This window comes from Paenibacillus sp. 7523-1 (assembly GCF_002276415.1).
Taxonomy (GTDB): domain Bacteria; phylum Bacillota; class Bacilli; order Paenibacillales; family Paenibacillaceae; genus Paenibacillus; species Paenibacillus illinoisensis_A.
In genome coordinates, this window is sequence record NZ_NPBR01000022.1 from 57,672 (window position 1) to 257,732 (window position 200,061).

Here is a 200,061-nt window from a genome sequence, read left to right on the forward strand (position 1 = left end):
AATAAAGTACAAGCTCTGTCTGCTGCTTAAGCGGGCAGGGCTTTTTATTTTTTGAATCGTACAAGATGAACAGCTGATTCGATCCGAGAGAACTGTACTCGAGGTCACTTAATGCAGCAATGCCTTGGCATCATGGGCAACGGCCGTTTTGAGCATCCCATATCGGTGTTCATGGCTCATTTCAAATAACCAGGGACGACGCGGTGCACTGAGGTGTCCTAGACTATCCCGATTTTGAAGCCAGTCCTGTCTTGTAATCGGTTCATACGGTGTGTCTTTCCATACGGCGAGCAGCTCTGGGCTGTATAATCGCCCACTTTCTGGCATCCATTCGTGTTCCAGCAGTTCCTGAGTATAGAATTTCGAATCTGCTGCGCCCTCCAAGCTCGTTGTAAATAGACCCGGCCAATATTCGGCACGTGAGCCTCTGTGGGGAACCGAACGGGCAAACTCCAACACTTGTGTGTACACCTGCTCGGTGCCAAACAGCATGGCGTACAAGCTTTTGCCGAACATGATTCGCTCATCCAGCTTACCAAAATGTTCGATTACCCTCCCGGCGAGTCCTTTTCCGCGCCCAAGTGGAAACACAATATGATTAAGCCCAGCGAGGTTGTGCAGGTGAAATGCAGGCTTGGAAAGTACTTCTTTTTGAAAATAAGGATGCTGTACGACACGGCTCTCAATATAGTTCTGCTCATTAATAATTAATGCCACACTAAGCAGGGAACTGCACCGTTCCAACCAGAACCGCTCCCAGATGGGTGTCATGAACTCCGATACGTGAAAATGGGATAGCAGGTGGAAGCAGCTTCGCCCGATTCGCCTGCTGTTCATGTAGAGCAGTAGTTGAGGATAGGCATCCTGGAAAATGAGTGCGTTACAGCGCTCAAGCAACCGATACATATGTTCCCGATCCGTCTGGTTTTGCAGATTATGCATAAGGTTGCTCTGCAGATCGGTCATATGATAACCACCATTGCGGGAAACCATGTGGGCAAGCAGGGCCCAATGCAGCTCGGGATATTGGTCATAACATGACAGATAAGCTGCTGTACGTGTGATATTGCTTCGATTATTTTCCACCGTCAGCGTTTTAATTTCCTCCAGAATGATGCAATCCTCTTCACATAATGGAGCGCTTTTGGCATGGCGGGCAGAAGCCGTCTCTGTACCAGGTAACAGGCGTTCTATTTCCCCCTTCAGCGTCTCAGCCATTTCAGCTTCCCAAGCCAAATCTCGTGAAGGATGACGAAGCTGCGCCGAAGCCTTCCAAGCGGCCTGTTTGCCGCGCCATACTTCTCTGGCCGCTCCAGGAATGGAACGAACAATACGAAAGAGTGAATCAGGGGATACAGCATCGTTTCGGGTGGAAGTCATCGCCTGTCATCCTTTCATCAGGGTTGATTTTAAAATAAGTATGTGCTGAATATTTGACTTCCACTCGGCAATTTGCTTCACTAAGGATAAGACAAGGTACAGAAAGGAAGATGTTGTCATGGAACAGATTACATCCAAACCTGCGTTTGATGTGGCCATTCAATCTCCTCGGCTTACCGTAGCGGTATTTAAGGCAGATTGGTGCGGAGACTGCAAGTACATTGATCCGTTTATGCCCGAGGTCGAGGAAAAATTTGCTCGCGATTTGACACTGATTGAGGTTGATGTGGATCAGGTGGGCACCGTTAGTGAGGAACAAAATATTTTAGGTATTCCAAGTTTTGTTGCATACACCGATGGCCGCGAACTCGTTCGCTACGTGAACAAACTTCGCAAGTCGAGAGAAGAGATTGAGCAATTTCTGCAGCGTGCAGTTGAAGTTTACAACACGATTCATAAATAAAGGTAAGCACGGGCGAATTCGTCTGCGAATTCAAATTTGCGCCGTTCCTCTTGAAAAGAGGAAATGGCGTTTTTATTTTTGCTTTTTCGGGGGACAATATAACGGTACATATAGTGGGATGACTTGTTGGTCATTTTGTCGACAGACGTTAACATTTTGTCACAAAGCGAGGCGTCAATGACACTTTTATCCGGTATAATGAATTTAGTTGTGAAATAAGTGTCAAAGTATCGAAACAAGCGGAGAGATCGTTCTTCGCCATCTTAAACCAACAGCGGGTGAGAAAAAATTGAAGCACTTAACCTTGTTTAAATGGTTAACCGTATTAACTTGTCTTGTTATGTTCCTGGCTACGTTCGGCGGTGGGGTCGTTACCAAAACGGAATCCGGGCTGGGGTGCGGCACGGAGTGGCCTTTATGTAACGGTAAACTCGTTCCTGCACATACTGTAGCCTCACTGATTGAATATTCGCATCGCGCGGTCAGCGCATTGGCTGGATTGCTTTCCATTGCCTCTTTTGTTGCATTCCTACGATATGGCAAATCACGTCGTGATCTGCAGTTGTTTTCATTCTTAACGTTGATCTTTGTTATTATCCAGGGGATTATGGGGGCTTTTGCGGTCGTCTTCTCCCAATCATCTGCGGTTATGGCGCTGCACTTCGGTTTTGCCCTGATTGCCTTTGCCAGTTCGCTGATGATGGCTCTCGGTATTAGGCAGGAGGCTCGTCATGGTGGTCTCGAAAGGTTGAACAAATACCCGCGGGTCAGTAAAAACTTCCGCAACCTGGTATGGTTCTCAACCATCTACACGTATCTTGTGGTATACACAGGGGCCTTTGTAAGCCATACCGACTCAGCTGGGGGCTGCTCGGGCTTTCCGCTCTGTAACGGACAGATCATACCTGAACTGTCTGGTGGCGTGGCCGTAGCTTTTGCTCACCGTGTAGCCGCTGCTTCGCTTGTTATTGTGATTGCGATCCTGGGGCATTATGCATATCGCAAACATCCGGATAACACGGAACTTCGGGCGTTGGGCGTCATATCTGTGGTGCTCATTCTGCTTCAAGTCCTGATCGGTTTTGGCATGATGCTTACCATCAGCCGTCCGGAAGTGTACATGTTCGTGGCTTTGGCTCACATGCTTGATATCGCCATATTGTTCGGGATACTAACCTACATGAGTTTCTTGGTGTACAAGCTTCATCGGCCAGCTGATCGTTTCTAACATTTAATTGTACAGTGTCGTTCATGGTTTCCAAATGCAAAGTCCGCCATCCAATGATGCACATCATTGGGCAGGTGGGCTTTGTTTGATGTCAGGCGGGGCAGGGCACCCTAATGTAAGCAGCGACCACACGTTTACTCTGATTCCGATTAGGTTTAATATTATAAATCATCTTATTGATCAGCAGAGTGGAAAGAGGAGGCTGTATATGCTGCGAACGTTGCTTGGTGAATTGCCGCGTCAGAATGAGGGCGTATTGGAAGAAGCGATCGAATCCATGGTGGAGACACTCGGACTGTTACAACGACAGCTGGATTTGAATCAGGACCCGACTCACGACTATCGCAAACTGTACGTATGGACGCAGGGATTAATTTCTTCACTGGACGAGTTGGAGCAGGCATGCTTCGCTGCATCCCACTTCCGCCAGAAGGTCAGGGCTGGCTCCACCGATGATATGACCATTGAGGAGAAGGCCGAGTATGCCCGATACGTGTACTTCTACAAGGATGGGTTCATTCGTTGTTTTGCGATTCTTGATAAGGCAGGCACGGTATTAAATGAAATTTTTAATCTGAACACATCCAAAGTGAAATCCCATTTTTCGTATTTTACCGTGATGAGACAGTTTGGCTATTCGAAAATGCATAATGATCTTGCTGTTGAATTAATCAAAATTAAGGATGCTTATCGGGAACCGATGAGCAAACTGCGCAAACGACGGAATATGGAGATTCACTACATGAATTCCGAGATGCAGGATGATCTGTGGCAGCTTCATCAAACCTTGCAGGGGAAAGTGAAGCTTGAAGATCTGGATCAGCACCTGGAGGAATTGCGTCAGGGCGTGGATATGGTTTGCGAAACGCTAAAAGCTTCTTATGGTTACATCAATAAAATGTGGCACAAGCAGGGCATGTCAGAACTGGCAAAATAATTTGTGTAATATTTACCTTTGACAAAGCGGAATACTTGGATTATACTGAGTTTCTAATTAAGCGTTACATGACATTAACATGCATACCATTTACATTTTACCACTGAACTTATAAATTTAATATTTCTTATCGAGAGCGGCGGAGGGACAGGCCCGATGAAGCCCGGCAACCGATTTATAACGAATGACAACCAGTCATACTTTATAGATGTTAGGTGCTAATTCCTACAAAATGGTGCACAGCACGATTTTGGCAGATGAGAAGGTATATTCTTTCGTGTGAAGAGCCCTTTTTGTTTCTGCAAAAGGGCTCTTTTTTATATGTCAGAGGGGAGTTTTCCTTTCATTCGGGTAAAGATACATGTAGGCGGTGGGAAGGAGAAGTCATATTGATCGAATTAAAAGGATTAACCAAGACGTATGGCAGAGGTTCAAAGCAAACGACAGCCCTAGCCGATTTGGATCTAAAGATCGGTAAAGGTGAAATATTCGGAGTGATTGGACACTCCGGTGCAGGGAAAAGTACATTGATCCGATGTATCAACCTGCTCGAAAGACCAACATCTGGTGAGGTATGGGTAGATGGAGTCAACCTAACCGGTCTCCATAAGACAGATCTGCAGAAGCAGCGACGCAAGATTGGCATGATATTTCAGCACTTTAATCTGTTATCCTCGGCTACAGTTTATGACAATGTAGCTTTTCCACTAAAGCTCGTGAATACACCTAAAGCTGATATTGACCGCAAGGTGAAGGAGATGCTAACTCTCGTTGGATTGGAGCATCATAGCAGCAAATATCCAGCTCAGCTGTCAGGTGGACAGAAACAAAGAGTTGGTATCGCCCGTGCACTTGCCAGCGATCCTTCCGTTCTGCTGTGTGACGAAGCAACGTCTGCCCTTGATCCACAGACGACAGCTTCGATTCTGAAGCTGCTGCTGGACATCAATCAGAAATACAATCTCACGATTGTTTTGATCACGCATGAGATGCATGTTATTCAGAGCATTTGTGATCAAGTTGCTGTCATTCATCAGGGGGGAATAGTGGAACAAGGCCCTGTAACGGATGTCTTCCTTAAACCACAGCATGCCATCACGCGTGACTTCATGCAGCGTGATCACGAGTCTGAGCTTCTCTTGGAAGAAGCAGCATTGGCACATACGGGAGGAACAGTACAGCAGGATGGCCGGTCACAATTGGTCAAAATTTCGTTTTTGGGTGAGAAGACGTATGAAGCGATTCTGTCGAGAACCGTTCGTCAGACCGGAGTGGACTTCGCCATTCTGCAAGGAACGATCTCAAGGATCAAACAGATCCCATATGGCCAGTTGACCGTGCGGTTTGAAGGCGATGCGGATGCGATCGGCCGGACTGTGCAGGAATTGAAAGAGCAAGGGCTTGATGTGGAGGTGCTTCGTTAATATGGATTTTTCAACTGTACGTTGGGAAGAGATCGGTAAGGCCTCCATTGAAACACTGCAAATTCTGGGAGCTTCCGGTTTGTTCACCATCATTATCGGGTTGCCGCTGGGTGTGCTGCTATTCATGACAGCAAGATCGGCTTCCATCCAGTCACGTACGATTTACACCGTGTTATCTATTATTGTTAATATACTGAGGTCAGTACCCTTTATCATTCTGATTGTTGCCCTCATTCCGTTCACACGTTCACTCGTGGGTACAGCCACTGGCGTGCTTGGCGTCATACCGCCGCTCGTCATCGCAGCTGCTCCTTACTTTGCAAGGTTGGTTGAGACAACGCTGCGTGAAGTAGACCGTGGCGTCATCGAGGCGGCTCAGGCCATGGGAGCATCCACCGGACAGATTGTAAGACGTGTACTGCTTCCCGAGGCACTGCCTGGCCTGCTCGCGGGAATTACAATCACTATTGTAACGCTGGTATCGTATACAGCCATGGCGGGTATGGTCGGCGGCGGCGGACTGGGTACGCTAGCAATTAACTATGGGTACTTCAGATACCAATATGAAATTATGATTATTTCTGTTGCATTTATGGTTATTCTCGTACAAGTTCTGCAAATGTTTGGCGATCAACTGGTTAAACTGTTCACCCGGAAATAACACATATATAGCATACTGTATCCATTCAATAAATGAATGAATGCAAAGATGCAACAAAAAAAATATTGGAGAAGGGGTTTTACACATGAAAAAATGGTCTTTTGCACTGCTAAGCTTGATGCTGATTGCGGTACTGGCTGCATGCGGAAACAACAAGGATTCCGACAGTGGCGCAGATAATGAGGCAGGTGCACCGCGTACGGTGGAACTGAAAGTGGGAGCTTCACCTACACCTCATGCTGAAATTCTGGAGAGCATCAAACCTGAGCTGGAAGCTCAAGGCATTCGTTTGCAAGTTGTAACATTCAACGACTATGTTCAGCCAAATCAACAGCTTGCCGATAAACAATTGGATGCAAACTTTTTCCAACATCAGCCTTACCTGGACACAGAAAACAAAGAACGTGGTTTTAACCTCGTTACGGTAACCCCTGTTCATGTTGAGCCTTTTGCTGGTTACTCCAAAAAGATTAAATCTTTGGATGAGCTCCAAGACGGCGCCAAAGTAGCCATTCCAAATGACCCATCAAACGGTGGTCGTGCACTTCTGCTGCTTGCAAAAGAAGGAATCATTACGCTGAAAGACAATACCAATATTGCATCCACCATTCAGGATATTACAGCTAATCCGAAAAACCTGGATATTATTGAGCTCGATGCAGCCATGATGCCTCGTCAGCTGGATGAAGCCGATCTGGTATTCATCAATGCCAACTATGCGCTTGAAGCTAACTTGAATCCGGAGAAGGATTCTTTGCTTATCGAGGATCTGCAAGGCAACCCTTACGCTAACATTCTCGTTGCCCGTGAAGACAATAAGGATGCAGATGCGATTAAGAAGCTGGCTGCTGCCCTGAATTCCGAAGCAGTTAAAACCTTCATCAAGGAACGTTATCAAGGTGCGGTTGAACCTGCATTCTAAATTGCCAAACTACCCAATCCATTTGATTTGAGTGATATACGAAAAAACCGAGCCTCTCTGCCTGAGAGTTACTCGGTTTTTTTTATTGTTCTTGGATACGCAAATGAAATGATCCTTATTGTTTATTTTCAGGAGATGTTTGCACCGATTTCCGATTATAGTAGGATAATTCATTCTGTTCGGCATACTGCTGTTCATCTGCTTCTTGCAGATAGGCCTTTTCATTAGGGGATAATGTATCATCATCTGTCACTTGCTTCCTCCGTCTGAATTTTATCCAACAGAATAGGATAACCAAGATAGGAAGAATAACGTACCACCCTTTTTTGAATAAAAGCAAAATACTGAATTTTTGCCCAGCCGTGTAACCGATCCCGCCTACCAGTATGCTTTTGAGCCCCACGGTAGATGTTTTGTCCGTTGATTCATCATAATCTTCGTAGGTGTTCCCTGGATTAACGCTAAGCTGATTCAGAACCACTTCTTCAAATGCCAGTCGATTTTGTTCAAAACTAGGCTGATCTGTAACGAGAATGGTCGTAATGTACCCTTCACGAGTCAGAAACTTCACATTGTAATTGACCATAGCTTGCTCATTAGCGTCCTTGAAACCAATGGAGTAAACCAATTGACGCTTGGTAGGGTCATATGTTGGTTCAATTTCCCACCCCGTAATAGATATTTTATCTTCAGGAGCGAGTTCCCTATTTTCTTCTTCTGTGCCTTGGATATAACTGCTTAACAATTCTTCAGCATCTAAGTTCTGATCGTGATCATGAATATGCCCTGTTTTGACGTACTCAAACACCACATACCATGATCCATGTTCACTAGTGCTGTACAGACTTCCAATTTCGTTACCATTAGGTTTGGAACCACTGTTTAGCATAGAACGCTGAGTGTTGGCTTTGTCCAAAAAAGAATGATCCTTGAATATTTGAAGAGTTGCCTTATTATCCAAGGAGACGGAAGCAGGCCCATCAATCCAGTCATATTCATAGGGAGATGGAGAAGTTTCGCTTGCAGCGAAGATTGGTGAAGCAAAGAGATGTATTAAAGGAATTATTAGCAATAATGCCAGTAGGAAGGTGATAAAACCTTGGTTGCTGTTCTTCATTTCGGGACCCTTTCAAACGTTATGTATTTTAATCAAACTTACAAATGTTGATTCTTTAGCCTAATCGACATTAACATATAAAGAGGTTTTCCATCAAGGTATTTTTGGATTAAAAGGGATTTATTAGATAAAGGGAGAAGCAAGTTGTGAGGGGATGATAAATCTTTTATACTGGATGAGTGACTGCTCTTTGAAGAGGGGGATGGACGTGAAGGGGAAGGTTGCCCTCATAACGGGAAGTGCCAAAGGTCTTGGAAAAATGACGGCCCTTCGTCTGGCAGATCAGGGATGCCATATTGCCTTGAATTATGTGCACAGCCGTATCGAAGCTGAAGCACTTCAGGCCCAGATCACTGCAAAAGGTGTACAGTGCATTGCCATTCAAGCAGACATTTCCAAAACGGAAGACATCGCCATGTTGGTAGAACAGGTTGAAGTCGAGCTGGGCAGTATTGATATACTGGTGAATAATGCAGGACCCTTCGTTCGCGAACGTCGATTGTTTGCAGACTATACCGAGGCCGAGATTCAGATGTTGGTACAGGGGAACCTGCTGGGACCCATGCTTCTGGACCAACGCGTGCTTCCGGAGATGCGACGCAAAAAGTGGGGCCGAATTATTCATTTTGGTTTCAGCCATGCGGGAGAGGCGCGATCCTGGCCTCATCGTGCAGTTTACGCTGCTGCGAAGGTAGGTCTGGTTTCCTTTACGAAGACGCTTGCTGTGGAGGAGGCTCCTTACGGCATTACGGTGAATATGGTGTGTCCCGGTGATATCCGGGGGGCCAATAAGGAAAAAACCATTGATGAATTAGCTGGCATAACCGATCAGGAGACGCCGAGAGGACGTCCTGGGAGCGGTGAAGATATTGCACGGGTGATTACGTATTTGTGTCTGGATCACTCCGATTTTATTACAGGCAACATTATGGATGTTTCGGGCGGGCTCGATCCGATACGTCCCACCATCCAGCGTGAAGAGGGACAATAGAGGAACGCACAAAAAAGAGCCCTCCGCTTCAATTGAAGCGAAAGGCTCTTGAGGTTTATTTCGTGAAGGATTGATTAGAATACTTGTACGACTTCTTCGACACCGTCAACTTCTTCAAGAAGGGCGCGTTCAATCCCGGCTTTTAAGGTAATGGTGGAGCTTGGGCAGCTGCCGCAGGCACCGACCAGTTTCAGCTTAACGATGCCGTCCTCCACGTCGACCAGTTCCACGTCACCGCCATCGCGTTGCAGGAACGGACGAAGTTTGTCAAGCACGTCAGATACCTCATCATACATGGTGCTTTGTGCGTTTTCGCTCATATTTTTCAACTCCTTTCCTCTATATATTATATTACAATTGGCCGTAAATTAAAATGGTCAAACAAAGCAGGTGAACTTACATGAGACCGATTATTGAATTTTGTGCCAACAATATGCATTTTGGCACAGATGAAGTCATGGAGCAACTCGAAGAGAATCCAGACTATGATGTGATAGAATACGGCTGCCTCAGCAACTGTGGCCAATGTTATATGACTCCTTTTGCACTAGTCAATGGTGAAGTTGTCATCACGGACAAAGTGGAAGATTTATATAACGCCATTCTGGCTAAAATTGCCGAAGCCGATGCATGGGATGAGCTCGATCTCGACTAACCGAGATGACGCTTGGACATCCAGAGAACGCCGCTTTTCAAGATACGAGGTACACGTCCCATCATAGACGTTTTACCCATCAGCCCAAACCCAGCCTTCTTGCCGAGTGCACCTAGCGTGCCACGGAGCTTGAGCGGCTGCGGGTTGGGCTTTTCGCCTTTCCAGAGGGCATGCTGAATATGAGCGATCTGTTCGCCCTGTACTTCTGCAGCCTGACCGCTTGGTGCATAAGGCACACTGGCACAGTCACCGACTACATAAACATCTGTGTATTCAGGAATTTGATAATATTCATTCAGTACAACCCGGCCCTGAGGGTCCTTTGTAACGTCGAGATCCTGCACGACTTTAACGGGCTGAATGCCGGCTGTCCATACTACAGCATCCGTCAGAATTTCTTCATCCCGATTATAGATCGCGTTCCCTTCAAGACGAGAGATGGCGACATGCCCGCGTGTCTCTACCTGATGTTCGTTAAACCACTCATGCACGTAAGCGGACAATCGCTGCGGGAATGCCGATAATACGCGTTCACCACGGTCCAAAATGCTAATATTGAGATCAGGTCTGCTCTCTCTCAGTTCGGCAGCCATCTCGACACCGCTCAAGCCTCCGCCAACAATATGCACGTGTCCATAAGCTTTAACTTCGTTCAGACGGAGGTAGGTTTCCCGCGTTTTGCTAAAACTTTGAATGGTACAGCTGTATTCTTCAGCTCCCGGAGTATTGTGGAAACGGTCTGTACAGCCAAGTCCGATAACGAGCTTGTCATACTCCAAAGGATCCTGGCCTTCAAATTCAATCTGACGCTGTTCCAGATCAATTGAAGTGACTTCTCCATAACGGTAAGTGACTTTCTCATGGACTGGAAATTGGATGCGCAGGTCATAATCGGATACGGTTCCTGCTGCGAGTGCGTAATATTCAGTCTTCAATCCCTGAAAGGGGCTCCGGTCCACCAACACAATTTGTGTATCGGACGGAATTTTGCCTTCCAGAAGTTCCTTGATGATCGTGAGGCCGCCATAGCCGCCCCCGAGAATGACGAAATTTTTCATGACGTGGCTTCCTTTCTGCATCAGTCCCGTATGAGCGGGGCTGTAACCTGTGGAGCAGCTATGCTTTCACATAGCTGCTCCTTATGTTTTATTTTAATTATTATATCGAAAATTTTGGAGTTTAAAATTAGAGGCATTATACCAACGTGATGCATCGATTCGAGTGGCGGTTCTCCTTTTAGGGATGAAGATGCTATCGAGACGATGCAGCAGGTTTATTCGTATACTTGAATTTCGTTGTAGAAGGTGTCACGTTCAACAGGGATGCGTCCAGCGCCTTTAATGAGCCAAATGAGCTCTTTACGGGTGAGGCCTTCAGGTGTTAACGCACCTGCAGCATGACTAATTCGTTCGCGAACGATAGTGCCATGTGCATCCGAAGCACCGAATCCAAGGGCAACTTGGGTCAATTGTGGGCCGATGTTAATGAAGTATGCTTTAATGTGGTCAATGTTATCCAGCATGAGGCGGCTAATCGCAATCGTTTTAAGATCCTCGTATGCCGAGTTGCGGCGCATAATGCTGGCATTTTTGCTCTTAGGCTGCATGGAGAGCGGGATAAATACCATGAAACCGTTCGTTTCATCCTGCAGCTCACGAATTTGAGCCATGTGATTAACACGATCTTCGTACGATTCAATCGATCCATACAGCATTGTCGTATGTGTACGCATGCCCAAAAGATGAGCTGTACGGTGTACCTCAAGATAGCGATCCACGTTTGCTTTGTCGACACGCATTTTTTTGCGGTATTCGTCTGACAGAATCTCGGCACCGCCGCCGGTCAGTGATTTCAGGCCTGCTTTTTGCAGTTCCTGCAGTACTTCCTTAATGCTGAGTCCGCTGATACGGGTGAAGAAATCGATCTCAGCTGCCGTGTAGGCCTTCAGCGTAACATCCGGATATTTCTCGTTTAAAGCCCGGAGGGAATCGACATAATATTGAAAAGGAACATGGTTGTTATGTCCGCCTACAATATGGAACTCGCGTACGCCTGGATGAATATGCTGTTCTACGTACTCAATCATTTCTTCTCCCGACAACGTGTAGGAGCCTTCTTCGCCCTGGTCTTTGCGGAAATTACAAAAAGCACAGTGTGCTTCACAAACGTTAGTGAAGTAGAGACTCATGTTTTCAATGAAATACACTTTCTTGCCGTTCTTCCGCAGGTTGGCTTCATTGGCCAGTTGGCCGAGAGTCAGCAAATCATCCGTTTGATACAGATAGACGCCGTCTTCTACGCTAAGCCTTACGCCGTTCTGCACTTTCTCAACGATTTCCGCCATTCTTTTGTCTGTGAACGGTGTTACCAATGTAGACATTTTGTTTCCTCCTGTTCTTAACCGGATAGAGTTGAATGTAGGACTTGCTTGTAGAACTACATAAAAAAGATGCGGTCATCTGCCGCCTCTTTATCGGACTAACTCTCCATTACCCGGTGCAGCATATGCTGCATGTGTAAAGCTGAATTTTTCTTCTAAGTTTTTTTCTCATCGTGGATGACATGGATGTATAATCTAAACGTGAGTCTGTTGACTCTATATGCATTGGGGACTGCATGGCAGTCTCGAAATGTGAAAAAAATTACAACTCCATATATGATCATCATTTGAATAAGTCATGACAAAATATTGACATTTCAGTGCGATCACCTATCCATTATAAACCTCGTGTCCCGGGGGTTCAATACACTGGGAAGAAAAAGGAGCAGAGGAGGGACACGGGAATAGGGATAAACATGGCTTGAGCCTCTTGACGGGGTGGAGTATAATTTAAAGAAGAGTTAACGAAAAGGAGAGTGACCTGGCATGATTAACATCAGCGAAACAGCTGCGGAGCGCTTGAAAGAGATGCTTTCACAGCAAGAGACACCTGACATGTTCCTACGTCTGGGCGTAGCACCGGGCGGTTGTACTGGATTTTCGTACGCCATGGGCTTTGATGATAAAGAATCCGATGAGGATATTTATATGGATATTCACGATATGAAGGTTGTAGTCGAGAAGGAAAACCTGAAATATCTGAATGGTCTTGAAATTGATTTTGAAGAGTCCGGTATGTCCGGCGGCTTCACCATCCATAACCCCAATGCAGTAGCAACATGCGGCTGCGGATCTTCTTTCCGCACGAGAGAAGAAGCTGGGGTACCGGATAAAGATTGTTAAGACTATAGAAAATAAAACATGCGCAGTTTCAGCGGATTAATCGTTGGGACTGCGCTTTTTTATGATTTCCTAACGGGCAAATAAACCCATTCCTCACCACAAGACAAAATCAAATTCAACTGCTTTAATGCCTAATTTCTCAATCTACATGCTTCTGCTGCTGGTGAATTTCCATAAGATGCTGTTTCCGATAGGTACCAGGCGAGATGCCAGTTGTCTTTTTGAAAATGCGATTAAAGGAAGTAATGTTCTGGTATCCCACGCGGACACTGATTTCATTGATGGTCCAATTTGTCGTAGCCAGCAGTTCACATGCTTTGCGCATGCGGATTGTTTGCAGATGCTCGCTAAAATTGATGCCGGTTTTGTCTTTGATATACACGGACAGATACGTCGTTGACAGATTCAGTTTCGCTGACAAATACTCAAGTGAAATATCCTCCATGTAATGGGAGTTTATGATTTCGTAAAACATGGCGATGGTTGGTTCTTCCGTTGCGGGAAGTTTGCTGTCTCGCATGATGGCAAGGACAGAGCTAACGATGTGCTTGAAAACAGTCTCATAATCATCCTGTGAATGGCAGTCCTGAAGAGCATTTTCCCATTCACTCAGGGGTACGCCCGTGGCTTTATAAGAGAGCTGTTGATCCAAAAATTCAACGATATGACTCGTTATATCTAGAGCTAATTGTCTGAATTGAAGTACACTGGCATCTTTTTTGACGAAGTATGCGAATGCCTGACGTATCCAATCCATACAGTTGTCTTCTTCCAGTGCCTGAAGTGCCTGATCAAGCTCGCGTCCCCGTTTCACCAGAGGCTGGTCCACATTGGGCAGGGGACGGGCTCCGCTGATTAGTTGGGTTTCCTCTAGCAAGCGAGCCGATGAAGCCAGATCCCGTAATTGCTGATAGGTTTCACTGAATTTAGTCGGTTGATTCATAGCCGGAAGGGTACAAATGGTCACGACATAATAATGTTTTTCCTCATCAAGACTTGCTTTGAGCTGTTCAAGCAGTGCTTGAAGCTGGAAGGGAGAGGGTTCCTTCAATACGGAGACAATCTCGTTTTTTTCCATCTGGAACGTATGATTGGCATGGAACCGTTCTTTCGTTAGCAGATGAATGTAATCCAACAAGTGACGCACCGCTCGCTCCCGATCAAGAGGCATACTTCCGTTTTCCGATATCCGAAAACGAATGTCGTAATAAACAAGCTGATAACTTCCTCCATCTGCAAGAAAATCGTTCCACTCGCTAAGATCAGTATTGATGTTCTTCAACTGGTTCATATAGGAGTAGTTGGTTAGAATGGCGTTCTGGCGATTAAGTTTGGCCACGATCGTATCTTTCTCTTTTTTTAGCTCCCCAATCCTGCTCTGAATGAGATCATATTCTAAAATGTGACTCTCTTCCTGCCCGACTTCATCGGCTTTATTCAGTGAAGTACGGTCCAGCAGCGAGGATAGCATATGCTTAACCGGCGTATGTAGGCGTCGGCTCAGATAGAGGGATACCAACGTTGCTGCCAAAAGTGAAAAAACAAAGATAAGAACCATGTAACCGGTCAATCGCTGCAGCTGGTCTGCAATGCGTGTATCTTCCAGTGATGTGATATACATGAGCCCGTCAGCACCTTCTGCCTTGAAATAATATCTCCCATTCTCCTTGCGTGTCGTTTCTCCATCTTGGAAAACGGGTATCGCTTCTCCCTCTGGCGTTGAACCCGAGCGATAAAGGATGTTGCTCTGATGGTCCGTAATGATCAAGGTGTGTCCGTCCGTGGTGCCGAAAAAGGACTGAATTGCTTTCTGGATATCTATCATCGCAATGATCTGATAAGGACTGCCGGGGCTCTTAAACGTATACGGCAGCAGATGCCTGCTCTCGGGAGAACCTGCGTTCATTTGAAAGGACGCTGCAGGCGAGATCAGAAATGTATGGGGCTCCGTGGTGAGTGTCTCCCAATGTTCCAATGGATAGATATCGCTTCGATAGGATGTGTTGAACATGTAATCCGAGCTGCCGCTGCCTGATTTACCAAATGCAAAGTGTTCCTTAGGAAAGTGGACGATAACATCTTCCAGCAAAAACAACGAATTGTATACATATCCTCGAATGTCCTTCATTACATTTTTTGCCTTTAGATAGTCTGCCTCTTGAAAGCCAACTCTCTGCAATTGCCTATTAAAAGATACCAGATCCTGATTGTTGTACACGTGGAACAGCATAATCTGAATTTGTTCCATATGATTAGAGAATCGTTCCGCGGTGTTGTTCGTTTCATTGAGACTGCTTTGAACGATTTCCTCCTGCAGGCTCGTTTTGAATACATAATAAATCAGAATATAGAATAGGCAGAACAGCGAGATAATCGCCAAAAAGCTGACAAATATTTTGAAAAACAGGGTTCGTTTTTTATTCATGATCCAGTTCATAAGACAACCCCTCATTTTCATTCTTCTAGAGAGAACAAGATTATCTGGCCCATTCTACGCGTGAACTGTTAAAACGCAGGGAGCAAAATATGAACGTACTGTAAAAAGGGACTATACTTTTTTTGCGAAAATGGCTGTTTTTTCAGGAAAAATCACGAATTAGGTAAATTTCGCAAGGTTAGACCAGAATCCCAAAAACGGTTTATACCCAATCGCATTGAAGGGCTGTAACATTCGATTTGCAGCCGAGCCCATCGTGATGAGGCAGGCAAAAAGGGGGGATTGCTGATTTTGAAACAGACGACATCCGTTAACGAGCAGGCACGCGGGAGTCGAGTGAGTGGAAGCAGTGCGAAGAAACACCGTTTCCATTCGTTTCGTAGAAATTGGGATTTGTATCTATTATTCTCGCCTGTCATCATCTACTTTGTTGTGTTTCATTATGTACCCATGTATGGTGTGCAGATTGCGTTTAAGGACTTTATCGCGAATAAAGGCATTACCGGAAGTCCTTGGGTGGGATTCAAACACTTTGAACGGTTCTTTGACAGCTTTTATTTTTGGCGAATCATGAGAAACACGCTTGGTATTGGTTTGTACGAATTAATTGTTGGTTTCCCTATTCCCATTCTCCTGGCGTTAATGATCCATGAAATTAGATCCGGGAAGTTCAGAAGATTTGTGCAAACAGTGACCTATATGCCTCATTTTTTATCTACTGTCGTCATGGTGGGCATGATTATGATGTTTTTGTCTCCTGTCAGTGGATTAATTAATCTGGCAATCACGTCTCTTGGCGGAGAAACCATTTCCTTCATGACGGAACCGGATTGGTTCAAGAGTATATTTGTGTGGTCAGGTGTATGGCAGACGATGGGGTGGAGCTCGATCATCTATTTGGCGGCACTTGCCGGAGTAGATCCGCAGCTGCATGATGCAGCCAAGGTGGATGGCGCAACCAAGCTCGAGCGAATCTGGCATGTGAACATTCCGGGGATTGCCCCGACTATGGTTGTGCTTTTGATTCTAAATGTAGGATCCATCATGGGCGTCGGGTTTGAAAAGGTATTCCTTATGCAAAACGCGTTGAATATGGAGGCATCCGATGTTATCGCAACCAATGTATACCGCAGCGGTATTTTGGGTGCGCAGTACAGTTATTCTGCAGCTGTTGGTTTGTTTAACTCAGTTATCAATTTTATACTGCTGATGACGGTGAACCGGATCGCCCGCAAAGTCAGTTCGAGCAGTCTATGGTAAGGGAGGTGAGGGGATGGCGCAAAGTCGTGGTGACCGGGCAGTCGAATGGATGATCTATGCTGCTCTTGTGCTGGTATCTGTAGTGGTGCTGTATCCCGTGTTTTTTGTGGGAATTGCATCGATTAGTAATCCGGAAAACGTGATGCGCGGTGAAGTGTGGCTCTGGCCCAAGAACATCTCGCTGGTTGGTTATGAACGTCTGTTTGCGAATAGCGAGCTGATGAAGGGCTATGGGAACACCTTGTTGTACACGGTCGCCGGAACCATGCTTAATCTGGTGATGACCATTGCGGCAGCATACCCGTTATCCAGACCCGATTTTAGAGGTAGAACTATTTTTACCATTCTGATTGTGTTCACCATGTTTTTCAGTGGAGGCATGATTCCAACCTATCTGCTGATCAAAGACCTGGGTATGCTGGACACCTTTTGGGTCATGATTATTCCGTCGGCATTGTCCGTATGGAACATGCTGATCATGAAGACATTCTTTCAGAATTCCATACCAAAGGAAATTCAGGAAGCGGCCTTTATGGACGGCTGTTCGAACATGATGGTACTCACTCGTATTGTCTTGCCTCTGTCAGGGCCCGTACTGGCCGTAATGGTTCTCTTTTACGCCGTGGGCCACTGGAACAGTTATTTTAATGCCCTGATCTATTTGTCAGACCGGGACAAGTATCCGCTGCAGTTGTTTTTACGCGAAATCCTGGTTCAGGGGCAGATGCAGGAGATGGTGGATATCAGTGACGATTCCCTGGCGAGAAGCATGATGGATGCGGAAGCCATCAAATATGCTGCTGTAATCATTACGAATTTACCTATGCTGATTCTGTATCCCTTTTTGCAAAAGTACTTCATTAAAGGGGTCATGATTGGTGCGGTGAAAGGCTAAACCATAGTTCATAATTCATTTTATTATAAGGGAGTGCATGAAGGATGTTGTTTAAAAAATGGGGCAGCGTGACCTTATCCATCGTGATTACAGCGGGGTTACTGGCTGGATGTAGTTCAGGAGAGACGCCTGCAGAGCAGGGTCAGGACAGACAGGCCAATCTGAACGCTACAGGCATGCCGGTCGTAAAGGAGCCAATAGAACTGGATTTTTTCACCGGCAAATCGACCACCAACGGGAGCAAATTCGAAGAAACGCTGATCTGGAAAACATATAGTGAGATGTCGAACGTTAAGGTAAACTTCAACCTTGTTCCTTTTGAGACACTGACCGAGAAGCGGAACCTCGCTCTGGCAGGCGGGGATTATCCGGATGTATTTTACTCTGCCCGTGTGACTTCAGATGAATTGACCCGTTATGGTGCCCAGGGTGTGTTTCTTCCACTCAATGATTTGATTGATGAGTATGCCCCGAATTTTAAAAGATTAATGGAGCAGTACCCCGATATTCGGAAAGGGTTGACGATGCCCGATGGAAACATCTATTCAATGCCGTCCTTTTATGATCCAGCTCTGCTATCCATGCTGATTGGTGCACCGCTCTGGGTTAATGAAGATTGGTTGAAGCAGCTGAACATGGAAGAACCGAATTCAACCGAGAGTTTTTATGAATATCTGAAAGCCGTCAAAACGACAGATCTCAACGGTAACGGCAAAAACGATGAGATTCCTTTTAGCGCAACAGGCATCACGGGCATTATTGATCATGTCAAAGGAGCATGGGGCCTTGGTAACCGTGGTCTTGGACACAAGCTGGTTGATGTGGAACCCGAAACAGGTGAGCTTCGCTTCACCAAAACATTGCCTCAGTACAAGGAAGTGCTGCAATATGTGAACAAGCTTCATCAGGAAGGACTGCTGGATCCGGAAATATTCACACTGGATGGTGGAGCCCTGAATGCCAAAGGTCAGGCCGGAACGCTTGGCGCGACAACGGTACCCAATCCGGAAACGGTTATGGGACAGAAGAATTTCATCGGTCTTGGTGCCCTCAAAGGGCCAGATGGCGAACAGCTGTATTCCCATGTGAAAGTGCCTATGGTACATGTGGGAGCCTTTGCTATAACGGACAAAAATGAGAATCCGGAAGCAACGATCCGCTGGATGGATCATTTCTACAGTGATGAAGGAGCCCTGCTCTACTTTATGGGTAAAGAGGGAGAAACCTATGAAAAGGATGCAGACGGAAATCTGCAGTATACGCAGGATATCACCGCAAATCCGGATGGCCTGACCCAAGATCAGGCTCTGGCCCAATATTTCACTTGGCTCGGCGGAAGCTATCCGGGCTTGGTCAAGGAAGATTATTTTAAAGGTTCGGAAACACTGCCAAGCTCCCTTGAGGCAGCCGAGAAGGCAAAAGATCATGCCGTGGAAGACATCTGGTACAATTTTAACTTCACACAGGAAGAATCTGAATTCATGTCCTCTGTCGGCAAAGACATACAGGATTACGTGACCGAAATGGAAGCGAAGTTTGTGAATGGCAGTGCAAGTTTTGATCAGTGGGAAGAGTATGTGAGTACCCTAAACAAGATGGGGCTTGAGGAGTATATGAAGGTATATCAAGCAGCTTATGACAGATATAAGACAGAATAGGCACGCAACGTGGAGGCTTGAACAAAGGATTGTCTTGAGGAGGGAGATACGTGAGAGTTGCTGTACTGGGATGTGGAACAATGGGAACCGTTCATGCCAAAAGTTATGCCAAATTGAAAGAGGTTGAACTCGTTGGTGTCTGTGATGTGGAGAAAGACGATGCAGACAGACTGGCCGCTGCATGCGGAACGAGGGCGTACAATCGATTCGAGGATCTATTGAATGAAGGACGTCCGGATGTGGTGAGCATCTGTCTACCTACTCCTCTGCACTTTACGTATACGGTTATGGCAGCGGAAGCGGGTGTGCATGTGATCTGTGAGAAACCGGTTAGTTCAACAGCCGAAGAAGCTGAAATGATGGATGTCATTTGTCGTTCGAATAAAGTGCAGTTGTTGGTTGCGCATGTGGGCCGCTTTTTCCCTGCCTATGCTGATGCAGCCCGTCAGATTGTGGCTGGTGTAATTGGAAAACCCGGGGCCGCCCATGCCAGACGTATCGGGCCCCATCCAGGGCTGATAAAGAACTGGTACAACAATGAGAGGGACAGCGGTGGTGTCATTATGGATCTGATGATCCATGACATCGATTATTTGCGCAGTGTGCTTGGAGAGGTGCGTTCTGTGTATGCACAGCGCAGAACCCTGCCTCATCTGGACTATGCTTGGGTGACTTTGAGATTTGAACAGGGAGCCATCGCCAATCTGGAAGGAATGTGGGGATACCCGGGGCCTTTCCAGACAGCGATCGAGTTCGCCGGAGATCAGGGAATCGTTCATATAAACTCCGAGGAGTCCAAATCCGTGACGATCCGTCAGGTTGGGTCAGCAACGGAACCAATATTAACGACAGGCAAGGATGAGAGAGGGACACGTTCATCTATCGTTTCACGGATAAGCCCAGAGTTTGAAACTGCCTATGACCGTGAATTGTCTCATTTCATCCAAAGTATCCAGTCCGGATCTCAGCCCGAGGTCACGTTCCAGGATGCGTGTATTGCGTCCAAAATTGTGCGGGCTGCACTCGAATCTGCTCATAGAGGGCAGCCTGTAAACATGTTGGGTTTTGAGGTAAAGGGGGATTAATCGGATGAAAAAGCTGCGTATTGGCATGATTAGCTTCGCTCACTCTCATGCCTTCAGCTACTATCGGGAGCTTATCGCGATTGAGAATGCGGAGGTCGTTGCCATCGCTGATGAGAACAGGGAGCGTGTTCAGAACCTTCTTGAACATGAGCACATCTCGTATTATGAAGATTATCGCAGCATGCTGCAGCTTCCTGAGATAGACGCCGTAATTATATGTTCAGAGAACGTGAATCATGCGAGTATGGTTATGGAAAGTGCCCGCGCGGGCAAGCATATTTTATGTGAAAAACCGCTTGGAGTGGGCATGGATGAAATGGAGATTATGATCGAAATCTGTTCCAAATACGGGGTACAACTGATGACTGCATTCCCATGCAGGTATTTGCCTGCAGTATTGGAGACGAAGAGGGCGCTGGAACGAGGGGAAATTGGGGAAGTGATTGCGGTTAAGGGATACAATCGCGGGACAGCACCAGAGGGGTGGTTTGTGGAGTCTTCTCTATCTGGCGGAGGCGCGATTCTGGATCATACGGTGCATGTAGCTGATCTGCTTCGGTGGTTATTTAAGCGGGAACCGCTAGCGGTATATGCGGAGCAAGGTCACCTGTTTCATGATCTGGAAGTGGAAGATTCGGGGATGGTGCATATCGAATTCGATCAGGGAATAATTGCGTTCATTGATACAAGCTGGTCAAGAAACCGGAGCTATCCGTTCTGGGGAGACGTGAAGCTGGATATCATCGGTACAGAAGGCGTCATACATATGGATGCTTTTGCGCAGACGAATGAAGTATACAGCGATCTAGAGGGTAAAGCGAGGTGGAGCTATTGGGGAGAGCGTATGAATTATTATATGCTGCAGGATTTTGTGGACTCACTCATAGCTGGGAAACGTGTTCCCGTTTCCGGGGAAGATGGTTTACAGGCCGCATCAATTGCTCTGGCTGCATATGAGTCGATCCGGAAAGAAGGCAAAGTAACGATGAAGTAAGAGAACGGACAAGGAGATCGGCACAGGCAATAATATATTGGTGAAACCTAAATTTTAGACCCGTAATGATGAGGAACGTCTGTAATGGATAACCTATCAGGGTCTTTTTGTTTTGACGAAATGATCATTTTTTACAGCGAGGGATAGTTGACAAAATTAGTTGTAACTAATATAGTTACAATATAAGTTATCCCAAAATCGTTCAACCTCAGAGGAGAGATTATGATGAAAATCGGAATTATTGGCGCAACAGGCAAGGCAGGTAATCTGATCCTGAAAGAAGCAGCGAGCAGAGGCCATGAAGTAACTGCAATTGTACGTAACGCATCCAAGGTGGAAGACAAAAGCCTGAACGTATTGGAGAAGGATGTATTCGATCTTACTTCGCAGGATGCTCAAGCATTTGATGTTATCGTGAATGCATTCGGCGCACCTGCTGGAAAAGAACATCTGCATGTGGAAGTGGGACAGGCTCTGATCAACATCCTGAAAGATGCTCCTCAAACTCGCCTGATCGTAATAGGCGGGGCTGGCAGTCTGTTCACCGATGAGACGCACTCCCTGCGTGTCGTTGATGCGCCAGGGTTCCCTGATGCATACAAACCAACAGCGACAAACCAAGGGAAAAACCTGCAGGACCTGCAAGCATCCTCCGGAATTCAATGGACATTCCTTAGCCCGGCAAGCTTCTTCAATCCCGAAGGTGTACGCACTGGAAAATATCAAACGGGTAAAGATCACATCATTCTGAACAGTGAAGGCAAAAGTTATATCAGCTATGCAGACTATGCCATTGCCTTAGTGGATGAAATTGAAAATGCAGAACACAAAAACGAACGCTTTACTGTCGTAGGCGAAGCGAAGTAAGCCATGTTTAGCCATAAAACTAAAACGGACGCCGATCATTTCAATAGATCAGCGTCCGTTTCATTTATTATAGAGTTGTGGATGCTGCAGGGTGGTTGCTAAAGATATGAAGGTTTAATGGTGCGAATGAATTAAGTGTATGCTTTATGAATTGTCGGTGGATTAGGTGATATCTGTGGGCTCCGCAATGCTCGCTGTATCCATACCATCAGCGCCATCAACGGCATCGATGACACCCACAGCAAGAGTAGTCACTGCAGCCGCCGCCAGAAGATGCTTTGCACCAAGCTTCACTCGGTCCATATCTTCTTCTTTCATGCCTACGACAACATCTTTGCCACCGTTATACACATATTTGGCTGAAACGGCGACACCTTTTGCCGTATTGGTCACAGCATCTCCCAAATCAGCAAGTCCTGTCTCGACCGCGGCATCGTCTTTTCGAATGGCACCGCTGGCCAGGTCATATGTACCACTTGCTAATTGCCCTACCGTTTTCCCTGTGTTAATCGTAGCTTTCTCTACGCCATTACCAACTTCCTTGATAAAGGGACTGCCTGCGATCTCACCGACAACCCTTACGCTGCCGCCAAGTACTTTTCCGGTAACTTCCCCTGCGAACTGTCCTAATCCTTTTAAAAAGCTCATCCCTGAACCTCCTCTAGAAACGATAAGTTCTCTTGTAGCTTATTATATTCGTATGCATGCCAAAAAACCAACGGTGACAGCCCAGGCATCGTAAAAAAAGGCACTGCCCCACCGGAGTCAGCGCCTTTTCACATACTCGACCTTAGTCGATAAATCCTTCCATGACCACTGTCGGCATCATATTCGACTGCCAAGCGCCTTTGCCATAACCACCGTTATACCCTGGAGTAGCTTGCGGCTCCCAGTAAAAAACGCCTTTTCCTTTTCCGTTTGGCAGGTTGCGAATTTGATTTTTCATGGCGGCCACGAAGCTTTTGCCTGCAGCAGCCTGGTTATTGTCCATCCCGATCTCGGAAATGATGATTTCCTTGCCGTAGCGATTGATCAGGTCTTTCGCATTGTTCACCGTGTTCGTCACCGCTGTGTTCCAGCCGGAGGCCGAAGGATAGAGGGACATGGCGATCATATCGAAGTTAGCCCCATTATTGATTAATCCACCAATATTCCATACATACAGTGCGTTATCATCTCCACCTGCCAGATGCACGATTGTTTTGGTTCCTGTGCTCATGGACTTGACGGCATTATGGCCCGTGTTCACCAGCCAAGCGTAATTTTTCATGTTCGTGGAAGCTTTGCCATCCTCCCATAACATGCCGTTGCTGGTTTCGTTTCCGATCTGCACCCAGTCAGGTGTTACCCCTTTGCTCTGCATGGCCGTCATCACGTCACGTGTATGATTCCATACCGCATCCATCAGCTGTTGGAAGGTGTAATTTTTCCAGGCAGCCGGTTTGGTTTGTTGACCAGGGTCAGCCCATGAATCACTGTAGTGTAAAGTCAACATGACGCTCATGCCCGCATTCTTGGCCCGCTGTGCCAAAGCTGCGGCGCGATCCTTATTCATATATCCGTTGCCATAATCATTGGACGGATTAACGAAAACCCGAATACGAACCGAATTGATCTGATAATCATTTTTCAAAATATCAATAATGTCACGCTGTACGCCATTTTTGTCCTTCCACTTGTAACCTTGCGCTTCCATGCCCGGTACCCAACTGATATCTGCCCCTTTGGCGAAGCTGGGAGCTGCGCCGGCATGCTGACCTGCGGGCAGCATAATCGAAGTGACCAACAAAATGAGAACAAGGACAATTGAAGTTTTGTAACCCCTTACAAATCTGACCATTAAAATATTCCTCCCTGAATATTAGAATGAGTTGCAATCTAATTATAGGCGGGAGAACTGTACCACCACAGGGTTCATTTCCAATATTTTGGTTGTTTTTTAAACCACTCTACTGATGGATTTATCAGTAATATGCAAGGAAGCTGCCCCGCATTGGGACAGCCTCTTGAGATGTTCTGTACGAACCTGAGTGAGCACGGTTGTTCATACACAGCAGTTTCTGCTTCAGCTAACCGGTGTTGTCTGTGGTGCTGGAGTGGGTACATGAGGTGTAATAGGACGTTTTTTGCGTTTGAGATAACGATTGGTGAAGCGATTTTCTATGACTTCATAAGAAATATGAGAGATTAAGGTTGCGATAATCAGACCGGCCACAAATGTGATGGATACCGATACATAATCAGGCAAATTGAAGCGCGCCATTACTCGCTGGAAGGGAAATAGGGCAAAGGGATGCAGGAGATAAAAGCTGTAGCTTATCGTTCCGAAGTACTGGAAAAAGCGAGTACTCAACACATTTGATAAAACTCCATGTTCCTTGATGATCAGATAGAAGAAATACACGCCGAAGATGATCGAAAAATAAATATCCCCGAAGTATGTAGCCAGATAAATGATGATTAAGGCTAAGAGCGAGTGCAGCTTGGAGGGGAGAAAATTAAACTTCTCACTAGCGTAATAGGCCAGAACTCCTGTTAGAAAGAACAGTGCCCGCGGCATGCGAATGACGACAGCCAAAGTGATGGCAAGACCCAGTATGATTAAAAACCACTTCATGTATTTATTGTTTAAGGGTTTCAGTGATACGAAGAAAATGACGCTGACCAGGTAAAAAGCAAATTCATAACTGAGTGTTCTTGCATTACGAACAGCTTCTTCAAGTGGAAAAACACCTGGAAGCATGAACAATCCATAAATGAAATTCAGAATGTATTCGGAAGCCGTCAAATTGGCCAACCAATCAAATTGAATTACAGGTCCTGCCACAAACATAATGACAAGCAAGGGGAGATATACCGGATAGATTCGTATGATGCGATTATAGACAAACTGTCCAATCTTCCGGTGTTTCACTAAACTTTGCACAATAAGATAGCCACTAATCATGAAGAAAACATCAACACCCATTTCTGCCAAGACCAAGGTAGCGTGCTCGTTCAGGGTAAGGTAACCGCCGTTAATCGACATGGATATAACATGTCCGACAAAAACCATTAGTGCACATAATCCACGCAGTCCGTGAATTGTATGGTTCTTACTCACGTCTACACCATCTCCAATTTATAAAATGATTATTTGTCTATTGAGGCAAGAGTACCGTGTATGTATTCACAACCCACCTTTCGTTACAGCCTATGAAATAAAACCAAGGGTTAACAGCCAGTGTGTTCCGATTTATGATACGAAATGTATCATTGTATTATTTGAATCATAACACTTGATAAATTAATTGACAATAAGTTAAGAAAAATTTGAAAATTTCATTTTCTTTTCATTTCATTTTATTCGGTCCTACACAAAAATGGACAAATAAAAAAAGCCGTCCGAAGACGGCTTTTCTACCCGTGGCGCTTTTTAAAACCTTGATCCGTATCCCGCGCCTCCACCAGTCTCATTTAATTTGAGCTAGTGGATCGGGTAAGGGACACGTTCAACATGTGATTAGAAATGTTGACGCACCTCCTTTCCTTGTGGCAAGAGTATACAACACCTGGTTTCGGAAAGCTAGTCTTTTTTTCGTATTAACGTAAATTATTTTTCGGTCTGGAACATCGTCATATCTCGTGCATAATGACTCTTCGTTCCATTCTCGTTACGAATACGCACGCTATCTTCGCTGATCCGCTCGACAATCCCGCGACCCACTTCGCAATATACACCAGCCGGGTCTTCTTGCCATGCCGTTACGACACATTGGGAGAGGGCAGCGGTGAAAAATTCTATATTTTTTTGTAACGTTCTAGGTTTATTCGATTTCATTATATACTCCTTTAATAAACGACGTATTTGGAAGAAGAACAGCAACCGGACCAAATCGCACTGTACCTCACTTTACTCTGTCTACTGCACTTTGTAAAGGGATGGAAAAAGTTATCGTCATGAGGTATCATTTACATAAATTTTACACTGTTTTTACACTGCGATGACGCTTGTATCCAATCACGGATAGTACAATTATAGTAGAACCAACTAAACAAGGATTGATATGCAACACATTCGGAGGCCATACATGCATAGAGATATTAAAACAGGCAACTATGTTAACCGTGACTTAAGCTGGGTTGAGTTTAATCGTCGTGTGCTTCAGGAGGCTCAGGATTCTACCACACCTCTGTTGGAACGGTTGAGATTTCTCGGGATTGTAGCCAGTAATCTGGACGAGTTCATGAGTGTAAGGGTAGCAGAGACGAAAGAGAAAATTAAAGCAGGATTTACCCAAAAGGATTTCACAGGATACACCCCGTCCGGTTTATATCGGAGATTGATCAAACGAACAGGTGCCATGGTGGCTGAGCAATATAAAACGTATCGGGAATTGATTCGCCTGCTCGCCAAAAAGGGTGTTGTTCTACAAGAGTATAACGAGCTTAATGGAACACAGCAACGGGCAATGGATCAATATTTTCATGATATTATTTTCCCTGTATTGACACCCATGGCCGTGGATCAGAGCCGTCCATTTCCACTGGTGCATAATAAATCAGTCTATCTCGCTGTGATGCTTCAGAAGGAAGAGGAGCAGGAGGATGAGCCGTTTTTTGCGATTGTTCAGGTCCCCTCGAATCTGCCGAGGGTTGTTCCCGTACCTCTGCGTGCAAACAGCAAAAAGAAAACATTCATATTAATAGAAGATTTGATTAAACATCATACACATACCCTGTTTAGCGGATATATTCCGCTGGCTGTGCAGGAATTCAGGCTGACCCGTAACGCGGACCTCTCCTTTAATGAAGAGGAAGCGGAAGATTTGCTGGAAGCCATCGAGAAGGAATTGCGTCGCCGCCGCCGGGGAGCTCCTGTCCGGCTGGAAGTGCGTAAGGATTTTCGTTCAGATGCACTGCTTGAATTGCAGGAGGAATTCGAGATTCAGGATCCGGTATATGAAATTGATGGTCCGCTGGATCTGAGTTTCCTGGCTGGATTTGTAGACAGCATCGAAGGCTTCTCTCATTTGAAATATAGCCCCGTTCAGCCGGTGTATCCGCCGGAATTTTTACCGCGGGAGAGCCATTTTGAACTGCTGCGCAAACGGGACGTACTCGTTCATCATCCTTATGAATCGTTTGAACCAGTCACAGATTTTGTCCTTGAGGCATCGGAAGATCCACGAGTCATGGCAATCAAGATGACATTGTACCGGGTAAACGGGGATTCACGTCTCATTCCGGCTCTGGCTCATGCAGCTGAGAGTGGCAAACAAGTGACCGTTGTAGTGGAGTTGAAGGCACGCTTTGATGAAGAACGCAACATTGCGTGGGCGCGCAAGCTGGAAAAGGCAGGCTGCCACGTTGTATATGGTTTGGTTGGTTTGAAGACCCATGCAAAAATTATTCTTGTTGTGCGCAGGGAACAGAATGGCTTAAGACGTTATGTTCACGTTGGAACAGGCAACTATAACGAGAGTACGGCGAAGGTCTACACTGACGTAGGACTGTTCACCTCCAATCCGATCATTGGTGAAGATGCATCGGAGCTCTTTAATGAAATAACCGGTTATTCGGGACCGAAGGCCATGCAGGCTTTCCGCGTTGCTCCAGATGGCATGAAGGATGAACTGTTTTCACTCATACGGAGGGAGACAGAGCATGCACTTAAGGGGAAACGGGCCCGCATTATTGCCAAAATCAACTCGTTATCTCACCAGGATATGATTGATGAATTATATGTTGCATCCCAGGCAGGTGTACAGATCGATTTAATTGTCCGCGGGGTGTGCTGCCTTCGCCCAGGTGTTGAGGGACTCAGCGAAAATATTCGGGTGATCAGCATCGTGGATCGATTTTTGGAGCACTCTCGTCTGTTTTACTTTGAGAATAGCGGGAACCCGGATGTATATATCTCCAGCGCAGACTGGATGACCCGGAATCTGAAACGGAGAATTGAACTGATGTGCCCGGTATTTGATCCGTCACTCAAGAAGATGCTTGTCGACATCCTGAATCTGTCCCTGAATGACAATGTGAAGGCAAGGGAATTGATGCCTGGCGGCAATTATGTTTTTGTGGAAAACGAAAAGCCCCCGCTGAGAAGTCAGACGGAGGCAATGGGCATTATTCCTTGGAAGCCAGCAGAGTGGAGTATGTCAACTTAACGTCCCAAGCTTCTTCCAGATCCTTGGCGGCTTCTTCCAGGCCATGCATTTCCAGTAACGGCTCGGCTGAGCAGATGAGTTTGATCTGCAGCGAGCCGTTTTCTTTGGTTACATGTATCGCAGAGATTCGCTCCGAACGATGAATGGCCTCGGCTATGCGCAAGATGGAGCCCAATCGGTGAGCGTGCCGTTCATCCGAATCCTTCAGAATGTCCCGGTGCTTATTCAGCAGCTGGGGCGTTCTTTTTTTTGGATGATAATCGGCTGTGATAGCTGTCAGCACGGTCTCCCGATGGGAAAGTCCGTATATGCCCGCATTCATAATCCAATACGCCGAGTGCTGGGGATAACGGAAATAATTGATCTGTTTTCCTGCCCCATGAAGCATGCAGGCGGTATATAGGATTCGGGCATCTGCTGGTTTGGGTGTGTCCCCCTCCAACGCCTCATAGAGCACCGCTGCATCCTGATGGATTTGTTTCAGCTTCTTCTCGGGAACTGGCGGGCCAAAATGAATGAAATTGCGGATGCTGTCCTCCAGTGCAGTAGGAGAGGCAGGCCGGTGCGGGGCCATCAGATCACGCAAAATCCCATCACGCAATCCCGCTCCGCTTACGACATAACGATCTCCCTGAAGAATGTCGAAGACCGTTCTGAGAATCAGAACACCAGGCACAATGATGTCAGCACGATCCTTCGCCAGACCAGGCACCTTTTTGCGCTGACCTGATGTGAGATAAGGCAGTGATTTGGCCAGGTTTTCCATAGCTGAAGCGTTGATCTCGTAGTGGTGGGTTACGGGTAACGAGTATTGTGTTCTTTTTTGCTCAATTTTGGCCAAAGTACGCATGGTACCTCCAAGACCGATGAGCGGAAGACCTGGATGCTGACGGATCCAATCCTGATCTTTCAGTGCCTGAATGACATCATTGCACAGCGCAGCAACATTTGCTTCAGACCAGGAATCCTCCCCGCCATACCTGGCATGCGAGTTTACGGCACCAATGGGCAGAGAGATACTGTGGAGTCTTTTGCGATCCCGGAATACGGTTACTTCCGTACTGCCGCCACCGATATCCACAACATAGCCATCCTGCAGATCAATGGACTGAATAACCCCAAGAAAGCCGTAATACGCTTCCTGATCTCCGGAGGCACATTCAATCTCAAGTCCGGTCTCCTCTTCAAGCCAGCCAATGATCTGCGCAGCGTTGCGTGCATTGCGAATGGCAGCTGTAGCCGCAGCACGAATGACTTTCGTTTGGAATGCGTCACAAGTAGCCTTGAATTGCTGTAAGACCGTGATGGCTTTTTCCAGCGAATGACGCAGGATCTGCCCGTCCTCTTCAACCACGTTGCTGAGGCGCGCAGCATATTTATCTTCATGAATAATCCGGTAGGCTCCTTCATGATCCAGTTCGTAAATGACGAGACGAATGGAGTTGGAGCCAATATCGATAATACCGAGAGTTCCTTTTGAGTTCATATGCATCTCCTTCTAGACAGGTATTCTACCCAAGTTGCAGCAGGGCAGCCATGGCTTCCGGTGAACCTGGAGGGGTGGAGGAGAAGGGCGTGGTCAGCATTACCACAATAATGAAGACAATGAAACAGGCAAACAGTATGCAGCTTACGGCAAAACCGCGATTACGTTTCTTCATAAACAGCCGAATACCTGTAACGAAAAGAAGTACTGTGACGGCGACCAGGACAATGGACATTGCGAAATAGGCTATGCCATACAGTGATTTGAAAAATGCTTCCATATTTTCTGAACGCTCCTTAGATCCTCATATTTAAGCCTTTCTATTACATTCCTTAGTAGCATACGACAGATTGATGCGTTTGAAAAGTGAACCAGGCGTGTGTGCCTTTCCATAAACAAGCCTATAGACACTTCTTACGGAAAAGGGGCAACCGCCTTGGACAGACATCCAAGAGGGGACGGCTTCTGTTGAGTATGTATATGGAAGGACCATTGTTCAGGAAAGGAGATCAACCCATGTCAAGACAGCTTGCAAGCAAATGGCTGAAGACAGCAGCACTGATGAAATATCCTGTAGCAGCTGTCCATATCCCCCAAACGATGGCATTTAATTCGAGAAATCTGCTGCACATGCTCAGCCGTTATGGAATGGTGTATATCAAACCTATAGTCGGTGGCGGAGGTTATGGTGTTATCAGGGTATCCACAAGCGGGGGGAACTACCGCTATACGCATATGAAAGTTACACGTACATTTACCAACTACGGCCAGATGTATCGCTCGCTGGTACGGATTAAAGTCAGACGGAGATACCTGATCCAGCAGGGAATTCATTTGGCAACGATACAGGGCAGACCTGTGGATTACAGGGTGAAAGTCGTCAAAACCGAGCGAGGCTGGGTTTTCCGTTCCATGGTAGGGCGCTTGGCTCGTCCCGGATTGTGTGTAACCAATCTGAGCAAAGGCGGGACGATGCTGCAAGGCAGAAGGGCACTTGGTTTATCCCTCCCTCATATATCCACCAGACACAAACGCCGGGAGATGCGTTCATTGACGTTGACATGCACTCAGATTATGGAAAGGCAATTTCCAGGTGTAGGTCAACTCGGTTTCGATTATGGGCTCGATCACTCCGGGAAGATATGGATTCTGGAAGTGAACACCAGACCTCAATAAAAAAAGTGAAAAAATATAAAAAAAACCAAGATTACACCGATAAACATATAGAGAAAATATTATGGAAAACGTTTGAAGTAAAAACAAAATGGGTAATTTACACGGAATAAGTCTTGAAACTATGAGTTGACGCTAAAAAAAAATTCTCTCACATTCGTTCTAATAGAAACGTTACGATCCTGTGCATAAGTTATGTCCACATTATCCACGTTGCTTAATCAACATTTTTACCATTTATCAACAACCTATGCACAGGATTTCCACAAAACCTTGTGGATAACAGAACGCTTGTTCTCTATATAAATCTCTGATATGATAGTTTTGAGGAAAAAAAAGGAAAGGTTGTGGCGGGAAATGGCTATGTTATCCGATGAGATGTTATTGGATTCCTACCATAAGGCGATTGAGCTTAATCTCGAGAGAGATTTCATCGCGCTGCTATTGGCAGAAATCCATAAGCGCAAACTGGGTACCGACGTATCTGCCATTCTTCACTAGAGATCCTCATTGCAGGCAATGTTATAGGTTTCCGGACATGTCCCATTGTGCTACAGACCAGAGGGTGCTTGTATGACAATGGTGACAGTACAACATATGCATGCAACCGTTTTCGTTTTCGTCTTCCTCTATCATGGAAGTCTGTAACGAATAGGGGCTGTACGGTCCGGTGTAATCTTCCAATTTGCCGCATTCTGTCAGTCCCTGAAGGCAGTGGGGACAAGCCTGCTCCGGTACAACCAGACCGTTACACAGCGGGCATATATAAGACAAGGGTATCCCTCCTGATATTGAATGTTCAGGAGTAAGATACCCTTTTTTGTGCCTTTTATGTGATTCGCGTAAAACTATCGTTTCATATTACTGCTGTGTCCTGGGGACAACTTCGCATCTGGGTCGAAGTAAACCTTCGCGTTGTTCACAGCGGTTGGTGCTTCACCGAACCCAACAGCGATCAGCTTCAGCTTACCTGGGTATGTTGTAATATCCCCGGCAGCAAAAATGCCTGGAATGGATGTTTCCATACGGGAGTCAACAACGATGGAGTTGCTATCGATTTCAATACCCCACTCGGCAATAGGCCCGAGCGATGATACAAATCCAAAGTTGACGATCACGGCATCGACGTCAATTTCTTGTGTTTCTTTGGTTTTGACGTGTGACAGGGTGACTTTGGTAATAGCGTCATCCCCGTGCAGCTCCGTAATCTCCGTAGGTGTAACCACGTTGACTTTGGAGTTCATCAGATTCTCCACACTGTGCTCATGTGCACGGAATTTGTCACGACGGTGGATCAGGGTTACTTGTTCTGCGATTGGCTCGAGCATAAGTGCCCAGTCTACGGCAGAGTCACCGCCACCACTGATCAGTACTTTTTTGCCGGCAAAGGCATTCAAATCACTGATGAAGTAATGCAGGTTCGATTTTTCGAACTTGGCTGCACCTTCAAGTTCCAGGCGACGTGGTTCGAAGGCACCAACACCGGCAGTAATGATTACTGCTTTGGCATGATACTCGTTTACATCGGTTTTGACGATGAAATGACGCTCGTCCAGTTTTTCAACGGATACTACTTTTTCTTCAAGACGAATATTGGGGTTAAAGTGGCTCATCTGCTCAATCAGGTTGTTTACCAATTCCTGAGCCGTCACTTTGGGGAACCCTGCAACGTCATAAATGTATTTTTCAGGATATAGCGCAGCCAATTGTCCACCAAGTTGTGGCATGCTTTCAACGAGAGTAACGGATGCCTGACGCATCCCTCCGTAAAATGCGGCAAACAGACCCGCAGGGCCGCCACCAATAATAAGTAAATCGGTCATGTCATGACCGGCAGTTTGTGCAGTCAAGAATCAACAACACCTTTCTTATTTTAATAGGTAGTTAACAGAAATAATGTAGCCGGATACCTCATGTAGCCAGCGTTTGTTGCTGAACTGTCTTTCTCATTATAAACGGTGTAAACTGGGTTGCAAAGTTGGTAACGGGACTAACATGGGAACAATTGATGAAGATCAGGTGAGAATAGGATGAAATTGGAAATGAAAGGTTATGAAAGATAACAAAAAAAACCTTGATATTTACCAGAAATACAGATATTCTTGACCTGTACTATGTGTTTTTTTGTCTAAATAAAAGCCAATTTGTAAAACGAAGACAAGACCTGTAATTTGTTGATTCTTGTGTATAATTTCACAACTTTAATTGGACATGTACATACAAAATATTCAAATAAATTCGTGAAGTTAACATTTGTCGTCATATGGATAAGACCTCATCCATATTTTGTAGTAAGTACAGCTGAAGGTAATGCTACCCGAATGAAGATACAAAATGTTGTAAAAGTAGATGATGTGAGTGAAACCGGAAGGGGTTAAGACATGAGCAGCATTCCCAAAATCGTCATTCTCGGCGCGGGCTATGGCGGGATTTTAACAGCCCAGCGGCTGCAGAAGGAATTAAATTATAATGAAGCCGACGTCACATTGGTGAATCGGCATGATTATCACTATATTACAACACACCTACATATGCCAGCAGCCGGTACGGATTCGATTGAGCATGCGAGGGTGCCGATTTCCAAGCTGATTGATGAATTCAAGATTGATTTGGTCAAGTCGTCAGTAAAGGAGATTCGTCTTCAGGATCGCAAGGTCATTTTGGAAGATGGAACGTTATCTTATGACTATCTGATTATTGGACTCGGCGGTGAACCGGAGACCTTCGGTATTCCGGGCATGCTGGATCATGCCATGACCATTCGCAGCATCAACTCGGTACGACTCATTCGTGAGCATATCGAATATCAGTTTGCCATGTACAAAAACGATAATAAACGTAACCGCATACGTTTTGTAGTTGGCGGGGCAGGTTTCAGCGGAGTTGAGTTTGTGGCGGAGCTTGCTGACCGTATTCCGCAGTTGTGCAAGGAATTCGACGTAAATCCGAAAAATGTGCATATCTACAACGTAGAGGCAGCGCCTTCAGCCCTGCCTGGCTTCGATCCGGAGCTGGTAGAGCATGCAATGAATGTGCTCAAGAAGAAGGGCGTAACCTTCAAAATCGGTGTTCCAATCAAGCAATGTTTGCCGGATGGTGTCATTGTGGGTGAAGGTGAAAAAATTGATGCTGCCACGGTGGTATGGACCGGTGGAATCCGCGGTAACGCACTGCTTGAACAGGCTGGACTTGAAGTGATGCGCGGCCGGGTAAAAGTGGACGAATATTTGCGTGCTCCTGGACATGAGCATGTCTATGTTATTGGGGACAATTCACTCGTATTTAACGGGGAAGGACGTCCATATCCACCAACAGCCCAGATTGCCATGCAGCAAGGTGTGAACTGCGCCAAAAACGTTGTCGCTGCCATTCGCAAAAAACAGCCACAGCCTTTTGTGTTTACCAGCAAGGGAACGGTTGCTTCGCTTGGTAAAGGGGAAGCCATTGCTGTGGTTGGCGGCAAAAAATATAAGGGCTGGAAAGCAGCCCAGCTGAAGAAACTGGTGGATCTCCGGTACTTGTTCATCATCGGTGGAATCCCGCTTGTGCTGAAGAAGGGGCGGTTTTTTGGATGAGACATTGCAGTGTTCAAGTTCGCGGCCTGCTTACGCGTGATGAGCTGGATCGTTATAATGCCCTGATGCAGGTAGGGGGTTATCTGGAGGAGCAGAACCAGTATGACCTGGCTTATATTGTGCAAAAGGAAGTGGACATTCTCATCCTGCCTGCAATTGAGCGGTTGAAGGAAAAGGGACGGGATCGTGACCGGGCCACGGCCGAGTTTCTGGAATCGCTCAAGGCAATGGAAGAAGAAGAGGACCGGGATTAATTCGGAGTTTGAACATTTCTGGATATAATGAATACCATAAAAAAGCACCGGTGACTTTCCCCTTGGGAGTGTCATCGGTGCTTTGTGTTTTACTTACAGTTTCAGCATGTCTTCCAGCGAACCTTCGCCCAGCAGGCTTCCCACATAGAACGAACCGAATTCGCCATAACGTGCGCTAACTTCATCAAACCGCATTTCGTAAACCAGTTTTTTGAACTGGAGTGCATCGTCTGCAAACAGGGTAACGCCCCATTCCCAATCGTCGAAACCAACGGATCCGGTAATGATCTGTTTAACTTTACCAGCATAGCTGCGACCAATCATGCCATGGCTGCGCATCATGCTGCGGCGTTCGTCCATGGACAGCATGTACCAGTTGTCGGCCAATTCGCGTTTTTTGTTCATTGGGTAGAAGCAGATGTACTGGCGCTGCGGCAATACCGGCTTGAGACGTGCAACGATTTCCGGGTTTTGCATCGGATCTTCGCCTTCTTTGCCAAGATAGTTGCTCAGTTCCACGACGCTGACGTAGGAATACGATTTGGTCGTGTATTGTGCAAACATCGTTTTGTTGAACGCGTTCTCGACGGCCTTGAGGTCCTCAAGTGTTTCACGCAGGTGCATCATGACAAGGTCAGCTTTTTGGCCGACTACAGTATAGACCACAGTGCTTCCTTTGGAAGAATCTTCGACATCCTTCCATTCTTTCCAAAACTCTTGAAGCTCGTCCAGTGCTACGGCACGTTCCTCGTCATCGGCTGCTTTCCAAGCGGCCCAGTTAATCGAGCGGAAGTCATGCAGGGCATACCAGCCCTCCAGTGTTGATGCGGCTTCGTTCATTGGTTCTGTTCCTCCTGCAGTTTATATTTCCAAATCCCATGAGGGACGGTTAAGAAAAACTATATCGTTTACATTGTATCCCAACATTGAGCACAAGGGCAAATGAAGAGAACATGAATATAGGAGGATTTATCCAGAAAGTTCGTTGCTTCGCCACATTTTTTGCGGTACACTATCTACTAGCCAGAGAAGAAAATACAGTAAGTTATGCAAAATAAGCCCTGAGTTCATAAGAAGAGGTGAACGTCACCCGATGCAGTTTATACCTGTGCTGGTATTAATGGTGTTATTTTTCGTGATGATGTTTGGGATCGGTTTCATTCTGAATATGTTGATGAAGACTACCTGGTTTCCTTCTTACCTGTTCATCATTGTGATCCTGCCTGTTGTGGTGTATTCCTTGTGGGATCACACGGCTTCACTGATGACCCATCTGGGCTCGTTCCAGATTGTCGATTATCTGACCGGTGTGGCTGGGCTAGCAGGTGCAATCATCAGTGGTTGGACCATTCGCAAACTTCGACTGGGCGGGTATAAAATGTTTTAACCGGCTGAGCTTCATATCTTGCCCTGTCTGCCACGGCTAATTGAAACAAAGAGTCCTGCCTTTCTCGTAACCGCTTACGCGAGCAAAGGGAGGGCTTTTTGTCATATGTAATGAAAATAGACATAATTGATCCGCTGAGCTGCATACACATGTGGATAACTATTTCTAAATAGTTTCACTTGTTTTATATGGCTGGAGCTTTTATAGTATTCTAGCAACTCTGCGAAAACGTGAATGCTGTCGACCTAGGACGAAACGGAGCGAGAACAGGCCATCTTTTTACCTGTTTTTGAACATTTGAAGATCAGGCATTTATGATAGAATAGATAAACACACTTTTGGGGAGAAGGAGATCAAGCCATGCGCATGAAGAATTTGCTGCATTATACTGAACATCATCGCTACTGCGTATACAGGGAGTTTGGACTTAGTGCTCTGGACGACCGTATGCTTACCGGAGCATATCAGCCCATGGTAGGTGCTTTCGCGATTGGCTTGTATCGGCTGTTGTTTCAGCATCTTCCCGGTGAACAGGTCGGTTACTCACCCCTTGAACAGCAGCGAAAGTTGTTCATGACACTTGGACTCGAGCCAAGTGAGAAGGGCCGCAAGTATTTAGTGGAGCAGGCTTCCAAGCTGGAAGCAGTCGGATTGCTTCAGACGTCACGCCTTTACATTCCGGAGAATGATGATTACATCTATGAATATGAGCTGCAGCCACCGCTGTCACCGGCAGAATTCTTCCGTACACAGCATTTGACACTGCTGCTTCGTGACAAGATTGGCAAGTTTGCTGTTCTCTCCCTGCGTTCGGGATTTTCGGCAGTGGAGAACGGAGATGCACCTTATCCTGCAGCGAGCAAAGAAAATATTTCGGTTCCTTTTTACGATATATTCGAACTGAATACGCATGTTATAGATTACGAGCTGGAGCAGGCGCTCTCGGAAGTATCCACATCCGCACAGCGGAGTGGGACAAGTGTAGCGGCGGAAGAGCTTACGTTAAACTACGCCGACATTATTTTGCGTTTTCCGCGCGAGTCGGTGAACCGTCGTCATGTGGAAAAGCTAAGATTTGATCATGAGCAGCTGGGCATTGTGAATTATGTGGTGAACAAGTTCAATCTCAGTGTGCAGGACGTGTGCCGTTTACTGGATGAGGATGATATCTTCAGTCCGCAAGGACAGCTGATGTTGGACGATCTTCAGCATAAGGCAAGCTTGCAGTTCCGTCAGACGAAGAAACGTCAGGAGCAGCAGACTGTACAGGCAGCCAAAGTGGTCGCCCTGAGGCAGCATCTGGACGAGCCTGAGCAGCAGAGCGATTCCGGGGAACCGCCAGTGGAACATGTGGTGCAGATGGAATACTATGTGGAGGTTCCACCACAGTTTGCAACCAAATGCGATATTCATCAATACAATATGATGCTTCGTAATGAACCATATACACGGCTTTTACAGACGTTTTTCCCAGGAGCCGTACCGGATAATCTGGTCGATATCTTTGAGAAAATTGATCTGAGCTATAAGCTGCCTGGGGAAGTCATTAATGTTCTTATCCATTACTTGATGCAGCTTCTGGTGTCAGGCGGAGAACAGCGGATTAACCGTAATTTCGTTGAAGCGATCGCTTCCAATATGCTGCTGAAGCAGGTCAATTCATATGAGAAGGCAGTCCAATATATTCGTGACCAGGCCAAGGTAAAAGGCAAGCAGGCTGCTGGTGCAGCCGGAACCCGTTCCCGTACATACGGCAAAGGAGCCAAAGCCAAACCCGAAATCCCGATTGTTCAGGATGTTGCCGCTGAAAGCGATGGAGTATCCGAGGAAGAGTTCGAAGAGATGATGCGATTCGCCCAGCAGATGCAGGCGAGCAAGCAAAAAGGAACTTCATAAAATTTCTTGTTTATAAAAGAGACCCAAGGCGAGTCCCCTAATTAAAGGAGGCTCGCCTTTTTGCAAGATTGCGCCTATGTATGAATACACTGGAAGAATTTATTGGAATATTCTACTATTATATTTTAAGCTTATGCACCTAATCTTGTTTTTTATTGATGCGTCGTCGTCATCTGAATTAAGAAGATTGAAACACTGGGGGGAGTCATGAGGATACAGGACAAGTTAGATGGGATTAGAATTGCGAGTAGACCAACAACAAAACAAACCGTCATTTCAGTCACAACTGCAGCAATGATTGGAGTTGTTTTAGGATTAGCAGCCAAGCTTGTAGATACTCCGGGGATTAATCCCCTATTTGACGATATTGGCGGACGTCTCGGAATCTGGGTATTCGCTGCAACTTTATTATCGGTGTTCAGTTATTCTCCCAAGCTAGCTGCCGTCAAAGCAGTTGTCTTCTTTGCATCCATGCTTACTGTGTACTATGTATATACCGTTTTATTTCTTCACTTCTTCCCAGCAAGAGCTATTTTATTTTGGGGGCTATGTGCAGTGATATCTCCCATATGTGCTTATCTGATTTGGTACGCCCGAGGAGTGGGGGGATTTTCATATTTAATGGCGTCTCTTCCAATTACCGTTTTGCTCGTAGAAGGTTTTGAATTACGAAATGCCTATTTACCTGTCCACACGCATTATGATTTAATCCCATTACTGATGGGAGTCTATTTAATAATGATCATTTTTCTCCTGATTTTCATTCCAAGAATTAAAATGAAGATTTTATTCATTCTACCCATCGCTCTGTTTTTATCTTTTGTTATGATCTATTTTAATGTTTTGGGCCTGATATTTGGTGGGTTGAATAGTTTCTTATAGCGCCATGTACATATCTCATCCTATAAAGTAAGCCCTCTCCGCCTTCTGTTGGAGGTGGAAAGGGCTGCTGCTAATTAGGGTTTAATTTTCTTACAGGGTTAATATTTCATTTGCTGAAATCGTCTATCTTAAGATGGTCGTTGCTTTATTGCCTGCATAGTCTTCGATCACGAGCTTGAGCGAGCTGCTGCTGGAAGCTGGTGTGAAGGTCATCTCACTCAGCTTGGTTCTTCCCCGGATAATGTAAGGGAATTTTTGCGTAACGTAAGTCACCCCGAATTCGCGAGGCACTTCATTTTCGTAAACATAGATCTTGTACCAGTCCTCCAGATCAGGCAGGGCAAGTGTGTATTTTCCATCATTTACCGTGACCTTTTCTTTCGCGTATGGTGTAATCTGATGATCAGCCAGTTGTCCAGTAACTGTGACTGGTTGTTGCTTGCCTATGGCAATGTTGAGCACGTAGTGTTCACCATTCGTTGGCAATCCCGTCAGAACAGCAGAAGATTTCCCTTTCTTGACCTGAACGGTCTTTGTGAAAGGTTCATTCGTATATTCGGTTTGCAGGGTGAGCTCAATCGCTTCCTTGCCTTTGGTTTTCTTAGGGTATTTCCAGCTGACAGTGGCATCGCCCTGTTTGTTAAATTTCACTTGAATATCCTGAACGGCTGCATCCAAATTATAGGACAGAGTTGCAGGTTCGCTCTCACGGCCATCTGCGCCTACGGCACGAATAGACAGCTCACCAGAACGATTTTTCAAAGATTTGATGTAATAGGTGGAATCATATATTCCGCCAACATAGGATCCATTTTCATATAAATTGTATTGCTTAACTTTCGAATAGTCTTCCATATCCCATTCCACAACGAGTTCATCTGTATTGGTCAGAGACTTGGCGATGTGGAAACCTGTAGGAGCATCTGGTTTGGCCGCAGATCCATCGAAGATACGGATTTCACCGATATTCATCTGATAATCTTCAATTGTTTTCCCATTTGGGTCAAATACCAGTCCGAAAGCCGCAATGTTTTGGCCCGCATAGGCACTTAAATCCAGGGAAGCTGTTGTCCAGCCTTTCGTGTGTTTGCCTGAATTCGGAATATTGACTTTGACCACATGGGATGGATCATCTTCCAGAATTAAACCGACTTGCAGGGTGGACGTATCGCTCTTCGATGGTTTGTTATAAGTGAGTTCCAATGTAGACTTCGCATTAACGGACAGATCTGTTTTGTACAGACGCAGGAAGTTCTCCGCGTTTAGGTCACCGTTAACGACAAGAGAACTGCCGCCATTGAAGGCCCCAATGGAATCGTACTGGTAACGGGCACCTTTTTCATAGGTTGGGCCATAGTCAAAATCAACACTCAGCTTATCCCCTTCACTGGCCATCCACCACTGCCAGGTGACAGGGATGTCCTGGATGTTGATGTTGGACCATTCGGTATCATTGGATACTTTCCCGTTTTCATAATATTGCAGACCATGTCCGGTATTGAAGTTCGTAGCAAAGTTTGAACCATTAACGACGGAACGTTCCGTAAGGTAGGCGGCTATGCCGTCCCAATTGGCGCCAGAAGCGTAGACATCCGACAGATCAACCGACGCATTGCGGCGGGCTTCGGTAGGATCCTGATTCGGTCCAGACCACCAGGCACGATCGCGCACAAAGGTCATCCACTGATATTCGTCTTCAGCTCTGTGATTGGTGCTTCCATCGCCCATCTCTTCATCAAGGGCATTGTGGGTAAAATCTGCACCGAGCGTTGCTATGCTGTTCATCGGCTGACCGTTCTCATCCAGATTGTTGCGCAGGTCATAGAGCTGTTTCCACCGTCCAAACCGGTCATGGCCGCCTTCAACGCCGGCAAAGACCGTTTCCAGCGGATCCAGTCCAAGGCTGATCGCATGATCACGTGAATCCTGCAGCATCTCATGGTTCCAGACATAGTTCAGAAAAATGGAATCCGAAACCCTGCCGAGAGCGGTGTCCTGTACGAATGGGCTGTTGAGTTCGTTAAACTCATTCTGATATTGGATCTGTCCTGTCGTATTAATCGTAGAGTCATACCACTGAACATAGAGACCCTGATCTCTTAAATATTGCATGAATTTTTTGTAGGATGGAATGTCTTCAGGGGCAACGCCCCTCGCTACCTCTTCCTGATTGAAGAAGTATCCATCATAATTGTAGTACTTGGCCATCTCGGCCAATTTGACAGCGACCGGGAAATTTCCGTCTTCATCCTGTACGAGCATCTGCTTGTACGTTTGGGGACCACGGTCATTATCGGAGAAGAAAATGTTGGCAATGGAACGAACACCGTTTTTATGCGCGGCATTGGTGTAAGCCGGGTTCGGAATGTTCAGAATACCGAACTCGAAATATCGCTCTGTCCACTCCTTATTCGGGTCATACAGCTCTTCCGGCACTCCGGCAGAAGCCATGCCATGCCAATAGCTGTAATAGTCTGTATATTGCCAATAATTGAACAGATACTGGCTAAATTCGTTCGTATAAGGGGTACTGTCGAAGAACGCATTGCCGTAATCACCACTCATCGTAAAGAGCTGGGTATCCGGGCTAAGTTCGGGGTAGGCCTGCGTGGCGGCAAAGGCATCATTACGCGGCTGCAGTGGTACATGTGCACGAAGCTGCTCTCCATAGATGTCACTCTCGGGTGTCCAATTCAGAATCTGTGCAGAGGTGTAGCCATGCTGATAGGGCTGATTGGCGCCTTTGGCACTTTCACCTGTGTAGGGAAGTGTATCTCCCGCATAGACAGATGAGGCGACCAACTGACCGACCAGAGCTGATGTAATGGCCAGTGCAGTTACCTTGGGAATGATGCCTTTCGGTTTGAGTTTGCGTGTCATGCTGTTCCTCCTTCAAGTGGACTGAATGTAAGGTATTCGTTTACACAAATATAAACTTATGGTTAACGATAGAGCATGAAAGCATTTTCAAATAGGGCGAAATTAAAGAAAGGCAGGTAGAAACTAAAGAAAAGTTCAGGGTGGGAAGTTAATGTCAGAAGGCAAATGATATAATTCAGACAGGACAACCGCATCGGGGGGAACATGCGATTTGAAAATTGTTAGCGTTTACAATAATTTCTTCAAAAATAATATGTTTATGAAAATGCTGTTTATTTTCTCGATGATTTCGATTGTGACGATTATTACGCTGTCGTATATCATTTTTCTATCGGTGTCCGACTCTACGATCCGTCGTGAGCTGGCTATCCAAAAGGCTGCGATGGAAAGTGTGGACCGATATATTCATCAGCAGTATGAGTCTGTACAAAATATGGTGAGAGACATGCATCAGAACGAGGCGCTGTCAGCCAATATCTCCTATCTGATGAGCCACACCTATGCAGATTATGTCCAGCATCTCACCAATGGATATTACGCCAATCAGGATGACTATTCCGCAGATGTACTGAAACATTTCCAGAATATCATGGACCGAAATGCGGATATCCATCAGTTGATGTTATATAGTGCAGAGCGCCAGGACATGTCCATGTTCAGCCCCAATAAGCAATTCAAGAAGCTGGACACCAATGCAGCCCATTCGTATATTCCTGACGTGATGGCCATGGAAACGCCTAATATCAGTGCACCCAACTACTGGATTCGCAAAGAGATCAATGAATGGAGCCCGGACCTGTATGCGATTCGTGTTCCCATCAACAATACGCAGACGCTGCGGAATCTGGGGCAGTTCCTCGTTTTTTTTGACTCTGCAGGCATTGGAAATGCGCTTGATAGTTATGAGAGCAACTTTAAGGGAGAAATCGTGGTACTGTCGGCCAAAGGTAACGTGTTATTTGACTCCAGCAGCAACTATTACGGCAAGAAGTATCCTTATGTTGAAGTTGCGGATTCGCTGTTTGATCAGACCGACATGGATTCGATGAAAAAGGAAAAAAACATGTATGTAAACAAGTTTGTCTCGGCAGACCAGGGCTATGTGATTGTGGCTACGGTTCCTGTGGAAGAGATGGCTGAGGCCTATGCAGGTATTCGGAATACCATTATTTCAATTAGCATCGTAAGTACCCTGTTTGCTGTGCTCGTTCCGGCGTTTTTTATCATTAACTTTGCGAAGCGTACCCGGAGAATTATCCGATTTACGCAGAAGGTGAAGTATGGCAATCTCAGTGCGCGTATCGACGACCCCCGTGATGATGAGCTTGGACAGATCTCGCACAGCTTTAACGATATGCTGGATGAACTGAATTTGTATATTGAGCGGGTGTACAAGGCCGAGATCAAACAAAAGGAGACGGAGCTGGTTGCTCTGCAGGCCAGAATTAATCCTCATTTTCTCTATAACACGCTTGAAGTGATTCGTATGAGAGCCATTTCCCAAGGGGCAAGGGATGTGGGTGAGATGATATACAGCTTATCCGTGCTCTTCAAGAGCCTTGTTCAGCAGAAGAAAAACTACACATTGAAGGATGAGATGGAGGCTTGCCGTCTATATCTGGAACTTTTTCGAATCCGTTATAAGGATATCTTCACCTATACGATTCAATTGGATCCTGTGCATAATCAACATCCTGTGGTCAAGCTGTCCCTGCAGCCGATCATTGAAAACTATGTCGTGCACGGAATTCAGACGGAACGCTCGGATAACTGGTTGTCTATTGTGGTGGAAGAGCTTGGTGATGTGCTGCAGGTGGAGGTCAGAGATAATGGCAAAGGCATTGATCCTGCCAGATTGGCTGAAATTCGTGAAGAACTCGATCGTCCGGAGGAATCAGGACAAATGTTTGGGCTGCGCAGTGTGCACAGTCGTCTGCGCTACCTGTATGGACCGGAGTTTGGAATAACGATAGAGAGTACGCTTGGAGAAGGAACGCTGATCAGGGTGCGTTATCCTCATACGGAAGGGACAGGTGTTTAGCATGTATAAGGTATTTATTGTGGACGATGAGCCATTCATCATTGAAGGATTATACGAAATTGTGGATTGGTCTTCATTTGGAATGGAAATTGTAAACCATGCCGGCAATGGCCAGGCGGCGCTCCAAGGGCTGTCTGCCCAACCTGTCGACATTCTGATCACGGATATTTCGATGCCCATTATGAATGGACTGGATCTGATTCGGGAAGCAAGGCGTGTCCAGCCTGACCTTAAAGTGATTATTCTCAGCGGATTCAATGAGTTCGAATACTTGAAGGAAGCCATGCAGCTGGGGATCGAAAATTATCTGCTCAAGCCGATCAATGTGGAGGAGCTGGAATCAACGCTGCGAAACACGGCCTCCAAGCTGGAACAAGTGCCAGCAAAAACAAGTTATGATGCCTATGGCATTCAAATTTTGAAGGACAACATTCTTCATCGATGGTTGATGGGACAGATCGCAACGGCGGAATTTGAAGAGCGTTCTCTGTTCATGAATCTTACACTTGATGGTCCATGCTATGGCATTGCCATTCTCCGTACGAAGGGTGAAGAGCCGGGCATATTTGATCAAGTTCAGCGTTTACTTGCAGACAAGCCTTATGTGAGTACTTTTCATGATCTGGATGGCGATATTGTCATGATCGCGAGTGTAGACGAGAAGCAGGTCGATAGACAGATGTTTATGGATTGCGTCACCTGTTTATCCAGGCAGATCTCAGAAGCGCACCCGTCAGTTTATATTGGTATGGGGAGCATGGCGAAGGGCATTCATCAGGCACCCGTGAGTTACAAAGAAGCCAAGCGCGCTCTGCAGTATGTGATGATCTACCCGGATCTTAAAGTGATTGATCATGCGATTCTTGAAACGGGAAGCAGTGCTGGCAGTCGTTTCTCCTTCGACTGGAAGGAATATGCCAAGCTGATGTTATCCCGCAATACCGAACAGCTTTCAGAACGAATTCAAACGGATTTTGAACAGTATCGCGACGGGATGACTCCTGTGGAACTGCAGCATACGGCACTCGAATTGGTTATTCGTTTCAAAATGGAGCTGGAGAGCATTAAGCATACGGATGAGTCTGTCATTTACCAAAAGGGGTTAAGACGGGTGCTGGACAGCAGTACCTTTGCCGAACTGGTGCAGGCCCTTCAGCAAGTGGGGAGCGAGACGATCGAATCTCTGCTGCAGGATCTGAAAAACCCGATTGTGAGCCAGGTGCTTCAGCATATCGAGAAGCATTACGCAGAAGAGCTTTCCCTCAAGCTGCTAGGGGCTCATTATCATCTGCATCCTGTGTATCTTGGACAGCTGTTTCATAAGGAGACAGGAGAGACCTTTGCCGAGTACATCAATAAATACCGGATCGAGCGTGCCAAGGAACAGCTGCGCAGCTCCAATCTGAAGGTGCATGAGATCGCTAGAAACGTTGGATATTGGGAGACAGGATATTTTTATAAGCAATTCCGCAAATATGTAGGCATTTCACCGACCGATTTCAAGGTTTTTAATTAATTCGGTGACGGGAAGAATCGATCTGCGGACTCAACGTATAAGAGACATTTCGGGAACAGCAGTGGCATGCGAAGAGTTCAATGCCAGATGTTACCCGGCATGTCTCTTTCATGTAAGCGATTTATTAAATCAGGGACAAAAACAAGAGTCAGGAAGAATATCTCTTTAATTTGTACCCCGAAAACTTAAGTTTATCTTCTTTTTGAAAATGCTTTCATTCGATAAGGTTATAGCAGTTAGTTCGTTAGTGCTTAAGGGAAAACGAAAAGGGAGGATCTAAACAATGCTTAAAAAAAGAAAAAGTTTTTCTCTCGTCCTGGCATTATTAATGGCCGTTACACTTGTACTGAGTGCCTGCGGTGGAAGCGAGAGTGCTTCGGAATCCGGCGGGGCTGGAGATGATTCAGTCGAGCTGATCTGGTACACCATCGGTACCCCGCAAAAAGATGTGAACAAGGTCATGGAAGAAGTCAGCAAGTATACCAAGGAAAAAATCAATGCTACCGTAACCATGAAAATGGTCGATTGGGGTGACTATCCTCAAAAGATGCAGGTGAATGTGGCTTCCGGTGAGCCTATGGACATTCTGTTCACCTCTTCGGGCGGATTCGACTATGTTCAGAATGCCAGAAAAGGCGCGTTCTTGGAATTGGATGAACTGCTCCCCAAATATGGCAAGGATCTGATGGACACGATTGACCCGGCATTCCTCAGCGGTTCCAAAGTGGATGGTCATAACTACGGTATTCCAGCCAACAAAGAACTGCCGCAGCAAGAAGTATGGCGTTTCAACAAAACACTGCTCGATAAGTACAACCTGGACATCTCCAATATCCGCACCTTGGACAGTCTCGAACCTTTGCTCAAAACAATCAAGGAAAATGAGCCAAGTGTGACGCCGTTTGCGATGGATAAAAACTATGTCCCTTACGTTCCTTATGACTATGTCATTCAAAATTTGCCTATGGCAATCAAACTAGACACAACGGATTACAAGCTCGTGAACATCCTGGAGACTCCTGAAATGAAGGAAGCGCTCACAACGATGAACAAATATTACAAAGCTGGCTATGTATCTGCAGAGGCAGCAACAACAGGATCAACCAACGACCTGACGACATCGGGTAACTGGTTCCTGGATCGTGCACAGACTCAACCGCTGGCTGACAATCAATGGTCTGCAAGTTATGGATATCCTGTCGTTTCCACTCCGGCAAGTGATGCAATCATCACAAACACTTCTGTACAAGGATCCATCATGGCGATCTCCGCCAACTCCGAGTACCCGGAAAAAGCAATGGAATTCCTGAACTTGCTCAATACGGATCCAGTGCTGCGCAACATGGTGGACTCCGGTATCGAGGGCACGCACTACAAAAAAGTGGACGATACACATATGGAAAACCTGGCTGAATCGAAGAACTATGACATGCCTTCGTATTCCCTTGGTAACAACATGCTGCTCTATCTGAACAACAACGATCCGGATAACAAATGGGATGAGTTCAAGAAATTTAATGCTGAAGGTGTGAACTCCCCAATCCTCAGCTTCAACTTTGATGCAAGCAACGTTTCTGCTGAATTGACAGCTGTACAAAACGTGAAAGAACAATACTGGGCCGCATTGATGACTGGTACGCTGGACCCGGCGACCAACTTGGATCAGGTCATTGAGAAGTTCAATCAAGCCGGTCTTGAGAAGGTAATGGCTGAAGCCCAAAGCCAGCTTGATGCCTGGAGAGCGGAAAATAAGTAAGGTTACATTCGTAGAATCGGGCGGCTGCATGTAGCGTCCGATTCTTTTTTTCATTCAAGCTTGAAGGAGGATATCCCAATGACTGCATTTTTGAAAAACCTGATAAGAAACCGAGTCATGCTGTTCATGGTGCTGCCTGGCGCCATCTGGTTCTTCTTCTTCTCTTATCTGCCCCTGGTGGGTACTGTAGCGGCATTCAAGGAATATCGCTTTAGCCGTGAGGGGTTCTGGGCCAGTCTTGCGAAGAGCGAATGGGTGGGCTGGGACAACTTCAAATTCCTGTTCAGCACCAATGACGCACTGCTGATTACCCGAAATACACTTCTGTATAACATCGCCATCATATTCTTGGGGTTAGTGTTCGCCGTAGGTTTGGCCATTCTGCTCTCGGAACTTATTAATAAACGGCTTGCCAAAATATATCAAACAGGGATGTTCCTCCCGTATTTCCTCTCCTGGGTCATTGTAGGTTACTTTGTGTTCAGTTTCCTCAGCATGGACCGGGGAATGTTGAATCAGATCATCGGCTGGTTCGGGATGGAACCCATCCAGTGGTATTCGGAAGCCAAGTATTGGCCCTACATTCTGATTTTCGTCGCACTTTGGAAAACGATCGGCTACAACAGTATCGTCTATCTGGCATCTATACTGGGCATTGACCGTTCGCTCTATGAAGCCGCAATGATTGACGGTGCGAGCAAATGGAAGCAGATTCGCAACATTACGATCCCATTGCTATCCCCAATCATCACGATTATGACACTTCTTGCTGTAGGCCGGATCTTCTACGCTGACTTCGGTCTCTTCTATCAAGTGCCAAGGGATTCGGGTACGCTCTATTCCGTTACGAATGTGATTGACACGTATGTATATCGCGGTTTGAAAACGAGCGGTGAGATTGGCATGAGTACCGCTGCCGGATTGTATCAATCGGTTGTGGGCTTTGTACTGGTTATCATCTCCAACTATGTGGTACGCAAGATCGATAAAGATAGCAGCTTATTCTAGGACAAGGGAAAGGAGTGAACCACTGTGGCTCAACTCGTAAAAAAACGCGATTTCCATCATGTATCCAGCGGCTGGAACGTCATCATGAATATCATGGCCGGACTATTCGCTCTGATCTGTGTGTTTCCTTTTATATTTGTCGTCATCATCTCGTTTACGGATGAAAAGGCATTGGCCCGTGACGGATACCGCCTGATTCCGGCGGAATGGAGTCTCGCGGCATATCAATTTGTCTGGCAGAGCGGTGATACACTGCTGCGTGCGTATGGGGTTACCATTCTGGTCACGGTACTCGGAACAATCATCAGTTTGATCCTCATGTCCCTGTATGCCTATGCCATTTCCCGCAAGAGCTTCAGATATCGGAGATTTTTCTCCGTGTTTGCCATTTTGACCATGCTGTTCAACGGAGGGATGATCCCGACCTATATGGTCGTATCCCAACTGCTTGGATTGAAAGATACCGTATGGGCACTGATTCTGCCGCTGGCGATGAATGCCTTCTATATTATGATTCTGCGTACGTTCTACTCCACCAGTGTACCGGATGCGGTTATTGAATCCGCAAGAATTGATGGCGCCGGGGAGTTTTATACTTTTATGAAAATCGTTATTCCATTGTCCCTGCCGGGGCTGGCAACCATCGGATTGTTCAGTACACTGGGTTACTGGAATGACTGGTTCAACGCACTCTTATACATTGATAATCCCAACCTGGTACCACTGCAATCCATGCTGATGCGGATCGAGTCCAGCATCCAGTTTATTCAGCAGAACTCCGCCAACAGTTCCATGAGTCTGGCAGCCATGCAGTCCATTCCGCAGGATACTTCCCGGATGGCAATGGTCGTGCTTGCAACACTGCCGATTATATTTGCTTACCCGTTCTTCCAGCGCTATTTCGTACAAGGTCTGACGGTTGGAGCGGTGAAGGAGTAACCGGATCACTCTATAGGATTGGAGAGTTTCAGGATGATGACATACAAGGACAAAAGCAAGCCCGTCGAAGAACGGGTGCAGCACCTGCTTGGCCTGATGACGACGGAAGAGAAGGTAGGCCAGCTCATTCAGCCTTTTGGCTGGCAGACCTATACGAATGACAAGGGAAACATCACGTTGAATGATTCCTTCAAAGAGCAAGTGGAAAACGGCGGCGTCGGCTCTCTCTATGGTGCCCTTCGGGCCGATCCCTGGACTGGCGTTACACTTGAAAGTGGCCTATCCGCGAGAGAAGGGGCAGAAGCCGTCAACCTGATACAGCGCCATGCTGTGGAACATTCCCGACTGGGAATTCCGATCCTGATCGGGGAGGAGTGCTCTCATGGCCATATGGCCATTGACGGAACGGTATATCCTGTACCGCTGCTGCTCGGCAGCACCTGGAATGTGGATCTATACCGGGAGATGTGCCAGGCCGTCGCGCGCGAGACGCGTGCCCAAGGTGGAGCGGTTACGTATTCTCCGGTACTGGATGTTGTCCGTGACCCACGCTGGGGACGTACCGAGGAATGTTTCGGCGAAGATCCATATCTCATTGGAGAACTGGCGGTGGCATCGGTCGAGGGCCTTCAGGGGGAAAGTCTTGACCGGGATGATGCGGTTGCCGCAACGCTGAAGCATTTTGTCGGTTACGGCAGTTCGGAAGGCGGACGCAATGCAGGACCTGTACACATGGGCTGGCGTGAATTGCTGGAGGTGGATCTGTATCCATTCCGAAAGGCGGTTGAAGCTGGGGCAGCATCCATTATGCCTGCGTATAACGAAATTGATGGCACGCCTTGTACGGTAAATACGGAATTGCTGGATCGTGTTTTACGTGAAGACTGGGGCTTTGGGGGTCTGGTCATTACGGACTGCGGCGCAATCAACATGCTGGCAGGCGGGCATGATGTTGCAGCGGATGGGCTCGATGCATCTGTCCAGGCCATTCAGGCAGGCATCGATATGGAGATGTCCGGTGAGATGTTTGGACAGTATCTGGTGCAGGCCGTTTCAGAAGGCAAGCTTGATGTGCAGGTTTTGGACCGGGCTGTCAGCCGCGTACTGGCATTGAAATTTAAACTTGGCTTGTTTGAGCAGCCTTATGTGGATGCTGACCGAGCCGCACAAGTAATTGGCAGTGAGCAGCATATCGAGCTGGCACGTCAATTGGCAGCAGAAGGAGTGGTCCTGCTCAAAAATGAGCAATCGGCTCTCCCGCTATCCATTAACGGAGCTGGGCAAATTGCTGTCATTGGCCCGAATGCAGATCATGCCTACAATCAGCTCGGTGATTACACGTCACCGCAACCCAAATCCAAGGTGGCAACGGTACTTGATGGTATTCGCAGCAAGCTTGCGGGGAACGAAGGTGTACGTGAGGTGCTTTATGCGCCAGGTTGCCGAATCAAAGGTGATTCCAGAGAAGGGTTCGAGCATGCCATTGAGATCGCCGGCAAGGCCGATACCGTCATTATGGTGGTTGGAGGCTCAAGTGCCCGCGATTTTGGCGAAGGAACGATCGATCTGAAGACAGGGGCATCCAATGTATCGGATCATTCATGGAACGACATGGAGTGCGGCGAAGGCATCGACCGTATGACGTTAGGGCTTGCGGGAGTGCAGCTGGAACTCATTCAGGAGATTCACAAGCTGGGCAAAAAGCTCATCGTTGTTTACATCAATGGGCGCCCCATCACCGAACCCTGGGTGGACGAACATGCGGATGCCATTCTGGAGGCATGGTATCCGGGTCAAGAGGGCGGGCATGCCATTGCAGACATTCTATTTGGCGATGTGAATCCATCGGGCAAATTGACGATTTCCATTCCGAAGCATGTCGGTCAGTTACCTATCTATTACAACGGTAAACGTTCCCGTGGCAAGCGTTACCTCGAAGAAGATCTGGAGCCTCGTTATTCGTTCGGATATGGACTTAGCTATACCACTTTTGAATACAGCGAGCCGAAAGTCAGCAGGGCATCCATGACAGCTGGCGAATCCATTACGGTATCGGTGGATGTGATCAATACAGGCCAGCGTAGTGGCTCAGAAGTGGTACAGATGTACATCACCGATGTGGTCAGCCAGATGACTCGCCCGGCCAAAGAGCTGAAAGGATTCACAAAAGTGAATCTGGCACCTGGTGAGACGAAAACGATTGAATTCCGTGTTGGTGCGGAGCAGCTGCAATATATCGGACGGCATTTGAAACCCGTGGTTGAACCGGGACTATTCCGTATTCATATCGGCAGCAGCGTGAACGTCACGCAAATGGCCGAGCTTACGGTAAGGGAGGCTTAAAACATGGAACGTATTAGACGATTTATTCGTGAACTGTCTGAACATCAGTGGCTGGAGCAGGTGGATTTACGCAGCTGGAACATCACCCGTGCTTATTATGACGTGCCCGGAAAATATGAGAATCAAGGGCCTTATCCGGAGGGAGAAGGCCTGGATCGTTTTCCAAGCACACAGGGGACCACCTACTTTTTTCGAACCCGTTTAGAAGTCCCTGCTTCCTGGCAGCATGCCCCATTCGGACTGTTGTTTCAATCGGGAGGAGAAGGATTGCTGCGGGTGAATGGTCGTTCCTATCAGGGTCTGGATCGCAATCATACGTACGTTACGCTGGACTCATCCAATATTGGAATCCATCCTGAACTTGAGATCGAGTTGTTCGATCCGGTACCTGAGCCTGTCGATCCGTTGAACCAGCAGGCCGTTATTCAGCCGCCAATCACATCGATCACGAGTCTGCTAGTGAGACCGAACGAGGCGGTTCGCAGCCTGATGTATACGGTCATTATTGTACGCGATTCGGCCGTACTGCTGCCGGAAAGCGACTTCCGGCGTGTACGTCTGCTTGAAGCCATCTATCGTGCGATGGATCAATTTGTCGGCATGACAGATGAAGAGATCAAGCAGGGGAAGGGCATTCGCCAGATTGAAGAGAGTTTAGCGAATCATGTGCGGGAGATTGGTGGTAACGCTGAAGGTCTTGAACATATGGTGGGACAGTCCCATATCGACATTGCCTGGCTGTGGCCTGTACGGGAGACAGTACGGAAGACAAGTCGTACATTCTCAACCGTGGATGCACTAATGAATGAATATCCCGATTATGTGTACTCCCAGAGCCAACCTTTGTTGTACGCCTTTCTGAAGGAACATGATCCCGAATTGTATGCACGGGTGAAGCAGCGCATTGCAGAAGGACGCTGGGAACTGGTTGGCGGTATGTGGGTTGAGCCGGATCTGAACATTCCGAGCGGCGAGTCGCTGATACGCCAAATGTTATATGGCCAGCGTTTTTACATGGAGGAGTTCGGCAAGACATCTCAGATTGAATGGCTGCCCGATACATTCGGGTACTGTGCCTCCCTGCCTCAGATTTTGAAGCATGGCAATGTGGACTATTTCATGACGACGAAGCTGGGATGGAACGATACCAATGTATTCCCGTACGATCTCTTTCACTGGGTTGGCATTGACGGTACACCGATCCTGTCTTATCTCAACCATGGTGTCAATGAACATACTTTACCGAAGGATATCCATGATCATTGGCAGTCCTACCGTGAGAAGGCAGCACATCCCGAGCACATGCTTCTATATGGACATGGTGATGGTGGCGGCGGAGTAACCCGTGAAATGCTGGAGTACGTGGATCGCGCAGAATTGATGGTAGGGCAGCCTGCCAGTCGCTACAGTACAGCGGCAGCCTTTTTTGCAGGTATTGAAGCAGGGAAGCCAACACTTCCGGAATGGCACGGTGATCTGTACCTGGAACTTCATCGAGGTACGTACACGACACATGCACGCAACAAGCGGAACAATCGCAAAGCAGAGGTCCTGTATCGTGAAGCCGAGCTGTGGAACACACTTGCTCTGCCGGACCTGGAGGCACAGACGGAAGCTGAAGTCCGTTCGGCGCTGCATGAGGGCTGGAAGCTGGTTTTGCTGAATCAATTCCATGATATTATTCCAGGCTCAGCGATTACGGAGTCATACGTGACTTCGGATGAGGAATATGTACGAGTTTTTGAGTTAGGTAGGGCAGGGTTGAATCAAGGTGCTGCGGCATTGACGGCAGGTATTGACACAAAGGGTCCAGAAGGTTCAGCGGCCTATGTAGTGTTCAACAGCCTTGGCTGGAAGCGTAATGCAGTCATTCAGCTCCCTGTGCACGATGGCTTGGATCGTTATGTGGTAGATGTGGAAGGCCAGCACCTGCGAATGGATTGGGAGGATAACGCGATCTCGATTCTTGTGGATGACATTCCGGCGTTCGGGTATAAGACGATTTGGCTGGTACCTGAAAACACGAGGGAAACGAATGTACGAGAAGTGACCAGCCATGCCGGTCAACCGGTTTTTAACGATACATGGGATACCGCGTTTTATCATGTGGAATTTAACAACCAAGGGGAGATTACTCGTCTGTGGGATAAGGCAGCAGAGCGGGAAATGCTGAAGCCGGGTGAACGGGGCAATCAATTCCACTTCTTCCACGACCGTCCAACGCTCTGGGATGCGTGGGATATTGACAGTCGTTATGAAGAGCAGGTTGCTGGAGAAGTCGAGCTATTGGAGAAAAAGCTGGTGCTGGCTGGTACGACGAAGGACGTCCTGCGCTTCCGGTGGAAACTCCATCAATCGGAGATTACACAAGATATCGTCTTTTACCATGATTCACGGCGGATTGACTTCCAAACACAAGTGAGCTGGAACGAAAACCACAAACTCTTAAAAGTCGGTTTTCCAATTGATGTCGTGACCTCCAAGGCGACGTATGAGATTCCGTTTGGCGCATTGGAGCGGCCAACGCACCGTAACACCAGCTGGGAGCAAGCCCAATATGAAGTTTGTGGTCACCGTTTCGCAGATGTATCCGAATATGGATACGGCGTGAGTTTGCTTAATGACTGCAAATACGGATACGACGTACAGGGAAGCACCATTCGTTTATCTCTGCTTCGTGCACCGAAATGGCCGGACCGAACGGCAGATCTGGGAGAACATGAATTCACGTATGCCCTGTATCCGCACGAAGGGGATTGGCGTAATGCGCATACGGTACGTCATGCTGCAGAGCTGAATCACGAGGTGACGATACAACAGGTACAGCAGAGCACAGGGGCTGAAGTAGATTCAACTGTAACTGCCTTGCCTGCGCGCCCCGCAACCGGAGCATGGATTGATTGGGATAGCGAACATGTCATCTTGGATACGGTCAAAATGGCAGAGGATGGACACGGCACGGTACTTCGTTTCTATGAATCTTCAGGCAAACGTGAACGTGTAACCTTGCAATGGCCACATGCCTTTGAGCAGGCCTATCTCTCCAATGCGTTGGAAGAACCGGGTGAGCCTTTGGATATGACGAATGGTCAGATTACATTGACCTTCGCCCCTTACGAAATTAAAACCGTGCTGCTGCGGTAAACCTTTTTGAAATATCTTTGAGCTACGTAAGATGAACTTAAACATTTACACGATAACGAAGAGTGCAGAAAGTATCCGAAGAAGCGAAGCGGTCGCCTAAAAGCTTTCTGAAGGAAAGCTACATCGGAAGCATACGCTATCCCCGGATTTACCCTTGAAGGAGGGAATCAAAAAATCTGGGGATAACAGCGATCGGAAGGTTGTTCTGTCATCGTAGTGGCTCGTGTGAATGTTCTTAGCTGATCTTATCTAGCTACACCATTCAATACGTTTAAGGAGTTGCACTCATCCATGGAACAATTCAGATTACCCAAAATACCAATGCCGCCCGTTGCTGTGCCGCAATCCATTCAGGTAGTGCTCGAAGAGGCGGAACAGAAGCTGGCTCATCGACCGAAGCTGCTTCAATTATTCAAAAATTGTTTTCCCAATACAATTGAAACGACAACAAAACTGATGGACGATGGTACGACCTTTGTTATCACCGGAGACATCCCAGCCTCGTGGCTGCGTGATTCCGTGGAGCAGGTGGTGCACTACATTCCGTTTGCGAAGGAAGATGAGGACCTGCAGCGGATCATTGGCGGCCTGATCAAGCGCCACATCCAGTATGTTCATATTGATCCATATGCTAATGCCTTCAATGAGACGGCCAATGACTGGCACTGGAACACAACGGACGAGACCGATATGTCGCCTTGGGTATGGGAACGCAAATTCGAGATTGATTCGCTGTGCTTTGTTGTGCGGTTAGCCTATCTATATTGGAAGGAAACGGAGCTGACCAACATTTTCGATTCCAGCTTCAAGGCAGCCATGCGCAAAATCGTGGACCTGTTCAAGGTGGAACAGCATCACATGGAGCAATCTCCATATCGCTTTACACGCAATAACGGCATTCCTACAGATTCTTTGCGTAATCATGGGAAGGGCATGCCGGTCAATTATACAGGCATGATCTGGTCTGGCTTCCGTTCCAGCGACGATGCGTGCGATTTTCACTACAATATTCCGGGCAACATGTTTGCAGTCGTAGCTTTGCGCCAGATGCAGGAGTTTGCCGAGTGGGTGTTCCGGGATATGGCGCTGCTGCAGGAGCTTAAGGATCTGGAGCAGGACGTGGATCACGGCATTCAGCTGTACGGCATTTATCGTCATCCGGAATTTGGTCCCATCTACGCGTACGAGACGGATGGCTATGGCAATTACTGTCTCATGGATGATGCCGGTACACCGGGACTGATGTCCATTCCGTATCTCGGTTACGTCACAGCGGATGATCCGATCTATCAAAATACCCGCCGATTCGCCCTAAGCAAAGAGAATCCGTTCTATTATGAAGGCAAGGTTGCCAAAGGGATCGGCAGCCCGCACACACCACCAGATTACATCTGGCATATGGGTCTATCCATGCAGGGACTGACGTCACAATCTGCCGAGGAGAAACTGGAGATCATTCGTATGCTGGAAGCGACAGATGCGGATACAGGTTATATGCATGAAGGTTTCCATGCCGATGATCCAACCATTTTTACGAGAAAATGGTTCGCATGGTCCAACAGCCTGTTCTCCCAGTTGGTCTATAAATCCATGAAGGATGGGCTGTTATGAGTACACATCTGAAGGACAACAAGCTGATTATCTTCGCTGATCCTGATTTTCCGGCAGAAGGCCAGCGGCCATCCCGTGAAGCTCTGGATACTTGGCAAGGGTCTAATGAAGTCATCGTTGTTAGTGCACGAGAACTGGCTGATGTGTTGAAAGCAGCTGCAGGCGAGGGCTGTCTGGTAAACCTGCATGCACCCTACTTTCCCAAATCGGCCTGGACGGAAATAGCAGCCTATCTGCATCAGGGAGGAAGCCTGATCAGTGTGGGTGGAGCACCGTTTAAGCGCCCTGTGCGGGATCAGGATGGAGCTTGGGTTGTGGAGTCAGAGCAGACGGCGTATCATCAGGAGCTTTATATTCACGAGGCACTGAACGTATCTTCAGCGAATATCCAAACGTACGCCTCCTCTGAACAAATTTCATTGCTTGCTGGCAAAGAGGGCTTGTTTGAGATTGCAGACACGTGGAATCTGGTCCCGCATACCACCAAGTCTAGTGATCTGCCTCACCAGATGGGTTCGGCAGGACCGATGAGCACGCAGATCTATCCGTTACTTTGCGGAGTGAGTAAGGATGAACGCAGCATTGCCGCTCCGGTTGTCCTGTGGGAGAACTCCCGCAGTACATTTGCTGGTTCACGCTGGATGTTTGTGAATCTGCCGCTGACTGCTTCATTCTGGGAGCAGGACGGTGCTAAGGAGATTGTGAAGTGGGCACAATTCTGTGCCAAAGGGGTAACTGAATTGTCGCTCAAGCCTAACTACGCCACGTATGAACCAGGTGAACGGGCTGCACTTACCCTTCAGGGACAGATTTTACAGCGCGCGGGTGACCGACGTACAGCTTCCGAGTTGTGGACGTTTGATCTGACCGTTGAACGAGAGGATCGGACAAGCGGCACAGCTGAGAAGGTATGGAGCCATAAGCTGCAGATGGAGCTTACCGGAGAGCAGCAGTTTGTGCGCCTCCCTCTTCCGTTTTTAGTAGAGAGCGGGCTGTACCGAGTCGTATGTCGTGCGCAAGGACCTGACGGTGAAGTTCGAAATCTGCGCCAAGGATTCTGGGGCCAGGATGACGCATTGCTTGCAGAAGGTGAAGTTATAACTCGCAGCAGAGACTACTTTGTAAAAGAAGGACGACCTCTCCCTGTTGTGGGTATGACGTACATGACCTCCGACGTAGCCCGGAAATTTCTGTTCCTACCGAACGCCGATGTATGGGATCGGGACATGGCACAGATGGCGAAGGCCGGTATTAACTGGATTCGGACCGGAATCTGGACAGCTTATCGTAATATGATGCAGGTGGACGGGCACATGGCGGAGGATGTGCTTCGCGCGATTGATGCCTTCCTGTTAACGGCGAAGCGCCATGGCCTACAGGTTACGTTCACATTCTTTTCCTTTACGCCTGAAACGTGGGAAGGAACGAATCCGTATCTGGATCCGCAAAGTGTCGAGGCACAGAAGCGTTTCATTCGCAGCATCGTCAGCCGGCATACACACACCACTCATGTGGATTGGGATCTGATTAACGAGCCATCGATGTTTGATCCGGTGCGCATCTTCTCGGATGGCCCGCGCTCAGCCAGGGATTCGCACGAACAGCAGGCATTTATTGGATGGCTTCAGCAGCGGCATGAAACCATTGAAGCGCTGCAGGAAGCATGGAACATGTCACCGAAGCAGCTTCCGAACTTTGCAGCAGCGGTCATTCCGGAACCGGAAGAGATTAACTTTGATGTACAGGACATGCACAAGGCGAAAAAAGGAACCCGCTGGCTCGATTATTGTCTCTTCTCCATGGAGATGCACAATGTTTGGGCAAGAGAGCTCGTAGGTACGATCAAGGATCTGGTGCCGAATCATCTCGTTACCGTAGGGCAGGACGAAGCTCTGGGTGCACAGCGTCCTTCACCGTTTTTCTATGAACGTGAAGTGGATTATACCACCGTGCATTCCTGGTGGTTGAACGATGATCTGATCTGGGACGGCATTTTCACCAAAACTCCGCATAAACCAAATCTCATTCAGGAGACGGGCATCATGTATGTGGAGACCCCGGATGGACGCGCCAAGCGCACGGAAGAAGAGCTTCGCAGCATTCTTGAACGGAAGTATGCCTATGCATTCTCCACAGGTGGTGCGGGAGCAGTGCAGTGGATCTGGAATACCAACTTCTATATGGATAATGCCAATGAGTCTCATATTGGGGCCCTTCGTGCAGATGGTACAGAGAAGCCAGAGGCGGATGTATCCTATGACTTTGGCCGCTTCATGCAGAAGGTGCGTGATCTCTTCGAGGATCGTGAGCTGGAGGAGATTGCGGTCGTGTTCCCGTATTCCAATGATTTCTCCAACCGTTCCCTTGCTTATGATGCAACCACCAAGCTTACGCGTGTGATGTCCTATGATCTGAAACTGCCATTCCGTGCCGTATCCGAGTATCATCTGGAAGCACTGGAGCAGCAGCCACCCAAGCTGATTATCGTGCCGAGTCCACACAATATGGATAATGATGCATTGCTTCAGCTGCTTGCATTCACGGAGAAGGAAGGCGCATGTCTGCTGATCACTGGACCACTGGGACTGGATGCGTACTGGAAGGCCAGTGACCGGGCCGATCACATTGTGGGTAAACGCAGTTTGGGTAATGTGCAGCGTGAAGAACTGCTGAATATCAATGGGGTGAATCACCGGGTAACGTATGGCCGGCGCCGTATTGCTGAAGTGGCTAAAGAGACGCTGCTTCATCAAGATCATGACACTCCAGATGAAGTGACTGTTCTGCCATGGGGGAAAGGAAGAATCATGTGGACCCCGCTGCCGCTCGAGCTGAACGGACGGGATGAGCCGCTGGCGGACCTGTACCATTATGCGGCCGAAACGGCTGGCATCCATCAGGAGCTGGAATGGGTCTCAGGCGGAGACATTGCAGGAATCTATGGCCGGAAGCTGAGTTTTCCAAAAGGAAATCTATATGTATTTGTGTCAGAGTCTTCACTCAATCATAAGGTTCACGTAAGAGATACCCGCACTGGCGTATCCTATGAGTTCAAATTGGAGAAAAATCGATCCGTGCTGTTTGCCACAGATGCTGCAGGAAAGCTGCATACGGTGTATCGCCCGGAAGAAGTTGAGATTGTACAACAAGATGGAGAGGTGGGCTAACGCATGACGGAACAAAAGAATAAATCAAAAACCAAAAGAGCCCATATCATTTCGCACACTCACTGGGATCGGGAATGGTACCTGCCCTATGAGAAGCACCATATGCGGCTCGTTCAACTGGTGGATTCACTGCTAGATGAGCTCGATGAGGGAGCGGACTACAAAAGCTTTTACCTGGATGGACAAACGATCATTATCGACGATTATCTTCAGGTTCGTCCGGAGCAAAAGGAACGGCTGGAGAAGCACATCCGCAATGGCCGGATTGTAATTGGGCCTTGGTATATACTGCAGGATGCATTTCTTACCAGTGGTGAAGCCAATGTGCGCAATATGCAGGTTGGGCATCGGGATGCGAAGCGTTACGGCACGCCCTCCAAGATCGGTTATTTTCCCGATACGTTCGGGCTGGTTGGACAGACTCCGCAGCTCATGCTGCAATCTGGCATCGATAACGTCTTTTTTGGACGAGGCGTGAAACCTACAGGCTTCAATAATACCGTATCGGATGCAGGATACGAATCCAGCTTCTCGGAGCTCATGTGGGAAGGGCCGGATGGATCGAAAGTGCTGGGGGTGCTATTTGCCAACTGGTACTCCAATGGTAATGAAATTCCGGTAGATGAGGCTTCAGCCCGCAAGTTTTGGGAAACCAAATTGGCTGATGCCGAGAAATATGCCTCGACTAATGAACTGCTGTACATGAACGGATGTGATCACCAGCCTATTCAGCGGGATCTGCCTGACGCGATTCGAATGGCCGAGCAATTACATCCCGACATAGAATTCGTTCACTCCAACTTTCCGGATTATCTGACGGCCCTGAAAGAATCAGCGGAACATGAACTGTCTACAGTAAAAGGAGAGCTGCGCAGCCAGCGTACCGATGGCTGGGGTACCCTGGTGAACACCGCCTCGGCACGGGTTTATCTGAAACAGATGAACCAGCTTGGTCAAGCCATGCTGGAAAAGGTGGCTGAGCCACTGGCGTCTTACGCCCATCTCCTTGGACATGCTTATCCGCATGATCAACTGACTTATGCCTGGAAAACGCTGATGCAGAACCATCCGCATGACAGCATCTGCGGCTGCAGTGTGGATGAGGTTCACCGCGAGATGGTCACACGATTCGAGAAGAGCCGTCACGTCGCTGAAGCGATGATTGAAGAGAGCACAAGTCAGATTGCTGCTTCGGTGGATACCTCCATCTTTGCTAGTTACGGTGAAGATGCGCGGCCGCTGATCACGTTTAATACGACAGGCTGGGAGCGCAGCGGCATTGTTCAGATCGAACTGGATGCGGCTCGTATCTACTTCCGTGATGGCATTTCATTAGAGGGTATGGCTGCCCAAATGAACAATGTAGATCTGTCCGGTCGTATCCTCGTTGACGAAAAGGGAGCGCACGTTCCGTGTACAGTAGAAGATCTGGGCCTGCAGTTCGGTTATGATCTGCCGGATGACCGATTCCGTCAGCCATACAGCTGCCGCCGGGTCAGAATTACATTTGAAGCTGAGAACGTGCCAGCACTTGGATTGAAGACATATGCATGGGTTCGCAGTGAAGCTCAGAATGATTCAGTCTCGAATGGTTCTGCATTGCGCCGTGGTGAACGCGGCATGGAAAATGAATATGTTGCCGTTACAATCGCAGACAATGGCTCCTTTACACTGAAGGATAAACGCACAGGACGTACGTACCAAGACCTTGGCGTGTACGAAAATGTTGGGGATATTGGTAACGAGTATATGTTCAAGCAGCCGGAGAATGAAGTTGCTTTGACTACGAAAGAATTAACAGCTGGCATACAGATCATAGAAGATACGCCCTACCGTGTCTCCTACGAAATCATACATGATTGGGAAATTCCTGCTTCGGCGGATGAGGTGCTGGATCGTGAACAACGTGAGCTCATCTATTACCCGTATCGCAAGGCACAGCGTTCCAAACAGACTACCACACTGCGTATTCGTACGATTCTGTCGTTAAGCCGCAGCGGAAAAGGAGTTCATGTGCAAACGACCTTCAACAATCAGGCGAAGGATCACCGTGTACGTGCCCTGTTTCCAACCGACCTGGCGACTGCCGTTCACCATGTGGATTCCATGTTTGAGATTGCTACTCGTGATAATGTGCCCGCACCGGAGTGGCAAAATCCAAGCAATACACAGCATCAGCAAAGTTTTGTGGATGTGAGTGAAGAACAGGCTGGACTGGTCGTAGCCAATCTGGGACTGAATGAATATGAAGTTCTTCAGGATGGGCGCAATACGATTGCCGTAACGCTGCTCCGTGCCGTAGGGGAGCTCGGGGACTGGGGATTGTTCCCGACACCGGAAGCACAATGTCTGGGAGAGCATTCGTTCCAGATGGAGATCATTCCGCATGATGGAAGCGGTGCATCATCAGATGCATACATCGAGGCTTACCAGTTCCAGGTTCCATGGACGCTGGTACAAACAGATGTTCACTCAGGAACGCTGTCATCAACGCATACCCCATTTGCATGGCAAGGGGAAGGTTTGGCATTCTCCTCACTGAAAGTGAATGAGGAATCAGGTGATCTGATGATGCGCTGGTATAATATGAAGCCGGACACATCTCTGCTGAGTCTGGTTGCAAACGAATTGAATACAAATGAAGAAGCATACAAGAGCAATATTTTGGAGGAGAAGGGCGAGAAACTCGTATCCTCTTCAGGTGTTTCTACTAATCTATTCAGGGGCAAAAAATGGTCCATCCCGGCAGGACCTTGCGAGATTGTTACGGTAGGGCTCCCCCGTTAAAGGAATCCCCTGGGAGCAGGCAGTACTGTCATCTACACCATATGCGATACAATGTGTCACGAAGGAGATCGTTTTTTCCAGACGGAACATGTTGAGTTATGCCCCGAGTTTCTATAGAATGAACAATAGAATTGCAATCGATCGAAGGAACCTATGCCATCATCATGGTCATTGGTAAAATCAGGTGGTTCATTCTATATTGAATACATTAAGGGGGCTTGAAGCCATGGAATCCTTGGGAGGACTGCTTCAGCAGCTTAATCCTTCCTTTCGTGAGCAGTCGCGGCGAATTGCGGCGGAGTTGATGGATGATCCGTACGTACGCGAATTCCGAGCAGGTCACCCGGAACTGAAAGATGCACAGCTCATGACCGATCTGAGCAAGCTGTATCAGTATGCCCGAGATTCGAAAAACTGTGCGAATTGTCCGGGGCTGGATAACTGTCCTAACGATTTCCAGGGTCACTTTTGCAAACTGGAAGTAGAGCATTTTAACGGTAAACCCGAAATTATAGATAAAAAAGCTCCGTGTTCCAAACATATTGCCAGGCAAAATGAGCATGTGATCAAGAAGAGAATCCGCAGCTTCTATGTGGACGAGCGTGCGCTTAGTGCAGGATATAACGATGTGGAAATCATGGGCAAGGATCGGATGCGTGCTCCGGCAGTAAACCAGGTTCTGCGTTATATTAGTGACACGAAGGAGAACGGGTTATCTCCGCAAGGACTGTTTCTCGAGGGATCATTTGGAACAGGCAAGACGTTTCTGATGTGCTATCTGTTACACGAATTAGCCGTTGCGGGATACACTGGGGTCATTATCTACATGCCTGACTTTGTGGAGGATCTGAAATCCATGATCACGGATGGGCAGAAGCTGAAAGAAACGACAGATATACTCAAAAGCTGTGACCTGCTCATCTTCGATGATATTGGCGCAGAGAATTTGAATCCTTGGGTTCGAGATCATGTGATGGGTTCCATTTTGAACTACCGCATGAATCGGAAACCAACGTTCTACACGTCCAACTACAATCTGGATGGGCTGGAGAAGCATCTCAGCTTTACGAGCAAGGATGGCGAGGAAATGAACAAGGGGCAGCGTCTGATGGATCGCATTCGTCCGTTTGTCGACGTCGTTTCTGTTCGTGGAGAGAATCAGCGAGGCAAGCGATAATTTTTATATTCATATGGTAAGTAGTCCACAAAAAAGCCTGGTTTTTCGCGGTAGTCGCGGAAACCGGGCTTTTTTGGTCCTGCGCGGGCCTGACATCCTATTCGGTCAGGAATTTGAAGATGACCATGCCGAAGAAGATGACTGTCATCAGGCCGCCCATGCCGGCAACACCCGCAATCAGATCGAATAGATCGTTACGGGGCTCCTCGTTCACATGTTCACGCGGGTCGCTGATCCGCACATTTGCGTCCATGGTATTGCCTCCTTATGTGGATCAACAGCTTGCCCTTCCAGGGAGCTGAAGCCCGGAGTAATTTTAGTATACTTGGAAAAGAAAGCGTTTGTAAAGATTTTGCAGCAATGATGTCAAGATGAGCAATTGTGAAGATTTGATGGTGGAGAGATGAACATTGCACGTTCATTTCACAAGTTTAGATGACCTGTGTTATACTGGAAGTGTCGTTCACGACGTTACAGGTTAAAATAAACCGTAAGTATATATAAGGAGGACAATTTCATGGCTATTGTTAACGTATCCGATCAATCCTTTAACGCTGAAGTCGAAGGAGAAGGAACGGTTCTTGTTGATTTCTGGGCGCCTTGGTGCGGTCCTTGCAAAATGCTCGCTCCAATCCTGGAAGAGCTCTCCACCGAAGTTGGCGATGCAGTGAAAATTGCCAAAGTCAACGTTGACGAAAATCCGGAATCCGCTTCCCGCTTCGGCGTAATGAGCATTCCGACATTGATCTTCTTCAAAGACGGCCAACCGGTTGATAAAGTGGTTGGATTGAACTCGAAAGAAGCACTCAAAGGAATCATCGAGAAACACCAATAATTCACTAGGCTAACAGATACGCCTCCGGTTTATGCGCCGGGGGCGTTTTGCGTCGAATACCTTTTTATAGGACAATATAAAAGTAATCATTATTTTACACTTATAATGTAGAGTACAGAACCGATTCGAAGAAGCGAAGCGCTCGCATTTATCACCGGATTTCCCCATGCTAATGGGATCAAAGAAATCTGGGGATAACGGCGATCGGAGAACGGTACTGTAATCGGAATGGTCTAGTGTAACCGTTGATTATTACTTTTTTCGGAAGGGAGGACCCACCGAATTATGGATGAATTCATAAATGTTCTGCAAGAACAGGAGCAGGCCCTGGAGCAGATACGGCACAAGCTTGCACTGCTGCCTGATATGCCTGGCTGTTATTTGATGAAAAACAGTGAAGGTACCATTATCTATGTAGGTAAGGCCAAAGTGCTGAAAAACCGTGTACGCTCTTATTTTATAGGTAGTCATAACGGAAAGACGCAGCGTCTCGTATCCGAAATCCGCGATTTTGAATACATTGTGACCGGCAGCAATATGGAAGCACTCATCCTGGAGTGTAACCTGATCAAAAAACACATGCCGCGTTATAACGTTTTGCTCAAGGATGACAAAACCTTTCCGTATCTTAAAATTACGAATGAAAAGCATCCACGGCTCGAAGTGACCCGGCGTGTGCTGAAAGATAAAGCCAAGTACTTTGGACCCTATCCGAACTCGTACGCGGCACACCAAACGAAAAAGCTGCTCGACCGCATGTATCCGCTGCGCAAATGCGGCGTAATGCCGAAGGAAGTCTGCCTGTATTACCACATGGGACAATGTCTTGCTCCCTGTGTGAAGGAAGTAGGCAAGGAGCAATATGACCAGATTTCCCAAGAAATCGGTTCATTCCTGAGCGGAGGTCACGAAGAAATCAAGAAGGATCTGCAGCGCAAAATGCAGGAAGCCGCAGAGGATCTGTATTTCGAACGTGCCAAGGAATTGCGGGACCAAGTCATAGCCATTGATGCCATGATGGAAAAACAGAAAATTACGATGGCGGACGCCAGAGACCGCGATGTGTTTGGGTTCGCCATTGATAAGGGCTGGATGTGCGTCCAGATTCTATATATGCGTCAGGGGAAAATGATCGAGCGCCATGTATCGACGTTTCCGTTTTATGGCGAAGCGTACAGTGACTTTATTTCCTACGTGACACAATATTATAGCGATAATCCGGCACTGCCGCAGGAGATCTTGCTGCCAGAAGTTCCGAAAGAATTGGTCACTGAAGACTCGGCGGATAACGCTGAAGTTATTGCTATGGATGTGCCGGCGGCTGTGGCATCGGAATCGGATCAATTGTCATCCGCATTGAATGATGTTTCGGCTGAACCGCAAGTTGCGGAATCCCGTGCAGCTTATGGGGAAAACCATGCTCCAGAAGAGGACAAAGCAGAAACAGCAATGGCTCAGGATGTGTCCGATCAACAGGAGAATGCTGCTGTGGATACTAACCGGCCTGGATTGGAAGACCCGTTCCAGGCCGCAGCGGCTCTGCAGGAGTGGCTGGAGATCAAGGTGCACATCCCGCAGCGCGGATTGAAACGCCAAATGATCACCATGGCTGTGGATAATGCAAGAGTGGCCTTGGAAGAGAAATTCCGTCTGATTGAGCGTAACGAAGAACGTACGTCCAAAGCATCCGAGGGTCTTGGGCGCTGGATCGGTCTGGATCAACTGCGTCGGATCGAGGCGTTTGATAACTCCAACATTCAGGGAACCAACCCGGTGTCGGCGATGATTGTATTTACCGATGGCAAGCCGGACAAGAAAGAATACCGTAAATACAAGGTTCGTTCAGTAGAAGGACCCGATGATTACGAAACGATGCGTGAAGTCATCCGCAGACGTTATGAGCGGGTATTGAAGGAAAACCTGCCCCAGCCTGACCTCATCGTTGTGGATGGCGGAAAAGGGCAGATTTCGGCTGCTGTGGATATATTGGAGAATGAACTGGGTTTGTTTATTCCCGTATGTGGTCTGGTGAAAGACGCCAAACACAAAACTTCACAGCTCATGATTGGCAATCCGCCTGAAGTTATATCACTGCCGCGGGACAGCCAGGAGTTTTATCTGCTTCAACGTATTCAGGAAGAGGTTCACCGCTTTGCCATCTCGTTCCACCGGGAGCAGCGCGGCAAGTCCATGGTCACTTCTCGTTTGGATTCCATTCCTGGCATCGGCGAGAAGCGTCGTAAACTGCTGCTGAAGCATTTTGGTTCTTTACGCAAAATAAAAGAGGCCAGCGTCGAAGACTTCCGGCCTCTATCTATCGGTGATAAACTAGCTAATCAAATTATTGCAGCACTTCGGGATGAGGAGTCGTAACATACGGCTTCTCTTTTTTTTGTGGATTCCATTTGTAAATTACATATCCAACGATGGCTGGAAGCACAATCCAGAAGATTCCTGCGGAAATATTCAGGGCGTCACCCATAAAGATCAGGCTGAGTCCCATTAGCAGGCTGTCGAAGATGACATGGCTGAACACAACGGCGATAAAGCCGTGGCGAAGCATGACCAGGCTGAACAGTAAACCGATGACCATAAGCTCAATGGGGCGTGTGATGACCGGGTAGATTGGATAAAGTGTATGTCCAAGTGCCCAGATCAGCGTTGGAATCAAACAGGCGATGAAGGTATTGCGCACGATTTTTTGCATCATGCGAATCCCGAACAGCCGGTACACCGTTTCCTCTCCAATGCCGGCCATCCAGGCCATGATGGGAAAGATCCATGCGTATGACATGTTGTAAGTCGATTGGTCTGCCGAGGTGGTAGACCAGCTTCCTATGCTTCGTTCCAGAATGAAGAACAGGATGGATTGAACGCCAAGCAAAATGAACGCCCACAGGTACCCTGCATACATGCTGTGAAGGACATATTTGCCGTATCCGGGCTCTTTTGCGCGAGGCCAAGGATTTAGTCCGATTTTGCGCCACATGCCGTCTCCTGCAACGAGTGAGAGGTAGATCGTGGCACTCATGACCAGAGTAATCCCCGTCTGCATGAGCATCAGGAAGGCCAGCATGAAGCTGGACAGGCCCTGTGCCTGAAACAGCGGAATCATGTTTAGTGTACCAATAACGGATGCGGCGAAGTACACCAGTGACAGAATAATCCCGCGTTTAAATGACGTATGCACCCGGGTGAGAATGCTGTAAATAATCGCCAGCACACCAAGCACGAATGTCAGGAATGCATAACCTCCATAGGTCATCCAGTTGGCCTGGCGAGTTTGATCCTGTACATAATTGATATGCTCGTCTGGAACCGAGAAGACCGATTCGAAGGAGCGGACCGCTCCGTTTTCAAAGGTGAAATTCAGTTCCAGCCTGGAGTCACCGATCTGCTTATCCGCATCCGTGTAGGTTAGTCCACCTTCACCTTCTCGGGTATCCAGCTGAAGTTTTGGGGCGTCATAGCCGAATTCGGCAAGAATTCCGGAAGCTAGCTGCTCCTTTTCGTCCAATGGGATATTGCCCTCGGCGAGCTGAATCGTTGCATTGCGTTTGTTTTTATCCTGCTCAGCATCAGCGGATGCATACAGGGAAGAAGGTAGTTCCCGTTTGAAACCAACAACTTTGCCAGTTCTCATATGTACGTCCACATTCAAATAACCGCCGTTGTCCTCATCAGGCAAACGAACGCGAAACACATCGTAGGGATAGGTTGCTTCCCATTTTTGATTATACGAATCAAGCTGTTTGGTTTTGGCCATGTATCCATAGATATCGGAATGGGTCTGATAGGTGACCAGTGTCTTGCCGTTATCCGAAGGAAGGGTGTAATTGGCTATGGAGGCTGCAAATGATCGTGCGGATTGGGTTGCCTGTTCCTTGCTTATAAAAGATGTAGACGGAATATCCGTGGTTTGTGATGAAGTAGCAGGGAAGATCTGAAAGACAAAAAACAAAATCAGGCCAATCGCCGCCAGCAACCCTAAACGCTTGAAGTTAGCTTTGAGTACCAAAGGCTGCCCTAAGGGGTTCATGTAATGGTGTTCCTCCTTTATTAATTTGGATATTAAAGTAAAGATAGCACAGGCCGAACCCTGAATGCCAATGATGAAACGAAAAGACGTGCAAATCCCTGAAAATGAATGAAAATGATCGAATGAATCTGATCCGTTCATTGATATATCTGAGTTTTTCCCTTTTTGCCGGAATTCGATCCTATTTACACAAAAAACGTTTTGTCTGCAGCAGCCGCAGCGCTTATAATTTTGAAACAAATGTGCAATATTTGCATGTCTTTAGCCTTGCAAGGGAACGAATAAGAGGATTCCAACCTTAATGCATATGTGGTTATGACTACAATCATACATTTTTATATGCTCCGAACGGAGCTTATCCAAGATTTCGTGTGTTGGCCCTTGTGCCAAGGATGAGTGATTCGGAGAAAGGCTCCACATCGTGGGGTCATTTTCTTTTTGGCAGAGGTGGATGATACACAAGTGAAACTGAATAACCAATGGGTGCGCCTATCACCCCCACGTATTCTTGTCCTGGGATTTGCGGGAATTATCCTGCTCGGAACATTGTTTCTCATGCTTCCGGTTTCCAGCCGCAGCGGGGATAGTCTTCCTTTTATTGATGCATTATTTACGGCTACATCGGCGGTATGTGTTACCGGTTTGGTTGTTGTGGACACGGGTACTCACTTTACTGTACTGGGTCAGGTGATTATTGCTGTTCTGATTCAAATCGGTGGTCTTGGCTTCATGACCATGTCCACACTGGTGGCCATTGCGTTCAAGCGGCGGATTTCCCTGCGGGAGCGATTGATCTTGCAGGAAGCGATGAACCAGAACACGATGGAAGGTATTGTGCGGCTTATTCGCAAGGTCGTGGCCTACTCGCTCATTTTGGAAGCCGTTTGCGGCACGCTATTTGCAATCCGCTGGTCATTCGACATGCCTGTCGGACAGGCAATTTATTACGGATACTGGCATGCCATCTCGATGTTCAATAATGCAGGGTTTGATATGTTTGGCGACTTCCGCAGTTTGACCGGGTACGTCTATGATCCACTTGTGAATTTTACGGCCATGTTTTTGATTGTGGCTGGGGGCATTGGCTTTGTTGTTTTATCCGATCTGGTGGATTATCGTAAAACGCGCAAACTTTCGCTTCATTCCAAGGTGGTGCTGCTAACCACAGGTTTACTGATTGGGTTCGGTGCACTGGTCATTTTTGTGTTTGAATACAGCAATCCACAGACGCTGGGCAGCTTGAACTGGGGAGGCAAAATTCTCGGTTCGTTCTTTCAGTCGGTAACCCCGCGAACGGCAGGAGCTAATACCCTGGATATTGCCGGTCTCAGACAGGCAACGCAGTTTTTCATTATTATTTTAATGTTTATCGGGGCTTCTCCAGGTTCCACCGGAGGCGGGATTAAAACGACAACGTTTATGATCATGGTCGGAGCTGTCATCGCGATGATGCGAGGCAGAGAGGATATTGTTTTTTTCAGATATCGGCTGGAACAGGAACGTATTTTCAAGGCATTGACGGTTACGCTTCTTGCGCTGCTGCTCATCATTGCAGTGACCATGCTGCTTACCATGACGGAAGATAGCGGTTTTCTCATGATTTTATTTGAAACGACATCGGCCTTTTCTACCGTTGGATTATCGATGGGGTTGACGCTGAAGCTGACCACATTCGGAAAGCTCATGATCTGTTTTATGATGTTCGCAGGCCGGCTTGGACCGATTACGCTGGCGTATGCACTTGGACAGAAAAAGGGTAAGGAACTGTATAAGTATCCTGAAGGAAAAATGATTATTGGATAGGGGTTCGTGAAGAACAATGAAAAGACAGCAGTTTGCGGTCATTGGGCTGGGGCGCTTCGGCTCGAGTCTGGCACAGGAATTAATGGAACTTGGCTACGAGGTGCTTGGTATCGATAAAAATGAAGAGGTCGTCGAAGACATGAGCGAACTGGTCACTCACGCGGTTGTGGCAGATGCTACGGATGAGGAAGTGCTGCGCTCACTGGGGATCCGTAATTTCGATTGCGGGATCGTAGCCATCGGTGACGATATTCAGACCAGCATTCTTACCGCAATCCTGTTGAAGGAACTGGGCGTGAAAACGGTCGTTGCCAAGGCAATTTCCGTCTTGCACGGGCGAGCTCTGGATAAGCTTGGGATTGATCGCGTCGTTTATCCGGAACGGGACATGGGCATTCGGGTTGCCCATCAGCTCGTGACCCCGAATCTGCTGGACTACATTGAACTTTCCAATGATTACAGCATTGTGGAAATGAAAGTGCCGGCATGTCTGCATAATACAACACTGTCCAGCCTAAATGCGCGCGTACGCTTCGGCTGCAGTATTGTGGCGCTGCAGAAGGAGACCGGAGTCATCATCGCTCCGACTGCCCTGGACTCGCTTCAGATGGGCGATATCATGGTCATTATCGGAATGAATGATGATATTGATCAGTTTGAACAAGAGGTAATCAGCCAGGAGGATTGATCCGGTCCTGGCATACCGATAAGGGTAAGACGAAATGAAGTTCATATCTATTCATTAAGGCGTCGTAGTCCTCCTGGAGGGCAGCGGCGCCTTTGCTGTAAAGAGCGCTGCCGTTTCTTTGACCCACTGTCTGGACGTTTCACTGAGATCTTCCTTTTCCCCGTAGATCATGCAGGTGGTCCGGCGAGTCTGCTGCAGCTGGGGCAAATACACGGAGACGAGATCATTGTCTGCAAGCAGCTGGGGACGGAGATAGGACTTGGGCAGCAGCGCAGCAGCCTTGCAAGTGGGCAGGAGGCGGACAATGGCTTCAAACGAATCAATCTCCATGCGAATATCCGGCATGACGGCACAGCGCTGAAACAGATCGTCTGTCAGCTTGCGATACCAAGTGCCTTTGGAAAAGGTGATCATGGGCAGATCCTGCAAGTGCTCCATCCCGGCCTCTTTGCCGGACAAAGGATGCGTAAGCGGTACAACCAGCTCCAGGTGATCATCGAAGAGAGGCACACAGTTCAGCCCGGCTTCATTAATGGAAGAGGCAACAATGCCAACGTCTGCTTTTTTGTCCCGGACGAAGGAAACAATCTCATGTGTTTTCCCGGTCACGAGCTTGATCTCGGCATTGGGATGCTTCTCCATGAAAGCATTGACCAAAGGGGGGAGGGTGGTCTGTAGTGTAGTCAGGGACGCTCCAAGCGTAATGGCGCTCTGCTCCTCGTCCTTATACTGGGCAAGCATGGTCAGAAACTTCTGCTGCTGCTGCTTTTGTTCCACAGCGAAGGTGTAGGCAAGTTGGCCGACACTGGTCAATTCAAGGCGTTTGCCTCGGCGGTGAAAAAGCGATACCCCTAGTTCATCCTCCAGTTTCGCAATTTTGCGCGAGAGGGCAGGCTGAGACAGATTCAGCAATTTGGATGCACGATTCAGACTCGATTGCTCCACGACTGCCGCAAATGCATTTAAATCCTCGAACATAAACACTAACCTCTTTTCCATGGGGTGTGATTGTTGTCCTTGATAAATCGTTTTCAATGCGATATGCCTGCCTGTCCGATGTTTCAGCTCTTATACCTATAGGTTATAACATTTAATAATTATATTGCAATTCCATTATAAGAAAAAAAGGAGTAACATGAATTGTGACACAAGTTGTTCACACCTGATGAAAACGGAACAATTTGTCGAACCTTTCCATGGGAAAGGTTTGTGTCATGATAAGCGAATTATTTTATGAAAACGTTGTATTTAGCGAAAGGGGAACGACATTTTATGAAAGGGTTTTACTCCAGAAAGCTGCACTCCTTGCTTGGCGTCATCCCGCTCAGTTTGTTTTTTCTTGAGCATCTGGTGACGAACTTCTCGGCAGTTGAAGGCGGCAAAGAAGGTTTTGACGGTGCTGTTGCCTTCCTGAACAGTCTGCCTCTCGTTATTGTTTTGGAAACGGTTCTCATCTGGTTGCCGTTGTTCTATCACGGTGTATACGGTCTGTACATTGCTTACCAGGCCAAACCTAATGTCGGACGTTACGGCAATGAACGCAACTGGCGCTACACATTGCAGCGGATCAGTGGTGTCATTACGTTTGTTTTCGTAATCTGGCACGTTTGGGAGACTCGCGTGCAGGTTGCATTGGGTAATGTAACGCACGAAGAACTTGGCGGTGTCATTCATGACGTCGTGATGAACCCGGTAACGTTTATTTTATATCTGATCAGTGTGGTTGCAGCCTCGTACCACTTTGCTAACGGCTTATGGTCATTCCTGGTTAGCTGGGGGATTACCGTTGGACCGCGTGCGCAGCGTGTATCTTCTTATGTGTGCATGAGTCTGTTCGGTATTGTGGCTATTATGTTTATCGCTTCGTTGTTTGCTTTCCGGAGCATTGATTTCCAAACGGCAACAACGATGCTTGATACGATTAAGACAGTTCTGATTTAAGCATTTGTGATAAATGCTGACTTATAAGGGAGTGAACAGCAATGGCATCATCTAATGTAATTATTGTGGGCGGAGGTCTCGCGGGGTTGATGGCGGCGATCAAATCGGCTGAGGCCGGAGTCCATGTTCATTTATTTTCATTGGTTCCCGTAAAAAGATCCCATTCCGTATGCGCACAGGGTGGCATTAACGGAGCGGTAAACACCAAGGGTGAGGGCGACTCCCCATGGGTTCACTTTGACGATACCGTGTATGGCGGCGACTTCCTTGCGAACCAGCCACCAGTTAAAGCCATGTGTGAAGCAGCACCTGGTATTATCCACCTGATGGACCGGATGGGCGTTATGTTCAACCGGACACCGGAAGGTTTGCTTGATTTCCGCCGTTTCGGGGGCACGAAGCATCACCGTACGGCATTTGCCGGAGCAACGACAGGACAACAATTGCTCTATGCATTGGATGAGCAGGTTCGTCGCTGGGAAGCAGCGGGTCTCGTTACGAAATATGAGAACTGGGAGTTCCTGCAGGCAGTTGTAGACGATGAAGGCATCTGCCGTGGAATCGTGGCACAGGACCTGAAAACGATGAAGGTGCAGACGTTCCCTGCTGAAGCAGTTATTCTCGCAAGCGGCGGCCCTGGTATCATTTTCGGTAAAACAACCAACTCCGTTATCAATACAGGTACAGCTGCAAGTGCGGTGTACCAGCAAGGCGTTAACTACGCCAACGGGGAATTCATTCAGATTCACCCGACAGCCATTCCAGGAGATGACAAGCTTCGTCTGATGTCCGAATCGGCGCGTGGTGAAGGCGGCCGGATCTGGACGTACAAAGACGGTAAGCCATGGTACTTCCTTGAAGAGAAGTATCCTTCCTACGGTAACCTCGTTCCTCGTGACATCGCAACGCGTGAGATTTTCAGCGTTTGTGTGGATATGGGACTTGGAGTTAACGGTGAAAACATGGTCTACCTTGACCTGTCTCACAAGGATCCGAAGGAGCTGGATGTTAAGCTCGGCGGTATCATTGAAATTTACGAGAAGTTCATGGGGGATGACCCACGCAAAATCCCGATGAAAATCTTCCCGGCAGTTCACTATTCCATGGGCGGCATGTGGGTGGACTACAATCAAATGACCAACATTCCAGGCCTGTTCGCAGCGGGTGAATGTGAATATCAATACCACGGTGCAAACCGTCTGGGTGCGAACTCACTGGTATCTGCGATTTATGGCGGTATGGTGGCTGGTCCAAAAGCGGTTGAATACATCAAAGGACTTAAAAAATCGTCTGCTGATGTGAATTCTTCCGTATTCGATGGCTACACCAAACGCCAAAGCGATAAGTACGAAAGCATAATGAAAATGCAAGGCAGTGAAAATGCCTATGTCATTCATAAAGAGCTTGGCGAGTGGATGACAGCCAATATGACGGTTGTGCGCTATAACGATAAACTTGAAGCCACTATTGGAAAAATCAAGGAATTGAAAGAGCGTTACGGCAAAATCAACATGTACGATACATCCGGTTGGAATAACCCGGGTGCAGCATTCACACGTCAGCTGTGGAACATGCTTGAACTTGCTGAAGCGATGACACTTGGCGCACTGCTGCGTAACGAAAGCCGCGGGGCACACTACAAACCGGAATTCACGGAGCGTAACGATGAGGAGTTCCTGAAAACGACCATCGCCAGCTGGTCGAAGGAAGGCCCGCAAATCTCGTACGAGCCTGTTGACGTATCCCTGATTCCACCACGGATCCGGGACTATTCGAAGGACTAAGTAAAGCCGGATAGATTTCAATTTATAAGTTTAAAGTTAAACGTCTATAAGGATAGCCCGAAAGATACTGAAGAAGCGAAGCACTCGCGAAGCTTTAGAGGTTGACTAAAGCAATCCAGAATGAATTATTGCTATTTTCAGTAAAGAGACTCAGCAGCACGACGTAGCGGAGGAAGCGGAAATGACCTGAAGAAGCGAAGCGTCCGCCTTTGATACTCCATTTTATCCGATAAATAATTCATTCAGTAAAATGGAGGAGCAACAGCGGTCGGAAGGACATTCCGCTGACGGAGCGTCTACCGTGCATACAACGTCTCTTTACGCATCAGCAATCAATCATCGTCACCAAAGGAGGGGACAACGATATGGCGGAACAAGCTACAGCGAACAAAACCGTCAAGTTTATCATCACCCGTCAGGACAGCCCGGAGTCGTCTTCGTATACCGAAGAATTTGAACTTCCGTACCGTCCCGGCATGAATGTTATTAGTGCCCTGATGGAGATTCAGCGGAACCCGGTTAACAAAGACGGCAAGTCCATTGCCCCTGTCTGCTGGGAATCAAACTGTCTCGAAGAAGTCTGTGGAGCATGCTCCATGGTGATCAACGGTAAGCCACGTCAAGCGTGTGCTGCTCTGATCGATAAGTTGGAACAGCCGGTTCGAATCGAACCGATGAAAACATTCCCGGTTGTACGTGACCTGGTCATTGACCGCACCCGGATGTTTAATGCCCTGAAACGGGTCAAAGCCTGGATTCCGATTGACGGTACCTACGACCTGGGTCCAGGTCCACGGATGCCTGAGAAGAAGCGTCAATGGGCTTATGAGCTCTCCAAGTGCATGACATGTGGTGTGTGTCTGGAAGCTTGTCCTAACGTGAATGAAAAAACAGACTTTATCGGCCCGGCAGCACTTTCCCAAGTCCGCCTGTTCAATGCTCACCCAACAGGAGAGATGAACGCCGAGGATCGTTTGGAAGCCCTGATGGAAGATGGAGGAATCGAGGGCTGCGGTAACTCGCAGAACTGTGTGCGCTCCTGTCCGAAAGGCATCCCGCTGACAACTTCCATTGCAGAAATGAACAAACAAACAACCAAGCATATGTTCAAACGCTGGTTGGGCGTATAGTATCGTGGATATCCCTTGCAGATGTGGAATCTGCAATATTAGGAGAAGTCGTGGCCTTCAGCAGCTTGCTGCCGAAGATCACGGCTTCTTTTTCTGCAATTGCGAAGGAACCGGGCTCGTCATGCAGAATATGGTATACTATAGAGATGCATGTAGAGCGGAGAAGGAGGGGAAGACATGGCAGAGACACCGCGTAAGGGCAGCTCATGGCCACCGCCCCGGCGCTCAGACGCTGGACCCGAGCAAGGGTCCATTTTTCCCGGGGAGGAGAAGGATCACGATCCCTCCCGGCGCAGTTTCCTGTTACGGATGATTGTGATGACGGCAGGTGCAGCCTTGTTCACAGGGGGATATGCATGGCTCTGGGAGCCGCGCCGTCTGGAAGTGAAGCAGGTACCCTTGGAACTGCCAGGATTCCCGCAGGCATTCGATGGGCTGCGTGTTGTACAGTTTAGTGATGCACATCTAGGCTTTCATACCGGACTGAAGGAAATGGAGAAGCTGGCCGAGACCATACAGGAGCAGACGCCGGATCTGATCTGTTTTACCGGAGATATGGTGGAACGGGAAGCCGAACCGATGCGGGAGTGTATACCCGTGCTGGCATCCATGCAGGCTAAGTATGGCAAATTCGCTGTATTGGGGAATCATGATTACCGGGGCAGACAGCAGAAACAAGTGGAAGCGATGTTCAAGGAAGCCGGCTTTACGCTGCTTCGCAACAGTCATGCTGTCATTAAACAAGGGAACGAGCGAATCGCTGTAACAGGTCTGGATGATGCTCTTACAAGCCAGCCGAATCCTTTGGAAGCAATCGAAGGTTTGGACAACGATACGTGGAAACTATTGCTGATGCACGAGCCGGATTATGCCGATATGGCGGAGCCGTTCGGATTTGGATTACAGTTATCCGGTCATAGCCATGGCGGGCAGGTTCGTTTCCCTTGGATTGGAGCCGTTACAACGCCGCGAGGTTCACGCAAGTATATTCAGGGGTTATATTATGCAGGTAAGGCACGTATGCCTGTCTATGTGAATCGCGGTTTTGGCATGACCCAGCTGCCGATTCGTTTTTTGTGCAGACCGGAATTGACCGTTTTTGAATTAAGGGGAACACGAACATAGCGAACGAGGAGGTTGGCCAGATGGAACGAATTGCGATTGTATCCGATATTCATGGCAACATGACAGCTTGGGAAGCTGTACTCAGTGATATCCGGAGTCGCGGGATTGAGCGTATCTTTTGTCTGGGCGACCTCGTGGGCAAAGGACCGGATCCGGTTCAGGTGGTTGATTCGGTGAGAGAGACGTGCGAATACGTGATCCGGGGCAATTGGGATGAGCTGGTTGCGGTGAATCAGGATAATGAGAATTTTACTTGGCAGGCTGCACGATTAGGAGCAGAACGGCTTGCATACTTGAAGAGCCTTCCCTTCAGCCACCAATTTGAACTCAGTGGGCGCACTATTCGTTTGGTGCACGCCTCGCCGCAGAGTGTGTATCACCGGGTGCAGCCATGGGACGAAATGGAGAAAAGGATAGCCATGTTTGATGCTCCGGCAGATCATCCGGAGCTTGGTGGAGCAGATATTGTGGGATATGGAGATGTGCATAACGCTTACTTGCAGCATTTTAATGGGAAAATGTTGTTTAATACCGGCAGTGTAGGTAATCCTCTCGATATGACCCAAGCCTCTTACTGCATCCTTGAAGGAGAGAGTGGCTGTGATCGAAACAAGGCCTTCAACCTTCAATTTGTCCGGGTTCCTTATGATATTGAGCGTGAAGTGCAGGCTGCACAACTAGCCAATGTACCGTCATTGGACTTTTACATCCGGGAGATTCGTACGGGGATCTATCGGGGACTGCAGGAACAGAGCTCGGCCGAGGAATAAATAATGGCAATGAATCGACATACTAATGTTTGAAAACCAATACGGAGTGTTATCCATCATTTTTACATGAGCCGGATCATCCCAGAGCTTGCTTGTCTTACCGGACCAGAACCCGATAGACAAAAGGAGCGATTGCCATGCTGACCCGAAAAATGCTGGGCCAAGGACTTCCTGTGTTATGGACAGACCGACTGCTGCTTCGATCTTTGCGTCAGAGTGATTTTAGCACATTATCGGAACTGTTTTCCGATCCGCAAGTCATTCAATATGTAAATAGGGGAGGCCAACCAACGCCAATTCGTGCCCGGCGACTACTGAATCAGATCCGGAGCAGCAGTTCGAAGCTGGATTCGCTGCATTACGGCATCTGCTGGAAAGGCAGGGAGCAGATCATTGGCATCACGTCTTTTCAGCACTGGAATGAGCATAGCGGCACTGCCCAGATTGGCTATATTCTGAACAGATCCTGCTGGGGTATGGGCGTAGCAACCGAAGCGGTACAGCGCCTGCTGCACTTTGGTTTTACGGAGCTGAACCTTCAAAAAGTGGAAGCACGCTGCTACGAAGCCAATGTATCATCCGAACGGGTGCTTCGCAAAAGCGGGATGTCGTACGAACGCACTCTTCCTTCATTTGGATGGAGCCAAGAGGATGGTCAGACACAAGACACTCTGCTCGACGTCAAATTCTATGCTTTATATCGGGAAGAGCATGTGCGATTACAAAAGGATAAAAGTCTGCAAACCTAGGTATCCAACAAGCAAAAATAACATAGAATAAAATAGCAAAATCTGTTGAATCGAATTTCAATCATTTGTTACACAATTGAAATATAGCTGCAATTGAACTCTAACAGACAGCGGGTAAACTTATCTCATGACCCCCTTTTTGATAAATAGATATGCTGTTGGGACCCGCCGCGAGCGGGTTCATTTTTTTTGACCAAAAGAAAAACCCTACGATAGGGATCGTCCCGTAGACAGTAGGGTTTCAAGCTTCTTATTCTGTTGTCGTTACAAGGGAACAATCTGCATCTGTTTCTGTTTAAAATAAACCCATTCCGTAAAGCCGATCTCTTTCAGGCGAGTCTGAACGTCTTCCAAGTCGTCCGCTACACGCGAAGGCTTGTGCGCATCGGATCCGAAGGTGACTTTTACGCCGTAATGATTCGCTCTCTCCAAAATGGCATCAGAGGGATACCAGCCGCCGCTTAGCTTGGTTTTGCCGGAGGTGTTGATCTCGATAGCCACACCCGCCTCCGCAATAATCTGCAAGGTTTCATCAATGGCATGATCAGCCACAATCTCGGAGAATGCAGGATAATTGCCTTTCATGGCATCAATGTGTCCAAGAATCTGGAACATGCCACTCCGGGCAGACTGTGAAATCAATGAGTAGTAGCGTTCCTTCACTTCGATTTTCCGTGCTTCACTGAGTCCCTTCCACCGGGTTTTGTTAAAAATACTGACATCCTCCGTATGGTGAACCGAACCAATGATATAGTCAAAAGGATGCTGTCCCAGCGTACTCCGATACAACTCGGCATGGAGAGGGAAATAATCGGATTCGATGCCAAGCAGCACGTCAATTTTCCCAGCGTATTCCTCTTTCAGTGCAAGAACCTCTTCCACGTAATGGCGCAATTCGGACTTGGCCATCGCAATGCGGGGGAATGCTTGCTCTTCCTTACTGGCGAAATAGGGCGTGTGATCGGAGATTCCAATGGCCTGAAGACCAGCCTGAATGCCAGCTTCGATGTATTCCCGAATGTTGCCATCTGCATGACCACAGCGGAAATGATGCGTATGAAGATCGAATTTCATGAATGATCCTTCCTTTCTCCTGCCTTGTTTGTCATTCTGAACTGATAAATTGGGTTTCCGGCATGCCTTTCAGGTCGCTCAGGAATTGATGCATGGCCGAATTAAGATAACGACTGGATTTGTAAATGACGCCTACAGGATGACTGACCTCAAGTTCACTTAGCGGAATCATCCGAAGTGTACCCTGACGCAGTTCATGTGCGACGGATTGCTTGGATATCACGGCCGCTCCGAGGTTGATCTCGACCATCCGTTTGACTTCCTCACTGCTCGACAATTCCATCACAATATTGGGCTCAATGCCATGTTTTTTGAAAATGCCCTCCGTAAACCTTCTCCCAACCGTATCTGGCGACAGCATAATCAGAGGGGTGCTGCGCAGCACATCCACCGCGGCATGCTTCTGCTTCGCAAGGGGATGAGCAGGAGACACAACAAGTTCGAATGTGTCGTAATAGAGAACAGAGGTGTTCAGATTGGGATTGCGCTCGGTGAGATAACCGATACCAACGTCAATCAACCCATTTTCGACCTGCGTATAGATCTGTGAGGAAGGCAGGGACTGAATACTGGTTTTGATCAATGGGAACTGATCTTGGAAGTAGGATAGCACCCGTGGGAGAATCTGAATCGCAATGGAGGTTGTCGTGCCCAGTACGATATGGCCTTGAGGCGTTTCATCGAGATCGGACAGCTTCTGCTTCAGTTCGTCAACGATATCTAGCATGCGCTTGGCATGCTCCAAAAACACTTGTCCGCGATCAGTTAAAGTAACAGGTTGGTTACGATCTACAAGAACAGTGTTGAATTCATCCTCCAGACTTTTAATCTGGGCCGAGACGGCAGGCTGGGTTAGGTTCAGAAGTTCTCCCGCTTTGCGGAAACTCATCGTTTTTGAGATCGTAATCAGCGTCTCCAGTTGGCTGATATTCATGTATGGCCTCCTTGCGGGTAAGATGTCGTGTCATGGAGTGTTCCTGTGAGGAATGGAATCCGTAACTTTTTTTTGGTTTGTTATCTTAAATTATAGGTGATTCGAGACGGCAGGGCAATGAAGGAGACACGTGGGGTTGAAGAAGAATACATGAGCGTCAATTAAACTTAATATCAAGATTTTTAAAAAAATTACATTTGTTAAAACACAGTAAAAAAGTCCTAAATCTTAATGCACCTCGAATTGAATCAAAAGTCTTCCTACAAAAGGGGTGCAGAGTTCTGTTATTTCGTCAAAAACAGCTATAAACTATTGCCCCGTGCATGACGATAAATTATAGTACACATGTCTTACCGAATTCATAGTGAATTCTTGTACGTGATAAAGTATAATAAAATTATTGAATATGGGACTTTTGGTATGTGACCAATAACCCAGTGTAAGGGGGACATTAGACAGTGAAAGCGGAAGTAATTAATCCTTTCCTGGAATCCGCACGCAACGTATTCGAACAACTCATCCAGGTTTCGCCTTCCACCGGGAGTCTTGGCGTGAAGAACGTAGAGTACATAGCAGACCATGTTTGGATCGTGATCGGAATGACCGGCCAGCTGAGCGGAAACATTGTTTTCGGAATTCAGGAACAAGTTGCACTGCGAATTGTCTCCGCCATGATGGGCGGTTTTGTAATTACCGAAATGGATGAAATGAGTAAAAGCGCCATCTCGGAACTGGGCAACATGATTAGCGGCAATGCGAGCACGATCCTGTCCAACCAGGGTGTCGTGGTGGACATCACGCCTCCGCAAGTGTTGAAGTCCGAACATTTGACTGAATTTAATGCAACGAAGGCATTGAGTATTCCACTGCTGATGGACGGAATTGGCGAGATGGATATTCAGGTCATGATCTCGTAGAATAGAACCATAGCCTGAACAGGCAAATGTGTTCATTACGGGAGGACTTCGGGTATGCTGAAAGATCAGGTTGTATTCATCACAGGTGCGTCGAGCGGAATTGGTGCGCTCTGTGCACAGATGCTGATTGAAGAAGGAGCTATTCCCATTCTTGCTGCCCGATCTCGGGACAAGCTTGAACAGATTGGTGCTTCATTAAAAGGGCCGCATGAGCTGCTTACGCTGGATGTAACCAATGATGAGCAAGTACAGACAGCGTTTAACATGATGCTGGAAAAGTATGGACGAATCGATATTTTGCTGAACAATGCAGGTTACGGAAAGTTTGCCGCAATGACGGAAATGACGGTGCAGGAATTCGAAGATATGATGGACGTCAATTACATGGGAATTGTTCGCTGTACGAAGGCAGTGCTGCCGCACATGCTGGAACGTGGCAAGGGACAGATCGTGAATGTGGCCTCCATGGCTGGCAAAATTGGGACTGCGAAATCCGCATCCTATACAGCCACCAAACATGCCGTACTTGGATTCAGCAATGCTTTGCGTCAGGAGCTGCGTAAAACCGGAGTGACGGTTACGACCATTAATCCGGGTCCCATTGATACGCCGTTTTTTCATCGTGCAGATCCATCCGGGAATTACGTTAACAACGTGCGCTGGATGATGCTCAAACCGGAAGAGGTTGCGGGGCATATGATCCGGGCGATGAAGAAACGCAAGGAAGAAGTGAATCTGCCAAGACTCGCTTCCGCTGGCATATGGCTGTATCAGCTGTTTCCGCGACTCGCTGACCGGCTGTCGCATGGGGTCATGAACCAGAAGTAGAAATGCAGCAGCCTGAGCATCATATAGGGAATAAGAGAAAAGCTCCGCCGAGGGGCTTTTCTTTTTTTTGCGCCCAGGCAGAGTGTTACCGAATAAGATTTGGTCCACAGCCTTTTTTCGCATATAATGAAAGATAATGTGATGACAGGCTTATGCTTCATAAGTACAAGCTGGAAGTAGCATCGTAAGAATAAAATTAAAGGATGGACATACATGACGAATGAAACATTTGCTTCAATAGGCGTGGCACAGGATCTGGAGGCGATACTCGCTTCGCACGGGATCAACGAACCTTCTCCGGTACAGGCCCAGACCATACCCGTTATCTTGGAAGGCCGGGATGTGGTCGCGAAATCCCAGACGGGTACAGGCAAAACGCTTGCTTATCTTCTGCCATTGCTGCAATCCATCAAAAGTGATGTTAAAGGTACACAAAAGCTTATTATAGCGCCTACCCAAGAACTGGCCATGCAGATCGTGCGCGAAGCACAGCGATATGGAGAGGGACGCAGCATCGGCGTACTTGGCCTCATTGGAGGCGCAGCTGTCAAACGCCAGATCGAGAAATTGCGTGAGCATCCCGAGCTGGTTGTGGGCACGCCTGGACGACTGAAGGAACTGATTACGCTGAAAAAGCTGAAAATGCACAACGTTTCCACGATTGTCATTGATGAGGCTGACCAGGTATTCCAGCTGGGTGGCGTAAGTGATGTAGAGTTTGTGCTTCGCAGTGCACTGCGTGACCGTCAGCTGATTTTCCTGTCTGCGACCATTGATGAGCACACTGCTGGACTTGCCAAGCGTGAGATGAAGGAACCTGTCCAGATCGGAATCGAACCGGACCGGGCAACTGCTGCGGGACTGGAGCATTATTATTTTGTGGAAGAAACCCGCAACAAAATCGATATGCTGCGCCGTCTGGTTAGGCAGTATAATCCTGATCGTGCCATCGTGTTTGTGAACGCTACAGAAGACATCGGCGAGGTAGAGGCCAAAATGAACCATCTGGGCCTTACTGCTGCTGCATTGTATGGTGATGCGGACAAAGTTACGCGGAGCAACGTACTTTCTGCGTTTCGCAATGGCAAAATCAAATTGCTGATTGCCAGTGAAGTCGCGGCAAGAGGATTGGATATTGAAGGCTTGCCAATGGTCATCAACTATGACCCTGCTTTTGACTCGGAGCACTATGTTCACCGTGCGGGACGCACAGGACGAATGGGACGCAGCGGAATTGTGCTGTCCATCGTGGATGAAACGCAAATCTTCATCATGCGCAAATTCGCGCGTGAACTTGGCATTGAATTGCCGGAACGCGTGTTGTTCGGCGGCAAAGTACTTGAAGCTGATCCGCGTCCGGACACCCGGCCTGAAGGCCATTCTTTCTCGAGAAAACCGGGACCGTCCCGAGACCGCAAGCCAGGCCAGGCAGGCCGTAACGGCGGAGCAAGAGCTGCTGTGTCGAATCAGCGTACAGCAGACAGCAAGCCTGCTCGCAATGCTGGAAGAACAGAGCGGGACCAGGATCGTAAAAATAAGGGTGCACCCAAATGGAGCAAGGGAAACACACCGCGTTCCGAAGAATAACACCTGACGAAAGAGGTGCAGGGATTGATGGATAACGGACAAACGCCCGTACTTAAAATCAGCGGGTTAAGCGGAGGATATAGTGCCAAACGGCCGGTTCTCCACGGTATCGATCTCGAAGTTGGACGCGGAGAGATGGTCGGACTGATCGGATTAAACGGTGCCGGAAAAAGTACGACAATGAAACATATTTTAGGCTTGATGACTCCCCAGCAAGGGGAGGTTCGGGTCATGGGCAAGAAGCGGGACGAGGACGCGCAGATCTATCAATCAGCGATGGCTTTTGTGCCGGAGTCACCCGAATTGTATGACGAGATGACCGTAATGGAACATCTGGAGTTCACAGCCAGAGCATATGGCGTATCCGAAGCGGATTTCAAACACCGTACGGAGAAATTGCTGGACCTGTTCCGCATGAGGGAGAAAAGCACAAGCCTGTCGACCCATCTGTCCAAAGGGATGCGGCAGAAGGTGATGATCATGTGTGCTTTTGTTGCGGGGCCCCCGCTCTACATTATTGATGAACCGTTCCTCGGGCTCGACCCGCTCGGAATTCGTTCTTTGCTGGATTTCATGTTGGAAATGAAGGCATCCGGATCATCCATATTGTTGAGTTCGCACATTCTGTCCACGATTGAAAACTACTGTGATCGCTTTGTAGTATTGCATCGGGGTCAGGTTATCGCTCACGGAACATTGAATGAGATGCGCACCCAGTTCGGAGATTCGGATGCGGCGCTGGAGCACATGTTCTATTCTCTTGTGCAGGGCAGGGATTAAGCATGGACCTCAAGCTGTTATGGAAGCAAAGACGCACGGGATTCTGGAACGGAATTCTTCCTTATCTGGGCTATGTCATACAGAGTGGCGTGGCCATGGTCTTTCTCTTTCTCGTCATTGCATTCTCTGCCTGGTACACCTCATTTGTACAAAACATACCTGCAGGATTTCCAATTCGCTGGATTGCCTTGCTGTTGCTGGCACCGCTAGTCCTGTTCAGCAGTTATCGTACATATCTGCATCCTGCTGATATCGTATTTCTGAGACCTCAGGAGTACCGGATGCAGGAGTACCTGAAGAACAGTTTTGCCCGGGGAATTATCTACAAAAGTCTCGGCATGCTGCTCGTATTTGTTACGCTGTGGCCTCTCTATGTTCGTGCAGACCAGGATGCAAGGCCATTTGGCTGGTTTATCGTGCTTTTGCTCCTCTGGAAAGGACTGGCGAGCTACGGCGCCTGGCAGGAGCTGCGAATGGTTCAGACCGGGGCGGCCAGAGCCTATCGTTTGCTGCGCTGGGCACTGTCTATACTGGCGATTGCCGCTTGGTTGTGGCAGCCTCCACTGCGTAGTGTCTGGTTCCTGTTGCTGCTGGCGGCCCTCTATGTGGTCGCACTGCGCATCCCGATGAAACACCGGGTTGCATGGGAACGTCTGATTCAGGTGGAGCAGGGCCAGGCCGGTCGGGTCATGCGGACGCTAGGCTGGTTCGTGGATGTGCCGTCATCCGGCCAGAAAGTAAGTGCTCGCCGCTGGCTCAGTAAATGGGGAAGCGGACTACCCTGGAATGCAGGGAAAGCCTATCGCTATCTCATTACCAAAACATTCATTCGAACCGAAGTGTTCACGATTGTGCTGCGATTGATCGTACTGGGCATGCTGCTCAGCTGGTGGACAGCGGGAAGTTACTTTGGCGTAGGGGTATATCTGTTCTTCCTTCTGCTGGTTGGTGTTCAGCTTGGCGCATTACGCCGCAGTCATGGTGAATCCTTCTGGATCATGATCTATCCCATCTCTGCAGAGAGCCGCCGTTCCCAGGTGCTCGGATTCATCTTCAATCTGCATGCTATTGCTGCTCTATTGATGTGGCTTCCGATGTGGACTGCCGGAATAAGTGGATTGAGTGTTACGGGAATAGCGCTGGTGCTCGGCGCGCTGGTGATCTACCTCATGAGGCGTTCACAGGGCAACAAATGGTTGAAGGAAGAAGAAGACGAGTGACTTGACCTTATTGCTGCAAACGTGGACTGGAGAAGATGAACTCCGGCAGCGAGAGTGTTATGAAAATCGTCAATCACGAAAAAGACGGTTATGTTGGGGCTGAGTCCCCAAATAACCGTCTTTTTTGCTGCGGTTAACCTATTTGGCTCTCACGCGTAGAGAAGGATGGTACTAACAGAGGAATGATTTGGTGATGATTACGAGCAAGATGAACAGGACGAGAATCGCACCTGTATTTGTAAATCCTCCGAAACCGCCGCATCCATAACCGTATCCATAACCGCCTCTTGTTTCTTCAACTCCAGACATGGGTCATTCCCCTTTCGAGTGGTATTTGGCACGCCCTTGCGTACACCGTATACTATGTGCCCTGGGTTTCTGCTGATTGGGCCACTGCCCGGAATCATTTAGAAATAAATATTACAGGTGAGGCAGAGCTTCTGCCGCTGAAAAGAAAACATGCCAAACAGCCCTCTATGGGACGTAGTGTACACGTCAATGGATAGAGGGCTGTTTATATTACAGGACTTGCCCAGAAGCCTAGGCACGTCCTGAGTTATTCATTTTTACAAGAGCGAAGCCTGGCTGGAATCAGTCCTGCTTCAGATCGGTGATGCCACGGTAGATGGTATCAAACAGATCTTCCAGTCCGGACTCTTCAATACAGGAGAAGGCGATGCGCAGATCAGCTTCACCCAGTGCAATGGTACCTACACCGTACTTGTGCAGCAAGTGGGAACGAAGTGTTTCTGCATCAACGTCTTTTAGCTTCAGACACATGAAGTAGCCGGAGTTGAACGGATAGTAATCCCAGACATCGCCGTATTTGCCGCTATCGAGAATGGCTTTCACCTTGTTCGCACGGCCTTTCATGATCTCAAACTTCTCCTGTTTCTGCGCTTCGAATTCCGGTGCTTTCAGTGCATCCAGGACAAATGTCTGTGATGGATGCGGACCACTGGAGATGGTTGCCCGGATAATGCCAAGCGTTTTTTGCTCCAGCGCATGCAGAACCGCAGCATTTTCATGCCCATATGTGATGAAACCAACGCGGAAGCCCCATACGAACTCTTCCTTCGTTGCACCATCCACTTTGACAGTGAGCACGCGTGGATGAATGTTGGCCAATTTGCCAAACAATGATTCGTGAATGGAATCCTCGAAGAACAGACCGAAGTAGGCATCGTCTGTGACGGCAATCACATCTACGCCTGCTTCCGCAGCCTGACGGATGGTGTCCACAATTGCATCGGCTTCTTGGCCTCCAGGTGTGTAGCCTGTTGGATTGTTCGGGAAGTTGAGCAGCACAATGGCTTTGCCTTTGCCCTTCTGTGCAAGCAATGCTTCAAGCAGTCCTTGACTATTAAAGTTCAGTTGGTCATCGAACAGGGGATAATGAACCAGCTGGCCATGTCGACGAATTCCGAAAGTCAGCTCGTAATTTTCCCAGTTTTTATCCGGATATATAACAGCGTCCCCTTCTTCAACGAAGAGGTCGGCTACAATACTGAGTCCATGAGTCAATGCATTGGTAACAATGGGGTTACCAAACGTTTTGCCTTCAAGTGAAGGGGTCTCCTTCAGCATCTTGTCTCTCCATACCGTCCGCAGTTCAGGCTTACCCGCAGGCGGAGCGTAAGGATAGAGGTCCTTCGGTTGGAATGCAGACAGCTTCTCCTGAATAACCGGAAGATGCATCGGCACACCGCCCTCCAGAGCAATACCAATCGTAGCATTATAGGTCTTGGCCAGGCTTGCTGCTTCAGCAGACTGACTCAGGATACCTTCTTTTGGGAAATAGATCTCTTTGCCGAGCTGCGACAGCATGGAGTAGACGTGACTGCTGCCTGCCTGAATACTTTCGTTCAACTGTTCAGCCAGTGGATTCATTCTTTTCATCCTTCCAAGTCTTTGGGATTCAACTGCCTAACATTATATCACCTTGACATCCCCCCGTCACGGAAATTACGCAATATGACAGTTATATCACTTCACCGCGTTGTTGCAGGAGGTCAAAAGGAGGAATTTAGGCACGTTGTTCCCTATGGTGTGGCAGGAAAATACTGTTTATTGCTGATGAAAAGGACAATATTCCCGCATCATTTCGGCTGTTTCGGCATCTCTTCCCTCATTGCGCTGTTCCAGCTGCCCGCTGATATGCTCGAAACGTTCGGTGGAGAGATTCTGTCCGAATTTGAACTTGGCACTGAGATGTTCCGGCACGATTCGAACAACAGCAACAGCCTTTAATCTACCCGTATACCGGGAATCGGCAGCATCAATGGGGATATATCCACCCTGCGGCTGAAGTTTCTCCATAAACCGCTGCAGCACCTTGCCCTTGATTTCCAGATCCTGAACAGGCTCTGCCTGACCGGATGCCATGACACTTTTGAAAAAGGAGGTTGCGGGACAAGCCAGTTCGGGATCACTGAAATAGGAGGGGATCAGGGAAAACTCTTCAGCCACCGTAAAGCTGACCGAGGAATCATGCTTGATCTGTTTCATTTTCTCCCCGGCAAGACTGCCATGGAAGTAGAAGCATCCGTCCATATAGACGAAATTGAGTGGTGTTACCCTTGGTTGTCCATCCGGACTGACGGTTCCCAGAAATCCGAAGGAGCACTGATCCAGAAATGCAGTAATTTCTTTCTCTTCATCCACTGTAAATTCTTTGCGTCTCATATAGTTTTCCCCCTTGGTTGTGATTAATCTGAACTTGAATGGCATTCTAAATGTTGCTCTAACGATAAAACATGCATTGACATAAAAATAGATCCAATTTACATTCATTTTTATAGGCCAATTACTGAGGTGAAAGATGGGGAATACAATGAACTTGGAGTAAGAGGCACCGCCATATGGGTTGAAAATATGAAAGAGAGGGGAGCGAGAGTCATGGAACTGTGGCTGCCCTTGGATTCCTATGAGCACCAGCATCGTTATAAATACACGGCACTGTATCATGCCTTGCGCGATGCCATCCATGCGGGAACACTCGTGGAAGGGACACGTCTTCCTTCCACGCGAGAACTCGCGAGCCAGTATGACATGTCGCGCGGATCTGTGGCACAGGTATATGACATGCTGCTCGCGGATGGTTACGTAGAGGCACATCGGGGCAGAGGTACATTCGTTAAAGGCGCATTTAGGATAGAGGAACAAGGGGAACAGGAAGCAGTCATTCAGCTCTCTCCATGGGGAGAACGCGTGAGCAGACTGGATACCCAAAAAAGAACGGAATCTGTCTCTGTTCAGGATCGCCATATCATCGATTTTCATGTCCATCGCATGCCTGCAGGCCACTTCCCCACATCGGAATGGAAAAGCGCACTCGCCGCTGTACACCGAAGCGATTGGCGGGAGCAAAGTGGTGCAGCAGGAGACCCTGAACTGCGTGAGGCCATCGCTTCACATCTAAGATGGACACGGGGGATTCAGGCGGATGCATCCCAGATTGTACTGTTCAGTGGTTCGATGCAAGGCATCACATTGCTGGCACAGCTGCTGATCCCGGAAGGGGCACAGGTCATATTGGAAAATCCGGGGTACCAGGGAATCGCGCATGCGGTGAACGCCTGTGGGGGTAGAGCTGTCCCGGCAGCTGTAGATTCGCAGGGCATCATCCCCGAAGATTGGAACGCCCAGACGCTGTTCGTTACCCCAACCCGGCAGTTCCCGACTGGGGCGGTGTTAGGACTGGATAGACGCAAAACGCTGCTAGCCTGGGCCTCCAAGCGCAACGCCGTCATTATTGAAGACGACTACGACAGTGAATTTCGCTGGGGAGGCAGACCGATTGAACCGCTTAAAGTATTGGATCGCGAGCAGAGGGTGATCTATGTCGGATCATTCTCACAGACCATGATTGCTTCCTTCCGGCTGGGCTATGCGGTCCTGCCACCAGGTCTGGTGCAGCCACTCCTTGCAGCGAAAGCCCTATATGAGCCGGTACCCCCTGCGTTATTGGAACAGCGAGCCTTGGCCAAATTCATGAGCAGGGGCGGATATCTGCGGCATTTGAGACGGTTAACCCGGCTATACGGGGAACGGCATGCCTTTTTTGTCCAGGAGATGGTTCATCAGTTACCAGAGGCATTCACCATGCAGCCAGGAGATGCAGGGCTTCACATCTACGCGACCTGGAATGGCAGTCCGGACGGCTTTCTGAAATTCAAAACGATAGCAAAGCAAGAAGGTGTGTTATTTCGGGATGCCGAGCGTTATCAACTGATCCCCGGTCCTCCAGCTGTTTGTTTTGGCTTTGCACATCTGGAGAAAGAGGAGATCACGGAAGGCATCAGAAGACTGCGGCTGGCATGGGAGAAGAGTACATTTTCGTTTCACTGAAATTCGCTGTATAATGGATGAAGACATTTCACTCCGGGAGGAGCAGAAATCACATACAAGCACTTTGCATCAGATTCCAGGAAACGTGCTGAGTTTAGGGACAGGCTGAACCGAAAGGATAGTTTTCTAATTCTAAGGTCTGTTAACCGTAAGCGATCTATAAGCGATTGGAATTCAATGATGATGCAACATGCGGAGAGATTAACTTTCAAGGGGGAGTGGCGACATGCTGCAGGCATCGCCGTCATCTTTTGTTATTTTGCCCGCCGTCGCCAAAATTGTCTGCGAACCGGGATGGAAGTGGCAGAAGCGGGAAAAACCGATGCAAAACTATGACTTATTTTATGTATGGAGTGGGGAAGGGACCGTTGTGCTGAATGATCGGTCGTATGAGGTCGGCAAGGGCAGCTGTTTCCTGTTCAGACCAGGTGACCATCCTACTGCAACACATAATAAGCAAAAACCGTTGGTACTTACGTATATTCATTTTGATGTAGATATACCTGTGAATGATGTTCCCCAGTCTTATCGTGAGGTACTGGAAACGGTGGAATTCGAACATTTGCTGGCCCGGTATGTAAGACTGTTCCTATCCGATGTATATGGGCGGGACGAGGAGAGTCGGCTTATTTTGAAACAGCTGATGATTCATTTGCTGCGTGCGGATACGGAATCACCTGTGGAGAAAAGGGTCAGCAACCAATTGTCGGATGTCATTCAGGAAGTGGCGAATTATGTACGCCAGCATCCGGGGATTACCCATCGGGTAGAGGATCTGGCTGCACGTGCGGGCTTGTCGCCCCGATACTTCTCCATCAAATTCAAGGAATTAATCGGCTCTTCTGTCCAGTCGTATATTATTCGCATGCGCATTGAGCGCGCAGAACATTTGCTGGTGCATACGGGCATGAATGTAACCGAGGTCGCGGATGCCCTCGGGTATCGGGATATCTTTTTCTTCAGTCGTCAGTTCAAGCAATACACCGGCAAAAGTCCTTCCGAGATTCGTTAGGTACGATGCATGAGATCAGGGTAACGTTTCAAGTCTGGAGGCCAGGGGTAAGTAAGTAGCATTCCAGACGAAAATAAAGGGGGAACTTGTGATGAACGGAAAACGGCGGATCCGCAACCGGGGATGCTCTATGAAGGGATGCAATATTTTCCGGAACCGTCTGCGTCGCTTCAAACCGGCGGAGGAACTGCAGGACGTGTGGTTTTGAAGAAAAGTCAGAGGACCCATACATACGGAGCGATGTTTCGTATTGAATGTATATAAGGAATCTCCAGTGACTACCGTGGAACGATCATGTTTCAAACCTAAAGAGGATGACGCAAGCACCTGCAATCAGGTCTTGCGCCATCCTCTTTATTTGGATCTGGAGTATTCAGCGATTTGGCTTCAGGCGGCCAAGCAGTGTACCCATTTTGACGGAATCACCCGGCTGGAGGCTGGGATCAGGTTCAAATGTGCCGCTCTGCGTCAGCAGTACCACAGTGGAACCGAATTCAAAATAAGCCAGGTCATCCCCTTGTGCCCAAGTAGTTGCTGCCGTATCCGCGTACTGAATGCTGCTTACGTTCATGGCGCCGACTTTGACGACAGCGACTTCTCCATAAGCATGACCGATATACGTAATCAGACGTTCGTTTCGACTTAGCACCGACTTCATATGAGTCAGACCAAAATCATTTACAGGGTAAACCTTTCCCTTGATATGCTCACTTTCGATTCTGTGCCCGTTAACGGGTGCATGGATCCGGTGATAGTCACGAGGGCTGAGGTACAGGACGAATGCATAACCGTGCTTGTACTTCTCCAGATGTGGTGAGTGGTTTAATAATTCAGCAAGTGTATAATTTTGTCCCTTAACATTCAGGAGTGTGCCTGCAGATACCGGCCCGGCTGCCGTGATTTTGGCATCGACGGGGCTGATGAGTGCATGTTCCGAAAGATCCAGCGGGCGCATGCCCGGCTTTAATTTGCGGGTGAAGAAATCATTCAATGAACGATATTCCTTCCAGTCTTTCTCGGCTTCCTGAACAGGGATGTTGTAGGTCCGGACAAAATAAGGGATAAATGCCTTGCTTCCCCTGCTCTTGGAGAAGGCTCCCACGGTCCGGGAGATCCATTTGCGAGAAGAAAGCTCGGTCATTAACCGCAACAGCGTTTTTGCCATGAATATCCCCCTTAGGGTTAGTGCGAACTTCAAGGCCGGCAGGACCGGCCGTTCTGCATAATATTGACACAGAATGCCAGCGAAATCAATATGGGTACTTACGGTAGGTTTGCGGCTGACGTGGAATCTGCGAATTTTGCTCCATCAGCAGACGTCCATATGCCATGGGCTCACGGTAGCTGGCCTTCCAGTGCTCGGGCATTCCCGCCTTGCGAAAACCGTAGCGCTGGTCCCGTCCATTACATTCGATGAAGTAAATCTGTCCGTTTCTGGCAATCCCCAGATCAAGACCCAGGTCGGCAAGATGCGGAAGACTGGAAGCCAGTGTGCGTGCGATTCGGAGTCCAACTGAACTGATCCGGGCTTCGAGCTCTGGAATGCTGAGTCCCAGTTCTTCTTCATCCAAAGCTTCTGCCAAGGTCATCACCTTGCCCCCTTGAGCAATGTTGGTGACAAAGGTGTGGGTTGGTGCTGCCTTGGCAAACATGCCCGTGATGCCCCATAGACCGTCAATTCCCCGCTGTACAGATACACGCAGATCTACGGGTCTTCCTTCGTAACGAACCAGTGGAATCCGTTCCTCAATGAGATATGCATGGCGAAAAATACGTCTTAAGGTAGCGGAGGGCAGTTGTCCCCTACTGAGCCGGAAGGTTGCCCATCCTTTGCGGGAAGCCCTGGTCTGGCACGTCAATTTCCAATCCCCGTCTCGTTTATACAAACGCATGATACCGTGTCCGATACTGCCGCTGCACGGTTTGATGATCAAGTCATTATAATGTTCCATCATATAAGCCAGAGACTCCGGCGTAGCTTTGGCCGCATAAGGGAGATGTTTCTTCAGTGCAGGATCCTGGTGCAGCATGTCATGAATATGATCCTTGCGATACCGATTCCGAACGTTAAATACCTGTATGCCCTGCAGCAGCAGCTTGGTCACCTGATGCTGATCTGCCCGGCGAAGCTGGAGAGCCCGATTATGGATAACGGGAGGCAGAGGCATTTTTTGACGAACGTAAACGCCATCCTTTTTGACATATGCCAAACAGGTCTTCATCTCCGAATCCACATCTTCAAGCCGCAAAAAGCAAGGCGTTAATCCATAACAGGCCGCTGCCTGCTCATAATTCGCGAGCGATTCCTGACCGGTCCTTCCGGCCGGTATCCCCCGGTACATGCGTGAATCGAACATGATGCCGATCGTTTCTGGGGGCATGACCGTTCCTCCTTCAATATTATCGCGACATGGATCCTCCATATATGGAATGCCGGTCTGTCAACGCATGATGGGACATCACAATCACGCAGACCGGAATGATGATGCACCTTCATGCACCGGCGTGTTATTCATAGCTCCACACATCCATTGAACCCAGGTATGGGTGAGAATAAATAAAGCGCATTGCATTGTAAGCCGTTTTACGGATATATACGGAAGGCTTATGAAGTATCGTATGACATTTTTCCAGCAGGGGCGTGGACAGCCGCCTTACATCTATAGCCGGGCACAGCCTATTTCACCATGGACAGGTTCATCTTTTGCAGTTTGACCCGCTCATCCAATCCAATCTTACCTTCAAAAGTCGTGATATGAAGTGGCAGATGCCCATACCAGAGCATATGATGCCGGAGATGAACGTTAGAGGAAGGAGCAAGCTGCATGAGTAAAAAAGGCAATAAGAAGGTTCCTACGCCAAAACTGCGGCATGTGAGCCCCAAATTTAAGGAACTGGAACTGACCGAACGGCGTGCAGGCACCATGAATTCAGGTCTAACCCAGAATAGGGAAGAGCGCTTGAATATCAATAAACCGGATTCGAGAGCGAATCAGGCACCCGGAGAATTCTTAGACGAATCAACGGAACTCCCTGCCTCTACGAACGAGCTGGAAGACCTGGTTATCGCAGCCGAAACGAATGATCCGGAACCTGCAGCATCGGATAGCGAGGATGTCCAGACGCACCCGGAAAAGCAGATTCAGGTTCAAGTAAGTAGTGTGGCTTCGCTTGCTCTGGAAGAGCAAAACATCATCCAGCAGGAAACCACAGGTAGAGACCGCTTGGAGATTCTGAACCAGAACCAGATGCCGGGCCATACCGGTCACTATATCTACACGGATGATCTGAGTGATTTTGCAGTTACGGAGAGCAAACTGGCCCCGTTCTCTGTGGATGACTCCAAGCTGAAACCGGGTGCAGTCGGCAGTGAAGCATTGCAGGATTATGCGGTGACCAGCATTCACATTGCAGATGGGGCGATCGTCTCCGCCAAACTTGCAGAGGCTTCGGTATCGGAAGAACACCTGATTGATGGCTCTGTGTCCGGTCACAAAATACGCAATGCGTCCATTGCAGGCGAGAAAATCAAAGACGGCAGCATTACATCGCAGAAGCTCGGCAATCAGGTCATCGATTCGGCCAAAATTGCCGATGGTTCCATCGGCACAAGACATCTAAGCCGCATGCTGGTTACGGAGGATTTAATCAAAAATCACGCCGTAACCGGAGATAAGATTGCGATTAGCGGCGTAGATACAAGGCATCTCACGGGAGGCGCTGTGCATACGTCCAAATTGGCTGACGATGCAGTGACCACTTCCAAAATTCGTGAAGGTGCTGTCACAGGCAGCAAGATCGAAGATAAATCCATCGAGTCTCACCATATTCAGGACGGAGCAGTGAAACAAACACATCTGGCAGAAGGAGCGGTCGGTCGTTCGCAATTATCGATTGGCAGCATTGGGAGTGATCAGATCGAGGATGGATCCATACAAACCAGACATTTGGCTGAGGGATCACTTAGTGGAAAACATTTGCTGGATGGTTCCATCGGTTCAAACCAGATTCGTGCTCAGGCGGTGGGCAAGGATCAACTGGGCAAAGGGGAAGTCGGTAGTGATCACTTAGCAGAGGGAGCCGTAACCAGCAGTAAACTGGCAGACCAATCGGTTGGAACGGCAAAATTATTGGAGCAATCCATTACCGCTTCCAAGATCTCAGACCAGAGTGTCATTGCTTCCAAAATTGCGGATGAAGCGGTACAGGGCAAACATCTTGCCAAAGGCTCCATTCGCGCGGAACATATTGTCAATCGGGGAATTACACCGGTACATGTGGATAATGCTGCGATTCACTCGATTCATATTGCAAGTGGAAGCATTGAGGCACCTCACCTGTCTACCGGAAGTGTGTCCGGAGAAGCTCTTGCAGATGGTGTAGTATCCGAGCGGCATTTGGCTGAGGCTGCGGTGGGTACGTTTGAACTACAGGATGCTGCAGTAACAGACGTGAAGCTTGCGGATGGAAGTGTGACATCCGAAAAACTGGGAACAGCATCGGTTAGCAGCAGAGCGCTCGCTCCGGGAAGTGTCGCATCCTCACATCTTGCAAATGGTGGTGTTACGGGTACACATCTGGCTCCAGGAAGTGTGGGGTCTGAGGCCCTGAGACCATATGCCGTGAAATCGGAGCATCTGACGGAACATGCCGTAGGTGTCCCTCACCTTCAGCCGGGTAGTGTTGAAACGGATGCCATTGCACGTGCGGCAGTTACAACGGACAAATTGGCTCCTGGCAGCATAACTTCGGCTCAGCTTGCTGGAGGGTCCATTTTCCCGCCGCATCTGACAGATCATTCGGTCACCTCCCCCAAGCTCTCACCAGAGAGTGTTGCTACGGATAAACTGGCGGATTTTGCTGTCACATCAGCCAAACTGGCAGACGGCAGTGTGACTTCTTCCAAGATCATGGCAGAAAGCATTAACGCCAAGCATATCCCTGCCGGAACCATACGTGGTTATCATCTGAAGCAGCATGCTGTATCACTGGAACATTTATCGGAGGAAATACGTTCACCGGAATTATTCGCCGATGGCAGCATCACAGGCAACAAACTGCGCCATGGGTCCGTAACTGCAGACCACTTAACAGCAGACTCAGTATCAGGGACAGAATTACAAGAGGGTGCCATAAGCAGTAAGCATCTGCAGGCTTCCGTTGTGCAAACGGAACATCTGGCAGATGGCAGTGTGAAGTCGGACCATCTGGATCATCATGTCGTAAACTCACAGCATCTGAAGCCAGACATTATTCATGCCGAGCATATTGCTGAACAGGTCATCACCTCCCATCACCTGGCTCCGGGGTCTGTTGAAACAGACCATCTGGCACCTTTATCCATCACAGCGGCTCACCTTCAGCCCGGCTTGATCAGTGGGCTGCACCTTCAGGCAGAGTCGACAAGTGCGGTTCACCTGCAGCAGGGCGCAGTACATTCCCGCCATATTCAAGATGGTGAAATACTTCCGCATCATATCCATGAACGCAGCATCGGAACAACTCACCTGGAGGAAGAAGCAGTAAGTACAATTATACTGCAGGATGGAGCAGTAACAGGCTCCAAGCTGGCAAGTGGCAGTGTGGATGGCAGCAAATTGGCCGCAGGAACGATTGAGGCTGCCCATATTGGAGACGAAAGTGTGCAGTCCCGTCATATCCAGGAGGGAGCCATTCTCGCGAATCATATTCAAGAGGGCAGTATTGGCGAAGCTCATCTGGAAGAGGAGTCGGTAAGTGCGGTTCATTTGCAAGATGGGTCGGTAACGAGTGCGAAGCTGGCGGAAGGCAGCATCAGCGGAAGCAAATTGCTCGAAGGAACGATATCCGCAGCTCATATCGCAACGGAAAGTGTGCAATCTGAGCATATACAGGCAGATGCGATCCATGCCGATCATATTCAGGAGCGGAGCATCGGTACAGTTCACCTGGAAGAAGATGCGGTAAGTGCAATTCACCTGCAAAATGGATCTGTAACGAGTACCAAACTGGCCGACGGCAGTGTGAGTGGAAGTAAGCTGCTCGAAGGTGCGGTATCCGGTATTCATATCACCTCCGAAAGTGTGCAATCCCGTCATATTCAGGAAGGAGCAATCCTTGCTGACCATATTCAGGAGCGCAGCATCGGCACACCTCATCTGGAAGAGGAAGCGGTAAGTGCGATTCATTTGCAAAATGGATCTGTAATCAGCGCCAAACTGGCCGACGGCAGTGTAAACGGAAGCAAGCTGCTTGAGGGAGCCGTATCCGATATTCACATTGCAGATGATAGTGTGCAATCCCGGCATATCCAAGATGGTGCAATCCATGCTGGCCATATTCAAGAGTGCAGCATCGGCACAACTCATCTGGAAGAGGAGTCGGTGAGTGCGATTCATTTGCAAAATGGATCTGTAACCAGTGCCAAACTGGCCGACAACAGCGTGAGCGGCAGCAAGCTGCTGGATGGAACAATATCCGGAATTCACATTGCAGATGATAGTGTGCAATCCGGGCATATTGAGGCAGGTGCCATCCGTGCAGATCACATCCAGGAGCGCAGCATCGGCACAAACCATTTGGAAGAGGAAGCGGTAAGTGCGGTACATCTGCAAAATGGGTCCGTCACGAGTGCCAAACTGGCCGATGGCAGTGTGAGCAGCAGCAAAATACTTGAAGATACTATAACGGGAGTTCATCTTGCATCGGAAAGCGTGCAATCCCGCCACATTCAGGAAGGAGCCATCCTGGCTGGCCATATCCAGGAGAACAGCATCGGCACGGTTCACTTGGAAGGGGAAGCGGTAAGTGCGGATCATCTGCAGGATGGGTCGGTAACGAGTACCAAACTGGCTGATGGCAGCGTAAGCAGCAGCAAATTGTTGGAAAATGCAGTATCCGATGTCCATATTGCGAATGGCAGTGTGCAATCCCGGCATATTCAGGTGAAAGCCATTCATGGCGATCATATTCAGGAACGCAGCATTGGAATTTCCCATCTGAAGGCGGAATCGGTAAGTGCGATTCATCTGCATAATGGTTCCATCACAAGTGCGAAACTCGCCGATGGCAGTGTAAATAGCAACAAATTGCTTGAAGGTGCAGTATCCGCTGTCCACCTGACAGACAAAAGTGTGCAATCCCGCCATATTCAGGATGGAACCATCCTGGGTGATCACATTCAAGAACGCAGTATCCGAACAGCTCATTTGGAAGAAGAATTGGTCAGTGGGATTCACCTGCAAAATGGGTCCGTCACGAGTGCCAAATTGGCTGACGGCAGCGTAACTGCCAGCAAACTGGCTGAACAGAGTATCACTTCCAATCACTTGAACGCGGGCATTGTAGGCCCGGCGCACTTGAGCGAAGAGATCTGGAATGCAATTCGACAGTTCAGTGGAGAAACGCTGGAGAAGCTGGCAGCGATCAAACGTCAGGAAGCGCTGCTTCAGGGAGAAGATGAGGCTTTACAGTCATCACAGTCTGCCATCCTAACGGAACTGCCGAGTGCTGATCTGGGGGGAACTCCGACGTTACAGACTCCGAGTCAAGAGCTGGAACAACAAGTAACAGACCAACAAGTACAGGAACAGCCATTACTGACCAATGATGCTGGAGAAACATTGGCGGATTCCTTGACGACAGCTGATGCAGTTCAGCCACAGGTACTGCAGCCAGTACCTGAACTTCCGCAGGAGATCGATAAAATTACGGAGTTTGAGCTGAGTGAGCAGGCGGTTAAACAGGAGCATCTGAGTGAAGGTGCTGTTGGAAGCAGCCAGCTGCAGCATGGAGCAGTTGGGCCTGAACACCTGTCATTCCAGCCGGTTCGCAGTGTCAGTCGTCAGCCGGTCGTTCAGCAGTTCGGCATGGAAGCTTTTATCCTGCCTGAAGATGAAGAATGTGTTGAGGTAACGGTAGCATTCGAGCAATCATTCGCATCAGAACATTATGTGATTGTAGGAATGAGTAATGATCGCGGATTCCAGGTATCACTGCTGTCCCAGAGTGAGGATGAAGCGGTATTGGAAGTGTTCCGTACACCTGGATGCAAGCACACCTATGGTTTGTTGTCCTGGATTGCAGCGGGTCCTGCAAATTAAAAAGATACGCCAATTCACGAAGTTTATGCACAAAAGCGGTTCCTGGAATTGTCCGGGACACCGCTTTTGTTCCTATATTAGAAGGTCCTCTAAAAAAGTGAAGGAGGAGGTTTACGATTTTTATTTTGACGGATATGCACTGAAGGTGAGGCTGAATAACTCTTTTCCTGCCAGAAGCTTATGGAAATCAAGGACAAACGCCGTTTCCACTATTCCCTAATTACATAGAATAACGTGTACTCCCTTGGCATGTTGAGTATTTTTGAGGGTGGGAGGTGACAGTATTGCAGCAGCGTCGTCGTACTGTTCATTCAGCCGCCAAACGGGTGAGCCGAAAGAGGAAACAGTTGAACAAGAGACGTGTAAAACCCGTGAGTAAGAAGAATACGGGAACTCCCAGATACGTCATCCCCCCAATACGGGAGGGAAACCATCCAAACAACCCCATGCTTTCGGTGATTATACCGGCAATGAATGAAGAAAAGACGATTGGCAGAGTTGTTAGGCAGGCGCTTCGCATCTTTAGGGATTCCGAAGTGATTGCCGTTGTTAACGGCTCAACGGACGGCACGGCAGCAGCGGCACAGGCAGCAGGTGCAAGAGTGCTTTTGTATACGGAAGCTCTGGGACACGACGCAGGAAGAAGAATGGGGGCAGCAGCTGCTCGCGGAAGAATCCTCCTGTTTACCGATGCAGATATCCCCATACCTGCAGAGCAGCTCGCTCCCTATGTGCAGGCCATATTGGATGGGACAGATGTAGCGCTTAACGATTATGACGGTCCGGTTAAACGAAATCCTGTACATCCAGTGGTGGAGGCCAAGCATGTCCTGAACAGCATCCTGGCCAGGCCGGACCTGCAGGGAGCTTCAATGACAGCCATTCCGCATGCGTTAAGCCGCAAGGCACTTGATGTTATAGGTGTTCCTTCGCTGGAGGTCCCTCCGCTTGCATTAGCCAAAGCCGTGTCGAGTGGATTAGAGGTACGCGCCGTTCATCATGTACCTGTAGGTAAAATGAATGCGGTTCGGGTGAAACGGCGAAGCGGGCCAGATCCGCTGAGCCAAGTGGTGCTGAATGATCATCTGACAGCGATCAGGTGGATCACCGACGAACTCGGTCCACGCGGAGGGTATTCCGACCTGCAGCGTGTTCGCTGTCTGACGAGGTGAGAAGATGAAAGAACGTTCGAGAGTTGTCCGTCATCGTCGGACGATGAAAAGACAACTGGCTTCCAGACGGAACATTCCCGGGAGAAGGCGACCGAAGGGTCGAGCACCCAAGGCTCCAGAACCCAGTTTGAATGCAGTGTGGAAGTCGGGTCATCAAGCAGGATGCAGTGCACCTGAAGATCGAGCGTTGGCTGCCCAACATGCACGTCTTGCCTGGCGTGAGCACTGGCAGTCCATCTCGGGAAATTTCGGAAGCTATGAAGCTGCCATGCAGGCAGGGAAAGCATATATGCAAGGATACGTGCAGGGTGCAGGATATCCAGTGGATATCGTCCCGCTCCCCCTTCATCATTCTGCTGCCGCCGTTGTCTGTGCGTGCAATGAAGAACGGACACTCGGAAAAGTAATGGCACAGTTAAAGCGGCTGCCGCTGATGGACATCATTGTTGTGTTGAATGGAACAACGGACGACAGTCTGAATCTGGTGCTGGCCGAGTCCGGTATAACCCTTGTGTATGAACCGGATCGGGCAGGACATGATGTAGGCCGCGCACTTGGAGCGAAAATGACCGAAGCGGAAGCGATTCTTTTTGTAGATGGGGACATGGTGCTTCCGGCAGAACAGCTGGCCCCTTTTCTGTATGCAGTGGACCGGGGAAGCGATGTGGCATTAAATGATCTGAATTCATTACTTCCTCCATTTGCCCGGCAGGATGATGTGAGCCGGATCAAGGCGTATCTCAACCGTACTCTCGGAAGACCTGATCTGGGGTCCAATTCCTTGACTGCCGTCCCGCATGCCCTTTCCCGCAAAATGGTTCTGGCCGTTATGCCTGAATCTCTGGCTGTCCCACCGAAGGCGCAAGCCATGGCGATCCGGCACGGTCTAAGTGTAACGGCACCTCACCAGGTGGACGTGATTCGCTCCAATCGTCTGCGTACCACGAATACAGGCAGTGGTAACGAAGTCGCGGGATTGATCATTGGGGACCACCTGGAGGCGATTGCAGCCTGGATGGCGTCAGCAGAGCATGGGCCGGATTCGCGGATGTTATCCCGAGCCGAAGTGGCTTACAGGAGGAACGCCCGATGACACTGACGAGTATCGTGATTCCAACGTATAACGGACTGGACCTGCTGAAGCCGTGTATTGATGCCATTCGGGAGTATACCGGAGCAGGCACACCTTACGAGATTGTGGTAGTGGATAACGGTTCCGTCGATGGTACGGCAGCCTATTGTGCCCGTGAGCGAGTCCGATTTGTTCGCTTACCGGAGAACCGGGGTTTCCCAGCAGCCTGTAATGCCGGGCTGCGTGCGGCTTGCGGTGATGAGCTGCTGCTGCTCAACAACGATGTCACGGTGACCCCGCGGTGGCTCGAAAATCTTCGGTTCGGACTCTACAGTGAAGCAAACATCGGAATCACCGGTCCGGTAACCAATTATGCAAGCGGGATTCAGCAGGTTGACCTGGACTTTGGGAGCATGGAACAGTTCCAGCAATTAGCAGCAACCAACAATGTCTCAGACCCAACCAGGTGGAAGGAAGTCAGCCGCATCGTAGGACTGTGCATGTTGTTTCGGCGAGAGGTCCTGACGTCCATCGGCTTGCTTGACGAAGCCTATTCGCCTGGACATTATGAGGATGATGATTATTGCTACCGGGCTCGCATGCAAGGGTATCGATTGCTTGTATGCAGAGATGTACTTGTACATCATCGCGGCAGCGCGAGTTTTCAGAAGACGGACCCGGCTGCATGGAAGCAATTGCTGGAACGTAATCGCTCGATATTTATCCATAAATGGCATGTCGATCCACTTGAATATATTGAGACATCCGATGAAGGAGGGAATGTGGAATGAAAGGTGTAATTCTTGCTGGAGGAACGGGAACACGGCTGTATCCTCTGACGCGGCTGATTAACAAACATCTGCTTCCGGTCGGTAAACATCCGATGATTGTGTATGGCATCGACAGACTCCGTCAGGCGGGCATTGAGGATATTTTGATTGTAATGGGCAAACATTCGGCGGGACTGTATACGGAGTATCTGGGCGGCGGAGCCGAGCTTGGAGTTCGGTTGACCTACCGGATTCAGGAGCAGGCGGGAGGCATTGCTGAAGCACTTGATCTGGCAAAATCCTTTATTCTTCCTGGTGAAAAGTTTGTCGTACTGCTGGGTGACAATCTGTTCAGTGATGATCTGAAACCTTATGTTGATCGTTATGTGCAGCAGCCTGCGGGAACAGCACGTGTGCTGCTGAAAGAGGTCGATGATGCCAGACGTTACGGTGTCCCTGTCTTTGACGCGAACCATCCGGAGCGCATATCGTACATTGAGGAGAAACCAAGCCAGCCGAAAACCTCGTACTGCGTAACGGGGATTTACATGTACGATGACCATGTATTCCATCTGATTGATGGCATTACGCCTTCTGCACGCGGGGAGCTTGAAATTACGGATGTCAATAACCACTATGCCTCTGCTGGAGGCCTGGAGTATGACATCTTGCAAGAATACTGGAGCGATGCAGGTACCTTCGAATCGCTGCAGGAAGCTGCAGTCCGCATGAAGGGACAACTGCCATAACATCATGCGCCTGATGCTGCCGCTGTGCGGTGCCCGATGGGACCCGAGTAACCTGCGCCGGAGCTGGAAGGAGGCTCCGGCGCTTTGTGCAGCGGCGCTCCCGTGCATGTCAAGGGAGGGAATGCCATGAGAGTAGCGAAACGGACCGGGCACACGGAAGCAAGGGCGACAGGTAAGCCGCAAGGTACTCGCCCGGCAGCATTTCAAGGGCAAGGCGTTCTGATGGTGACGGGAACCCCAGAGGCTGGAGCCCGGCGGGCTGCCGCCAAGCCCGGGCATCGCACTGCGCGGGCCCCGGCGGGCGCACGTACTGCTGTGCCGCGTAAGCCTGCCGGCAGGAAGGCCGCTGCACGCCGCCGCTCCGCTGGCAGGCGCGGGCATGCCGCCGCTCACGGCCGCCGCCGCGCAGCATCCCGGCGGGCGCCGCGCCCGGCTGCGCGCCGTGCGCCGGTGCCCGCACCGCAAGCCAGCACGCCGAAGGCGGTGCCTGCCCGCGGTGCGGGCACGGCCCCGCTCCGGGCGACACACCACCCGCACGGTGGTGTCGCCCCCACGGGGCAAGCTGGCGCTTCTGCTGCCGGCTCTGCGGGCAGCGCCAAGACCCTGCCGCCTGCAGAGCCGGCAGGCGCACCCGGCGGCTACGCCGAGGGCTACCGCGACGGCGTATTCGCGGGCGGGGAGGCGCTGGTGGCGCAGCACATCCCGCCGGACCACATTCTGCCTGCCGTAGCGGCGGCAGATCTGATCGCGGCAGGTTTCCGCCAATATGCGCCCAGCCTCACCCGTCTGGCCAGCCCCCACGAGGTGGCTGACCAGATCCGGGGGGCGCTGGATGCACAGCGCCCCTTGTCGGTCGTTCGCCTCGGAGATGGCGAACTGCTGACGCTGGCAGCCGATACGGTGCTGCCCGGCGAGCAGGTGCAGGAGCTGGCACCGTTCCTGCCTTACGCAGGGGTCCCGCGCTCCGTTCCCGAGATTCGGGCTGCGCTGGCCGAAGCGATACAGGGTGCGGATTGGGTAGGCGTTCCGATCTCGCGGGCGCCCACGTTTCAAGGCTTGTTATTTCCGGTGATGCGCCACTTCGGGATTGACTGGTCCCGGTTGAAGCTGACCAGTTCCACAATCAACTACAGTCTGCATCATGCGGGGCTGCTGCTGCCTATCCTACAAGGCCGCCGCGTGCTGGTGATTGGCAGTCAGGCAAGCGGGCTCGGTGCACTGCTTCTCAGTCACGGAATCCATGTGACGGGCATGATTGGTTCCGTTGCCGGGGTTATGGATGTGCCCAGGGTGGTGCAGGAAACGGCAGCGCATTCCTTCGATATTGCTCTGGTTGCTGCAGGAGTTCCGGCCGTAATCCTGTGTCGGCGAATTGCCGGTGAACTTGGCAGGGTTGCTCTGGATTTTGGGCATTTGGCTGATAAATTGGTTACAGGAGAGCTTCATCTCTAATGGAGTCTGGCGGATGGTTGACGCGACGCATCCGGACGAGGGGAAATGGGGGAAGCAACATGAGCAAACCAGGTATCATATCCAAGCATCGGGGCCCCGGACCCGCCAAAGTAGTTCTGCATTCCGCTGGAAAGAGCACTGTGCGGAAGTCGGGACACAGAGGGAAAGGCAAGCGGGGGGCCCGAGCTGTCAAACTGTACAAACAAGGGTACAGCAGGGGATACGATGAAGGGATAAGACAGGGTCAGAGTTCATTTGGATTATTATTTGAAGGGGTCAGCATCATTATTCCGACCTATAATCAGCGGGAATATGCACTTAAATGTGTATCCAGTATCGAGAAACATACGCCTGCTCCCTACGAAATCATTGTAGTGGATAATGGTTCGAAGGACGGTACGGCAGAAGCGATGCTGCGTAAAGGCGGCATGGTGAGAGTGGCTGCACTGGATGTCAATCGCGGATTTGCCGGTGGTGTCAATCAGGGACTGATGATGGCAAGAGGTCGTCATATCGTGGTGCTGAATAACGATACGCTGGTCACGCCAGGCTGGCTTGATAACATGATGACCTGCCTGGACAGTGATCCGGAGATTGGCCTGGTCGGCCCAGTCACCAACTATATAGGAGGCGATCAGCAGATCGATGTTCCGTATTCCGAGGTGCAGGATATGTGGTCCTTTGCCGCCAGACACAACCGGCCTGACCCTGGTAAACACCGGGTAACCGAACGGCTTGTCGGATTTTGCTGGCTGTTCTCACGAGAGCTGCTGGAGCGGGTGGGATATCTGGATGAAGGATATGCGGTAGGCAACTTCGAAGATGATGACTGGATGATTCGGGTGAAGCTGGCAGGATATAAGCTTGCGGTCGCAGGAGATGCCTTCATCCATCACTTTGGCAGCGTCAGCATGAAAGCGCTGGATGAACCGGATTTTACTGCTGTGAACAAGGGGAACGAACAGTTTCATTCCAGGAAGTGGGGAGATCCTCACGCTCTGGTCGCGAAGACATTGCAGCTGGCACACCATATGGAACAGGAGAATTCATCGGCAGCGCCGGATTCCGCCCATTTGGGCAAAGCCAACCCGCGCCAGCAATTGTCCACGAAGGGCAGTCAGGACGGAGTAATGAAGACAAGACGCAGCTGCGACTTTTATCCGGAAGGCTGCTTCGTGTCCGATGCGAAAGGCGATGTATACCGTCTGGCGGGAGGACTGCGCCGCAAGCTGAATATTCCCGTACCTCGCGGCATATCCCCCGTTCAGGTAGCCAAACTGGATCTGCTGGGGATCCCTGCCGGAGATGCTGTAGTGTCAGCAAGTGAAATCCGGGGCTGGCCGCTTGAAGTGAGGCATGTGCATGTTTCATCGATTCATGACTCGGACACGGGTTGGACGGAAGGCTGTATTCTTGCGGCAGCTGATGCGCCGGAGGTTCGGTATCAGATCAGCGAGGGCAGAAGGAGAAAGTTCGCAACGGTATATGCAGCAGAACGATGGGGCGTACATTCCGGTCATGTATTGAGCGTGTCTCCGGAGCAGCTGCAAGCAATTCAGGAAGGCTTGCCCATCATCGCCCCGCCGCAGCTCTTAAACGAAGATCTGTAAAGCTGAGGCTCGCTGTGAATCGGTTCGGCATGATGCGAGATGTAATGTGCAGCACACGGCTCCATTTCATTTCGCATCCAGGCTTTCCAAGCGTTACATACAAGGCAATCTTATGTTTATGGATGATTGAAAAGTAAGCGATTTCATTTTACACTATGACCATATTGAATCATCGCAGAGCTAACTTAAGCATGCGATATGAGGATGGTGCATGATGAAGAATGAAAGCATCGTACTGGCCGAACGAATAGCCAGTCATTTTTTTCAGGAAAAAGTCAAGGCAGCACATCAGATTGTTGGGAAGGGTTTCGTCAATCAGGTTTGTGTAGTTGAGACGGAGCAGCATAATATTATCGTGCGCATGAACGATAAAGACCAATATCCGATCTTTATGAAGGAACGATGGTGCCTTGAGCAAGCAGCAGCCGTTGGGGTTCCGGGTCCAGAGACGTTATCCGTTGGAATAATGGATGAAACAGCCTATATGATTCAAACGGTTGTCCAGGGAGATAACGGACGGGATGCAACGATTGACACAATTGAAATCTGGAGAAAACTCGGCGAGTACGCAAAACGGATTCATTCCATTCCGGTGGCAGGTTTCGGAGAACGGATGGACCCTGTCTCGGGTACATTTTATTCCCCGCCGCATGCGGGATCAGATGGCAGCTGGCAGGGATACGTTCAGTACAATATCAATAGCTTGACGGAGCATGACCCTTTAATTGAGCTGGGTGTACTAACTAAAGCAGAATCGAAAAGGATAAGACAATGGTTCGAGCGTTTGAAAATGGAAACGTTCCGTTTTGGCCTGTGTCATGGTGATCTCTCATTGAAGAACACGATGGTTGATTTGGCAGGTCAGGTTACCCTATTGGATTGGGGAAATGCTGAAGTCACTGTGGTTCCGTATGGCGATATCATACATATGATACGATGCCAGATCCATGGAGAAGGACCCAATAGGGTTGAATTAGAAGCCTTTATAGAGAGTTACGGGCTGAATGAGTATGAGCTGGATCAGATGAGACATGTCATGATCTTGAAGACCTTTGATACGCTTAGATGGGCTATCGATCAAAGTCCGGATGAGGTTGATTTTTATGCCGGGATGGCCCGGAAAGTCCTTACTCTGGTCAAAGAAGCAAGCAGAGACGGATCGATGTAATCGCTTTTTCAAAAAAAATAAATTTAATCTTTCTATGCTGCTATAGGTTTATTCTATTAGCAGCTCCATTGACGCTTGAGGGTACGAAGAGTACATTTATAGCCATAATTCTTATTTAACAGGTAGGAATTAAAGGTCTGAGGCATGCCTCGATCTTATCCTTGAATACAATCAGGAGGGTTATCGATGTCTACATCACCCAAAAAAGTAGTGCTATGGAGCAAAACAGGCTGTCATTTCTGTGGAGAGGTAAAAGCGTTTTTGACGTCGCGGAATCAGCCTTTTGAGAACATTGAAGTGGAAGGCAATGACGTGCTTAGGGATGTGCTTGAAGCGAAATACGGCATTCGGCATGTTCCTGTTATTGAAGTTGGAGGGGATGGCAAGTTTGAGGCGTTGCTGGAACCGGATCTGGAGAAGCTTGCCGCGCTTTTGGCCCAGCCGGACGAAGCGGCAGCTGTCTGATCGTCTCTTGCACAATCGGATTGAATTCGTCGTTTCCGGCAATAGCAAGCTGCTGGGACAGTGGAACGTAGCCGGGAACGTACGAATGAATCTGTCTTATACAGATCTCTGATTTATATATAGAAAAGTTCTATTAGTCACCCCGTTGACCCTTTCACAGGGCAGTGATAAGATTTGTGAAATTATAAAACTGACCAAACTCATAGGAATAGTTACTTTTGAGTTTCGAAAATGTAAAAGTCGTGTCTGGACCCTGATGCATCATCCTAAATCCAATATGAGGGAAGGCGGAATGTATATGACGGCAAAACGCAGTTTGAAATTTGGAGCCATTGTTCACGGTGTCGGAGGCAGTATGACCACATGGAGACACCCGGAGATTCAACCGGATGCGAGTGTGAATTTTGAGTTCTACAAGCGCCAGACGCTGAAAGCGGAAGAAGGTAAGTTCGATCTCGTTTTTATTGCTGATGGTCTGTACATCACCGAAAAATCCATTCCCCACTTCCTGAATCGGTTTGAACCGATCAGCCTGTTGTCCGCCTTGGCAGCCGTCACTTCGCAGATTGGTCTGGTAGGAACGCTCTCCACGTCCTACAGCGATCCGTTTACAGTTGCCAGACAGTTTGGTTCGCTTGATCTGATCAGCGACGGCCGCGCAGGCTGGAACGTAGTTACCTCCCCGCTTGAAGGATCAGCCAAAAACTATAGTAAAAGCAATCACCCTACCCATCCAGAGCGATACCGAATTGCAACAGAATATTTGCAGGTAACCAAAGGCCTGTGGGATTCATGGGAAGATGATGCGTTTGTTCGAGACAAAGAGAGCGGTGTTTTCTTCGATCCATCCAAACTGCATACACTCAATCACGAAGGGGAGTTCTTCTCCGTACAGGGACCACTGAACATTGCCCGTTCACGCCAAGGTCAGCCGGTGATCTTCCAGGCAGGCTCCTCCGATGATGGCAAGACCCTTGCAGCGAAAGAAGCCGATGCGGTGTTTACCGGACATGATACGATCGAGGATGCACAGGCCTTTTACAAGGATGTCAAAACGCGTGCCGCTTCCTATGGACGTTCCTCTCAGGATATTGTCATTCTGCCAGGCATCAGTCCGATTGTAGGACGGACGGAAGAAGAAGCCGAACGTAAATACGAGGAGATTGCCAGCCTCGTTACGATCGACAAAGCGCTGGATTATCTGGGACGCTTCTTCGAGCACCATGACTTCTCCCAATATCCACTGGATGAACCGTTCCCTGAACTGAACGGCATTGGCAGCAACAGCTTCCGCAGCGGCACGGATAAAATCAAGAAGGATGCCAAAGAGCAGGGATTGACGCTGCGCGAAGTGGCATTGCGTGCGGCTACGCCGAAGAGCAAATTCCTGGGTACACCGGAACAGGTAGCTGACAAAATACAGGAGTGGTTCGAAGCAGAGGCCGCTGACGGGTTCATTATCCATTCGGAATTGCCAAGTGGTCTGTCTGATTTCGTGGAACTGGTCGTTCCGATTCTGCAGGAGCGCGGCATTTATCGTACGGAGTACGAGCACGATACCCTCCGTGGCAATCTCGGTGTGCAGATTCCGGTGAATCGCTATACAGCTGCCCGGGAGCAAGTGCAGCAGGCATAAGATGAACTGCACGTGAGATGAGCGCTACGGCCATATGAATTCTTAATTGCAGCACTTCCGTGTTTTAAAACCGACTTATCTCATAGGATATATATAAAATAAAAATGACACCTGTATACACAGAGGGGGAAAAGATATGAACAGGTCTATCGCTTGGATGAAATTGTTGGCACTGGCAGCAGTATTGGTAATGGTATTGTCCGGTTGCGGAGCGGACAGCAGCTCGAGCGGTGCGGCTCAGGCATCTGGTGGTGAACAGGCGAGTCAAGCGGAGGGAGGAAATCTGACTTTTGCTCTCGCAACTTCACCGGATACGCTGGACCCTCACCGGAGCGGGCTTGCTGTTACGGTACGTGCCATCCGGACTATTTACGACAATCTGGTGGTGCAGCTGCCTGACGGTTCCATTAAACCATGGCTCGCCACGGAATGGAGCGTATCAGAGGATGGCAAGAGTTACACGTTCACGCTGCGTGAAGACGTGAAGTTCCACGATGGCACGCCGTTTAACGCAGAAGCCGTGAAATACAACCTGGATCGCGTCATCGATCCTGCCACCAAAGCTGCCAATTCCCTTGCGCTGATCAGACCCTATCAATCTTCCGAGGTCGTTAATGAATACACCATCAAGGTGAATCTGGAAACACCTTCACAGGCCTTCCTGGGCAACTTAAGCCAGGCTCTGCTGGGTATCGTGTCACCTACAGCTGCCAAGAAATATGGCGATCAACTGGGCAAAAATCCGGTGGGCACCGGGCCGTATACCTTCGTGAAATGGGATGAAAATGCGGATATCGTCGTCGCCAAAAACAAGGATTACAACTGGGGCCCAGAGACGGTTGAAAACAAAGCCGCACCTCATCTGGATACGATCACGTTCAAAATTGTACCAGAGGAAGCGACACGGATCGGAAGCGTACAGAGCAGTCAGGTACTCGCTGCAGAGACCGTTCCACCGCAAAATGTTGCGGCTCTGAAGAATGACCCGAACCAGCAATTACTGCAGGCCAATACGGTGGGACTGCCGTATACTCTCTTCTTCAATCTGCGCAAAGCCCCTTGGGATGATGTGAAGGTCAGACAGGCGGTACAATCCGCCGTAGATGTGGAATCTATCGTCAAAACGTTGTATCTGGGCAACTACGAACGGGCTTGGTCTGCATTGTCTCCTGGCATTTTGGGTTACGATGCCTCGCTGGAAGGAAGCATCAACCCGGACATCAACAAAGCCAATCAGCTGCTGGATGAGCAGGGCTGGGTGAAGGGTGCGGATGGCATACGTGAAAAGGATGGCCAGAAACTGACGCTGCGTTATGTGGATGGTTCCCCAAACCGGGAGAAGCGCAATGATATCGCCGCCATCATTCAGCAGCAGCTGAAACAGGTTGGCATCGCCGTTGAAGTTGAAATTACAAAAGACATTGCCACTGTCATTTATCAGAACTGGGACTATGATCTGTATGGCAACAGCCAGGTCAATTCCGATCCGAATGCCCTATACGCCTTCTATCATACAAGCGCAGAAGGGGAGCGTCCGACGTTGTCCGGGTTGTCCGATCCGAAGATCGACGAGCTGCTGGAACAGGGAGCGGTGGAAACGGATACCGAAAAACGCGTGAAGATCTATAACGAGATTCAGCAATTTCTGATTGATCAGGCAGTTATTCTACCGATCTATGTATTTCCTTATACGGTAGCAGCATCCAAATCCGTTCAGGGAGTCAAGTTTGATTCGCTTGGGTACCCATTGTTCAACGACGTGCGAATTCAGCCCTAACATGAGCAGCCCATCACGCATTCAGGAAGGAGACGACCCGGTATGGTTCAAACGATACTGACTCGGCTTGCAACATCACTATTTGTAATATTCGGAGCTTCGGTGCTGGTGTACTGCATCATGTATCTTCTGCCGGGTGATCCGGTCCTGCTCATGCTGGATCCATCCTCGGCTACACCGGAGATGATCGAGAATTTGCGGGCGCAGCTTGGTCTGGATCAGCCGTTTTACATTCAATTTGCGAACTATTTCGGAGACATGCTGCGCGGCGATTTTGGCAAGTCCATGATGAACTCGGATCCAGTGCTTCCCAAAATTCTGGAACATTTCCCGGCCACCCTGGCACTGACGGCACTGAGTTCCATCATTGCGATTACCATCGGCATCACGCTTGGCGTGCTGTCCGCCATCCACCGAAATGGCGTGATTGATTTTATTGCCCGTCTTGTTGGACTGTTTGGTATTTCCATGCCAACGTTCTGGACCGGCATTCTGTTGATCCTGCTATTCTCGGTTCAGCTCGGCTGGTTCCCAGCCATGGGTTCGGAGGGCTTTGGCTCATTGGTTCTTCCTGCAGCCACCCTGGGTCTGGTTGGTGCAGGTTTCATCGTACGGATGGTACGTAACAGTATGCTTGAAATCATTAATGAACCGTTTATCGTCGCCTTGCGTGCCAAAGGGCTTACGGAGCGAACGATTATGTACGTTCACGCACTGCGCAATGCACTGATTCCAGCGGTAACGGTCATTGGTATGTTGATTGGGGATCTGCTCGCAGGAACCGTCGTGGTCGAAACGGTATTCTCCAGACAGGGAATCGGACGGATTATTGCCGATGCCTTGATGGCGAAAGACCTGCCTGTTGTACAGGGCGTTGTCTTTTTTACGGCAATCATCTACGTCGTGCTGAATCTGCTGGTGGATATCTCGTATGCGTACATCGATCCAAGGGTCAGACGTGCAGTCCGTACTTGATCGGCGAGGACCATCTGTACTTTGAGGGATGAGGAAGGAGGACTCTTATGAGCATGAAACCATTGGTGGGTGACAAAAAGGCATGGACCGGCAGCAAGGGGCGTGTACGCCTGTGGAATCGCCGTTTGGGACGTCACCGCTTCTCGTTCGCGGTTTCCCGATTATTCTTTTATGCAGCGCTGCTGGTTGTGTTATTCACCGTTACCTGTGCCATCGTTCCGGGCTGGATTGCTCCTTATGATCCAACTCAGATGATGACGGATGCGATCCTGCAGGCACCTTCTGCTGCGCATTGGTTTGGAACGGATTACTTCGGAAGGGATATCTTCAGCGTCGTTGTGCATGGCAGCAGGGATTCACTGCTGATCGGATTCGCTTCGGTGCTTGTCGGTGGCCTGGTGGGAAGTGCCCTGGGGATTATCTCAGGGTATGCAGGTGGAATGGTGGATACGGCGATTATGCGTACTGTTGATATTCTGATGGCTGTCCCGGGAGTACTGCTAGCCTTGTCCGTAGCTGCGGCACTGGGTCCTGGACTGCTGAACATTGCACTGGCCGTTGCGGTAGCCTCCGTTCCGGGATATGCACGGGTCATGCGCGGACAGGTGATGTCTGTCAAAAGCCTGCCGTTTATCACAGCGACACGATCACTTGGTGGCTCGAACGGACGTATTTTCTGGCGGCATGTCCTGCCGCATTCCCTGTCTCCTCTGCTTGTTATGGCAACATTGGGGGTGGGTACTTCCATCCTGACGGGTTCCGGTCTCAGTTTTCTTGGACTAGGGGTGTTGAAGGAAATTCCGGATTGGGGAGCACTGCTCTCACAGGGACGCGGTTACCTGACCGTCGCCTGGTGGATCTGTACTTTTCCTGGACTCGCTATTACCATGTTTGTACTCGCAGTGAATCTGATTGGAGACGATATCCGTGATCGGCTTGATCCAAGAGTAAAAGGAGCGGCTTGACCGCTATTCCAAGGAGGAGATTAATGATGTCTCATGTCGTTATTATTGCCGGAGCACCTTCCAAACGTTCGCGTTTGACCGGCCTAACCGATTATAGCAGCAATAAATTAACCCAAGCAGGCATTTCTGTTGAGGTGATACATGTAGCGGAACTACCAGCTGAAGACCTTGTGCAGGCCCGGTTCGACAGTTCGCATGTGCGAGACGCGCTTGCCGTGGTTGAAGCAGCAGACGCGGTCATTGTGGCTACGCCTGTGTATAAAGCATCCTACTCGGGTGTACTGAAGCTGTTCCTGGATCTGATTCCACAGGAGGGGCTTCGCGGTAAAGTGTCACTTCCGCTTGTTATTGGCGGCTCCATTGCGCATCTGCTGGCTATTGATTATGCATTGAAGCCTGTACTGGCCGCACTCGGGGGAAGACATATTTTGGGTGGAGTTTACGCAGTTGATCAAGGCGTAGAGCGTCTGGATGACGGGAAATATGCGCTTTCGGCCGACATTACAACCCGATTGGACCGTTCGTTGGATGAATTGATATTGACACTGGAAAAGGATGGTATTACGATTGCTTAAAACCAAGTAAGTTGATTGGTTAAATTGATATAAGGTCAAACATCTGTGGACCTGGATGCGGAGGCGCTTATGAATATTGAGAACATTGAAGCGTTTGTATATATCAATCATTACGGAAGCTTCAATAAGGCTGCCGAAGTACTCTTTTTGTCCCAACCATCTGTAACGGCTCGTATTCAATCGCTGGAACGTGAGCTTGGCTGCAAGCTGTTTGATCGGCTTGGCAAACAGATCGTGCTCACGGATGAAGGGAGAAAGTTCCTTCCATACGCGCAGCAGGTGCTTCAGGTTATCCAAAAGGGGAGGCAGAAGATTCAGCAGCGCCGGACGACACCAGACGCCCTGCGTCTCGGCAGTACCGTATCGGTATCCAACTATGTCATTCCGGACTTCCTCCCCAAAATCAAGGAGGCCTATCCTGGGGTCAACATCAAGCTCACAACGGCTACAACCGATCAATTGATCGCAAAGCTGCTGAATCAGGAGATTGATCTGGCATTTGTACGCAAGGTCATGCACCCGGCCATACGTACCATTGCTTTTTATGAGGACCCGATCCAGCTGTATGTTTACAAGGGACATCCATTTATAGAACGCGGACACGTCAGCATGGAGGCGATTCGCAATGAGCGGCTGGTTTTCTTCGAATGCGGTTCCCTGGACTGGCTGCGTATTCACCGTGCGTTCGACTCCCTAGACCATCCGCCGGATATTACATATCATGTGGACCATTCGGAAACGGCGAAGAAACTGGTTCTTCAGGGAGCGGGTATTGCCTTCCTGCCGGGACTAACGGTGCAGAAGGAAGTGCAGGACCAGGAGTTGTTTCCCATTCAGGTTCATGAAGTTGCTGGTGTATCGTTGCAGATTAGTGTCGTGACGTTAAAAGAAGAACATTCACCGTTTGCAGAGCCCTTTGGGGAGCTGCTGAGGCAGTTATAAAAGCAAGAACGGGCTTGGCAGCCGAATACGGCAGCACAATTGGAGGAGGAGAAACGTATGGGGATTCGTCTTGGCATATTGGATCAGACCCCAATCTATGAAGGGGAGACTCCGGTGGATGCATTCCGGCACACTATTGAGCTGGTAAAGCGTGCAGAGCAGCTTGGATTTCACCGGTTCTGGGTATCGGAGCATCATGATTCAGGACATGTGGCAGGTTCTTCGCCAGAGGTGCTGATTTCGCATTTGCTGGCACATACAGAGCGAATTCGTTTGGGTTCCGGCGGGGTGATGCTCCAGCATTACAGTCCTTACAAGGTTGCCGAGAATTTTAATGTGCTCGCAGCGCTTGGACCGGGAAGGATCGATCTGGGCATAGGACGTGCGCCAGGAGGACTGCCCCGTTCTACGCAGGCTCTGCAGCAGGGCATTCAGGAGGCAGCTTCACTGAAGGAGAAAATACGTCAAGTGAAGCAGTATATTCATAATGAACCGCATGCAGATGAATCCCATCCACTTGCCGGTTTAAGTGCTGCACCTGTGTCCGAGCTGCCTGCCGAGCTGTATGTGCTTGGAGCAAGTGTCGATAGCGCTGGCATGGCGGCGGAACTAGGACTCCCTTATGTGTTCTCCTTGTTTATTAATAGCAATATTGAAGTGGCACAAGAAGCCCTTCGTGTCTACCGCGAGCAATTCAACCGTTCAGAAGGCCGGGAGCCTTACGCCGTTCTTGCGATCTCCTTAATTGTGGCAGAGAGTAAGGAAGAGGCTGAAGAGCTGGCAAGTGAGCATATGCTGGTCAAGATCCACCTGGAGAATGGTAAAGTACTGACGGTTGGATCAGTGGAGCAGGCAGAAGAATTCGGACGGCAATCTAACGAGAAATATCGCATTGAGGTTCTGGAGCCGAGTGTAACCCGTGGAACGAAGGAAACCGTAGGTCAGGCTCTGCAAAAGTTTCAGGATGAGTTTGCCGTGGATGAGTTGATTGTCACAACAGCCACACGTGATTTCGCGAAACGCATTCGCTCTTTTGAATTGCTGCGCGAGGCACTGGATGAACAGGGACTGGGTGAATTCTGGAGTGAAACCGAACCTGCGCAAGCGGCTATTGGTTAGAACGGGATTGAGAACCCGCTTTTTGCAGCACATAGATGACGATGAAGGAGGCAGCGTTATGAAGAGTGAGCTGGAACAGCCCAAGCAGCAGGCAGGGCTAGAAGAAAGAGGCAAGCAGCGCATCCCTGTTGAAACCGATGAAGCATTTGCGGAGCGGTTAATCGCGATTCGGCGGCATCTGCATCGCTATCCGGAATTGTCAGGTGAGGAAAGGGAAACAACGGCCGCTATCCGCGGCTGGCTGGAGGAGGAAGGGGTACGTATCGCAGATGAATATTCACTGCGTACGGGTCTTGTCGCCGAAATCGGACAAGGGGACGGGCCTGTCGTTGCCCTCAGAGCAGACATTGATGCATTGCCGATTCAGGAAGAGACGAAGCTTGAGTTTGCTTCCCAGGCCGCAGGCAAAATGCATGCTTGCGGGCATGATGCACATACGGCCATATTGGTTGGTGCAGCACGATTGTTGAAACAGCGGGAGTCTGGGCTGCCAGGCAAAGTAAGGCTGCTGTTCCAGCCTTCTGAGGAAAAAGCAACGGGCGCCCGGCAGGTTATTCAGAGCGGAGCACTGTCTGACGTCCGTGCCGTGTTTGGTCTGCATAACAAACCGGATCTTCAGGTCGGTACAGTCGGTATCCGGGAAGGAGCACTCCTGGCAGCGGCGGATGGTTTTGTAGTAAACGTCGAAGGGGTGGGCACACATGCTGCGGTACCGGAAGCGGGAATCGATCCGATTGTTGTTGCCTCGCATATTGTAACGGCTTTGCAGGCAATTGTGAGTCGCAATGTGGGTGCACAGGAGAGTGCCGTGATTAGCGTGACCAAGATTCACAGCGGTACAGCCTGGAATGTCATTCCGGATCAGGCCATATTGGATGGCACGGTGCGTACCTTTGACGAGAAAGTCCGTGCCCGTATTCGTGAACGGTTCAACCAGGTCGTGTCTGGTGTGGCGGCTGCATACGGTACACGGGCGACGGTTCGCTGGATTCAGGGACCGCCTGCGGTGGTTAATGATGCTTCGCTGGCTTCCGCGGCGGAACAGGTGGCGGCTGAAGTGGGATTGAACAGTGTTAGACCGCTGCCCTCTCCGGCAGGTGAAGATTTCTCCTTTTATCAGAAGGAGGTTCCAGGCCTGTTCCTTTTCCTCGGTACATCGGGACCGCATGAGTGGCATCATCCTGCATTTGACCTGGATGAACGGGCACTGCCGCTGGGAGCGCATTTGCTCGCTGCTTTGGCAGAGCAAGCGCTGCAAAACCTGCAGCTGCAGGGGGAGTGATGCGATAAACGCAAGAACCAAACAGTGTGCTTTGAAAGGACGGTTACCCTCATGGGGTGACCGTTTTTTTGCCTGGTAGGCAGAAAAATGAATGCAAAACAAAGAGATGGATTTTAAAACAAAGAAGCTTCTTGAAATGGAAAAATATTGTTGACGGCCTCAATTTTGTATGCTATATTTTTCTCGATTATTAATCGTAAAAATTACTATTAAGGCAGCGGGGTAGTGCACAGGTGAAACTCATCCGAATCTGAATGAACAGGAATAGAGGTAGCTGGGATGAAACAGGAGATCGAATTTATCAAGTTTAATCCAACACAGAACATGACGGTTTTGGTGAAAACAAGTCATCCAGCAGAGGAGTACCAACATATCGCTTCAAGCATCATGTCCTACGATCATGTATATGCGGAGCAGGTCGGATTTATTGTGCCATCCCTTCAGCGCGGAGCTGCAGCACGGTTGCATATGGCCGGAGGAGAGTTTTGTGGTAATGCCTGTATGGCTTTGGCAGCCTACCTTGCATCAGAACAGGAGATGGGTTCTCGAGATTACACTGAATTGCTGCTTGAGGTCTCGGGTACAGAGCAGTTGATTACCTGCCAAGTGAAGAAGCAGCTGAATGAATACTTTTGTCAGGTGACCATGCCGATTCCCAGACAGATTGAACGGCAGACCATAACGTACGAAGGATTCGATCTGGATATGATTATTGTCCGGTATGAGGAATTCATTCATATCGTGGTGGAGGTGGACGGGTTCGATGATGGGATTCGAAAAAGAGCACAAAACCTCGCGCGTCTGCTTGGACTAACCCTGGGAGACAAACTGATTGGCATTTTGTTGTTCAATCCACGTTCCGAAGAGTTGGCTCCGCTGATTTATGTTCCCGGACTGGATAGCTTGATATGGGAGAGAGGATGCGGTTCAGGTACAGCTTCGCTTGGCGCTTACCTTGCATGGAAGACAGGAAGAGAGATTACCGCCCGAATTAAACAGCCCGGAGGTTCGATCAACGTCGTGGCCCGGTTTGCTGAACATGGGCTGGGGAGTATTCACATTGAAGGTTCTGTTGGTATTGTGGCACAGGGGACAGCTTTTATTGATGTACAACAGATGGACATGAATAAGGGGGAAACACATGAATACGGTCATGGATTTTACCAGACAGTTGAATGATTTTCTGAAAACCTTTGAACAACTTGCCCGGAAATACGATCATTCCATTCATCATGCGGAACAGATGGAGCTGGCCATCAATGCCTATTCCCAGTGGATCACCGATAAGCGCCATGAGTCGTTCTGGGCAGAGAAGGAGCATGAGGAGGGCACCGGGTTCACACAGCTTGTACTGGATTTAAGGCACCAATCTTCCCGCTGTGTAGCGATCATGGAGAAATATCGGGCATTGAAGCTGCAGCACGGAGAAGTGGAGATTGCGGATTATTTCAAAAATATTGAGGAATGCATCGAGAAGGAATTCGGCAGTTTCCATGTGATTTCAGACTCCAAGGTGCTTCTGATCGGATCAGGAGCATTTCCAATGACTCCCCTGCTTATCGCCAGAAGGACGGGGGCACAGGTGGTAGGCATTGATATTGATGAAGAGGCGATCGGGTTAGGCCAGACGGTTGTGAATACATTGGGGGCCGGTCTCCGCATCCATTTGCAGAAGGCATCTGTTCAGGAGCTCGATTTTACGAGAGAAGCCACGCATATCATTTTCAGTTCCACTGTCGCTATGAAATATGACATCCTAGATCAGCTTCATTCGCTCACCAATGAACACGTTGTTGTTGCGATGCGATATGGCAATGGATTGAAGTCCCTGTTCAATTACCCTCAGCAGGAGACGGACCCGCTGAAATGGCGAATGGTTGATAACATTTTGCGTCCACACGATGTGTTTGACATTGCACTGTATCAGAAACCCTCGCATGTCGGATAAGGAGAAGGAGGCACATATGAGTGGTTTTGAACGAGTCTTAATCATGGGAACCGGGCCTGCATCCGTTCAACTAGCTGTATTATTCAAGAAACAACGAGGATCCACCATTGGTGTGGCAGGAAGACAATCGATTAGATCCAATGAATTCTTCGGTGCATTGGACCGTCATGATCAGCACATTCGCGTAAGCGTTCAGAATGAGAAGCATCGGAGCCTGGCAGGCGAGTGCAGCGTGGATCGGATTTTTACCGGGTACAGCCGGATTGAAGGCAGCTGGGATACGCTGATTCTTGCTGTCACGACGGATGCTTATGTTCAGGTATTAAGTCAGCTGAATCCGGACGTCCTGAAGCAAGTCAAGTGCATCGTGCTGGTATCTCCCACTTTTGGATCGAACCGCCTGGTTCATCAGTATGTAAGTGAGTTAGGGTACACGCCCGAAGTGATCAGTTTCTCCACCTATTGTGGGGATACACGATGGGCAGATGGACGGCCTTCCAATCATGTCGTGACAACCGGAGTGAAGAATAAACTGTATATCGGTTCCACCCGAACCCCTTCAGAAGCAGTGAACGAATTATGCAAAATGGTTGATCAGCTCGGAGTGGCGATGGAAGTGATGGCCTCCCCATTTGAGGCAGAGACGCGAAACATCTCACTGTATGTACATCCGGCGTTATTCATGAATGACTTTTCTTTAAACGCGATCTTTGGAAACGCTGAGGTCCAGACGTATGTCTACAAGCTCTACCCGGAAGGGCCTATCAACCAACATCTCATTCGGGATATGCTCGCAGGATGGAAAGAAATCATGAGGATTATAGACCGGCTGCACATACGGCCGCTCAATCTGCTTCAATTCATGACGGACGATAACTATCCGGTTCATTTGCAGAGTTTATCGCGCTCTGATATCGAGGAATTTGTCGATTTGCAGGACATACATCAGGAGTATTTGCTGTACATACGGTATACCTCGTTACTGATTGACCCTTTCTCGCAGCCAAACGAACAAGGGAAATATTTTGACTTTTCGGCCGTGCCATTCCGGAAGATGTTCATCAATCACGAAGGGCAGCTTGAGATCCCAAGGATGCCCCAGGAAGATTATTACCGCATCAAAATCATTCAGGGCATTGCAAGGCATCTCCGGGTGGACTGCCCTACTGTAGACAAATTCATCGCAACCTATGAGAACAAACTGGTGCAAGTGGCACAGGAACAGAAAGAGCTGCCGTTATCCAGCGCATTTCAGATCCGGACATTTGCTTGTGATCTGAACATGATCTGTGAAGGACTTGAAATCTATCATCAGGAGGAAACGTTGTGAAAAAGGGAAGATCCCGTATGGGCTTAAGTATTATATTTGCGCTGGTGTTGGTCGTATTGGCCGGTTGCGGCGAGAAGGGAACTGCACAGACGGGGGCAGCCGAAGGAGAGAGGAAGACGGATTTGATCTATGCTTCCGCCAAGGATATTAATGATATGAATCCCCATTTGTACACAGGCTCCATGCCTGCTCAAGGTATGGTATATGAGTCATTGGTAGAGAACACGGCAGATGGCATTCAGCCCTTGCTTGCGGAATCATGGGACATTTCAGAGGACGGAAAGGTGTACACCTTTCATTTGCGAAAAGACGTAAAGTTCCAGGACGGAGAACCGTTCAACGCCGAGGCGGTCAAGGCTAATTTTGATGCGGTCCAGGCCAATAGTGAGAAACATGCGTGGATTAAGCTGTCCACCAAAATTGTGAGTACAAATGTCATTGATGAACACACCGTTGAATTGGTGCTGTCCAGTACCTATTATCCGACATTGGTGGAATTGTCCATGACCCGGCCCTATGTGTTCATTTCTCCCAAAGACATGATCAATGGCGGGACCAAAGATGGTGTGAATGGTTACCATGGAACAGGGCCATACATGCTTACGGAGCATAATGTAGACGAGAATGCGACGTTTGAGGCGAACGAAAGTTATTGGGGAGGCGAACCCGAGATTCAAAAAATCGTAGCCAAAGTTCTCCCGGCAGGAGAGACAACGTTTCTGGCTTTGCAAAAAGGCGAAATTGACTTTGTGTTCACCGATGACCGGGGTGCCGACAGTATTGATGTTCATGCCATGAATCAACTGGCGGAATCAGGGGAGTATCAGGTCATACGAAGTGAACCGATGAACACAAGCATCATGGCGGCCAACAGCAGCAAAAAGGATAACCCGGTCAGTGAAACAGCCGTTCGGGAAGCCATTTGGCATGCCATTGATCGGGATACCATCAGCAACGACATCTTTGAGGGAACACAGACACCTGCCCAGACTCTATTCTCTTCCAATGTGAACTACGCCGACGTGGAATTGAAGACACGGCCTTATGATGTAAGCACTGCAGAGAAGCTGCTGGACGAAGCAGGCTGGACTTTAGGCAGTGGTGCTGCTGTACGAACTAAAGAGGGGCAAGAGCTGAAGATGGATTTATATTATGACAGCAACTCCTCTACGCAGAAAACACAGGCTGAATACATTCAGAATGAATTGAAAAACATCGGTATCCAGCTATCGATCATCGGCGAAGAATCCTCATCCATCGCTAACCGAAGATCAACGGGCGAGTATGATCTGCTGTTCAATCAGACATGGGGACTGGCTTATGATCCACAGAGCACCATTTCTGCCTTTGCCTCAAGCTCAGCGTATCTGCATACAACAAGCGGAATGCCTGATGCCGAGGAACTGTACGCCAAGATTGAAGACGTGATGGTGTCCACCGATGAAAGTGCAAGGAAAGCACTGTATGCTGACATCATGAAGATGGTTCACGAGGAAGCTGTATTTATCCCTCTTACCAACGGAAGCATGACAATCGTGGCACCCAAAAATTTGGATGGCATTGCGTTTAAGCAGACCCAGTTTGAGCTGCCATTTGAGCGCATGAAATTTAAATAGAGTCCATTGGATTTTATGTAAAAAAGGAGATGGATATGGGGAGTTTTATCGTCAAACGGATTCTGCTCGCAATACCCCTGCTGCTGATTATTTCGTTTCTAACCTTTGTTCTAATCAATCTGTCACCGCTGGATCCTGCCGTTGTTGTGCTGCAGGCACAGGAAGTTCCGCAGATTACGGATGAGCTGATTGCCCAAACCAAGGCAGAGCTCGGCATGGATCGACCGTTTATGATTCAATATGGAAACTGGCTGCTGGCCTGTCTTCAGCTGGACTTTGGCGATTCCTATGTGACTGGAAATTCCGTCTGGTCCATGATTGGCCCGGCATTTGTGAACACGCTTAAATTAACGCTGATATCTTCTATCTTCATTATTCTCTTCTCGATCCTGTTAGGTGTGATCTGTGCAATGAGGGAAGGGAAGATGATGGATAAGTCTGTACGTGGCTTCTCCTTCCTGCTCACGGCGATACCTTCCTACTGGCTTGCAGCTATGCTGATCTGGTACTTCTCCGTCAAGCTTGATCTGCTGCCCACCAGCGGAATGGATTCACCGCAGAGCTATATTCTTCCGGTCATCGTCATTACGGTAAGTTATGTAGGTATCTACTTCAGGAGCGTCAGAAGTTCCATGCTTAACAATTTAAACGAAGATTATGTTCTATACGCGCGAGCCAGCGGAATCCCCGAGAGAAAGGTAACACTGCATATCTTGCGGAATTCGCTGCAGGTGTCCGTTTCCATCTTTTGTATGGCCATCCCTATTGTACTTGGAAGCACGGTTGTGATTGAAAATGTGTTTGCCTGGCCAGGTCTGGGCCGATTAAGCGTCAGATCCATCCTGAGCCGGGATTTTCCGATTATCCAGGCGTACGTGCTTATTCTGGCTGTCACATTTGTGCTGTTTAATACGCTTTCCGATATCGTGAACGCGGCACTGAATCCCAGACTCAGAAAGGAATTCTAATGAGAAACCTTCGCAATTTAAGCCAGGATAAGCTCGCCATGGCGTCTCTTGCTTTTATCGTGGTGATGATCGTTGCTGGCGTTCTTGCTCCCTTGTTTGCACCGCATGATCCCGAGGAAGTAAACATGAAGCTCAGGTATGCATCAGCATCGTGGTCGTATCTCCTTGGCAATGATCATCTGGGCAGATGTGTGTTGTCGAGGTTGATCTATGGCATTCGGCCAAGTGTACTGTGGGTTTTGGCTGCTCTGCTGGCCTCTGTTCTTCTGGGGGCCCTCGTGGGGTTCATCTCTGGTTACTTCAAAGGAAAAACCGACGCCATCCTCATGAGGATCTGTGATATTATGCTTTCTTTTCCGGGATACGTGATGACGCTTGCGGTAGTTGGCATTTTGGGTGCTGGTCTTGAAAATATTCTGATCGCCTTTGTGGTCATGAAATGGGCATGGTTTGCCCGGGTTATTCGTACATCGGTCATGCAATATTCCGAGATGGATTATGTGAGATTCGCCAGGGCTTCGGGAATCAGCCACCTGCGAATCATTCACAAGCACATTCTGCCCGTTACCTTTTCGGACATTGCTGTCATTTCGAGCAGCTCCATTTGCTCCATGATCCTGCAAATTTCCGGGCTGTCATTTCTCGGATTGGGCGTTCAGGCACCGCAAGCCGAGTGGGGCATGATGCTGAATGAGGCCAGAGAAGTCATGTTCTCCAGGCCAGAGTTAATGCTTGCGCCAGGTCTTGCGATTGTTTTGGTCGTATCGGCATTCAATTTTCTGTCCGATGCGCTGCAAGTGGCGCTTGACCCCAAATTGATGACGTCCAAAACGGGCGGCAAGCTTCGTGGAAGGAAGAGAGGTGAACAGGTCTCTTATGAATATATTGGAAGTTGAGCAACTGCGAATATGGGATGCCCTTACGGAAGAAGTTATCGTGCCCGATAGTTCATTCCAGTTGAAGCAAGGGCAGTGCCTTGCCATTGTAGGGGAAAGTGGGAGCGGCAAGTCGATGACATGCAGGTCCATCATGCGCCTGAATAAACCAGCCATCCGGCAGTCCGGCCGGATTCTGTTCCAAGGGGTAGATTTGAACAAGCTCACGGAGCAGGACATGCGCAAAAAAAGGGGCCGGAATCTGTGCATGATTCTCCAGAACGGAATGGGTGCATTTGACCCCTCCTGTGTGATCGGCGTTCATCTGAAAGAGACCCTTCAGGCGCATTACGGATGGAATGCCAAGGAAGTGGAGCAGAACATGAAATTGGCCATGGAACGCGTCATGCTGAGAAATCCGGTGGACATCATGAATCAATATCCTCACCAGCTGTCAGGAGGCATGCTGCAGCGAATCATGATTGCGCTGGCACTCGTGCTGGAACCGGATGTGATCATAGCGGATGAACCTACAACGGCTCTGGATACGATTTCCCAATACGAAGTGATCGAGCAGCTGATCCAATTGCGGGAACGAATGGGATGCTCCATGATCTTTGTTTCACATGATCTGGGAGTCGTACGGAAGATCGCGGATGAGGTTCTGATCATGAAGGATGGACATATTGTGGAGTCGGGCAGCATTCACTCCGTCTTTTCGAAACCGCAGCACCCATATACACAGTTCTTGGTATCCACCCGCCGGGAGCTGAGCAATCATTTCAGGCAATTGATGCAGGAGGAACAGCATATTGCTAAACGTTGACCATGTTCATAAATCCTATCCACTAGGCGGCTTGTTTTCCGGAGGCCGGAAATCCGTTCTGCATGATGTCAGCTTTGAATGCTCGCGCGGAGAATGCCTGGGTATCATCGGGGAGAGCGGGAGCGGAAAATCCACCTTGGGCAGACTGATTTTGGGGATGGAGCGCCCGGAGCGGGGAAAGGTTTTGCTCGAAGGCAGATCTGTGCTGGACAGAAAGGCGAGAAGGGGCCGGATCAGTGCCGTTTTTCAGGATTACAAATCGTCGATCAATCCGTTTTTTACGGTCGAGGAAGCCATTATGGAACCATTACGTCTACAAAAAAAGAACCCGGAAGGCAATGCCCATTCGCTCAAAATCGATGTGCTGCTTAGCCAGGTGGGGCTGGACAATTCATACCGATCCAGGTATCCACATGAATTGTCAGGAGGAGAAGTGCAGCGGGTTTGTATCGCCAGGGCCATCTCAACAGAGCCTCAGTGCATTGTGCTGGACGAAGCAATCAGTTCACTGGATGTATCGGTTCAGACTCAGGTGCTCCATGTGCTGAAAGAGCTGAAGGAGATCTATCAGCTGACCTATATATTCATCACCCACGATATCCAGGCAGCTGCTTATATTTGTGACAGAGTGGTCATTTTCAGAGAGGGTCGCATAGAAGAAATGGTGCCTATCCAGCAGCTGAAAACCGTGAAGTCCGAGTATGCGAGAAAGCTGCTGGATCATTTAATTACTTTCTAAAGGAGAACACACCGTGAGTGCAGCATTGTCATGGCCTTTTCTGCGTTTATATCTATTGACGCTCTTATACTTTAGCGCTAACGCCATCCTCAATGTTATCATCCCTCTAAGAGGTGAATCATTGGGGGCAAGCAGCACTGTCATTGGTCTCGTCATGGGAGCGTACATGTTCACAACGATGTTTTTCAGGCCATGGGCAGGTCAGATTATCCAAAAGCATGGCCCGATCAGGATACTTCGAATCATTCTGATACTAAATGGGCTGGCGCTGATCCTATATACATTTACGGGATTGGGGGGCTATTTCGCAGCCCGTGCCCTGCAAGGGGTGTCTACCGCCTTTTTCTCCATGGCGCTCCAGATCGGCATCATCGATGCACTGCCCGAGAAGGATCGTTCACAGGGGATCTCATACTATTCCCTCTTTTCCTATATTCCGGGCATTGCCGGGCCGGTGCTTGCGCTGGGACTGTGGAATGCGGGCGGAATGGATTATTTCTCCATATTCATGATTGGGATTGCGATGATAACGGGGCTGTTTGGTTACAGTGTCAGAATGGACAAAACGAAGGAACCAGGGATTGACGCAGCACAGGACAAGACTGGACAGAAGTCCGGTATGCTGGCTTCCTTCGGAGAACTGATCCGAAATCCGTTTTTGTTCAAATGCAGTGTCATTATGCTCATCTCGTCGATTGTGTTCGGTGCCATAACGGCGTTTATTCCGCTGTACGCTCCACAATTGAATTACGGAAATGCTGGAGTGTTTCTGATGATACAGGCTGCGGTGGTCGTGGTTGCCCGTATTGCGCTTAGAAAAAAAATCCCGTCGGACGGAACATGGCACTCTTCATTTATGATGGGTACGATGCTGCTGCTGACACTCGCTGCTGCGTGCGTAGGATTGTCTATTCAGGCAGGAGCAATCCTATTTTATCTGGGCGCGGGACTCATGGGCATTGCACAGGCCATCGTGTATCCAACGCTGACGACCTATCTGTCTTTTGTCCTCCCGCAGACGAACCGCAACGTGCTCATTGGATTATTCATCGCAACGGCGGATTTGGGCGTCTCGCTTGGGGGTGTCGTTATGGGACCAGTTGCTGATCTGTTTTCATTTTCCTGGATGTATTTGATATGTGCCGTACTTGGAGCACTGATGATTATTTTTGCGTATGACCGTAGGGGACTATTGTCAGCGATGAGCTAGCAGGAAGGCTGATGCGGAATGCGTCGGCTTTTTTCTGTTGTTTCATTGTTAGCATAGGAAGTACGCATACCAAGCATTGACAAGACAAGCGGTATACGATAAATTGTCCTTTTAATCATAATGATTACGATTATTTGACTTGTCTGTTCTGGCAATAGTGAGAAAGTGGGGACAAACTTTTGGATGCTTCTGCAAACAATCATGGCAAATTAAACCCGGTCTCTTTTTCCTTTATCCGGTTTTATATGCTGGCTTTTTTATTTTTTGCCGCAAATTCGGCCTTAACGATTATTCTTCCACTGAGAAGTGAAGCAGCAGGATTGAGTCAGGCCGAAATAGGCCTCATGATGGGAGCTTACATGTTCACGTGTATGCTTCTAAGGCCGCTAGCTGCACAGCTTCTGGGGAAACATGGTCCCCTCCGGGTCATGCAATGGCTGCTTCTTCTGCATGCCGTAACGCTGGTGCTCTTCATGATTGGTGATGTGGAAGCGTACCTCTGGCTGCGGGCATTGCAAGGCGTGGCGACTGCGTTCTTCTCCATGACCATGCAGGCTGGCATTGTGGAAAAGCTTGAAGATAAGGACCGCGCACAGGGGTTATCCATGTATACACTCTTTACGATGGTTCCCTCTCTGATCGTTCCGATTCTGGCGATACAAATCTGGGAAAGTGCCCGCGATATATGGTTTACGATCCTCATGATTGGTTTGGCTGTACTGCCACTGCTAATCGGATACCGTGTAGATCTGCCCAGGCGTACGGTGCAAAATCAGTCATATACTCTAAGGGACATGATCCGTTCCTTTCGTGGTATTTGGCGCAGTACACCACTGTTGATCAGCAGTGTAGTCATGCTGTTTGCTTCCTGTGTATTTGGAGCAACGGCGACGTTTCTTCCGCTGTATATGGTATCTACGGGACTTGCGAGTGCCGGAGTGTTTTTAACGATCCAGGGACTGGTTGTTATTCTATGCCGATTTGTGCTGCGCAAAAAAATACCTTCCGACGGCAGCTGGAATACCTGGCTAATCGCAGGATTACTGCTGTGTGCAGCTCTGGGAACCCAGATGCTCGCGCTGCTGGAGCTCATTGGACCTCTGGTGTATTTGTCCGCGGTGTTCAGTGGGTTTGCCCTGGCACTTATGTATCCCACATTAACGACGTACCTGTCCTTCGTGCTCCCTGCCGATTCCAGGTATGTATTGATGGGCATGTTTATGTCCTCCTACGATCTGGGCTTCTCCTTGGGCGGACTCGCCATGGGTTTGATTGTTCAGAACAGCTCCTATTCCACGATGTTTACGATCTGTACGTTACTTTCCTTGGTTGCCATGATGCTGGTCGTCATGTTTAGAAAACGGATGGAATCAGGGAATAGAGAAAGGCTCTCTATTGCAAACTGAGGAAGCTCTCTGTACAGGCAATGCGTTGTTGTATGCTGGTTTTCACGACTCGTACTGGCTGACCTTAGGCTGTTATTTGGATGCAAAAGTTAAATGGCTTACGGACTGGATTTTTCGGGACGCATCATGCGATGTGAACTGCCGGAACCAGATCGTAGGTCTTTTTTTTACAGAAATGATTTGACAAGAGAAGCCAACAGGATTATAGTCATTGTTGTTAATCGTAATAATTACTAATAAGACCAATAACAGATTGGCTGTCACTATAAGGAGCAGATATAAATGACACAAAAGCAAGTTCCGGTAACGGTCCTCAGCGGTTACCTTGGTTCAGGTAAAACGACGGTCCTTAATCATGTACTGCACAATCGGCAGGGGCTTAAGGTAGCCGTCATTGTGAATGACATGAGTGAGGTGAACATTGATGCAGCGCTGGTCAAGGGAGAAGCTACGTTGTCCCGAACGGAAGAGAAGCTGGTTGAGCTATCCAATGGCTGCATCTGCTGCACGCTGCGGGATGATCTGATGCAGGAGATCGAGAAACTGGTGAACGAAGGCCGGTTCGATTATATCCTGATTGAATCCACGGGCATCAGTGAGCCTGTTCCGGTAGCACAGACCTTTACATACGCCGATGAAGAATCGGGTATTGATCTGACCCGTCTGGCGAAGCTGGACTGTCTGGTAACGGTGGTGGATGCCAACCGGTTCTGGCATGACTTTGCCTCAGGACAGAGTCTTCTGGATCGGAGTCAGGCAGCAGGAGAGGAAGATACCCGTGACGTGGTGGATTTGCTGATTGACCAGATTGAGACGTGTGATGTCCTGCTGCTGAACAAATGTGATCTGGTCGATGAAGTGGAGCTGAACAAGCTTGAAGGCATCATCCGTAAACTTCAGCCCCATGCCAAGATTATTCGGACCGTGAAGGGGCAGGTGAATCCTGCTGAGATTTTGAATACCGGTCTCTTTGATTTTGAAAAAGCGAGCATGTCCGCCGGATGGATTCAGGAGCTGGAAAAAGAATCACACACCCCCGAGACGGAAGAGTACGGAATTGGCTCCTTCGTGTACCGTCGCAGGAAGCCATTCCATCCCGCACGTCTGGCTGAGTTCATGAGCTACTGGCCGGAAGAGGTTGTTCGTGCCAAAGGCCTGGTTTGGCTGGCGGCTGCAGGAGATGTAGCAGCAAGCCTGAGCCAGGCGGGGCCTTCCATTCAGTTTGGACCTGCCGGACATTGGGTCGCGGCCTTGCCGGAAGCGGACAAGGAATTGATTTTTCGCACCGAGCCGGATGTCCTGGAAAATTGGGACGCCCAGTGGGGAGACCGTCAGACCGAGCTGGTGATGATTGGGATCGAGATGGAGCGTGACATGATTGAGGATGAGCTGGACCAGTGCCTGCTCAGTGATGAGGAGATGCAAGCCGACTGGGGAGGGTTTGAGAATCCCCTGCCGTGGCCTGTTGAAACTGTCTGATCGGAAGTAGGTTCTGTAATTGGAATTGTAAGGTTTAACATGTTCAAAAAAATCGTAGAGGAGCTGTAAATGATGGCCAAAAAATCAAAAGTCGTTCGTGAAAAACAGCGTCAGGCAACGGTAGCCAAGTACGCAGAGCTGCGCCGGGAGCTGAAGGAAAAAGGAGATTACGAAGCACTGCAGAAGCTGCCACGGAACGCCTCTCCAACGAGATTGAAAAATCGCTGCGAACTGACAGGACGTCCAAGAGGATATTTGCGCAAATTCAAGGTTTCACGAATTGTCTTCCGCGAACTAGCCCATCAGGGACAGATTCCGGGTGTGACCAAGTCCAGCTGGTAACGCAGAGGACATTCATTTTGGCAATGAAAGGCTGTGGATGATATGCTGGACTCATTTACCATTCGAAGAATTCAGTCGCTCATGAATGGATATATCCACGAGAAGGTGCCTGCACCGCTCCGCACGATGGTTAAGCTGACTTATGTGATGAATGGTGACGAGCTCATTCTAACAGAGGAAAGGCCAGCGGGTGAAAGGTATCAATGGGATGTGCTGCCGATCGCCCGGTTTCATTGGGAAGGTGAACAATGGAAGGTATATGCCCAGGATGAATCTAGCAGCTGGAATGCCGTAGATGTTATTGAGCCTTGTCCCGACTTTGAGGATTTGCTCGAACAAGTTGAATGGGATGAGAAGGGCATATTCTGGCGCTGAGTCCAATCGAATGCAGAGCTAATGCAACATACTTCTGGTTATACGAAGTGACTCTGGATTGATGAGGAAGAAGCAGGCTCTATTATAGATGTAGTAATAGAAAAGGCGCCGTGCCAGCGGCGTCTTTTGCTTGGGTTTCGCCTGAACAAAGTGATATATGACTTGGCAGGATAGTGGAACAAGATTCATCAATATGATCTGTATATCAATTAAATGATGTGACGATAATGTCACACTGAAATGAATATTGTTATGCTAATCGATGGGAATAAATAGTCATTCACCCTTATAATTGAATTTGCTAAGTGAGTTTACTTCGTAAAGGGGGGGGGGCATCTTCTAATGACTGATCCAATAAAAGCAATCATACTTGGGATAATAGAAGGGTTAACTGAATTCTTACCCGTATCGTCTACTGGACATCTTATTTTAGCAGGCAGTTTACTTGACTTTGAAGGAGACGCGGCAATCACCTTTAAAATTGTTATACAGTTGGGTGCAGTGATGGCAGTTCTAATTCTTTATTGGAAAAGGTATATGGAGATTGGGTCAAACTTAATTAAATTGGATTTTTCAACAAGTAAAGGATTAAACGTAATACATATGATTTTGGCTATGTTACCAGCATTAATCGTATATCTTCTATTAAAGGACACTATAAAAAGCCAATTATTCGGCCCTACACCTGTCTTATTTGGTTTAATTGCTGGTGGCTTATTAATGATCATCGCATCACGGAGTAAGAGAACTACCAGCATTGATACAATGGATAGGATTAGTTACAAACAAGCTTTTGGGATTGGCTTATTCCAATGTCTGGCCTTGTGGCCAGGTTTTTCGAGATCAGGTTCGACAATTTCAGGTGGCCTTTTGCTTGGTACTAGCCAAAAAGCTGCCGCAGATTTTACGTTCATTATTTCTGTACCTGTTATGTTTGGTGCTACCTTGTTGGACTTATACGATAGCATCGATTTACTTCGTTTAGACGATTTATATCTGATGTTAATTGGATTTATGACTTCCTTCCTTGTGGCTATGATTGCGGTAGTAACGTTTATTAAATTGATAAAGCGACTTCGATTGGAGTGGTTTGCTCTATATCGTTTTGTATTAGCAGTTCTTTTCTATTTAATCGTCATAATGTAACTTTAACTTCAAACTGACGGGAAACATTAGTCCAAAAAGAAAGGAGCAGTTGCCGGTTGGCAGCTGCTTCATTTTTCGTTAAGCTAACGGGCAGGTTAGTTTTAAGCTAAAATATTGTTTGAACCGCCCTATTGGCCAGTATGAGTAACTGCTCCCCATCAAGCTATACCTCCTATGAACAAAAGAAGTCAACCAGTAAAAACTGGTTAACTTCGCCATATCTTAGACCTGTGCAGTCGGACGGATTACAATTTCATTCACATCAATATCGTCTGGTTGCTCAATTGCGAATGCTATAGCGCGAGCAACTGCATTCGGCGGCATAGCTAACTCGTCCCGGATAGCAGCGAGACGGTTTCTAACCTCCTTATTTGTAACGCTCTCCGTAAAATTTGTTTGTACGATACCAGGCGATATGATTGTTACGCGTAGTTGTTTACCAGCCTCTTGGCGCATCCCCTCTGAGATCGCGCGAACAGCGAACTTCGTGCCTGAATAGACGGATTGATTCGGTACCGTTTTATGCCCGGCTGTAGAAGCGGTGTTGACAAAATGACCAAACCCCTGCTTGCGAAAGACAGGCAGAGCGGCGGCGATACCGTATAGTACGCCCTTCATATTGATATCAATCATTGACTCCCAGTCTTCAACACGCAATTCATCAAGGGGTGAAATCGGCATAATACCGGCATTGTTAATGAATACATCAAGCTTGCCATACTGTTCGTATGCCAAGGAGACAAGATTAGACATGTCTTCTCTCCGTTGCACGTCACAGCTCATATAAATGGCCTCACTGCCCCGTTCTGTAATGCGCTTCGCAAGTGCTTCAAGTCTATCCGTGCCTCTTGCTCCAAGCACAATCTTAGCGCCACGCTCGGCAAGCAAGAGTGCGGCCGCCTCGCCAATTCCGCTGCTTGCGCCCGTAATAACAACGACTTTGCCTTTGATTCCTGACATGGTTATGTTCTCTTCTACGCTCATCGCCCGATCCTTCTTTCATTCCAATAGTAGTCGCAAGTACTGTTGACTTACTAGTTGAAGTATAAAAGAGGGCGAAGAATATCCGGTAGACGATTACTTCGCGTTCTTTGCCTAATCCTGTCTGTCTGGATACAATATTCTCAAGGTATAGAAGAAAAGGATTGGTGATTATGAAGCAACTCTTTCCCAGGCTTACCATTTCGACCTATCAGCAAGAATTGGCTCGGCTGGTTCAGCTCCATGCTCCGATAGACGGTACACACAATTCAGCCATTAACGAGCTTTGTTTCAGGCGGGCATCGAAAGAAACAGAGCCGACTCATACGGTCAACATGCCCTCTCTATATGTGATCGCCCAAGGCTCTAAAATTGCCACGTTGGCCGGGGAAAATATCCGGTACGACTCGGCTACCTACATGGTCACCTCCGTTCATTTGCCCGTTATCGGTAAAATTACTCATGCATCGCCGCAGATACCATACTTAAGTCTACAATTAACGCTTAGTCCAGATGTTCTTCTAGATATCGTCAACAAGGCTAACCCACAGAGGAACAGGGATACTGGACGAGGGATCTTGGTGAATAGGTCTACGCCTCCCTTACTAGATGCGATTCTTCGCCTCGTCCAACTTTTAGATACACCGAAGGATATCCCAATGCTTGCTCCGCTTATCGTCCGCGAAATATTTTATCGGGTGCTACAAGGCGAGCAGGGGACGTTGCTCAGGCAGTTCGCACTGGTCGGCAGCTATGCTCATAGCATATCCCAAGCGATCCATCTTATTAACCGGAATTATTCCGAGCCTCTTGTCATTAGTGAGTTAGCAAAAAAGGTTAACATGAGCTCCACATCTTTACACAAACACTTCAAAAAAGTAACGGCAATGAGTCCATTGCAGTATCAGAAGATAATTCGGTTGCAAACGGCACGGCGACTGCTGCTCATGGAGAACTTAGATGCTGCCACCGCAGGTTTTCGCGTCGGTTACGAAAGCCCTTCTCAGTTCAATCGGGAATACTCGCGTTTATTCGGACGCCCACCGATAAGCGATGTCAGGCATCTCCGTGTTTCTTTATATGATCATCCATAAACACTATTAAAAATTTAACGACTAAGCTAACGGGAAACGATAGCTCAATAAATCTAAGAAAGCAGCTGATCATGTGATCAGCTGCTTTCTTTAACTAACGGGCCGTACAGTGTTAACGTAGGGAGCACAAGTGTGTGTTTTGGCAAACTTGTACATGAAGTCAATATTATACTTCGTACAAAATCTCACCTGTACGGGAAACGTCATAGCCTTCGAAGGATTGCAGTTCCTGTTTGAACTCCGAAGATTGAAGAATGCGCAGGACCGAATCAATCCACATCTCATTGCCCGGTTTCTTTAACATAACCAGATCATAGCGCTCCTGAGTCAGTGGAATGAAATCAACCTGACCAACAAGGCGCGCAGCCTTTTCAATGCCAATGCCCACATCCGCTTCACCGGAACTGACTTTGGCGGCAACACCCATATGACTGGTTTCTTCCAGGTTATAACCAATCAGGCGGGAAGAAGGAATCCCGTGTAAACGCAGCTGCTCATCAAGCAGGACACGCGCCCCGGAACCTTTCTCGCGGTTAGCGAGTCGCAGGTCTGGCTGATCCAGGTCTGCCCAGCCTTGTAAGCCGCGCGGGTTACCGCGCTGTACATACAATCCTGCTGGTCTTGAGAGCAGGTTTACAACGACATAGGACCAGCCAATCAGAATTTTTCGGATGTAGGGCAAATTATATTCGCCCGTATCCCCATCGAGCAGATGCGTGCTGACCAGGTCAGACTCACCGCGGTACATGGATATAAGTCCGTCCAGGCTGCCCATGAAAGAGCGCAGTGGACGAATGTCCCGCGTTTGTTTCTCCATATGGCGCATGAGAATATCCAGGCTCACATCCTGCCCGGTAATGACGACATGCCGCGCTGCATGGGGGGCAGAAGACTCCCCACGTACTATGCGGGATGCTTCGGATACCGGTCTGACTGGGGCATTGGAATAGTCATGAACAGGTGCAGCCAAAGATTTACTTGAATCAGCACTATCCATTACTGGCGCTGTTGCCGAGGATTGACTCGAAGCGGATAGCGGCCCGGCTGAGGACTGCAGCTGCTTGGCACGCCGCTTATATGCTTCCAGGTCGGTGGCATCAATCCTCATTTGTTTGCCGACGCGATAAGCGACAAGGTCTCCTTTTTTAATCAGGTCATACACGGTTAGTTTGGATATTTTGAGCAGCTTGGATATTTCTTCGGTCGTATAGGATTGCTCCTCTGTCATGTGTGAAGATCCTCCTTCAGGATGGCAAAAGCATATATGATCAAGTTCATCAACATCATGTGTAGTTTGCTGAAAGGTTTGATACAGTCTCTTGTACTATACCATTACTGCAGGAGTGTATAAACTAGACCTTCCCATTTGACCGATCTTATGTATAATGAAATATAATTAATTATAACTAGTTATAACTAAATATAACGTGTAGAAGGATCAGGGGGAGAAGAATTGAGAAAAGGAATAGGATACATACTGGGGAGCATGTCTCTCGGGATGGCTCTTGTATTGGCGGGGTGTGGTGCTGGTGCGGATAGTGCGGATTCATCTACAGCAGTTGAGCCGGTGTCCTCGGCACCTTCGACATCAGGAGATGCTAATTCAGCAGCGAATACAGAGCCGCAGGAAACCGTAGAATTAACCATCTCCGCGGCAGCAAGTCTGACCGATGCGATGAAAGAAATCGAAACCAATTATGAGCTTGCCCACCCTTATATCGAACTTAACTTTAACTTCGGGGCATCGGGAGCACTGCAGCAGCAGATTGAACAGGGTGCACCTGCTGATATTTTTGTATCGGCGGCAACGAAAAATATGAATGCTCTGGTAGACGAGAACCTGATTGCATCTGCTGACCAGAAGAATTTGCTGCAGAACTCACTTGTCACAATCATTCCAGCAGGTAGTGAAAATGCGGTATCAAACGAGCAGGATCTGACAGCGGATTCTGTTAAAACCGTAGCCATCGGGATTCCGGAAAGTGTTCCGGCAGGAACCTATGCGAAGGAAGCACTGACCAATGCAAGTCTGTGGGATCAGCTCGAAAGCAAGCTTGTGCAGGGCAAGGATGTCAGACAGGTTCTGCAGTATGTAGAGACTGGAAATGCAGACGCGGGATTTGTGTACAAAACGGATGCGCTGACCTCGGATCAGGTGAAAATTGCATTTGAGGTGGACAAGAACAGTTATACACCGGCGAATTATCCGGTAGGCATTATTGAGGGAACGAAACACCGGACAGAAGCAGAACAATTTTACGCGTATTTGCAAACCCCTGAAGTGCTGGATGTATTTGCGAAATACGGGTTCTCTGTTCCCGAATGATTGGTACGGAGATCGACTGGACCGCATTCTGGTCACCTGTTCGCCTGTCACTTCAGGTTGCTCTGTTGTCCAGCGTAATCGCAGCCGTGCTCGGCATTGCTGTAGCCTGGTGGATGTCACGCCGCTCTTTTCGCGGCAAAATTGTGCTGGAAACCGTGTTTATGCTGCCGCTGGTGCTCCCGCCAACCGTGGTTGGCTTTCTGTTACTCGTTTTGCTGGGACGCAAAAGTCTGCTCGGACAATGGATTGAAGCCATCTTCTCGGCGCCGGTCATCTTCTCCTGGTGGGCTGCGGTGATTGCTTCAGTGGTCGTGGCCTTCCCCTTGGTTTATCAGACCATGAAATCCGGTTTCAGTGGTATTGATAGGGATCTGGAGGATGCGGGCAGATCGATCGGGGCGAATGAGTGGCAGGTATTCCGTTACATTTCGCTGCCGCTGGCCGGACGTGCGCTTATGACAGCCTTCATATTGGGTTTTGCTCGGGCACTGGGGGAATTCGGGGCCACACTGATGATCGCTGGAAATATTCCTGGCAAAACCCAAACCGTACCTACCGCAATCTACGTTGCAGTGGATTCGGGCAATCAGACCATGGCATGGGCATGGACAGGTTCCATCATTATTATCTCATTTGTCATGTTGCTTCTAACGAGGCAGCCTACCCATGAGAAGGCTTGAACAGATGCTAGGCTAATGAAGAAGTTTTAAATGACGAAGACCCGCCAAGGAATATGCCTTGAAGCGGGTTTTATGCTGTATAGGTGGTTATTGCCGTGTAAGTGAACCTTCTTTGAAGCAACTCATTTTGGAGTCATTTTATCGTAAATCAGACTTTAGGAAAAGAATGCTCCAATCCAAACGGTCTATACGATAACTGAAAACTTTTATGCACAAAAAAACCAAAAAAATTTCCAAATTTCGTACTTTCAACCCTCGCCTAAAGCAGCCCTTTTCCTGTAAAATAGAAGTAACTGATTCCAGCAAGCACTGAAATAAGGAGAGAGACGACAATGAATACTAAACCTGATTGCGGCGTATCGTTGCAAATCGACGATTATCTGGATCTTTTGCATTTTGCCATCCAAATTCAGGATCAGGAATGGCAGCAGTCCCTTATCCACCAGCTCAAGATATTTCAGCCGGCAGCGGAGCAGCAGCGGACACCAGAAGAGGAATTATGGACAAGGCTGGATTATATCAACAGTAAGCTGACGGGGCTGTGCAACCAGCTGCATGCAGCACACACCCAGGATGAACGCGACAAATGCAAAGAACGAATTGGCCTCCTGCAATCACAGCGACTGGAAGTCGCACGTAAAATTAAGTGGGCCAGTCGCAGATAGATAACATCACGAATCGAGGAAGCCTTTTCTCCGCCAGACCAGATGGGGAGGGGCTTTTTTTGGTGTATGAATTTCATAGGCAATGTCCGAATAGAGAAGTTCTATAACATTATCAGGATGTCCTATTAGGCTTCGTATTGCCTCAGGATAACCCAGGGTGATATTCTTTGATCAACCTAATTCCGACTATACAAGTGAGAATGGTTAGTTAAGAATCGGAGAAATGGGAGTTTACATTATATTGGCTGTGTAACACAGTCTGTTGGAGGAGATCGGGAATGGCTAAAAAATGGGGGATTCATCAATTTCGGACAGCGCTTCTGTTCGTAACTATGCTCGCGGTGCTGGCAGGATGCAGCACAGGCAATGCTTCAAATGAAGCGGAGACCACATCAGCGTCCGGTCAAGATACAGTGAAGAAGATTATCGTAGGTACAGGTACGCAATTTCCGAATGTGTGCTTCATTGATGAGAATGGCAAATTGACTGGATACGATGTGGAATTGATTCGCGAGATTGATAAACGGCTGCCCGAGTATGAGTTTGAATTCAGCACCATGGAGTTCAAAAACCTGCTGCTCAGCCTGGAGACGAAAAAAATTGATCTGATCGCTCATCAGATGGAAGTGAATGAAGAGAGACAGGCGAAGTTCCTGTTTAATGATGAAGCTTATAATATTTTCCCCAACAAAGTAGTCGTGAGTCAGAAAAACCAGGATGTGAATTCCATTGACGATCTGAAAGGGAAAAAACTGATTGTGGGTGCAACGAGCAATGCGGCTGTTCTGGCTGAGAAGTGGAATGCGGACAATGGCAACAGCATTGATATCGTATACTCGGGAGCCGGTGAAGACACGATTACCCAGATCAAATCAGGCCGGGTGGATGCAACAATTAGTACGCAGTTCGCCATCGACTATCAGAATAAGGCTGTGGATGCCCAATTAAAAACAGTTGGAGAAGCTTTATCGAATTCCAAAGTATATTTTATCCTCAACAAGGACGAGCAGGAACTCAAAACCAAAGTGGATGAAGCTCTCAAATCAATCAAGGAAGACGGAACATTAGGCAAGCTGAGCACAGAGTGGCTTGGTGCGGATTATACGGTTGAAGAGTAGCCTGAGAAAGGTGTGCAAGCGGTAATGGGAAAAGCATTTGATATATCCTTGGTTCTGGATTTCATCCCGGAACTGTTAAGGTATCTGCATATAACTCTGATCGTGCTGGGCGGGTCCATAGTGCTTGGTCTGGTAGGCGGTGTGCTTCTGGCAGTTCCTAGACTCTACCGAATTCCGGTACTGAGTCAGCTCGCCACCCTGTATGTATCTTTCATGCGCGGCACACCGATTCTCATCAAGCTGTTTCTGGTCTATTACGGCCTGCCCGAATTGCTTAAGCCAATTGGCATTGACCTCTCCAGAACCGATCCACTGGTATTTGTTATCGTGACCTATGCACTTAGCGATGCTGCATCCTTTGCGGAGATTTTCCGCGGAGCCGTTCGCAGTGTTGACAAGGGCCAGACCGAAGCGGCTTATGCAGCAGGGATGACAACGTTTCAGTCCTTTCGGCGGATTGTTGTTCCCCAAGCGCTTATTGTGGCTTTCCCCAATATGGCGAATACGCTGATCGGTTCGCTGAAGGACACGTCCCTTGCTTTTTCCATCGGTGTCATGGATATGGTGGGCAGAGGGCAGACGCTGATCTCGGCAACGTCACATGCGCTTGAGGTGTATATCAGCCTGTCGGTTGTTTATTATGTCATTGTTATTGTCCTTGAAAAAGGGTTTGCTCTTGCTGAACGCAGACTGCAGCGTCATGAACGCAAAAGCACGATGCCTAAGCCAGCGGTCAGAGCTGAACGCTTGAAACGAATAGCGGGGTGAGCATATGTCCATTGATCTCCAGTTTATTTATACGTCTTTTTTCAAAATTCTGACGGCATTGCCACTGACACTCGTGATCACGATTGTGCCGCTGATAGCAGGTTTCGGGATTGGTCTTGCCACTGCGCTGATTCGAATCTATCAGGTGCCATGGATTCACCGGGTAGCCGCTTTCTACGTTTCCTTTCTGCGCGGTACGCCGATGCTCATGCATCTGTTTCTGATCTATTACGGTATACCGATGATTATTGATAAACTCTCTGAACGGTACGGATGGGCTTTTCAATCGGCTTCCATACCTATTCTGGTATTTGTATTGATTGCCTTCTCGCTAACAGCAGGAGCGTATATGTCCGAGATTATCCGTTCGGGTATTCTCGCTGTGGAACGTGGACAGATGGAGGCTGCGCATGCCGTAGGCATGAGTACCTCACAGGCCTTGCGGCGCATCATTCTCCCTCAGGCCATCGGTGCTGTATTGCCCAATCTATGCAGCATGTTTGTCGGATTTCTCCATGGATCGACGCTGGCCTTCACGGTTTCACAGATGGATATTCTCGGAAAGGCAGATGTCGTTGCATCCGTCAGTTTGAAATTTCTGGAGGCTTTCATTGCAGCGGCAGTGATCTATTGGGGCCTGACCATCATCGCCGAACGGATTACCGCTCTGCTGGAACGCCGGGTCGCCTTGTATAGCAAAGGAGGGGTTTCATGATTACACTAAGCAATATCCACAAGTCTTTTGGCAAGCAGGAAGTGCTGAAAGGCATTGATCTGACGGTAGAGCAGGGGGATGTGGTCGCCATTCTTGGACCCAGCGGGTCGGGCAAAACAACATTGCTGCGCTGTGTGAATTTCCTGGAACGTGCAGATGAAGGGAAGGTCCAGATCAGCGGATTGGGCGTGGACTGCAAACATGCGCGCAAACACGATATCGTGCAGATCAGACGGAAAACGGCCATGGTTTTTCAGCATTACAATTTGTTCAAACACAAAACAGTGCTGGATAACGTCACAGAAGGGCTAATTGTGGCACAGAAGATGTCCAAGGCAGATGCCCGTGCACGTGCCCTGCGTGTTCTTGAACAAGTAGGGCTTTCTGCCAAAATCAATGAGTATCCAAGCATGCTGTCTGGCGGACAGCAGCAGCGGGTCGGCATTGCCCGCGCACTGGCTCTGAATCCAGAGGTCATCCTGTTCGATGAACCGACTTCTGCCCTGGATCCAGAGCTGGTCGGAGAGGTATTATCGGTCATTCGTTCGATTGCCCAGGAGGGCATCACGATGATCGTTGTTACCCATGAAATGGGTTTTGCGCGTGAAGTGGCGAATCGGGTTATCTTCATGGATGGGGGGCATGTCGTGGAGCAAGGAACACCTGAGGAAATCTTTTTACGGCCCAAGCAGGAACGAACCCGCCAATTCCTGAGCCGATACTCCTCTGATTGGAGTTATGTCATTTGACGATATAGGCGCAAGCTGGAGTAACTGACGATCCCGGCCCGGCATATGCTGTAGCAGGCAAATGCTGATAGGCCGGGTTTTTCTATGGGTGAAGCAGGCCGTGACGGTAAGGAGGAGGACCATGCAGAGCAAAGTTGATGAAATACTCACACATATTGCACACTCACACCAGCAGCTTGCACGAGTATTGGATGCCAAACGTCAAGTCGCTGTGCGGATGTCTGAAATTATTAATCATTTGCCGGATATCGAACCGGAGCTGGATGGCGTAGAGGGTCTGCTGGATAGCTCTGGACAAATCAACAAAAGCATCATCTCCTATTTGGGGGGCCTTGCGGATCTGGAAGAAGCTGTTGCCGAAACGCTGACCCAGGTCATGCGGGAGATGGCAGGTCAAGAGGAAGAATAAGCCCGGAAGGCGGGTGAGAGAACATGAGCAGAGAACAAAGTCTCATACTGATGCTGGATGCTGCAGCCAAGATGCAATGGAACATTGCACTGATTTTGGAAGCCAAGGCGATTGAAGCTGAGAAAGTTCGGAATTGGGCGCTGAATCACCTGAACGGTGAAGCATTTCTAACGCACGGTGATCAGGTGGCAGAACCGCTGAAAATGCATGATCAACTGGTTGAAATGCTGGAAGGATTAACCCGGATGGAAACAGGGCTCTGCAACAACTTGAAAGCTGTCATGGTCGATAACAGTGCTGAAGAAGGCGGGATGGACGGAGGCATGTTTGGCGGTATGGATCTTGGAGACATGGGAAAATGAGTCTGCTGCAGCGTGAGCAGGAAGTTAAACTGGCTCTCATTGAATCCATTGCACACAGCCAGCAGGCCCTGGCACGCATTCTGGACAGTGTAGCCAGCGTAACCGCTCATTCGGAAGTATCTGCCCGCAATCTTGCCGAGAACATTCGTCTGCTGAGCAGGTATCAGGAAGAAATGTCCCGTATGGTTACGGGGATCAGGTTAGCACGAATTCAGCAAGGGGAGCCCGGCTTGCCGTGGCTCAAAGAACCTGAATATGCGGTACGTATCGTTCGGGACATACAGGAGGAATGTTGATATGTTGAGAAAGAAAAAGTTGAAGCTTAGAACGAAAAGAGCTTTGCTTACACGTGGTGCCCGTCTGCGCAAAGTCCGTAAGCTGCGTGCCATCAAAGGCAAACGTGTACTGCACAAACGCACGCTTAAAGGACGTAGTGCGTGGCTCAAAAAAAAGAAACGTTCGGTACGGCGGCACCGGAGTCCGAAGCCCGTACAACCAGTCGTCCCGGCTACCCCTACCGATCCGAACCCGGACAACGCGTACAGTCAGGGTTACAACGAGGCGTACAACGAGGGATTCAACGCGGGTTTCGCCAAGGGTTTCGAAGACGGACATCAGCTGGCGTACAAGGCACAATAACCGAATAGACCTGATTAGCGGCAGACGGATCGCTGCAGGTCCAGCACATATGATCACCCGGGGGGGATTTATCCCTCCGGGTGATTTGCATGGCCGCAGAAGCGGACATGCCCGTACAGGCCAATGTGGAGGGCAGACGCCAATTTTGTGCCTTGCAGGACACCCGTCCATGATGCATCTGACCCCGGGGCATATCCTTTAGAGGGAAGACCAATCTCGGGGAGAGACGGATACGGAATCTCCTGAAAGGAAGACAGGGTGAAGGATGTGGCAAAAAAACGACACCGATCGCTCCCGGAAGCGAAGATAGCTTACCGCAGCGGATATGCTGAAGGCCGCAGATTCGGCGGCTGTCAGGCCATGATGGAGCGAGTTCAGATGTTTGAGCCGACCATGCGGGATATGAAAGTACTGTACATTCCGCAAGGATTTGATGCCATCGATGAAGGTGTCATCTTAGCACTGCAGCAGTCTGTGCGTGAATGTGTTGTCGGGTCGCCGGCAACCATGCTGCAGGATGCAAGTCAGCACAGGCCGGATGTCGTGTTGGTCATGAACGGATTGCACGTTTTTCCTGCGGATCACCTGGAACAGGTAGACGGGATACGTGCTCTCGGTATTCGGACGGCAGTATGGTTTGTAGATGATCCGTATTTCACCGAAGATACGGCGACCATCTGCAGGCATTACGATGTGGTGTTCACGCATGAAGAAGCTGCGGTTCCATTTTACGGAGGGAACGGAGCGAGGAGAGTCATCTATATGCCACTCGCAGTTAATCCCGGCATGTTCCAGCCTCGTCGCATCGAGCCTCAGCACCAATACGATATTTGTTTTATCGGCACAGGCTTCTGGAACCGGATCGCCTTGTTCGATGAACTGGCCCCTTTTCTGGCGGACAAAAAGGTATTCATTGCCGGCAGCCAGTGGCAACGGCTGACACGGTCGGATGTACTCGGCCCTTTTATCCATGACGGATGGATCGATCCAAGCTCAACCGTTAATTATTACAACGGCGCCAAGATTGTCATTAATGTTCACCGGACCTGCGAGAATGGCGAGGACAATCGCAATACGCATCATCTGCAAGGGCGATCCATTAATCCTAGAACGTATGAGATCAGTGCCTGCGGCACAATGCAGATTACGGATGCACGCGGTGACTTGCCTCGCTTTTACCAGCCGGGTTACGACATTGAGACGTTTACCACAGCAGCCGAACTGGAGAGCAAAATCAATTATTACCTGAAGCATGAGCAAGAACGGCAGGCCATGGCTTGGCGGGGGCTATTGACCACGTTGAACCAGCATACGTTTGCCCGCCGAATCGCCCAGCTGCTGGAACATGTGTAGAACAGCGAGCCCGCAATACAGCGAATGTTATTTCAAACAGAAGGAGTGGCGGTATGTCTATCAAACACCGTAAAAAGAGGAATTTTCATACGCCAGTGCTCAGCCTGGCTGATCAGGCCCGCAAAAACGGGCAGCATGCCGGTTATGATGCAGGCAAGGAAGAAGGCTACCTGCGCGGGCGTGCCAACTATATTGTCAATTGCGCACAGGAACCGCTGCCTTTCCGGCAGATCCACGTCCTGTATGTCTCTTCGGGTAAAGGATTCCCCTATTCACCGCTGGATGAGGCGATTATGGCCACCCTGCAAGGCATGGTTGCTCAGGTGTCGCTGACCGATCCACGGCAGCCGGTATCTGAAATTGCGCTGCAAAATCGCCCCGATTTGGTTCTTGTCCTGGATGGCATGGACATTCCGCTCGAGCATATCGATGCGATTCGTCAGGCAGGCATCCAGACAGCAATCTGGCTGACGGATGATCCGTACTACACAGATATGACGATGGAACGTGTGCATCATTTCGATCATATCTTCACACTCGAATTAAACTGCGTAGAACTATATCGTCAGAGCGGCTGTGCGTCTGTACACTACCTGCCGTTTGCGGCATTCACCAATCATTACTTCCCGATCACAACGCCATCTCCCCTGCACCGGGACGTCAGTTTTATCGGATCGGCCTACTGGAACCGGGTTTATTTCTTCAATCCAATCATGGCACAGATCATGTCACACAATACGGTATTTAATGGCATCTGGTGGGACCGTCTGCCTGGCTATGAAGCCTATGGCGAGAAGATTGAGCATGGACGCTGGATGAGTCCGCAGGAAACCAATGATGTATATAACGGGACAAAAATTGTGATCAACCTGCACCGTTCCCACGAGGATGATTCCGTTAATAACAACCATCTCAAAATACCACCAGCTTCGCCGAATCCAAGAACATTTGAGATCTCGGCTTCCGCAACACTGCAGTTAACGGATGCACGTGATGACCTGGCACGGTTCTATAAGCCAGGTGTGGAGATTGAAACCTATTCTTCTCCTCAAGAGCTGCTCGACAAGGTTGAATACTATCTTACTCACGAGAAAGAGCGCCGTGAAATTGCACTCCGCGGATTGGAACGGACGCTCAAGGAACACACGTATGGCAGAAGGATTAATGAAATGCTGACCATTATATTCCCTTAATTTCCGGTCGGGAGGAGGTGTGCACAGACCTGCATGCGATATGCATGCAGTGGTCCGTGCAGCCATGGCGACTAAACCGAAACTCATGTTGTTTTCCCATGTGTGCAATACCCGGAGTATTACGGGGGCAGAGAAACTTTTGCTCCATTTTATGAGGGAAATGGGCTCCATCTTCGACTGCGTGCTTGTTGCTCCACAGGAAGGCAAGCTCGCCGGACTTGCGCGAAGATTCGACATTCAGGTCAAGATATGCTCGCTGCCCATGCTTCACGGTGTGTACACACCCTACCAGGGCATTGCAAATGATGCAGAACAGCTTCGCTACACACCAGCTTATCAGGACGTGGTTTCCCTCATCAGGGAAACTTCTCCTGCGCTGGTATTGACGAATACCTGTGTGAATGTGCTGCCTGCCGTTGCAGCCAAATCGCTGCAGATTCCAGTCATCTGGAAGATTACGGAGATTATTCAGATCAATGCTCATACAGACGAAGCGGTGCAGATGATAGACCGATATTCGGACTGGATTATCGGCATATCCGAGACGGCTGCGGCCCCGTTCAAACATGCGGGCTTGAGCGGGAAGCTGTCCGTTCTTCCACCAACCTGGGACCCGGCACTGCCTGCCCCGGACCGCTGGCTTCATTTGCGTGAACGCAAGCGCAAGGAGCTCGGTTTCAGGAACTCGCATGTCTGTATCGGCTATATCTCTTCTTTTATATATGATGCCAAAGGGCTTAGACCTTTTATTGACATGGCTCTGCAGCTCTGCGAAACCCACTCAAAAGCCAGGTACTGGATCATTGGTGCGCCAGCAGACAAAAAGTACTATGACGAATGCGTAGCACGGGTGAAGAAGTCAGGATATGCCCGCAGGTTTACCTTTACGACATTTGAAGAAAACGTATCTCTTGCCTATACAGCGATGGATATGGTGGTTATTCCGAGCATGGTCAAGGAAGGCTTTGGCATGACTGCGCTGGAGGGCGTTTATTTTGCCAAACCGGTTATTGCTTTTGCCCAGGGCGGTCTGTCGGAGCTGCTGGAAGGAGTCGGCAGCGGCCAATTTCTTGCTCCTCCGGGAGACAGCAATGCACTTGCCGTCTTGGCGACGACACTGCTGAATGACACGGAACTGGCGTCCGATATTGCATGGCGAGGCCGGGCAGAAGCGGAACGATTGTATGGAATTGAAACCTACAGAGCTGGCATGCATACGATGGTGACACAGTGGTTGCTGCGGTACCCTGGGTGGTTCCCTTACATTCAGGCACCGAATGGCCCGGTGTATACCTGGGGAGAAGGCGGTTTGCGTACCGTACTTGCTCTGGACCCCGGGGCAGTCAGAGCACTTCTGTTCCCGCTGTCGGTTATTCAGGCATTACCACTTTCTCCACTTCCGCCGATTGCCGTAGGCCACCCTGTTCCCGCTGATGTGATTGAAAAGCGTCCGGCCAGCAAGGTCAGGAAACGGAAAACGGGGGTAAAAAAGCGAACCCGAAAAGCGGCTCAGCAAAAGAGAAAGCATCTGTACAGGGCGAAACCAACGGCTCGCAAGCGCACGACTGCCAGGTCAAGGCGCCGGGCGCGTCGGAAAGGTTCCAATACACGATGAAGGCGGGATAACGATGAAGATCATGACGGTGCTGGGCACGAGACCAGAGATTATCCGGCTCAGCCTGATCATTTCCAAGCTGGACCAGTACGCGTCCAAGCATATTCTTGTGCACACAGGACAGAACTTCACGGAAAGTCTCAGCGGTCAGTTTTTCAAGGAAATGGGCCTGCGGGCGCCAGACTACGTCCTTCAGGACGAAGCTGCCTCGCTGGGCCGTCAGCTATCCTCCATGTTTACTCAAATGGAAGATCTGCTGCTTCAGGAAAAGCCGGACAAAGTGCTGCTGCTGGGTGATACCAACAGTGCACTCTGTGCCGTGCTGGCTGAACGCATGGGGATTCCGGTCGTTCATATGGAGGCAGGCAATCGATGCTTCGATCTGGATGTGCCCGAAGAGAAAAATCGAAAGGTCATCGATGCCATATCGACCATTAACATGCCTTATACCGAACAGAGCAAGAAGCACCTGGTTAATGAAGGTGTGCCCAGTCGGCGAATTGTGCTCACGGGCAATCCGATATACGAAGTCATGCGTCATTATGACGCCCAAGTGAACGCCAGTAAAATACTGAAAAAGCTCAAGCTGAAGTCTGGGCAGTACTTTTTGGTAACCGCCCACCGGGCAGAAAATGTAGATCATCCGCCTCATCTGCTGGAGATCATGAAAGGACTGAACCAGGTTGCGGAAGAACACGGCCTGCGGGTGATCTGCAGCATCCATCCCCGAACGGCCATCCGTATCGCAGAACATTTGCAGCTGGAGATGAATCCGCTTGTGGAATTCCACGAACCGTTCGGATTTTTTGACTTCGTCATGCTGGAACGACATGCACGCTGTGCACTGACGGACAGCGGAACCGTTCAGGAAGAATGCTGCATCATGGGTGTACCCACAGTCACCATGCGACGGACAACCGAACGTCCGGAGACGGTGGACTGCGGCAGCAACGTAGTCTCCGGTCTGGATGCAGCCCGCATTGCGGGATGTGTGAAGGTCATGACGGAGATGGCAAGTGACTGGGAATGCCCGCAAGGTTACAAGGCAACAGATGTATCCGGTAAAGTGGTCAAATTTCTGCTTGGAGGGAAAATACATGTTTGAAAATAAACGTATACTCGTGACAGGCGGTACTGGATCATGGGGGTATGAACTCGTGGCTCAACTGCTGCCTCAAAACCCAAAGGAAATCATCGTTTACTCCCGTAATGAATCAAGCCAGGTGGCCATGAGCCGCGAGTTCGAGGATCCTCGCCTTCACTTCCGAATTGGGGATATTCGTGACAAGGAAGCATTAACGGCGGCTTGCCAGCAAGTGGACTATGTATTCCATCTGGCGGCGCTCAAACATGTGCCGGTATGTGAAGATCAGCCTTATGAAGCGCTCAAAACCAACGTGATTGGTACTCAGAACGTGATTGAGGCTGCCATCGAAAACCATGTTGAAAAGGTCATTTATATCTCGACTGACAAGGCGGCCAACCCATCCAATTTCTATGGCATGACCAAGGCGATCGGCGAGAAATTAATTGTATATGCGAATTTGCTGCACAGTAATACCCGATTTGTGACTGTACGGGGCGGGAATGTACTTGGCACCAACGGCAGCGTGGTGCATCTCTTCAAGAACCAGATTCGTCAGAAAGGTCAAGTATCCATCACGGATATGAATATGACCCGGTTCTTCCTCACACTTAAGGATGCCATCACGTTGCTGTTCAAGGCTTCCGTAGAGAGTGTAGGCGGGGAAATTTTTGTCATGACGATGCCTACGTGCAAAATTGTGGACCTTGCAGAAGTGCTGATCGAGGATTCCGGCGTAGAGAACGTGGCCATTGTGGAACGCGGTACCCGGCCTGGTGAGAAAATTCATGAAATTCTGATGAGTGAATTCGAGAGCATGACAACGGTTGTTTACGACGAACAATATCTGGTCATTCTCCCTACACTCGGCATCCCGGGATTGCGTGAGCATTACACGAACTGCCCTCCGGTTTCCTTTAGCAGCTTCAGTTCAGAACATCAGCTGATGACGAAAGAGGAGATTCGCGACATTCTGAAACGCGGAGGATTCCTGTCATGAAGCTCCTGATACTTGGGGGAAACGGAATGGCCGGCCATGTTATGGTCGACTATTTCCGCCGTCAAGGTCTGCACAGTGTCTTCTACACCACGCGGGATGTGTCTGACCCGAACGGTCTGCTGCTGGATGTAAATGACAGCTATATGGTGGATCGTCTGGTGGAGGCTGTGCACCCGGACGTTATCGTTAATGCTGTTGGTGTGCTGAACAGCTTCGCAGATGAAGATAAAATTACCGCTTATCACATTAACGGCTTCCTTCCGCATCGTTTGCGGAGGGTGGCCGACACCATTGGTGCCCGACTCATTCATATCAGCACGGACTGTGTCTTCAGCGGGGACCGTGGTTCCTATACGGAGAATGATGTTACGGATGGGACATCATCCTACGCGATTACCAAGGCACTGGGTGAGGTTCATGATCCAGGGCACCTCACGATCCGCACCTCCATAATTGGGCCCGAAATCCGGAAGGGCGGCATCGGCCTGATGCATTGGTTTATGTCCCGCACAGGTGAAGTGGGTGGATATACGCGTGTGTTCTGGAACGGTGTAACTACACTGGAGCTGGCAAAATGGGTGGATCATTATCTGGCGTCACCTGTCAGTGGCCTGATTCATTTGGCGCATCCTGAACCGGTTAGCAAGCACGATCTGCTGCTTCTTTTCCAGCAGACCTGGAACAAGCAAGATGTGAATATTGTGCCTGATGACAGTCTTGTGCAGGATCGTACCCTCGTTTCCACACGCGAGGATGTGAAGACAGACCTTCCGGATTATTCTACGATGCTGAAGGAGCTGGCATTATGGATGGAGCAGAGCTAACGGGCAAGAACGTACTGATTACAGGAGCCTCCGGTTTTACCGGACGACATGCTGTAGCTTATTTTAAGAGCGTCGGTGCTAAGGTTGCCGCCGTGGTGCGGCGAGCAGGCGTGCATTCGTTTGGCGAAGGCGTTGCTGTACATGTGTGTGATCTTAATGATAAACAGCAGGTGCGTCAACTGATTGATGAGGTGCAGCCAGATTACGCGCTGCATCTCGCAGGGAAAAACTCAGTCCCCGACTCCTGGTCGGACCCGCTGCTTGTACTGGAAACGAATGTGATGGCTGTCCTGTATTTACTGGATGCTCTTCGAAGCTGTCCATCAGCAAGGACAGTCATCGTGGGATCCCGGTTGAAATACACCGTCGAACCAGGCCGAAAACCAGAGCCTCCTCATCCTTACAGTCTCAGCAAAGCGCTGGAAGAGATGGTGTCATTGTCATGGATGTCCCTGTTTGGGCAGCAGATCATGCTGGCTGAGCCCGGAAATTTGATCGGGGCCGGTCCTTCTACAGGCATCTGTTCGCTGCTCGCACGGCATGTGGTTGCCTGTGAGCAAGAGGGCAAACGTGAAGCTTTCCGTCTATCCGGGCGGGATAATACACGGGATTTCCTGGATGTACGGGATGCGGTCAGAGCCTATGCCACACTACTTGTGCATGGAACTACGGGAACTGTCTACCCGGTGGTTTCCGGGACGGAGCGCAGTCTGGGCGAAATCGCGGATACCTTGCTCTCCATGTCAGAGGCAGAAGTGCCTGTCCGCTGGGACGGAGCCTCTTCAGGGCCAGATGGGGCTGGCAAGGAGGAGGAGTTATCGCTGCTGCGTAAACTGGGATGGCAGCCTCAGATTCCATTTGCCCAATCCCTTCAGGATATTCTGAACGATGTTCGGAAGCAAGGGGGAGGGGCCAAATGAATCCAAAAGTATCCGTTGTCATTCCATTCTACAATTGCCCTTATGTGCAGCAGGCGATCCAAAGTGCGATAAACCAGACGTATACCAACGTGGAGATCATTGTGGTGGACGACGGCTCTACAAGGCATGCGGAGCTTCTCCAGCCCTACCTGCCTTATATCTATGTGCTTGGCAAAAGCAACGGCGGCACAGCCTCGGCACTTAATCACGGCATTCGTCATGCTTCGGGTGATTATGTGGTCTGGCTAAGCTCGGATGATCTTCTCTATCCGGATAAAATACGTTATCAGGTCGAGTTCATGCAGCGGGAAAATGTGCTTGCCTCACATACCAACTTTCATTACATCAATGAACATTCGGCGGTTACCAAGCTGCATGGCGGAGCAGAACCGATGGCCGACGTTGACTGGCTGCGCCGTTTCGTGGGTGGCAATCCTGTCAATGGTTGTACCGTCATGATTCGCAAGGATCTGTTCGGAGCCGTAGGTCTCTTCGATGAGCTGCTTCCATATACGCATGATCTGGATCTCTGGCTGCGTATCCTGCTGAATGGATATCGTTTTCCATACCTGAATGAACCTCTTACGGCATATCGCTGGCACGGCGGGATGGGGTCGGTGCGTCATGCGGAGACAATTGGCAAGGAGGCTTCCATGGTCTGGTCCAGATATCGTGAACCTTTGCTGCAGCGAATTGCAGCCATGGGTGGTTGAACCGTATGAAGGGATTGAGGGGTTATGGGAGCGAGATACCATAATACCCTCTTTTCTATGTATCCGCTCATGCGTAATTCATGATCTTTCCCTCACAGATGCCCGCGAACCGGAGGCAGTTCCATCATATGATAAGGGTAGATGTTTTATAGAGAGGCGAGGAAAGGGGAGGCCCGAATGGAACCCAAAGTTTCTATTGTCATCCCGTTTTACAACTGTGCTTATATTGAGCAGGCTGTTCACAGTGCTCTGAACCAGACATATCCTCATATCGAGGTTATCGTGGTGGATGACGGCTCTACGCAGCATGTGGAGAAGTTGAAACCATTTACGGATCGTATCACCTATGTTCGAAAGGAGAATGGGGGGACGGCAACAGCCCTGAATGAAGGGATCAAGCGTGCGTCGGGGGACTATTTCGTCTGGCTCAGCTCGGATGACGTAATGCTGCTGGATCGGGTGGAGAAACAGCTGGAATTCATGCTTAAGGTAAAAGCTTCCTTCTGCCATGGGGCCTATCATTATGTCAATGAAAACAGTGAATGGATGGATACGGTTCAGCCTGAAGTAGGCAGCCGTCTCGAGATGCTGCAGGTGCTGCTCGAAGGCTGTCCCATTAACGGCTGTACCGTGATGCTGGAGATGGATGCATTTCGGAAGTTCGGCATGTTTGACACCGAGTTCCGCTATACCCATGACTATGAGATGTGGCTGAGATTATTTCCGGTCTACGAGCTGTTTTATTTCAACGAGCCCTTGATGTGTTACCGGGTTCATGATTCAATGGGAACCAAAAAACACTTTGAAGCATTAAAAGCCGAGATGGAAATGGTTCAGGCCAAACATCGGCCAATTTTGCTGAATCTGCTTCAGATCGGCGGTTATTGGCAGTAATCATGGGTACATTCGGACATAAAAGGTAAAAAAGCACGTAAAAGAGAGGGAATTTCTTCTGGTTCTCCTGAGTTGTGGACCAGTGGGGATGCTCTCTTTTTGCTTTTTGCATGATTTAGATCGTCTTTCAAGGGAAATAACCCTCTTGCAGCAAGAGGGTCAGCATCCCCAATATGATTAATCATTAGAGCACATAATAGCCATTGCTTCCGGATCAGGCAAGGTATACCCCTTGGGGAGTGTTTCTACCAAGGCATTCATAATCTCGTAATTCACTTCAATGTGGGGGGTAGAGACAGGGACGGAAAACCAGCCATTATATAAATCACTCGGTACAAGCAGGGTCATATCGGGTGCCCTCCTTTTTGAATTGCTTCCTGATATACCTGTAGTGTGCGCATTCCCATTTCCTCCAGGGAGCGGTATTTCTCTGCCCAAGCCTTGGCCTGTGCGCCGACTCGCATACGAGTGGCGTCATCCTGCAACAGGGCGTTCAATAGTGCGCTCAGGGAGTCCACATCCTGCGGAGGAACGACCCAACCGGTATGAGCAGGCTCAACCATCTCCGGCATGCCTGCCGTGCCGCTTACGATAACAGGAAGTCCGGCAAGCTGGGCTTCCGTAACCGAGAAGGGCTGCGTGTCCTGCAGGCTGGGCTGTACATAAATATCGGCACGGCGCAGGAATGATGGGATGTTGTCCAATTTGCCCCAGAATACGATATCTCCTCCAACACCAAGATCATTAGCCTGGGAACGCAGGTCTTCCATCAAATTCCCTTCTCCCGCAATCCAGCAGACCCAATCAGAGCGAAGTTGCTTTAGGCTGGCCAGAGCGTTGATCAGTACATGAACGCCTTTGATAAATTCCAGTCTGCCTGTGAAGGCAATGACCTTCTTGCCTGCAGGGGGCCGCTGTCGGAACCGGACGGATGCCTGGGAACGGTAAGCGGGAAGGTCCACAGCATAAGGGATCAGCCGGAATTTGTCTTCAGGAACCTGCAGTGATGTCAGTGTACTTTTGATCCAGCGGCTGGATACCAGAATAAGCTCCGATTGTGCGGCGCTCCGCTGCTCCAGTGAGAGGAAATAGCGTCCGCGTCTGGATTGCAAATAGGCTGGAAGCGTAAGCTGCGGGTTGGATTTTTGCTCATCATAAAAGGTTTCGCGTGCAAGTGCCCCGTGATAACTGGTTACCATGGGGGTGTTCTTCTTCAGAATTCGTTTCATCGCCACGGCTGCCACAGGATCTTGTGCATGAATCATGTCATAGTGTTCTACACCCAGACAGGCAGCAGCCATTTCAAATGCATATCGGTTCAGTTCGTAATATGCGAGGAGAGGATCGGCTGTAAATTGTGGAAGATCTGTCGGATTGAGCTTGGCTTGCAGCATAGGCGATACGTTTTCTTTGGAAAAGTTCCGATTCAGGTTACGGATATAAACTTCATTCTTCGCGCCGTTCGTTCCCATGATATCGACTTCAACGCCAAGTGCCATCAACCTGTCGGCGAGCTGTTTTACATAGGTCCAGATGCCTCCCATTTGTGTAAGCTCCCAGTAGGTAACGAGCAGAACTTTCATAAGTACCTCCTTGTCACGGCCTGCACAGGCGGTTCTGCTATCCTTCTATTCTATGAGAGAAGCTGTGCCAAAGGCCGGGCAGGAAGGTACATCTGTCAAAAATGGGTGAATACAACTGGCATAGGATGCAGGGCAGCATAAACTATTACCAGGTCGTACACAGCAGAAGGAGGCACAAGTGTGGGGGCATATATAATGGAAATCCATGAGGGCATGCTTCAAACGGCTGTTCCAATTAAGTATATCGACGTGGAGGTCGCGTTCGCAGGGGAAGACGGAGCAGATGTGTATGTCGGCGGGATCAGCCCAACCAGTGGAGAACTGTATCGGCATATCTTTCATATTGGAGCAGAGTCGACCGGTAGCAGCCGTAATCACATCATTCATGACCTGAACGTTTCACCCCATATGTGGCAACTGCGAATTATCAGCAACAAGAGCAGGCCCTATCATCTGGAGATTAGGGTGTATTGCAGAAGTGCTTGTGGACAGACACTGGGTGTGCTCTCTGAACACCAGATGATTAAGCTGGCAGATTAGTTAGGCAAAACGATTGATGGAAAACGAGCCAAATCAGTGGAGCAGGAGAGAGCCTGTTCCCTTTTTTGTGTTTGCTTATACTGAATTTTACATAAGAAAATAGCTTGACAGCAAAGGTATTTTCATTAAAATAAAACCATGGTTAAAACAAAAGTTTAAAACGACGGTTTAAAACAAATGTTTGAATCAGTCATGATTATAAGGCTGTACGTGAGGGGAAATTCCTCCAAGCCGGAAAAGAGAGTGGTCAATGAAACAACAAACAGCAGTGAACCAGAATCCGGAGGAGTTCTCGATCAGAACAATTATTCTTCCGCTCTTAGCCATCATCGTTGGTATGATCATGGTCATTCTGGATAGTACGGTCGTGAACGTCGCGATTCCGAATCTGGTACAGTACTTCGAGACAGATCTGAAGACAATCCAATGGACCGTAACGGGCTATACCTTGGCTTTGTCGGCAGTTATCCCATTAGCCGGATGGCTCACGGATCGTTTCGGTGCCAAAAGAGTATTTCTGTTCACCATAGCCATGTTTACCCTCGGATCGGTATTATGCTCGATTGCACAGTCTCCCGAGCAATTGATTGTGTATCGGATTATCCAGGGTCTTGGCGGAGGAATGGTGGCTCCTATTGGGATGGCTATGGTTTTTCGTCTGGCTCCACCTGAAAGAAGGGGCTCCATCATGGGCATGCTCGGGATTCCAATGCTGCTGGCTCCTGCACTGGGACCGGTATTGTCTGGCTGGTTTATTCAGTCCCTCAGCTGGCACTGGATCTTCCTGATCAATCTGCCAATAGGTATTGCTGCTTTTATTCTATGTATCAAATTTCTGCCTGATACAGACCGTGGAAGAACGCCCGCGCTTGACCTGCTTGGTATGATTTTCGCACCGATTGCATTCTCTATGCTCGCCTATGGTGTAAGTGAGGGTGGCACAAGTTGGACGTCCACTTCAACACTGACAGGTGTAATCGTTGGAGGCGTAGCGTTGATCCTTTTCATCATTGTGGAGCTGCGTCACCAAAATCCATTGCTGGAACTACGGGTCTTCAAATCCTCCGATTTTACACGTGGTATCATCCTTGCATGGGTTTCACAAATTGCTTTGTTTGGGGCCATGATTTTGATTCCGCTCTACCTGCAGCAGATCAAAGGCTACACAGCTTTGGAAACAGGGTTAATCCTGCTACCACAAGCGTTGGCATCCGGTGTAGGCATGCCGCTTGGTGGCCGTTTGTTTGATAAAATCGGGGCGAGACCCCTCGCATTCGTGGGTCTGGGTATCATCTCGGGGGCACTCTTTATCCTGTCTTCTATTACATCCGAGACGGGTCTGGGTCTGATTATTCTTAGTCTCGTGATGATGGGACTCGGTATGGGTCTATCCATGATGCCACTGAATACGCATGTGCTAAACGCTGCTCCGCGCAAATTGGTTGGTCGGGTCACACCGCTTACCGCTGCTGCACAACAAGTCGTTGTATCATTTGCGGTTGCTGGTTTGACCGGTTTCCTGACTTCCCGAATTGCGACCAATACAAGTGGAACGGACGTTGGATCTGTCATTAAGGGCCTCGTGTCTGGTTTCAACGACACGTTTTTCTTGGCCGCATGTATTGCATTGTTCGGTTGTTTACTGAGTCTTATCCTCCGTAAACCAAAACGAATGCAGGAAGAAACGCTCCAGACCGGGGATGAACCGGATCCGGCCATGATGATGGGGCACTAATGGATCCTCCTATTTTATGAATAGGTGCTTAATCTCTTTAATCCGAGGCAGTTCAGATATGTTCTGAACTGCCTTTTTGCATTGCTCATGAGAAGATGCTCAGGGCGGTCATCATTTCCCGGAAGGAAATAGCGTACCGATCCGGAGAGAATGAGGCGGTCATATGCTCTCTGCCCTGTTCACGGATATATTTACGCAATTTTTGGTTACGCATGAGTTCGACCGCTTCATCTACTGCTGCATTTACATTGCCCAAAGGATAGAATTTGCCTGTCTTGTTATGAGTAATGAACGAACGTACACCATCGGAATCGGTGCTGAGTACCGGGCAGCCGCAGCTGATGGCTTCGGCAACCGCATAACCAAAGCCTTCAAGAAGGGATGTCGAGAGCATGATTCCTCCAGAAGCAGCAATCATGGAGTAGAACGTGGGCATCTGGGAGTGAGGAACATTGACAAAGATGCCGATGCGGTCCTCCAAGCCATATTCAGCCAACATGTGACGGAACATCACTTCGTCTTCAGGATTGGCCAAGCTTGGATCATGAAACAGCCAAAGTCTGGCTTCGGGAATTTTTTTGATGATCTTACTGGATATGCTCAAGTATTCTCGCCAGTTTTTGTTGTGTTCCAGCCTCCCGACCCAAGCCAAAACGGGGTAGGGGGGAGTGTCTACGGGAACTGGAGCAAACGTATCAGTATCCAGCATATTGGGGATAACAAACCGGTGCAGCCAAGGGCAGATATGAATAAACATATCCAGCAAGTGATCGGTAGGCGGCAGAACAGCAGCGTCACAATGGGCCTGGAGATAAGGAATCGCCATCTGAATCGTTTCCAGTGCCTGATCTCTCGTACCGAGACCCTGAGCTTCAAATATAATTCGTCCTGTATAGCCGAGTCCTCTCAATCTACCAGGCATGGAAATATCCGAAGTCACAATAATGGCGTCATAATGCTGGCTGTGAATCAAAAAACGTATTTCTTCATCATTGGACGCGGTGAAGACCGGAGTACCAGTGCTGTTCTGCAAACCCGATCCTGTATAAAGGTACAATAGATGCGCTTCAATGCCATGACGTTGCAGAACGGCTGTCCGCAAGCGGTTCAAGGTATCCACGCCACCGCTTGGTACAAAAAACGTGAATAATACTTTCACACGGTTCACCCTCTGACTTTTGTGCAGGAACTCATACTCCTGAGCATTTTGCATAAATCCAATAATCGACTTCCAATCCTCAATATATAGATCGAAATGGTCCTATTCGTCTATAATATTGTCCCTTGGAGCGAGTGGAATCGTAATTATGCAAAATGCTGACTCCTGTACTGTATGGTACGTTTCCCCAATGCACAGGGTGTGGGTGAAACCTAAGTTGTTCACATTTTGGACATATATTTTTAATCTTTCTTTTAAGTATCATTAAGCTGGGTTTAGGATAGACCCCGTAAGATACAAGGAACTTCCCGTGTAGACCATCTGGATTGCTTGATGGCACACGGGTATTTTAACGGGAAAGGATGAATAATGTGCTCGAAGTGAAACAGGTCAGCAAAGTGTATGATGGACGGCGCGGCGTGCATCAACTGGATTTCACAATGGAGCGCGGTGAGATTGTTGGTTTTCTTGGGCCTAATGGTGCCGGCAAAACGACAACGATGCGGATGATCACCGGTTACCTGCAGCCCACCGCCGGTTCGATTGTGGTTGATGGACAATCTGTGCATGATCAGGGCAGAGCTGTTCGTTCCAAAATCGGTTATCTTCCGGAAACACCGCCGCTATATCCGGACATGACGGTGCAATCCTATTTGAAATTCGTGGCGAACCTGAGGGATGTTCCGGCACGTGAGATTAAACTGCGGATCAGTGAGATGGTCAGCAGGCTGGGGCTTCAGCAACGGGAAAAACAACTGGTGCGCGGACTATCCAAAGGTTATAAACAGCGCCTGGGACTTGCGGGAGCCATTATCCACAAGCCTGATCTGCTCGTCCTTGATGAACCTACATCAGGGCTGGACCCCAATCAGATTATGGAGATTCGTGATCTGATCCGGGAACTCGGTGAAAATCATACGGTGCTGCTCAGTACGCATATTCTGCCTGAAGTCAGCGCGCTATGTAACCGGATGTTAATTATTAACCAGGGACAGCTAGTACTCGACGGTTCACCACAGCACTTTGGTTCTTCGATGGGGGATCAGTTTAAGGTATCCATTGAAGTCAAGGCGACAGAGCAGCAGCTACATCATTTGCTGACACCTTGGGAGAAGGTGAGGAGGGAAATTATTCAACCCTCAGACGGAAACGGCGGCACAGATCAACAGGGAACGGTCAAAATGCTGCTTACTGGAGAGTCACCCGATGACTTCCGGGAAGAGCTGTTTTATCTTTTATCCGGAGCGGGACTGCCGATTCTGGAAATGAAGAAGGAAAATCTCAGTCTGGAGCAGATCTTCCTGAAGCTGACTACAACGGAACTAGATAATGAGTCACCGGATAAAGGTACACCTGACCTAGTTAGTGAAGACTCTGCGGATTCGCCAACAGAGGAGGAATCCAAATGAGACGAATGATGGCTATTTGCAATAAGGAACTTCAGGCGTATTTTTTGTCACCCACATCCTATTTCGCCTTCGCGGTCTATGTGCTGATGACAAGTTTATTGTTTTACTCCAGTTTCGTGTATTACCAGCCCAGTATTGTGGATTATCGCCTTGTGCTCGGTGATACCTTATCCATGCTGCTGTTTGTGGTGCCTTTATTAACCATGAGGCTGGTGGCAGAGGAATTCAGGCAGGGTACAGATGAGCTGCTGATGACCTCCCCGGCTCGGGTAACCGAAGTCGTATTTGGTAAGTATCTGGCCTCTCTGGCCATTCTGATCGTGCTTATTCTGTGCAGTTTGGTCTATCCGTTCATCATGTCGTTCTTTGGAACGTTGGATGTGACTTCGGTTTGGCTGTCGGCGCTGGGACTCTTCTTCCTGGGCGGCAGTATGATGGCGATCGGATTGTTTGCTTCTACGTTATCTCAGCATCAGATGGTGTCTGCGGTGGCCGGTTTTATTATTTTGCTCGTATTGTGGATGCTTGATTCATTCGCAGGCAATACCGGTTCTACGCTGCAGAAATGGCTTGATCCATTTGCGCTGACGAACCATTTTGACAGCTTCACGAAGGGTGTGCTGAGTGGACCGGATATCTTGTATTATGTGACGCTATCGGGCGTATTTCTGCTACTGAGCATTCAAATCGTGGAACGGAAGCGGTGGAGGTGAGAAGATGAAAAAATGGTTAAGTCATACGAATAGTACGGTGCTGTCTGTAGCGGTCATCGGCATTTTCATTTTGCTTACGCTGTTTCTGAATTCGCTTGGCGGATTCCAGCTGGATCTGACGGCAAACAAACAATACACCTTATCGGACCAGTCACTGACCGCGATCAAAAATGTAAAGGATGACGTTAGCATTAAGGTATTAACGGTGGAGAACGCCAACAATACCGTCTTGAATCGCGAAGTGACGGACATGGTTCAAGAGTATACCAAGCGAAACAGCAAGCTGAAGATGGAACAGTATAATCTGACACAGGAACCGACGCTGGCCTCGAAATACGGCATCACAGGCAGTTCCATCGTCCTGGAGCAGGGGGATCAATATAAAGTTATTGATATCGCCAGTCTGTTTACAGCAGTAGGGGATGGCAGTGATGGGTCATACCAATTCACGGGGGAGGAAAAATTAACACAGGCTCTGATGAATCTGTCTTCCACCGAAATGAAGAAAATGGTATTCCTTACAGGGCATGAGGAGCTTGGCCTGGATCAGTTGACCACGCTTCGTTCGTCCCTGGAGCAAAACAATATTACAACAGAAGAACTGCAGCTCAATCAGGCCGGAGTGGTTCCCGAAGATGCGGACGTACTTGCGATCATTGGCCCGCAGCGTGATCTTAGTGATGCTGAATTAAAAGCCATTCGAACCTATCTGAGCAATGGTGGCAAGCTGATGTTGTCCCTCGGTTTTGTGGAGGATATGAAATCGAGTTGGAAAAATATTGACAAACTCATGGCCGATTATGGAGTGGTTGATGAGCATGCCGTGATGGTGGACAACCAGCAGGCCAGCACGATGGGGCCACTATGGGTTGTACCCGAATACGGTACACATGCCATTACAGATAAATTGTCCGCAAGTCAGTTGTATCCGATGTTATCCCTGTCGATTGCTCTAACAAGCAAGGAACAGGAGAAATATACACTGTCGCCACTGATTCAATCTTCGGATGATAGTTATGGTGAGACGAATATTGAAGGCTTGCTGCAAAACGAAACAGCGAATGATCCGGATCAGGATATCCAGGGACCTGTCGAGCTAGGATATGCAGCAGATACGACCGAAGGCAAACCGAAAGCTGTGATCCTTGGATCTTCCATCTTCATGCAGGATTCGGAAATCGGGAATGGCGGTAACCGTGACTTCATTTTGAATACCTTCAATTATTTAAGTGAAAAAGAGGACGGGTTAACCATTCGCCCGCGGGTGCAGGCTGGTTATGAAGTGGCTTATCTGAATGGTGAGCAGGCCAGAACGATTTTCTTCGTTGCGATTGTGGGATTCCCGCTTATCTTTGTTATCATAGGTGTATTCTTGTGGTGGAGGCGCAGACGCGTATGAAGAAATGGATTCCGACGATTCTGGTCGTGTTGGTACTGATTGTGGGCTGGATTTATGCGGCCAATCAGAATTATTTTCGCGAAGAAGAAGCGGTGAAGGTCCAGCTGCTTGGCATTCACTCTGATGATATCCAGTCAATTACCATTCATGACCTTGGTACAGGTAAGACGGAAGCAGAGGATTCATCCTCTTCATCTGCCCAATTGGAGCTGAAAGACGGCGTATGGAGCATGGTGGAACCCAAGGCGTATCCGCTTAACGGTTATACAATCAGCAGCTGGCTTGATGCGCTAAGCGGAGCAGAACAGGAATTGGTTGTGGAAGAGACGCCGACCGATCTGGAGAAGTATGGATTGGGTTCGACTGCTTCCCGTCTGGATATCAAAACCAAGGACAGCCGTGACATCACATTAAAGATCGGCGGACAGCTTCCAGCAGATGATGCCCGTTATGTGCAGGTGAATTCCGGGCCCGTTGTTGCTGTGAAGTCGGAGTCAATCAGCAATATCGAGCTGACAAGGCATGATCTACTCGATACAACACCGTTCAATCTCGATGATACGAATGTGGCTTCTCTGGACTGGGAAGGAGAAGCAGCGACCTGGGTACTGAAGTCGGCTTCGGAAGACGGTGCGGCCGATCGGACATGGACGCTCAATGGTGAGACGGTTGAATCCACGGAAGCCGTATCTCTCATCGGCAAAATTAAAAATCTTTCCACTGCAGACGACGTCCGTAAAGCTTCCGAGCTCAAGAATGCTGTACCACGATTCACTCTTTCCGTTGAGCAGAAAGTAAATGGAGAGAATGTAACCGACGTGTACCGGGGGCTTACCGTTGCATCGGAACCCGGTATCATCTACGTGATTACACCAGATGGTCAGTGGGCATATTCCCTTCAGGCGGATGTCTTGCAGGATGCGGAGAAGTTTCCCGATACGGTGAAGGCAGCTGACGATGCAGGAACTGGAAGTGAAGATTCAACCTCATCCACTGAGTAGTCTTGGAAAAGTGGATATACGCGGTTTAGGTAAACCAAACCATTATGTTAATTTGGAAAGAAGCGGTGCTGCACATTATGTGTTGGCGCCGTTTTTTCGTTTATTTTGTGCAGGTAGAGGTTCCAGATCCTTTCAGCATATCGGGTACACCAGAAGTGCATCCTATCCTTGTGACCAAAACCATACACATTGGAGGATGAGACATGCCAGCAGCCAAAAAGGCGAAAGCAATCAGCTTATCATTGTCTACTGCAATTTTTGTAATGGCCGGACTGACAGGGTGTGGTGATGGCCGGGATAACAACAATATGCAAACCAATAATGCGGGTCAGGAAGTTCGCGGGCTGAACCGTTATGGTGTGGAGACCAATGGAATGGATGGCATTCGTGCCAAGAGTTATCGCATGCACAATGTCACTGACCTGAAATCCAGTGACGAACTGGCTAAACGTATTACCGAAATGAAAGAGATCAAGTCGGCCAATGTACTGTTAACCGACCGTAACGCTTATGTTGCTGTCCGTTTAACAGACGGTCATGCCGGCAAGATGGATAGTCAATCAAATCGTAACGGGAACCATAACAGCACGATGAACGGTACTTTGCGGAATCGTGCGAGTGGAACCATGCGAACGGAGAGCATGAATCAGGATATGGGTGGTATGCGCGTTCATGCGGGCGACGGAACGATGTCACCATACACGACCAGTGGTATTGCGCCAGGATTGAATACCGGTTCGGCTACAGACCGCAGCCATATGGGGAATGACCGCAGCATTTACGGAACAATGGGTACCGGAACCTTCGGCATGATGCGCGGGCTCACGAACACGGGCAGAGAACGTACGATGAGTGATGGCCATTATGGAATGCAAAGTGAAGGACAAGGCGTAGGACAACGTCAGGACAGCTCGGATGACAACACGTCTGAAGAGATCAAAGGCAAAGTTGCGGCAAAAATCAAGCAATTTGCACCGAATGTAGAGAATGTCTATGTATCGGCAAACCCGGATTTCGTTGATCATGTGCAGACATATGCCGACGATATTCGTAACGGCAAGCCAGTTAGCGGTATGATCGACACGTTCCAGTCCATGGTTGAGCGTATCTTCCCGACTAATGCCATGGATCAGCGTCGTGATGGAATCCTCGGCGATGGCATGATGAACCGTAACAATAACAACAATGATGGCATTATGAATCCTAATCATCGGTAGAAACAGCTAAACAAATATGCCTTTGCGCGGATGGGAACATCAGTGGCAAAGGCATATTTTATATCGCAACATCTAAGAAAAAGCAGAACTACATAACGGTGTGTATCTTCCATTACGAAGGATCAACAAATGGCAGCCCATTTTTTTCATAAAACTGAACCATCGCCCTTGACCTGACATAAGATGAGTTGACTGTATCCCCTTAACCTTGTTACACCAACACAACCCGAGCAAGGAGGGGTGAACATTGAAGGGTATCGATCATAAAAGCAAATTTTTGTTGACCCACCGTGAACGCGAAGTATTCGAATTGCTGGTTCAGGACAAAACGACGCGTGACATCGCAGGGCAGTTATTCATCAGCGAGAAAACGGTGCGTAACCATATTTCGAATGTGATGCAGAAACTCAATGTTAAGGGTCGTTCGCAAGCAGTTGTAGAGCTGATTAAGCTCGGAGAACTGAAGATCTGACGCGAATAACAGTTAGGATGTTGAAGCAGCATGAAAGCCTTTCTCTATTCTCCAATGGTGAAGAATGGGGCAAGGCTTTTTTGCTTTTTAGGACGGGGTAACCAATCATAAAGTGACAAGTCAAAATCAAGTGATAGCGGTTGCCCCCATTGTTAAAATCAACCATAATAAGCTTATAGATCATGACTACATACGAAATGAGAGGAAAGAAAAATGGATCACTTCTTAAAGGAATTTGAGGAAAAGTTTAGAGCCGGCTTTCTTCCCGATCTGGAGCAAACGCTGCAAGAGATGCAGCATGAAAAAGTATATGCTTGCGCGTTTGGAACAGACAGTGACTGGATCACCCTGTTTATGGCAGCAAATACGGAGGAATCGCTTGCGAGGCATATTGCCAGGATGAAAGAAGAAGACCTGTGTGACAGTGAACAGGATGAAATCTACTATCGATGGGGCTGCTCAGAATATCAGTATGGAGGAGATACGCATTTCAACCATATCAGCCGATTGTTGTATGCAACGGAAGATGTTCAGAATTATAAGGATGAGATGATACAACTGATTGCTAAGGTCGTGAATGAAACACCTGATGAATTTTTTGCCCGTTACGGACATTCCAAGGCAGACATTACGTTCTTCATATCCATGACCGATGATGATGAGGCTGAAGAACTGGAAAATCAATCGGTTGTATTGATGACAGAAAGTAGCCTGGCCAGTGAGTTTTTGAAGCGGTATGACGGTCTGGAGTAGTTTATTGATTTGAGACAAGATAGCCTTGCCACACAATGTATAAGATGAGTTAACGGAATGGAATGAAGTATATTTGGGTTCATTTCAAAGTCTTTCCCTGTTCTTAGTCGGATTAGGGAGAGGCTTTTTGTTATAACCTGAAAAGAAATGATCCTCCTACATAAGGCTGTTTTCTCGAATAAACAATCTCCATGATCTCTTCGAAAAAGGCTGATAAAAGAGCTGCTCCAACGCCTCGTACCGGGCCTCATCCAGATGCAGATAGAGCGCCTTTTTGGCGATTTTGGCAGCTGGTTGCGAAGCAGACTTCCGACTTGCCGCTTTTCGCCTGACCGGAATATGAAACTGCAACAAATCCTCCAGGCGATCCCAGCCTTCCCAGCTCATTCTTCCGCCACGTTTCCAGTCGATTGCATACAGGGCATAATAGTTCCGACCACCGCTTTGTTTGACAGCAATAACCCAGGAGGAAGGGATGATCTTTTGTTGTTGTCGTTGATTCACTTGGGGGTGCTCCTTCGTTGATCCATAGACTGCATTCATCTCTTACTATAAGCCTTATGACTTGTCTGCTTCAAGAAGCGTCGTTCTAAACTTTCATTTTGAACATGGAGTAAATTCCCTTGATTTGCAGATCGAGCTTGATTAAAATGAAGTTATAAAAATTATTTTCTTAATTTATCATAAAAATATAAAAATTATTTTCAGAGGAGTATGCTCATGGCAGCCATCATACATGCCTTACAGCAAGAGCTGGATGGACTTCCATCACAGGAACGGCGAATTGCAGAGGTTATTTTGCAATCTCCGTCGGATATTCCCGGCTGGACGATTAATTACCTTGCAGAACAAAGCGGTACCAGTCCGGCAACGGTCACCCGTTTCTGTAAGTCCTTTCACTTTAAGGGCTTCCCGGATTTCAAAATGAAGCTCGCCGCAGAGCTGTCTCATTCAACAGACAAAACGGCTTATCAGGATATCGTGGCAGGCAATCCGTTGTCCAAAATTGTGGAGGCCATAGAGGCCAACCACCTTGCCTCCATTGCGGATACTACCCGGCTGCTGGATTTGGGTAGATTGGAGCATGCGGTTCAGCTATTATGCCAAGCCCGTCGCATTGACCTGTACGGGGTTGCGACCTCATCCATCGTGACACAGGATTTCTATCAGAAACTCGTGCGAATCGGCAAAAGCTGTACGGCCTTTTCGGATTCACATATGCAGATTACGTCAGCTTCCTCGCTAAGTGAAGGAGATGTGGCCATGGCCGTGTCCTACTCGGGTGAAACGCCTGAGACCATCGATGCCCTGCATTGCGCCAAACAGGCGGGAGCTGCAACGATCTCACTTACTTCCTACGGTAACAACAAGCTTGCCGGAGTATCCGATATTCCGCTATTTACGTCTTCACTGGAAGAGGGCATGAGACGGGGAGATATGGCTTCCCGGATTGCGCTGCTGCATGTCATTGATATTTTGTTCACAGGCATGATGAGTGCCGATTTCGACCGCTTTATCCCCAAACTGGAACAATCGTATCACAATGTGCAGTCCTATCGAGTTCAACAACATGGAGGTGCGTGAGATGAACATTCGTATTTTTGAAAATGAAGAAGACCTTAATGCTACAGGTGCTGGCCTGATTGCCAGCTTGCTGCAAACGAAACCACGGGCTGTGCTCGGACTCGCAACGGGAAGTTCTCCGGTGGGCATTTATAAACAGCTCATTAGCTTGTATCAGAAGGGTTTGGTGAGCTTCGCGCAGGCTTCTTCCTTCAATCTGGATGAGTACGTCGGGCTTCCGGTGGAGCATCAGGAGAGCTATCGGAGCTTCATGAATGAGCAGCTCTTTCATCATATTGATATCGATCTGGCGAAAACGCATGTACCAAACGGGCAAGCAACCGACTTGGACCAGGAATGTGCCATGTATGAACAGCGGCTGGATGATCGCGGACCTGTAGATCTTCAGCTGCTGGGTATTGGACACAATGGTCACATTGGCTTTAACGAACCGGGGGATGAACTGACCGGACGCACGCATGTGGTGGATCTGAAAGAAGAGACCCGCAAGGCCAATGCCCGTTTTTTTGCAAGTATTGATGAAGTGCCTGCTCAGGCCATAACGATGGGCGTAGGTACGATTCTGAAAGCCAAACAAATTTTGCTGATCGCCCGCGGTGAGGAAAAGGCTGAAATCATTCGCGAAGCCTTCATGGGGCCGATCACTACCCAGTGTCCTGCGTCCTTGCTGCAATGCCATCCGAATGTGGTTGTACTGCTGGATCGTGCTGCCGGGAGGTTGGTAAAATGAACGGAACTGACATAGCCCAATCCAAAAAAGAGAGCGGCAGCCCCATTTATCTTCTTCGCGGTAAAATGGTACTGCCTGAAGGTCTGGCGCAGGATGGCCTGCTCGCCTGGACGGAAGGGAAAATCATATATGCTGGGTCACTGGAAGGTCTGCCGGCATCCATTCGTGATCAAGCGGTAGTCTTGACTATACCCGATGGGGGCGTTATCGTCCCCGGGTTCATTGATATCCATGTCCACGGTGGTTATGGAGAGGATTTCATGGATGCGAGCCAAGAAGTGTTGGACAAGATTACTTCATTTCACAGCACGCAGGGTACAACCGCCATGCTTGCAACGTCCATGACTGCTCCGAAGGGCAGACTGGATCAGGTGCTCGCCGAAGTGGACCGTTATCGTTCCAAGCCCATGCCATACGCGCAGCTTGAGGGTGTGCATCTGGAAGGACCGTTTTTCAGTCCAAAATGGCCTGGTGCACAAAATCCGGAGCATATCGTACTGCCCAATGTTTCATGGCTCGCAGAATGGGAAAAAGAGTATCCCGGCCTAATTCGCCAGGTTACGCTGGCACCAGAACGGGAAGGTGCACTTGAAGTCATTGCATGGCTGCGTCAGCAGCGGATTACAGCAGCGCTCGGTCACACGGATGCGACATACGAAGAGGTGGAGCGAGCAGTTGAAGCCGGGCTGCATCACGCGGTACATACGTACAATGCAATGACTCCGCTGCATCATCGTAATCCCGGGGCCGCGGGAGCCGTGCTGAGTGATCCTAGAATCAGCGCTGAAGTGATTGCTGATGGAATTCATGTGCACCCTGCGGCAATATCCATCCTGGCCCAGCTCAAGCAGTCTGCCGATCAACTCGTGCTGATCACAGATGCCATGTCCGCTGCCGGGCTGGAAGACGGGGAATACAAAATCGGCGACTTGCCCGTGATCGTGAAGGAGGGCGTAGCCAGATTAAAGGATGGCGGCGCCCTCGCTGGAAGCACACTAACGATGATTCGTGGCTTCCGCTATCTGGTACAAGACGTGGGCATGAGCCTGAGCGCAGCATCTCGCGCAGCCAGTCTCACCCCGGCACGCCTGCTCGGAATCGACCATCGCACCGGTTCCCTGGCTGCAGGGAAACAGGCAGATATCGTTTTGCTTAACCAGGAATTGGGTATTGAGAGTGTATGGGTTAAAGGCAGACTGATTGGCGGTTAGGGTGTTTGGTGAGGGAAAAGAACAGAACTTTATCATCAGGACTAAGATTGGAAGCATGACGGTTTTCCGCTGGAGAGGCAATCGGGTGAGTAATATGTTAAACTAGTCTCAAAAAAAGACGGGATCTGCGGATCACGCATAACGGAGGCGTGAAACATGGAACGTAACGCTATGCTCGAGTTCGATCCATTCCTCACAGAGCTGGCGGAAAAACTGCACGTGCACGGATATTATGCCTTTTATGGTGAGCATTACAATGAAACCGATATGGAGCAGTACCGCAGACACTTGTTTAACTCATTCCGCAATATCGTATGGGTAGAGCTGGATGCACGCAAAAAATATATGATTGTCGATCATCGTGGACGAAACACCGTCATGAAATTGATCGATGGCATGCTGAATACCCGTAGAACACTGCGGGCCAATCAGAAGATGGCGGGGACAGATACGTCCAATGTTCAGCAGGAGATTACCCATCTGACACAGATGGTGCACAAGCTAAGATTTACGACATTTAGAACATAAGTGATGTAAACCAAGAGAGACTTCCCCAAGGGGAGTCTCTCTTTTGTATTGCCACAGCCTAACGAATCCACACCATCTTATCGCAAGGCTCCGTACGGTATGCCGAAGATAACGAACTCCAGTCACGTTAATACAACGTTTACCTATTCGGGATACGTCCACAGCATGGAATAACACGTCTCTGATACGTTAACCCAACCATCTCATAGTAATCAGCCTAATAACGCTCGCTCAGTTCGTTAAATGGTCTACTGCCCGATTAAACATTAACTTCTATTCTAGCGCTACTAATTCTAACGACAAAAAGAGTGTCCCGTCATAATTCAAACGGGACACTCTTTTTGATTGCACTTAACCTCTATCCACATGTAAAGATAGCCTCGATCGTAAATTAAGTTACGGGAAATGCTGCAAAAGAAGTGAAGGGAACGAAATCGACCCAAATAAAAGCGACAGCCGTTAGGGCCATCGCTTTTATTTGTTATTCCTCTATCTAACTTAAGTTGGGTAACTATTTACACGATTAACGGAGCGGGGAGAAAAAGGCTGAAGAAGCGGATCGTTCGCGTTTATCACCGGAACTTCTCCTTTGAGAAAGGGAATCAAAGAAATCCGGGGATAACAGCGATCGGAAGCTTGTTCTCCCTGCGTAGTGTCCTCGTGTAACGAGTTTCAACTTTACAAGCTCTTCAAGAATTGTACAATCGTCAACAAGCCTTTATCAAAGTTCTCCAGGTTGAAGTGTTCATTTGGTGCGTGCAGGTTCTCGTCCGGCAAACCAAAGCCCATCATCACGGCAGGTACGCCGAGTACACGGGAGAGCTTCTCAACGATCGGGATGGAACCGCCATCTTTGGTAAACAGGGCACGAACACCATACACCTGCTCGTAAGCGTCAGCCGCTTTTTGCAGGATCGGATCGGTCGGATCGGTATTGAACGCAAAGGCTTTCTCGATTTGTTTCACATGCAGCGTGGCACCTGGCTGTACGTGTGCACGCAGGTGTGCTTCAATGCGATCCAGCACCTGTTGCGGGTCTTGGTCAGCAACAAGGCGGCATGTGATTTTGGCATGAGCCTCTTTTGGAATGACAGTTTTGGTACCTTCACCCTGGAAGCCGCCCCATACACCGTTCAGTTCCAGCGTTGGACGTGCGCCAACACGTTCCACGAATGAGTAGCCTTCTTCACCGTACAATTGTTCCAGTCCAAGATCCTGGCGAAGCTGCTCTTCATTGAAGCCTTGCTTCACGAACTCTTCTCTCATTTCCGGTGAGAGGGGGAGAACGCCATCATAGAAACCATCCACGCTCACGCGGCCTTGCTCATCATGCAGCGAAGCGAGCAGGGATACGAGGGCATGCAGTGCGTTCGGTACACCACCACCGAAGGAGCCGGAGTGCAGGTCGGTGTTGGCCGTATTCAGATCCACCTCAAGCGAGCAAAGGCCGCGCAGGCCTGTGGAGATCGCCGGTTTCCCTTTTTCGAGCAGGGAAGTATCGGAGATCAACACCATGTCTGCACGAAGCTTGTCCGTATTGTCATTCAGGTAGATCGGCAGGTTCGGGCTGGAGATTTCCTCTTCGCCTTCGATGCAGAACTTCACGTTAACCGGAAGTTCCTTGTTTTCAGCGAGCAGGGCTTCTACTGCTTTAATATGTAAGAAGATCTGTCCTTTGTCATCTGTCGCCCCACGTGCGAACAGTTTTCCGTCCCGAACAGTAGGTTCGAAGGGAGGCGTGTCCCACAGGTTAAGCGGATCGACAGGTTGTACGTCATAGTGTCCATAGATCAGTGCTGTTGGTTTGCCAGGAGCATGCAGGTGGTCAGCATAAACAATGGGATGTCCAGCGGTTTGAATAACCTCTACATTTTCCATGCCTGCACGTGTCAGTGCATCTGCCGCCCATTGTGCAGCACGGTTAATATCCTCTTTATGCGCCGAAATGGCCGAAATACTGGGAATGGACAGCCATTCATTCAGTTCTGCCAGATGTTTTTCTCTATTCTCCTGAAAATAAGCCTGTTCTTTCATTAAAAAAAGCCTCCTTCATGTTTTGCTTTATCCTATTGTAATCCATTTTGGCATCTTAATAAAACATTGGTTAAAAAATGATCGGCTGTGTACCGTTCCATTCCGCCGGAAATTGTGAGTATAATACAGGAAACGGATTTCATCCATATTTTCTCAGCAGGGGAGTTGGGGAAGTTCCCATGATAGTGAGACCACATGCAAGCAGGCAGGTGAATGATGATGGAAACGACTAAAAGAGAGAGGCCGCCAGGTCGATGGGTGCGTTTGCCCCGATTTACTCCTGGACGCCATAAAGGACGTTTTTACCGGAATAGCCTGATGATTATTTTGCTCATTGCCAGCATCCCCGGATTAATTACAGGAATCGTGATGTACCAGCTGGTTGTTGGCAGAATGGAAAATGAATTCAATCGCATGCATCAAAGCCAGATCGAGAATCGGGCACGCAATGTGGACGACCAGCTGGCCTACCTGGAGATGACCTTGTCGCATTGGGCCTTTGAACCAAGGTTTGGCAATGCACTGCGAACCCTCGACTTTGTCTATTATTTTAATGAAACGCAGGAGATCGTCACTACTCTATATGTACTGGAAGGGTCACATCCTCTAATTAAGTCTGCACAGCTGTATTTGCAGGAACCGAAGCCGATCCTGTTTAACCGGGAGTATAACGAATTATTGGATGATGCGAAAATAAAAGCCTATGACCGTTACCTAGCCATGGGCAATCATGTGTACTGGACAGACTGGGTATCAAACGCAAGCATTGAACCAGCAGCAGCCTTGAATAGCAGCCTGCTGCATACCGATGCAGGCAACGCGCTGGTTCTGGTACATAAAATCCCGGGCGAGCATAATAATCCATTCGGTGCACTGATCATTACCCTGGACAACGAGAAAGTCGCCAGTTTATTGAAAACGCTTACCCCCTATGACGAAGGCCTAACCTTTCTTATGGATCAGGAAGGCCATACGCTGGTCACCGGTAATCCGGGAGGGGCCCAGCAGGATTCTACCTTCGAACAGCAGCTTAAGGAAGAGGTTGCACAACATGCTGAGAGCACGTCCTTTTTGTTCAAATATGAAGATCAGACCTACTCCGTATCCTACGGCTCCTTAAGCCGAATTGATTCCGAATGGACGTATGTCTCCGCTGCACCGCTGACATCTGTGACATCACCAGTGAAGCTGGTATCCAAAATTATTGTTATTGCGAGCGCAGGCAGCCTGCTGCTGGGGCTCACGTTATCCTGGCTTGCTTCACGGCGGATTTACTCCCCTGTGGCGAGAATGCTTCATCTACTGACACCAGGCAAACATGAGGCTCAGGCCAATCCGAGGCTGGACGAATTCCAGCTGCTGGAACAGCAGTGGAATGAGCTGACTTCCCGGAGTCTTACCGCACACCGTCAATTGCAGGAGCAGCTGCCGCATTTGCGTGACAGCTTTGTACTGCAGCTGGTTCAAGGACACTTATATGCCTACAACGAGGAAGACCTCCAGAAGCGAATGAAGAATCTCGGATTCGAAGTGGAGGGCCAGCAATTTTTGCTGCTGCAAATGTATTTCACGGGTTATGCCCGGCTGCAGGGACGATTTGGAAGCCAGGATACCGGCCTGGTGACCTTTGCAGCTGTAAACATCATTGAAGAGGTGGCCAAAAGCTATTTTAACCAAGTCAGTATGATGAACTTTCATGACCTCTCATCAGCCATGCTTGTCATTGCACCGAAGGATGAACAGCTCAAGCCCCAAGCATTGCTCTGGGGTCAGGAACTGATTGAGGTTATTGGGCGGACGCTTAAAATGAACGTCACGGTCATGATTAGTCACTCCGCTGATTCCCTGCATGAGCTGCCCGGCATATTTGTTGAGATGGAACAGGCGGTTGCTTATCGCAGCATAGAGGAAGGGAGTCAGATACTCGATCTGGAAGATGAGCAGTGTTTTCGAAGAGCGGAAGAAGCCGCTTATCCGCTGGGCTTGGAACGCGAGATGATTCAGGCAATCAGGCTCGGCAAGCAGGAGGAAGCGGATCGGGTGCTGGAACAGTTTATGGGCGAAATCGCCCGGACGGGCAGTACCGAGTTTCAGGTGCAGCAGATGATGCTGCAGCTGCTCGGAAGTGTTCAGCATATGATGCTGCAGACGGGGGTAACACCTTATAAGCTGTTCGGAGGTAGCAATATGTACGAGCGATTGTCTGCAATCCGCGAACCTGAACAGATGAAGCAGTGGATGATGAGTAAGGTGCTGGTACCCTATATACAGGAAATCGAGATTCGATCGCAGGAACCGCTCAAACAGGTGGTGGAACGGACGATGCAGTATATGGATGAGCATTATCGTAACGAAATCTCACTGGAAGGCTGCGCAGATGCAGAACAGATGACACCTTATGCGCTCAGCAAAGCCTTCAAGCAAGTATCGGGCATGAACTTTATTGATTATTTGACAAAGGTCCGAATGGAGGCGGCCAAACAACTGCTGCGTGAGACAACAATGAAAATTAATGACATCGCAGCTGCTGTTGGTTATCAGCATAGCTATTTTAATCGCATCTTCAAAAAACAGGAGGGGGTAACGCCAAGCCAGTATCGGGATCAGTGGTTTGGTAAATGATCTGTGTACCACCTTGCTGTCTCACCGGGATCCGACTCATCGGATTCCGGTTTTTCTTGTTATGAAGGAGGATGAAAACAAAGAAGGATAAGGCTGCAAAAATGTGCAATGGGGTATTATGCAAAATGTCCAAATTGAAGCAAAAGTGGCGTCATAGCGGGCTTTGTGGCCTCTCCCAGTACATGAGCAAAAAATGAAGGTTGCCGGAAAATGGGGCTCTGTATAGTCTGAATTACAAGTTTAATTGATAACGCTTACATAAATAAGGGAGGGGAGAGATTATGAACGGGAAGACCGAATGGAATGGAAATACCGCAGCGGCAGCACAGGCGGAAATGGCCACCATGCCGATGAAGCGAGAGTCCAACTGGAAGAGGCAGATCAAGCGCAACAAATGGCTTTACGTGCTTGTGCTTCCCGGATTTCTGTACTTTGTTATCTTTAAATATTTGCCCATGTGGGGAATCGTCATTGCTTTTCAGGACTATCAGCCTTTTCTCGGTATCAAGAACAGTGAATGGGTGGGCATGGAGAACTTTACGACCTTTTTCTCCAATCCGGACTTTTTCCGGTTACTGCGTAACACGCTGGTCCTTGCCATATATGATCTCATATTCTTTTTCCCGGCACCGATCATTATCGCCCTTTTATTAAATGAAATCAGGATAGCTTTCTTCAAAAGAACGATTCAAACGCTGGTGTATGTACCCCATTTCGTGTCCATGGTGATTATTGCCAGTATCACTTACGTCTTCCTGACCCCTCAAGGCGGGGTACTGTACGACCTGATTGCCTGGATAACTGGAAAGCCAATTGATGTATTATCCAGTCCGGGTTCGTTCCGTCCACTTATTATTATTCAAATGATGTGGAAGGAGATGGGCTGGGGAACAATCATTTTCCTGGCCGCACTCGCAGGCGTGGACACCGAGCAATATGAGGCCTCCATTGTGGATGGTGCGGGACGATTGCGACGCATGTGGCACATTACGCTGCCGGCGATTCGCACAACCATTGTCATTTTGCTAATCCTTAGACTGGGGAACTTTTTGGATACGGGATTTGAACAGATTTATCTGATGACCAATTCGCTTAATCGCGACGTGGCCGATGTATTTGATACCTATGTCTATACGGTAGGGATTACACAAGGGGCATTCAGCTACAGTACTGCAGTAGGATTATTCAAATCGGTGGTGGGTATCATCCTGGTGCTCGGCAGCAATAAACTTGCCAAAAGATTTGGTCATCCAGGGATTTATTAAGCAGGCATTCTGCATGAATTCATAAGGAGGAAAGCCCATGAACAGCCGTCTATACAACAGCCCTGCCGGCAAAGTATTTGATATTTTCAACTACGTCATGCTGGGTATCCTGGGCATACTGACTGTCCTTCCTTTCCTGTATATTATAGGGAATTCGTTCGCGACCGAAGCCGAGATTACGGAACGCAGCTTCTTTCTCATTCCGAAAGTCTTCTCCTTCAGCGCGTATGAATATATTTTTTCTTCGTCCACCATTTTTCGCAGCATCGGCGTCTCCGTATTTGTGACGGTAGCAGGGACGCTGGTCAATCTGTTCTTCACGCTGACGATGGCTTATCCGCTATCCAGAAGCGACTTCTGGGGACGCAACGTCATGATGAATATGGTGATCTTCTCCATGCTGTTCGGCGGAGGAATGATCCCAACGTATCTCGTCATCCGTGGACTAGGATTGCTCGATTCTTACTGGGCCCTTATGCTTCCTGGCGCAATCAGCGCATTTAATTTAATTGTTGTCAAAAACTTTTTTCAGCAAATGCCGCCCGGGCTGGAGGAAGCGGCCCGTATCGACGGTTGCTCGGATCTCGGGGTACTCTGGCGAATTGTCCTGCCCTTATCCAAACCGGTGATTGCCACGTTTGCGTTATTTTATGCCGTAGGGCATTGGAATAACTTCTTCTCGGCACTCCTGTACATTTCCGACAGTGACAAATGGCCGCTGCAGGTGATGCTGAGGCAGATTGTGCTGCTCTCGCAGGCAAGCGTTGGGGATATGGCCAATATGGATCCCAATTTCGTACAGCCACCGGAACAGTCCATTAAAATGGCCGTCATCGTGGTAGGTACCATTCCGATTTTGCTCGTGTATCCGTTTTTGCAAAAGCATTTTGCCAAAGGTGTCATGTTAGGCTCAATCAAAGGCTAAAAGCCAAGGGGGAGAACGTATGGGACAGAAAGCGGGAATCAAAAAAACAGCACTTGTACTTTCGGCAACATTGTTACTGAGCACGGTTCTGGGAGCTTGCTCCACGGACAAAACCAACGATACGGGCGAAGCGGCTTCAGGTGGAACCGATCAAATTACCATCATGCTTCCGAACTTTGAAGCGGAAAATCCGCCTGAAAAAAGTCCAGTCATCCAGAAACTTGAGGAATTAACCAAAGTGGATGTGAATCTTCAATGGGTACCCAGCAGCTCTTATGAGGATAAATTCAACATTACTCTGGCTTCGGGCAAACTGCCCGACGTGATGGTTGTGCTCGGCAAATCCCCAAGCTTCATTAACGCTGCACGTACCGGGGCTTTCTGGGAGCTGGGGCCTTATCTGAAAGACTACCCGAACTTGAGCCAGATGAACGAAATTATTACGAACAATGCCTCCATTGACGGAAAAACCTACGGCATCTACCGGGGAAGGCCGCTGGGACGTAACGGGATAACGATCCGGAAGGATTGGCTGGAAAATCTGGGTCTGGAAGCACCCAAAAATCTGGACGATCTTTATAATGTGCTGAAAGCATTCACTACAGATGATCCGGATGGCAACGGCAAGGATGATACGTACGGTTTGGTAGCGAGCAAATTTAACGGACCGTGGGACAACATGCAAATCTGGTTTGGTGCACCCAACAAATGGGGCGATGATGGCAGCGGTAATTTGATTCCTGCACACGAAACGCCTGAGTATATGGAGGCACTGAAGTTTTTCCGTCAGATTTACAGCGAAGGTTTGGTGAACAAGGACTTTGCCGTGATGGATGCGACCAAGCTGCCAGATCCGTTTGTCAACGGGCAGGCGGGTGTCATGATTGATGTAGCGGATAACGCACAGCGGATGGAGCAAAAAATTCTGGAGAAGGACCCATCGGCCACAGGACGGGTGGATGTGCTTCAGGCGGTGGAAGGACCGAAAGGGCTGCGTGACATGCCAACCTCAGGCTACTCCGGTATGATTGCCGTCTCCAAAAGTGGTGTCAAAACGGAAGAAGATCTGAAAAAGGTGCTCGCATTCCTGGATCAATTGAACGAACCGGAACTTCAGGCACTGTTGTCCAATGGCCTGGAAGGCAAGCAATATGAGAAAAAAGGGGAATATGTTGTTCCGACCACCGACAAGCTTGCACTGCGAGATCTGCAGGGTCTGAACCAAATATTGATGTTCCTTCCGGAAGACCGTGCCTTCCGGGTTGAACCGACGCCGGTTCGTGAGAAGGTGGCAGAGGTACAAAAGGCCAACGAGGAGATCGTTGTTCCCAATCCAGGAGAGCCGTTGATCTCTGACGTTTATGCACAGAAAGGGCCCCAGCTGGATAACATTATCAACGATGCCCGTATCAAATTCATCGTGGGACAGATTGATGAGAAGGGATTCCAGGATGCAATCGCACTGTGGAAAAGCAGCGGCGGTGATGAGTACGTGAAGGAAGTCAATGAATTGTACGCTGCATTGAAGTAGTGAATATCCAGAGCCCGGCAGCCGTACGTAAGTACAACAGAAGCTGTCGGGCATTTCCATCTATATCAATTTTTTAAAACATTTTGTATTTACAGGCTCCCTAACCGCTTATTTTAAGGTATAATCTTAGCCAAACAAACGTACATGAACATAAACGAACCATAATGGAAAATGAAAAGACTTTTTTAACAGGGAGGAAAGCGACATGTGGAACGGGGAGGCATTTGCGAATCCCGCCGCGCAGTACCGGATTCATCCCTTCTGGTTTTGGAATGGGGATATGGAGGAAGAGCAGATCAAACGGCAAGTGAATGAAATGTCATCACAGGGTGTGGGCGGTTTTTTCATTTGTCCGCGTCAGGGGCTGCAGATCCCCTATCTGTCGGATGCTTGGTTTGATAAGGTTCGGATTGCGGTGGAAGCAGCCGAGACCTGCGGCATGGAAGTATGGCTGTATGACGAATACCCCTATCCTAGCGGCATGGCAGGTGGTGAGGTCACCCTGGATTTCCCTGAAGCCAAGCAGCGCCAGCTTGTGCATTATCAGCTGCATGTGCAGGGCGGAGAAGCTGTGAGTCATGAGTTGCCATGGGGACGAATTCTGGTTGCCAAAGCCGTTCCAAGAGACACAGAGGGTAATCGGTTATGGGATGAGTCGATTGATTTACGGCATAGCATCGGCAATATCCAGACCGATCAGGTCTATCAGGAGACGGGTCTGACGTCTTATAATCGCAAGCGATTTTTTACATATCGCACGGCTTTCCGCCTGGTGTGGGACCCCCCGGCAGGTAATTGGGATGTAGTCCTGTTTCAGGAAGTGGAGATGGACGATTTCAAATATTACGGCAATTTTGTTGACCCGTGCCACAGGGAAGCGATGAGCCGTTTTATTGAACTTACTCATGACCGATATGCGGCGGCTGTTGGAACTCATTTTGACAGCGTTATCAAAGGCATGTTCTCTGATGAAATTGCACCGCTCGGACGTATTCCCTGGTCTCCTCAGCTGCCTGCATATTTCCGCGAACGCTGTGGATACAGTCTGATTGATTCGCTTCCTGCCCTGTTATACGGCGATGTTCCGGACTCAGCCCGTATTCGGTATGACTATTATCAATCGCTGCATCTGCTTCTCAGGGAGTCATACCATCAGCAGGTGCATGACTGGTGCGAGGATGCGGGAATCCAGTATGCCGCAGAGGTTCCAGGGGTACGGATGACGACTCAGTTGTTCAGCCATATGCCCGGGGGAGACTCCGCACATGAGAAGATTGGGCGCCCCTTATCCTGGATTCTGGAACGGTACGGCAAAAGAATGCGTGATAATCCGAAGATGGTCAGCTCCCTGGCCAGACAGCTGGGCCGCAGCCGTAATTTGATCGAGTGCTTTCATAGTGTGGGCTGGTCAATGACGCTGCAGGATGCGAAATGGATGATTGACCGGATGGCTGCCATGGGCACGAATTTCTATAATTTCCACGCTTTTTTCTATACGATTGGCGGGTTAACGAAGCATGATGCACCGCCATCCCAGTTTCTGCAGAATCCATACTGGAAGCATTTTCGTCAGCTTGGAGATTACACGGGACGAATAAGTTATCTCATGAGCACGGGGGCAGCCGATATTCGGATTGCCGTTCTCGATCCGACGACCACATTCTGGAGCCTGATGGGCAATCCTCTGCATGGGTTTGAATACAGCGGTGAAGATGAAGCCGAACGGGCGAGACTGGAGCGGCTTGCGAATGATTGGATGCGAATTGGTGTGCATTTGCTAGAGAACAGACGCGACTATGACCATCTGGACCCTGAGCTGCTCGCCGAAGCCGAACTTGCGGGTGGAACGATTCGGATTGGTGCTGCCAGGTACGAAGTACTTATCCTTCCGCCGATGCTGAACCTGGAGGCGGATGCCTGGAAGCAGGTTAGACGTTTTGCTGAGCAGGGAGGAACCGTCATATCAGTCGGACTGCCTCCGTACATCGCAATTCAGGAAGGAAGCCCAGTAGGCAATGAAGCAGCGAACTTCTTCGGTGCAGGGGATAAACCCGAGGAAGAGTATTGGGGTCATTCCCGGGAAACAAGGCAAAGCAGCAGTGAATTAATGTGGCAGCAAGGGGAGGGAGAAGCCTACTTCCTTCCGGTTGGTGCAGGTCAGGGGGATGATTCAACACTTGAATTGATCTCGCTGCTGCTGGACCAGGTGCTGCCAGAGCCTATCTGTTGGATTATGGAGGAAGAGAGTGCTTCCTTGTTAATGCAGACCCGTCAATTATCGGATGGTGAATATATGGTGTTCCTGTCCAACCAGGAGGGGCGGCAATTAAAGGGACAATTGAAGGTCGTTGCCAAGCGGTTATGGAGCAGTACGGATGTCTCATCGGATAAACGTGTGCTGGCAGAGCGGCTTAATCTGGAGACAGGAGAACGGGAAGTCTTGCCGCTGACCAGCAGCGGAGGTGAATGGTGTATTTCACTCGGGTTTGCCGGGTATGAAGCACACGCTGTGCGGCTGACTCTGCAAGCAAAATCTTCTGAGGATATACCGGGTAACACCGGTCAGACTGAAGTGGCTGCACCATTCAAGCCTGATGCTGTACATCTGCCATCTGCCCCCATTATTTTACCTGTAGAAGGGCCATGGCGACTGGAGGCCATTCAGCCCAATACCCTTCGAATTGGACAGTTCCGTCTTACGGCAACGAATGACAATGGCGTGATCTTGGAAAACAAGCATGCAGGCGTGAAGCCTTTTATCGATCAAGCGGCTGAATTGTCGGGACATCATCACTTGCCTGTTCAGTTTAATCAGGTATTTGGCACGCCGAAGAAAGCGACAATTGCCTATCCGATTCAATGCCGGTACACCACAGCTTTTGAACTGGGAACGGCTTTGCCCGAGTGCAGCCTATTTATGGATCGAGCAGCCATTGCAGGGGCATGGATCATGGAAATCAACGGCAAAACGATTGGTCCTGATCAATTTGAGTCCATTGAGATCACAGATTATACCAACATTAGCTGTGATATCAATGAGTGGCTGCGCACAGGCTTGAATGAAATAACGATTACGGTACAGGTCACGAAGGATGAGGAAGGAATTCTCGATCCGCTGTATTTGCAGGGACGGTTTGGCGTGGAGTTTCATCACGAAGGGATGGTCTCTTTGGTCCGTGAGCCCGATACAGCCATTCGGATCACGCCTGAGCCGCAGCCGCTGTACCCGTATTATGCAGGAGAGATGAGCTATAAACGCAGCTTTTGGCTGGATCAGCTTGACGCGGATGCCGAATCCTTTGAACTCGAATTCAGTGAATGGCTTGTGCAGGATGTGGCGGAGGTTCTGGTCAACGGTCACAGCCTTGGCGTGCGATGCTGGTCTCCGTATCGCTGGAGTGGAGAAACGTCCTGGCTCCGTTCAGGAGACAACGAGATCGAAGTACGCATCACCAATACGTTGATTGGTCTGCTCGAAGGTACCTATTTTGATTCGGATAGCCATAGTTTGCATGAGACTGGTATTGGATTAGTTGAAGAATAAATTTGGAAATGTGAAGGAGGAACATATGAGTACAACCCAATCAGGACAGGAAAAAATGGCACCCATCTGGGTCGCAGATCAGGGAGACGGGACGTATCGCAACCCCATATTGCATGCTGATTATTCTGACCCTGACGTCATTCGTGTCGGCGAAGATTTTTATATGACCGCTTCAAGTTTCTCGCACATACCCGGGCTGCCCATTTTGCATTCAAAGGATCTGGTGAACTGGAAACTGGTGCAGTACGCCATTCAGCGGCTGGATCTGGAAGGGTATGATGTACCGCTTCATGGCAAGGGAGTATGGGCACCAAGCATCCGGTATCATGACGGGAAGTACTGGATTTTCTTCAGCACGCCGGATGAAGGCATCTTCATGACAACGGCAGATCACCCCGAGGGCGAATGGTCGCCTCTTCATCTGGTCCATGAGGTGAAGGGCTGGATTGATCCTTGCCCATTATGGGATGAAGATGGTCAAGCCTATTTGGTGCACGCCTTTGCTAAGAGTCGCACAGGCATAAAAAGCAAGATTAAGGTGTGCCGTATGGCTCCGGATGGAAGCAGGCTCCTGGATGAAGGGCAGATTGTTTTTGACGGTACAGCCCAACACCCTACGATTGAGGGGCCGAAGTTTTATAAGCGGGACGGGTACTACTACATTTTTGCCCCTGCCGGGGGTGTGAAGCCTGGATGGCAAACCGTTTTGCGTTCCGAGCAGGTGTTTGGTCCTTATGAGGACCGGATCGTTATGCATCAGGGAGCTTCCAATGTTAATGGTCCTCATCAGGGGGGATACGTGGAACTGGAATCAGGAGAGTCATGGTTCATTCATTTTCAGGATCGGGATGCGTATGGCCGAATCGTTCATCTTCAGCCGATGAAGTGGAACGAAGACGGATGGCCTGTCATTGGCGTAGATCGTGAAGGAAATGGAACAGGTGAGCCTGTGGATGTGTACATCAAACCGGATGTGGGTGCTGCCTACCCGATTACTGTGCCTGATGTTTCAGATGATTTCCAAAATGATCGCATAGGGGTTCAGTGGCAATGGCAGGCCAACTCCCGTCCCGAATGGGCAGAGGTTGTTCCGGACAAGGGACTTGTACTACATATGCATCCTTACCCTGAAGGCATACAATCCCTATTCGGCGTACCGCAGCTGCTTATGCAGAAGCTTCCTGCCTCCGCCTTTGAAGCAACAACCAAGCTGACCTTCTTGCCGAAACGGGAGGGAGACCGAGCGGGGTTCATTGTATTTGGTGATGATTATGCTTGCCTGAGTCTGTCTCAGACGGACACTGGAGCAGTCAGATTGTCCCTGCTCCGCGGAGCCAAACAGCCTGACAACCATTTGCATGCGGATGAATCGGAAGAAACCGGACTGGATTGGAGTGAGCATGGTTCACCGGAAACCGGTTGGACCATTCATCTCCGCTTTTCGCTTGAGGAACCTGCTCGCTGCCAGTTTAGCTGGAGTAAGGACGGAGAAGACTTTCAGCCCATTGGTGCACCGTTTAGGGCAACAACCGCTCTCTGGGTTGGTGCGAAGATGGGGGTTTTTGCTCTAAACACGCGATCTGCGAATCGTGGAGGCCAAGGCGTTTTTCGATATTTTGAGGTGAACGAAACGGTGGAAGAACAGGGTAAGGAGGAGGACCAAGATGGGACATCGCATTCAGTTTGATCGATATCCTGGTGGTGTGATGAAGGCACTGACGCTTAGTTATGATGATGGTGTGGTCCACGACCGGAGGCTGGTTCATATTTTTAATCGTTATGGACTGCGAGGTACTTTCAATCTGAACTCCGGTACGCTCGGGAAACCGGGGCGAATTGAACCGGAGGAAGTCGCTGAACTGTACGCTGGGCATGAAGTGGCTGTGCACACGGTTACTCATCCTACATTGCCATATGTACCGGATGAGCTGTTGAACGAAGAAATCATGGAAGATCGCCGAGCACTGGAGCAGCTTGTTGGTTATCCGGTGAGGGGAATGGCCTATCCCAATGGAGGGTTTGATCGCGAACTAAGCACCAAACTGGAATGGTTAGGCCTGGACTATGCCCGGACGGTTGAATCCCACGGCAGATATACGCTGCCTGAACGCCCGCTTGAATGGCACCCGACCTGTCATCATATAAATGACCTGGCAGCGCATGCCGAGCGTTTTATCCAGCATTCCAAAACGGGTACACCGCTCCTGCTCTATGTTTGGGGACACAGTTATGAATTCAATGATAATGATAATTGGGAGATCATTGAGCAGTTTGGCGAGCAGATCGGCGGCAGGGACGATATATGGTATGCAACGAATATCGAGATCATTTCCTATTGGAAAGCGGTCAAACGACTGGAATGTTCAGCGGACCGGTCCATCATCCATAATCCGTCAGCCATATCCGTCTGGTTCACGGCAGATCAGCAGGTCATTGAAGTGCGTGCAGGGGAGACATTGCGTTTAACCGAACGAATCAAGGTATAGGGAAGGGGCTGATGATCATTCGCTATTTTCATGCAAACGAGTCGATTGCAGGTAAGGTGCATCATTCAATTCCGGATATTCTGACGACGGTAGCCCAGCGTTATATCGGCGATCATCCCAAACATTCTTTTTTGTTCCGGGCCTACCACCGTGGAGGTTTCCGCAGACTGGGGGATTACCGTTACGATCTGAACCTGGACGACAAGTGGCCTGAAGCGAGTGCAGGGCAGTACGTATACGTATGGGGCAAGTTATGGAGTCAGCAGGAGACTACGCTGAACACAGGCCTGAACTGCTACAGTCCAGTAACGATTTATGTCAACGGGGAAGAGGCTTTCAAATCCGAGCTGCTGCAGGAATTATATCCCGAGCGAAGAACCCAGATTCCGATTTCTGTGAAGGTTGGCTGGAATGACGTCTTGCTTTGTTTTGTCAAAACAGAGGTTGGATTCGGCGGTATTTATGGTACCGCTTCCTTCAAGAATTTCCCGCTTCATTTCCTCACTCCGGGAGTGGACCGGCAAGGTCAGGAGGGCTGGCTGTATTCTGAGCCTCTTGATGAACCCGTAACCTTAATACCCCATGATGGAATGACGGAAGAAGAAACAGGGCTTTTCTGGTACCCACGAAAAGAATGGACAGAAGAAGAGCGAGAGGTCGGCACTTTCGCGAGGATCTTTGGTACAGAACAACCAGCCTTGGCCTACGCGTGGACCAAGCTGGATGTAACATTGCCGGGATCATCTCCTGTAGTATTGCAAGGTCAGCATGTAGGTGCCCTTCAATTGTACCTGGACGGTAAGGAAGTATATACCTCAGACAAAAGTGGACCTTATCGCGTGGAACTGCCGCGTCGTTATGGATTATCTGATCTGGTCGTACGAGGGGAAACCAAGGCCGGGGAGGCCCATTGGGGGTTCACGCTGGAATCGCCCGGGGACTCGGGTTCAGATGGCTGGAGATTGAGCTCTCCGCATCCGGTTGCCGGCAGTTCAGATGTATGGCTGTATACCGGGAAATTTGCTCCGGGTTCCGCACCTTCACCCACAGATATTGTCGTGACCGATACTGTTTTTGATGATGGATCGAAAGGAGTCTATTGGCATGTGGATCAGCCGAATACGAGTGTTCGCCCATATCTCGAAAATACACATTACGGAAAATGGAATTATCCTTTAGGGGTTACGCTGCTTGGACTTCTGCGTATCGGACAGGAGCTGAATCGTGACGATTACATCCAGTATGTTCGAGAGCATATCGGCCTGAGTACTTCGTTCGACCGTTACGGTCTATGGGACCGTGAAACCTACGGTGCAGCAGGAATTAACAACCAGTTGTCAGCAATCGACAGTCTGGATGATTGTGGTTCGTTTGGATCAACACTGCTGGCTGCGATGGAACTGGGAGACATTCGCGGGGGCCGAGATACGGCAGATCGCATTGCCCGTTATATTACGGATGAGCAGGAACGGCTGGAGGATGGAGCCTTTTATCGTGTTCGCGGAAGCGGAGAGATGCGTCACGAAACGATGTGGTGTGATGATCTGTACATGAGCACACCATTCCTGATGCGTTATGGTCAGCTGACGGGCAATACGGCGTATTGGGATGATGCTGTTAACCAGTTCCTGTTATTCCGTCAATATCTCTATATTCCTGAGCAGCAGATCATGTCGCATGTGTATGATTTTGTGCGTGGGCGGGCAACAGGCATTCCATGGGGGCGTGGAAACGGTTGGGTTCTCTTCTCCCTGACCGAGCTATTAAGCATTCTGCCTCAGGATCATGCAAGGCGTTCGGAATTGCTGAGCTTCTACCGTGATCTGTGTCAGGGATATTTGGCGCTGCAAGGGGAAAATGGCCTGTGGCATCAGGTGCTGAACCGTCCGGACTCCTATGAGGAAACCTCATGCACGTCGATGTTCATCTACGCGTATGCCCGTGGAATTCGCGAGGGATGGCTTGAGACACCTGCGCCATATCTGGAAGCTATCCGCAAAGGATGGGAAGGCATGACAAGGCTGTCCATTGACTACAAAGGCAATATATATGGCGTATGCCGCGGGTCGGGTTATTCCTTTACCGCGCTCTACTATCGGGACGATCTGGGCTGGATTCTGAACGATACTCACGGGATCGGCATTGTACTCCTGGCAGGGATTGAAGTGCATAAAATGAACCAGCAGCTCAGCGGGATGGAGATTACTGAAGAAGAGGGTACGATGCAGAAGGCTTAAACAAATTTATAAATTAACTAATTATATGAGGACTATTTTAGGGGGGATTTCACCTGTAGTAGTCCTCTTTTTGTGATCTTAATTATATGATTTTATACTTTATTGAAAGAAGGGAAACTTTGATTCTCAGCGCATATGTATTTCGACATCATTGATTATCAGTAAAAAGTTTGTCAACAGAGGCAAGAAATGTATCATAATCAAATGAGCTGGTTACTTCGTATCTTTGATAACCTTTAGTACTCCCAATTGATATTTGTTTGCTATTATCAACTCCAAAGTTGACGATTTCTTTATGATCGCTCTTTTCATAGACATAAATGTTATAGATATAAAGCGAGCTTTTATCTTTAATTGGTTTACTTATTTTCTGAAGTTCAAGAATTGATAATTGATTTAATATGTCCTGAAAGCGATCCATATCCATTCGAAGTGTTTGAATTTCTTCAGTTGTCTCTGGCGAACTAGGCACACGAACGATAGTTAGATACGCTTTATCCACATTATGGACTTCGTCAAGAACAGCCTTTTGGAAGGTTGTATTCAAAGTAATAAAATAATAAATGGCAAACGCAGCGACAGTAACGACCACTCCTATAACTCCACCCATAAGAGCACGATTCTGTTCTCTCATTAGTCACTTCCTTGTTCGAGGTTCCAAATACATCATCAGTTTAATCAATGAATGTCTGAAACGAATGAATTCAAGCTTAAAGAACTCACCTCCAATCGATATGTCATTGCATATAATGGTTGTGCCCAGATTTTTTAAAATAGCTCCAGCTGCTCAGGCCCATCCTCTTCCTCGTCAGGTGTGCGATCTGGAAATGGTCGGAGCGGAATATCCAGCAGTTCCATCATCATTTGTGCATTGGCTGCTGCATCGCCACCCGAATTGTTATTGAAAATCACATAGACATCCTTACTCTGCTCATGCAGCTGTTCCAGATATCCTTTCCATTCCATCAGCTCTTCCTTGTTGTACCGATACAAGTAACGGGTCTCCCGCCAGTTGGGTGCACCGTTCTGGTGCCAGCCTGACACATTGCGTCCGTGCATCCGCACGAGCGTCATCTCCGAATCCGTCGCCTGCGGTACAATTGGAATGGAGCCTGGGCCCGCCTGCGGCTCGTCACAGACACTGTGAATCCAGCCTTGTTCCCGCAGAAAAGCAAGTGTCCGCTCACGCATGCCATCCTCGTACCAACTGCGATGGCGAAACTCGAGCGCACACGGAATGCCTTCCATTCGTAATTTCACCTCACGCAGCTCGTTAACGTTATCACGATTACAGTCAAACCACGGCGGATATTGGAAAAGGGCTGCCCGCATTTTGCCGGCTTCCATTACCGGCTCCAATGACTCCCGAAAAGCCTTGTACATGTCTGAGGTACTAGTGAAATAAGGTTTGCCCCTTAGATGCCCGGTCATCCCCTGATATGCTTTGACGATAAACGAAAAGTCATCCGGTGTTTCAGCTGCCCAGCGTGCCATTCGGTCCCGAGGCTGAACAGCATAGAAGGAACTGTCGACCTCTACGGTTGAAAAGTACTGTCCATATAAACGCAGCTTGTCCTTGGCTTTGGTACGATCGGGATACAGATCATCATGATCTCCCCATCCTGTGAGTCCAATATGAATCATAAGTAACACCTCCTGCTGTTTCTGTCTATATATAGTCCAATTGCAATCCAAGTGGTATGCCTCTGGATGGTTGGACTATATACCAGTCGTCAGGTAAACCTTTAGAAAAGCTTATATATTGTTAACCGGTTTGCGGGCGCGTGACTATGTTTAACATTATATAGGGCAAATTCAGGCCGTTCAATGAACGGGAGCCGCTGGAAATCTTTGAGTTTGAAGAATAAAGAAGATACAATGACTACAAGCTTAGGTATGATCAGCCCTATATCAAGTACGTTACAGAGAGAACAGGGCCATTGACCATGTGGAGGGCGATACGAATGACGGAATGGTATGAAGAGAGCTTTGGAGAAGACTACCTTCTCGTATACAAGCACAGGGATGTGCAGGGAGCATATGAAGAAGTACATAAAATGATCAATTGGTTAAAACTTGAGCCGCAGGCACGGGTTCTGGATCTATGCTGCGGTATGGGACGGCATTCCTTGGCTCTGGCAGACGCAGGCTTCCGGGTCACCGGAATTGACCTGTCGGATGTGCTTCTGCGTGAAGCGCGGGAGATGGACACCGAGAATCGGGTGGAATGGGTTCATGCCGACATGCGTAATCTGCCGCTCCAAGGTGGATTTGATGCGGTAGTCAACCTGTTTACATCGTTCGGCTATTTTCGTGAGGATGGTGAGCAGCTCAAGGTGCTTCAGGGCATCCGTCATATGCTGAAGCCTGGCGGCAGCTACATTATTGATTTTATGAATACGGCTTACGTAACCCGTCATTTGGTTCCGCATTCCAAACGAGAGACGGAAGGGCATCGTATTGAGGAGTTTCGCCAGATCAAGGACGGATTTGTGCAGAAGGAAATTCACATTACCGATTCAGGGTCCAGTCAGAAACCCCGGATTCATGAGGAACGGGTCAAGCTATACACCCGTGAACAATTAAGTGAGCTGCTGCAGGAGGCAGGGCTTGTGGTAGATCAGGTTCATGGAGGGTATGACGAGGAGCAATATGATGAGCAGCATTCCCCGCGCATGATTTTTGTTGGTCATCGGCCTGTAGAGTAAGAACAGTAGGGAGGAGAAGAAAATGAAACGAACGGAAGCAATCAGCATGCCAGAGGGCATGCATCGGCTTCAGATCACGATGTCTTTCCCGCTGCGATGGGTGAACAGTTACGTGCTCCATGATGCTGATGGAAGGATAACCGTGGTTGATCCAGGCCCGCGCAACCAGGGAACAGAACAGGAATGGCAGGAAGCTCTAACCAATCTGGGATTGTCTTTTCAGGACATTGGTCAAATAGTGTTGACCCACCATCATCCCGATCATCTCGGCTTGTCAGGCTGGATGCAACAGAAGTCAGGCGCGCCTGTACGCATGTCTGCCAGGTCGCGTCAAGAGGCAGATTACATGTGGGGGCCGAGTGCAACCATTGATGTGGTACTGCCTGAATACTATCGCCAACATGGAATGCCGGATGAGAAGACCATACAAATTGCTGAACATATGAAGGGATTCGTCTCTCAGATCACCCCCTTGCCGGATGTGACGTTCATTGAAGATGGGGAGTGGCTGGATATGGGCGGCAAAAGGTGGGTAGCCATCGAGACAGATGGACATGCCCCAGGGCATCTATCCTTTTATGCACCAGAATCCAGTGAAATGTTGTGCGGCGATGCCGTACTGCCACAGATTTCGCCCAATATTAGCTTGCAGCCGGGAAGTGATGACCAGCCATTGTTATCTTATCTTCAGGGGCTGCACCGTCTAGGGAGTTTGGATGTCGAGAAGGCATATCCGGGGCATCGAAATCCATTCAGCGATTTTACAGACCGAACCTCTCATCTGCTGGCTCATCATGAGGAGCGGCTTCAGAAGATGGATGAACATATTTCTCAGCACCCGTCGAACGGGTATGACATTTGTGTTTCCTTGTTTGGTGATCGGTTGGGCACACATCAGCTGCGCTTTGCCATGAGCGAAACGCTCGCTCATCTTCAGGAGTTGACCCGGCGGGGGCAAATTACGCAGGAACAGAGAGCGGATGGATCATTTTTTTTCAAAAAAGCATAACGGAGTTAGTTCGAAAATAGGAAAAGCAAAAGCAATTATTCATAAGGCTAAGGCTCTGTAATGGGAGAACATCTCCCGTTCAGGGCCTATTTTGTGTATATGGAATCGGAGGAAATGGAAAGCTTTAGCCTTTCTTAACGGTTCATTCATCTGCTTTTAATCCAGGGCCCATAAGATAAGTGCATGAACTTCGCTAGAGAAAGTAGGGAAGAGCGATGAACAGAAAGAAACGAAATCAATGGAGAAAATGGCAAGCCTCAGCGATGGCAACATTAACGGTGGCTGCACTCTTTCAATATGTAAGATCCTCTGATGCCTTTGATGTTGCATATGCAGCAGCCAATGGAACAGATACCGATAGCTTACCTGCAAGTAAGTCGAATACCCGGGACGAAGTAATGGATGAATGGACAGACAGCTTTGTTCCGAATCAGGAAGAGGAACAGCACGAACGGAGCAGGTCGTATAGCCGGGATTTCAGTCAGTCTGATGGTGAATCTGACTTCGGAATCGGCAGTGGCAGTTACCAGTCACGCACAGGTGCATCATGAGCCGCGCTTCCGAGACCATGCGTCCGTTTAAGTTCAAGTTTCGTGCCATGAATACGGATGTGGAGGTTCAGCTGGTAACCGCCGGACGTGAAGAAGCTGAGCATGCAGCAGCGCTTGTGAAAAACTGGTTTGAAACACAAGAGCAGCGCTTCAGTCGGTTTATATCCAATAGTGAATTGAATCGTCTGAATCGTTCTGTGGGATGGATGCCAGTTTCTGCTGCCATGGATGAGGTATTGAGTTTGGCATACGGATATATAGGTCAAACGGAAGGGATTTTTCAACCGGGCATTTCAAAAGCCCTTCGGCAACAGGGATATGATGTCAGCTTCGAGCAGATCGGGCAGAATGAGCGCAGCATAACGCAGTCCCTTCTGCATACCTCAACCTTGGTTGCCGCATTAATTCCGGAAGCAGAGCGCGATTATACCTGTCCAGGATGGATGCACAGAGAGGGCAGCCGAATGGTACATCTGTATCCCGGGATTGAACTGGACCTGGGCGGTATTGTGAAAGGCTGGGCAACGGAACGCATTGCGGATTGGCTGCAGCGCACACTTCACATTCCTGCAGGCATGATTAATGCGGGAGGAGATATTCAGATGTGGGGTACGCCTGAGTCTTCTGCATGGACTGTGTATATCAAGGATCCTATGCTGGATAAGCGCAATCTGACAGGAAGCATTCAGTTAGACTCTGGTGCGGTTGCGACTTCGGGAATCGCACGAAGACAGTGGCAGCAGGCGGATGGAAGTCTGTCCCATCATTTGATTGACCCGCGGACAATGAAGCCGGCTGATACAGATGTGGTGCAATGCACCGCCCTAGGCCAGCATGTCTCGCAATGCGAGATTATCGCGAAGACCGTCTGTATCCTCGGAAGTGCTGAAGCGATGGGCTGGCTGAACAGGCATTATGACCGACATGATGTTTTATGGATGACCCGGGAAGGTGAATTCTGGTTTAGAGGGGATATGGATGCACTCGAAGAGCGGTGGCCAGGCTTTGAACCGGATCACTGCTTCAGCCTTATTTAAAGATGAGTATCCTGCATCCAGTTTTTTATATTAACGCAAAGTGATGGAACGATAAGTCTATCAGATATGGGGGAGCATGGCTATGGCACAATGGATTGTTGATCATGTACCAACGTGGAATATTATTCGTATTAGCGGGATAGCTGCTTATCTGCTGCTCTTTGCTGGCGTCTTTCTGGGAATAGCCCAAGGGATGCCTGCTGCCAAAGGCAAACCCAAAGCCACCATGTTCCAGTGGCATACCCGGACGACCTGGCTTGCCTTTGGACTTGGTATACTGCATGCACTAACCCTGTATATCGATCATTACAGTCCGTTTACCTGGAGTGAACTGCTTATTCCATTTAGTGCCTCAGTCCATCCTGTTGGAAGCGGACTTGGGACCTTGTCCTTTTACGCCTTGCTGATCGTGCTGCTCTCCAGTGATCTGCGTAACAAACTGGGCCGCAAATGGTGGTTTATGTTCCACATGCTGTCCTATCCTGCATTTATCGGTTTGCTGGTGCATGGCATGATTACAGGTTCCGATTCGGGGAATGTACTGATGCGTTTAATGTACGTCTTTACCGGCTTGTCCATCCTTGGCATTACGGTGCTGCGGGGGCTTTTGCGTGAACGCAAAGGACCGCAAATCACGATTGGACCCAATCATTCACAGTCACAGCCAGCCATGGAACGCCCCTGGGGCGAAGCATACGGACTCGTTGGAGCAGGGAGACAGGAACGGTTAAAATAGGCGTGATAACATCTGATGTATACGAAAAAGAAGCGGCCCAAGGGCCGCTTTTTCCATGAGCTCGTCCTTTATGGACATGTCTCATTTCCGTATGACAAATGTGGGTTAAACGACATCATCACTGACCGGTTTCTGACCTAACGCTTCTTCCAGCTCCGACTGTTTGCGGTGCGCGATTCGGCTGCTTGCTGCCGAGGCTATGGCCCCGACAATATCATCCAGAAACGTATGTACAGGTCCCAGACTTTTATCGTTCAGCCGTTCAAGTACACCAGGCTTAAGCTTGTCTACATAACCGTAATTCGTGAATCCGATGCTGCCGTATACATTGACGATGGAGAATGCGAGAATCTCATCCACGCCGTAGAGCCCTTCATCATTCTCGATCATCTCCTGCAAAGGCGAAATGAGTTGACCCTGCTCTGCGAGCAGATCCAGCTGAATGCCTGTCAGAACGGCGTTCTGCACTTCCCGCTTGCGAAGAACCTTCTCCACGTTATCAATACATTCTTCCATCGTAAGATCCGGATAGTATTTTTTCTGCAATAACATGACCAGTTCTGCGATCTCTGGGATCGTGACGCCCCGCTTGTGCAGCCATTCCCTTGTAGCGTCCGCGACTTTGCGGCTGTTCAGGCTGTAAGGGATTTTTTCTTGTTCTGGATGTTCCATGGGCGATTCCTCCTCTGAAGTTAGCAATGTCCCTACACTTGATTCCTAATACGTATTAACCCGTTTTGTGTTTCTTTCTTTCAATATTGTTTTTGCTTGGTGCATCAGGGCTTGTTTAAAAAGTAGTTATTTTTTGGACGAAGGCTCGTATACATGGTAGTACAAACTGTAAAAATGATGAGGGGGAACGTGATCATGAGTAAGATCCGATATATGCGTACGGCATCAGCAGCAGCGCTGCTGAGCATTCCGATGGTGTTGTCCGGCTGCGGCATGTTTAATGCACAGTCATCCGAGGCTATCGATCCACCGCCGCCCATCCAGGAGGCAGCTATGATTCAAGCAGCCGAGGGCAATGGGACACTCGCAACCCTTCCGCTCACAACAGTCTATTTGCAGGATCAGCAAGGATTGCTCGCTCCGGTATCACTGACGCTTCCGGCAGGTTCGGACGTTAGTAGTCCGAAGACTGCATTGGATACACTAGTAACAGGTGGTGCTTATGCAGGAATGCTGCCTGAAGGATTCCAAGGTGTTCTTCCACAAGGCACGGTGGTACAGAATGTGACCATTCATCCGGACGACAAGCTTGCAGTCGTGGAGTTCTCAGGTAACTTTGCCAAATACGACGCTAAGGATGAGCGCAAAATGCTGGAAGCCGTCACGTGGACGTTGACAGGTACACCGGATGTGGAGAACGTGCAGATCTGGGTGGACGGCAAAAAGCTGACTCAAATGCCGGTAAACAGTACTCCGCTTCCTGAACCGCTGAATCGGGCGGTAGGTATCAATCTTGATTTGGGAGACACGTTCACCACCAACAGCAGTCCAGTCACCGTGTATTTCTCAGCTGCTTCGCCTGCGGGCATTCAATATTATGTTCCGGTTACGCGCCTGGTCACACCAGGTACGGACCGGGTGCAAGCCGCGCTCAATGAGCTGATTAAAGGGCCAGCCAAGGGTGGTGAGCTGGAAGAGGTCATGACAGGCGGCACCGAATTGCAATCCGTCAAAACGGCGGAGGATGGAACCGTTACGGTTGCACTCAAAGACGATATGTTCGTCGAAGGAGATGCGGTGCCAAGCGAGCTGCTGCAGTCGGTCGTATTGACAACGACAGAAAATACAGCGAGCAAGGATGCCAAGGTTCAAATCGAGTGGAACGGCCAAAAAACAGTCATGGGTGACGATAACCGGGATTATAGTTCGCCGGTCTCCAAGCCCGAGTATATCAATGAAATTCCGATCTAGGATTGGGACAAAATCGGGGACGGGTAACAGAGTCTTTGGCGGATAGATGCTTTTAACAGAACTCTTTGGTAAAATAAAAAGGATTAGTAAAGTGTGACTCAGTTCAACAATTACAGGATGCTTAAGTCGTAGGAGGCAGAAATGATGAGATCTAACGGACGAACCAGCGAACAGCTGCGGCCGATGAATTTAACAATTAACACAAATAAATACGCCGAAGGTTCTGTACTGATTGAAGTCGGGGATACCAAGGTTATCTGTACCGCAACGGTGGAGGAACGCGTTCCTCCTTTCATGAAAGGACAAGGCAAGGGATGGGTTACCGCAGAATATTCCATGCTTCCCCGTGCAACACATACGCGGAATCAGCGTGAAGCGAACCGCGGAAAGCTGACTGGACGTACGATGGAAATCCAGCGTCTGATCGGCCGTGCACTTCGCTCTGTGGTGAACCTGCAGGCGCTCGGCGAGCGGACCATTACCCTGGACTGTGACGTCATTCAAGCAGACGGAGGGACTCGTACAACATCCATTACCGGCTCGTTTGTTGCTCTGGCACTGGCTGTGAACAAAATTGCCCAACAGCACCGCCTGCAAACCTTCCCCATCACGGATTTCATTGCAGCTGTGAGTGTAGGTGTAGTCGGAGAACAGCCTGTTCTGGATCTGAACTATGATGAGGATTCCAAGGCAAAAGTAGACATGAACCTGGTCATGACAGGTGGCGGAAAATATGTGGAACTGCAAGGAACAGGCGAAGAAGCCCCATTTGACCGCCGTGAGCTGAATGCCATGCTGGAACTGGGTGAGCAGGGGATCCTGGAGATGATTGAGCGGCAAAAAGAAGTGCTTGGACCGATTGCTCTCAAGATCGGTGCTAGTGGATTAGGAGAAGCCTAAGATGCATCTGGAAAGCCCAATCATCATTGTTGCAACCCGGAATCAAGGTAAAGTAAGAGAGTTTACCCATGCATTTGCACCACTTGGCAAAGAGGTCAAAAGCATGTTTGATTACCCCGAACTTCCGGATGTCGTGGAGGACGGGGTAACCTTTGCCGAGAATGCCTGGAAGAAAGCAAAAGCGGTAGGAGATGCACTTGGTCTTCCTGTGCTGGCCGATGATTCAGGACTTTGTGTGGACCTGCTGGATGGGGAGCCGGGTGTGTATTCGGCAAGATATGCTGGCGAAGGAGCAACGGATGCCCTGAATAATGCCAAGCTGCTTGCAGCGCTGGAATCCATCAAATCCGGTGAGGATACACAACAGCCGCTGCTCAGTCCGGCACGCTTTGTATGTGCCCTGGTTCTGTATGATCCAACAACAGGGGACAAGTTTGAAGCGGAGGGTACAGCAGAAGGCTGGATTACGAGCGAGGCTGCCGGTGGTGGTGGCTTTGGGTATGATCCTTTGTTCTATGTACCTGAATACGAGATGACGATGGCTGAGCTTACGCTGGAACAAAAGCAGGCTATCAGTCATCGTGGTCATGCACTGCGAGCGCTTGTATCCCGGCTTGAAGGCTGAATCCTGGTTAATCAGGAGTCTTATGAATCAGGTATAACAACCTAAACAAATATGAAGGCGTTAATGGAAGGAGTATCATTCCTGAAGATTGTGGAATGGACTTCGGCTATTAGCGCTTTTTTTGATATCACCAAGACCTGCACAGAATCGAAGTGTATAGAACCAAGGTATACGTTGATAATTTTTATTTTTATCCTTCCAGATACCTAGCAGAAATCTCTTTTTTATACGATTCAGAAAAGAACGCGTGTTCTCTTTCCTAATTAGTGAAGTACAGCAATTTCGCGTTTGAGAATCCGGGTGGGACCGGAGTTGGAAGAAGTTGCAAGCTCCCTGCAGGATGGGGTAACATTCAAAATAACGAATCAAGAATGAACTCAATCGGAGGGATTAACCAATGCAGGAAGTGAAGCTTACGATATCTTATGATGACTATGAGAACGGTATCCGTATGGAGAATTTGATCAGGAAATTGGCTGCCAAACCCGAAGCGGGTTCACTGGAAAGTCTGCTTATTGGAGACTGGGGACAAGCTTACGAGAGTTCTCCGGACGAATTCATGAATGTTCTTATTGAATTGGCGCCAAGTTTTCCGTCATTAAAAAAGCTGTTCATTGGAGATATGGGCTTTGAAGAGTGTGAAGTCTCCTGGATTATTCAGACCAATCTGACCCCACTTTTGAAGGCTTTTCCAGAACTGAAGTCCTTTACGGTGAAAGGTAGTAGCGGATTGAGCCTTGAACCCTTGCAGCATGCCAAGCTTGAAGAGCTGGTCATTATCTGCGGTGGACTGCCTCAGGAAGTGCTCGCTTCCATTACCAATGCTCAATTGCCTGAGCTGCGCAAGCTTGAATTGTACCTGGGTGTAGATGATTATGGCTTCGACGGTTCACTTGAAGATGTGCTTCCGCTGCTTGAACAGGGACGATTCCCCAAGCTAGTGTACCTTGGTCTGAAAGATAGTGATATTCAAGATGACATCGCCAAAGCCGTGGCGCAGGCTCCCATTGTAGATCAACTGGAAATACTGGACCTTTCCCAAGGAACATTGTCGGATGAAGGGGCTGAGGCTCTGCTTGCCAGCGACAAGATTAAGAAGTTGAAGCATCTCGATCTCAGCTACCACTACATGACAGACGAAATGCTCATTCGCTGGAAACGTTCAGGCTTATCCGTTGATGTCAGCGATCAGCAGCAGAGTGATGAAGATGACTGGCGTTATCCGTCATTAACGGAATAAGGGATGTCAGGCGTTACAACGAACCAAACAGATCAGAGACTACGATCCCAGAGTAATGAGATGCACATAGAACGGCCGTTTTGGTTGATCGGAAACCCGGATAATCGCAGAACCAAAGGCCTGCAGCAGGCAAGACTGCAATGTGGCATGAGCCCTGCTGAAGTGATCCCCTATGCTGACTTGCTCAAGACCTGGAGACAGGGTGGATCCTTGGCCGACGTGGTCAATCCAAGTTTACAACGCAAGGTTACAGCGGAAGTGGCACCCCTGATTCGAATTGATGCACCAGGAGAGCATTGGGATGTCGAGCGTGAATTGTTATCTCTAGGGGCGAAGGATGGCGATCCCAACACTGAACCATTAAGCAGAGAGTCGTTTACGGCAGAGGAGGCGCTTGAGGTGCGGCAGGATTGGGGGCGCATCTACGCACCTGCCCAATGGTTTAATGGCTGGAAAGGCTGTCTGAAGCGAATTGGAAGGGAAGTAGGTCAATTCTGGCCTTCTGCCAGATTCCTGAACGATCCAGAAGATATTGCTAACATGTTTGACAAAAGGAAGTGCCAACAGCATTTATCAGCTCACGGCGTTGATGTTCCTCCCGTTCTCCAATCTGCGGAGCGAATATTGAGCTATTCGGATCTGCGCGCAGCCATGCAGGCCTCAGGCATGTACCGGGTATTTGTTAAGCTTGCTTGTGGCTCGGCAGCATCAGGCGTTGTTGCCTATCAGGTCAACCCGCGAACGGGTGCAGAGATAGCTGTTACCACTGTGGGGATGGCAGTGGTTAAGGGAAGGCCGGTTTTCTACAACGAAGGCCGCATGCAGAGGTATACTCGCAGTGAGGAAATTAAGACTCTGCTGGACTGGTTATGTGCGGAAGGGGCTCAAATTGAACGGTGGATGGCCAAGGCTTCATACGGCTCGCGTGTATTTGATATTCGTCAGCTTGTAGCTGGCGGTCATGCAGGTCATGCGATTGTGAGGCTGAGCCAGACGCCTATAACGAATTTGCATTTACGCAACGAGCGGATGCTGCCCGAGGAAGCCGGAGTGGACGACTACAGGCTGGGTCTGGTCCACAACGCTGCTCAAACAGCGATGGCAGCATTCCCGAATTCATGGTCTGCAGGCATTGATGTCATGCTCAGTGGCGGGGATAACCCGCGTGCCTATGTTCTGGATGTGAATCCATTCGGTGATCTGCTGTACCACGTACAGCACAACGGACTTGGAACATATGAGTGGGAGATGGATATTTTGCGAAAGGAGCCTTGCGAACATGCCTGATATGAACACCATTGTTGGCTCCCATGATCTGTTAATGATTACCCTGGATACGTTAAGATATGACGTAGCGAAGCAGGAGGAAGTGAATTGTCCCAATCTGTGCGGATCGGGTTCCTGGGAGAAACGGCATACCCCAGGAAGTTTTACATATGCAGCACATCATGCCTTTTTTGGTGGTTTCATGCCTACGCCCGCCAATACGGACAAGGCCTCGCATGTCCGGCTGTTTCATTCCCGTAATACCGGATTGAAGACTCATCCGCATACCTGGCTGTTTGATACACCGGATATCGTATCTGGTTTGGCAGAGGAAGGATACCGCACAATCTGTATAGGTGGAGTCATATTTTTCACGAAAAAGAATCCGCTGGCCAAAGTGCTGCCTGGTTACTTTCAGCAGAGTTATTGGCGAATGACCTTTGGAGTTACCAATCCTCGCTCGACAGAGCATCAGGTCCAGCACGCTTTGAAGCTGCTTGAACAGATACCACAGGATGAGAAAGTATTTCTATTTTTGAATGTGTCGGCCATTCATGGTCCCAATCGCTATTTTGTGGAAGGGGCAAGGGAGGACTCTGTTGAGACTCAACGGGCTGCCCTTCGGTATGTGGATCAGGCTCTGGGGCCCTTGTTTGATGCTATGCGGGAGCGTTCGCGGCCTACGTTCTGTCTTGCGTTTTCCGATCATGGAACGGCTTATGGCGAAGATGGGTATCAGGGACACAGACTGGCACATGAGGTTGTCTGGAATGTACCTTATCGTGAATTTGTTTTATAGCATGCATTGCAACCATTTAATTGTTACTGAAAACAACCGGAGACAGGAGGCAACCGATGGATCATCCGTCTGAGTTTACAACAACAGGTCATTCCGCAGCGTCCGGATTCAATACGACCACAGGTCTTAGGGAAGTACTGACTTTACCTTATCGCTCTTATCTATACTCTTATCCGCATAAGACGGCATACCGGGAATTGGACCCGCCGCTGCCCTTGAGGCGGCTCTGGGAACGTGAAAATACCGACACGTATTTTTTATATATGCATATTCCGTTTTGCGCTGCCCGCTGCGGATTCTGCAATCTGTTCACTTTGCCTGACCGGCGTGACGATACACATGAACGTTATGTGGATGCACTGGAACGCCAGGCGAAGCAATGGGCTCCCCTCACTTCACGCAGACCGTATTCGAGGTTTGCCATTGGGGGTGGGACACCAACATTGCTGAATGAGGTTCAGTTAAACCGTTTGTTTGACATGGCGGAAAATGTGATGGGACTTGATCCCGCCCATGCTTCCATCTCAATAGAAACCTCGCCTGACACCGTGACTGAAGGGAAGCTTGCGTTACTGAAGGAACGCAGCGTGGACCGCGTCAGTATGGGGATTCAGAGCTTTATTGAAGCGGAGGCTGCAGCAATTTATCGCCCTCAGAAACCACTGGAAGTAGAGCGCGCACTGGAGAAGCTTATGCGGTACGACTTTCCTTTGCTGAACCTGGATTTGATCTATGGTCTGCCCGGCCAAACGGTAGAGTCATGGCTGTATTCGCTTGAACGTGTCCTGTCTTATGAGCCAGGAGAGATTTTCATTTACCCGCTGTATACCCGCGAGAATACAATCGTGAAGCCGGAGGATATTCAGCGCCAAGGGCCGGATATTCGCATGGAGCTATACACTGCGGCAAGAGAAACATTAAAAAGCAGGGGATATATTCAGTATTCTATGCGCAGATTTGCAAAAGAGTCATCCTCGCATGCAAGTAAAGAGCTGCTGCCGTACAGCTGCCAGGAGGAAGGCATGGTTGGTCTTGGATGCGGTGCCCGTTCCTATACCAGCGAAGTACATTATGCATCAAAATATGGAGTGAGCTATAAGGCTACCCAGAGCATCATCGCCGATTATGTGGCTGCCGAGCGATATGATGTAGCTGATTATGGCATTGTGCTGAGCCGGGAAGAGCAGAAACGCAGATTTATTTTAAAAGCGCTGCTGCATCGGGAAGGTCTGACTTTGGATGATTATCTCCAGCGGTTTGGAAGTGAAGTTATGACGGATTACGCCTGGCTCTCAGAACTGCTGACAGAGGGAATGGCTGTGATTGAGCAGGAGAATGAACATCAGGTGCTGCGTTTAACCGAAGAAGGTCTGGGATATTCCGATGCTATTGGAGATTGGTTAATATCTGCCGAGATTCGCGAGCAAATGGAAGGGTTTGTGTTCTCATGAGAGCAACCTTGTATTATCGGGGGAAGCTGTCGTCCTGTAATTATGATTGTCCCTATTGTCCGTTTAGCAAAACTGTGGATTCCAAGGAGACGCTGGAAACAGACGAACAACAATTACGTCAGTTCGTGGATTGGGTGAAGGCTCAGGAAGAGGTTGGACACGAATTGTCCATTTTCTTCAATCCATATGGTGAGGCGCTGGTACGGCGTTGGTACAGGGAAGCCATGGTTGAGCTGTCACATATGCGCCACGTCCATAAGATTGCTGTGCAGACGAACCTTTCCGTTAAGTTGGATTGGGCCCGTGAATTGAATTCCGGGACAGCTGCTTTCTGGGCAACCTATCATCCTCGTGAGACCAAGGAATCTTCTTTTATTAAACAATGCCTTACTTTGCGTGAAATGGGTCTTGAATTCAGTGTGGGCACGGTGGGACTCCGCAGTGCATTTCCTGCCATTCAGTCCATGAGAGAGGCGCTGCCGGACGATATCTACATGTGGATCAATGCCTTTAAGGATAAGCCTAATTATTACGAGCCGGAAGAGGTTGCCTATTTACGGTCGATCGATCCGCTGTTTGAGGGGAACTTACGGGATTATGAGAGTTATGGCAAAGGCTGTGCGGCCGGCTCGGAGGTATTTTATGTGCAGGGTTCGGGGCATGTAAAAAGATGTTACAAGGATCGCCGGATTATTGGCCATTTGTACCGTGACGGGTTGGAAAAGCTGTCTGCGGATCGGCCCTGCAGGATGAAAAAGTGCGGCTGTTATATTGGATACATTCATATGACGGACTCTCCATTCAGGGAGATTTATGGCCGTGGCTTGCTTGAACGAAACCCGGAATCCGCTGTGATGACTCGATGATTTACTAAAGTAAGATGGAGATTAGGAATGCTTCTGAATAATGCTTTTGGCTAAACAAAGACGCGATAATAAATAAAGAGGGTGCCCAGGTGAATGCATAAATGCTATTCACCAAGCACCCTCTTTTTAAACTACATTCTGTTAACGAATGGCAACCTTATATGTGCGCAACCAGGAATTAATCTGTGTCAAGTAAGCAAATAGCTGTGGACCGGACATGAGCTGCCCAAACCAGGGCAGATTAGACGAAGCATCAGGTGAAGATGCCAGCTTGCGAATCTGGGCCTTGTCAATCAAAGGCAGAATCGGCGAAGATGCATCATCAAGGATATCCAGCACCTGCTGCTTAACGGCCGTCAAATATTCTGGATTATGTGTTTTGGGATAAGGACTCTTTTTACGATATAAAACATCGTCAGGCAATACACCCTCTAACGCTTTTCTCAGGATTCCCTTCTCACGGCCGCCCGTTATTTTCATTTCCCAGGGAATGTTAAATACATATTGAATCAGGCGATGATCACAGTAAGGAACTCGAACTTCGAGCCCTGCCCCCATACTCATTCGGTCCTTCCGATCAAGTAGGGTAGGCATGAAGCGGGTGATGTTCAAATAGGACATGACACGCATTTGTGCTGCCTTTCCGGTCTCCCCATCCAGCAAAGGAACCTCAGCCACAGCATCCGAATATCGGTCAGCAAGATAGTCCAGTGGTCTGATCCACTCCCGAATGTCTGCAGATAACAAACCTGCCCGCATGTCAGGTGCTACCGACCAAGGGAACGTTCCCGAATTCAGCATCTCGTCCCGATGGAACCAGGGATACCCTCCAAACACTTCATCGGCGGCCTCCCCCGAGATGGCGACGGTTGCCCCTTTCTTGATTTCCTTACAGAACAAATAGAGAGAAGAATCCACATCCGCCATTCCGGGCAAATCCCGAACTAACATGGCCTGATTCAAAGCATGAACCAACTCTCCGTTCTCAATCTCGATCCAGTGATGATCTGTCTTCAGTTCATCCACCATACGCTGGATCCAGGGACCATCTGCACCAGGCTGGAACGAGTGCGCCTGAAAGTGCTTGGCATTATCCACGTAGTCAACAGAATACGTACTGACTTGACCTTGACCCGTTCGGTTGTAATAGTCTACGGCCAGTG

At 48.9% G+C, this 200,061-nt stretch carries 176 protein-coding genes and 1 riboswitch; of the genes, 138 read left to right on the forward strand and 38 right to left on the reverse strand.

The window, feature by feature from the left end:
* Positions 1-108: 108 nt before the first annotated feature.
* Entirely contained in the window at positions 109-1,380 is a 1,272-nt protein-coding gene (locus CHH60_RS22485) for a DUF2515 family protein (protein WP_095361250.1), read from the reverse strand.
* 118 nt (positions 1,381-1,498) lie between these two features.
* Here CHH60_RS22485 and CHH60_RS22490 point away from each other — a divergent pair, with 118 nt between their 5' ends.
* The 6 genes from CHH60_RS22490 (at position 1,499) to CHH60_RS22515 (ending at position 7,015) form a co-directional block, all read left to right on the forward strand.
* Positions 1,499-1,843, forward strand: coding sequence for a thioredoxin family protein (locus tag CHH60_RS22490; RefSeq protein WP_095292122.1), 345 nt, complete (start codon positions 1,499-1,501; stop codon positions 1,841-1,843).
* Positions 1,844-2,132: 289 nt separating this feature from the next.
* A complete protein-coding gene (locus tag CHH60_RS22495; RefSeq protein ID WP_095361251.1) occupies positions 2,133-3,071 on the forward strand; it encodes a COX15/CtaA family protein in 939 nt (312 codons plus the stop codon).
* A 208-nt stretch (positions 3,072-3,279) separates the two neighbouring features.
* Positions 3,280-4,008 (forward strand): Cthe_2314 family HEPN domain-containing protein, encoded by a 729-nt coding sequence (locus CHH60_RS22500; RefSeq protein WP_095361252.1) that lies wholly within the window; start codon positions 3,280-3,282, stop codon positions 4,006-4,008.
* A gap of 124 nt (positions 4,009-4,132) precedes the next feature.
* A riboswitch (SAM riboswitch) is annotated at positions 4,133-4,272 on the forward strand.
* 125 nt (positions 4,273-4,397) lie between these two features.
* Positions 4,398-5,432 (forward strand): methionine ABC transporter ATP-binding protein, encoded by a 1,035-nt coding sequence (locus tag CHH60_RS22505; protein ID WP_095361253.1) that lies wholly within the window; start codon positions 4,398-4,400, stop codon positions 5,430-5,432.
* A gap of 1 nt (position 5,433) precedes the next feature.
* Entirely contained in the window at positions 5,434-6,093 is a 660-nt protein-coding gene (locus CHH60_RS22510; protein ID WP_170948264.1) for a methionine ABC transporter permease, read from the forward strand.
* A gap of 85 nt (positions 6,094-6,178) precedes the next feature.
* Positions 6,179-7,015, forward strand: a complete 837-nt coding sequence (locus CHH60_RS22515; RefSeq protein WP_095361255.1) for a MetQ/NlpA family ABC transporter substrate-binding protein — start codon at positions 6,179-6,181, stop codon at positions 7,013-7,015.
* 115 nt (positions 7,016-7,130) lie between these two features.
* Here CHH60_RS22515 and CHH60_RS22520 read toward each other — a convergent pair whose 3' ends face one another.
* Positions 7,131-8,132: a DUF2167 domain-containing protein gene (locus CHH60_RS22520; RefSeq protein WP_095361256.1), complete on the reverse strand. Its 1,002-nt coding sequence runs from the start codon at positions 8,130-8,132 to the stop codon at positions 7,131-7,133.
* Positions 8,133-8,340: 208 nt separating this feature from the next.
* On the opposite strand from CHH60_RS22520, the gene CHH60_RS22525 reads away from it, so the two are divergent.
* Complete coding sequence (locus CHH60_RS22525; RefSeq protein WP_095361257.1) at positions 8,341-9,123, forward strand: SDR family oxidoreductase; 783 nt, start codon at positions 8,341-8,343, stop codon at positions 9,121-9,123.
* Positions 9,124-9,197: 74 nt separating this feature from the next.
* On the opposite strand, the gene CHH60_RS22530 is transcribed toward CHH60_RS22525, so the two are convergent.
* Positions 9,198-9,443 (reverse strand): NifU family protein, encoded by a 246-nt coding sequence (locus CHH60_RS22530; RefSeq protein WP_062324083.1) that lies wholly within the window; start codon positions 9,441-9,443, stop codon positions 9,198-9,200.
* Positions 9,444-9,523: 80 nt separating this feature from the next.
* Here CHH60_RS22530 and CHH60_RS22535 point away from each other — a divergent pair, with 80 nt between their 5' ends.
* Entirely contained in the window at positions 9,524-9,778 is a 255-nt protein-coding gene (locus tag CHH60_RS22535) for a YuzB family protein (protein ID WP_095361258.1), read from the forward strand.
* On the opposite strand, the gene CHH60_RS22540 is transcribed toward CHH60_RS22535, so the two are convergent.
* On the reverse strand, positions 9,775-10,836 hold the full coding sequence (locus CHH60_RS22540; protein ID WP_095292109.1) for an NAD(P)/FAD-dependent oxidoreductase: 1,062 nt from the start codon (positions 10,834-10,836) through the stop codon (positions 9,775-9,777). The genes CHH60_RS22535 and CHH60_RS22540 overlap by 4 nt on opposite strands.
* 215 nt (positions 10,837-11,051) lie before the next feature.
* Positions 11,052-12,158, reverse strand: a complete 1,107-nt coding sequence (gene mqnE / locus CHH60_RS22545) for an aminofutalosine synthase MqnE (protein ID WP_095361259.1) — start codon at positions 12,156-12,158, stop codon at positions 11,052-11,054.
* A 486-nt stretch (positions 12,159-12,644) separates the two neighbouring features.
* Here mqnE and CHH60_RS22550 point away from each other — a divergent pair, with 486 nt between their 5' ends.
* Positions 12,645-13,001, forward strand: a complete 357-nt coding sequence (locus CHH60_RS22550; protein WP_095361260.1) for a HesB/IscA family protein — start codon at positions 12,645-12,647, stop codon at positions 12,999-13,001.
* 139 nt (positions 13,002-13,140) lie between these two features.
* On the opposite strand, the gene CHH60_RS22555 is transcribed toward CHH60_RS22550, so the two are convergent.
* A complete protein-coding gene (locus CHH60_RS22555) occupies positions 13,141-15,426 on the reverse strand; it encodes a helix-turn-helix domain-containing protein (RefSeq protein WP_176476170.1) in 2,286 nt (761 codons plus the stop codon).
* Between the two features lie 348 nt (positions 15,427-15,774).
* On the opposite strand from CHH60_RS22555, the gene CHH60_RS22560 reads away from it, so the two are divergent.
* The 6 genes from CHH60_RS22560 (at position 15,775) to CHH60_RS22585 (ending at position 22,197) form a co-directional block, all read left to right on the forward strand.
* Complete coding sequence (locus CHH60_RS22560; protein ID WP_255248062.1) at positions 15,775-16,698, forward strand: ABC transporter permease; 924 nt, start codon at positions 15,775-15,777, stop codon at positions 16,696-16,698.
* 13 nt (positions 16,699-16,711) lie between these two features.
* Complete coding sequence (locus CHH60_RS22565) at positions 16,712-17,593, forward strand: carbohydrate ABC transporter permease (protein ID WP_095361263.1); 882 nt, start codon at positions 16,712-16,714, stop codon at positions 17,591-17,593.
* Between the two features lie 44 nt (positions 17,594-17,637).
* Positions 17,638-19,251, forward strand: a complete 1,614-nt coding sequence (locus CHH60_RS22570) for an extracellular solute-binding protein (protein ID WP_095361264.1) — start codon at positions 17,638-17,640, stop codon at positions 19,249-19,251.
* 50 nt (positions 19,252-19,301) lie between these two features.
* Complete coding sequence (locus tag CHH60_RS22575; RefSeq protein ID WP_095361265.1) at positions 19,302-20,336, forward strand: Gfo/Idh/MocA family protein; 1,035 nt, start codon at positions 19,302-19,304, stop codon at positions 20,334-20,336.
* Positions 20,337-20,340: 4 nt separating this feature from the next.
* On the forward strand, positions 20,341-21,330 hold the full coding sequence (locus tag CHH60_RS22580; RefSeq protein WP_095361266.1) for a Gfo/Idh/MocA family protein: 990 nt from the start codon (positions 20,341-20,343) through the stop codon (positions 21,328-21,330).
* 225 nt (positions 21,331-21,555) lie between these two features.
* A complete protein-coding gene (locus tag CHH60_RS22585) occupies positions 21,556-22,197 on the forward strand; it encodes an NAD(P)-dependent oxidoreductase (RefSeq protein ID WP_095361267.1) in 642 nt (213 codons plus the stop codon).
* A gap of 162 nt (positions 22,198-22,359) precedes the next feature.
* Here the strand turns inward: CHH60_RS22585 and CHH60_RS22590 are convergent, their stop codons facing one another.
* The 4 genes from CHH60_RS22590 to CHH60_RS22605 all read right to left on the reverse strand — a co-directional run bounded on the left by CHH60_RS22590 (position 22,360) and on the right by CHH60_RS22605 (position 26,017).
* On the reverse strand, positions 22,360-22,845 hold the full coding sequence (locus tag CHH60_RS22590; RefSeq protein WP_095361268.1) for a hypothetical protein: 486 nt from the start codon (positions 22,843-22,845) through the stop codon (positions 22,360-22,362).
* A gap of 142 nt (positions 22,846-22,987) precedes the next feature.
* Positions 22,988-23,968: a glycoside hydrolase family 53 protein gene (locus CHH60_RS22595; RefSeq protein ID WP_337034629.1), complete on the reverse strand. Its 981-nt coding sequence runs from the start codon at positions 23,966-23,968 to the stop codon at positions 22,988-22,990.
* Between the two features lie 294 nt (positions 23,969-24,262).
* Positions 24,263-25,300 carry an acyltransferase family protein gene (locus CHH60_RS22600; RefSeq protein WP_095361270.1) on the reverse strand — a complete coding sequence of 346 codons (1,038 nt, stop codon included), beginning with the start codon at positions 25,298-25,300 and terminating at the stop codon, positions 24,263-24,265.
* A 489-nt stretch (positions 25,301-25,789) separates the two neighbouring features.
* Positions 25,790-26,017, reverse strand: a complete 228-nt coding sequence (locus CHH60_RS22605; RefSeq protein ID WP_095292093.1) for a hypothetical protein — start codon at positions 26,015-26,017, stop codon at positions 25,790-25,792.
* Positions 26,018-26,267: 250 nt separating this feature from the next.
* Here CHH60_RS22605 and ppk1 point away from each other — a divergent pair, with 250 nt between their 5' ends.
* Positions 26,268-28,349 (forward strand): polyphosphate kinase 1, encoded by a 2,082-nt coding sequence (ppk1, locus tag CHH60_RS22610; protein WP_095361271.1) that lies wholly within the window; start codon positions 26,268-26,270, stop codon positions 28,347-28,349.
* Here the strand turns inward: ppk1 and CHH60_RS22615 are convergent.
* The gene (locus CHH60_RS22615; RefSeq protein ID WP_095361272.1) at positions 28,309-29,835 is read right to left on the reverse strand and encodes a Ppx/GppA phosphatase family protein; all 1,527 of its coding nucleotides are present in this window, start codon (positions 29,833-29,835) and stop codon (positions 28,309-28,311) included. The genes ppk1 and CHH60_RS22615 overlap by 41 nt on opposite strands.
* Positions 29,836-29,860: 25 nt before the next feature.
* Positions 29,861-30,115 (reverse strand): hypothetical protein, encoded by a 255-nt coding sequence (locus tag CHH60_RS22620; protein WP_095361273.1) that lies wholly within the window; start codon positions 30,113-30,115, stop codon positions 29,861-29,863.
* 236 nt (positions 30,116-30,351) lie between these two features.
* Here CHH60_RS22620 and CHH60_RS22625 point away from each other — a divergent pair, with 236 nt between their 5' ends.
* Together CHH60_RS22625 and CHH60_RS22630 are read left to right on the forward strand one after the other, a co-directional pair.
* The gene (locus CHH60_RS22625) at positions 30,352-31,011 is read left to right on the forward strand and encodes a YheC/YheD family protein (protein WP_095361274.1); all 660 of its coding nucleotides are present in this window, start codon (positions 30,352-30,354) and stop codon (positions 31,009-31,011) included.
* 354 nt (positions 31,012-31,365) lie between these two features.
* Entirely contained in the window at positions 31,366-31,509 is a 144-nt protein-coding gene (locus CHH60_RS22630; protein WP_017692430.1) for a sporulation histidine kinase inhibitor Sda, read from the forward strand.
* 21 nt (positions 31,510-31,530) lie between these two features.
* Here the strand turns inward: CHH60_RS22630 and CHH60_RS22635 are convergent, their stop codons facing one another.
* A complete protein-coding gene (locus CHH60_RS22635; protein WP_095361275.1) occupies positions 31,531-31,782 on the reverse strand; it encodes a hypothetical protein in 252 nt (83 codons plus the stop codon).
* A gap of 74 nt (positions 31,783-31,856) precedes the next feature.
* A complete protein-coding gene (locus tag CHH60_RS22640) occupies positions 31,857-32,831 on the reverse strand; it encodes an NAD(P)/FAD-dependent oxidoreductase (RefSeq protein WP_217990005.1) in 975 nt (324 codons plus the stop codon).
* Positions 32,832-33,389: 558 nt separating this feature from the next.
* On the opposite strand from CHH60_RS22640, the gene CHH60_RS22645 reads away from it, so the two are divergent.
* Both CHH60_RS22645 and CHH60_RS22650 read left to right on the forward strand, forming a co-directional pair.
* Entirely contained in the window at positions 33,390-34,583 is a 1,194-nt protein-coding gene (locus CHH60_RS22645; protein ID WP_095361277.1) for an NAD(P)/FAD-dependent oxidoreductase, read from the forward strand.
* Complete coding sequence (locus tag CHH60_RS22650) at positions 34,580-34,837, forward strand: hypothetical protein (protein WP_095361278.1); 258 nt, start codon at positions 34,580-34,582, stop codon at positions 34,835-34,837. Before CHH60_RS22645 ends, CHH60_RS22650 begins: the two co-directional genes overlap by 4 nt.
* Before the next feature lie 93 nt (positions 34,838-34,930).
* On the opposite strand, the gene hemQ is transcribed toward CHH60_RS22650, so the two are convergent.
* Positions 34,931-35,677 (reverse strand): hydrogen peroxide-dependent heme synthase, encoded by a 747-nt coding sequence (hemQ, locus tag CHH60_RS22655; protein ID WP_095361279.1) that lies wholly within the window; start codon positions 35,675-35,677, stop codon positions 34,931-34,933.
* Positions 35,678-35,930: 253 nt separating this feature from the next.
* Here hemQ and CHH60_RS22660 point away from each other — a divergent pair, with 253 nt between their 5' ends.
* From CHH60_RS22660 to CHH60_RS22670, 3 genes are all read left to right on the forward strand, one after another.
* Complete coding sequence (locus tag CHH60_RS22660) at positions 35,931-36,224, forward strand: YuiB family protein (protein ID WP_095292079.1); 294 nt, start codon at positions 35,931-35,933, stop codon at positions 36,222-36,224.
* 360 nt (positions 36,225-36,584) lie between these two features.
* Positions 36,585-38,120 (forward strand): helicase DnaB, encoded by a 1,536-nt coding sequence (locus CHH60_RS22665; protein WP_095361280.1) that lies wholly within the window; start codon positions 36,585-36,587, stop codon positions 38,118-38,120.
* Between the two features lie 207 nt (positions 38,121-38,327).
* Complete coding sequence (locus CHH60_RS22670) at positions 38,328-39,002, forward strand: hypothetical protein (RefSeq protein ID WP_095361281.1); 675 nt, start codon at positions 38,328-38,330, stop codon at positions 39,000-39,002.
* A 123-nt stretch (positions 39,003-39,125) separates the two neighbouring features.
* On the opposite strand, the gene CHH60_RS22675 is transcribed toward CHH60_RS22670, so the two are convergent.
* Positions 39,126-41,882, reverse strand: a complete 2,757-nt coding sequence (locus CHH60_RS22675; RefSeq protein ID WP_095361282.1) for an endo-beta-N-acetylglucosaminidase — start codon at positions 41,880-41,882, stop codon at positions 39,126-39,128.
* A gap of 211 nt (positions 41,883-42,093) precedes the next feature.
* Between CHH60_RS22675 and CHH60_RS22680 the strand changes: the two genes are divergently transcribed.
* From CHH60_RS22680 to dnaI, 11 genes are all read left to right on the forward strand, one after another.
* Entirely contained in the window at positions 42,094-43,923 is a 1,830-nt protein-coding gene (locus tag CHH60_RS22680) for a sensor histidine kinase (RefSeq protein WP_095361283.1), read from the forward strand.
* Between the two features lies 1 nt (position 43,924).
* On the forward strand, positions 43,925-45,439 hold the full coding sequence (locus CHH60_RS22685) for a response regulator transcription factor (protein WP_095361284.1): 1,515 nt from the start codon (positions 43,925-43,927) through the stop codon (positions 45,437-45,439).
* 283 nt (positions 45,440-45,722) lie between these two features.
* Entirely contained in the window at positions 45,723-47,195 is a 1,473-nt protein-coding gene (locus tag CHH60_RS22690; RefSeq protein ID WP_095361285.1) for an ABC transporter substrate-binding protein, read from the forward strand.
* Between the two features lie 78 nt (positions 47,196-47,273).
* On the forward strand, positions 47,274-48,203 hold the full coding sequence (locus CHH60_RS22695) for an ABC transporter permease (protein ID WP_095361286.1): 930 nt from the start codon (positions 47,274-47,276) through the stop codon (positions 48,201-48,203).
* A gap of 84 nt (positions 48,204-48,287) precedes the next feature.
* Complete coding sequence (locus CHH60_RS22700; protein ID WP_217506623.1) at positions 48,288-49,142, forward strand: carbohydrate ABC transporter permease; 855 nt, start codon at positions 48,288-48,290, stop codon at positions 49,140-49,142.
* A gap of 33 nt (positions 49,143-49,175) precedes the next feature.
* Positions 49,176-51,485, forward strand: a complete 2,310-nt coding sequence (locus tag CHH60_RS22705; RefSeq protein WP_176476171.1) for a glycoside hydrolase family 3 N-terminal domain-containing protein — start codon at positions 49,176-49,178, stop codon at positions 51,483-51,485.
* A gap of 3 nt (positions 51,486-51,488) precedes the next feature.
* Positions 51,489-54,629: an alpha-mannosidase gene (locus CHH60_RS22710; protein ID WP_095361288.1), complete on the forward strand. Its 3,141-nt coding sequence runs from the start codon at positions 51,489-51,491 to the stop codon at positions 54,627-54,629.
* Positions 54,630-54,920: 291 nt separating this feature from the next.
* Positions 54,921-56,240, forward strand: coding sequence for a glycoside hydrolase family 125 protein (locus CHH60_RS22715; RefSeq protein WP_095361289.1), 1,320 nt, complete (start codon positions 54,921-54,923; stop codon positions 56,238-56,240).
* Entirely contained in the window at positions 56,237-59,407 is a 3,171-nt protein-coding gene (locus tag CHH60_RS22720) for a beta-galactosidase (RefSeq protein ID WP_095361290.1), read from the forward strand. Before CHH60_RS22715 ends, CHH60_RS22720 begins: the two co-directional genes overlap by 4 nt.
* A 3-nt stretch (positions 59,408-59,410) precedes the next feature.
* Positions 59,411-62,194: an alpha-mannosidase gene (locus CHH60_RS22725; protein ID WP_095361291.1), complete on the forward strand. Its 2,784-nt coding sequence runs from the start codon at positions 59,411-59,413 to the stop codon at positions 62,192-62,194.
* A gap of 226 nt (positions 62,195-62,420) precedes the next feature.
* A complete protein-coding gene (gene dnaI / locus CHH60_RS22730) occupies positions 62,421-63,371 on the forward strand; it encodes a primosomal protein DnaI (RefSeq protein WP_095361292.1) in 951 nt (316 codons plus the stop codon).
* Positions 63,372-63,468: 97 nt separating this feature from the next.
* Here the strand turns inward: dnaI and CHH60_RS22735 are convergent, their stop codons facing one another.
* Entirely contained in the window at positions 63,469-63,624 is a 156-nt protein-coding gene (locus CHH60_RS22735) for a YqzM family protein (RefSeq protein ID WP_095292061.1), read from the reverse strand.
* Between the two features lie 264 nt (positions 63,625-63,888).
* Here CHH60_RS22735 and trxA point away from each other — a divergent pair, with 264 nt between their 5' ends.
* Entirely contained in the window at positions 63,889-64,206 is a 318-nt protein-coding gene (trxA, locus tag CHH60_RS22740) for a thioredoxin (RefSeq protein ID WP_095292059.1), read from the forward strand.
* 285 nt (positions 64,207-64,491) lie between these two features.
* Positions 64,492-66,579 carry an excinuclease ABC subunit UvrC gene (gene uvrC / locus CHH60_RS22745; protein ID WP_095361293.1) on the forward strand — a complete coding sequence of 696 codons (2,088 nt, stop codon included), beginning with the start codon at positions 64,492-64,494 and terminating at the stop codon, positions 66,577-66,579.
* On the opposite strand, the gene CHH60_RS22750 is transcribed toward uvrC, so the two are convergent.
* Positions 66,548-68,245: a CPBP family intramembrane glutamic endopeptidase gene (locus tag CHH60_RS22750; RefSeq protein WP_095361294.1), complete on the reverse strand. Its 1,698-nt coding sequence runs from the start codon at positions 68,243-68,245 to the stop codon at positions 66,548-66,550. The genes uvrC and CHH60_RS22750 overlap by 32 nt on opposite strands.
* Positions 68,246-68,707: 462 nt before the next feature.
* Here CHH60_RS22750 and CHH60_RS22755 point away from each other — a divergent pair, with 462 nt between their 5' ends.
* Positions 68,708-70,048 carry a TrkH family potassium uptake protein gene (locus CHH60_RS22755; RefSeq protein ID WP_095361393.1) on the forward strand — a complete coding sequence of 447 codons (1,341 nt, stop codon included), beginning with the start codon at positions 68,708-68,710 and terminating at the stop codon, positions 70,046-70,048.
* A 16-nt stretch (positions 70,049-70,064) separates the two neighbouring features.
* Positions 70,065-70,736, forward strand: coding sequence for a potassium channel family protein (locus CHH60_RS22760; protein WP_095361295.1), 672 nt, complete (start codon positions 70,065-70,067; stop codon positions 70,734-70,736).
* Between the two features lie 54 nt (positions 70,737-70,790).
* Here CHH60_RS22760 and CHH60_RS22765 read toward each other — a convergent pair whose 3' ends face one another.
* On the reverse strand, positions 70,791-71,714 hold the full coding sequence (locus CHH60_RS22765; protein WP_095361296.1) for a LysR family transcriptional regulator: 924 nt from the start codon (positions 71,712-71,714) through the stop codon (positions 70,791-70,793).
* Between the two features lie 294 nt (positions 71,715-72,008).
* On the opposite strand from CHH60_RS22765, the gene CHH60_RS22770 reads away from it, so the two are divergent.
* The 6 genes from CHH60_RS22770 to CHH60_RS22795 all read left to right on the forward strand — a co-directional run bounded on the left by CHH60_RS22770 (position 72,009) and on the right by CHH60_RS22795 (position 78,235).
* Entirely contained in the window at positions 72,009-72,677 is a 669-nt protein-coding gene (locus tag CHH60_RS22770; protein WP_095361297.1) for a succinate dehydrogenase cytochrome b558 subunit, read from the forward strand.
* Positions 72,678-72,718: 41 nt separating this feature from the next.
* A complete protein-coding gene (sdhA, locus tag CHH60_RS22775) occupies positions 72,719-74,461 on the forward strand; it encodes a succinate dehydrogenase flavoprotein subunit (protein WP_095361298.1) in 1,743 nt (580 codons plus the stop codon).
* 365 nt (positions 74,462-74,826) lie between these two features.
* On the forward strand, positions 74,827-75,591 hold the full coding sequence (gene sdhB / locus CHH60_RS22780) for a succinate dehydrogenase iron-sulfur subunit (RefSeq protein WP_095292048.1): 765 nt from the start codon (positions 74,827-74,829) through the stop codon (positions 75,589-75,591).
* A 177-nt stretch (positions 75,592-75,768) separates the two neighbouring features.
* On the forward strand, positions 75,769-76,716 hold the full coding sequence (locus CHH60_RS22785) for a metallophosphoesterase (protein WP_095361299.1): 948 nt from the start codon (positions 75,769-75,771) through the stop codon (positions 76,714-76,716).
* Between the two features lie 20 nt (positions 76,717-76,736).
* Positions 76,737-77,486 carry a metallophosphoesterase family protein gene (locus CHH60_RS22790; RefSeq protein WP_095361300.1) on the forward strand — a complete coding sequence of 250 codons (750 nt, stop codon included), beginning with the start codon at positions 76,737-76,739 and terminating at the stop codon, positions 77,484-77,486.
* A gap of 137 nt (positions 77,487-77,623) precedes the next feature.
* Positions 77,624-78,235, forward strand: coding sequence for a GNAT family N-acetyltransferase (locus tag CHH60_RS22795; protein WP_095361301.1), 612 nt, complete (start codon positions 77,624-77,626; stop codon positions 78,233-78,235).
* 264 nt (positions 78,236-78,499) lie between these two features.
* Here CHH60_RS22795 and CHH60_RS22800 read toward each other — a convergent pair whose 3' ends face one another.
* Positions 78,500-79,309, reverse strand: a complete 810-nt coding sequence (locus tag CHH60_RS22800) for a histidinol-phosphatase (protein ID WP_095361302.1) — start codon at positions 79,307-79,309, stop codon at positions 78,500-78,502.
* 31 nt (positions 79,310-79,340) lie between these two features.
* Entirely contained in the window at positions 79,341-80,243 is a 903-nt protein-coding gene (locus tag CHH60_RS22805; protein ID WP_095361303.1) for a LysR family transcriptional regulator, read from the reverse strand.
* 458 nt (positions 80,244-80,701) lie between these two features.
* On the opposite strand from CHH60_RS22805, the gene CHH60_RS22810 reads away from it, so the two are divergent.
* The 5 genes from CHH60_RS22810 to CHH60_RS22830 all read left to right on the forward strand — a co-directional run bounded on the left by CHH60_RS22810 (position 80,702) and on the right by CHH60_RS22830 (position 85,575).
* The gene (locus tag CHH60_RS22810) at positions 80,702-81,160 is read left to right on the forward strand and encodes a chemotaxis protein CheX (RefSeq protein WP_095292039.1); all 459 of its coding nucleotides are present in this window, start codon (positions 80,702-80,704) and stop codon (positions 81,158-81,160) included.
* Between the two features lie 54 nt (positions 81,161-81,214).
* Positions 81,215-81,988, forward strand: a complete 774-nt coding sequence (locus CHH60_RS22815; RefSeq protein ID WP_095361304.1) for an SDR family NAD(P)-dependent oxidoreductase — start codon at positions 81,215-81,217, stop codon at positions 81,986-81,988.
* 213 nt (positions 81,989-82,201) lie between these two features.
* Entirely contained in the window at positions 82,202-83,575 is a 1,374-nt protein-coding gene (locus tag CHH60_RS22820) for a DEAD/DEAH box helicase (protein WP_095361305.1), read from the forward strand.
* 27 nt (positions 83,576-83,602) lie between these two features.
* Positions 83,603-84,355 (forward strand): ABC transporter ATP-binding protein, encoded by a 753-nt coding sequence (locus tag CHH60_RS22825; RefSeq protein ID WP_095361306.1) that lies wholly within the window; start codon positions 83,603-83,605, stop codon positions 84,353-84,355.
* Between the two features lie 2 nt (positions 84,356-84,357).
* The gene (locus CHH60_RS22830; RefSeq protein WP_095361307.1) at positions 84,358-85,575 is read left to right on the forward strand and encodes an ABC transporter permease; all 1,218 of its coding nucleotides are present in this window, start codon (positions 84,358-84,360) and stop codon (positions 85,573-85,575) included.
* A gap of 171 nt (positions 85,576-85,746) precedes the next feature.
* On the opposite strand, the gene CHH60_RS29940 is transcribed toward CHH60_RS22830, so the two are convergent.
* The 3 genes from CHH60_RS29940 to CHH60_RS22840 all read right to left on the reverse strand — a co-directional run bounded on the left by CHH60_RS29940 (position 85,747) and on the right by CHH60_RS22840 (position 88,260).
* The gene (locus CHH60_RS29940; protein WP_164764282.1) at positions 85,747-85,884 is read right to left on the reverse strand and encodes a hypothetical protein; all 138 of its coding nucleotides are present in this window, start codon (positions 85,882-85,884) and stop codon (positions 85,747-85,749) included.
* Positions 85,885-86,166: 282 nt separating this feature from the next.
* The gene (locus CHH60_RS22835; RefSeq protein WP_095361308.1) at positions 86,167-87,465 is read right to left on the reverse strand and encodes an aminotransferase class I/II-fold pyridoxal phosphate-dependent enzyme; all 1,299 of its coding nucleotides are present in this window, start codon (positions 87,463-87,465) and stop codon (positions 86,167-86,169) included.
* Between the two features lie 177 nt (positions 87,466-87,642).
* Complete coding sequence (locus CHH60_RS22840) at positions 87,643-88,260, reverse strand: pyridoxamine 5'-phosphate oxidase family protein (RefSeq protein WP_095361309.1); 618 nt, start codon at positions 88,258-88,260, stop codon at positions 87,643-87,645.
* 213 nt (positions 88,261-88,473) lie between these two features.
* Between CHH60_RS22840 and pdxR the strand changes: the two genes are divergently transcribed.
* Complete coding sequence (gene pdxR, locus CHH60_RS22845) at positions 88,474-89,925, forward strand: MocR-like pyridoxine biosynthesis transcription factor PdxR (RefSeq protein WP_095361310.1); 1,452 nt, start codon at positions 88,474-88,476, stop codon at positions 89,923-89,925.
* A 226-nt stretch (positions 89,926-90,151) separates the two neighbouring features.
* Positions 90,152-90,937: a helix-turn-helix domain-containing protein gene (locus CHH60_RS22850; RefSeq protein ID WP_095361311.1), complete on the forward strand. Its 786-nt coding sequence runs from the start codon at positions 90,152-90,154 to the stop codon at positions 90,935-90,937.
* Positions 90,938-91,310: 373 nt separating this feature from the next.
* Here the strand turns inward: CHH60_RS22850 and asd are convergent, their stop codons facing one another.
* The 3 genes from asd to CHH60_RS29945 all read right to left on the reverse strand — a co-directional run bounded on the left by asd (position 91,311) and on the right by CHH60_RS29945 (position 93,764).
* A complete protein-coding gene (asd, locus tag CHH60_RS22855; protein ID WP_095361312.1) occupies positions 91,311-92,102 on the reverse strand; it encodes an archaetidylserine decarboxylase in 792 nt (263 codons plus the stop codon).
* 85 nt (positions 92,103-92,187) lie between these two features.
* The gene (locus CHH60_RS22860; RefSeq protein WP_095361313.1) at positions 92,188-93,318 is read right to left on the reverse strand and encodes a YheC/YheD family endospore coat-associated protein; all 1,131 of its coding nucleotides are present in this window, start codon (positions 93,316-93,318) and stop codon (positions 92,188-92,190) included.
* Positions 93,319-93,614: 296 nt separating this feature from the next.
* Positions 93,615-93,764 (reverse strand): hypothetical protein, encoded by a 150-nt coding sequence (locus CHH60_RS29945; RefSeq protein ID WP_176476172.1) that lies wholly within the window; start codon positions 93,762-93,764, stop codon positions 93,615-93,617.
* On the opposite strand from CHH60_RS29945, the gene CHH60_RS22865 reads away from it, so the two are divergent.
* The 31 genes from CHH60_RS22865 to CHH60_RS23015 all read left to right on the forward strand — a co-directional run bounded on the left by CHH60_RS22865 (position 93,763) and on the right by CHH60_RS23015 (position 131,007).
* Positions 93,763-99,018, forward strand: coding sequence for a WIAG-tail domain (locus CHH60_RS22865; RefSeq protein WP_095361314.1), 5,256 nt, complete (start codon positions 93,763-93,765; stop codon positions 99,016-99,018). The genes CHH60_RS29945 and CHH60_RS22865 overlap by 2 nt on opposite strands.
* A gap of 371 nt (positions 99,019-99,389) precedes the next feature.
* Complete coding sequence (locus CHH60_RS22870) at positions 99,390-100,190, forward strand: glycosyltransferase family 2 protein (RefSeq protein ID WP_441339410.1); 801 nt, start codon at positions 99,390-99,392, stop codon at positions 100,188-100,190.
* Positions 100,191-100,194: 4 nt separating this feature from the next.
* On the forward strand, positions 100,195-101,283 hold the full coding sequence (locus tag CHH60_RS22875; protein ID WP_255248053.1) for a glycosyltransferase family A protein: 1,089 nt from the start codon (positions 100,195-100,197) through the stop codon (positions 101,281-101,283).
* Positions 101,280-102,053: a glycosyltransferase family 2 protein gene (locus CHH60_RS22880; protein WP_095361316.1), complete on the forward strand. Its 774-nt coding sequence runs from the start codon at positions 101,280-101,282 to the stop codon at positions 102,051-102,053. The genes CHH60_RS22875 and CHH60_RS22880 overlap by 4 nt, the downstream gene beginning before the upstream one ends.
* The gene (locus tag CHH60_RS22885) at positions 102,050-102,781 is read left to right on the forward strand and encodes a sugar phosphate nucleotidyltransferase (protein WP_095361317.1); all 732 of its coding nucleotides are present in this window, start codon (positions 102,050-102,052) and stop codon (positions 102,779-102,781) included. Before CHH60_RS22880 ends, CHH60_RS22885 begins: the two co-directional genes overlap by 4 nt.
* Before the next feature lie 804 nt (positions 102,782-103,585).
* Positions 103,586-104,233, forward strand: coding sequence for a GT-D fold domain-containing protein (locus CHH60_RS22890; RefSeq protein ID WP_255248054.1), 648 nt, complete (start codon positions 103,586-103,588; stop codon positions 104,231-104,233).
* 59 nt (positions 104,234-104,292) lie between these two features.
* The gene (locus CHH60_RS22895) at positions 104,293-105,843 is read left to right on the forward strand and encodes a glycosyltransferase family 2 protein (protein ID WP_176476173.1); all 1,551 of its coding nucleotides are present in this window, start codon (positions 104,293-104,295) and stop codon (positions 105,841-105,843) included.
* Between the two features lie 214 nt (positions 105,844-106,057).
* The gene (locus tag CHH60_RS22900; protein ID WP_095361396.1) at positions 106,058-107,011 is read left to right on the forward strand and encodes an aminoglycoside phosphotransferase family protein; all 954 of its coding nucleotides are present in this window, start codon (positions 106,058-106,060) and stop codon (positions 107,009-107,011) included.
* Positions 107,012-107,197: 186 nt separating this feature from the next.
* Positions 107,198-107,476: a glutaredoxin family protein gene (locus CHH60_RS22905; RefSeq protein WP_095361319.1), complete on the forward strand. Its 279-nt coding sequence runs from the start codon at positions 107,198-107,200 to the stop codon at positions 107,474-107,476.
* Positions 107,477-107,774: 298 nt separating this feature from the next.
* On the forward strand, positions 107,775-109,112 hold the full coding sequence (locus tag CHH60_RS22910) for an LLM class flavin-dependent oxidoreductase (protein WP_095361397.1): 1,338 nt from the start codon (positions 107,775-107,777) through the stop codon (positions 109,110-109,112).
* Positions 109,113-109,248: 136 nt separating this feature from the next.
* The gene (locus tag CHH60_RS22915; protein WP_095361320.1) at positions 109,249-110,889 is read left to right on the forward strand and encodes an ABC transporter substrate-binding protein; all 1,641 of its coding nucleotides are present in this window, start codon (positions 109,249-109,251) and stop codon (positions 110,887-110,889) included.
* 42 nt (positions 110,890-110,931) lie between these two features.
* A complete protein-coding gene (locus CHH60_RS22920; RefSeq protein WP_095361321.1) occupies positions 110,932-111,864 on the forward strand; it encodes an ABC transporter permease in 933 nt (310 codons plus the stop codon).
* Between the two features lie 47 nt (positions 111,865-111,911).
* Entirely contained in the window at positions 111,912-112,829 is a 918-nt protein-coding gene (locus tag CHH60_RS22925; protein WP_095361322.1) for an ABC transporter permease, read from the forward strand.
* 26 nt (positions 112,830-112,855) lie between these two features.
* Positions 112,856-113,404, forward strand: coding sequence for an NADPH-dependent FMN reductase (ssuE, locus tag CHH60_RS22930; protein ID WP_095361323.1), 549 nt, complete (start codon positions 112,856-112,858; stop codon positions 113,402-113,404).
* Between the two features lie 69 nt (positions 113,405-113,473).
* Entirely contained in the window at positions 113,474-114,346 is an 873-nt protein-coding gene (locus tag CHH60_RS22935) for a LysR family transcriptional regulator (protein WP_095361324.1), read from the forward strand.
* A gap of 57 nt (positions 114,347-114,403) precedes the next feature.
* Positions 114,404-115,465 (forward strand): LLM class flavin-dependent oxidoreductase, encoded by a 1,062-nt coding sequence (locus CHH60_RS22940; RefSeq protein ID WP_095361325.1) that lies wholly within the window; start codon positions 114,404-114,406, stop codon positions 115,463-115,465.
* A 58-nt stretch (positions 115,466-115,523) separates the two neighbouring features.
* On the forward strand, positions 115,524-116,747 hold the full coding sequence (locus CHH60_RS22945; RefSeq protein ID WP_095361326.1) for an amidohydrolase: 1,224 nt from the start codon (positions 115,524-115,526) through the stop codon (positions 116,745-116,747).
* Between the two features lie 279 nt (positions 116,748-117,026).
* Positions 117,027-117,926 (forward strand): diaminopimelate epimerase, encoded by a 900-nt coding sequence (locus CHH60_RS22950; RefSeq protein ID WP_255248055.1) that lies wholly within the window; start codon positions 117,027-117,029, stop codon positions 117,924-117,926.
* A complete protein-coding gene (locus CHH60_RS22955) occupies positions 117,889-118,695 on the forward strand; it encodes a nicotianamine synthase family protein (protein WP_095361327.1) in 807 nt (268 codons plus the stop codon). The genes CHH60_RS22950 and CHH60_RS22955 overlap by 38 nt, the downstream gene beginning before the upstream one ends.
* Positions 118,696-118,711: 16 nt before the next feature.
* Complete coding sequence (locus CHH60_RS22960) at positions 118,712-120,025, forward strand: opine metallophore biosynthesis dehydrogenase (RefSeq protein ID WP_095361328.1); 1,314 nt, start codon at positions 118,712-118,714, stop codon at positions 120,023-120,025.
* A gap of 17 nt (positions 120,026-120,042) precedes the next feature.
* Complete coding sequence (gene cntA, locus CHH60_RS22965) at positions 120,043-121,641, forward strand: staphylopine-dependent metal ABC transporter substrate-binding lipoprotein (protein ID WP_095361398.1); 1,599 nt, start codon at positions 120,043-120,045, stop codon at positions 121,639-121,641.
* A 35-nt stretch (positions 121,642-121,676) separates the two neighbouring features.
* On the forward strand, positions 121,677-122,609 hold the full coding sequence (gene opp1B, locus CHH60_RS22970) for a nickel/cobalt ABC transporter permease (protein ID WP_095361329.1): 933 nt from the start codon (positions 121,677-121,679) through the stop codon (positions 122,607-122,609).
* On the forward strand, positions 122,609-123,505 hold the full coding sequence (gene cntC, locus CHH60_RS22975; RefSeq protein WP_095361330.1) for a staphylopine uptake ABC transporter permease subunit CntC: 897 nt from the start codon (positions 122,609-122,611) through the stop codon (positions 123,503-123,505). Before opp1B ends, cntC begins: the two co-directional genes overlap by 1 nt.
* Positions 123,486-124,310 (forward strand): staphylopine uptake ABC transporter ATP-binding protein CntD, encoded by an 825-nt coding sequence (cntD, locus tag CHH60_RS22980; protein WP_095361331.1) that lies wholly within the window; start codon positions 123,486-123,488, stop codon positions 124,308-124,310. The genes cntC and cntD overlap by 20 nt, the downstream gene beginning before the upstream one ends.
* On the forward strand, positions 124,297-125,049 hold the full coding sequence (locus tag CHH60_RS22985) for an ABC transporter ATP-binding protein (protein WP_095361332.1): 753 nt from the start codon (positions 124,297-124,299) through the stop codon (positions 125,047-125,049). Before cntD ends, CHH60_RS22985 begins: the two co-directional genes overlap by 14 nt.
* Positions 125,050-125,062: 13 nt before the next feature.
* Entirely contained in the window at positions 125,063-126,259 is a 1,197-nt protein-coding gene (cntE, locus tag CHH60_RS22990; RefSeq protein WP_095361333.1) for a staphylopine family metallophore export MFS transporter CntE, read from the forward strand.
* Positions 126,260-126,438: 179 nt separating this feature from the next.
* Positions 126,439-127,665 carry a staphylopine family metallophore export MFS transporter CntE gene (cntE, locus tag CHH60_RS22995; protein WP_255248056.1) on the forward strand — a complete coding sequence of 409 codons (1,227 nt, stop codon included), beginning with the start codon at positions 126,439-126,441 and terminating at the stop codon, positions 127,663-127,665.
* Positions 127,666-127,947: 282 nt separating this feature from the next.
* Complete coding sequence (locus tag CHH60_RS23000) at positions 127,948-129,144, forward strand: GTP-binding protein (RefSeq protein ID WP_095361334.1); 1,197 nt, start codon at positions 127,948-127,950, stop codon at positions 129,142-129,144.
* Between the two features lie 72 nt (positions 129,145-129,216).
* Entirely contained in the window at positions 129,217-129,486 is a 270-nt protein-coding gene (gene rpsN / locus CHH60_RS23005; RefSeq protein ID WP_063566651.1) for a 30S ribosomal protein S14, read from the forward strand.
* Positions 129,487-129,528: 42 nt separating this feature from the next.
* A complete protein-coding gene (locus CHH60_RS23010; RefSeq protein ID WP_095361335.1) occupies positions 129,529-129,861 on the forward strand; it encodes a DUF3024 domain-containing protein in 333 nt (110 codons plus the stop codon).
* 342 nt (positions 129,862-130,203) lie between these two features.
* Positions 130,204-131,007, forward strand: coding sequence for an undecaprenyl-diphosphate phosphatase (locus tag CHH60_RS23015; protein ID WP_095361336.1), 804 nt, complete (start codon positions 130,204-130,206; stop codon positions 131,005-131,007).
* A 222-nt stretch (positions 131,008-131,229) separates the two neighbouring features.
* Here CHH60_RS23015 and CHH60_RS23020 read toward each other — a convergent pair whose 3' ends face one another.
* Complete coding sequence (locus CHH60_RS23020) at positions 131,230-131,991, reverse strand: SDR family oxidoreductase (protein ID WP_095361337.1); 762 nt, start codon at positions 131,989-131,991, stop codon at positions 131,230-131,232.
* A gap of 170 nt (positions 131,992-132,161) precedes the next feature.
* Between CHH60_RS23020 and CHH60_RS23025 the strand changes: the two genes are divergently transcribed.
* Positions 132,162-133,082, forward strand: a complete 921-nt coding sequence (locus CHH60_RS23025; RefSeq protein WP_095361338.1) for an AraC family transcriptional regulator — start codon at positions 132,162-132,164, stop codon at positions 133,080-133,082.
* 166 nt (positions 133,083-133,248) lie between these two features.
* Here the strand turns inward: CHH60_RS23025 and CHH60_RS23030 are convergent, their stop codons facing one another.
* Positions 133,249-134,310: a substrate-binding domain-containing protein gene (locus CHH60_RS23030; protein ID WP_095361339.1), complete on the reverse strand. Its 1,062-nt coding sequence runs from the start codon at positions 134,308-134,310 to the stop codon at positions 133,249-133,251.
* Positions 134,311-134,568: 258 nt separating this feature from the next.
* Between CHH60_RS23030 and modA the strand changes: the two genes are divergently transcribed.
* The 21 genes from modA (at position 134,569) to CHH60_RS23130 (ending at position 151,109) form a co-directional block, all read left to right on the forward strand.
* Positions 134,569-135,408, forward strand: a complete 840-nt coding sequence (gene modA, locus CHH60_RS23035) for a molybdate ABC transporter substrate-binding protein (RefSeq protein ID WP_095361400.1) — start codon at positions 134,569-134,571, stop codon at positions 135,406-135,408.
* Positions 135,405-136,088, forward strand: coding sequence for a molybdate ABC transporter permease subunit (gene modB / locus CHH60_RS23040; protein WP_095361340.1), 684 nt, complete (start codon positions 135,405-135,407; stop codon positions 136,086-136,088). Before modA ends, modB begins: the two co-directional genes overlap by 4 nt.
* 332 nt (positions 136,089-136,420) lie before the next feature.
* Positions 136,421-136,753 (forward strand): hypothetical protein, encoded by a 333-nt coding sequence (locus CHH60_RS23045; RefSeq protein WP_095291961.1) that lies wholly within the window; start codon positions 136,421-136,423, stop codon positions 136,751-136,753.
* A 278-nt stretch (positions 136,754-137,031) separates the two neighbouring features.
* Positions 137,032-137,871, forward strand: coding sequence for a transporter substrate-binding domain-containing protein (locus tag CHH60_RS23050; RefSeq protein ID WP_095361341.1), 840 nt, complete (start codon positions 137,032-137,034; stop codon positions 137,869-137,871).
* Positions 137,872-137,895: 24 nt separating this feature from the next.
* The gene (locus CHH60_RS23055) at positions 137,896-138,639 is read left to right on the forward strand and encodes an amino acid ABC transporter permease (RefSeq protein ID WP_095361342.1); all 744 of its coding nucleotides are present in this window, start codon (positions 137,896-137,898) and stop codon (positions 138,637-138,639) included.
* A gap of 4 nt (positions 138,640-138,643) precedes the next feature.
* Positions 138,644-139,354, forward strand: a complete 711-nt coding sequence (locus CHH60_RS23060; RefSeq protein WP_095361343.1) for an amino acid ABC transporter permease — start codon at positions 138,644-138,646, stop codon at positions 139,352-139,354.
* A complete protein-coding gene (locus CHH60_RS23065) occupies positions 139,351-140,103 on the forward strand; it encodes an amino acid ABC transporter ATP-binding protein (protein WP_095361344.1) in 753 nt (250 codons plus the stop codon). The genes CHH60_RS23060 and CHH60_RS23065 overlap by 4 nt, the downstream gene beginning before the upstream one ends.
* Positions 140,104-140,224: 121 nt before the next feature.
* A complete protein-coding gene (locus CHH60_RS23070; RefSeq protein ID WP_095291953.1) occupies positions 140,225-140,512 on the forward strand; it encodes a nucleoside-diphosphate sugar epimerase in 288 nt (95 codons plus the stop codon).
* A gap of 23 nt (positions 140,513-140,535) precedes the next feature.
* Positions 140,536-140,874, forward strand: coding sequence for a restriction endonuclease subunit S (locus CHH60_RS23075; RefSeq protein WP_095291951.1), 339 nt, complete (start codon positions 140,536-140,538; stop codon positions 140,872-140,874).
* Positions 140,871-141,170: a hypothetical protein gene (locus CHH60_RS23080; protein ID WP_095291950.1), complete on the forward strand. Its 300-nt coding sequence runs from the start codon at positions 140,871-140,873 to the stop codon at positions 141,168-141,170. The genes CHH60_RS23075 and CHH60_RS23080 overlap by 4 nt, the downstream gene beginning before the upstream one ends.
* 1 nt (position 141,171) lies before the next feature.
* Positions 141,172-141,513 carry a hypothetical protein gene (locus CHH60_RS23085; RefSeq protein WP_095361345.1) on the forward strand — a complete coding sequence of 114 codons (342 nt, stop codon included), beginning with the start codon at positions 141,172-141,174 and terminating at the stop codon, positions 141,511-141,513.
* Between the two features lie 49 nt (positions 141,514-141,562).
* The gene (locus tag CHH60_RS29950) at positions 141,563-141,715 is read left to right on the forward strand and encodes a hypothetical protein (protein ID WP_176476174.1); all 153 of its coding nucleotides are present in this window, start codon (positions 141,563-141,565) and stop codon (positions 141,713-141,715) included.
* Positions 141,716-141,771: 56 nt separating this feature from the next.
* On the forward strand, positions 141,772-142,866 hold the full coding sequence (locus CHH60_RS23090) for a CgeB family protein (RefSeq protein WP_255248057.1): 1,095 nt from the start codon (positions 141,772-141,774) through the stop codon (positions 142,864-142,866).
* Between the two features lie 53 nt (positions 142,867-142,919).
* Positions 142,920-144,059: a CgeB family protein gene (locus CHH60_RS23095; RefSeq protein ID WP_095361346.1), complete on the forward strand. Its 1,140-nt coding sequence runs from the start codon at positions 142,920-142,922 to the stop codon at positions 144,057-144,059.
* A gap of 40 nt (positions 144,060-144,099) precedes the next feature.
* On the forward strand, positions 144,100-145,674 hold the full coding sequence (locus CHH60_RS23100; RefSeq protein WP_095361347.1) for a glycosyltransferase family 4 protein: 1,575 nt from the start codon (positions 144,100-144,102) through the stop codon (positions 145,672-145,674).
* A gap of 13 nt (positions 145,675-145,687) precedes the next feature.
* Positions 145,688-146,779 carry a non-hydrolyzing UDP-N-acetylglucosamine 2-epimerase gene (gene wecB, locus CHH60_RS23105; protein WP_095291945.1) on the forward strand — a complete coding sequence of 364 codons (1,092 nt, stop codon included), beginning with the start codon at positions 145,688-145,690 and terminating at the stop codon, positions 146,777-146,779.
* The gene (locus CHH60_RS23110) at positions 146,772-147,758 is read left to right on the forward strand and encodes a polysaccharide biosynthesis protein (protein WP_095361348.1); all 987 of its coding nucleotides are present in this window, start codon (positions 146,772-146,774) and stop codon (positions 147,756-147,758) included. The genes wecB and CHH60_RS23110 overlap by 8 nt, the downstream gene beginning before the upstream one ends.
* Positions 147,755-148,582 carry a dTDP-4-dehydrorhamnose reductase family protein gene (locus CHH60_RS23115; RefSeq protein WP_095291943.1) on the forward strand — a complete coding sequence of 276 codons (828 nt, stop codon included), beginning with the start codon at positions 147,755-147,757 and terminating at the stop codon, positions 148,580-148,582. Before CHH60_RS23110 ends, CHH60_RS23115 begins: the two co-directional genes overlap by 4 nt.
* Positions 148,564-149,502 (forward strand): NAD-dependent epimerase/dehydratase family protein, encoded by a 939-nt coding sequence (locus CHH60_RS23120; protein ID WP_095361349.1) that lies wholly within the window; start codon positions 148,564-148,566, stop codon positions 149,500-149,502. Before CHH60_RS23115 ends, CHH60_RS23120 begins: the two co-directional genes overlap by 19 nt.
* On the forward strand, positions 149,499-150,215 hold the full coding sequence (locus CHH60_RS23125; protein ID WP_095361350.1) for a glycosyltransferase: 717 nt from the start codon (positions 149,499-149,501) through the stop codon (positions 150,213-150,215). Before CHH60_RS23120 ends, CHH60_RS23125 begins: the two co-directional genes overlap by 4 nt.
* Before the next feature lie 177 nt (positions 150,216-150,392).
* A complete protein-coding gene (locus CHH60_RS23130) occupies positions 150,393-151,109 on the forward strand; it encodes a glycosyltransferase (RefSeq protein ID WP_095361351.1) in 717 nt (238 codons plus the stop codon).
* Positions 151,110-151,286: 177 nt separating this feature from the next.
* On the opposite strand, the gene CHH60_RS29955 is transcribed toward CHH60_RS23130, so the two are convergent.
* Entirely contained in the window at positions 151,287-151,457 is a 171-nt protein-coding gene (locus tag CHH60_RS29955) for a hypothetical protein (RefSeq protein WP_167301708.1), read from the reverse strand.
* Positions 151,454-152,692 carry a glycosyltransferase family 4 protein gene (locus CHH60_RS23135; RefSeq protein ID WP_095361352.1) on the reverse strand — a complete coding sequence of 413 codons (1,239 nt, stop codon included), beginning with the start codon at positions 152,690-152,692 and terminating at the stop codon, positions 151,454-151,456. The genes CHH60_RS29955 and CHH60_RS23135 overlap by 4 nt, the downstream gene beginning before the upstream one ends.
* Positions 152,693-152,872: 180 nt before the next feature.
* Here CHH60_RS23135 and CHH60_RS23140 point away from each other — a divergent pair, with 180 nt between their 5' ends.
* Complete coding sequence (locus tag CHH60_RS23140) at positions 152,873-153,232, forward strand: hypothetical protein (RefSeq protein ID WP_095361353.1); 360 nt, start codon at positions 152,873-152,875, stop codon at positions 153,230-153,232.
* A 250-nt stretch (positions 153,233-153,482) separates the two neighbouring features.
* Positions 153,483-154,967 (forward strand): DHA2 family efflux MFS transporter permease subunit, encoded by a 1,485-nt coding sequence (locus CHH60_RS23145; RefSeq protein WP_095361354.1) that lies wholly within the window; start codon positions 153,483-153,485, stop codon positions 154,965-154,967.
* Between the two features lie 85 nt (positions 154,968-155,052).
* Here the strand turns inward: CHH60_RS23145 and CHH60_RS23150 are convergent, their stop codons facing one another.
* A complete protein-coding gene (locus CHH60_RS23150; RefSeq protein ID WP_255248058.1) occupies positions 155,053-156,126 on the reverse strand; it encodes a glycosyltransferase family 4 protein in 1,074 nt (357 codons plus the stop codon).
* A gap of 371 nt (positions 156,127-156,497) precedes the next feature.
* Here CHH60_RS23150 and CHH60_RS23155 point away from each other — a divergent pair, with 371 nt between their 5' ends.
* From CHH60_RS23155 to CHH60_RS23185, 7 genes are all read left to right on the forward strand, one after another.
* Entirely contained in the window at positions 156,498-157,535 is a 1,038-nt protein-coding gene (locus CHH60_RS23155) for an ABC transporter ATP-binding protein (RefSeq protein ID WP_255248059.1), read from the forward strand.
* Entirely contained in the window at positions 157,532-158,248 is a 717-nt protein-coding gene (locus tag CHH60_RS23160) for an ABC transporter permease subunit (protein WP_095361357.1), read from the forward strand. The genes CHH60_RS23155 and CHH60_RS23160 overlap by 4 nt, the downstream gene beginning before the upstream one ends.
* Positions 158,249-158,252: 4 nt before the next feature.
* Complete coding sequence (locus CHH60_RS23165; protein WP_095361358.1) at positions 158,253-159,647, forward strand: GldG family protein; 1,395 nt, start codon at positions 158,253-158,255, stop codon at positions 159,645-159,647.
* A complete protein-coding gene (locus CHH60_RS23170; RefSeq protein ID WP_095361359.1) occupies positions 159,644-160,648 on the forward strand; it encodes a DUF4340 domain-containing protein in 1,005 nt (334 codons plus the stop codon). The genes CHH60_RS23165 and CHH60_RS23170 overlap by 4 nt, the downstream gene beginning before the upstream one ends.
* Before the next feature lie 203 nt (positions 160,649-160,851).
* On the forward strand, positions 160,852-161,865 hold the full coding sequence (locus tag CHH60_RS23175; protein ID WP_095361360.1) for a YhcN/YlaJ family sporulation lipoprotein: 1,014 nt from the start codon (positions 160,852-160,854) through the stop codon (positions 161,863-161,865).
* A gap of 247 nt (positions 161,866-162,112) precedes the next feature.
* Entirely contained in the window at positions 162,113-162,337 is a 225-nt protein-coding gene (locus CHH60_RS23180; protein WP_017692532.1) for a helix-turn-helix domain-containing protein, read from the forward strand.
* Positions 162,338-162,550: 213 nt separating this feature from the next.
* Positions 162,551-163,090, forward strand: coding sequence for a DUF4303 domain-containing protein (locus CHH60_RS23185; RefSeq protein WP_095361361.1), 540 nt, complete (start codon positions 162,551-162,553; stop codon positions 163,088-163,090).
* 156 nt (positions 163,091-163,246) lie between these two features.
* Here CHH60_RS23185 and CHH60_RS23190 read toward each other — a convergent pair whose 3' ends face one another.
* Complete coding sequence (locus tag CHH60_RS23190; protein WP_095361362.1) at positions 163,247-163,594, reverse strand: hypothetical protein; 348 nt, start codon at positions 163,592-163,594, stop codon at positions 163,247-163,249.
* A gap of 216 nt (positions 163,595-163,810) precedes the next feature.
* Here CHH60_RS23190 and CHH60_RS23195 point away from each other — a divergent pair, with 216 nt between their 5' ends.
* From CHH60_RS23195 to CHH60_RS23210, 4 genes are all read left to right on the forward strand, one after another.
* On the forward strand, positions 163,811-164,674 hold the full coding sequence (locus tag CHH60_RS23195) for a MurR/RpiR family transcriptional regulator (RefSeq protein WP_095361363.1): 864 nt from the start codon (positions 163,811-163,813) through the stop codon (positions 164,672-164,674).
* Between the two features lies 1 nt (position 164,675).
* Positions 164,676-165,404 (forward strand): glucosamine-6-phosphate deaminase, encoded by a 729-nt coding sequence (gene nagB, locus CHH60_RS23200; RefSeq protein WP_095361364.1) that lies wholly within the window; start codon positions 164,676-164,678, stop codon positions 165,402-165,404.
* A complete protein-coding gene (gene nagA / locus CHH60_RS23205; RefSeq protein WP_176476175.1) occupies positions 165,401-166,615 on the forward strand; it encodes an N-acetylglucosamine-6-phosphate deacetylase in 1,215 nt (404 codons plus the stop codon). The genes nagB and nagA overlap by 4 nt, the downstream gene beginning before the upstream one ends.
* Positions 166,616-166,771: 156 nt before the next feature.
* Positions 166,772-167,143, forward strand: a complete 372-nt coding sequence (locus CHH60_RS23210) for a hypothetical protein (protein ID WP_095361365.1) — start codon at positions 166,772-166,774, stop codon at positions 167,141-167,143.
* 678 nt (positions 167,144-167,821) lie between these two features.
* On the opposite strand, the gene CHH60_RS23215 is transcribed toward CHH60_RS23210, so the two are convergent.
* Positions 167,822-169,177: a dipeptidase gene (locus CHH60_RS23215; RefSeq protein ID WP_095361366.1), complete on the reverse strand. Its 1,356-nt coding sequence runs from the start codon at positions 169,175-169,177 to the stop codon at positions 167,822-167,824.
* Positions 169,178-169,396: 219 nt separating this feature from the next.
* On the opposite strand from CHH60_RS23215, the gene CHH60_RS23220 reads away from it, so the two are divergent.
* From CHH60_RS23220 to CHH60_RS23255, 8 genes are all read left to right on the forward strand, one after another.
* Positions 169,397-171,799: an AraC family transcriptional regulator gene (locus CHH60_RS23220; RefSeq protein ID WP_176476176.1), complete on the forward strand. Its 2,403-nt coding sequence runs from the start codon at positions 169,397-169,399 to the stop codon at positions 171,797-171,799.
* A 335-nt stretch (positions 171,800-172,134) separates the two neighbouring features.
* Positions 172,135-173,064 carry an ABC transporter permease gene (locus CHH60_RS23225; RefSeq protein ID WP_164764292.1) on the forward strand — a complete coding sequence of 310 codons (930 nt, stop codon included), beginning with the start codon at positions 172,135-172,137 and terminating at the stop codon, positions 173,062-173,064.
* Positions 173,065-173,101: 37 nt separating this feature from the next.
* Positions 173,102-173,989, forward strand: a complete 888-nt coding sequence (locus CHH60_RS23230) for a carbohydrate ABC transporter permease (protein ID WP_095293262.1) — start codon at positions 173,102-173,104, stop codon at positions 173,987-173,989.
* A 19-nt stretch (positions 173,990-174,008) separates the two neighbouring features.
* Positions 174,009-175,520, forward strand: coding sequence for an extracellular solute-binding protein (locus CHH60_RS23235; RefSeq protein ID WP_095361369.1), 1,512 nt, complete (start codon positions 174,009-174,011; stop codon positions 175,518-175,520).
* Positions 175,521-175,725: 205 nt separating this feature from the next.
* Positions 175,726-179,064 (forward strand): glycosyl hydrolase, encoded by a 3,339-nt coding sequence (locus CHH60_RS23240; RefSeq protein ID WP_095361370.1) that lies wholly within the window; start codon positions 175,726-175,728, stop codon positions 179,062-179,064.
* Between the two features lie 25 nt (positions 179,065-179,089).
* Positions 179,090-180,751 carry a glycoside hydrolase family 43 protein gene (locus tag CHH60_RS23245; protein WP_176476177.1) on the forward strand — a complete coding sequence of 554 codons (1,662 nt, stop codon included), beginning with the start codon at positions 179,090-179,092 and terminating at the stop codon, positions 180,749-180,751.
* The gene (locus tag CHH60_RS23250; protein WP_095361371.1) at positions 180,729-181,550 is read left to right on the forward strand and encodes a polysaccharide deacetylase family protein; all 822 of its coding nucleotides are present in this window, start codon (positions 180,729-180,731) and stop codon (positions 181,548-181,550) included. The genes CHH60_RS23245 and CHH60_RS23250 overlap by 23 nt, the downstream gene beginning before the upstream one ends.
* A gap of 11 nt (positions 181,551-181,561) precedes the next feature.
* Positions 181,562-183,787 (forward strand): glycoside hydrolase family 88/105 protein, encoded by a 2,226-nt coding sequence (locus CHH60_RS23255; protein WP_255248060.1) that lies wholly within the window; start codon positions 181,562-181,564, stop codon positions 183,785-183,787.
* 148 nt (positions 183,788-183,935) lie between these two features.
* On the opposite strand, the gene CHH60_RS23260 is transcribed toward CHH60_RS23255, so the two are convergent.
* Together CHH60_RS23260 and CHH60_RS23265 are read right to left on the reverse strand one after the other, a co-directional pair.
* Positions 183,936-184,421 (reverse strand): hypothetical protein, encoded by a 486-nt coding sequence (locus CHH60_RS23260; RefSeq protein ID WP_095361372.1) that lies wholly within the window; start codon positions 184,419-184,421, stop codon positions 183,936-183,938.
* Between the two features lie 134 nt (positions 184,422-184,555).
* Positions 184,556-185,431 (reverse strand): DUF72 domain-containing protein, encoded by an 876-nt coding sequence (locus tag CHH60_RS23265; RefSeq protein WP_095361373.1) that lies wholly within the window; start codon positions 185,429-185,431, stop codon positions 184,556-184,558.
* 320 nt (positions 185,432-185,751) lie between these two features.
* Here CHH60_RS23265 and CHH60_RS23270 point away from each other — a divergent pair, with 320 nt between their 5' ends.
* The 5 genes from CHH60_RS23270 (at position 185,752) to CHH60_RS23290 (ending at position 189,828) form a co-directional block, all read left to right on the forward strand.
* The gene (locus tag CHH60_RS23270; RefSeq protein ID WP_095361374.1) at positions 185,752-186,495 is read left to right on the forward strand and encodes a class I SAM-dependent methyltransferase; all 744 of its coding nucleotides are present in this window, start codon (positions 185,752-185,754) and stop codon (positions 186,493-186,495) included.
* Between the two features lie 22 nt (positions 186,496-186,517).
* Positions 186,518-187,504 (forward strand): MBL fold metallo-hydrolase, encoded by a 987-nt coding sequence (locus tag CHH60_RS23275; protein WP_141236984.1) that lies wholly within the window; start codon positions 186,518-186,520, stop codon positions 187,502-187,504.
* A gap of 215 nt (positions 187,505-187,719) precedes the next feature.
* Positions 187,720-188,055 (forward strand): hypothetical protein, encoded by a 336-nt coding sequence (locus CHH60_RS23280; RefSeq protein WP_095361375.1) that lies wholly within the window; start codon positions 187,720-187,722, stop codon positions 188,053-188,055.
* On the forward strand, positions 188,052-189,092 hold the full coding sequence (locus tag CHH60_RS23285) for an FAD:protein FMN transferase (protein WP_095361376.1): 1,041 nt from the start codon (positions 188,052-188,054) through the stop codon (positions 189,090-189,092). Before CHH60_RS23280 ends, CHH60_RS23285 begins: the two co-directional genes overlap by 4 nt.
* Before the next feature lie 82 nt (positions 189,093-189,174).
* Positions 189,175-189,828, forward strand: a complete 654-nt coding sequence (locus tag CHH60_RS23290; protein WP_176476178.1) for a ferric reductase-like transmembrane domain-containing protein — start codon at positions 189,175-189,177, stop codon at positions 189,826-189,828.
* A gap of 105 nt (positions 189,829-189,933) precedes the next feature.
* Here CHH60_RS23290 and CHH60_RS23295 read toward each other — a convergent pair whose 3' ends face one another.
* A complete protein-coding gene (locus CHH60_RS23295) occupies positions 189,934-190,500 on the reverse strand; it encodes a phosphatidylglycerophosphatase A family protein (RefSeq protein ID WP_095361378.1) in 567 nt (188 codons plus the stop codon).
* Between the two features lie 195 nt (positions 190,501-190,695).
* On the opposite strand from CHH60_RS23295, the gene CHH60_RS23300 reads away from it, so the two are divergent.
* The 8 genes from CHH60_RS23300 to CHH60_RS23335 all read left to right on the forward strand — a co-directional run bounded on the left by CHH60_RS23300 (position 190,696) and on the right by CHH60_RS23335 (position 198,898).
* Positions 190,696-191,751 carry a GerMN domain-containing protein gene (locus tag CHH60_RS23300; protein ID WP_095361379.1) on the forward strand — a complete coding sequence of 352 codons (1,056 nt, stop codon included), beginning with the start codon at positions 190,696-190,698 and terminating at the stop codon, positions 191,749-191,751.
* Between the two features lie 141 nt (positions 191,752-191,892).
* Positions 191,893-192,651 carry a ribonuclease PH gene (rph, locus tag CHH60_RS23305; RefSeq protein ID WP_095293274.1) on the forward strand — a complete coding sequence of 253 codons (759 nt, stop codon included), beginning with the start codon at positions 191,893-191,895 and terminating at the stop codon, positions 192,649-192,651.
* 1 nt (position 192,652) lies between these two features.
* Positions 192,653-193,276 carry an XTP/dITP diphosphatase gene (locus CHH60_RS23310; RefSeq protein WP_095361380.1) on the forward strand — a complete coding sequence of 208 codons (624 nt, stop codon included), beginning with the start codon at positions 192,653-192,655 and terminating at the stop codon, positions 193,274-193,276.
* Positions 193,277-193,673: 397 nt separating this feature from the next.
* A complete protein-coding gene (locus CHH60_RS23315) occupies positions 193,674-194,516 on the forward strand; it encodes an STM4015 family protein (RefSeq protein WP_095361381.1) in 843 nt (280 codons plus the stop codon).
* An 84-nt stretch (positions 194,517-194,600) separates the two neighbouring features.
* Positions 194,601-195,803, forward strand: coding sequence for an STM4014 family protein (locus CHH60_RS23320; RefSeq protein WP_255248061.1), 1,203 nt, complete (start codon positions 194,601-194,603; stop codon positions 195,801-195,803).
* Positions 195,796-196,581, forward strand: a complete 786-nt coding sequence (locus tag CHH60_RS23325; protein ID WP_095361383.1) for an STM4013/SEN3800 family hydrolase — start codon at positions 195,796-195,798, stop codon at positions 196,579-196,581. Before CHH60_RS23320 ends, CHH60_RS23325 begins: the two co-directional genes overlap by 8 nt.
* Before the next feature lie 56 nt (positions 196,582-196,637).
* A complete protein-coding gene (locus CHH60_RS23330; protein ID WP_095361384.1) occupies positions 196,638-198,032 on the forward strand; it encodes an STM4012 family radical SAM protein in 1,395 nt (464 codons plus the stop codon).
* Positions 198,029-198,898 carry an STM4011 family radical SAM protein gene (locus CHH60_RS23335; protein WP_095361385.1) on the forward strand — a complete coding sequence of 290 codons (870 nt, stop codon included), beginning with the start codon at positions 198,029-198,031 and terminating at the stop codon, positions 198,896-198,898. Before CHH60_RS23330 ends, CHH60_RS23335 begins: the two co-directional genes overlap by 4 nt.
* Positions 198,899-199,039: 141 nt before the next feature.
* On the opposite strand, the gene CHH60_RS23340 is transcribed toward CHH60_RS23335, so the two are convergent.
* On the reverse strand, positions 199,040-200,061 hold a 1,022-nt coding region (locus tag CHH60_RS23340), incomplete at its 5' end, for an asparagine synthetase B family protein (protein ID WP_141236985.1).

Excerpts from the sequence above, each read along its gene's own strand:
- CHH60_RS23085 (WP_095361345.1), top strand. The coding sequence starts at position 141,172 with ATGTTGAGAAAGAAAAAGTTGAAGCTTAGAACGAAAAGAGCTTTGCTT.
- CHH60_RS23255 (WP_255248060.1), top strand. The coding sequence starts at position 181,562 with ATGATCATTCGCTATTTTCATGCAAACGAGTCGATTGCAGGTAAGGTG.
- CHH60_RS22935 (WP_095361324.1), top strand. The coding sequence starts at position 113,474 with ATGAATATTGAGAACATTGAAGCGTTTGTATATATCAATCATTACGGA.
- CHH60_RS22735 (WP_095292061.1), bottom strand. The coding sequence starts at position 63,624 with ATGGACGCAAATGTGCGGATCAGCGACCCGCGTGAACATGTGAACGAG.
- CHH60_RS22570 (WP_095361264.1), top strand. The coding sequence starts at position 17,638 with ATGTTGTTTAAAAAATGGGGCAGCGTGACCTTATCCATCGTGATTACA.
- CHH60_RS23330 (WP_095361384.1), top strand. The coding sequence starts at position 196,638 with ATGGATCATCCGTCTGAGTTTACAACAACAGGTCATTCCGCAGCGTCC.
- CHH60_RS23220 (WP_176476176.1), top strand. The coding sequence starts at position 169,397 with ATGGAAACGACTAAAAGAGAGAGGCCGCCAGGTCGATGGGTGCGTTTG.
- CHH60_RS22840 (WP_095361309.1), bottom strand. The coding sequence starts at position 88,260 with ATGAGACGCAAAGAATTTACAGTGGATGAAGAGAAAGAAATTACTGCA.
- CHH60_RS22500 (WP_095361252.1), top strand. The coding sequence starts at position 3,280 with ATGCTGCGAACGTTGCTTGGTGAATTGCCGCGTCAGAATGAGGGCGTA.
- CHH60_RS22900 (WP_095361396.1), top strand. The coding sequence starts at position 106,058 with ATGAAGAATGAAAGCATCGTACTGGCCGAACGAATAGCCAGTCATTTT.
- asd (WP_095361312.1), bottom strand. The coding sequence starts at position 92,102 with ATGGCAAAAACGCTGTTGCGGTTAATGACCGAGCTTTCTTCTCGCAAA.
- CHH60_RS23310 (WP_095361380.1), top strand. The coding sequence starts at position 192,653 with ATGCATCTGGAAAGCCCAATCATCATTGTTGCAACCCGGAATCAAGGT.
- CHH60_RS23135 (WP_095361352.1), bottom strand. The coding sequence starts at position 152,692 with ATGAAAGTTCTGCTCGTTACCTACTGGGAGCTTACACAAATGGGAGGC.
- CHH60_RS22660 (WP_095292079.1), top strand. The coding sequence starts at position 35,931 with ATGCAGTTTATACCTGTGCTGGTATTAATGGTGTTATTTTTCGTGATG.
- CHH60_RS22695 (WP_095361286.1), top strand. The coding sequence starts at position 47,274 with ATGACTGCATTTTTGAAAAACCTGATAAGAAACCGAGTCATGCTGTTC.
- CHH60_RS22520 (WP_095361256.1), bottom strand. The coding sequence starts at position 8,132 with ATGAAGAACAGCAACCAAGGTTTTATCACCTTCCTACTGGCATTATTG.
- CHH60_RS22760 (WP_095361295.1), top strand. The coding sequence starts at position 70,065 with ATGAAAAGACAGCAGTTTGCGGTCATTGGGCTGGGGCGCTTCGGCTCG.
- CHH60_RS22670 (WP_095361281.1), top strand. The coding sequence starts at position 38,328 with ATGAGGATACAGGACAAGTTAGATGGGATTAGAATTGCGAGTAGACCA.
- CHH60_RS23280 (WP_095361375.1), top strand. The coding sequence starts at position 187,720 with ATGAACAGAAAGAAACGAAATCAATGGAGAAAATGGCAAGCCTCAGCG.
- CHH60_RS23075 (WP_095291951.1), top strand. The coding sequence starts at position 140,536 with ATGAGCAGAGAACAAAGTCTCATACTGATGCTGGATGCTGCAGCCAAG.
- CHH60_RS22650 (WP_095361278.1), top strand. The coding sequence starts at position 34,580 with ATGAGACATTGCAGTGTTCAAGTTCGCGGCCTGCTTACGCGTGATGAG.
- CHH60_RS22950 (WP_255248055.1), top strand. The coding sequence starts at position 117,027 with ATGAAACAGGAGATCGAATTTATCAAGTTTAATCCAACACAGAACATG.
- CHH60_RS22910 (WP_095361397.1), top strand. The coding sequence starts at position 107,775 with ATGACGGCAAAACGCAGTTTGAAATTTGGAGCCATTGTTCACGGTGTC.
- CHH60_RS22585 (WP_095361267.1), top strand. The coding sequence starts at position 21,556 with ATGAAAATCGGAATTATTGGCGCAACAGGCAAGGCAGGTAATCTGATC.
- CHH60_RS22920 (WP_095361321.1), top strand. The coding sequence starts at position 110,932 with ATGGTTCAAACGATACTGACTCGGCTTGCAACATCACTATTTGTAATA.
- CHH60_RS22675 (WP_095361282.1), bottom strand. The coding sequence starts at position 41,882 with ATGACACGCAAACTCAAACCGAAAGGCATCATTCCCAAGGTAACTGCA.
- CHH60_RS29940 (WP_164764282.1), bottom strand. The coding sequence starts at position 85,884 with ATGTCTGGAGTTGAAGAAACAAGAGGCGGTTATGGATACGGTTATGGA.
- CHH60_RS23080 (WP_095291950.1), top strand. The coding sequence starts at position 140,871 with ATGAGTCTGCTGCAGCGTGAGCAGGAAGTTAAACTGGCTCTCATTGAA.
- CHH60_RS23165 (WP_095361358.1), top strand. The coding sequence starts at position 158,253 with ATGAAAAAATGGTTAAGTCATACGAATAGTACGGTGCTGTCTGTAGCG.
- CHH60_RS23250 (WP_095361371.1), top strand. The coding sequence starts at position 180,729 with ATGGGACATCGCATTCAGTTTGATCGATATCCTGGTGGTGTGATGAAG.
- CHH60_RS22625 (WP_095361274.1), top strand. The coding sequence starts at position 30,352 with ATGTCAAGACAGCTTGCAAGCAAATGGCTGAAGACAGCAGCACTGATG.
- CHH60_RS22640 (WP_217990005.1), bottom strand. The coding sequence starts at position 32,831 with ATGACCGATTTACTTATTATTGGTGGCGGCCCTGCGGGTCTGTTTGCC.
- CHH60_RS22800 (WP_095361302.1), bottom strand. The coding sequence starts at position 79,309 with ATGAAATTCGATCTTCATACGCATCATTTCCGCTGTGGTCATGCAGAT.
- CHH60_RS22530 (WP_062324083.1), bottom strand. The coding sequence starts at position 9,443 with ATGAGCGAAAACGCACAAAGCACCATGTATGATGAGGTATCTGACGTG.
- CHH60_RS29955 (WP_167301708.1), bottom strand. The coding sequence starts at position 151,457 with ATGACCCTGCTTGTACCGAGTGATTTATATAATGGCTGGTTTTCCGTC.
- CHH60_RS23295 (WP_095361378.1), bottom strand. The coding sequence starts at position 190,500 with ATGGAACATCCAGAACAAGAAAAAATCCCTTACAGCCTGAACAGCCGC.
- CHH60_RS22945 (WP_095361326.1), top strand. The coding sequence starts at position 115,524 with ATGAAGAGTGAGCTGGAACAGCCCAAGCAGCAGGCAGGGCTAGAAGAA.
- CHH60_RS23070 (WP_095291953.1), top strand. The coding sequence starts at position 140,225 with ATGCAGAGCAAAGTTGATGAAATACTCACACATATTGCACACTCACAC.
- wecB (WP_095291945.1), top strand. The coding sequence starts at position 145,688 with ATGAAGATCATGACGGTGCTGGGCACGAGACCAGAGATTATCCGGCTC.
- CHH60_RS23265 (WP_095361373.1), bottom strand. The coding sequence starts at position 185,431 with ATGATTCATATTGGACTCACAGGATGGGGAGATCATGATGATCTGTAT.
- CHH60_RS22605 (WP_095292093.1), bottom strand. The coding sequence starts at position 26,017 with ATGAAATCGAATAAACCTAGAACGTTACAAAAAAATATAGAATTTTTC.
- rph (WP_095293274.1), top strand. The coding sequence starts at position 191,893 with ATGATGAGATCTAACGGACGAACCAGCGAACAGCTGCGGCCGATGAAT.
- CHH60_RS22940 (WP_095361325.1), top strand. The coding sequence starts at position 114,404 with ATGGGGATTCGTCTTGGCATATTGGATCAGACCCCAATCTATGAAGGG.
- CHH60_RS23060 (WP_095361343.1), top strand. The coding sequence starts at position 138,644 with ATGTCCATTGATCTCCAGTTTATTTATACGTCTTTTTTCAAAATTCTG.
- CHH60_RS22790 (WP_095361300.1), top strand. The coding sequence starts at position 76,737 with ATGGAACGAATTGCGATTGTATCCGATATTCATGGCAACATGACAGCT.
- CHH60_RS23225 (WP_164764292.1), top strand. The coding sequence starts at position 172,135 with ATGGCCACCATGCCGATGAAGCGAGAGTCCAACTGGAAGAGGCAGATC.
- CHH60_RS23045 (WP_095291961.1), top strand. The coding sequence starts at position 136,421 with ATGAATACTAAACCTGATTGCGGCGTATCGTTGCAAATCGACGATTAT.
- CHH60_RS22710 (WP_095361288.1), top strand. The coding sequence starts at position 51,489 with ATGGAACGTATTAGACGATTTATTCGTGAACTGTCTGAACATCAGTGG.
- CHH60_RS22620 (WP_095361273.1), bottom strand. The coding sequence starts at position 30,115 with ATGGAAGCATTTTTCAAATCACTGTATGGCATAGCCTATTTCGCAATG.
- CHH60_RS23130 (WP_095361351.1), top strand. The coding sequence starts at position 150,393 with ATGGAACCCAAAGTTTCTATTGTCATCCCGTTTTACAACTGTGCTTAT.
- CHH60_RS22535 (WP_095361258.1), top strand. The coding sequence starts at position 9,524 with ATGAGACCGATTATTGAATTTTGTGCCAACAATATGCATTTTGGCACA.
- CHH60_RS22515 (WP_095361255.1), top strand. The coding sequence starts at position 6,179 with ATGAAAAAATGGTCTTTTGCACTGCTAAGCTTGATGCTGATTGCGGTA.
- rpsN (WP_063566651.1), top strand. The coding sequence starts at position 129,217 with ATGGCCAAAAAATCAAAAGTCGTTCGTGAAAAACAGCGTCAGGCAACG.
- CHH60_RS23145 (WP_095361354.1), top strand. The coding sequence starts at position 153,483 with ATGAAACAACAAACAGCAGTGAACCAGAATCCGGAGGAGTTCTCGATC.
- CHH60_RS23300 (WP_095361379.1), top strand. The coding sequence starts at position 190,696 with ATGAGTAAGATCCGATATATGCGTACGGCATCAGCAGCAGCGCTGCTG.
- CHH60_RS22850 (WP_095361311.1), top strand. The coding sequence starts at position 90,152 with ATGCTGCAGGCATCGCCGTCATCTTTTGTTATTTTGCCCGCCGTCGCC.
- CHH60_RS22685 (WP_095361284.1), top strand. The coding sequence starts at position 43,925 with ATGTATAAGGTATTTATTGTGGACGATGAGCCATTCATCATTGAAGGA.
- modB (WP_095361340.1), top strand. The coding sequence starts at position 135,405 with ATGATTGGTACGGAGATCGACTGGACCGCATTCTGGTCACCTGTTCGC.
- CHH60_RS22715 (WP_095361289.1), top strand. The coding sequence starts at position 54,921 with ATGGAACAATTCAGATTACCCAAAATACCAATGCCGCCCGTTGCTGTG.
- CHH60_RS22550 (WP_095361260.1), top strand. The coding sequence starts at position 12,645 with ATGATTAACATCAGCGAAACAGCTGCGGAGCGCTTGAAAGAGATGCTT.
- CHH60_RS23270 (WP_095361374.1), top strand. The coding sequence starts at position 185,752 with ATGACGGAATGGTATGAAGAGAGCTTTGGAGAAGACTACCTTCTCGTA.
- CHH60_RS23115 (WP_095291943.1), top strand. The coding sequence starts at position 147,755 with ATGAAGCTCCTGATACTTGGGGGAAACGGAATGGCCGGCCATGTTATG.
- CHH60_RS23235 (WP_095361369.1), top strand. The coding sequence starts at position 174,009 with ATGGGACAGAAAGCGGGAATCAAAAAAACAGCACTTGTACTTTCGGCA.
- CHH60_RS22955 (WP_095361327.1), top strand. The coding sequence starts at position 117,889 with ATGAATACGGTCATGGATTTTACCAGACAGTTGAATGATTTTCTGAAA.
- sdhA (WP_095361298.1), top strand. The coding sequence starts at position 72,719 with ATGGCATCATCTAATGTAATTATTGTGGGCGGAGGTCTCGCGGGGTTG.
- CHH60_RS22905 (WP_095361319.1), top strand. The coding sequence starts at position 107,198 with ATGTCTACATCACCCAAAAAAGTAGTGCTATGGAGCAAAACAGGCTGT.
- CHH60_RS22665 (WP_095361280.1), top strand. The coding sequence starts at position 36,585 with ATGCGCATGAAGAATTTGCTGCATTATACTGAACATCATCGCTACTGC.
- CHH60_RS22485 (WP_095361250.1), bottom strand. The coding sequence starts at position 1,380 with ATGACTTCCACCCGAAACGATGCTGTATCCCCTGATTCACTCTTTCGT.
- CHH60_RS23325 (WP_095361383.1), top strand. The coding sequence starts at position 195,796 with ATGCCTGATATGAACACCATTGTTGGCTCCCATGATCTGTTAATGATT.
- CHH60_RS22750 (WP_095361294.1), bottom strand. The coding sequence starts at position 68,245 with ATGAACCCCTTAGGGCAGCCTTTGGTACTCAAAGCTAACTTCAAGCGT.
- CHH60_RS22830 (WP_095361307.1), top strand. The coding sequence starts at position 84,358 with ATGGACCTCAAGCTGTTATGGAAGCAAAGACGCACGGGATTCTGGAAC.
- CHH60_RS23170 (WP_095361359.1), top strand. The coding sequence starts at position 159,644 with ATGAAGAAATGGATTCCGACGATTCTGGTCGTGTTGGTACTGATTGTG.
- hemQ (WP_095361279.1), bottom strand. The coding sequence starts at position 35,677 with ATGAACGAAGCCGCATCAACACTGGAGGGCTGGTATGCCCTGCATGAC.
- cntD (WP_095361331.1), top strand. The coding sequence starts at position 123,486 with ATGAATATATTGGAAGTTGAGCAACTGCGAATATGGGATGCCCTTACG.
- CHH60_RS22645 (WP_095361277.1), top strand. The coding sequence starts at position 33,390 with ATGAGCAGCATTCCCAAAATCGTCATTCTCGGCGCGGGCTATGGCGGG.
- CHH60_RS22540 (WP_095292109.1), bottom strand. The coding sequence starts at position 10,836 with ATGAAAAATTTCGTCATTCTCGGGGGCGGCTATGGCGGCCTCACGATC.
- CHH60_RS23230 (WP_095293262.1), top strand. The coding sequence starts at position 173,102 with ATGAACAGCCGTCTATACAACAGCCCTGCCGGCAAAGTATTTGATATT.
- CHH60_RS22960 (WP_095361328.1), top strand. The coding sequence starts at position 118,712 with ATGAGTGGTTTTGAACGAGTCTTAATCATGGGAACCGGGCCTGCATCC.
- nagB (WP_095361364.1), top strand. The coding sequence starts at position 164,676 with ATGAACATTCGTATTTTTGAAAATGAAGAAGACCTTAATGCTACAGGT.
- CHH60_RS23095 (WP_095361346.1), top strand. The coding sequence starts at position 142,920 with ATGTCTATCAAACACCGTAAAAAGAGGAATTTTCATACGCCAGTGCTC.
- CHH60_RS23100 (WP_095361347.1), top strand. The coding sequence starts at position 144,100 with ATGCATGCAGTGGTCCGTGCAGCCATGGCGACTAAACCGAAACTCATG.
- opp1B (WP_095361329.1), top strand. The coding sequence starts at position 121,677 with ATGGGGAGTTTTATCGTCAAACGGATTCTGCTCGCAATACCCCTGCTG.
- CHH60_RS22590 (WP_095361268.1), bottom strand. The coding sequence starts at position 22,845 with ATGAGCTTTTTAAAAGGATTAGGACAGTTCGCAGGGGAAGTTACCGGA.
- uvrC (WP_095361293.1), top strand. The coding sequence starts at position 64,492 with ATGGATGAATTCATAAATGTTCTGCAAGAACAGGAGCAGGCCCTGGAG.
- cntC (WP_095361330.1), top strand. The coding sequence starts at position 122,609 with ATGAGAAACCTTCGCAATTTAAGCCAGGATAAGCTCGCCATGGCGTCT.
- CHH60_RS22815 (WP_095361304.1), top strand. The coding sequence starts at position 81,215 with ATGCTGAAAGATCAGGTTGTATTCATCACAGGTGCGTCGAGCGGAATT.
- CHH60_RS22700 (WP_217506623.1), top strand. The coding sequence starts at position 48,288 with ATGAATATCATGGCCGGACTATTCGCTCTGATCTGTGTGTTTCCTTTT.
- CHH60_RS23210 (WP_095361365.1), top strand. The coding sequence starts at position 166,772 with ATGGAACGTAACGCTATGCTCGAGTTCGATCCATTCCTCACAGAGCTG.
- CHH60_RS22565 (WP_095361263.1), top strand. The coding sequence starts at position 16,712 with ATGGCGCAAAGTCGTGGTGACCGGGCAGTCGAATGGATGATCTATGCT.
- CHH60_RS22820 (WP_095361305.1), top strand. The coding sequence starts at position 82,202 with ATGACGAATGAAACATTTGCTTCAATAGGCGTGGCACAGGATCTGGAG.
- CHH60_RS23285 (WP_095361376.1), top strand. The coding sequence starts at position 188,052 with ATGAGCCGCGCTTCCGAGACCATGCGTCCGTTTAAGTTCAAGTTTCGT.
- CHH60_RS23260 (WP_095361372.1), bottom strand. The coding sequence starts at position 184,421 with ATGAGAGAACAGAATCGTGCTCTTATGGGTGGAGTTATAGGAGTGGTC.
- CHH60_RS22580 (WP_095361266.1), top strand. The coding sequence starts at position 20,341 with ATGAAAAAGCTGCGTATTGGCATGATTAGCTTCGCTCACTCTCATGCC.
- CHH60_RS23015 (WP_095361336.1), top strand. The coding sequence starts at position 130,204 with ATGACTGATCCAATAAAAGCAATCATACTTGGGATAATAGAAGGGTTA.
- CHH60_RS23050 (WP_095361341.1), top strand. The coding sequence starts at position 137,032 with ATGGCTAAAAAATGGGGGATTCATCAATTTCGGACAGCGCTTCTGTTC.
- CHH60_RS23125 (WP_095361350.1), top strand. The coding sequence starts at position 149,499 with ATGAATCCAAAAGTATCCGTTGTCATTCCATTCTACAATTGCCCTTAT.
- CHH60_RS23010 (WP_095361335.1), top strand. The coding sequence starts at position 129,529 with ATGCTGGACTCATTTACCATTCGAAGAATTCAGTCGCTCATGAATGGA.
- trxA (WP_095292059.1), top strand. The coding sequence starts at position 63,889 with ATGGCTATTGTTAACGTATCCGATCAATCCTTTAACGCTGAAGTCGAA.
- CHH60_RS22510 (WP_170948264.1), top strand. The coding sequence starts at position 5,434 with ATGGATTTTTCAACTGTACGTTGGGAAGAGATCGGTAAGGCCTCCATT.
- CHH60_RS22785 (WP_095361299.1), top strand. The coding sequence starts at position 75,769 with ATGGCAGAGACACCGCGTAAGGGCAGCTCATGGCCACCGCCCCGGCGC.
- CHH60_RS22860 (WP_095361313.1), bottom strand. The coding sequence starts at position 93,318 with ATGCCCCCAGAAACGATCGGCATCATGTTCGATTCACGCATGTACCGG.
- CHH60_RS22770 (WP_095361297.1), top strand. The coding sequence starts at position 72,009 with ATGAAAGGGTTTTACTCCAGAAAGCTGCACTCCTTGCTTGGCGTCATC.
- CHH60_RS23025 (WP_095361338.1), top strand. The coding sequence starts at position 132,162 with ATGAAGCAACTCTTTCCCAGGCTTACCATTTCGACCTATCAGCAAGAA.
- CHH60_RS23000 (WP_095361334.1), top strand. The coding sequence starts at position 127,948 with ATGACACAAAAGCAAGTTCCGGTAACGGTCCTCAGCGGTTACCTTGGT.
- CHH60_RS22805 (WP_095361303.1), bottom strand. The coding sequence starts at position 80,243 with ATGAATATCAGCCAACTGGAGACGCTGATTACGATCTCAAAAACGATG.
- CHH60_RS22705 (WP_176476171.1), top strand. The coding sequence starts at position 49,176 with ATGATGACATACAAGGACAAAAGCAAGCCCGTCGAAGAACGGGTGCAG.
- CHH60_RS23335 (WP_095361385.1), top strand. The coding sequence starts at position 198,029 with ATGAGAGCAACCTTGTATTATCGGGGGAAGCTGTCGTCCTGTAATTAT.
- mqnE (WP_095361259.1), bottom strand. The coding sequence starts at position 12,158 with ATGTCTACATTGGTAACACCGTTCACAGACAAAAGAATGGCGGAAATC.
- dnaI (WP_095361292.1), top strand. The coding sequence starts at position 62,421 with ATGGAATCCTTGGGAGGACTGCTTCAGCAGCTTAATCCTTCCTTTCGT.
- CHH60_RS22885 (WP_095361317.1), top strand. The coding sequence starts at position 102,050 with ATGAAAGGTGTAATTCTTGCTGGAGGAACGGGAACACGGCTGTATCCT.
- CHH60_RS23195 (WP_095361363.1), top strand. The coding sequence starts at position 163,811 with ATGGCAGCCATCATACATGCCTTACAGCAAGAGCTGGATGGACTTCCA.
- nagA (WP_176476175.1), top strand. The coding sequence starts at position 165,401 with ATGAACGGAACTGACATAGCCCAATCCAAAAAAGAGAGCGGCAGCCCC.
- CHH60_RS23030 (WP_095361339.1), bottom strand. The coding sequence starts at position 134,310 with ATGACAGAGGAGCAATCCTATACGACCGAAGAAATATCCAAGCTGCTC.
- pdxR (WP_095361310.1), top strand. The coding sequence starts at position 88,474 with ATGGAACTGTGGCTGCCCTTGGATTCCTATGAGCACCAGCATCGTTAT.
- CHH60_RS22690 (WP_095361285.1), top strand. The coding sequence starts at position 45,723 with ATGCTTAAAAAAAGAAAAAGTTTTTCTCTCGTCCTGGCATTATTAATG.
- CHH60_RS22825 (WP_095361306.1), top strand. The coding sequence starts at position 83,603 with ATGGATAACGGACAAACGCCCGTACTTAAAATCAGCGGGTTAAGCGGA.
- CHH60_RS23315 (WP_095361381.1), top strand. The coding sequence starts at position 193,674 with ATGCAGGAAGTGAAGCTTACGATATCTTATGATGACTATGAGAACGGT.
- CHH60_RS23240 (WP_095361370.1), top strand. The coding sequence starts at position 175,726 with ATGTGGAACGGGGAGGCATTTGCGAATCCCGCCGCGCAGTACCGGATT.
- CHH60_RS22895 (WP_176476173.1), top strand. The coding sequence starts at position 104,293 with ATGAGCAAACCAGGTATCATATCCAAGCATCGGGGCCCCGGACCCGCC.
- CHH60_RS23215 (WP_095361366.1), bottom strand. The coding sequence starts at position 169,177 with ATGAAAGAACAGGCTTATTTTCAGGAGAATAGAGAAAAACATCTGGCA.
- CHH60_RS23120 (WP_095361349.1), top strand. The coding sequence starts at position 148,564 with ATGGATGGAGCAGAGCTAACGGGCAAGAACGTACTGATTACAGGAGCC.
- CHH60_RS23175 (WP_095361360.1), top strand. The coding sequence starts at position 160,852 with ATGCCAGCAGCCAAAAAGGCGAAAGCAATCAGCTTATCATTGTCTACT.
- CHH60_RS22795 (WP_095361301.1), top strand. The coding sequence starts at position 77,624 with ATGCTGACCCGAAAAATGCTGGGCCAAGGACTTCCTGTGTTATGGACA.
- CHH60_RS23055 (WP_095361342.1), top strand. The coding sequence starts at position 137,896 with ATGGGAAAAGCATTTGATATATCCTTGGTTCTGGATTTCATCCCGGAA.
- ppk1 (WP_095361271.1), top strand. The coding sequence starts at position 26,268 with ATGCATAGAGATATTAAAACAGGCAACTATGTTAACCGTGACTTAAGC.
- CHH60_RS22725 (WP_095361291.1), top strand. The coding sequence starts at position 59,411 with ATGACGGAACAAAAGAATAAATCAAAAACCAAAAGAGCCCATATCATT.
- CHH60_RS22865 (WP_095361314.1), top strand. The coding sequence starts at position 93,763 with ATGAGTAAAAAAGGCAATAAGAAGGTTCCTACGCCAAAACTGCGGCAT.
- CHH60_RS22555 (WP_176476170.1), bottom strand. The coding sequence starts at position 15,426 with ATGAATAAAAAACGAACCCTGTTTTTCAAAATATTTGTCAGCTTTTTG.
- CHH60_RS23020 (WP_095361337.1), bottom strand. The coding sequence starts at position 131,991 with ATGAGCGTAGAAGAGAACATAACCATGTCAGGAATCAAAGGCAAAGTC.
- CHH60_RS22630 (WP_017692430.1), top strand. The coding sequence starts at position 31,366 with ATGGCTATGTTATCCGATGAGATGTTATTGGATTCCTACCATAAGGCG.
- CHH60_RS22925 (WP_095361322.1), top strand. The coding sequence starts at position 111,912 with ATGAGCATGAAACCATTGGTGGGTGACAAAAAGGCATGGACCGGCAGC.
- CHH60_RS22875 (WP_255248053.1), top strand. The coding sequence starts at position 100,195 with ATGAAAGAACGTTCGAGAGTTGTCCGTCATCGTCGGACGATGAAAAGA.
- CHH60_RS22595 (WP_337034629.1), bottom strand. The coding sequence starts at position 23,968 with ATGCTGCCCGCAGGTCAGCATGCCGGCGCAGCTCCCAGCTTCGCCAAA.
- cntA (WP_095361398.1), top strand. The coding sequence starts at position 120,043 with ATGGGCTTAAGTATTATATTTGCGCTGGTGTTGGTCGTATTGGCCGGT.
- CHH60_RS22765 (WP_095361296.1), bottom strand. The coding sequence starts at position 71,714 with ATGTTCGAGGATTTAAATGCATTTGCGGCAGTCGTGGAGCAATCGAGT.
- modA (WP_095361400.1), top strand. The coding sequence starts at position 134,569 with ATGTCTCTCGGGATGGCTCTTGTATTGGCGGGGTGTGGTGCTGGTGCG.
- CHH60_RS22720 (WP_095361290.1), top strand. The coding sequence starts at position 56,237 with ATGAGTACACATCTGAAGGACAACAAGCTGATTATCTTCGCTGATCCT.
- sdhB (WP_095292048.1), top strand. The coding sequence starts at position 74,827 with ATGGCGGAACAAGCTACAGCGAACAAAACCGTCAAGTTTATCATCACC.
- ssuE (WP_095361323.1), top strand. The coding sequence starts at position 112,856 with ATGTCTCATGTCGTTATTATTGCCGGAGCACCTTCCAAACGTTCGCGT.
- CHH60_RS22880 (WP_095361316.1), top strand. The coding sequence starts at position 101,280 with ATGACACTGACGAGTATCGTGATTCCAACGTATAACGGACTGGACCTG.
- CHH60_RS23185 (WP_095361361.1), top strand. The coding sequence starts at position 162,551 with ATGGATCACTTCTTAAAGGAATTTGAGGAAAAGTTTAGAGCCGGCTTT.
- CHH60_RS23160 (WP_095361357.1), top strand. The coding sequence starts at position 157,532 with ATGAGACGAATGATGGCTATTTGCAATAAGGAACTTCAGGCGTATTTT.
- CHH60_RS23110 (WP_095361348.1), top strand. The coding sequence starts at position 146,772 with ATGTTTGAAAATAAACGTATACTCGTGACAGGCGGTACTGGATCATGG.
- CHH60_RS22915 (WP_095361320.1), top strand. The coding sequence starts at position 109,249 with ATGAACAGGTCTATCGCTTGGATGAAATTGTTGGCACTGGCAGCAGTA.
- CHH60_RS23290 (WP_176476178.1), top strand. The coding sequence starts at position 189,175 with ATGGCACAATGGATTGTTGATCATGTACCAACGTGGAATATTATTCGT.
- CHH60_RS22835 (WP_095361308.1), bottom strand. The coding sequence starts at position 87,465 with ATGAATCCACTGGCTGAACAGTTGAACGAAAGTATTCAGGCAGGCAGC.
- CHH60_RS22615 (WP_095361272.1), bottom strand. The coding sequence starts at position 29,835 with ATGAACTCAAAAGGAACTCTCGGTATTATCGATATTGGCTCCAACTCC.
- CHH60_RS23245 (WP_176476177.1), top strand. The coding sequence starts at position 179,090 with ATGAGTACAACCCAATCAGGACAGGAAAAAATGGCACCCATCTGGGTC.
- CHH60_RS23065 (WP_095361344.1), top strand. The coding sequence starts at position 139,351 with ATGATTACACTAAGCAATATCCACAAGTCTTTTGGCAAGCAGGAAGTG.
- CHH60_RS29945 (WP_176476172.1), bottom strand. The coding sequence starts at position 93,764 with ATGCAGCTTGCTCCTTCCTCTAACGTTCATCTCCGGCATCATATGCTC.
- CHH60_RS29950 (WP_176476174.1), top strand. The coding sequence starts at position 141,563 with ATGATCACCCGGGGGGGATTTATCCCTCCGGGTGATTTGCATGGCCGC.
- CHH60_RS23275 (WP_141236984.1), top strand. The coding sequence starts at position 186,518 with ATGAAACGAACGGAAGCAATCAGCATGCCAGAGGGCATGCATCGGCTT.
- CHH60_RS22490 (WP_095292122.1), top strand. The coding sequence starts at position 1,499 with ATGGAACAGATTACATCCAAACCTGCGTTTGATGTGGCCATTCAATCT.